At 64.3% G+C, this 220,498-nt stretch carries 223 protein-coding genes, 1 tRNA gene and 3 pseudogenes (1 of these 227 cut by a window edge); 137 read left to right on the plus strand and 90 right to left on the minus strand.

The window, feature by feature from the left end; all coding sequences use genetic code 11:
• Positions 1–63: 63 nt before the first annotated feature.
• Complete coding sequence (locus tag AC2FLM_RS20545; protein ID WP_496859762.1) at positions 64–2,130, minus strand: 4Fe-4S binding protein; 2,067 nt, start codon at positions 2,128–2,130, stop codon at positions 64–66.
• A gap of 173 nt (positions 2,131–2,303) precedes the next feature.
• On the opposite strand from AC2FLM_RS20545, the gene AC2FLM_RS20550 reads away from it, so the two are divergent.
• Positions 2,304–2,891, plus strand: coding sequence for a PQQ-dependent catabolism-associated CXXCW motif protein (locus AC2FLM_RS20550; protein WP_234183244.1), 588 nt, complete (start codon positions 2,304–2,306; stop codon positions 2,889–2,891).
• Positions 2,892–2,898: 7 nt separating this feature from the next.
• Here AC2FLM_RS20550 and AC2FLM_RS20555 read toward each other — a convergent pair whose 3' ends face one another.
• The 8 genes from AC2FLM_RS20555 to murJ all read right to left on the minus strand — a co-directional run bounded on the left by AC2FLM_RS20555 (position 2,899) and on the right by murJ (position 14,273).
• Positions 2,899–3,855 carry a quinoprotein relay system zinc metallohydrolase 1 gene (locus AC2FLM_RS20555; RefSeq protein WP_496859763.1) on the minus strand — a complete coding sequence of 319 codons (957 nt, stop codon included), beginning with the start codon at positions 3,853–3,855 and terminating at the stop codon, positions 2,899–2,901.
• On the minus strand, positions 3,855–4,637 hold the full coding sequence (locus AC2FLM_RS20560) for a quinoprotein dehydrogenase-associated SoxYZ-like carrier (protein ID WP_234218791.1): 783 nt from the start codon (positions 4,635–4,637) through the stop codon (positions 3,855–3,857). Before AC2FLM_RS20560 ends, AC2FLM_RS20555 begins: the two co-directional genes overlap by 1 nt.
• A gap of 75 nt (positions 4,638–4,712) precedes the next feature.
• Complete coding sequence (locus AC2FLM_RS20565) at positions 4,713–7,919, minus strand: efflux RND transporter permease subunit (RefSeq protein ID WP_496859764.1); 3,207 nt, start codon at positions 7,917–7,919, stop codon at positions 4,713–4,715.
• On the minus strand, positions 7,912–8,892 hold the full coding sequence (locus AC2FLM_RS20570; protein WP_496859766.1) for an efflux RND transporter periplasmic adaptor subunit: 981 nt from the start codon (positions 8,890–8,892) through the stop codon (positions 7,912–7,914). Before AC2FLM_RS20570 ends, AC2FLM_RS20565 begins: the two co-directional genes overlap by 8 nt.
• Before the next feature lie 145 nt (positions 8,893–9,037).
• Positions 9,038–9,634 (minus strand): VTC domain-containing protein, encoded by a 597-nt coding sequence (locus AC2FLM_RS20575; protein ID WP_234218787.1) that lies wholly within the window; start codon positions 9,632–9,634, stop codon positions 9,038–9,040.
• Entirely contained in the window at positions 9,631–11,865 is a 2,235-nt protein-coding gene (locus tag AC2FLM_RS20580) for a hypothetical protein (RefSeq protein WP_496859767.1), read from the minus strand. The genes AC2FLM_RS20575 and AC2FLM_RS20580 overlap by 4 nt, the downstream gene beginning before the upstream one ends.
• Positions 11,866–11,870: 5 nt before the next feature.
• A complete protein-coding gene (locus tag AC2FLM_RS20585; RefSeq protein ID WP_234218783.1) occupies positions 11,871–12,506 on the minus strand; it encodes a DUF4956 domain-containing protein in 636 nt (211 codons plus the stop codon).
• Between the two features lie 243 nt (positions 12,507–12,749).
• Complete coding sequence (murJ, locus tag AC2FLM_RS20590) at positions 12,750–14,273, minus strand: murein biosynthesis integral membrane protein MurJ (protein ID WP_496859768.1); 1,524 nt, start codon at positions 14,271–14,273, stop codon at positions 12,750–12,752.
• Positions 14,274–14,475: 202 nt separating this feature from the next.
• On the opposite strand from murJ, the gene AC2FLM_RS20595 reads away from it, so the two are divergent.
• On the plus strand, positions 14,476–15,549 hold the full coding sequence (locus AC2FLM_RS20595; protein ID WP_496859769.1) for a GNAT family N-acetyltransferase: 1,074 nt from the start codon (positions 14,476–14,478) through the stop codon (positions 15,547–15,549).
• Positions 15,546–16,595: a GNAT family N-acetyltransferase gene (locus AC2FLM_RS20600; protein ID WP_496859770.1), complete on the plus strand. Its 1,050-nt coding sequence runs from the start codon at positions 15,546–15,548 to the stop codon at positions 16,593–16,595. The genes AC2FLM_RS20595 and AC2FLM_RS20600 overlap by 4 nt, the downstream gene beginning before the upstream one ends.
• Here AC2FLM_RS20600 and AC2FLM_RS20605 read toward each other — a convergent pair.
• Positions 16,592–17,290 carry a hypothetical protein gene (locus AC2FLM_RS20605; protein WP_496859771.1) on the minus strand — a complete coding sequence of 233 codons (699 nt, stop codon included), beginning with the start codon at positions 17,288–17,290 and terminating at the stop codon, positions 16,592–16,594. The genes AC2FLM_RS20600 and AC2FLM_RS20605 overlap by 4 nt on opposite strands.
• A 39-nt stretch (positions 17,291–17,329) precedes the next feature.
• Positions 17,330–18,454, minus strand: a complete 1,125-nt coding sequence (locus tag AC2FLM_RS20610; protein WP_496859773.1) for a glycosyltransferase — start codon at positions 18,452–18,454, stop codon at positions 17,330–17,332.
• A 251-nt stretch (positions 18,455–18,705) separates the two neighbouring features.
• On the opposite strand from AC2FLM_RS20610, the gene AC2FLM_RS20615 reads away from it, so the two are divergent.
• The 10 genes from AC2FLM_RS20615 (at position 18,706) to AC2FLM_RS20660 (ending at position 30,422) form a co-directional block, all read left to right on the plus strand.
• Positions 18,706–19,908 carry a sugar transferase gene (locus tag AC2FLM_RS20615; protein ID WP_234218776.1) on the plus strand — a complete coding sequence of 401 codons (1,203 nt, stop codon included), beginning with the start codon at positions 18,706–18,708 and terminating at the stop codon, positions 19,906–19,908.
• A 9-nt stretch (positions 19,909–19,917) separates the two neighbouring features.
• A complete protein-coding gene (locus AC2FLM_RS20620) occupies positions 19,918–21,207 on the plus strand; it encodes a polysaccharide deacetylase family protein (RefSeq protein ID WP_496859775.1) in 1,290 nt (429 codons plus the stop codon).
• Positions 21,204–22,439, plus strand: coding sequence for a glycosyltransferase family 4 protein (locus AC2FLM_RS20625; RefSeq protein ID WP_496859777.1), 1,236 nt, complete (start codon positions 21,204–21,206; stop codon positions 22,437–22,439). Before AC2FLM_RS20620 ends, AC2FLM_RS20625 begins: the two co-directional genes overlap by 4 nt.
• Positions 22,436–23,404 (plus strand): sulfotransferase family protein, encoded by a 969-nt coding sequence (locus tag AC2FLM_RS20630; RefSeq protein WP_496859778.1) that lies wholly within the window; start codon positions 22,436–22,438, stop codon positions 23,402–23,404. Before AC2FLM_RS20625 ends, AC2FLM_RS20630 begins: the two co-directional genes overlap by 4 nt.
• The gene (locus AC2FLM_RS20635) at positions 23,392–25,173 is read left to right on the plus strand and encodes a GumC domain-containing protein (protein ID WP_496859780.1); all 1,782 of its coding nucleotides are present in this window, start codon (positions 23,392–23,394) and stop codon (positions 25,171–25,173) included. Before AC2FLM_RS20630 ends, AC2FLM_RS20635 begins: the two co-directional genes overlap by 13 nt.
• A complete protein-coding gene (locus AC2FLM_RS20640) occupies positions 25,170–26,567 on the plus strand; it encodes an O-antigen ligase family protein (protein WP_496859781.1) in 1,398 nt (465 codons plus the stop codon). The genes AC2FLM_RS20635 and AC2FLM_RS20640 overlap by 4 nt, the downstream gene beginning before the upstream one ends.
• Positions 26,564–27,706 (plus strand): glycosyltransferase family 2 protein, encoded by a 1,143-nt coding sequence (locus AC2FLM_RS20645; RefSeq protein WP_496859783.1) that lies wholly within the window; start codon positions 26,564–26,566, stop codon positions 27,704–27,706. The genes AC2FLM_RS20640 and AC2FLM_RS20645 overlap by 4 nt, the downstream gene beginning before the upstream one ends.
• 448 nt (positions 27,707–28,154) lie before the next feature.
• Positions 28,155–29,543, plus strand: coding sequence for an MATE family efflux transporter (locus AC2FLM_RS20650; protein WP_496859784.1), 1,389 nt, complete (start codon positions 28,155–28,157; stop codon positions 29,541–29,543).
• Positions 29,540–30,004 (plus strand): glyoxalase superfamily protein, encoded by a 465-nt coding sequence (locus tag AC2FLM_RS20655; RefSeq protein WP_496859785.1) that lies wholly within the window; start codon positions 29,540–29,542, stop codon positions 30,002–30,004. Before AC2FLM_RS20650 ends, AC2FLM_RS20655 begins: the two co-directional genes overlap by 4 nt.
• A complete protein-coding gene (locus AC2FLM_RS20660; protein ID WP_496859787.1) occupies positions 29,994–30,422 on the plus strand; it encodes an ABA4-like family protein in 429 nt (142 codons plus the stop codon). Before AC2FLM_RS20655 ends, AC2FLM_RS20660 begins: the two co-directional genes overlap by 11 nt.
• Before the next feature lie 31 nt (positions 30,423–30,453).
• Here the strand turns inward: AC2FLM_RS20660 and AC2FLM_RS20665 are convergent, their stop codons facing one another.
• From AC2FLM_RS20665 to AC2FLM_RS20685, 5 genes are all read right to left on the minus strand, one after another.
• The gene (locus tag AC2FLM_RS20665) at positions 30,454–31,068 is read right to left on the minus strand and encodes a hypothetical protein (RefSeq protein ID WP_496859789.1); all 615 of its coding nucleotides are present in this window, start codon (positions 31,066–31,068) and stop codon (positions 30,454–30,456) included.
• Positions 31,065–31,952, minus strand: coding sequence for an SDR family oxidoreductase (locus AC2FLM_RS20670; protein WP_496859790.1), 888 nt, complete (start codon positions 31,950–31,952; stop codon positions 31,065–31,067). Before AC2FLM_RS20670 ends, AC2FLM_RS20665 begins: the two co-directional genes overlap by 4 nt.
• Positions 31,953–31,977: 25 nt before the next feature.
• A complete protein-coding gene (locus AC2FLM_RS20675; protein WP_496859792.1) occupies positions 31,978–32,172 on the minus strand; it encodes a hypothetical protein in 195 nt (64 codons plus the stop codon).
• Positions 32,173–32,208: 36 nt separating this feature from the next.
• On the minus strand, positions 32,209–32,574 hold the full coding sequence (locus AC2FLM_RS20680) for a YMGG-like glycine zipper-containing protein (RefSeq protein ID WP_234218757.1): 366 nt from the start codon (positions 32,572–32,574) through the stop codon (positions 32,209–32,211).
• A gap of 90 nt (positions 32,575–32,664) precedes the next feature.
• The gene (locus tag AC2FLM_RS20685; protein WP_496859793.1) at positions 32,665–33,708 is read right to left on the minus strand and encodes a GlxA family transcriptional regulator; all 1,044 of its coding nucleotides are present in this window, start codon (positions 33,706–33,708) and stop codon (positions 32,665–32,667) included.
• A gap of 110 nt (positions 33,709–33,818) precedes the next feature.
• Between AC2FLM_RS20685 and AC2FLM_RS20690 the strand changes: the two genes are divergently transcribed.
• The 4 genes from AC2FLM_RS20690 to AC2FLM_RS20705 all read left to right on the plus strand — a co-directional run bounded on the left by AC2FLM_RS20690 (position 33,819) and on the right by AC2FLM_RS20705 (position 36,776).
• Positions 33,819–34,823 (plus strand): AraC family transcriptional regulator, encoded by a 1,005-nt coding sequence (locus AC2FLM_RS20690; protein ID WP_496859794.1) that lies wholly within the window; start codon positions 33,819–33,821, stop codon positions 34,821–34,823.
• 103 nt (positions 34,824–34,926) lie between these two features.
• On the plus strand, positions 34,927–35,754 hold the full coding sequence (locus AC2FLM_RS20695) for an NAD(P)H-binding protein (protein ID WP_496859795.1): 828 nt from the start codon (positions 34,927–34,929) through the stop codon (positions 35,752–35,754).
• Between the two features lie 33 nt (positions 35,755–35,787).
• Positions 35,788–36,198, plus strand: coding sequence for a DUF4345 domain-containing protein (locus tag AC2FLM_RS20700; RefSeq protein WP_234218752.1), 411 nt, complete (start codon positions 35,788–35,790; stop codon positions 36,196–36,198).
• A gap of 68 nt (positions 36,199–36,266) precedes the next feature.
• Positions 36,267–36,776 (plus strand): anthrone oxygenase family protein, encoded by a 510-nt coding sequence (locus tag AC2FLM_RS20705; protein WP_496859796.1) that lies wholly within the window; start codon positions 36,267–36,269, stop codon positions 36,774–36,776.
• A gap of 43 nt (positions 36,777–36,819) precedes the next feature.
• Here AC2FLM_RS20705 and AC2FLM_RS20710 read toward each other — a convergent pair whose 3' ends face one another.
• The gene (locus AC2FLM_RS20710) at positions 36,820–37,026 is read right to left on the minus strand and encodes a hypothetical protein (protein WP_496859797.1); all 207 of its coding nucleotides are present in this window, start codon (positions 37,024–37,026) and stop codon (positions 36,820–36,822) included.
• 85 nt (positions 37,027–37,111) lie between these two features.
• Positions 37,112–38,005 carry a LysR family transcriptional regulator gene (locus AC2FLM_RS20715; RefSeq protein ID WP_496859798.1) on the minus strand — a complete coding sequence of 298 codons (894 nt, stop codon included), beginning with the start codon at positions 38,003–38,005 and terminating at the stop codon, positions 37,112–37,114.
• Here AC2FLM_RS20715 and AC2FLM_RS20720 point away from each other — a divergent pair.
• From AC2FLM_RS20720 to AC2FLM_RS20730, 3 genes are read left to right on the plus strand one after another with little or no spacing between them, the layout of a single operon-like run.
• A complete protein-coding gene (locus AC2FLM_RS20720) occupies positions 37,988–38,554 on the plus strand; it encodes a DoxX family protein (RefSeq protein WP_496859799.1) in 567 nt (188 codons plus the stop codon). The two genes, AC2FLM_RS20715 and AC2FLM_RS20720, sit on opposite strands and share 18 nt — an antisense overlap.
• Positions 38,555–38,614: 60 nt before the next feature.
• The gene (gene ygiD / locus AC2FLM_RS20725) at positions 38,615–39,436 is read left to right on the plus strand and encodes a 4,5-DOPA-extradiol-dioxygenase (RefSeq protein WP_496859800.1); all 822 of its coding nucleotides are present in this window, start codon (positions 38,615–38,617) and stop codon (positions 39,434–39,436) included.
• A gap of 12 nt (positions 39,437–39,448) precedes the next feature.
• A complete protein-coding gene (locus AC2FLM_RS20730; RefSeq protein ID WP_496859801.1) occupies positions 39,449–40,408 on the plus strand; it encodes a glutathione S-transferase family protein in 960 nt (319 codons plus the stop codon).
• A 75-nt stretch (positions 40,409–40,483) separates the two neighbouring features.
• Here AC2FLM_RS20730 and AC2FLM_RS20735 read toward each other — a convergent pair whose 3' ends face one another.
• Positions 40,484–41,245, minus strand: coding sequence for a TRAP transporter large permease subunit (locus AC2FLM_RS20735; protein WP_496859802.1), 762 nt, complete (start codon positions 41,243–41,245; stop codon positions 40,484–40,486).
• A gap of 17 nt (positions 41,246–41,262) precedes the next feature.
• Here AC2FLM_RS20735 and AC2FLM_RS20740 point away from each other — a divergent pair.
• The 11 genes and pseudogenes from AC2FLM_RS20740 to AC2FLM_RS20790 all read left to right on the plus strand — a co-directional run.
• Positions 41,263–41,814: pseudogene (locus AC2FLM_RS20740) on the plus strand (ornithine cyclodeaminase family protein); the annotation flags it as partial.
• A gap of 190 nt (positions 41,815–42,004) precedes the next feature.
• The gene (locus tag AC2FLM_RS20745) at positions 42,005–43,153 is read left to right on the plus strand and encodes a muconate cycloisomerase family protein (RefSeq protein WP_496859803.1); all 1,149 of its coding nucleotides are present in this window, start codon (positions 42,005–42,007) and stop codon (positions 43,151–43,153) included.
• 74 nt (positions 43,154–43,227) lie between these two features.
• Positions 43,228–44,616 (plus strand): benzoate 1,2-dioxygenase large subunit, encoded by a 1,389-nt coding sequence (gene benA, locus AC2FLM_RS20750; protein ID WP_496859804.1) that lies wholly within the window; start codon positions 43,228–43,230, stop codon positions 44,614–44,616.
• A gap of 12 nt (positions 44,617–44,628) precedes the next feature.
• The gene (gene benB / locus AC2FLM_RS20755; RefSeq protein ID WP_496859805.1) at positions 44,629–45,153 is read left to right on the plus strand and encodes a benzoate 1,2-dioxygenase small subunit; all 525 of its coding nucleotides are present in this window, start codon (positions 44,629–44,631) and stop codon (positions 45,151–45,153) included.
• Positions 45,154–45,225: 72 nt separating this feature from the next.
• Positions 45,226–46,248 (plus strand): benzoate 1,2-dioxygenase electron transfer component BenC, encoded by a 1,023-nt coding sequence (benC, locus tag AC2FLM_RS20760; RefSeq protein ID WP_496859806.1) that lies wholly within the window; start codon positions 45,226–45,228, stop codon positions 46,246–46,248.
• The gene (benD, locus tag AC2FLM_RS20765) at positions 46,245–47,024 is read left to right on the plus strand and encodes a benzoate diol dehydrogenase BenD (RefSeq protein WP_234143803.1); all 780 of its coding nucleotides are present in this window, start codon (positions 46,245–46,247) and stop codon (positions 47,022–47,024) included. Before benC ends, benD begins: the two co-directional genes overlap by 4 nt.
• A gap of 41 nt (positions 47,025–47,065) precedes the next feature.
• Positions 47,066–48,241: an ABC transporter substrate-binding protein gene (locus AC2FLM_RS20770; protein ID WP_496859807.1), complete on the plus strand. Its 1,176-nt coding sequence runs from the start codon at positions 47,066–47,068 to the stop codon at positions 48,239–48,241.
• A gap of 58 nt (positions 48,242–48,299) precedes the next feature.
• Positions 48,300–49,169 carry a branched-chain amino acid ABC transporter permease gene (locus tag AC2FLM_RS20775; RefSeq protein WP_496859808.1) on the plus strand — a complete coding sequence of 290 codons (870 nt, stop codon included), beginning with the start codon at positions 48,300–48,302 and terminating at the stop codon, positions 49,167–49,169.
• A 4-nt stretch (positions 49,170–49,173) separates the two neighbouring features.
• Positions 49,174–50,178, plus strand: a complete 1,005-nt coding sequence (locus AC2FLM_RS20780) for a branched-chain amino acid ABC transporter permease (protein ID WP_496859809.1) — start codon at positions 49,174–49,176, stop codon at positions 50,176–50,178.
• Entirely contained in the window at positions 50,171–50,914 is a 744-nt protein-coding gene (locus tag AC2FLM_RS20785) for an ABC transporter ATP-binding protein (RefSeq protein ID WP_234222114.1), read from the plus strand. The genes AC2FLM_RS20780 and AC2FLM_RS20785 overlap by 8 nt, the downstream gene beginning before the upstream one ends.
• The gene (locus tag AC2FLM_RS20790; RefSeq protein ID WP_496859810.1) at positions 50,907–51,605 is read left to right on the plus strand and encodes an ABC transporter ATP-binding protein; all 699 of its coding nucleotides are present in this window, start codon (positions 50,907–50,909) and stop codon (positions 51,603–51,605) included. The genes AC2FLM_RS20785 and AC2FLM_RS20790 overlap by 8 nt, the downstream gene beginning before the upstream one ends.
• A 33-nt stretch (positions 51,606–51,638) precedes the next feature.
• On the opposite strand, the gene AC2FLM_RS20795 is transcribed toward AC2FLM_RS20790, so the two are convergent.
• From AC2FLM_RS20795 to AC2FLM_RS20805, 3 genes are all read right to left on the minus strand, one after another.
• Positions 51,639–52,541, minus strand: a complete 903-nt coding sequence (locus tag AC2FLM_RS20795; protein ID WP_234222112.1) for a LysR family transcriptional regulator — start codon at positions 52,539–52,541, stop codon at positions 51,639–51,641.
• Between the two features lie 166 nt (positions 52,542–52,707).
• On the minus strand, positions 52,708–53,505 hold the full coding sequence (locus AC2FLM_RS20800; RefSeq protein WP_496859811.1) for a methyltransferase domain-containing protein: 798 nt from the start codon (positions 53,503–53,505) through the stop codon (positions 52,708–52,710).
• A gap of 153 nt (positions 53,506–53,658) precedes the next feature.
• Positions 53,659–54,534 (minus strand): dioxygenase family protein, encoded by an 876-nt coding sequence (locus AC2FLM_RS20805; RefSeq protein WP_496803322.1) that lies wholly within the window; start codon positions 54,532–54,534, stop codon positions 53,659–53,661.
• A 98-nt stretch (positions 54,535–54,632) separates the two neighbouring features.
• Between AC2FLM_RS20805 and AC2FLM_RS20810 the strand changes: the two genes are divergently transcribed.
• The 8 genes from AC2FLM_RS20810 to AC2FLM_RS20845 all read left to right on the plus strand — a co-directional run bounded on the left by AC2FLM_RS20810 (position 54,633) and on the right by AC2FLM_RS20845 (position 62,004).
• Complete coding sequence (locus tag AC2FLM_RS20810) at positions 54,633–55,181, plus strand: hypothetical protein (RefSeq protein WP_496859812.1); 549 nt, start codon at positions 54,633–54,635, stop codon at positions 55,179–55,181.
• Positions 55,178–56,035 (plus strand): alpha/beta fold hydrolase, encoded by an 858-nt coding sequence (locus AC2FLM_RS20815; protein ID WP_496859813.1) that lies wholly within the window; start codon positions 55,178–55,180, stop codon positions 56,033–56,035. Before AC2FLM_RS20810 ends, AC2FLM_RS20815 begins: the two co-directional genes overlap by 4 nt.
• A gap of 30 nt (positions 56,036–56,065) precedes the next feature.
• On the plus strand, positions 56,066–56,260 hold the full coding sequence (locus AC2FLM_RS20820; protein ID WP_496859814.1) for a hypothetical protein: 195 nt from the start codon (positions 56,066–56,068) through the stop codon (positions 56,258–56,260).
• Positions 56,261–56,268: 8 nt separating this feature from the next.
• Positions 56,269–57,129: a 3-oxoadipate:acetyl-CoA acetyltransferase gene (locus tag AC2FLM_RS20825; protein ID WP_234222108.1), complete on the plus strand. Its 861-nt coding sequence runs from the start codon at positions 56,269–56,271 to the stop codon at positions 57,127–57,129.
• On the plus strand, positions 57,126–57,830 hold the full coding sequence (locus tag AC2FLM_RS20830; protein ID WP_496859815.1) for a CoA transferase subunit A: 705 nt from the start codon (positions 57,126–57,128) through the stop codon (positions 57,828–57,830). The genes AC2FLM_RS20825 and AC2FLM_RS20830 overlap by 4 nt, the downstream gene beginning before the upstream one ends.
• Entirely contained in the window at positions 57,830–58,453 is a 624-nt protein-coding gene (locus tag AC2FLM_RS20835) for a 3-oxoacid CoA-transferase subunit B (protein WP_496859816.1), read from the plus strand. Before AC2FLM_RS20830 ends, AC2FLM_RS20835 begins: the two co-directional genes overlap by 1 nt.
• Positions 58,401–59,654, plus strand: coding sequence for a benzoate/H(+) symporter BenE family transporter (locus AC2FLM_RS20840; RefSeq protein ID WP_496859817.1), 1,254 nt, complete (start codon positions 58,401–58,403; stop codon positions 59,652–59,654). Before AC2FLM_RS20835 ends, AC2FLM_RS20840 begins: the two co-directional genes overlap by 53 nt.
• 82 nt (positions 59,655–59,736) lie before the next feature.
• Positions 59,737–62,004 carry an NADP-dependent malic enzyme gene (locus AC2FLM_RS20845; protein ID WP_496859818.1) on the plus strand — a complete coding sequence of 756 codons (2,268 nt, stop codon included), beginning with the start codon at positions 59,737–59,739 and terminating at the stop codon, positions 62,002–62,004.
• Between the two features lie 57 nt (positions 62,005–62,061).
• On the opposite strand, the gene AC2FLM_RS20850 is transcribed toward AC2FLM_RS20845, so the two are convergent.
• Positions 62,062–63,993, minus strand: coding sequence for an FAD-binding monooxygenase (locus AC2FLM_RS20850; RefSeq protein ID WP_496859819.1), 1,932 nt, complete (start codon positions 63,991–63,993; stop codon positions 62,062–62,064).
• Between the two features lie 138 nt (positions 63,994–64,131).
• Between AC2FLM_RS20850 and AC2FLM_RS20855 the strand changes: the two genes are divergently transcribed.
• Positions 64,132–64,566, plus strand: a complete 435-nt coding sequence (locus AC2FLM_RS20855) for a MarR family winged helix-turn-helix transcriptional regulator (protein WP_496859820.1) — start codon at positions 64,132–64,134, stop codon at positions 64,564–64,566.
• A 242-nt stretch (positions 64,567–64,808) separates the two neighbouring features.
• Here AC2FLM_RS20855 and AC2FLM_RS20860 read toward each other — a convergent pair.
• Both AC2FLM_RS20860 and AC2FLM_RS20865 read right to left on the minus strand, forming a co-directional pair.
• Positions 64,809–64,934 (minus strand): annotated as a pseudogene (locus AC2FLM_RS20860) (hypothetical protein); the annotation flags it as partial.
• A 243-nt stretch (positions 64,935–65,177) separates the two neighbouring features.
• A pseudogene (locus AC2FLM_RS20865) lies at positions 65,178–65,603 on the minus strand (DUF932 domain-containing protein); the annotation flags it as partial.
• Between the two features lie 209 nt (positions 65,604–65,812).
• Here AC2FLM_RS20865 and AC2FLM_RS20870 point away from each other — a divergent pair.
• Complete coding sequence (locus tag AC2FLM_RS20870) at positions 65,813–66,283, plus strand: hypothetical protein (protein ID WP_496859821.1); 471 nt, start codon at positions 65,813–65,815, stop codon at positions 66,281–66,283.
• On the opposite strand, the gene AC2FLM_RS20875 is transcribed toward AC2FLM_RS20870, so the two are convergent.
• Positions 66,270–66,578 (minus strand): hypothetical protein, encoded by a 309-nt coding sequence (locus tag AC2FLM_RS20875; protein WP_496859822.1) that lies wholly within the window; start codon positions 66,576–66,578, stop codon positions 66,270–66,272. The genes AC2FLM_RS20870 and AC2FLM_RS20875 overlap by 14 nt on opposite strands.
• A 502-nt stretch (positions 66,579–67,080) precedes the next feature.
• Between AC2FLM_RS20875 and dusA the strand changes: the two genes are divergently transcribed.
• Both dusA and AC2FLM_RS20885 read left to right on the plus strand, forming a co-directional pair.
• Positions 67,081–68,058 (plus strand): tRNA dihydrouridine(20/20a) synthase DusA, encoded by a 978-nt coding sequence (dusA, locus tag AC2FLM_RS20880; RefSeq protein ID WP_496859823.1) that lies wholly within the window; start codon positions 67,081–67,083, stop codon positions 68,056–68,058.
• A 31-nt stretch (positions 68,059–68,089) separates the two neighbouring features.
• Positions 68,090–68,506, plus strand: coding sequence for a VOC family protein (locus AC2FLM_RS20885; RefSeq protein ID WP_496859824.1), 417 nt, complete (start codon positions 68,090–68,092; stop codon positions 68,504–68,506).
• A gap of 12 nt (positions 68,507–68,518) precedes the next feature.
• Here AC2FLM_RS20885 and AC2FLM_RS20890 read toward each other — a convergent pair whose 3' ends face one another.
• The gene (locus AC2FLM_RS20890) at positions 68,519–68,974 is read right to left on the minus strand and encodes an Lrp/AsnC family transcriptional regulator (RefSeq protein ID WP_234166270.1); all 456 of its coding nucleotides are present in this window, start codon (positions 68,972–68,974) and stop codon (positions 68,519–68,521) included.
• 146 nt (positions 68,975–69,120) lie between these two features.
• Here AC2FLM_RS20890 and AC2FLM_RS20895 point away from each other — a divergent pair, with 146 nt between their 5' ends.
• Positions 69,121–69,555, plus strand: a complete 435-nt coding sequence (locus tag AC2FLM_RS20895) for a universal stress protein (RefSeq protein WP_234136350.1) — start codon at positions 69,121–69,123, stop codon at positions 69,553–69,555.
• A 23-nt stretch (positions 69,556–69,578) separates the two neighbouring features.
• Positions 69,579–71,123: an alanine/glycine:cation symporter family protein gene (locus tag AC2FLM_RS20900; RefSeq protein WP_496859825.1), complete on the plus strand. Its 1,545-nt coding sequence runs from the start codon at positions 69,579–69,581 to the stop codon at positions 71,121–71,123.
• Positions 71,124–71,337: 214 nt separating this feature from the next.
• Here the strand turns inward: AC2FLM_RS20900 and AC2FLM_RS20905 are convergent, their stop codons facing one another.
• Complete coding sequence (locus AC2FLM_RS20905; protein ID WP_496859826.1) at positions 71,338–72,984, minus strand: tetratricopeptide repeat protein; 1,647 nt, start codon at positions 72,982–72,984, stop codon at positions 71,338–71,340.
• 277 nt (positions 72,985–73,261) lie between these two features.
• Between AC2FLM_RS20905 and AC2FLM_RS20910 the strand changes: the two genes are divergently transcribed.
• The 3 genes from AC2FLM_RS20910 to AC2FLM_RS20920 all read left to right on the plus strand — a co-directional run bounded on the left by AC2FLM_RS20910 (position 73,262) and on the right by AC2FLM_RS20920 (position 76,401).
• Positions 73,262–74,086: a sulfite exporter TauE/SafE family protein gene (locus tag AC2FLM_RS20910; protein WP_234218267.1), complete on the plus strand. Its 825-nt coding sequence runs from the start codon at positions 73,262–73,264 to the stop codon at positions 74,084–74,086.
• On the plus strand, positions 74,080–74,865 hold the full coding sequence (locus AC2FLM_RS20915) for a hypothetical protein (protein ID WP_496859827.1): 786 nt from the start codon (positions 74,080–74,082) through the stop codon (positions 74,863–74,865). The genes AC2FLM_RS20910 and AC2FLM_RS20915 overlap by 7 nt, the downstream gene beginning before the upstream one ends.
• Before the next feature lie 147 nt (positions 74,866–75,012).
• Complete coding sequence (locus tag AC2FLM_RS20920; RefSeq protein WP_496859828.1) at positions 75,013–76,401, plus strand: calcium-binding protein; 1,389 nt, start codon at positions 75,013–75,015, stop codon at positions 76,399–76,401.
• A gap of 76 nt (positions 76,402–76,477) precedes the next feature.
• Here AC2FLM_RS20920 and AC2FLM_RS20925 read toward each other — a convergent pair whose 3' ends face one another.
• From AC2FLM_RS20925 to ccmI, 3 genes are read right to left on the minus strand one after another with little or no spacing between them, the layout of a single operon-like run.
• Positions 76,478–76,711: a DUF1289 domain-containing protein gene (locus AC2FLM_RS20925; protein ID WP_234218264.1), complete on the minus strand. Its 234-nt coding sequence runs from the start codon at positions 76,709–76,711 to the stop codon at positions 76,478–76,480.
• A gap of 13 nt (positions 76,712–76,724) precedes the next feature.
• Positions 76,725–77,189, minus strand: coding sequence for a Holliday junction resolvase RuvX (gene ruvX, locus AC2FLM_RS20930; protein ID WP_234136383.1), 465 nt, complete (start codon positions 77,187–77,189; stop codon positions 76,725–76,727).
• Positions 77,186–78,424, minus strand: coding sequence for a c-type cytochrome biogenesis protein CcmI (gene ccmI / locus AC2FLM_RS20935; protein ID WP_496859829.1), 1,239 nt, complete (start codon positions 78,422–78,424; stop codon positions 77,186–77,188). The genes ruvX and ccmI overlap by 4 nt, the downstream gene beginning before the upstream one ends.
• Positions 78,425–78,601: 177 nt before the next feature.
• On the opposite strand from ccmI, the gene AC2FLM_RS20940 reads away from it, so the two are divergent.
• From AC2FLM_RS20940 to AC2FLM_RS20960, 5 genes are all read left to right on the plus strand, one after another.
• Positions 78,602–79,846: a sarcosine oxidase subunit beta family protein gene (locus tag AC2FLM_RS20940; protein WP_496859830.1), complete on the plus strand. Its 1,245-nt coding sequence runs from the start codon at positions 78,602–78,604 to the stop codon at positions 79,844–79,846.
• 79 nt (positions 79,847–79,925) lie between these two features.
• Positions 79,926–80,255 (plus strand): TfoX/Sxy family protein, encoded by a 330-nt coding sequence (locus tag AC2FLM_RS20945; protein ID WP_496859831.1) that lies wholly within the window; start codon positions 79,926–79,928, stop codon positions 80,253–80,255.
• A gap of 4 nt (positions 80,256–80,259) precedes the next feature.
• Complete coding sequence (locus tag AC2FLM_RS20950) at positions 80,260–80,589, plus strand: sarcosine oxidase subunit delta (protein ID WP_496859832.1); 330 nt, start codon at positions 80,260–80,262, stop codon at positions 80,587–80,589.
• A 45-nt stretch (positions 80,590–80,634) separates the two neighbouring features.
• Entirely contained in the window at positions 80,635–83,667 is a 3,033-nt protein-coding gene (locus AC2FLM_RS20955) for a sarcosine oxidase subunit alpha family protein (protein WP_496859833.1), read from the plus strand.
• Positions 83,660–84,226 (plus strand): sarcosine oxidase subunit gamma, encoded by a 567-nt coding sequence (locus tag AC2FLM_RS20960; protein ID WP_496859834.1) that lies wholly within the window; start codon positions 83,660–83,662, stop codon positions 84,224–84,226. Before AC2FLM_RS20955 ends, AC2FLM_RS20960 begins: the two co-directional genes overlap by 8 nt.
• 180 nt (positions 84,227–84,406) lie before the next feature.
• Here AC2FLM_RS20960 and AC2FLM_RS20965 read toward each other — a convergent pair whose 3' ends face one another.
• Positions 84,407–85,159 carry an FkbM family methyltransferase gene (locus tag AC2FLM_RS20965; protein ID WP_496859835.1) on the minus strand — a complete coding sequence of 251 codons (753 nt, stop codon included), beginning with the start codon at positions 85,157–85,159 and terminating at the stop codon, positions 84,407–84,409.
• 101 nt (positions 85,160–85,260) lie between these two features.
• Here AC2FLM_RS20965 and AC2FLM_RS20970 point away from each other — a divergent pair, with 101 nt between their 5' ends.
• From AC2FLM_RS20970 to rarD, 3 genes are all read left to right on the plus strand, one after another.
• A complete protein-coding gene (locus AC2FLM_RS20970) occupies positions 85,261–85,860 on the plus strand; it encodes a superoxide dismutase (protein ID WP_496859836.1) in 600 nt (199 codons plus the stop codon).
• Positions 85,861–86,042: 182 nt separating this feature from the next.
• The gene (locus AC2FLM_RS20975; protein ID WP_234218258.1) at positions 86,043–86,813 is read left to right on the plus strand and encodes an enoyl-CoA hydratase-related protein; all 771 of its coding nucleotides are present in this window, start codon (positions 86,043–86,045) and stop codon (positions 86,811–86,813) included.
• A 74-nt stretch (positions 86,814–86,887) separates the two neighbouring features.
• Positions 86,888–87,808 (plus strand): EamA family transporter RarD, encoded by a 921-nt coding sequence (gene rarD / locus AC2FLM_RS20980; RefSeq protein WP_496859837.1) that lies wholly within the window; start codon positions 86,888–86,890, stop codon positions 87,806–87,808.
• Here rarD and AC2FLM_RS20985 read toward each other — a convergent pair.
• The gene (locus AC2FLM_RS20985; protein ID WP_496859838.1) at positions 87,745–88,296 is read right to left on the minus strand and encodes an LOG family protein; all 552 of its coding nucleotides are present in this window, start codon (positions 88,294–88,296) and stop codon (positions 87,745–87,747) included. The genes rarD and AC2FLM_RS20985 overlap by 64 nt on opposite strands.
• A 125-nt stretch (positions 88,297–88,421) precedes the next feature.
• On the opposite strand from AC2FLM_RS20985, the gene AC2FLM_RS20990 reads away from it, so the two are divergent.
• The 3 genes from AC2FLM_RS20990 (at position 88,422) to xrtE (ending at position 93,829) form a co-directional block, all read left to right on the plus strand.
• Positions 88,422–90,236, plus strand: coding sequence for a LysM peptidoglycan-binding domain-containing protein (locus tag AC2FLM_RS20990; RefSeq protein WP_496859839.1), 1,815 nt, complete (start codon positions 88,422–88,424; stop codon positions 90,234–90,236).
• Between the two features lie 71 nt (positions 90,237–90,307).
• Positions 90,308–92,134 (plus strand): ABCB family ABC transporter ATP-binding protein/permease, encoded by a 1,827-nt coding sequence (locus AC2FLM_RS20995; protein ID WP_496859840.1) that lies wholly within the window; start codon positions 90,308–90,310, stop codon positions 92,132–92,134.
• Positions 92,135–92,245: 111 nt separating this feature from the next.
• Positions 92,246–93,829, plus strand: a complete 1,584-nt coding sequence (gene xrtE, locus AC2FLM_RS21000; RefSeq protein ID WP_496859973.1) for an exosortase E/protease, VPEID-CTERM system — start codon at positions 92,246–92,248, stop codon at positions 93,827–93,829.
• A 9-nt stretch (positions 93,830–93,838) separates the two neighbouring features.
• On the opposite strand, the gene AC2FLM_RS21005 is transcribed toward xrtE, so the two are convergent.
• The 3 genes from AC2FLM_RS21005 to AC2FLM_RS21015 all read right to left on the minus strand — a co-directional run bounded on the left by AC2FLM_RS21005 (position 93,839) and on the right by AC2FLM_RS21015 (position 99,334).
• The gene (locus AC2FLM_RS21005; RefSeq protein WP_496859841.1) at positions 93,839–94,084 is read right to left on the minus strand and encodes a VPEID-CTERM sorting domain-containing protein; all 246 of its coding nucleotides are present in this window, start codon (positions 94,082–94,084) and stop codon (positions 93,839–93,841) included.
• 220 nt (positions 94,085–94,304) lie between these two features.
• Positions 94,305–98,096: an efflux RND transporter permease subunit gene (locus AC2FLM_RS21010; protein WP_496859842.1), complete on the minus strand. Its 3,792-nt coding sequence runs from the start codon at positions 98,094–98,096 to the stop codon at positions 94,305–94,307.
• On the minus strand, positions 98,093–99,334 hold the full coding sequence (locus AC2FLM_RS21015; protein WP_234143848.1) for an efflux RND transporter periplasmic adaptor subunit: 1,242 nt from the start codon (positions 99,332–99,334) through the stop codon (positions 98,093–98,095). Before AC2FLM_RS21015 ends, AC2FLM_RS21010 begins: the two co-directional genes overlap by 4 nt.
• Positions 99,335–99,572: 238 nt before the next feature.
• Between AC2FLM_RS21015 and AC2FLM_RS21020 the strand changes: the two genes are divergently transcribed.
• The 5 genes from AC2FLM_RS21020 to AC2FLM_RS21040 all read left to right on the plus strand — a co-directional run bounded on the left by AC2FLM_RS21020 (position 99,573) and on the right by AC2FLM_RS21040 (position 105,044).
• The gene (locus AC2FLM_RS21020; RefSeq protein WP_496859843.1) at positions 99,573–100,244 is read left to right on the plus strand and encodes a hypothetical protein; all 672 of its coding nucleotides are present in this window, start codon (positions 99,573–99,575) and stop codon (positions 100,242–100,244) included.
• A 63-nt stretch (positions 100,245–100,307) separates the two neighbouring features.
• A complete protein-coding gene (locus AC2FLM_RS21025; RefSeq protein WP_496859844.1) occupies positions 100,308–101,624 on the plus strand; it encodes a PQQ-like beta-propeller repeat protein in 1,317 nt (438 codons plus the stop codon).
• A 49-nt stretch (positions 101,625–101,673) separates the two neighbouring features.
• Positions 101,674–103,146 (plus strand): ribosome biogenesis GTPase Der, encoded by a 1,473-nt coding sequence (gene der / locus AC2FLM_RS21030; protein WP_496859845.1) that lies wholly within the window; start codon positions 101,674–101,676, stop codon positions 103,144–103,146.
• 179 nt (positions 103,147–103,325) lie between these two features.
• Entirely contained in the window at positions 103,326–104,309 is a 984-nt protein-coding gene (locus AC2FLM_RS21035) for a fatty acid desaturase (protein WP_496859846.1), read from the plus strand.
• 93 nt (positions 104,310–104,402) lie between these two features.
• Positions 104,403–105,044 (plus strand): helix-hairpin-helix domain-containing protein, encoded by a 642-nt coding sequence (locus AC2FLM_RS21040; protein ID WP_496859847.1) that lies wholly within the window; start codon positions 104,403–104,405, stop codon positions 105,042–105,044.
• 39 nt (positions 105,045–105,083) lie between these two features.
• Here the strand turns inward: AC2FLM_RS21040 and serS are convergent, their stop codons facing one another.
• The 3 genes from serS to AC2FLM_RS21055 form a co-directional block, all read right to left on the minus strand.
• A complete protein-coding gene (gene serS / locus AC2FLM_RS21045; RefSeq protein WP_234218246.1) occupies positions 105,084–106,376 on the minus strand; it encodes a serine--tRNA ligase in 1,293 nt (430 codons plus the stop codon).
• A 140-nt stretch (positions 106,377–106,516) separates the two neighbouring features.
• Positions 106,517–106,933, minus strand: coding sequence for an SET domain-containing protein (locus AC2FLM_RS21050; protein ID WP_234136335.1), 417 nt, complete (start codon positions 106,931–106,933; stop codon positions 106,517–106,519).
• Positions 106,934–107,078: 145 nt separating this feature from the next.
• Positions 107,079–108,695, minus strand: coding sequence for a mechanosensitive ion channel family protein (locus AC2FLM_RS21055; RefSeq protein WP_496859848.1), 1,617 nt, complete (start codon positions 108,693–108,695; stop codon positions 107,079–107,081).
• 164 nt (positions 108,696–108,859) lie between these two features.
• On the opposite strand from AC2FLM_RS21055, the gene yajC reads away from it, so the two are divergent.
• From yajC to AC2FLM_RS21105, 10 genes are all read left to right on the plus strand, one after another.
• Positions 108,860–109,144, plus strand: a complete 285-nt coding sequence (gene yajC / locus AC2FLM_RS21060) for a preprotein translocase subunit YajC (RefSeq protein WP_234136337.1) — start codon at positions 108,860–108,862, stop codon at positions 109,142–109,144.
• A 28-nt stretch (positions 109,145–109,172) separates the two neighbouring features.
• Positions 109,173–110,834 (plus strand): protein translocase subunit SecD, encoded by a 1,662-nt coding sequence (gene secD / locus AC2FLM_RS21065; RefSeq protein ID WP_234136338.1) that lies wholly within the window; start codon positions 109,173–109,175, stop codon positions 110,832–110,834.
• Between the two features lies 1 nt (position 110,835).
• Entirely contained in the window at positions 110,836–111,804 is a 969-nt protein-coding gene (secF, locus tag AC2FLM_RS21070) for a protein translocase subunit SecF (protein WP_234136339.1), read from the plus strand.
• Between the two features lie 69 nt (positions 111,805–111,873).
• A complete protein-coding gene (locus AC2FLM_RS21075; RefSeq protein ID WP_234143855.1) occupies positions 111,874–112,629 on the plus strand; it encodes a sulfite exporter TauE/SafE family protein in 756 nt (251 codons plus the stop codon).
• A 2-nt stretch (positions 112,630–112,631) separates the two neighbouring features.
• The gene (locus tag AC2FLM_RS21080) at positions 112,632–112,985 is read left to right on the plus strand and encodes an Mth938-like domain-containing protein (protein WP_496859849.1); all 354 of its coding nucleotides are present in this window, start codon (positions 112,632–112,634) and stop codon (positions 112,983–112,985) included.
• A gap of 139 nt (positions 112,986–113,124) precedes the next feature.
• The gene (ccmA, locus tag AC2FLM_RS21085) at positions 113,125–113,739 is read left to right on the plus strand and encodes a heme ABC exporter ATP-binding protein CcmA (protein ID WP_496859850.1); all 615 of its coding nucleotides are present in this window, start codon (positions 113,125–113,127) and stop codon (positions 113,737–113,739) included.
• On the plus strand, positions 113,736–114,392 hold the full coding sequence (gene ccmB / locus AC2FLM_RS21090) for a heme exporter protein CcmB (protein WP_234166264.1): 657 nt from the start codon (positions 113,736–113,738) through the stop codon (positions 114,390–114,392). The genes ccmA and ccmB overlap by 4 nt, the downstream gene beginning before the upstream one ends.
• Positions 114,393–114,437: 45 nt before the next feature.
• Positions 114,438–115,211, plus strand: a complete 774-nt coding sequence (gene ccmC, locus AC2FLM_RS21095; RefSeq protein WP_496859851.1) for a heme ABC transporter permease CcmC — start codon at positions 114,438–114,440, stop codon at positions 115,209–115,211.
• Entirely contained in the window at positions 115,208–115,366 is a 159-nt protein-coding gene (gene ccmD, locus AC2FLM_RS21100; protein ID WP_234136345.1) for a heme exporter protein CcmD, read from the plus strand. The genes ccmC and ccmD overlap by 4 nt, the downstream gene beginning before the upstream one ends.
• The gene (locus AC2FLM_RS21105; protein WP_234136346.1) at positions 115,359–115,898 is read left to right on the plus strand and encodes a DsbE family thiol:disulfide interchange protein; all 540 of its coding nucleotides are present in this window, start codon (positions 115,359–115,361) and stop codon (positions 115,896–115,898) included. The genes ccmD and AC2FLM_RS21105 overlap by 8 nt, the downstream gene beginning before the upstream one ends.
• Positions 115,899–116,130: 232 nt before the next feature.
• On the opposite strand, the gene acnA is transcribed toward AC2FLM_RS21105, so the two are convergent.
• Positions 116,131–118,821 carry an aconitate hydratase AcnA gene (acnA, locus tag AC2FLM_RS21110; RefSeq protein WP_234217511.1) on the minus strand — a complete coding sequence of 897 codons (2,691 nt, stop codon included), beginning with the start codon at positions 118,819–118,821 and terminating at the stop codon, positions 116,131–116,133.
• Positions 118,822–119,072: 251 nt separating this feature from the next.
• Here acnA and AC2FLM_RS21115 point away from each other — a divergent pair, with 251 nt between their 5' ends.
• On the plus strand, positions 119,073–119,771 hold the full coding sequence (locus AC2FLM_RS21115; protein ID WP_496859852.1) for a DUF1223 domain-containing protein: 699 nt from the start codon (positions 119,073–119,075) through the stop codon (positions 119,769–119,771).
• On the opposite strand, the gene AC2FLM_RS21120 is transcribed toward AC2FLM_RS21115, so the two are convergent.
• The 6 genes from AC2FLM_RS21120 to purB form a co-directional block, all read right to left on the minus strand.
• Positions 119,772–120,698, minus strand: coding sequence for a lysophospholipid acyltransferase family protein (locus AC2FLM_RS21120; protein ID WP_496859853.1), 927 nt, complete (start codon positions 120,696–120,698; stop codon positions 119,772–119,774).
• 9 nt (positions 120,699–120,707) lie between these two features.
• The gene (locus AC2FLM_RS21125; protein ID WP_496859854.1) at positions 120,708–121,562 is read right to left on the minus strand and encodes a DMT family transporter; all 855 of its coding nucleotides are present in this window, start codon (positions 121,560–121,562) and stop codon (positions 120,708–120,710) included.
• Positions 121,563–121,733: 171 nt separating this feature from the next.
• Positions 121,734–122,783, minus strand: a complete 1,050-nt coding sequence (locus tag AC2FLM_RS21130; protein ID WP_496859974.1) for a flagellar motor switch protein FliG — start codon at positions 122,781–122,783, stop codon at positions 121,734–121,736.
• Positions 122,784–122,925: 142 nt separating this feature from the next.
• Positions 122,926–123,480, minus strand: a complete 555-nt coding sequence (locus AC2FLM_RS21135) for a tetratricopeptide repeat protein (RefSeq protein ID WP_496859855.1) — start codon at positions 123,478–123,480, stop codon at positions 122,926–122,928.
• Positions 123,481–123,573: 93 nt separating this feature from the next.
• Positions 123,574–123,738: a hypothetical protein gene (locus AC2FLM_RS21140; protein WP_158454173.1), complete on the minus strand. Its 165-nt coding sequence runs from the start codon at positions 123,736–123,738 to the stop codon at positions 123,574–123,576.
• A 102-nt stretch (positions 123,739–123,840) separates the two neighbouring features.
• Complete coding sequence (gene purB / locus AC2FLM_RS21145; RefSeq protein ID WP_496859856.1) at positions 123,841–125,145, minus strand: adenylosuccinate lyase; 1,305 nt, start codon at positions 125,143–125,145, stop codon at positions 123,841–123,843.
• 88 nt (positions 125,146–125,233) lie between these two features.
• Here purB and AC2FLM_RS21150 point away from each other — a divergent pair, with 88 nt between their 5' ends.
• From AC2FLM_RS21150 to AC2FLM_RS21170, 5 genes are all read left to right on the plus strand, one after another.
• Positions 125,234–125,566, plus strand: coding sequence for a hypothetical protein (locus AC2FLM_RS21150; protein ID WP_496859857.1), 333 nt, complete (start codon positions 125,234–125,236; stop codon positions 125,564–125,566).
• The gene (locus tag AC2FLM_RS21155; protein WP_234178110.1) at positions 125,563–125,985 is read left to right on the plus strand and encodes a DUF6314 family protein; all 423 of its coding nucleotides are present in this window, start codon (positions 125,563–125,565) and stop codon (positions 125,983–125,985) included. The genes AC2FLM_RS21150 and AC2FLM_RS21155 overlap by 4 nt, the downstream gene beginning before the upstream one ends.
• A 76-nt stretch (positions 125,986–126,061) precedes the next feature.
• Positions 126,062–126,649, plus strand: a complete 588-nt coding sequence (locus AC2FLM_RS21160; RefSeq protein ID WP_234143866.1) for a biotin transporter BioY — start codon at positions 126,062–126,064, stop codon at positions 126,647–126,649.
• Positions 126,650–126,762: 113 nt separating this feature from the next.
• Complete coding sequence (locus AC2FLM_RS21165) at positions 126,763–127,326, plus strand: hypothetical protein (RefSeq protein WP_234218230.1); 564 nt, start codon at positions 126,763–126,765, stop codon at positions 127,324–127,326.
• 10 nt (positions 127,327–127,336) lie between these two features.
• Positions 127,337–127,624, plus strand: a complete 288-nt coding sequence (locus tag AC2FLM_RS21170; RefSeq protein WP_496859858.1) for a hypothetical protein — start codon at positions 127,337–127,339, stop codon at positions 127,622–127,624.
• A gap of 9 nt (positions 127,625–127,633) precedes the next feature.
• Here the strand turns inward: AC2FLM_RS21170 and AC2FLM_RS21175 are convergent, their stop codons facing one another.
• Positions 127,634–128,854 (minus strand): bifunctional alpha/beta hydrolase/OsmC family protein, encoded by a 1,221-nt coding sequence (locus AC2FLM_RS21175; RefSeq protein ID WP_496859859.1) that lies wholly within the window; start codon positions 128,852–128,854, stop codon positions 127,634–127,636.
• 188 nt (positions 128,855–129,042) lie between these two features.
• On the minus strand, positions 129,043–130,386 hold the full coding sequence (gene dddP, locus AC2FLM_RS21180) for a dimethylsulfonioproprionate lyase DddP (protein WP_496859860.1): 1,344 nt from the start codon (positions 130,384–130,386) through the stop codon (positions 129,043–129,045).
• A gap of 129 nt (positions 130,387–130,515) precedes the next feature.
• Between dddP and AC2FLM_RS21185 the strand changes: the two genes are divergently transcribed.
• Positions 130,516–131,253 carry a heme-dependent oxidative N-demethylase family protein gene (locus AC2FLM_RS21185; RefSeq protein WP_496859861.1) on the plus strand — a complete coding sequence of 246 codons (738 nt, stop codon included), beginning with the start codon at positions 130,516–130,518 and terminating at the stop codon, positions 131,251–131,253.
• A gap of 50 nt (positions 131,254–131,303) precedes the next feature.
• Here the strand turns inward: AC2FLM_RS21185 and AC2FLM_RS21190 are convergent, their stop codons facing one another.
• The 5 genes from AC2FLM_RS21190 to AC2FLM_RS21210 form a co-directional block, all read right to left on the minus strand.
• A complete protein-coding gene (locus AC2FLM_RS21190; RefSeq protein ID WP_234218226.1) occupies positions 131,304–132,215 on the minus strand; it encodes a hypothetical protein in 912 nt (303 codons plus the stop codon).
• A 207-nt stretch (positions 132,216–132,422) separates the two neighbouring features.
• Positions 132,423–133,226 carry a lytic murein transglycosylase gene (locus AC2FLM_RS21195; RefSeq protein ID WP_430539488.1) on the minus strand — a complete coding sequence of 268 codons (804 nt, stop codon included), beginning with the start codon at positions 133,224–133,226 and terminating at the stop codon, positions 132,423–132,425.
• A 19-nt stretch (positions 133,227–133,245) separates the two neighbouring features.
• Positions 133,246–134,082 carry an amino acid ABC transporter substrate-binding protein gene (locus AC2FLM_RS21200; RefSeq protein WP_496859862.1) on the minus strand — a complete coding sequence of 279 codons (837 nt, stop codon included), beginning with the start codon at positions 134,080–134,082 and terminating at the stop codon, positions 133,246–133,248.
• A 176-nt stretch (positions 134,083–134,258) separates the two neighbouring features.
• A complete protein-coding gene (gene glnA / locus AC2FLM_RS21205) occupies positions 134,259–135,665 on the minus strand; it encodes a type I glutamate--ammonia ligase (RefSeq protein WP_234140698.1) in 1,407 nt (468 codons plus the stop codon).
• Positions 135,666–135,697: 32 nt separating this feature from the next.
• Positions 135,698–136,036: a P-II family nitrogen regulator gene (locus AC2FLM_RS21210; protein ID WP_234140699.1), complete on the minus strand. Its 339-nt coding sequence runs from the start codon at positions 136,034–136,036 to the stop codon at positions 135,698–135,700.
• A 170-nt stretch (positions 136,037–136,206) separates the two neighbouring features.
• Between AC2FLM_RS21210 and AC2FLM_RS21215 the strand changes: the two genes are divergently transcribed.
• Positions 136,207–137,850 carry an NAD(P)H-hydrate dehydratase gene (locus AC2FLM_RS21215; protein ID WP_496859863.1) on the plus strand — a complete coding sequence of 548 codons (1,644 nt, stop codon included), beginning with the start codon at positions 136,207–136,209 and terminating at the stop codon, positions 137,848–137,850.
• Here the strand turns inward: AC2FLM_RS21215 and AC2FLM_RS21220 are convergent.
• Entirely contained in the window at positions 137,847–138,356 is a 510-nt protein-coding gene (locus AC2FLM_RS21220) for a Hint domain-containing protein (protein WP_496859864.1), read from the minus strand. The genes AC2FLM_RS21215 and AC2FLM_RS21220 overlap by 4 nt on opposite strands.
• A 209-nt stretch (positions 138,357–138,565) precedes the next feature.
• Here AC2FLM_RS21220 and AC2FLM_RS21225 point away from each other — a divergent pair.
• From AC2FLM_RS21225 to tig, 4 genes are all read left to right on the plus strand, one after another.
• Positions 138,566–138,650, plus strand: a tRNA-Leu gene (locus AC2FLM_RS21225).
• A gap of 332 nt (positions 138,651–138,982) precedes the next feature.
• Positions 138,983–140,089, plus strand: coding sequence for a porin (locus tag AC2FLM_RS21230; RefSeq protein ID WP_496859865.1), 1,107 nt, complete (start codon positions 138,983–138,985; stop codon positions 140,087–140,089).
• 255 nt (positions 140,090–140,344) lie between these two features.
• The gene (locus AC2FLM_RS21235; protein ID WP_234178117.1) at positions 140,345–141,538 is read left to right on the plus strand and encodes a porin; all 1,194 of its coding nucleotides are present in this window, start codon (positions 140,345–140,347) and stop codon (positions 141,536–141,538) included.
• A gap of 190 nt (positions 141,539–141,728) precedes the next feature.
• On the plus strand, positions 141,729–143,060 hold the full coding sequence (tig, locus tag AC2FLM_RS21240; protein WP_496859866.1) for a trigger factor: 1,332 nt from the start codon (positions 141,729–141,731) through the stop codon (positions 143,058–143,060).
• 89 nt (positions 143,061–143,149) lie between these two features.
• Here tig and AC2FLM_RS21245 read toward each other — a convergent pair whose 3' ends face one another.
• The 7 genes from AC2FLM_RS21245 to rpsF all read right to left on the minus strand — a co-directional run bounded on the left by AC2FLM_RS21245 (position 143,150) and on the right by rpsF (position 147,524).
• Positions 143,150–143,992 (minus strand): acyl-homoserine-lactone synthase, encoded by an 843-nt coding sequence (locus AC2FLM_RS21245; protein WP_496859867.1) that lies wholly within the window; start codon positions 143,990–143,992, stop codon positions 143,150–143,152.
• Between the two features lie 105 nt (positions 143,993–144,097).
• Positions 144,098–144,799: a LuxR family transcriptional regulator gene (locus AC2FLM_RS21250; protein WP_234218219.1), complete on the minus strand. Its 702-nt coding sequence runs from the start codon at positions 144,797–144,799 to the stop codon at positions 144,098–144,100.
• 39 nt (positions 144,800–144,838) lie between these two features.
• Positions 144,839–145,243, minus strand: a complete 405-nt coding sequence (locus tag AC2FLM_RS21255) for a helix-turn-helix domain-containing protein (protein ID WP_234218218.1) — start codon at positions 145,241–145,243, stop codon at positions 144,839–144,841.
• Between the two features lie 393 nt (positions 145,244–145,636).
• Positions 145,637–146,110, minus strand: a complete 474-nt coding sequence (locus tag AC2FLM_RS21260; protein ID WP_234218217.1) for a lytic transglycosylase domain-containing protein — start codon at positions 146,108–146,110, stop codon at positions 145,637–145,639.
• A 187-nt stretch (positions 146,111–146,297) separates the two neighbouring features.
• Positions 146,298–146,903, minus strand: a complete 606-nt coding sequence (gene rplI, locus AC2FLM_RS21265) for a 50S ribosomal protein L9 (RefSeq protein ID WP_234140725.1) — start codon at positions 146,901–146,903, stop codon at positions 146,298–146,300.
• 12 nt (positions 146,904–146,915) lie between these two features.
• A complete protein-coding gene (rpsR, locus tag AC2FLM_RS21270) occupies positions 146,916–147,143 on the minus strand; it encodes a 30S ribosomal protein S18 (protein ID WP_008328567.1) in 228 nt (75 codons plus the stop codon).
• Positions 147,144–147,170: 27 nt separating this feature from the next.
• Positions 147,171–147,524, minus strand: coding sequence for a 30S ribosomal protein S6 (gene rpsF / locus AC2FLM_RS21275; protein ID WP_011048000.1), 354 nt, complete (start codon positions 147,522–147,524; stop codon positions 147,171–147,173).
• A 290-nt stretch (positions 147,525–147,814) separates the two neighbouring features.
• On the opposite strand from rpsF, the gene AC2FLM_RS21280 reads away from it, so the two are divergent.
• The gene (locus tag AC2FLM_RS21280) at positions 147,815–148,333 is read left to right on the plus strand and encodes a hypothetical protein (protein WP_430539486.1); all 519 of its coding nucleotides are present in this window, start codon (positions 147,815–147,817) and stop codon (positions 148,331–148,333) included.
• Positions 148,334–148,470: 137 nt separating this feature from the next.
• On the plus strand, positions 148,471–149,061 hold the full coding sequence (locus AC2FLM_RS21285) for a YceI family protein (RefSeq protein ID WP_234218214.1): 591 nt from the start codon (positions 148,471–148,473) through the stop codon (positions 149,059–149,061).
• Between the two features lie 69 nt (positions 149,062–149,130).
• Here AC2FLM_RS21285 and AC2FLM_RS21290 read toward each other — a convergent pair whose 3' ends face one another.
• Positions 149,131–150,354, minus strand: coding sequence for a cytochrome b/b6 domain-containing protein (locus tag AC2FLM_RS21290; RefSeq protein WP_496859868.1), 1,224 nt, complete (start codon positions 150,352–150,354; stop codon positions 149,131–149,133).
• Between the two features lie 161 nt (positions 150,355–150,515).
• Between AC2FLM_RS21290 and fabD the strand changes: the two genes are divergently transcribed.
• The 7 genes from fabD to mltG all read left to right on the plus strand — a co-directional run bounded on the left by fabD (position 150,516) and on the right by mltG (position 156,781).
• A complete protein-coding gene (fabD, locus tag AC2FLM_RS21295) occupies positions 150,516–151,454 on the plus strand; it encodes an ACP S-malonyltransferase (protein ID WP_496859869.1) in 939 nt (312 codons plus the stop codon).
• A 57-nt stretch (positions 151,455–151,511) separates the two neighbouring features.
• Positions 151,512–152,249, plus strand: a complete 738-nt coding sequence (fabG, locus tag AC2FLM_RS21300; RefSeq protein ID WP_234137000.1) for a 3-oxoacyl-ACP reductase FabG — start codon at positions 151,512–151,514, stop codon at positions 152,247–152,249.
• Between the two features lie 211 nt (positions 152,250–152,460).
• Positions 152,461–152,694 (plus strand): acyl carrier protein, encoded by a 234-nt coding sequence (locus tag AC2FLM_RS21305; RefSeq protein WP_005982462.1) that lies wholly within the window; start codon positions 152,461–152,463, stop codon positions 152,692–152,694.
• Positions 152,695–152,834: 140 nt separating this feature from the next.
• Entirely contained in the window at positions 152,835–153,374 is a 540-nt protein-coding gene (locus tag AC2FLM_RS21310) for a GNAT family N-acetyltransferase (protein WP_234183335.1), read from the plus strand.
• A gap of 94 nt (positions 153,375–153,468) precedes the next feature.
• Positions 153,469–154,212, plus strand: a complete 744-nt coding sequence (locus tag AC2FLM_RS21315; protein WP_496859870.1) for a 1-(5-phosphoribosyl)-5-[(5-phosphoribosylamino)methylideneamino] imidazole-4-carboxamide isomerase — start codon at positions 153,469–153,471, stop codon at positions 154,210–154,212.
• Between the two features lie 149 nt (positions 154,213–154,361).
• Positions 154,362–155,627: a beta-ketoacyl-ACP synthase II gene (fabF, locus tag AC2FLM_RS21320; RefSeq protein ID WP_496859871.1), complete on the plus strand. Its 1,266-nt coding sequence runs from the start codon at positions 154,362–154,364 to the stop codon at positions 155,625–155,627.
• Complete coding sequence (mltG, locus tag AC2FLM_RS21325) at positions 155,627–156,781, plus strand: endolytic transglycosylase MltG (RefSeq protein ID WP_496859872.1); 1,155 nt, start codon at positions 155,627–155,629, stop codon at positions 156,779–156,781. The genes fabF and mltG overlap by 1 nt, the downstream gene beginning before the upstream one ends.
• Before the next feature lie 64 nt (positions 156,782–156,845).
• Here the strand turns inward: mltG and AC2FLM_RS21330 are convergent, their stop codons facing one another.
• Positions 156,846–157,232, minus strand: a complete 387-nt coding sequence (locus tag AC2FLM_RS21330; protein ID WP_496859873.1) for a metallopeptidase family protein — start codon at positions 157,230–157,232, stop codon at positions 156,846–156,848.
• Positions 157,233–157,488: 256 nt separating this feature from the next.
• Between AC2FLM_RS21330 and AC2FLM_RS21335 the strand changes: the two genes are divergently transcribed.
• From AC2FLM_RS21335 to AC2FLM_RS21420, 18 genes are all read left to right on the plus strand, one after another.
• Entirely contained in the window at positions 157,489–157,833 is a 345-nt protein-coding gene (locus tag AC2FLM_RS21335; protein WP_044028337.1) for a hypothetical protein, read from the plus strand.
• Positions 157,742–159,112, plus strand: coding sequence for a DNA-packaging protein (locus tag AC2FLM_RS21340; protein ID WP_496859874.1), 1,371 nt, complete (start codon positions 157,742–157,744; stop codon positions 159,110–159,112). The genes AC2FLM_RS21335 and AC2FLM_RS21340 overlap by 92 nt, the downstream gene beginning before the upstream one ends.
• 125 nt (positions 159,113–159,237) lie before the next feature.
• Complete coding sequence (locus tag AC2FLM_RS21345; protein ID WP_496859875.1) at positions 159,238–160,410, plus strand: phage portal protein; 1,173 nt, start codon at positions 159,238–159,240, stop codon at positions 160,408–160,410.
• Positions 160,403–160,627, plus strand: a complete 225-nt coding sequence (locus AC2FLM_RS21350) for a GTA head formation protein, RCAP_rcc01685 family (protein ID WP_234136992.1) — start codon at positions 160,403–160,405, stop codon at positions 160,625–160,627. The genes AC2FLM_RS21345 and AC2FLM_RS21350 overlap by 8 nt, the downstream gene beginning before the upstream one ends.
• 28 nt (positions 160,628–160,655) lie before the next feature.
• Positions 160,656–161,213: an HK97 family phage prohead protease gene (locus AC2FLM_RS21355; RefSeq protein ID WP_496859876.1), complete on the plus strand. Its 558-nt coding sequence runs from the start codon at positions 160,656–160,658 to the stop codon at positions 161,211–161,213.
• 32 nt (positions 161,214–161,245) lie between these two features.
• Entirely contained in the window at positions 161,246–162,424 is a 1,179-nt protein-coding gene (locus AC2FLM_RS21360; protein ID WP_496859877.1) for a phage major capsid protein, read from the plus strand.
• Positions 162,425–162,589: 165 nt separating this feature from the next.
• On the plus strand, positions 162,590–163,189 hold the full coding sequence (locus tag AC2FLM_RS21365) for a head-tail connector protein (protein WP_496859878.1): 600 nt from the start codon (positions 162,590–162,592) through the stop codon (positions 163,187–163,189).
• Complete coding sequence (locus AC2FLM_RS21370; protein ID WP_496859879.1) at positions 163,186–163,524, plus strand: phage head closure protein; 339 nt, start codon at positions 163,186–163,188, stop codon at positions 163,522–163,524. Before AC2FLM_RS21365 ends, AC2FLM_RS21370 begins: the two co-directional genes overlap by 4 nt.
• Entirely contained in the window at positions 163,521–163,934 is a 414-nt protein-coding gene (locus tag AC2FLM_RS21375; protein ID WP_496859880.1) for a DUF3168 domain-containing protein, read from the plus strand. The genes AC2FLM_RS21370 and AC2FLM_RS21375 overlap by 4 nt, the downstream gene beginning before the upstream one ends.
• A 24-nt stretch (positions 163,935–163,958) precedes the next feature.
• Positions 163,959–164,372 carry a phage major tail protein, TP901-1 family gene (locus AC2FLM_RS21380; protein WP_234136988.1) on the plus strand — a complete coding sequence of 138 codons (414 nt, stop codon included), beginning with the start codon at positions 163,959–163,961 and terminating at the stop codon, positions 164,370–164,372.
• Between the two features lie 2 nt (positions 164,373–164,374).
• Positions 164,375–164,695, plus strand: a complete 321-nt coding sequence (locus AC2FLM_RS21385) for a gene transfer agent family protein (protein WP_496859881.1) — start codon at positions 164,375–164,377, stop codon at positions 164,693–164,695.
• Positions 164,692–164,901 carry a rcc01693 family protein gene (locus AC2FLM_RS21390; RefSeq protein WP_234136984.1) on the plus strand — a complete coding sequence of 70 codons (210 nt, stop codon included), beginning with the start codon at positions 164,692–164,694 and terminating at the stop codon, positions 164,899–164,901. The genes AC2FLM_RS21385 and AC2FLM_RS21390 overlap by 4 nt, the downstream gene beginning before the upstream one ends.
• Complete coding sequence (locus tag AC2FLM_RS21395; protein ID WP_234175546.1) at positions 164,888–165,550, plus strand: RcGTA-type gene transfer agent tail tape measure protein; 663 nt, start codon at positions 164,888–164,890, stop codon at positions 165,548–165,550. The genes AC2FLM_RS21390 and AC2FLM_RS21395 overlap by 14 nt, the downstream gene beginning before the upstream one ends.
• 15 nt (positions 165,551–165,565) lie before the next feature.
• Complete coding sequence (locus tag AC2FLM_RS21400) at positions 165,566–166,198, plus strand: phage distal tail protein, Rcc01695 family (RefSeq protein WP_496859882.1); 633 nt, start codon at positions 165,566–165,568, stop codon at positions 166,196–166,198.
• On the plus strand, positions 166,198–167,085 hold the full coding sequence (locus AC2FLM_RS21405; RefSeq protein ID WP_496859883.1) for a phage/gene transfer agent baseplate hub protein: 888 nt from the start codon (positions 166,198–166,200) through the stop codon (positions 167,083–167,085). Before AC2FLM_RS21400 ends, AC2FLM_RS21405 begins: the two co-directional genes overlap by 1 nt.
• The gene (locus AC2FLM_RS21410) at positions 167,082–167,528 is read left to right on the plus strand and encodes a C40 family peptidase (RefSeq protein WP_496859884.1); all 447 of its coding nucleotides are present in this window, start codon (positions 167,082–167,084) and stop codon (positions 167,526–167,528) included. The genes AC2FLM_RS21405 and AC2FLM_RS21410 overlap by 4 nt, the downstream gene beginning before the upstream one ends.
• Positions 167,528–171,454, plus strand: a complete 3,927-nt coding sequence (locus AC2FLM_RS21415) for a baseplate multidomain protein megatron (protein ID WP_496859885.1) — start codon at positions 167,528–167,530, stop codon at positions 171,452–171,454. The genes AC2FLM_RS21410 and AC2FLM_RS21415 overlap by 1 nt, the downstream gene beginning before the upstream one ends.
• A gap of 3 nt (positions 171,455–171,457) precedes the next feature.
• Complete coding sequence (locus AC2FLM_RS21420) at positions 171,458–171,754, plus strand: DUF7742 family protein (protein ID WP_496859886.1); 297 nt, start codon at positions 171,458–171,460, stop codon at positions 171,752–171,754.
• On the opposite strand, the gene AC2FLM_RS21425 is transcribed toward AC2FLM_RS21420, so the two are convergent.
• On the minus strand, positions 171,735–172,073 hold the full coding sequence (locus tag AC2FLM_RS21425; RefSeq protein WP_496859887.1) for a TraR/DksA family transcriptional regulator: 339 nt from the start codon (positions 172,071–172,073) through the stop codon (positions 171,735–171,737). The genes AC2FLM_RS21420 and AC2FLM_RS21425 overlap by 20 nt on opposite strands.
• Before the next feature lie 84 nt (positions 172,074–172,157).
• Between AC2FLM_RS21425 and cysE the strand changes: the two genes are divergently transcribed.
• Positions 172,158–172,970 carry a serine O-acetyltransferase gene (gene cysE / locus AC2FLM_RS21430; protein ID WP_234136974.1) on the plus strand — a complete coding sequence of 271 codons (813 nt, stop codon included), beginning with the start codon at positions 172,158–172,160 and terminating at the stop codon, positions 172,968–172,970.
• Between the two features lie 280 nt (positions 172,971–173,250).
• Positions 173,251–174,315 carry a PLP-dependent cysteine synthase family protein gene (locus AC2FLM_RS21435; protein ID WP_496859888.1) on the plus strand — a complete coding sequence of 355 codons (1,065 nt, stop codon included), beginning with the start codon at positions 173,251–173,253 and terminating at the stop codon, positions 174,313–174,315.
• A gap of 153 nt (positions 174,316–174,468) precedes the next feature.
• On the opposite strand, the gene AC2FLM_RS21440 is transcribed toward AC2FLM_RS21435, so the two are convergent.
• On the minus strand, positions 174,469–175,362 hold the full coding sequence (locus AC2FLM_RS21440) for a DMT family transporter (RefSeq protein WP_496859889.1): 894 nt from the start codon (positions 175,360–175,362) through the stop codon (positions 174,469–174,471).
• A gap of 74 nt (positions 175,363–175,436) precedes the next feature.
• Here AC2FLM_RS21440 and AC2FLM_RS21445 point away from each other — a divergent pair, with 74 nt between their 5' ends.
• Positions 175,437–175,784 carry a winged helix-turn-helix transcriptional regulator gene (locus tag AC2FLM_RS21445; protein WP_234168933.1) on the plus strand — a complete coding sequence of 116 codons (348 nt, stop codon included), beginning with the start codon at positions 175,437–175,439 and terminating at the stop codon, positions 175,782–175,784.
• 5 nt (positions 175,785–175,789) lie between these two features.
• On the plus strand, positions 175,790–176,245 hold the full coding sequence (locus tag AC2FLM_RS21450) for an OsmC family protein (protein WP_496859890.1): 456 nt from the start codon (positions 175,790–175,792) through the stop codon (positions 176,243–176,245).
• 81 nt (positions 176,246–176,326) lie between these two features.
• Here AC2FLM_RS21450 and AC2FLM_RS21455 read toward each other — a convergent pair whose 3' ends face one another.
• The 5 genes from AC2FLM_RS21455 to AC2FLM_RS21475 all read right to left on the minus strand — a co-directional run bounded on the left by AC2FLM_RS21455 (position 176,327) and on the right by AC2FLM_RS21475 (position 181,580).
• Entirely contained in the window at positions 176,327–177,646 is a 1,320-nt protein-coding gene (locus tag AC2FLM_RS21455; protein ID WP_496859891.1) for a pyruvate dehydrogenase complex dihydrolipoamide acetyltransferase, read from the minus strand.
• Positions 177,647–177,658: 12 nt separating this feature from the next.
• Entirely contained in the window at positions 177,659–179,041 is a 1,383-nt protein-coding gene (locus AC2FLM_RS21460; protein WP_234162644.1) for a pyruvate dehydrogenase complex E1 component subunit beta, read from the minus strand.
• Positions 179,042–179,055: 14 nt separating this feature from the next.
• A complete protein-coding gene (pdhA, locus tag AC2FLM_RS21465) occupies positions 179,056–180,048 on the minus strand; it encodes a pyruvate dehydrogenase (acetyl-transferring) E1 component subunit alpha (protein ID WP_234136966.1) in 993 nt (330 codons plus the stop codon).
• 175 nt (positions 180,049–180,223) lie between these two features.
• The gene (locus AC2FLM_RS21470) at positions 180,224–180,523 is read right to left on the minus strand and encodes an FtsB family cell division protein (RefSeq protein ID WP_234136965.1); all 300 of its coding nucleotides are present in this window, start codon (positions 180,521–180,523) and stop codon (positions 180,224–180,226) included.
• Positions 180,524–180,647: 124 nt separating this feature from the next.
• Complete coding sequence (locus AC2FLM_RS21475) at positions 180,648–181,580, minus strand: hydrogen peroxide-inducible genes activator (protein ID WP_496859892.1); 933 nt, start codon at positions 181,578–181,580, stop codon at positions 180,648–180,650.
• Between the two features lie 133 nt (positions 181,581–181,713).
• On the opposite strand from AC2FLM_RS21475, the gene AC2FLM_RS21480 reads away from it, so the two are divergent.
• Positions 181,714–181,962 (plus strand): HP1242/YdcH family protein, encoded by a 249-nt coding sequence (locus AC2FLM_RS21480; protein WP_234136962.1) that lies wholly within the window; start codon positions 181,714–181,716, stop codon positions 181,960–181,962.
• Positions 181,962–182,108, plus strand: coding sequence for a hypothetical protein (locus AC2FLM_RS21485; protein ID WP_234136961.1), 147 nt, complete (start codon positions 181,962–181,964; stop codon positions 182,106–182,108). The genes AC2FLM_RS21480 and AC2FLM_RS21485 overlap by 1 nt, the downstream gene beginning before the upstream one ends.
• A gap of 28 nt (positions 182,109–182,136) precedes the next feature.
• On the opposite strand, the gene AC2FLM_RS21490 is transcribed toward AC2FLM_RS21485, so the two are convergent.
• Positions 182,137–183,333, minus strand: coding sequence for a phosphoglycerate kinase (locus AC2FLM_RS21490; RefSeq protein ID WP_496859893.1), 1,197 nt, complete (start codon positions 183,331–183,333; stop codon positions 182,137–182,139).
• A gap of 132 nt (positions 183,334–183,465) precedes the next feature.
• On the opposite strand from AC2FLM_RS21490, the gene AC2FLM_RS21495 reads away from it, so the two are divergent.
• The 3 genes from AC2FLM_RS21495 (at position 183,466) to AC2FLM_RS21505 (ending at position 185,597) form a co-directional block, all read left to right on the plus strand.
• Positions 183,466–183,972: a peptidylprolyl isomerase gene (locus AC2FLM_RS21495; RefSeq protein ID WP_234136959.1), complete on the plus strand. Its 507-nt coding sequence runs from the start codon at positions 183,466–183,468 to the stop codon at positions 183,970–183,972.
• Entirely contained in the window at positions 183,965–184,510 is a 546-nt protein-coding gene (locus AC2FLM_RS21500; RefSeq protein WP_011047955.1) for a peptidylprolyl isomerase, read from the plus strand. Before AC2FLM_RS21495 ends, AC2FLM_RS21500 begins: the two co-directional genes overlap by 8 nt.
• A gap of 121 nt (positions 184,511–184,631) precedes the next feature.
• Positions 184,632–185,597, plus strand: coding sequence for a DUF3179 domain-containing protein (locus AC2FLM_RS21505; protein WP_496859894.1), 966 nt, complete (start codon positions 184,632–184,634; stop codon positions 185,595–185,597).
• Between the two features lie 133 nt (positions 185,598–185,730).
• Here the strand turns inward: AC2FLM_RS21505 and AC2FLM_RS21510 are convergent, their stop codons facing one another.
• The 4 genes from AC2FLM_RS21510 to AC2FLM_RS21525 all read right to left on the minus strand — a co-directional run bounded on the left by AC2FLM_RS21510 (position 185,731) and on the right by AC2FLM_RS21525 (position 189,046).
• Positions 185,731–186,246, minus strand: coding sequence for a bactofilin family protein (locus AC2FLM_RS21510; protein WP_234143949.1), 516 nt, complete (start codon positions 186,244–186,246; stop codon positions 185,731–185,733).
• Positions 186,236–187,564 carry a DUF5930 domain-containing protein gene (locus AC2FLM_RS21515; RefSeq protein WP_496859895.1) on the minus strand — a complete coding sequence of 443 codons (1,329 nt, stop codon included), beginning with the start codon at positions 187,562–187,564 and terminating at the stop codon, positions 186,236–186,238. The genes AC2FLM_RS21510 and AC2FLM_RS21515 overlap by 11 nt, the downstream gene beginning before the upstream one ends.
• Before the next feature lie 187 nt (positions 187,565–187,751).
• Positions 187,752–188,567 (minus strand): ferritin-like domain-containing protein, encoded by an 816-nt coding sequence (locus tag AC2FLM_RS21520; protein ID WP_496859975.1) that lies wholly within the window; start codon positions 188,565–188,567, stop codon positions 187,752–187,754.
• A 17-nt stretch (positions 188,568–188,584) separates the two neighbouring features.
• Entirely contained in the window at positions 188,585–189,046 is a 462-nt protein-coding gene (locus AC2FLM_RS21525) for a peroxiredoxin (protein ID WP_234136953.1), read from the minus strand.
• A gap of 61 nt (positions 189,047–189,107) precedes the next feature.
• On the opposite strand from AC2FLM_RS21525, the gene AC2FLM_RS21530 reads away from it, so the two are divergent.
• The 4 genes from AC2FLM_RS21530 (at position 189,108) to AC2FLM_RS21545 (ending at position 195,700) form a co-directional block, all read left to right on the plus strand.
• Complete coding sequence (locus AC2FLM_RS21530) at positions 189,108–192,521, plus strand: YhdP family protein (protein ID WP_496859896.1); 3,414 nt, start codon at positions 189,108–189,110, stop codon at positions 192,519–192,521.
• Positions 192,522–192,590: 69 nt separating this feature from the next.
• Entirely contained in the window at positions 192,591–193,640 is a 1,050-nt protein-coding gene (gene queA / locus AC2FLM_RS21535; protein ID WP_496859897.1) for a tRNA preQ1(34) S-adenosylmethionine ribosyltransferase-isomerase QueA, read from the plus strand.
• Between the two features lie 101 nt (positions 193,641–193,741).
• Positions 193,742–195,004, plus strand: a complete 1,263-nt coding sequence (locus AC2FLM_RS21540; protein ID WP_496859898.1) for an MFS transporter — start codon at positions 193,742–193,744, stop codon at positions 195,002–195,004.
• A 114-nt stretch (positions 195,005–195,118) separates the two neighbouring features.
• Positions 195,119–195,700 carry a DUF924 family protein gene (locus tag AC2FLM_RS21545; RefSeq protein WP_496859899.1) on the plus strand — a complete coding sequence of 194 codons (582 nt, stop codon included), beginning with the start codon at positions 195,119–195,121 and terminating at the stop codon, positions 195,698–195,700.
• A gap of 2 nt (positions 195,701–195,702) precedes the next feature.
• On the opposite strand, the gene AC2FLM_RS21550 is transcribed toward AC2FLM_RS21545, so the two are convergent.
• Positions 195,703–196,119, minus strand: a complete 417-nt coding sequence (locus tag AC2FLM_RS21550; protein ID WP_234218181.1) for a hypothetical protein — start codon at positions 196,117–196,119, stop codon at positions 195,703–195,705.
• A 190-nt stretch (positions 196,120–196,309) separates the two neighbouring features.
• Between AC2FLM_RS21550 and lpdA the strand changes: the two genes are divergently transcribed.
• Entirely contained in the window at positions 196,310–197,716 is a 1,407-nt protein-coding gene (gene lpdA / locus AC2FLM_RS21555) for a dihydrolipoyl dehydrogenase (RefSeq protein WP_496859900.1), read from the plus strand.
• Between the two features lie 60 nt (positions 197,717–197,776).
• Here the strand turns inward: lpdA and AC2FLM_RS21560 are convergent, their stop codons facing one another.
• On the minus strand, positions 197,777–199,177 hold the full coding sequence (locus tag AC2FLM_RS21560; protein ID WP_496859901.1) for a hypothetical protein: 1,401 nt from the start codon (positions 199,175–199,177) through the stop codon (positions 197,777–197,779).
• Positions 199,165–199,470, minus strand: a complete 306-nt coding sequence (locus AC2FLM_RS21565) for a VWA domain-containing protein (RefSeq protein ID WP_496859902.1) — start codon at positions 199,468–199,470, stop codon at positions 199,165–199,167. The genes AC2FLM_RS21560 and AC2FLM_RS21565 overlap by 13 nt, the downstream gene beginning before the upstream one ends.
• A gap of 188 nt (positions 199,471–199,658) precedes the next feature.
• Here AC2FLM_RS21565 and AC2FLM_RS21570 point away from each other — a divergent pair, with 188 nt between their 5' ends.
• Positions 199,659–200,219, plus strand: coding sequence for a class I SAM-dependent methyltransferase (locus AC2FLM_RS21570; RefSeq protein ID WP_496859903.1), 561 nt, complete (start codon positions 199,659–199,661; stop codon positions 200,217–200,219).
• Positions 200,220–200,225: 6 nt separating this feature from the next.
• On the opposite strand, the gene AC2FLM_RS21575 is transcribed toward AC2FLM_RS21570, so the two are convergent.
• Positions 200,226–200,585, minus strand: coding sequence for a rhodanese-like domain-containing protein (locus AC2FLM_RS21575; protein ID WP_496859904.1), 360 nt, complete (start codon positions 200,583–200,585; stop codon positions 200,226–200,228).
• Between the two features lie 169 nt (positions 200,586–200,754).
• Between AC2FLM_RS21575 and uvrA the strand changes: the two genes are divergently transcribed.
• Positions 200,755–203,613 carry an excinuclease ABC subunit UvrA gene (gene uvrA, locus AC2FLM_RS21580; RefSeq protein ID WP_234183364.1) on the plus strand — a complete coding sequence of 953 codons (2,859 nt, stop codon included), beginning with the start codon at positions 200,755–200,757 and terminating at the stop codon, positions 203,611–203,613.
• A gap of 21 nt (positions 203,614–203,634) precedes the next feature.
• On the opposite strand, the gene AC2FLM_RS21585 is transcribed toward uvrA, so the two are convergent.
• Entirely contained in the window at positions 203,635–204,039 is a 405-nt protein-coding gene (locus tag AC2FLM_RS21585; RefSeq protein WP_234136940.1) for a hypothetical protein, read from the minus strand.
• A 121-nt stretch (positions 204,040–204,160) separates the two neighbouring features.
• Here AC2FLM_RS21585 and AC2FLM_RS21590 point away from each other — a divergent pair, with 121 nt between their 5' ends.
• From AC2FLM_RS21590 to AC2FLM_RS21600, 3 genes are all read left to right on the plus strand, one after another.
• Entirely contained in the window at positions 204,161–204,946 is a 786-nt protein-coding gene (locus AC2FLM_RS21590) for an MmyB family transcriptional regulator (RefSeq protein ID WP_496859905.1), read from the plus strand.
• Between the two features lie 51 nt (positions 204,947–204,997).
• On the plus strand, positions 204,998–205,579 hold the full coding sequence (locus AC2FLM_RS21595) for a VOC family protein (RefSeq protein WP_234136937.1): 582 nt from the start codon (positions 204,998–205,000) through the stop codon (positions 205,577–205,579).
• A 92-nt stretch (positions 205,580–205,671) separates the two neighbouring features.
• Positions 205,672–207,138 (plus strand): sulfatase-like hydrolase/transferase, encoded by a 1,467-nt coding sequence (locus AC2FLM_RS21600; RefSeq protein WP_496859906.1) that lies wholly within the window; start codon positions 205,672–205,674, stop codon positions 207,136–207,138.
• 3 nt (positions 207,139–207,141) lie between these two features.
• Here AC2FLM_RS21600 and AC2FLM_RS21605 read toward each other — a convergent pair whose 3' ends face one another.
• From AC2FLM_RS21605 to AC2FLM_RS21625, 5 genes are all read right to left on the minus strand, one after another.
• On the minus strand, positions 207,142–207,552 hold the full coding sequence (locus AC2FLM_RS21605) for a hypothetical protein (protein WP_234143971.1): 411 nt from the start codon (positions 207,550–207,552) through the stop codon (positions 207,142–207,144).
• Positions 207,553–207,733: 181 nt separating this feature from the next.
• Complete coding sequence (gene mmsB, locus AC2FLM_RS21610) at positions 207,734–208,606, minus strand: 3-hydroxyisobutyrate dehydrogenase (protein ID WP_496859907.1); 873 nt, start codon at positions 208,604–208,606, stop codon at positions 207,734–207,736.
• A 2-nt stretch (positions 208,607–208,608) separates the two neighbouring features.
• On the minus strand, positions 208,609–209,649 hold the full coding sequence (locus tag AC2FLM_RS21615; RefSeq protein ID WP_496859908.1) for an enoyl-CoA hydratase/isomerase family protein: 1,041 nt from the start codon (positions 209,647–209,649) through the stop codon (positions 208,609–208,611).
• A 7-nt stretch (positions 209,650–209,656) separates the two neighbouring features.
• Positions 209,657–210,799, minus strand: a complete 1,143-nt coding sequence (locus AC2FLM_RS21620; protein WP_496859909.1) for an acyl-CoA dehydrogenase family protein — start codon at positions 210,797–210,799, stop codon at positions 209,657–209,659.
• A 196-nt stretch (positions 210,800–210,995) separates the two neighbouring features.
• Positions 210,996–212,111, minus strand: coding sequence for a carboxylate-amine ligase (locus AC2FLM_RS21625; protein WP_234218168.1), 1,116 nt, complete (start codon positions 212,109–212,111; stop codon positions 210,996–210,998).
• Between the two features lie 132 nt (positions 212,112–212,243).
• Between AC2FLM_RS21625 and AC2FLM_RS21630 the strand changes: the two genes are divergently transcribed.
• A complete protein-coding gene (locus tag AC2FLM_RS21630) occupies positions 212,244–213,089 on the plus strand; it encodes a class I SAM-dependent methyltransferase (RefSeq protein WP_496859910.1) in 846 nt (281 codons plus the stop codon).
• Positions 213,090–213,214: 125 nt separating this feature from the next.
• Here AC2FLM_RS21630 and AC2FLM_RS21635 read toward each other — a convergent pair whose 3' ends face one another.
• Positions 213,215–213,814 carry a L,D-transpeptidase gene (locus AC2FLM_RS21635; RefSeq protein WP_496859911.1) on the minus strand — a complete coding sequence of 200 codons (600 nt, stop codon included), beginning with the start codon at positions 213,812–213,814 and terminating at the stop codon, positions 213,215–213,217.
• A 262-nt stretch (positions 213,815–214,076) separates the two neighbouring features.
• Positions 214,077–215,576 carry a CoA-acylating methylmalonate-semialdehyde dehydrogenase gene (locus AC2FLM_RS21640; RefSeq protein ID WP_496859912.1) on the minus strand — a complete coding sequence of 500 codons (1,500 nt, stop codon included), beginning with the start codon at positions 215,574–215,576 and terminating at the stop codon, positions 214,077–214,079.
• A 105-nt stretch (positions 215,577–215,681) separates the two neighbouring features.
• On the opposite strand from AC2FLM_RS21640, the gene AC2FLM_RS21645 reads away from it, so the two are divergent.
• The 3 genes from AC2FLM_RS21645 (at position 215,682) to coaD (ending at position 217,670) form a co-directional block, all read left to right on the plus strand.
• Positions 215,682–216,584: a LysR family transcriptional regulator gene (locus AC2FLM_RS21645; protein WP_234143983.1), complete on the plus strand. Its 903-nt coding sequence runs from the start codon at positions 215,682–215,684 to the stop codon at positions 216,582–216,584.
• Positions 216,585–216,644: 60 nt separating this feature from the next.
• Complete coding sequence (locus tag AC2FLM_RS21650; RefSeq protein WP_234136924.1) at positions 216,645–217,079, plus strand: CBS domain-containing protein; 435 nt, start codon at positions 216,645–216,647, stop codon at positions 217,077–217,079.
• 93 nt (positions 217,080–217,172) lie between these two features.
• The gene (gene coaD / locus AC2FLM_RS21655) at positions 217,173–217,670 is read left to right on the plus strand and encodes a pantetheine-phosphate adenylyltransferase (RefSeq protein ID WP_011047922.1); all 498 of its coding nucleotides are present in this window, start codon (positions 217,173–217,175) and stop codon (positions 217,668–217,670) included.
• Positions 217,671–217,769: 99 nt separating this feature from the next.
• Here the strand turns inward: coaD and AC2FLM_RS21660 are convergent, their stop codons facing one another.
• Complete coding sequence (locus AC2FLM_RS21660; RefSeq protein ID WP_234218165.1) at positions 217,770–217,913, minus strand: hypothetical protein; 144 nt, start codon at positions 217,911–217,913, stop codon at positions 217,770–217,772.
• Between the two features lie 75 nt (positions 217,914–217,988).
• A complete protein-coding gene (gap, locus tag AC2FLM_RS21665) occupies positions 217,989–218,990 on the minus strand; it encodes a type I glyceraldehyde-3-phosphate dehydrogenase (protein ID WP_496859913.1) in 1,002 nt (333 codons plus the stop codon).
• Positions 218,991–219,173: 183 nt separating this feature from the next.
• Here gap and AC2FLM_RS21670 point away from each other — a divergent pair, with 183 nt between their 5' ends.
• The gene (locus tag AC2FLM_RS21670; protein WP_496859914.1) at positions 219,174–220,154 is read left to right on the plus strand and encodes a DUF808 domain-containing protein; all 981 of its coding nucleotides are present in this window, start codon (positions 219,174–219,176) and stop codon (positions 220,152–220,154) included.
• A gap of 18 nt (positions 220,155–220,172) precedes the next feature.
• On the opposite strand, the gene AC2FLM_RS21675 is transcribed toward AC2FLM_RS21670, so the two are convergent.
• Positions 220,173–220,498, minus strand: partial view of a diaminopropionate ammonia-lyase gene (locus tag AC2FLM_RS21675; RefSeq protein ID WP_496859915.1) — the 3' end only. The gene runs 868 nt beyond the window's last position; the window shows 326 of its 1,194 coding nt (coding positions 869–1,194); its start codon lies beyond the right edge, outside the window — the gene reads right to left on this strand; its stop codon occupies positions 220,173–220,175.

The following is a 220,498-nucleotide window of genomic DNA, read 5'->3' on the forward strand; positions in this document are numbered from 1 at the left end:
GACCTCTTCTCAAAGAGCAACATCGCAGAGTTTGCAAAGGCAAACTCTGTCAACAAAATCTCATCAGAGATTTTGGGGGCTCTGCATCGAGCGCCGGCGCGCCAGGATCAGCGGCACGCATTGATTGGGCGAGTCGTGAATGGTCACGCAGTCGAGACACTGGAAGCATTCGTCATAGTCGATTTCTCCGCCCGGCCGGATGGCGCGATAGTTGCAGCGTACCCGGCAGAGCTGGCAGGGGCTGCCGCATTCGGGTCGGCGCGGAATCCAGCGACGCAGGCGCAACAGCCCGCCAATCGCCATCAGCGCGCCCAACGGGCAGACATAGCGGCAGAACCCCTTGAAGGTCACCATGGAGAGGGCGACCCAGGCCCCGGCATAAAGCGCGAAATACCATTCGCGCAAAAAGAAGGTGGTGATCGCGGTCTTGAACGGCTCAACCTCGGCCGCGGTTTCCAGTTCGCCGGGCGCCAAGAGCACCACCGCCACCAGACCGGCCAGCACCGCGTATTTCAGCCATTTCAATCGCCGGTCCCAGGCGTTGGGCAGGGGCAGGCGAGGCAGGCGCAGCCAGCGGCCCAGATGATGGGAGAATTCCTGCATCGCGCCATAGGGGCAGAGCCAGCCACAGAACAATCCGCGCCCCCAGAGCAGGAAGCCCAGCACCGCAGCGCCCCAGAGCAGCAGCGAGACCGGATCATAGAGCAGGAACGCCAGACTGCCGCCATCCAGAGCACCACGCAGCACCGCCAGCGGCGTCACCACCGACAGCTGGCCCTGGGCCCACCAGCCGACAAAACCCAAGGTGATCGCCAGGATGCCCAGTCTCAGCGGAACATAGGAGCGCAGACCCGCGAGGCGGCTTTGTCCCAGTAGCAGCGCAGGGATCAGCAACCCCAGAAAAATCGTGAGCAGACCGATATCCAGCGCGCGTCCGCGCAGCGCCTCTTGCCAGGGCGGCAGCGCCGTGGGGCCGGTCTCGGACAGAAAGAACCGTTCGGGCGTGGCATGGGTGAAACTGAAGCTGCGCGCACCGATCACCGGCTGGAAACTGCCATGGGCGCGTTGCACTTGCAGGGTCAGCTCCCAGTCCGAGGCCGGATCGAAACCCAGCCGCCGGTCGGCCCGCAGGATCATTGCGCGGCCTTCGGGCAGGCCGGACGCCAGTTCGACAAAGAGATCCGCATCGCGCAGGGCTACCGGCAACCCGCCTTGTTCCGCCGAAACCAGATCGGGGGCGGTGTTGCGAACGAAATCCTCGCCCACCAACCCGTGACGCGCGGTCTCGATCAGCAGGATCGGTTCATCATGGGGAGAGAGCGTCTGAAACTGCTGCAATTCTTCCAGCGTCTGCGCCGACAGGACGGCGCGGGCAATCGCGGGCGGACCCAGATCGAGGATCCAGAGATCGACAAAGGGCGCTTGGGGATCGGCCAGCGCCTGCGCGTCGTCGCCCGCCCAGAGGGTGCCCTCGAATCCTGCCTGCACCTGCGCGTTGCTGACCACGTGATGGCTGGCGATCCCTTGGGCCACGAGCGCAGCCCAGTAGAGCGGTTCGTCATGATCGGGGTCGGGCGCGCGCGGCGGCGCGGTGGCGATGCCCTGCATGCGTTCGCGCGCCACGGCCAGGCTGGCGGCCAGCACGGTTTCATGGGCGATGCGGACCGAGGCGGTGGCCTTGGTCACCCCGTCCAGATAAGTCAGTGCCGAGGCACCGCCGCCGCTGTTGCCATAAGGCGTGCCCACCACCATCGGCGTGGCGATGCTGAGACCGCGATACTGCTCCAGAAACTTCTCGAACGGGGCCACGCCCAGACCCGAGACAAAGATCGGCTCGTTCTGTTCGATCAGGCGCACCTCGATAAAGCTGCCCGACGCGTCCAGCAGGACCAGCAGGTTGACCGGGGCGCCGGAAAAGCCGGGCAGGGGCGCCAGCGGTTCGGTTTCGAACACGTAGCCCGCCGGTTTCCCATAGACGTCGATCAGCGCGTAAACCCCGGTCTCGTCGATCTGTTCGCCCAGCAGCAGTGGCGGTTTGACATAGGCGGCGAGCTCGTCCGGGGTGAGCGGATCGGCGGTGGCCACGAAGGCTGCCAGCATCAGGCAGAATGAGAGCACAAGCGCGCGCATGGCGCCAAGGCTAGGCCGGGTTTTCGGGCCGTGACATTGGACCAAGGTCTTAGGATCGAGACACCTTCCGGATGAACCGGGAAGGGCAACCATTGGATAATTCTGCCCAAAACGCTTGACAGCTTGGGGGAACCGGGTCCCAATCGCGCGAATGGGGGCAATGGAGATCGTGCATGCGGATCGCGACTGCGCTGCTGGCAATTGCCCTTTCCGGGCTATCGGGGGTGGTTCTCGCCGAGACCTCTGACGCCATCCGCGCGCGCAAGCCCGATCTGTTCCATCCCGAAACCGGTTTCAGGATCGACCGCCACAGGGCGCCCGTACCGGTGGATATTCCACCGCCCGCGCGCAAGGTGTCGGCGCTCTGGGCGCGCAAGCTGATCGCGCGCGGTGCGGTGGCGCTGGATGTCTATGGCGCGTCGCAATCGCGCTATGACGAGCTGGACGGCACCTGGCTGGTGCCGGAACCGCGCCAGAGTCTGCCGGGCGCGGTCTGGCTGCCCGAGGTCGGGCGCGGGGTGCTTGAACCTGCCATGCAGGCCTATCTGGAGCGCGAGTTGCAGCGGCTGACCGGTGGCAGCAAGGCCCGTGCCATCGTGGTGTTCTGCGTGGCCGATTGCTGGATGAGCTGGAACGCGGCGCAGCGGATCGCGGGGTTGGGGTATCTTCAGGTGCACTGGTTCCCGCTGGGTACCGATGGTTGGCGCGAACTGGGCTGGCCGCTGGAGCCGGTCGAACCGGTGCCTGTTCCGGTGGACTGACCGGGCGCTAGTTCGCGCGCGGCAGCACCGCGCGCTCCACGCCGGGGAACAGATGCGCGACCGAGCGGTGAAACTCCTGCGGTTGCGCGCCCATGGCGGCGAACTCCTCTGGCAGCGGCAGCTCCATCACCTCGACCATGTCGAGGCCGGTGCGGGCGGCATCATGCAGGGTCTCGTCCAGCCAGGACAGATAGGCGCGGGTCTGGCGCAACGCCGCACCGGTGCGGTCGAACGGGCCGTGGCCGGGCAGCACGGCGGGGGCGCCCAGCCCTTCGAGCGTGGTGAGCGCCTCTTGCCAGCGCGCCAGATCCGCGTGCGGGGTGGTGGGGGCGCGGTCGAGAAAGGCGAGATCGCCGGTGATCAGCAACCCGGTTTCAACATCGACCAGCGCCAGATCGGCCTCGGTATGTCCGCCGAGCGGCAGCGCGGTGAACCGGCGACCGTCTATGGTCACTTCGCCCCCGTCCAGCGCGGTATTGGGCGGCACCGGCTCGGTGCCGCGCATCCAGTCGCCCAGCAGCCGATACATGTTGTCAGCGAAGGCGTCGCCGTCGCGGCGGGCGGCCTCCAACGTCTGGCCCAGGGCAAGGATCGGCCGGTCGGCAAAGACCTGGTTGCCAAAGAAATGATCCGGGTGGTGGTGCGTGTTGACCACCGCCGACACGCCGCGCAGGTCGAGCGGTCGCAGGGTTGCCGCCAGCGCCTCGCCATAGCGGCGAGAGGGGCCGCTGTCGATCAGGATCAGCCCCGATTGCCCCTGCAGCACAGCGCAATTGACGATGGCACCGCCATTGACCTTGTCGAAATAGTCGGTGACGCCTTCGATCATCCAGACGCCGGGCAGCACCGGGATTGGCGCCAGATCATAGCGCAGCTTTGCCTGCGCAAAGACCGGGGCGGCGGGCAGGGCGGTCAGGCCCAGCCCGGCGGCGGCACCGGCCAGCAGGGCACGGCGGCTTGGCATCAGTTGACTTCCTCGCCCGTCAACGTGCCCGCGATCTGGTTGCCGTTGTTGTCGCGCCCGCTGACATGCAGCAGCGGCGGCATCCGTGCGGGGTCGAAATAGAGGGTAAAGGCCGGGTCTTCGTTTACCGGCTCGCTCAGCGCCAGCCGCGCCAGTTCCTGTCCGGCGTCGTTGGTAAAGCTGAGATCGCGGATGATGAAGACAGGGATGCCATCGGCCAGCCCGGTATCCATCGGGTGATCCACGATCAGCCGGGCCCGCCCGGTGGCGGCCCAGAGCCGGCCATGGATCTCGCCCAGCTTCTCCTCCCAGTCGTCCGAGGCATAGGCCTGCGCGGGCGCGGTACAGCCGCCGCCCGCCGCGTCGATCAGGGTGCCGCCCACATGCCAGCTGCCGCTTTTGGTGCGGACCGAGGCGCGCACGGCGGTGGCCTGGTCGATCTTGAAGCGCAGCGCCAGTTTCGCCTGCGCCTCGCCGGGGAAATAGCTGAGGATCTTGGGGATCGGGCCGTAATCGGCTGTGACCACGATCTCCTCGACATCGGGGATGGCGGTGGCGTCGATCAAGAGCGGTACGTGAAACGCATCCTCGGCGGCGATGGGCGCAAACACCCGCACCCGATCGTCGAACCGGATATCGGCAGGGTCGCCCAGGATCGCGATCTGGTGGTCCTCCCACATGCCCGAGGCAAAGGGATCGTCAAGCGGCACTTGCGGCGTGTCGGCGGCCAGCGCCGCGCCCGCCAGCAACGTGGCGCACAGGGAAAGCCCGTATCTGAACATCTCTCTCTCCTCCGCGCCGCATTGGGCCAGATGGCGGCGCGAAGGGCAATGGCACTTTGGTTCTATACCGCCTGCTCAGGTCTTGAACACGCGGTAGATGGCCGGGATCACCAGCACCGTCAGCAGGGTCGAACTGAGCAGCCCGAAGAGCAGCGACAGCGCCAGCCCCTGAAAGATCGGGTCGGTCAGGATCACCGCCGCCCCGATCATCGCCGCCACCGCCGTCAGCAGGATCGGCTTGAACCGGATCGCGCCTGCCTCGATCAGGGTCTCGATCTTGTCCAGCGACGGGTCCGCATGGCGGATGAAGTCCACCAGCAGGATCGAGTTGCGCACGATGATCCCCGCCAGCGCGATGAAACCGATCATCGAGGGCGCCGAGAAGGGTGCGTTGAACAACCAATGCCCGATGATGATGCCCAGAAAGGTCAGCGGCACCGGCGTCAGCACCACCAGCGGCAGCCGGAACGAGCCGAATTGCGCCACCACCAGGATATAGATGCCCAAGAGCGCCACGCCAAAGGCCGCGCCCATGTCGCGGAAGGTGATCCAGGTGACCTCCCATTCGCCGTCCCACAGCAGGGTGATGCCGCTTTCATCCTCGGGCTGGCCGTTCAGGCGGATCTGGGGTTTGCCCCCTTCGGGCCAGTCCATCGCGTCCAGCGCCTCGGCCACCGCCAGCATACCATAGAGCGGCGCCTCGAAATCGCCGGCCAGTTCGGCCATCACCATCTCGGCGGCCCGCCCGTTATGACGGAACACGGGGTACGAGGCGCGCTCTTCACGCAACTCGACCACATCGCCCAGCTCGACCACGCCGCGCGCGCCGGGCAGCACATTGGCCGGAACGGGGGTCGACAGGAAGCGCTCGTCCACCACCCGGTCGGCGCTGTCGCGGGCGACCTCGATGGGGATCGGGCGGCGGCCCTCGCCCCGGTGCGAATAGCCCACCGTCTGGCCCGCGTTCAGGATCGCCAGCGTCGAGAAGACGTCATGTTCCTGCACGCCGAAGAATTCCAGCTGATCGGTCGAGACCGTGGCCCTGAGACGGCGGGCCTGAGTGCCGAAACTGTCATCCACATCGACCACGAAAGGCACGCTTTCGAACGCCTCGCGGATGCGGGTGGCGGCGGCGCGGCGGCTGTCGGCATCGGGGCCATAGACCTCGGCCAGCAGGGTGGCGATGACCGGCGGGCCGGGGGGCGGTTCGACGGTTTTCAGCACCGTGCCCTCGGGCAGGTCGAGCGTGGAGAGCCGCTGGCGGATATCCAGCGCGATGTCGTGGCTGGTGCGCGCGCGCGCATCCTTGGGCAGCAGGTTGATCTGTACATCACCGAGTTCGGGCCGGGCACGCAGATAGTAATGCCGCACCAGCCCGTTGAAGTTGAAGGGCGCCGCATCGCCCGCATGGGTCTGGGCCGAGATCACCTCGGGCAGCTCCAGCACGCGACGCGCCACCTGTTGCGCTACTGCGTCGGTCTCCTCGACCGAGGCGCCCTCGGGCAGGTCGATCACCACCGACAGCTCGGACTTGTTGTCGAACGGCAAGAGCTTGACCGTCACGTCGCGGGTATAAAGCGCGCCCAGCGAGCCGAAGGACAGAACCGCCGCCACCAAAAGGAACAACCCGCTGCCGGATTTGGTGCGCAACAGCGGACGTGCCACCGCGCGATAGAGGCGCCCCAGCGTGCCGCCATGCTGGGCGGCCTCGTCATGGGCATGGGCGGGCGCGCGGCCGGCGATCTTGACCATCAGCCATGGGGTGATGATCACCGCCACGAAAAAGGAAAAGATCATCGCGGCTGAGGCATTGGCGGGGATCGGGCTCATATACGGACCCATCAGCCCCGACACGAACAGCATCGGCAGCAGCGCCGCCACCACGGTCAGCGTGGCGACGATGGTGGGGTTGCCCACCTCGGCCACCGCGCGGATCGCCTTTTGGGTGCGGCTGGCGCTGTCGGGCATGGCCCAGTGACGGGCGATGTTCTCGATCACCACGATCGCGTCATCGACGAGGATGCCGATGGAAAAGATCAGCGCAAACAGCGACACCCGGTTCAGCGTGTAGCCCATGACCCAGGCCGCGAAGAGCGTCAGCAGGATGGTGACCGGGATCACCACCGCGACCACGATGCTTTCGCGCCAGCCGATCGAGAACAGCACCAGCACCACGATGGACACGGTGGCCAGGCCAAGATGGAACAGCAACTCGTTGGCCTTTTCATTGGCGGTCTCGCCATAGTCGCGGGTCACCGTGACCTCGACGCTGTCGGGGATCAGGTCGTGTTCCAAGAGATGCACCCGGTGCAGGATCTCTTCGGCCACCACCACGGCATTGGCCCCGGCGCGCTTGGCCAGCGCCAGCGTCACCGCCGGACTGCGGCGGATCTCGCCGCTGTCGTCGCGGGTGACATTGGCCACGATCCGCTCGGACGTGTCGGGGACAAAGCGCACATCGGCCACGTCGCGCACATAGACGGGCCGGTTGTCGCGGGTGGTCAGCAGCAGGTTGGCGATCTCGGCGGGCGCATGCAGCGTCTCACCCGCCACCAGCGCGATCTGTTCGCCGCCGTCGCGCACCAGCCCGGTGGCCAGCGCCCGGTTGGCGCCCTCGACCTTGGCCGCCAGCTGTTGCAGCGTCACGCCGTAAAGCGCCAGCCGCTCGGGGTCGGGCGCGATGCGGATCGCCTCGGGCGCCTCGCCCACCAGATAGGTCAGGCCCACATCGCCGATCTTGGCCAGTTGCACCTGCAATTCCCGCGCGATGCGGGTCAGATCGTTGGCCGAGACATCCCCGGCCCCGTCGCGCGGCGACAGGGTCAGCGAGACGATGGCCACATCGTCGATGCCGCGCCCGACGATCAGAGGCTCGCCGATGCCCACCGGGATGCGGTCCATGTTGGCGCGCACCTTGTCATGCACGCGCAGGATGGCGGTATCGGCGGGGGTACCGACCAGGAACCGGGCGGTGACCATGGCATAATCGTCGCCGGTCTGCGAATAGACATGGTCCACATCGCCGATCGCCTTGACGATGGTCTCCATCGGTTCGGTGACCAGTTTCACCGCGTCCTCGGCCTTGAGCCCCGGCGCCTGGATATGGATATCGACCAGCGGCACCGAGATCTGCGGCTCTTCCTCGCGCGGCAGGCTGATCAGCGCCACCAGCCCCATGGCAAGGGCCGCAAGGATCATCAGCGGTGTCAGGGCCGAGCCGATGAAGCCGCGTGTCAGCCCGCCCGCGATGCCCAGGGGCGTGTCCTGTGATCCCTCACTCATGATCGGCCACCAGCACTTCGCCACCCTTGAGGCCGGACAGGATTTCGATCAGGCTTTCGCCCTCGGCCTCGACCGGTGTTCCGATCACCACCACACGTTCGGTGGCGCCGCCATCCGGTCCGGCGACACGCACGAAATCAAGCCCCATGCGCGAGGCGACCGCCGCGGGTGGCACCGCCACCACCTCGGCCCGGCCCACCGGCAGGCGCACCAGTACCCGGCGCCCGATGAATTCGGAGGACAGGCCCGCAACCTCGACATCGGCGATCACCCGGCCATTCTCGATCTGGGGATAGAGCTTGGCGAGGGTGCCGGTCTCGGCCCCCTCGATCCCGGCGATGGCGATGTTGTCGCCCTCGGCCAGGAAATCGGCATGCCGCTCGGGCACCGCAAGGCGTAGGAAGAAACCGCCACCGCCGATCACCGCGATCATCTCGCCCGGCAGAACCACCGAGCCTTCGGTCACCGGAACGTCGATCACCGTGCCGGTGATCGGCGCCAGGATGCGGCCCTCGTCGGTGCGTTGCAACAGGACGTCCCGCTGGGCGCGGGTGGTCCCGATCCGGCCCTCGATCACCTGCACGCGGGTGCGCAAGGCGTCAACATTCTGTTCGGTGGTCACGCCGCGTTCCAGCAGGTTCTGGCCGCGTGTCAGTTCGGCCTCGGCATTGCTCAGCTCCGATCCCAGCGCGCTGAGCTGCGCGTCGATGGCGCGCAGTTCCAGCTCCAGCTTCTCGTCCACCGTGGTGCCGATCTGCTGGCCCCGGGTGACGGCGCTGCCCTCGGCCACGCTGATTTCCTGCAAGATGCCACCCAGCCGCGACCGGGCGGGGAGGCTGTCGCGCGGTTCGACCTTGGCAAAGACCGTTTTCCATTCGGTGACGGTGACGCGGCGGGCGGTGGTTTCGGCCAGCACGGGCGCCGCGACCAACGCGGCAAGGCTCATCAGCAGGGCAGGGAGGATCACTTTCATAGGGCACCTTTCGGTTCGGTCGACCGATCTGGGTGACGGGTCGAAACCGCTTGGTTTATATATATTCAAAAAAACGATTGCGTTTCAATGGGCGGCCCGTGTTTTTTGCATAAAACACAGCGCCAAAGCGTCGCGCCTGGGGGCGTTATGCGCGCGCGATTACTGCGCTTATCCCGTTGCAAAACTTGGAAAAACGCCGTCTGGGGACGGGCAGGACATGGTGCAGCGCATCCAGAGGCGCCTCGGCGGGGGCCTTGAGTTCGCAAACGGTCCAGGACTCGCGATGGGCCAGCTGCCCGTCAGGGCGTGCATAGGAGATGTCGCGATCAAAGGTGATGCGCAGCCCGTTCAGGCTGTAATAGGAGCGGCGATAGCTGACCGCGACCATCGGCATCAAGGTGCCGTAGTCGCGGTCGAAATGACCCTGTCTCAGCAACCGTGTTTCGGTTGCGGCATCGACGGGCCGGGTGGTCTTGAACCGTCCTTCGACCGATGAGATCTTGGTCTCCAGCACCGCGCCTGCGTCGGTCTGTTCGGGATAGCGGCGCAGGCGGATCTTCTTGCGCGGCAGCACCCCTTCCTCTGAGTCCGAGAACATCTGCAACCCGGTGGTGTCGAAATAGACCGAGCGGATCAGCCGCGCGGGATAGAGCGGCACCATGCCCCGGCCTTGCAGATCGGCTTGCAGGCGGGCCATGTCGCTTGCCGTCAGAACCACCTTTTCTTCGATCCGGAAGCTCATCCGCTGTCCCCGCGCGGATCGAGGACCGAGTCGGCGTCGACCCAGCCCGCCGGGCCGTTACATTGGCCGGGACCAAGGCGCAGATAGGCGCCGGGGAATTCCTGTTTCTTGCGAAAGACCTCGTGGCAGAACAGCGTGGCCTCGATCCCGACCCGGTCGACGGTCACGCTTGATCCGTCCTTGGACGAGATGCCGATGGCGCTGGCACGCGCTTCCAGATCGCCGATGGCGACCGCGCTTGCCTCGCCGACCGACACCGCCTTGTCGCCGCAGTTGGCCGCCAGTACCAGATCGAACCGATAGTGGCCGCCGCTGAGATCCAGACAGTCATTGCCCGCGCCGGTGATCCTTGCCTCGGCCACATGCAGATCGGCAAAGTCCATGTCCACCGCATCCGAGGCGGCATCGTGGACCTCGAGCAGCGCGATGTCCCCCCGGCTGGAGACGATGTTGACGCCGTCTTCGCATCCGCCGCCTTCGGCGCTGATCCGCACCCGCGAGAGGGTCATGCCATAAAGGGTCAGGCAGCCGGTCAGCCCATAGGGGTTGAACCGCTGCTCGGGCGGTGCCTCGGCAGCGGCGGGCGGCGGGGGCAGGCCCTTGAACGCGATCTCGACCCCCTCCAGCCGGTCGCCCATCAAGAGGGCCCAGTCGTCAGGTGCCGACTGGGTCAGTACCAGCCGCCGGCCTTGCGGGTCCGGCTCTATGGCAAGGCCCGGACTGTGCCGCAGGGTCAGGCCCCAGCCGGTCAGGGGTGTGGTGGTAAAGGCCGTGCCATCCGCTGTTTGCGCGGTCAGGGTCATGGTCAGTTTCATGCCGTCCAGCACCGCGCCCGACAGGGCCGCCACATGGGCGGCGCGGTCCAGAACCTGAGTTTCGCAGTTGTCGCGGGAACAGAGCTCTGCTGTTGCGATCCCGCTGACCGGATCGGCGGCGGCGATGTCCCGGCTGCGGGCCTCGGGCAGTCGCTGGAAGAGGCGCGCGCGGAAGACGGGCCAGGGATCGGCGAGGGCGGGCCCGGTGCCCTCCGAGGGAAGGACCAGCGCGGGCAGTTTCGCGGCCAGACGGTCCAGCAGATGGGCCGCCGCATCCGGTGCGCAGCCGCTGTCGCAGAGCGCCCGGTAGCGCGCGGTCAGGTCGGCGCTGTCCAGCGCGGCCACCGCCGCTTGCAGTCGGGCCATGCGTTCGGCGTTGAAATGCGGTCCATAAAGTACCTTGTCGAGTGCGCGCAGATAGCGCGGATCGGCCCGTTTCGGATCGGCCTCGCCATCGTAATAGATCGGCTCCATGCCTTGCAGAAAGGCGTTCCAGTAGAATTTGCGGTTATGCGGGCGCAGTCCGTGGCTGGCACGCATCGCGAACATCAGCGCGGCGTAGTCCCACCAGATGCGCGCGGCCTCGGCGCTGTCGGTTGCGGGCACAGGCATGCCGGTCAGGGCCTGCGAAGGATCGGGCGCATGGGCGTTGCCGTAGGTGGCGTAAGCGGCCTGCAACCGGGTGAAGGCATCTGCCGTCATCGCCACCGAGGCGGCGCCGCGTTCGGCCCATTTGTCGTTGACCACCCGCGACAGGCCCAGATCCTCGTACAGATAGCCGCCCCGGTCCGACCACAGTGCCAGCAGCGCCTCGTCGCCCTCGAACATCGGCCCCTCGCGGCGGCGGTTGTGTTCCAGAAACTCCTTGGCCACGGTTTCCTGCCATAGCATCCGCACCGGCGTGCCGTTCTGCACCACATCGACGACCCGGGTACGCGGCGCCAGAAAGCCCAGCCGCGACAACAGCAGGGTGGCCAGCACCTCGTTTTCGGAATTGCGAGTTTTTTGCAGGAACAGCTTGAACCGTACCGCATGGGCGATATTGCCCTCGTCAAGGCGGATGTTCAGGCTTTGCAGCAAGCGGCCCCGGTCCAGCTCCACGTGATCCTTGAAATCGCCGTTCTGACGCAGTCGGGCAGGAAAGTCGCAACGGCCGAAATCGTAGAAAACCGAGACGGTTCCGTCAAAACTCCGCTTGTATTTCTCGGCGATCTGTTCGCCATCCGACGTAATGATCCGCAGCCCGTTTCGGGCCCATTTTCGGGCCTTGTCGACGCTCACTTCGATCCGCCGGACCGAAGCAATATCCGCCAGTTCCGCCCGGTATTGCCCGGTCGGAAAATTGCAACCTGCCTCTGCCACCGGCGCCAGCAGCAGGGCGGGCAGCAGGGCCAGGGGACGCAGCCGCCGCCACATGGCGTTCAGGCCGCCGCAAAGGCGATGCGGGTGATCCCGGTCTGGCCGTTGACCGCACCGCTCAGCGCCAGCAGGTCCTGTCGCGAGGGGCTGGCAAATCGATAGACGACCCCCTCGGGCGTCTTGTCGAACCCGACCAGCGCGGCATGGCCCAGCAGGTCGGGCATCTCGGTTTCGGAGAACACCTCGAGCGTGTGCAGCGCGTTGCCCTCGGTGAACGAGGTAGTGTAGAGCGGCACCCCCCGGACCCGTCGCGACCAGCGGTTGAACAGTTCCGCCGCCACCAGCGTACCCACCGCGCTGCCGACCAGCAGCACCAGCCACGAGACGCTGACCGCCGCCGCGATCCCGCAGGAGATCATCAGGAAATAGGTCACCAGTTCCAGCGGCGATTTCACCGGGTTGCGGAAACGCACGATCGACAGCGCCCCCACCATGCCCAGCGACAGCGCGATATTGCCCGAGATGACAGAGGTCAGCGAATAGGTGACCAGCGGCAACAGAAGCAAGGTCAGCGTATGTGAAAAGGTCCGGATCCAGGTCTGGCCGGAAAAGATCACCGCCTGGCGCACCAGGAGCGAAGCGCAAAGCAGCAGCGCAACCGCCAACAGCTTGTCCAGTTCGGATGACAATACGCCCATATCCCCCTCCCGAGATGTGCGGCAATCCTGAAGGGCGGCAACACCGAAACAGCGCCATGCTTACGCGCGTCGCATGGCTGTCCAGCGAAATCGGCGAGGCCCCCACCTTTGGATCACGCTTCTTGCGATCGGTGCCTTCGAAACCCCCGAGGCAACCGGATACGATTATCCTAATCAATAACTTGCCTTGTGGCCACGGTAATCGACCACGTTGGAAACTGTCTGTTTCCGAAACCGGTACCCCTAGCGCCGCCTGCGACGCAAAAGCGCCAGCAGGGCCTGCATCTCAGGCAGACGCAACAGGGCGCATCCAGCCAGGAACAGCAGTCCGACGGTCAATGCATGGGCGCACAGCAGGGCCAGGTCGCCCAGGTCCAGTTGCCGCCAGACCAGCGACGAGACCGCCGCCGCAACCACCGCGGCGCCGATCATCAGGGCGATCTCGCGCAGATCGTGCCAGGTGCCCAACGCGCCGTGGCGGCGATGGAGCGCGCGTGCCAGCACCAGCGCCGACCCGGTCGAGGCCAGCAGGATCGAGCTTGCCACCCCCTTGAGGCCGAACAGCGCGCCCAGTGGCAGGCCGGCGGCAAAGCGGATCAGCAGCGCGACCGCCGAGAACCACAGGAACACCCGCACCAGCGGCAGCCCGTCATCGGCCAGCGTCGCGGGCAGAAAGGCGGCCAGCACCGCGTTCACCAGCAAGAGCGGCGCCAGGAAACGGACCAGATCGGCGGTGGCGGCGGTGTCCTCGGCGGTAAATGCGCCACGTTCCAGCAGAAAGGTAATGAGCGGTGTTGCCGCGATCATCACGAAAGCCACCAATGGCAGGGTCAGGAACAGGCTGATCCGCACGGCGGCGGCGATGGTGGGGCGGGCGCCAGCCTCGGCCCCGGCGGCATGGGAGTATTCGGTGTAATAGGCCGAGTTCACGGCCGAATTGACGGCGCCGGGGGCGGCGCTCAGCAGGCGCTGGGCGACAAACATGATGGTGACGCCACCCAGACCGGTCAGCGAGGCAAGCGCCGCGTCGGCCCAGCCCATCGCCATCTGTGCAGCGGCGTTGATGGTGACGGCGGCAGCCCGGCGCGGCGTGGTCGACCGGCGCGGCATCGAAAGTCCGCCACGGTCCATCCGGCGCAGGTCGCGCAGGCCCTGCACTACGATCATCAGCGCCATCAGCGCGACCCCGATGACCAGCGCCCATGACAGCGACAGCGGCGTCACCGCCGCCCCCATCACCAGGAGCACCGGCAACAAGGTCACGCGCGGCAGCAGCCGCGCCAGCGTGGTCAGGCCAAACCGGCGGCGGGCAAAGTTGAACGCGCCCGCAAGCGCGGCGATCCCGGTCAGCGGCAGGCACAGCGCGACCACGCCCAACAGCTCGGCCGCCTGTGCCAGCCGGTCGTCGTCGAAGCCCGGCGCCAGCAGCCGTACCACCGGTTCGGCAAAGACCCAAAGCGCCAGCGCGATCAGGCTGAGCAACCCCACGATGGGGATGCCGAAACGCAAGAGCGCCCGCCGCATACCGGCATGACCGCCGCTCTGCACCTCGCGCACGAATTCAGGCACTGCCAGCTGGTTGGTCGCCTCAAAGGCCATGGCGATGGCCGACAGTACGAAGCGGCGTACGGTGAAATAGGCATCTGCTGCGGGGGTGGTGCCAAAGGCGGCGGTTTGCAGCACGATCAGCAGAACGCTGAGCAGCAGCCCCACCAGCTTCAGTCCGGTCATCAGCACGATATTGGCCAGCAGGCGCGCGGCGGACATGATACGGGTCAGGCCTTTCTGCCGGGGGCCGGGTCGCGCCCGAACAGACGGGCGGCGGTCGCGTCCGCCGGGAAACAAAGTGTTTCGGTGCAAATCATCGAGATTAAGGTTGAATGCTTTCCAGCCTTGCATGCAACATGAATCATTCGTTCCGTCCGGCACATTGTGCAGTGGGTGGGGGCGGAAACCGTCGGGGGGACGGATGTACGCGTATGAACGCATTACCGATCCGGCCGGGTTCGCCGCGATCGAAGGTGAGTGGCACGCGCTGGCCAGGGCCAGCGGCGGAGGCGTCTTTGCCAGCCACGCCTTTCTTCTCAGCTGGGCCGAGACATATGGCCGGGGCCGCCCGCTGGTGGTCTCGCTGTTGCGCCACAAGGGAAAGCTGGTGGGCGCCTTGCCGATGTTCCGCACCGGGCAGGCCCGCGCGGTGGCCGCCATGGGCGAGGGACGGGCGGGCATGGCGCAATGGCTGCTGCATCCCGATCTGCCCGATGCCGAGGCGGCGCTGGCGGCGCTGCTGCGGCCCGACTGGCTCAGCTTCTGGCGGCTGGAGCCGCTGGAGACCCCGGATGCCGAGATGCTGGAACGCGCGGCCCGGCTGGCCGGGCTGGCGGTGCGGCGCAAGGCCACCATGAGTGCCTGCAGCGTGACGGCCAATGGCGATTTCGACAGCTATCTGGGCGGGCTCAAGTCCAAGACCCGGCAGGTGTTCCGGCGCAGCGAGCGCAAGCTGGCCGAGATGGAGGTGCGCGATCTGCGCTCGGACCGGGACGGGCGCGCGGCACTCGACGCCTATCTGGCGGCCTCGCGGGCCTCGTGGAAGGGGCTGACCGGCACCGGGTACGGGGCCGCGCCCGAGGGGGTGGCGTTTCTCGAGAAACTCTTTGCCCGGCTGGGCCCCGAGGCCTGTTTCTTCGCCGCCCGACAGGTGGGAGATGTGGCGATCTCGGGCCGCTTCGTTCTGGTGCATGACAACATGCATTACGGAATGGCCAATGATTTCAACGAGGAATACGCCGAACTTGCGGTGGGTCGTAACTCGGTGATGCAAAGTGTCCGCGACGCGTTCGAGGGGGGGGCGGCGGGCTTCGACTTTACCCGTTGCAACGAGCTGGTGCGCGAGGTTTCGACCGACGAACGCCCGCTGGAACGGCTCTTGATCCACCGGCGCGGCGATCCGACGCTGGCGGCCTTCTTTGCCGCGCGCGGGGTCCGGCGGTTGCGGCGCAAGGCCAGCGGCTGGCAAAAGGGCCGGCGCGGGGTGGTGTCGTGAAGGTCGTGCTGAGCCGCGATCTGACGCCCGGACAGCACGCGGCGGTCAGGACCTTTTGCGATGCCAGCCCCGGCTACAGCTATCTACAGGATCCCGACTGGCCGGGCCTCATGCAGGACGATGGCGGGCGGCACAGCTATCGGCATGTGCTGGTCGAGCGCGATGCGGGCGGGTTGGCCGCCTATGGTGTGCTGCGGCTCAGCCGGTTGCCGGGCGGTTTGGCGCTGGGCGCGTTCCGGCGCGGTCCGGTGGTGGCCGCCCCCGCCGATCTGGAACCGGTGTTGGCGGCGCTTCTGCCCGCCCTGCGTAATGCGGGCCTGATCACCGTCGCCATCAACCCGCGCTGGGAAGATACAGAGGCTGAGACGGTCGAACAGGTGTTGGCGCGGTTGGGCGGGCAGGTGGCCCCGCCAGCGCGGCAGCGCCTGCACAGTTGCACCGGCCTGATCGACCTTGCCCTGACGCCCGAGGAGATCTTTGCCGCCTGCACCGCCCATGCAAGACGCAACCTGCGCAAGCTCGACAAGCTGGACCTGACCCTGCGCCCGGTCGCGGACGGGGCCGAGATGGCGCGGGTCCGCGACTGGACCGAGGCTTTTGCCCGCGCGCGGGGTCTGACCACGCGGGGCCTGCCGGGGCTTGAGGCGCAGCGCGACTGGATCGCCCGCCATGGCGGCGCGCTGATGCTGGTCGAGGCCGAGGGCGCCCCGATCGGGGCCTTTTCCCTGCTGCGCGACGGGCCGCGTGTGCTCAACATGTCCAACGGCTGGGCCGATCCCGATGCGCGTCTGCCGCGGTCCTACCTTGTCTATTGGTACGCGATCCGGCGCTGGGCGGGCGGCGCCGAGCCGGGCGGGCCGCGCTGGCTGGACCTGGCCGGACGCGACGACCCCCGCGTGCCCCGTGCCGATGCCGGGGCCGAGGGGCGCGAGCGGTTCAAGGACGGGTTTCCCCAGCGCCACGCGGTGCTGCCCCGGATGTACCGGTTCGTTCTGCGCCCGCTGCTGGCCCGGGTGCTCGACGGGGTCGAGTATCTGCGCGGCTAGGGCCAGCGTTCCAGCGTGACCGCGCCCAGATAGAGGATGACGGTCTCGGGGTTGGAATTGGCGGTGATACCGATCTGCAAGCGGTCGATGGCGGCGCGCTCGGCGGGCACATCGGGCAGGGTGCGGCCCCGGTTGTCGAGAACCTTTTGCCCGTCGAGATAGACCTGCGATCTGCCGGGCGCCGCATCGGTGCCCAGGTTCAGCTCCCAGCTGACCAGATGCCATCGGCCCGTGGTCAGCGCGGGCGCGCTGTCGTCGGTCCAGGCATGGCCGCCACCGATCTTCTTGCGATCCACCCGCAGTCGGCCGTGGCGCAGGTAGAGCCGCAGCCCGGGATTGCCGGATTGGCCGCAGAACTTGCATTCCAGATCGAACAGGTGGATCGAGTTCGCCGGGTTGCCGGGGGGCAGGAACAGCTCGGCCGTGACCCGGATGCGGGCGCCGGGGCCAAGCGGGTCAAAGGGCAGGATCAGCGCCGCCTTGCCCACCTTGCCCGCCTGTTTCGCCCCGGCCCGTGCCCGGATCACCTTCCGGGTGCCGACCGGATCGGGGGCGGGGGCGAGGGTGCCGTTCTGCTGTTGCAGACGCAGGTCGGGGCGGGCCATCAGTTCCGGCGCGCTCGCGTGATGCTCGGCCAGCGGGGCCGCCTGCGCCGTGGCGGCGGCGATCAGCAGCGGAACAAGCGATCTGAACAACGGGTGCATCGGGGCCTCGGCTCTGGTCGCCTCAGGCTGTCATCCCGGAGGTCGCACTGCAAGGGGGTCAATCCGGTCGGCAAAGATACGCGCCGCAGCAGCATGCGCATACAACCCGGCCTGCGCGGGGGCGGCGGCCAGCGCCGCGCGCAGGGCCTTCTCCTCGCCCGCCATCTCGGCAATGCCCAATGCCATGGCGTCGATATCGCCGATGGGAACGATCCGGCCCGCCGCCCCGGCCTGACCGAGCAGCCGCCTTGGCCCGTCGCAATCGGTGGCCAGCACCGGCGTACCCTGGGCCAGTGCCTCGACCACCACATTGCCGAACCCCTCGCGATGCGAGGGCAGCACGAACAATCCGGCGCCCGCCATCTGCCGCGCCACGTCCGGGCTGAAACCGGGCAGGGTGACCCGGTCCTGCAAGTCCATCGCCGCAATCAGCGCCTCCAGCTCGGGCCGTGCCTCGCCCTCTCCGAGGATGGTCAGCCGCAACTCGGGGCGGGTCCGCAGAGCGTGGGCAAAGGCGCGGATCAGGTCGGCATGCCCCTTGGCCGGATGCAAGCGACCAACCGCCAGCACCTGCGCCGGATCGCGGAACGGGCCGTCGCCTTGTACCACTTGCGTGGACAGCGCCAGCGCCTCGGGCGACAAGACCGGGTTGGGCAGGGTTGCCACCGCCGGCCGGTCCAGTTCCAGCGCCGCCAGCCAGTCGGCGCCCAGCCCCTCGGTCGGGGCCACCAGCAGATCGGCCAGCGGATAGAGCCGCCGCATCAGCCAGCGACGCGGGCCGGGGTGCCGGGCCATCGCCAGATAGGCGGCGGGAGAGCTGTGTTCGCTGATGATCACCGCCGGGCGGTGGCGGGCCGGAAGCAGCCTTGCCGCCAGCAGGACCGAAATGTTGCGCGCATTGGTGCCGGAATAGACCGCGTCCGTTCCTGCCAGCGCCGCGCGCAGCGCCCAGAGCGAGGCCATGGCACGCCGCCCGCCCAGGTCGATCGTCTCGACCGTGTCGGGGATCTGATCCAGCAGCGCACCGGTGCGGCTGCCCAGGATCAGGCGGATTCGGAATCGGTGTCCCTGTAGCTGCCGGATTAGCGCGACGGTCGATGTTTCGATGCCACCGGGCCGCAGATGGGGCAGCAGAATGGCAAGCCGGGGAAGCATGACACGGGAATTATCCATAATCGTGTCGCCCCCGAATTGTATTCGGGTGACAGTCGCGGTCTGAGGCGGCTAACATTCTCATATTAAGGCAAAACAATAATGACCATCGAGCTGAACTGTCTCGGAAACAGACTGTTTCCAACCGCCTGTTATGTTCAAGGTTAATGTGTCGATAAGGTGGCGACATTGTGACCGTTTCGAAGGGGGAGCCCATTTTCGGGCAAGCGAGACGGGTATGAGGGGTTTGGCAGATGAAGATAGACATCTATGAGATCGATCCAGATCTTGCCGGTGTCGACGGGGGGGCGCGGCTGTTCGATGCCATCGCTCCGTTGCCGGCAAAGGTGTTACGCGAGGCATCGACCGGGCAATCCCTGCGCGAGGGCACGGTGGTCCCGTTGCCCGGGCAGGGAGAGAAGTCTCCGGCGGATGCGGCCCCGCTGCGCGGGCTGATGTCTCCGGCGAATGTCAGGTCGGGTTATGTGCCGCGCTACCCGCGCTTCGACGCGGCGTTGAACCAGGTGCTTGCGGCGCTGGCATTGTTTGCGGTGGCGCCAGTGATGCTGGTTCTATCGGTTCTGGTGCTGGTGTCGTCCGGGCGACCGGTATTCTACTCCGGGGTGCGATTAGGCAAGGATCGCAAACCCTTCAAGATTTTGAAATTCAGAACTCTGTTGCCCGCCGCCGCCGCCCAGACCAGCCAATCCACGCTGCCGCGGCGTACCTTGCTGGAAACCAATATCGGCTCTTACCTGCGCAAATCCCGCCTGGACGAGCTGCCGCAGCTGATCAACATCGTCAAAGGCGACATGGTCTTTTTCGGACCGCGTCCGGTGCGGCCCGAACTCCTTGATCTCTACATGCGCGAAGCGGCCGGGTTCGGCCTGCGCTTCAACGTCAAGCCGGGCCTTGTGGGCATGTCGCAGGCGCTGCTGCCGCATTCGGCGGGCAAGCGGTTGCGCGGGCGGTTCAACTCGCTCTGCTGCCGGGCGCCGATGAATTACTGGGCGACGCTGGGATTTGTCCTGCATGTGGGGCTGACCGTGATGCGCCGGGCCGGGCGCGGCGTTCTGGATATGGCGCTGAATCTCGGCAGTCCGGCGATGCAGTTCAATTTCCTGCGCTCGGGGTTTCACCGGCCGCGCAATACGGTGGCGCAATTCGAAATGGAGGGTGAGGTCGTGACCGCGGGCGTGGTCGGCATCTCGGACCAGATTGTGCAATTCGTCAGCCCTTTGCCGCCGCGCCGCAGAAGCTATGCTCTGACCGTCGACCGCAAGCTGGCCTCGGGGCGGCACCTGCGGATCGAGATCAAGGCCGAGGTGAAGTCGGTCTTTCCGCTGGGCGTCGGCAAATCGGGTTTCCTGTGCCATGCCTCTTATGCGGCGCGCACCCCCTATCAGCGGTATCGGATCGAGCGTTATCTGCTCGACGAGACCGTTCTGTCGACCTGAGGTGCGGTAATGTCCGATGCCCGGTCCCTGACACCACATACCACCGCCCGCCGCGCCCTGCGTCGGCGCCTGTTGCTGCGGATGCTGGCGGTGACGCTGCTCTGCGGTCTCGCGGGCGGCGGGTTGGTGGCGCTGGCCGGGATCCCGGCGGCCGGGCCGCTCGGGCTGCTGGCGGGGGGCGCAGGTTTCCTTGCGGCGGCGCGCTTCTGGCGGCTGGAGCCGGGGGTTCCGGTGCTGACCTATCACAGTGTCAGCGATAACGCGGCCTGGTTGCCGTGGCGCTCCGAGATTTCGATCCGGCCGGCCTCGCTCGACCGGCAACTGCGCCTGTTCCGCCGCATGGGGATGCAGATCGTCGACAGCGAGACCCTGGTGCGGGCGCGGCTGGCGGGGCGGCCGGTGCCGGGCAACTGGATGGCGCTGCATTTCGACGACGGTTATCTGGACAATTGGGTGGCCGCCGCGCCGATCCTGCGCCGCCACGGCGCCTGTGCCGCGCTGTTCGTATCCACTGATTTCATCGCGCCGCCGCAGCCCTTGCGCCCGATGATCGGGCACGAGGAGCCGCTGTGCTGGGATGGGTATCTGAGCTGGGACGAGCTTCGCGCGCTCGAGGCCGAAGGCACGTTTCGCATCGAGGCGCATGGCACCGATCATGGTCGCATCGCAACGGGACCCGAGACGGTCGACCGCCTGACGCCCGAGAACGCGGGGCGGCTGTCGTGGATGCAATGGGCGCGGATGCCGGGGGACAAGCACGACTGGTACCTGCGCCGCAACCGGCCGGTGCCTCTGGGCAGCGCCGTGCCGGTCAGCGCGCCGGCGCTTGCCGCGCGGGGCTGGTCGTCGGAAACCGGTCAGGAAAGTGATACCGCCTATGACGCGCGGGTGCGCGCGGTGCTGGCCACCAGCCGCGAGGTGATCGCCCGCGAGATGGGCCGCGCGCCGGTCTTGTTCTGCTGGCCGCAGAATCAGACCAGTGACCGCGCCCGCGCATTGGCCCGCGAGGCGGGGTTCCTTGCGACCACTGCCGGGCAGGCGCGCAACACCGCCTCGGATCCGGCGGCGATCTTGTCGCGGGTTCATATCGGCGAGGATTACGCGGGCTTCCGCTGCGGCTGGATCGACGACCTGGCAGTGCGGGCGCAGATCCGCTGTTTCCAGGGATACGTGGGATGGGTCGCCGTGTTGGGCGCGGTGGGCGCGCTGCGCCGCGCCGTGCGGCTGTTGACCCGGATGCGCGTGTGGGGCCGGGGTCGTGGCGCCGGATCGGGCGCCTTGCAGGAGGGGATGTCATGAAACTGGCCGTTATCGTTACCGAGTTTCCCAAGACCACCGAGACCTTTATCCTGCGCGACCTGATGGTGTTTCTCGAGGCCGGGGTGGACCTGCGCCTGTATCACCTGGCGCCCTGGCGCAATGATCAGATCCTGCACGATTTCGGGGCCGAGGCGGGACGCCGCGCGCGGCACATACCGCTGTTTTCGCCGCGTTCGCTGGCGGCACTGGCAACCCATCCTCTGGCCGCCGCGCGGCTGGCGGGCAGCATCGCGCTGCATCAGGGGCGCGAGGCGAAATTTGCCGCCAAGTCCTTGGCCTTGCTGCCCGCGGCGCTGCGGCTGGGGCAAGAGCTGCGCGACTGGGGCGCCGATCACATCCATGCCGAGTTTGCCGGTCATCCCGCCACCGCCGCCTGGATCGCCCATCGCGTGTCCGGCGTGCCCTACTCGGTCAGCTGCCGGGCGCATGACATTTTCCGCAGCCAGCGCCTGTTGGAACAGAAATTCGCCGATGCCGCGCTGGTGCGGGCGGTCAGCACCTATGCCAGCCGGTTCCTGGCCGAGCATGTGCCCGGCATCCGCCAGCAGGATATCGCCGTCATCCATTCCAGCGTCGATGTCTCGGCCATCGCGCCCAGCGATCCGCCGCCGCCCGAAGACGGGTTCCGCATCCTCTATGTCGGCTCGCTGCAACAGCGCAAGGGCGTCGACGTCCTGCTGCGGGCGCTGGCCGGGTTCGACCGGCCGGACTGGCAGCTTGACATCGTGGGCGACGGCCCGGATCGGGCCAAGCTCGAGGCGCTGAGCGCCGGGCTGGGGCTGGAAGACCGGGTGCATTTTCTCGGCCAGCGGCCATTCGGCGAGATCGACGGGTTCTATCGCGCCGCCTCGGTCTGCGTTGCGCCCTCGATCATCGGGCCCAATGGCCGGACCGAGGGCATTCCGAACGTGATGATCGAGGCGCTGGCCTATGCCCGGCCCGCCATCTCGACCAATGTGTCGGGCATTCCCGAACTGATCCGGCCCGGCGAGACCGGCTGGTTGACCGAGCCGGGCGATGTGGCGGGGCTGACGGCGGCGCTTTGCGCGGTGCATGACGCACCTGAGGCGGCCAGCAAACTGGCCTGGCAGGGGCGGGCGCTTGTCGAGCGCGAGTTCGACCTGCGGGTCAACGCCAGGCGCCAGCTGGAACTGTTCGCCGCTGCCGGCAAGGGGCAGGCGCCGCAGGGCGCCCGCACGGTGACGCCATGACCGCGCCGCGCCCCATCTTTGTTCTGGGCCTGCAACGTTCGGGCACCACGCTCATCGGCAACCTGCTGGCGGCGCATCCGGATGTGGCAGGGGTGACCGATCCGCGCCATAGGGGCATCCACGAGAGCGTGTTCTTCTCGCATTTCGCGCGCGCCTGGGACTGGACCGATGCCAGCGCCCGCGCACAGGCGGTGGCGGCGTTTCTGGACAGCGACTATGGCCGCCTGCTGGACCTGACGGACGAGGACAGGCGACGGTTGGAGCGCGTTGGCGATCCGGAGGTGTTCTTTCACCAGGCGATGACTGCCCATGCCCGCCAGCAGGGCGCGCGGGCCTGGGTCGAGAAATCGCCCCATCACGTGCACGAGGCGGCCCGGATCGCCACTGCCTATCCCGATGCGCGTTTTGTCGCGATCCATCGCGACAGCGCTGGTCTGGTGCGCTCGCGGCTCTGGGCCTATGGCCGGGTGCCGCGCACGGGGCTGGCCCGGTTGCCCGCGGTGCTGCGCGGGGCGCTGTCCAATGCCTATCACCGGCGGGTTCTGCGCCGGTTCGCACGCCAGTTCCCCGAGCGTGTGAGCGTGCTCGACTATCGCGGCTTCGTCGCGGGTGGCGACGCGTCGGTGGCGGCGATGGTCGATGCGCTGGGCTTGCCGCCCGCGCCGGGCCTTGCGCCGGAATACGCGCCCAACAGCAGCTTTGCCGCGCCCGGTGCGGCGGGCGGGCTGACCCGTGCAGACCATGCCGCCATAACGGTGGCCGAGACGCTGTCGGCGCTGGTGCCGCTCTGGCTGCTTGATCGTCTGCGTACCGGCGTCACCGGGCGTCGTCCCGAATTTCCCCGCTGGGTATGGAGCGGCCTCGTGCCGCCGCCAACCACTCGTTCCGGACCCTCGTTCGCGGCGCCGCTTGGCGCCGAGGCGGTGGCCCCATTGCAGGAGAGCCCCTCGCCATGTCGCGACTAGAGTTGATCCACGACCTGCCCAGCCCCGCCCGCAACCGGCCCGCCGACCCGTCCGGCCCGCGCGAGGGGGGTGGCGAGGCACCGCGTCAGAACGAGGCGGGCGCCGCCATCCGCCATGTGGCCGAGTTGATGCGGCAGAGCCGTCGGCTGATCCTGCTGCTGATGCTGGCCTGCGCGGCGCTGTCCTGTGCCTATGCGGTCTACAAGCTGAATTTCTCGCCGGTCTACCGGGCCTCGGCCAAGGTGACCGCCCAGCCCACCGACGCCGAACTGCGCTATTCGCAGGTCTATGTACGCTCGTCCTCGCTGGACAGCGCCAATGTGATCACCCGCAGCCATATCGAATATCTCAAGAGCCGCGAGATCGCCGAGCGCGCCCGGCTCGAGGTGTTCGGCGCCGCGGGGGCCGCGCCCGAAGAACAGCAGATCCCGGCGCTGCTCGCCTTTGCCAAGGAGGCCAAGCAACAGGTCGAGGCCGGTCTGCGCTGGCTCAATTCCGGCAGCGCCGGGGCAGCGGCGGGCGAAAAGGATCTGGTGACCGAGATCCAGGACGCGATCGAACTGAAGATGGTCGAAAGCTCGTTCGTGATGGAAATCTCGGTGGCCTGGGAAGATCCGAAGATTGCCGCTGAACTGGCCAATGTGCTGGCCCGGGTCTATCGCACTCGCAGCCGCGAGCAGGTTGCCGCCACCACGGGCGAACTAACAAGCTTCCTCGAAACGCAGAAACTGGCGACCGAGCGCCGCCTGTCCGACCTGATCGAAGAGCGCAACGCGTTGCGGACCGCCTCGGGCGTGGTCGAGATCGAGACCGAGCGGCGCGAATTGCTGGCCCGGCTGTTTGCCGAATCCGCCCAGCGTGATGCCGACCGGCGCAGCCTGCTGGCCATCCAGGCTCAGCTGCGCGCCTTTCTGCCCGACCGGCCGCTCAACCGGCATGACGGTCTGACCCAGACCACCAAGGAAGAGCTGAACCTGTCGCGGCTGCGCGAGGTGGAACTGGCCGCCGCCGTGGTCGAAAGCGACAAGATCGTCGCCCGGCTGGAACAGCGCATCGCGGCGCTGGCCAAGCTGGAGACCCGGTTCGAGGGACTGAATTCCGAAATCGAGCGCACCCGGGGGCAGCTGAACGATATCGACGCGCGCCTCTTGGAGGTGCGCATCAGCGAGGCGGAAAGTATCGAGACCCTGCGCATCGTTGACCTGGCAAAGCCCCCGGCTCTGCCCGAGGAACCGAAGGTGGTGAACCGGACCGTGATGGGGGCGGTGTCGGGCTTCCTTCTGGCGATGATGGTTGTGCTCAGCCGGGATTACATGGCGACCCGCCTGCGCACCCAGACCGATCTGTCCGGCGTGGCCGGGCTGCGGGTTCTGTCTCCGGCGGCGCTGGAGGCGACCGAACTGACGGGCGCGGCCGCCAGTCCGGCGATGGCCGCCGCCGAGGAGGACATGCGACCCTATCTGGATTGGGATGCGCTGGATACCGATGACATGGTGGCGGTCCTCGACGTGTCGGACCCGCGCCGGGCCGAGGCGGTGGGCCGCCGGGTGATGCAGAGCTATCCCTATAGCGACCAGGTACATACCGGGCTGCTGCGCCGGGCTGTGCGTCCGGGCAACATGCCGCCCAGTGCGGCGGTGCTGATCACGCTGGGCCGGGACGAGCTGTCGGCGGCCGAGCTGCGCGACTATCTGGATCAGCTTCGCAACCTGTCGCGGTCGCTGCCTGTCGCGGTGGCCTATGTCGATATCCGGGGACGCGTGGGATGACCCCGGCGCCGCGGCAGCTGGCGCTGGGCTTTGGCGGCGCGCTGCTGGCCGCCGCTGCCGCCCTGTCCGGACCGGCCCTGGCGGCGGGCCTTCTGGCCACTGCGCTTGGCGGGTTTGCCGTGCTGGGCAACACCGTGCTGGGCGCCTATCTGCTGGTCGCGCTGGCCCAGCTCGACGGGATCGCGTTGCTGGTCGATCAGAGACTGCCGATCTCGCTGTTCAAGGCGGTTACCGCGCTGGTTCTGCTGTCGCTTGTGCTGACGGTGCGGCGCCATCCGTTGATGCAGGGGCGGTTGCGGCTGTCGCCCACGGCGATGTTCACCCTGCTGTTCGCCATTTGGCTGTGTGTCTCGTATCTGGCCTCGGACTGGCAGAGCTATTCCTATGATCATACCAAAGGGTTCTTGCAGACGCTACTGCTGGTGCCGATCCTTGGTCTGACGGTCACCTCGCCTCGGCACCTGCGGCGCATGGTGCTGGTGATCGCGGCCAGCGGCGCGATTTCGGCGGTCTTTGTCATCCTCGAGACCGTGTTCGGACTGCGGCTTTTGCCCTATGCGGACGAGGCCGATGTGGCCGCCTGGCTGGGGGCGGTGCGGTCCGCCGGGGCCTCGGCCTATAACCCTACCACCTCGTCACATCTGATGGCGGTGAGCCTGATGCTGGCGCTGGTGATGGCGCTCTATGACCGGCGCGGGCGGCGGCTGTGGGTCTTGATTTCGCTGCTCTGCCTGGTGGCTCTGCCGATGATGGGCGCGCGATCGGGCGCGATTGCCGTGGCCATGGGGATCGGGCTGATCGGCTTTCGCATGCGGCATCACCGGCTGTTCCCGGTGGTGGCGCTGGGGGCGCTGGCGGCACTGGTGGTCGCGGTGCTGAACGCACCCGATACGCTGGTCGAGCGGTTCGGCGTGCTGGGCGATTTCCTGGGCGAGGGCGATACATCGGACCGGTCGCTGCTGCGGCGGCTCAGCTACAACCAGATCGGACTGGCGCTTTGGGCCGAACATCCGGTGACCGGGCTGGGGCCGGGGGCCTATCCGGTCAATTATGCCAGCGACGCCTTCCGCTGGTATCCCGGGCGCGAGGCCGAGGCGCGGCAGCTCCATAACGCCTATCTCGAGGTGGCGGTGGAAACCGGTATCGTGGGCATTGCGCTGTTCCTGGGCGCGCTGCTGAGCGCGGCCTGGGCGGCGTTGCGGGCCGGGCTGCATCCGGTGACCGAGACACAGCTACTGGCCCAGGCATTGGGGGTCGCGATGGCGGTGTTCATGTTCGCCAGCCTGTTCATGCCCAACGAGGACATCAAATACACCTGGATCCTCGCCGCGCTCTGCGCGCGCGCGGCGCAGCTGGCGCGCGGCTGGCGGGTGGACACGGGGCAGGGGTCATGACGGTGCTGTTCTGGACCTGCCTGGGGCTGATCCTGTTCTCGCTGGTGGGCTATGGATTGCTGTGGATCGGGTTGGCGCGGCTGGTGCCTGACCGCCCGGCCCATCCGCCGGTGACGCAGTCGGCCACGGTTTTGATCGCGGCGCGCAACGAGGCGCGCGATATCGGCGCCAAGATCCGCTCGCTCAGGGCGCAGCGCCGGGACGGTCACCGGGTGCGGGTGCTGGTGGTTTCGGACGGGTCCGAAGATGCCACCCTGACCGAGGCCGCGGCGGCGGCTGAGGGTGACGCTGATATCCAGGTGATCGGGCTTTCACAGCATGGCGGCAAGGCCGCAGCGCTCAATCACGGGTTGGCGATGATCCCCGAGGACGAGATCGTGATCTTCTCGGATGCCAACAGCCTGCTGGACCCGGACGCCTTGATCCGCCTGCTGGCACCCTTTGCCGACCCCGGTGTCGGGGGCAGCATCGGACAACTGGGGATCAAGGGGCGCGACGGGCTGATGGCGCGGGCCGAACGGCTTTACTGGCGTTATGACAATGCGCTGAAACGGGCCGAAGACCGGATCGCGGGCACGGTATCGGCGCAGGGGACGCTTTACGCGGTGCGGCGGGGGCTGGTCGGGGTGGTGCCGGCGGACATGGCCGACGATCTGGCGATCTCGCTGGGCGTGGTGGCGCGCGGATACCGGCTGGCCTATGCGCCGGGCGCGGTGGCGCGCGAGGCGGTGACCTCGAACCTGCGCGGAGAATTCGGGCGGCGGGTGCGCTCGACCGAGCGCGGCTGGCGTGGATTGATGCATTATGCGGGGCTGATGAATCCGGGCCGGACCGGGCTTTATGCGGTGCAACTCTTCTGCCACAAGGTGCTGCGCCGTCTGGTGGCGGTGCTTCTGCCACTGCTGCTGCTGGCCAATATCGCCCTGCTGGATCAGGGCACGTTCTATGTGGCGATGTTCGGCGCGCAGGTCGCGCTTTGTGCCGTTGCGCTGGCCGCGGTGACAACCCGCTGGGGCCGGCAGCTTCCGGGCGCGTCGGTGGCGGTGCTGTTCGTGATGGGGCACGCGGCGATCTTCTGGGCGCTGCTGCGCTATGCGATGGGTGTCCGCTCGACCAAATGGGCGCCGGTGCGCGGATAGCGCGCGGAATCGGGCGCCGGAACCGCGTCAGGCATGTCCTGAGGTCGCGCGGATGCCAGAGGGCATCTGCGGTCCGCGGCACCTCGTGAACAGGTGCCTGTGCTCCTCGGCTTGCTTGAAACGATCGCGGCGCGTCTTGCAAAACAGAGGCCGAGACAGGAGGCAAGCGGCCGACGCCAGGGGGGCTGGCGTTCCACCGGACTGCACTGAGGGTGGTCAGCGATGGTCAGGGCACGCGCTTGGGGCGTGGAGACCGTTCCGCTTGACAAGAGTGCGACGGCCCATCTACACGGCTGTCAGGCAACAGACGCCTGCCGCCCGCCGACATCTGTCACGGTGAAGTTCTGTAGCAGACACGATCTTCGTCCTCCACGGCACCTGTCGCGCGGATGGTAATGCGGGCCCCGTCCAATCCTTGCGCGACCTGAGCCGGAAGGAAAACGGGGTCATGTCGTCCCAGACCAACTCATTTCTCGAAGGGCCGCTTGGCCTGATCTACGCGCGCACGGCGCTTCCCATCATCTTTGTCATGGGCGTGAACGGCGCGCTCGCCGTGGTCGATGCCCTCTTCCTCGGGTATTTCGCGGGACCGCAGGCGCTGGCCGCGGTCACGCTGATGTTTCCGCTCTACATGCTGATCGTCGCGCTGGCCACGCTGGTCTCCTCGGGCATGTCGAGCATCCTTGCCCGGCAGTTCGGCGCCTGGCGCGTTGACGCGGCGCGCGCCACGTTCTCGGCGGCGCACGGGCTCGCGGTCTTTATCGGTCTGATCCTGATCGTGCTCTTCCTGACTTTTGGCAAGCCGGTTGCGGTCTTGGCCGCCGGCGGGTCAGAGGACCTGGCCGAGATGGGGCTGATCTACCTGCGCATCAGTGTCTTTGCCGCGCCGTTGATCTTTGTGCTTTCGGTCAATTCCGATGCCCTGCGCAATGAAGGGCTGGTGATGTTCATGGCCGCGATGAGCCTGCTCGTGTCGCTTGCAAACATGGGCTTCAACTATGTCCTGATCGGCCTGTTCGACATGGGCGTGGCGGGCTCTGCCTATGGCACCGCGATGGCACAGGCCCTGGCGCTGGCCATTATCCTCACATTCCGGGTCTTTGGCGACACCGGGTTGCGACCCTCTGCGCTCTGGCACCATTCGCCGCTGTCGGGGTGGCGGGACATTCTCGCGCTCGGCGCGCCGCAAAGCCTCAATTTCCTCGGGTTCGCGCTGGGATCGGGGGCGATCATCGTCGCGCTGCAATGGGTGGAGGCCCCGGATTACGACGCGAGTGTTTCGGCCTACGGGATCGTCACGCGGCTGATCACCTTTGCCTTCCTGCCGCTCCTTGGCCTTGCCCATGCGATGCAGACGATTACGGGCAACAATTATGGGGCGGGCGCCTTGCGTCGCAGTGACACGAGCCTTCGGACAGCGGTCCTCGCGGCTTTCGGTTATTGCCTGGCGCTACAGATCGGCATGACAGCTTTTGCCACTCCGATCGGATCGGCCTTCGTTTCGGATCCGCGAGTCGTGGCGGAGGTCGCGCGCATCTTGCCGGTGATTTCGGCCGGGTTCTTCGCCGCGGGGCCGCTGATGATGATCGCCATGCATTTCCAGGCCATCGGCGACGCGGGTCGCGCGGCGATACTGGGGCTTTCCAAACCCTATCTTTTCGCCGTGCCGCTGACATTCGCGCTGGCGGGCGCGTTGGGAGAGCCGGGTATCTGGTTCGCGGCCCCGGTAGCGGAGGTCCTGCTCGTCGGGCTGACGGCGCTCGTGTTGGCGCAAGTCGCACGCGCGCAGTCCCTGCGCTGGGGTCTTTTCACCACGGCTGGGCAAGTGCGGGCATGACACGCGATTTGTCGACGATCGCCGAGGCCAAGCAGGCGGCGAAGCAGTTGCGCGATTGCCTCGCCGAACAGGGCGAGGCGATCGGTCACGCGCGGGCGCTGGAGCGGATCGCCCAGCGGTACGGGTTCCGTGACTGGAACGCGCTGCATGCCGCGTTGCGCGACCGCTCGCCACAAGGCTGGGAGGCAGGCGGCCGGGTGACCGGCCGCTACCTGTCGCAGCCCTTCGCCGCAACGGTGCTGGCCGCCGACCAACTCCGACCCGGTTGGTTCCGGCTGGTGCTCGACCTCGACGAGGCGGTCGACGTGGTCCGGTTCGACAGCTTCTCCAACCTTCGCAAGCGGATCAGGGTCGAGGTCGGCCCCGAGGGTCACTCGACCGAACGGACATCCGACGGCACGCCGCATGTCGCGCTCGATCTCGACCGACCCGGTGCGGAGAGGACAACCGATGAACCATGAGTTGATCTTTTCGCTCGCCGGGCTGATTGCGATGGCCGGTTGGGCCGCGCTCCTGCTGTCGCCGCTCATCCCGGTCTGGTCGGACAGGATCGCAGGGCTTGTCATTCCCGGCATCCTCTCGGCGGGCTACGTCGTGATCCTGATCGCCGTTCCGGCCCCCAGCGGCGGCTTTGGCAGCTTCGCCGAGATGAGGGACCTTTTCTCGCACGCCGATGCGCTCATGGCGGGATGGATCCATTTCCTCGCCTTCGACCTGCTGATCGGGGCTTGGATCTGTCGGCAGGGGCGTCGCAATGGTTTGCCCTACTGGTCCGTCGCACTGTGCTTGCCGGTGACTTTCCTGTTCGGGCCGGCGGGCTTGCTGCTGTTTCTGCTCGTCCGGGCCTTGCAACGCGCGTTTGGTGGCCGATTGGCATGACACGCGTCGCCTGACCTGGCCCGTCACCGCTCTACCGGGTGACAGGCCGTTTGGTCGCTTGCCGCCCCTGCGTCAGCAGGGCTCCGTCGCCGTTGCGTTGCGGGTGTCGAACAGCCCCGTGAAGCGAGGGGTGACAAGGGCGGGACAGCCGTGCCCCGATCAGCGCCGCGAGGCTGACGCAGCCGATCCAGACGCCGCCTGCGATCTCGTTACCGCCGCCAAGCCCCAACTCGACCGCGTGCAGCGTCGTCCACAGCTCCGCCGTGCCAGCAGGGTCCCGCGTGCGAAGTTCCGCGACCTGCTCCAGCGCGACATTCGCGATCATGCCTGCGCCGAGGACCAGAGCGGCCCAGACAAGGCCGAACCCCTTCGTGACAGCGGCCCAGCCCGGCGCCGTGTTCGCCAGTCTTTCGGACAGAGCAACCACGAGAACAACAAGCGCGAGGGCGTTCAGCAGATAGATAGTACTGTTCCACGCGGTCAGGATGCCGGGCCGTGCGTCGTTTAAGTCAAGCACCGCGACGGGGTCGATCTCGTTCGTGCCATAGCCGAGCGGGGCGAAATGCGTCACCAACAGGGCGAAACCGATCAGATAGGATGCGGCACAGGTTAGGGAGGCCAAGCCGCCTGCGCGGGCAAGCGTCATGTCGGATCTCCTTCGGGCAAGGCAGGGGATGACGACGGTGGGCGTTCCGCCAGCGCAGCGAAATACCCGGCAAGACGGCGGGTGCCGAACGGCGCTCCGACCATGTCGAGCGACATCGCCGTCAGGAAGAACTGAGCCGGCCCATTGATCCGGCGCGGGGTGATCCAGGGCAATAACGCCAGAGCGGCCTTGCGCAACGTGTCGGGCAGCCGGGTGATCCGCGGGGGGCGGTCCAGTGCGGCGAAGGCCATCCGGGCGATCTCGGTGTGGGTAAAGGTCTCGGGCCCGCCAACGTCCAGCCAGCCGCGTCCGGCCTCGGTCGCATCGGCGACCGCTGCTGCAAGGTCCGCGCGATGGATCGGGTTGATGTGGTTGGCACCGGAACCAAAAAGCCAGACCCGCCCCGCCCGCGCCATGGAGAAAAACTCGCCCATGTCGGAGAAGTAACCCGACGGCGCGATCACGGTCGATGCTATCCCCGACGCTTGCAGCGCGTGGACGAAATCCGCCTTGGCGGACACCAGAGGGACATGACGCATCGCTTGCGCGCGTATGACATGCACATAGGCGAAGCGTCCCACGCCGGCTCGTTCCGCTTCGCGCAAAAGGTTCAGGTTGGCGCCGAAATCCACCACCCGATAGCTCAGCCCATCGGCCTGCCGCGTGATCCCCAGCGCGGACACGACAAGGTCAATTCCCGTCAGCAACCCGGTCAGGGTTTCGGGTTGGGTCGCCTGGGCCTCGATCAGCGCGTCGGCAACAAGATCCTTCGCATGACGCCGGTCCCGCACCAGTGCCGTCACGCGGTAGCCGCGCGCGTGATACTCCGCGCATAGGAAGCGGCCGAGATAGCCGGTTGCACCGGCGATCAGGACGGATGGCATGGGGCACCTCCGATGGCCTTGGGATTCAGGTCTTGCGATGCAGCATGGGATGGACGGTCGGCTCACCCGCGATCTCGGGCACACCGGTATCCCGCCTGAGACGCGCCCATGTGAGGAAACGGGGTGCATGCGCGTTGGACGACCAGGTCAAACGGGCGAGATCGACGAGGGACAGCACGCCGGACAGGCGGCGCTGGGGGCGATATATTGGGGTGTGCATGGAGATCTCCGTTTCGATGTGTTTCGTCAGAAGCGGTCATCCGACGACGCGGTATCCGCGTCCGCGCAGGCAATCCACGACGATGGATTCGCGCCGTTCGCTTGCATTGACGGCGCCTGCGACACCACCGGCAACTGCACCCGCAATGGCACCGCCCACCGCATCCGCATCGTCGTCGGCAGCGCCAAGCAGCGCGCCGGCACTGGCGCCAAGGAGGGTCGCGCCTGCGGTCTCCTGATCGAACTGGCGCTGATCGCGGGCCAGCGCCTGGCAGGCGGATAGGTCGGCTTGGAAGGCGGCCGTGGGTTGGCCGTCGAGGATCGGCGTGTAGCCTGCACCGCTGTCCGCGCAGGCACCGACAAGAACGGACAAAAGGCAAAGCGAAATCGTGGCATGTTTCATTGGTATCATTCCGAGAAAAAAGAGAGTCTGCGCGCAGAGGCGGTCTGCACGCTGTTGGGGGCATCGACTGTTATCGGTGAGCGCGGCGGTCTAGCCGGGGCCGTCCAGGCGCGGCGCCTGTGCGTCGTGCGACCCGCGAAACCGCTCGCGGTACTCCGAGGCGGAAACACCCAGATGCCGCTGGAAAGCCCGGCGCATCCGTTCGGCGTTCTGAAAGCCCGTTTCCATCGCGATCAGTTCGACACCTCTCGCAGTCGTCTCCAGTGCGACCCTTGCGGCCTGCACCCGCGCCGCCTCGACATAGGCCGCCGGCGTCAAGCCCGTCTCGTGCTTGAAGCGCCGCGAGAAGGTGCGTTCGGACAGTCCTGCGCGCGCGGCAAGCGCCGTCACGGTCAGCGGGTCGTCGGGATTGGCGAGGACGAAATCCAATGTGGCGTTGATTGCCGGGTCCTCGGCGCGCTGCGCCACCAGATGCGCGCTGAATTGCGACTGGCCCCCTGGCCGCATCATGTACATGACGCTGAAGCGTGCGACCTGAAGCGCGGCCGCGTGGCCGAGGTCGTCCTCGATCAGCGCAAGGGCCAGGTCCATCCCCGAGGTCACACCGGCCGAGGTCCAGATATTGCCGTCGCGCACATAGATCGAATCCCGGTCCACCCGAACGTCCGGGTAGTCGGTTTCCATCTTTGGGCACCAGAACCAGTGCGTGCTGGCGCGTTTGCCATCCAAGAGACCCGCCTCGGCCAGCACGAGCGCCCCGGTGCAGATCGACGCGATCCGCCGGGCCCGTGGGGCGGCGGCGCGCAAGAACGCCACCAGGGCCGGATCCTTCATCGCGGCCGAGCTGCCATGCCCGCCCGCGATCATCAGCGTGTCGATGGCGCGATCGTCGGCCAGAACATCCTCGAAGGACAGCGCGGCGGTGATCGTCAGACCCGAGCTTGCCGGGAGCGGCCCGGCCCTCTCGGCGACGATGCCGATGTCGTAGGGTTGCAGACCATCGGCGCTGAAATAGGCCGTTGTTGCCAGGATCTCGAGCGGCCCGATCACGTCAAGGTTGTGGGCGCCGGGATAGGCGACCATCAATACGCGGCGCGGCGACCGGGTTGACATATGGAATTCACTGCGTGTCATGGTCTGACACTAGCGCGAATGGCGGCCTGTCGGTTAGGACAAAGACCCCACGCTTTCTGCCAATTCGCAGTGCTTTGCCCCTGGCGCCCATTCGCCTTAGGATGGGCGCCATGGGCTATGTAACCTCTCTCTTCGCGCGCAAGGTGGTCGCTGCGGCCGGCAACGCCATCGACGGCGCGGCGTTCCTGCGCGGCGCGGGCATAGATCCTGAAGGCGCATGGGACCCGAAAGCGATGATCCCGGACGGCCTCTATTATGGCCTGCTCGAACGGATCGCGGCGGAGGTCGATGTCACCGATCTGCCGCTGCGGGTTGGGGCGTCGATGCGGCTTGATGAATACGGTGCGCTCGGCCTTGCATTCAAGGCGGCAACGACGCTGGGCGCATCTTATGCGCGGGTCGAACGGTATGCGCGGCTCTGGACCAGCGTTGTGGAGTACGAGCTGCGCCAGGATCCGCGCGGCACGCTCTTCATCCTGCATCGCGAGGGCGCGCGCCGTTTGGGGATGCGGTTGTCGAACGAGGCGACGCTTGCGAGTTCCGTGTCGATTGCCCGGCAGGTCAGCCCGGTGCCGGTTGCGCCGCTCGAGGTGCTGATCCGCCATCCCGCGCCACGGTCTGTCGCCGCCCATGAGGACTGGTTCGGCAGTCCAGTCCGGTTCGATGCGGAACTCGACGCCATCCTTTTTTCCCGCGAGATGCTGGCGCAGCCGAACATCCTCGGGGATGTGGGCATTTCCCGCTACCTCGCGGATCATCTCGAACGCGAACTCTCGGAGATCGCCGACGAGGTCCCGCTGGTTACGCGGACAAAGGAGGCCATCGCGCAGGCGCTGAGCGAGGGCGCACCGAAGATGGCCGAGATCGCGCGCGATCTCGGGCTCAGCGCCCGGTCGTTCCACCGGCGGCTTTCCGAGCACGGCATGAGCTTTCAGACCCTGACCGAAGAGACCCGGCGCGACCTGGCCGAAGGACTCTTGCGTGACGATCGGCACTCGCTGGCCGAGATCGCGTTTCTGACGGGGTTCGCCGAACAGAGTTCCTTCACCCGCGCCTTCAAACGTTGGGTCGGCATGACACCTGCGAGCTACCGCAAGGAACGCGTCGGCCGCTGACCGGCCCTGGCGGCGTCGGTCAAGACGTTGGCGACCCCGGTCAATACGGGTCGGCGGCGATTGCCTATCCCTTGGTCCATCAACTCGAACCAGGGAGAAACCCATGCAACACCAACCCATCCTCGTCATTGGCGCCACCGGCAAGACCGGGTTCCGCGTCGCAGCAAAGCTGGAAGCCAAGGGCCTTCCCGTCCGCCGCGGCTCTCGCAGCTCCGGCACTCCCTTCGACTGGGAAGCGCCCGAAACCTGGGCCCCCGCGCTGACCGGTGCCCGGGCAGCCTATGTCACCTACTTCCCCGATCTTGCGTTCCCCGGCGCGGTCGAAAAGCTCGAGTCCCTCGTCGAGACAGCGAAAGACGTCGGCGTCGAGCATCTGGTCCTGCTCTCGGGCCGTGGCGAGCACCACGCCCGGCTGGGCGAAGAGGTCGTGCGCCAGTCCGGCGTGGACTTCACCATCGTTCGTGCCGCTTGGTTCGCGCAGAACTTCTCCGAAGGGTATCTGCGCGATCCGGTTCTGGCCGGCGTGCTGCCGATGCCGGGCGGCGATATTGCGGAGCCGATCATCGATATCGAGGACATTGCCGATGTGGCGGTCGCGGCGTTGACCGAAGAGGGCCACAAGGGCCGGCTCTACGAAGTTACGGGTCCTCGATTGATGACCTTCGCCGAGATGGCCGGGGTGTTGAGCGAGGCCACCGGGCAGAAGATCCGCCATATCCCGATCAGCTTCGAGGATTTCCACGCGAATGTCGCGGCCGCGGGTGGCGATTTCGTCGCGGATGTCTTCACCGCGATCGCTCGCGAGACGCTCGACGGCCGCAACGCCCACACGACCAACGGCGTCATGCAGGCCCTCGGCCGTCCGCCCCGCGATTTCGCCGAGTTCGCGCATTCCGCAGCCAAGGCGGACGCGTGGATGGTCGCGGCCTGAGCCTCGTTGTCGGACCAATTCGGAGAAAACCCGATGACACCTGTTCAAAAAATCGCACTCGGCGTCGCTGGCATCACTTCACTGGGCATCGGCGCTTTCATCCTCGTTGCTCCGCATGCCTTCTATGCAGGCTACGGGATCGTTCTGGGGCAAGAGCCCAGCCTGCTGAGCGAGTTGCGCGCGCCCGGAGCCGCTCTCGCCGCCTTCGGAGCCGTGATGCTGGCCGGTATCGTGCGGCCGGCGCTGCGGCAAGCCGCCGTGATCGCTGCGCTGACCGTCTTCCTTGCCTTCCCGGCGGGCCGGGTTCTGGGCCTTGTCGTCGACGGAGTACCCTCGGGCGGCATTCTGGGCGCTCTGGGCCTGGAACTCGCGATCGCCGGGTTCTGCCTGTTCGCGTTTCGACGAAGTGCTGATCCCGCAATCACCGGCTTCGCTACCCGCTGACCGACATTTCGATGCGGTGCGACAGCCATCTGTCCCGCCGCATCCTTCGCCAAGAAAGGAATTGTCCGATGACCCCTGTCGTCTTCGTCCTGATGCAATTCGCGATCCTCGCCTATGCGCTGGTCGCGGGCGTCTTCCTCGCCTTTTCAGACTTCATCATGCGCTCGCTCGCCCTTACCGGTGGCGTCGGCGGCGTGGAGGCCATGCAGGTCATCAACCGCGAGGTCTTTCGCTGGTTGTTCATGGCTCTGTTCCTCGGCATGGCCGGCATATCGGTCTTCCTTGCCGGGTATGCCTGGTTCGGGCTCGACGGCCCGGCGGCGACGCTGATCCTGCTCGCCGCGCTGGTCTATCTTGTCGGATGCTTCGGCGTCACGGTCGCCTTCAACGTGCCGCTGAACGAGGCGCTGGCCGGGATGGACTTGTCGCTGGACGCGACGCGGGAGTACTGGCAGCAGACCTATCTGCCGCGCTGGACCTTCTGGAACTCGGTGCGAACCGGCGCGGCGGCGCTGGGTGCGGCTCTCATGCTTTTCGGACTCCTGTGGATGACGCAAGGCCAGGCACGGCCGACCTGACGCAGATCGGACAGGGCGGGGTCGGCCAGACCTCCCGCCCGGTTCACCTTTGCGCTTCCGGCATGCTCTTGGCGATCTGGGCAGCAGGACCTGCCGGGCCAGCCAGCCCGATCACGCGGATCTCGGAAACCTGTTTCTCTCGCTCACGCAGACCATCGACGCGCTTGCGATAGCCATCGACCTTGCCACTGTCGGGCCCCGCCTGCCGGATCAACGCGGTCTGACGCGCCCGGATGAAGGCGGATTTCATCGGGACGCGTGTATGACCGTGCCCTGCTGCCGCTCCGGATTGATGCGTCCGCCATGCCGGAGTCCTGCCCGGGCCACGGCGGCTGTTACGCACCGGCATTGCCAAAATCGGCAACCGCAAAATCGATCAGCGCGCGCACCTTTCGAGGCAGCGTGCGCCCTTCAAGGTAGACGGCAGCGACGTCGCCGCGTTCCCCGGTATGGCTTTCAAACAACCGGACCAGCTCGCCGCAATCGAGCGCACCGCGCAAGGCGAAACCGGGCACATAGGCGACCCCGAGACCGCGACGTGCCAGATCGACCGCGGCACTTGCCGAATTGACGTGAAACCGGCCTTCGATCTGAACCACGACCTGAGTGCCGTCATGTTCGAAGGCCCAACGCCGGGGATTCCGGCGGTTGGTATCGACGATGCAACTGTGTTCTGAGAGGTCGTTTGGCGTTTCTGGGAGGCCGGCCCGTGCGACATAGGCCGGACTGGCGACAGGCAGGCTCTGGAACGTGCCCAGCCGTCGGACCTTGAGAGAGGCTATGTCAAAGCGTCCAATCCGAAAGGCCAGGTCGATCCCTTCTGCGGCAAGATCGCTGAAGGCATCGCTCAGCCTGAGATCGATGGTGATCCCTGGGTGAAGTTCGGAGAACCGTGCCAGCATACCCGCGATGTAGACCTCGCCGAAGGTGATCGGAGCGGAAATCCTTAGAACGCCCGACAACCCTTTCGAGGAGTCCGAGATATCGGCAAGCAATTCGTCAAGATCGTCCAGCAGGGCAGGGGCTCGGGACAGAAGATCGGACCCGGCCGGGGTCAGGCCAACTTTGCGGGTTGTGCGCTGAAAGAGCCGCACACCGAGACGCTGCTCGAGCTCGGCCACATATTTCGAGGTCAATCGGTTCGACATGCCCAGCTGTGCTGCCGCCCCGGTGAAGGAGCCGGACTGCGCGGTAGCGACAAAAGCGCGGAGTTGATCAAAAAGGTCCATGTGATCATTGCGAACAAAACGTGGAAATTAATTCGCGATATTCGCCATTTTGAGGGTCATCTGCAAGGCCTATGTTCCTTCACAGAAAAGCTGTCTCCGGGCGGCTTTCAACAAAAGGACAAGGATATGACCACGCACACGAATTCTGACTATGCTGCCTTCGCACTTCGCGTCACCAGCGGTTCGCTCTTTCTTGCCCATGGCTGGCTGAAGATCAGCGTCTTCACCGTCGCCGGAACCGTCGGCTTTTTCGAGAGTCTCGGCCTGCCGGGGCTTCTGGCCTATTTCACGATCGCTGCCGAGATCGTCGGAGGGATCGCCCTGATCCTCGGCATCGGCACGCGGCTTGTCTCATTGGCGCTGATCCCGGTGCTTCTGGGCGCCACCTGGGTTCATGCCGGCAATGGCTGGCTGTTCTCGGCCGAAGGCGGCGGCTGGGAGTTCCCGATCTTCTGGGCAGTCGTTCAGGGTGCGATTGCAGCGCTCGGCAGCGGTGCCTTCGCCCTGAAAGTCCCGGCGCTGCAGCGGGCGCTGGGCCAGTTCGCCTGATCTTCCCATCACTCCCGGGCGGCCCTTGGGCCGCTCGGACACACTCGAAAGCGGCCCATCATGCGTATTCACAGCCTACAAGACCTCAAGGATCGATTTGCGCCCTCTGACCGGATGCCGGTCGTTTTCCTCGGGCATGGCAGCCCGATGCATGCGATCGAAGACGGGCCGTTCAGTCGATCCTGGGCGCTGCTTGGCCAGAGCCTGCCGCGACCCAAGGCGATCCTCGTCGTCTCGGCGCATTGGATGACCAATGGAACGACCCTTGTGGATGTCTCGGCCATGCCGCGCACGATCCACGATTTTTACGGCTTCCCCGAGGCGCTTTTTCAACAGCGCTACCCGGCCCCCGGCCAGCCCGACCTGGCGCGCGAGGTCGTGTCGCTTCTGGGCAGCCACCGCGCCGCCGGGGATGATACCTGGGGCCTCGACCACGGTGCCTGGGCTGTCCTGAAGTTTCTTTATCCCGATGCGGATGTTCCGGTCTTTCAGGTCTCGGTCGACATGGGACGGGGGCTGGACCATCAACTGGAAATCGGCCGCGCTTTGACGGACCTGCGGGACCGGGGCATCCTGATCCTCGGCTCGGGCAATGTCGTCCACAACCTGCGGGCCATGCGCCCGGGTGGCACGCCACTGGATTTCGCGCAGGAGTTCGATGCGCTTTTTGCCGATCGTCTCGTGGACCGGGATTTCCGCGCGCTGGCGGATGCGGAAGGGCTGGGCGCACTTCTCACCGCAGCTCATCCGACCGTGGATCACTACTTGCCAGCCCTGACCATCGCCGGCGCGTCAGATGCGCGCGACGAATTGACTTTCATGACCGATGCCATCGATCTCGGATCGGTGTCGATGCGGTCGTTCATCTTTCACGCAACCTGAGGAGACCGACACATGCTTGTGGACGGCAAATGGATGGAAAACTGGCAGCCGGTGCAAAAGGCCGACAAGGACGGCCGCTTCGTGCGCCAGACCTCCAGCTTTCGCAACTGGATCACGCCGGACGGTGCGCCCGGCCCGACAGGCGAGGGCGGGTTCAAGGCCGAACCTGGCCGCTATCGGCTTTATGTTGCGCTGATCTGCCCTTGGGCGTCGCGGACGCTGATAGCGCGCAAGCTCAAGGGCCTGGAGGACCTGATCCCGGTGACCGTGGTGAACCCGACCCTGACGGATCAGGGATGGAGTTTCGGTGGCTTTGCCGGCGCTGACGCGGATCCGCTCCTCGGCGCGCGCTATATGCACGAGATCTACACCCGGGCCGACCCGCAGTTCACCGGACGCGCCACGGTTCCGGTGCTTTGGGACACCATGCGGAACGTGATGGTAAACAATGAAAGCGCCGATATCCTGCGCATGTTCGATAGCGCCTTCGAACATCTCGTGCCCTCCGATCTGCGGCTCTATCCCGCGCATCTGGCGGCAGAGATCGACGCTCTCAACCCGCGCCTTTACGACTTGCTCAATAACGGCGTCTACAAGGTGGGGTTCGCAACGTCCCAGCGCGCCTATGAAGAGGCGCTGGAGGGTGTGTTCACCATGCTGGGCGAGCTTGAGGAGCGGCTGACGGGCGGCTACCTGTTCGGCGACTGCTTGACGGAAACGGATATTCGCGCCTTTGTGACGCTGATCCGGTTCGACGCCGCCTATCATGGCCTGTTCAAGACCAACCGGCGACAGGTCAGGGATTACCCGCGTCTGTCGGGCTACCTCGCGCGGATGCTCGACCTGCCTGGTGTGCGAGAGACAGTGGACATCGACCACATCCTGCAAGGCTACTATTCGATAAAGGCGCTCAATCCCACTGGGATCGTGCCGAAAGCGCCGGATCACATTGCGGACCTGCTGCGCGCCTGAGGATGCGGCACAAAAAAAGCGGCGGGCAAGGATTTCCCTTGCCCGCCGCTCTTCGTTTTTGTGCCCGGTCGGCCTCTATCCGACGGTGCTTCCCAGCCAGAGCGTGATTGCGGGGAAGGCGACCAGCACGGCAAGGCGTACGACATCGACCGCGATGAAGGGGACGAGGCCCTTGAAGATCCGAACCACCGGTACATCGGGCAGAACGGCCTTGAGAACGAAGACGTTCATTCCGACCGGCGGTGTGACCAGTGCGATCTCGGTCACCACGATCACGATGATCCCGAACCAGACAAGGTCGAACCCTTGAGCGACGACGATGGGCGCGAAAAGCGGCACGAAGATCAGGATGATCGCCATGGAGTCCATCACGCAACCCAGCACCATGAACACGAGCATGATCGCAAAGATCAGGGCATAGCCTTCCAACCCTGTGGATTGCACCAATGCCAGGACACCGGCCGCAAGCCCCGACAAGGTCAGCAACTTGGACAGCATCAGCGCGCCGAACAGGACCGTATAGAGCGACACCGACGTATAGGCCGTGTCGATGATCACCCTGCGCAGCACGGCCCAGGTCAGCCGCCCGTGAAAGGTGGCAATCAGGATCGCAAGGCCCGCGCCCATGCCGGCCGCCTCGGTCGGCGTGAAGAGCTTGGCATAGAGGCCGCCGATGATGAGACCGAAGAGCAGAACGAAAGGCCAAATGCCGGACAGTGCTTTCAGCTTTTCCGGCCACGGGGTCTTTTCGCCTTGAGGGGCGTGGCTGGGATTACGGGCTGCAACGAAGCGGATCGCGGCCATATAAAGCGCAAGGCCCAGCAGACCGGGGATCACACCGGCGATGAACAGGTCAGGCCACGTTCCAGCTGCGCGCCGCGCTGGAACAGCGCGCCTTCGACAAGGTCATCGGCTGGAACTACCACCCCGAGATGCTGCCGAACCTGGCCCAGGTTGCCGAAGAGGCCGGCGTGCCGTTCGAGGCGGTTGATCTGCCCGGAATGGATGAGGCGGATGTGATCATTTCGATCACTTCGGCCTTCTCGCCGTCCCTCATGGCGGATCACGTCAGCCCGGGCACCCACATCGCCTGCATGGGAACCGACACCAGGGGCAAGCAAGAGGTCGAGGCCGCGCTTGTGGCCCGCGCGACCGTGTTCACCGATGAAGTGGCGCAGTCGGTCAGCATCGGCGAGGCACAACACGCGATCGCGGAGGGTTTGATCACGCAAGCCGATATCGTCCAGTTGGGCGCCGTGATCAACGGCACCCATCCGGGCCGCACCGCCAACGATCAGATCACCCTCTTCGACGGCACCGGCGTCGGTTTGCAGGACCTCGCCGTCGCCGCCGCAGTCGTCAACCTGGCAATAGACCGCGGCGTCGCAATCCAGGTCGACTTCTAATCGGTAGCCATCCACGCAAAGGATCCGTTGCAGGCGTCACCATTGGTGGCGCCTGTTTTCGTTCGAGAGGTGTCGCAGGCACCCGCATGTCTCGTCAGGGTATCACCCAAGACCCCTCCAATCATCGACAGAATCCGGCGCGGGCGGGCAATCTGCATTCAACAGAAACCTGCAAATGTGGTGAGCCCCAGTGACCAAGATTGACCAGATCGAGACCCTGATCCTCGACATCCCCACCATTCGTGGTCACGTGCTTTCGATGGCGACGATGCGCACGCAAACTGCCGTGCTCGTCAAGGTCAAGTTCTCGGACGGCTCCGAAGGCATCGGCGAAGGCACGACGATTGGCGGGCTGAGCTACGGACCGGAAAGCCCCGAAGGCATCCAGTCGGCGATCGAGACCTATATCGCCCCGGCGTTGCTTGGCCGAAACGGCGATGATGTGAATGGTGCGATCCAGCTGATCGACAAGCTGGTCAAAGGCAATCGCATCGCCAAGACAGCTGTCGAGATTGCCCTCTGGGACGGGCTGGGCAAGCGCTTGGGCGTGCCGGTGTCGCAACTTTTCGGCGGGGCCGTGCACGAGCGTCTGCCGGTCGCGTGGACACTGGCCTCGGGCAATTCGGAGACAGACATCACTGAGGCCCAGGAGATGATCGAAACCCGCCGCCACAACATCTTCAAGCTGAAGATCGGCAAGCGGTCTGTCCGCGAGGATGTGGCGCATGTGGCAAGGATCAAGGAAGCCGTGGGCGACACCGCCAGCGTGCGCGTCGATGTGAACACTGCGTGGTCCCTGCAAGAGGCCCGCTGGGGTCTGAAGGGCTTGCAAGAGGCGGGGTGCGAGTTGGTCGAACAGCCGGTACCCGCCCGCTATCGCAGCGCCATGACGGAACTGGCCAAAGGCTATGAGATTGCCGTGATGGCGGACGAGGCACTGAACGGACCCGAGGACGCATTGGAGGTCGCCTCGGCCCGCGCGGCGGATGTGTTTGCGGTCAAGATCGGCCAGTCTGGCGGGCTCAAGCGCGCATCTGAAGTTATCGCCATCGGGCAGGCGGCGGGACTGGGTCTTTATGGCGGCACCATGCTGGAAACCGGTCTGAGCACCGCTGCGGCCCTGCAGCTCTTCTCGACCGTCGAGGATCTGGCCTGGGGCACCGAACTCTTCGGCCCGCTCCTGCTGACCGCAGACATTCTCGCCGAGCCGATCATCTACCGCGATTTCTGTGTCGAGATCCCCAAGGGCGTCGGCATCGGTGCTGCGCTTGATCCCGACAAGATCGAATTCTTCCGCCGTGACGGCGGGCGGACAATGAAAGCCGTCGCTGGCGAATAGACCCGCGACACGACCATCAAACCCGGCCAAGGCGCAAGACAAGGTGCTGAGGCAGTCAGGAGGAGGACTAAAGAATGTTCACCCAATCCAATCTCGATGAATTCGAAGCGCGGCTCGACGGCGCGATCCAGGACGACCCGGAAAACGGCATCTTTCGCTGCCGCCGGGACATCTTCACCGACGAAGAGCTGTTCGAGCTTGAGATCAAGCACATCTTCGAAGGCAACTGGATCTACATGGCGCATGAAAGCCAGATCCCGAACCCGGGCGATTACTTCACCCTGACCATGGGCCGCACGCCCGTCGTCATCACCCGCGACAAGGACGGCGAGCTGCACGCGCTGGTCAACGCCTGTTCGCACCGGGGCGCGCAGCTGTGCCGCTTCAAGCGCCGCAACCAGAAGACCTTTACCTGCCCGTTCCACGGCTGGACCTTTTCCAACACCGGCAAGCTCCTGAAGGTCAAGGACCCCAAGGGCGCGGGCTATCCCGAGCAGTTCAACAAGGACGGCAGCCATGACCTGACCAAGGTTGCCCGGTTCGAGAACTACCGTGGCTTCCTCTTCGGCTCGCTCAATGCCGATGTGAAGCCGCTGGAGGAATACCTCGGCGAAGCGCGCAAGATGATCGACATGATCGTCGATCAGGCCGACGAGGGTCTCGAAGTGCTGCGCGGTTCGTCCACCTACACCTTTGACGGCAACTGGAAGCTTCAGGCCGAAAACGGCGCCGACGGCTACCACGTCTCGGCCGTGCACTGGAACTATGTCGCCACGACGGCGCACCGGACCGATGACGGCAAGGAAGACAACATCAAGGCGACCGATGCGTCCAAATGGGCCAAGCAGCGCGGCGGCTTTCATGCCTACGAGAATGGTCACATCCTGCTCTGGACCGAATGGGCCGACCCGACCAACCGCCCGAACTATCCGCGTCTGGAGGAATGGACCGAGAAGTACGGCAAGACCAAGGCCGAATGGATGGTGGGCGTGCTGCGCAACCTCTGCCTTTATCCGAACGTCTTCCTGATGGACCAGTTCTCCAGCCAGATCCGCGTCTTCCGCCCCGTCTCGGTCGACAAGACCGAGGTCACGATCTACTGCATCGCGCCCAAGGGCGAGAGCCAGGAAGCGCGCACCCGCCGCATCCGCCAATACGAGGACTTCTTCAACGCCTCCGGCATGGCGACGCCGGATGACACCGAGGAGTTCCGGGCCACCCAGCGTGGCTACGCCGGCGCATCGCACGCAAAGTGGAATGACCTGACACGCGGCGCGACCCAATGGATCGAAGGCCCGGATGAAGACGCCAAGGCCCTGGGCATCAACCCGGTTCTGTCCGGCGCCCGCACCGAGGACGAAGGTCTGTTCGTCATTCAACACAGCAACTGGTCCGAGCGGATGGGTGAAGCCATCGCAAAGGAACGCGAAACCGCGCCTCAGGCGTCGGTCGCCGCCGAGTGAGGAGGAAAGAACATGACAACTGCAACTCTTGATCGCCCTGCAACCGGCGCGATGAGCTTCGAAGACATTCAGGCCTTCCTCTTCGCGGAGGCCCGTGCTCTGGACGACCGCGACTGGGATACCTGGCTGACATTCTATCACAAGGACTGTCCGTTCTGGATGCCCACATGGGATGACTTCGACATGCTGACGGAGGATCCGCAGAACGAGATGTCCTTGATGTACTACCCCAACAAGCAGGGGATCGAGGACCGCGTGTTCCGGATCAAGACCGACCGGTCGTCGGCGACCTCGCTGCCGGAGCCGCGCACCAACCACTACCTGTCGGGCATCGAAGTGCTGAGCCGGGAGGGCGACGAAATCAAGCTGCGCTTCAACTGGCAAACGCTGAGCTATCGTTACCACGAGACCGATACCCACTGGGGCACGTCGTTCTACACGATCGACACCAGCGGCGTGAGGCCGCTGATCACCGACAAGAAGGTGGTCCTGAAGAACGATCACATTCACCACGTGATCGACGTCTACCACGTTTGATCCCCGATCTCCGGGAAACTGAAAACCTCCGCGCATCCACGTCAGGGTGCGCGGCCAAGGGAGGAGCATGCCATGACGACCTACAACGTTGCCCTGAATTTCGAAGATGGCGTCACGCGCGTCATCCAGTGCGATGACGATGAGAAGGTGACCGATGCGGCCTTCCGTCAGAAGATCAACCTGCCGATGGATTGCCGGGATGGCGTCTGCGGCACCTGCAAATGCTTCGTCGAGAAGGGCGAGTACGAGCTGGAATTCTACATGGACGAGTCGATGAGCGACGAAGAGGCAGAACAGGGCTATGCGCTCACCTGCCAGATGATCCCGGAAAGCGACTGCGTCGTGCGCGTCCCGGCCTCGTCCGCCATCTGCAAGACCGCGCCCGAGGCCGTGGAGGCCGAAGTGCAGGGCGTCGACAAGCTCTCCGAGACCTCCTTCGGTCTGCGGGTGAAACTGGCCAAGCCGATCAACTTCCTGCCGGGCCAGTATGTGAACCTGACAGTCCCCGGTACGGACAAACACCGGTCCTATTCCTTTTCGTCCGCACCGGGCGTGCAGCAAGCCACCTTTCTGATCCGCAACCTGCCCGGCGGTGTCATGAGCACCTATCTTGGCGAACAAGCGAAGCCTGGCGACGCTCTGACCGCAACCGGTCCGATGGGGGCCTTTTATCTGAGGCCAATCGAGCGCACGCAGGTTTGGCTCGCCGGTGGCACCGGTCTGGCGCCGTTCCTGTCGATGCTGGAACAGGTGGCCGAGCAGGGAGCAGAGCACCCGATCACGCTTTATTATGCCGTGACCCGCGCCGCCGACCTCGTGGAACTGGACCGCGTCAACGCGCTTGCTGAAAAGATCGGCAACGTCACCGTGATCACCATTCTGGCCGCCGACGAAGACGCGCATGAGCGCAAGGGGTTCGTGACCGATCACCTCGGCGGCGATGACTTGCACGACGGGGATTGCGACGTCTATCTGTGCGGCCCGCCGCCCATGGTCGATGCCGTGCGCGCGCATTTCGGGAAACTGGGCGTCGAGCCTGCGAATTTCTACTACGAGAAATTCAACCCCACCGAAGAGAAGGCCGAAGCGGCATGACACGCCGGTTCGACGATAAGGTGATGGTCGTCACCGGCGCGGCACAAGGTATCGGCCGCCGCGTCGCCGAACGGGCGGCCAGCGAGGGGGCGCGTGTTCTGATCGTGGACCGCTCACCCGCCCGCAAGGACGTCGTCGCGGCGATCCGGGAGCATGGGGGCGAGGCCGAGGCGATCTCGGTCAACCTCGAGACCTGGGCGGGCTGCGAGAAGGCGATGCAAAAGGCCGTGGACCTCTGGGGCCGCATCGATATCCTGATCAACAATGTCGGTGGGACCATCTGGGCCAAGCCCTTTGAGCATTACGAGCCCAAGCAGATCGACGCCGAAGTGCGCCGTTCGCTGTTCCCGACTCTCTACTGCTGCCGCGCCGCCATTGAACGGATGCTGCCGCAAGGCTCGGGTACAATCGTCAACGTGTCGTCCATTGCGACGCGGGGCCTCAACCGGGTGCCCTATGCGGCGGCCAAGGGCGGAGTGAACGCGATCACCGCAAGCCTGGCCTGGGAAGTCGCCGAACGAGGCATTCGCGTGGTCGCCACCGCTCCGGGCGGAACCGAAGCACCACCACGGGTCGTGCCGCGCAACCCCAACGCCGAAGAAGAACAACGCGAAGACTGGTACCAGACCATCGTCGACCAGACGATCCAGTCCTCGTTCATGAAACGATACGGAACGCTCGACGAACAGGCAGGCCCGATCCTGTTCCTGGCGTCGGACGATGCTGCCTACATCACCGGGGTCACCGTCCCGGTCGGTGGCGGCGACTTAGGATAGGCCCTGAGGAGGGGTCGGAAACCAACTGGAGGAAATCCAAAATGAAACGCGCAATCCTGGCGGCCCTCGGGTTCGCCACCAGCTTTGCTATGCCTGCTGTGGCAGAAGAAGACATCAAAGTGGGGCTTCTGCTCCCTTTCTCGGGCGTCTACGCGTCGCTCGGCAATGAAATCGAGACCGGATTCAACCTCGGTCTGCAACAGTTCGGTTCCGAGAGCGACGTCACTTTCGAGATCGCCCGCGAAGACACCGAGGTGAAGCCGCCTGTCGCGCTTGGCAAGGCCAAGAAACTGATCCTGCAAGACAAGGTCGATGTCATGGTGGGCATCGTCAGTTCCGGTGTTCTGGGTGCAGTGCGTGACATGGTGCATGGCGCAGGCGTGCCACTGATCGTGGCAAATGCCGGCAATGACGAGGCCACCGGTGCCTCGTGCTCGCCTTTCATCACGCGGATGTCGTTTTCCAACGGCCAGATCAACCGTCCGATGGGCACCTGGATGGCCGAGCAGGGCGTTCGACGCGTGTTCACGCTTGCGCCTGACTATGCCGCCGGTCGCCAGATGATCGATGCCTTCACCGAGACCTTCACCGCAGCAGGCGGCGAGATCGTCGGGCAGGAATTCACGCCGTTCCAAAAGACACAGGACTTCGGTCCCTATCTCGCCCAGGCCAAGGCCAGCGGCGCTGACGCGGTCTATGTCTTCTATGCCGGGGGCGAGGCGATTTCCTTCGTCAAGCAATATGACAGCTTTGGCCTGAAAGCCGAACTCCCCCTCTATGGCTCGGGCTTCCTGACCTCGCCGCTTTATGTGAACGCACAGGGCGAGGCCGCCAAAGGCGTCATCACGGCGCTGCACTACGCGCCGACCATCGACAGCGAGGCGAACGCAGCTTTCGTGGCCGCCTTCACCAAGGAAACCGGCCGCGCTCCGTCGGAATTTGCCGTCCAGGGTTACGATGCGGCTCGCGCGCTGATTGAGGCAACAAAGACGGGCGCGAACGACCGTGCAGCTTTGGCAAATGCCCTGCGTCAGGTCAGCTTCGAGGGGCCGCGCGGTCAGCTCGCGATCGATCCCGCGACCAACAACATTATCCAGCCAATCTATGTTTACGAAACCGTCGCTGGTGAAGGTGGGTTGACGCAGAAAGTCCTCGCTCAGCTCCCCGCGGAAGCTGATCCGACCAATGGCTGCGAGATGGCACCCGTCTCCAACTGACCGAACTGTCCCGGCCGCTCGCCTGTGGCCGGGACAAAACGTTCGAGGAGGACCCTCAATGGCACATGATCTTGGATTCTGGACGCTTCAGGCATTGAACGCCCTGCAATTGTCCATGCTTCTGTTTCTTCTTTCCATCGGCCTCACGGTCATCTTCGGGCTGATGCATTTCGTGAACCTCGCGCATGGCTCGCTTTATGCTCTTGGCGCGTATTTCGCGGCCTCGCTGGCTGCCGTGGGCGGCTACTGGATGGGGTTCTTTCTGGCGCCCGTGGCGGTCGCCGGGGTGGGGATCCTGCTCTATTCCGGCCTCATCAAGCGGATGCGGAAATCGGGGCCCATGGCACAGGTTCTCGTCACCTTCGGGCTGATCTTTGTCCTGCTCGATCTGACACGCATCTTCTGGGGTGATCTGGCTCTTGCCATCGATGTGCCCGCGCTGCTTGGCGGACGTCTGACCTTCCTTGGTGTCGAGTATCCGACCTACCGGTTGTTCATCATCGTTCTGGGTCTCGCCATCTTCGGAGCCTTGGCCTTCGTGCTCAGCCGCACCCAGATCGGCGCGATGATCCGCGCCGGTGTCGACAATGATGCCATGGCGGCCTGTCTGGGCATCAATGTGGAACGGCTGTTCTTCATCGTCTTCTGTGTGGGCTGTGCCCTTGCGGGCCTGGCCGGTGCCGTCGCGGCACCGCTTCTCAGTGTGACGCCCGACATGGGTCTCCAGATCCTGATCCCGACGCTGATCGTGATCGTGATTGGCGGTCTCGGCTCGCTCAAGGGTGCCATCGCGGGATCGCTGATCTACGGCTTTGTGCAGACTTTCGGTGCCGTTCTGGCCCCTGGGCTGGCCTCTGTTCTCATCTATGCGCTTTTGGCTGCGGTCCTTGTGATCAAGCCAGAGGGCCTCTTTCCCGCGAGAGGATAAGACGATGTTTCGCCACAACACGCTTCGTTACACCGCTCTGGTCCTGCTCGCGGCCGGTGCCCTCTTCCAGGCTTTCACGGCCGAATATTTCGGTCTGGAGATCCTGACCGAAATCCTGATCCTTGCCATGCTGGTTCTGGCGCTCGACATCGTTGCGGGCTTCGGTGGCATGGTCTCGCTCTGCCATGGCGCTCTGATGGGGGTCGGGGCCTATGCCTATGCGATCCTGTCGACCAAGGCGGGGATCGCGCCGCCCGTCGCCATGGCGGGAAGCATTGCGCTGACCGGCGCGGCGGCCTGGGTCATCGGCGCAATCGGGTCGCGCAGCCATGGTATCTATTTCATCATGGCGACGCTCGCCTTCGGGCAAATGGCCTATTCCTACGTGTTCGAGGCGCCGATCTTTGGCGGCGATGATGGGTTGGGCGGCATATCCCGGCTGGATTTGAGCTTCGTCGGCGTTGATCTGAACGACAGCCGCAGCTTTGCACTCTTCTGTCTGGCCATTCTCGGGGCGGTCTATGGTGCGGCGGTGCTGATCCTGCGATCCGGTCTTGGCCGCTCGCTCACCGGAGTCATGCACAATGAACAGCGGATGCGAGCGCTTGGCCTGACGGTCTGGCGGGTCAAGGCCGATGTGTTCGGTCTGTCCGGCATGATCGCAGGCCTCACCGGCGCGCTGGCCGCACAACACATCATGTACATCTCACCGGGGCTGCTGAGTTGGACCGTCTCGGGCGAGGCGCTGGTTGTGGTGATCCTCGGTGGGCTTGGAACGCTTGTCGGACCGCTGATCGGAGCGGCGGCCTTTGTCGTCCTGAAACATGAACTGAGCGCGGTCACGACCTATTGGCACCTTATTGTCGGTGGCCTCCTGATCGCCGTCGTGATGAGCCGCGCCAATGGCATCTTCGGCTGGATCGAGGCCCGCTGGGGCGGCGTTTTCGACCGCCGCCTGGCTGATGCAACCCGCAAACAAGAGCCGGAGGAGGCGTTGACCGATGCTTGAGACACGTAATCTGGACAAGAGCTTTGGTGCCGTCCACGTCACGCGCAACGTGTCGTTGAAGCTGGAACGGGGCGAGCGCCGGGTGATCCTGGGGCCGAACGGGGCGGGCAAGACAACGCTGTTCAACCAGCTTGTCGGCGAACTGACCCCTGATAGCGGATCGGTGCATCTCGCCGGTGAAGATGTCACGGCACTTCCTGTGGCCAAACGCGCCCGTCGCGGGCTTTCGCGCAGCTATCAGAAGAACACGTTGTTCGATGGTCTGACGGTCGAGGAAAACCTTGGGCTTGCCGCCGCCGTGCACACGGGCCATGCAACGCGGCTGTGGTCGGACAGCCTGGCAAAACCCGAGGTTCGCGAGATCGTCGAGGAGGTGGCAAGCCAAGTGAACCTGATGCCGTTCATCCACGCGAAAGTGTCCGAGATCAGCTATGGCGTGCGTCGCCAGCTTGAAGTCGGTGTGGCGCTGGCCACGCGGCCGCTTGTTCTGTTGATGGACGAACCGACCAGCGGTGTCGGGCCGGAAATGTCCAAAGGTTTTCACGATCTGCTGGCGGGCCTGCCGCGCGACCTGACCATGCTGATCATCGAGCATGACATGGACCTCGCCTTTGACGTGGCCGACACGATCACGGTGCTCAACTACGGCGAAGTGGTCTTTGACGGGCTGCCGGAAGAAGCGCGTGGGTCGAGCCTGCTCAAGGAAATCTATCTGGGGAGCTGGGAAGATGCTTGAACTGAAAGCCATCGAATCCGGGTATGGGGAAACGCAGGTCCTCTACGGTCTGTCGCTTCAGGCACAGGCGGGCCGGGTCTTGGCCATCCTCGGGCGTAACGGTGCCGGCAAGTCCACGACACTGAAGACGATCATGGGTCTTTTACCGCTCAAGTCCGGCGAAATCCTGTGGGGTGGCAAGCCGATCGCGGGGCAACCCTTTGACATCGCCAAGAGCGGGATCGCCTATGTCCCGGAAACACGCGATATCTTTCCGTCTCTCAGAGTGCGCGAGAACCTTGAGATTGCGGCCAAGCGGTTTGGCGGCTCGAACCCTGAATGGACGATGGAGCGGGTACTGGATCTGTTTCCGCGTCTGGGAGAGCGCATGGAAAACGGCGGCACGCAGCTTTCGGGTGGCGAACAGCAGATGCTTGCCATCGCGCGCGGACTGCTGATGAACCCAAAGCTGCTGATCCTTGATGAACCGACCGAGGGCCTGGCCCCCATTATCGTCAAACTGATCCACGACAAGCTGCAAGAGCTGAAAGCGGCGGGTCTGTCGATGATCATCGTCGAGCAGAATTTCGGGTTTGCCACGTCGCTTGCCGATGACGTGGTCGTCGTCAGTAAGGGGCAGATCGTCTGGACCGGAGATGCCGAGGCGATCAAGGCCGACGAAGACGCGCAGCACACCTGGCTGGGCGTGTGAAACCTGCGTGCAGGGCCGACGCGCCCTGCACGCTCATCCCTTTTTGACAGGGCTTTTTCGCGCCACTTTCTGCGCGATGTTGACGAAATTCTTGACGTGCACGCCCTGTTCATCGAGGCGGTAATTCACCGACAGTTCGGTCCGCGCGATCTCGGGTTCGATATCGAGAAACTTCATCCCCTTGCGCGGTGCATTCGCGACGGATTCCGGGACGATGCACACCCCTTCACCGACCGCGACAAGGCTGAGCGCGGTTTGCAGATCCATGCACCAGATACGCAACGGCGCCTCAAACCCCGCATCCTCGACCGCCTTGAGAACCATGTCCGCATAGCTGGGCCTTGGTCGTTCGGGGTAGAGGATCAAGTGATGGGTCATAAGCCGTTCCAACTTGGCCACTGTCCGGGTGCCCGTATCGACGATATCGGGCAGGGCGAGGATCAGCTTTTCTTCGACCAGGTGCTTTGACAGGAACTCAGGGTCTTTCAGGGTTGGCCGGGCAAATACGACGTCGAGTTCCCGTGACACCAGGGACCGGTGCAGTTCGGCGTTGTTCATCGGGACCAGGCTCAGGTTCACGTCCGGGTAATTTGCCCGGTACGATCTGATGATGTTTGGCAGAATTCCGAATGTCGCAGAGCCGACGAACCCGATCCTGAGCCGTCCTTCGGCCCCTTGTCCCAGCCGACGCACCTCCAGTTGCGTGTCTTCAAGGTCTGCGAGGATTGTTTTGCCACGCTTCAGCAAACGCTCCCCTGCCTGTGTCAGGGTGATCGCGCTCCGGCCCCTGTTGAACAGGATCGCGCCGAGGTCTTCCTCAAGTTGCTTGATCTGACGGCTGAGCGGGGGTTGCGCCATGTCGAGGCGTTCTGCGGCGCGCCCGAAATGCAGCTCTTCTGCGACGGCGATGAAATAGGTCAGCTGTTTGAAGTTCATTTTCGCCGTCCTCCCCCGAACGGATGCGCGCGGGTCAGGGTGTCATGAAAGCGGGTCTGGGGCAATCCGTGCGGCGGCGTGGAGGTGTGACCTGGAGCTGTTTGGCCGGAGTTTTGGCACGGGCACGGGAATGACCGGTTTGAGCCCATTCCCACCGAAGTTCGGCTCAGCCGGGCTTTCTTCCGGTAACGACGAATTGAGGCGAAACAACCATGTATGTCCCTTCGGTATGTGCTTGTTCGACTTGTGAAACGATGTGATCAACAGCGTCGTGGTCAATCGTGCCACTTTCCTTGGCGTACTTCGCCATATTGCGGATCATGCCGAGCAGCCGCCCCTCAACATCTGCGTTGGCAATGATTGAAACGCGTACGTCCTGAAAGCCAGCTTCCACGAATGAAACGTATAGTTTCCGCCCCATGTCCGAATTGCGGCAAGCGTGCGATGCGGCTTCGACGAACTCTCTCCAAGGCTGATGGGCAACGGGCTCCGCTACCATCATGTACCAGTCACCGTCGATTACGTGAGCCAGTCCGCCGGGGCGAAGTACCCGATAAAACTCCACCAATGTGTTGACTGGATCGTCAACGTACATGAGGGCGTTTCGAGCCGTGACGCGGTCAAGCGAGGCGTCATCTATTGGCAAGGAGACGCCATCATTCAAATGGGTCGTCACTCGATCCGAGACACCGGCGGCAGCGGCATTCTCTTTGACCAAGTTCAGAAACTCGGCGTTGATGTCGATTGCGTAGACATGTCCAGCCGTTCCGACTTTATTGGCGAGCGCCACAGAAACTTTACCTGGCCCACATCCGAAATCAGCAACCGATTGTCCTAAAGCGATGTCGGCAGGAATGTAGAGCTGTTCCGCCGCTTTATCCCAACCGAAACCACTCCGATAGGCAGACATCCTTTCAGGTTCGATGCTTCGCCAATGCTCTTTGTAGAATGGTTCGCTTGTCAATTTTCTGCTCCGATAGCTTCCAGATTGGCCTTATCACGGATTGAACCTAATGGCAGTAATGTCCGCACTGCCAACACACGCCCTCTGCCAAACACCCCACAAGAAAAAAGGCCCCCGTCTTGCGGGGGCCAGTTTTCAGGGAGGTATCGGGGATTACTCGGCGGCGATCGCCTTTTCGTCGGCAGCCGTCTTGAGCACGAAATCGAACTCGAAATGCAGGTCGGTGCCCAGATCGGCAGCTGCCGGTTTGAACTTGCCGATCAGGCTTTCCTTGACCGCGAACACGCTGTCCTCGTCCAGCCATGCGCTGTCGGCGTCGTAGATTTGGCTGATCAGCGGGCGGTAGCCGTCTTTCGAGATGATGAAGTGCATGTGGCCGGGGCGGTTCGGGTGGTGGCCCATGAAACGCAGCAGTTCACCGGCGGTTTCATCATCCGGGATCGGGTAGGGGACGGGGCGCACGGCGACAAAGGCGTAATGGCCGTTCTCGTCGGTCTCGAACCGGCCGCGCAGGTTGTATTCCGGCTGATCGGGGTCGAGATTTTCGTAAATGCCGTTCGGCGCGTCTTCCCAGACGTCGAGCGTCACGCCGGCGATGCCGTTGCCGTTTTCATCCTTGATATAGCCTTCGAAATAGGCGGTTTCTTCGTTGTCATAGTGCTTCTGGATGGTCGAGCCGCCCTTGGGCAGAACCGGCGGGTTCTCGCGATAGAACGGGCCCAGTACGGTGGATTCGCTTTCGTTGCCTTCGACCGGGTTGGTCATCATGTCGACCAGAACCTCGACACCCAGGATGTCGCCCAGCAGGATGAATTCCTGGCGGTTGTCGTTGCAGAGCTTGCCGGCACGGGCGAGGTAGTCACAAACGAACAGGAATTCGTCGTGCTGCAGTTTCACGTCCTTGATGAAAGCGTGCAGGTGTTTGACCAGGCCGGTCGCGAGTTCGCGCTGGCGGTCGGTGATGTCGCCATGTTTGCCGAGGCTCTCGATCACGACGTCGGTGATGTTCTCTTGGTTGACGATGCCCATGGGTAAATCCTCCTCCTGGCAATCTGTATATCCGGTCACGAGTTGCATGACTGCCTCTCGTCGCAACACAGACTTTGCCGAATCCCCACGCTTACCCAATGCCCGCGGCGGTATCGGGTGATACCGACGGCGACCCGACCCTTGCGAACCTGGCGTTTCCCGAAAGGTCGCAAGGCAGAGTATTGACCCATACCCTCGCTGGCATGGCCCACGGGGCCGCGATCGTGGCAGCTATTCCCCAGCTTATGAACGCATGGGAGGCCAAGGTGATCGATACCTTCAAGCAAATACAAAAGCGCCTTGAGGCAACGCCGCATTTGCTGCGCCTCGGTCGGCTGTTTTCCGAAACCGTGCTTATCGAGGTGGGTGGCGATGAATTCTACCTGTCCTTCGAAAAGGGGCACATCGTCTCGGTGGTCGAAGGTCCCAGCCGCAAGACGCCTTGGCGCTTTGCACTGCGGACGGATGCCGAAGCGCTGAACAAGTTCTGGGAAATGCGGCCCGAGCCTGGATTTCACGACATCTTCGGACTGGTGAAGATCGGTCGCGGTCGGATCGACGGCGATATTCTGAGCCTCGTCAAAAACCTGCGCTTCTTCAAGGAAGTGCTGTCTCTCGCCCGCGCAAAAGAGGAGCTGGCAGCATGAGCATCGAGCCGATCACCGGTCGCTATGTCACCGTCTCCGTGGGCGGTGCCCCGCGTCGCATCTATTTCGAAGAGGCAGGGCAGGGGCGTCCGGTCATCTGCCTACATACCGCAGGCGCCGATACCCGCCAGTGGCGTCATCTGATGAATGACGCCGAGATCACCGCATCGTACCGCCTGATCGCCTTCGACATGCCGTGGCACGGCAAATCACTGCCGCCCGAAGGGTTCGAGACAGAGGAATATTTGCTGACGACCGAAGCCTATATCGAAACAGTTCTGGCCGTCATCGACGGGCTGGGTCTTGATCGCCCGGTCCTTGCGGGTTGTTCGATGGGCGGGCGGATAGCCCTGCAAATCGCAGCGCTTCACCCGGAAAAATTCAGCGGATTCATTGCGATAGAGGCCTCGGACTTCCAGCCTGCCTGGTACGATATCGACTGGTTCCACCGTCCCGACGCCCATGGCGGCGAAATGGGCGCGGCGCTCGTGTCGGCCAATATCTCGCCTTATGCGCCCAACTCCGAACGCTGGAACACGCTTTGGATGTTCATGCAGAGCGGTCCGGGCGTTTTCCGCGGCGATCTGAGCTTTTACACGCGCGACGACAGCCTGATCCCGCGTTTGCCGACCATCGATACAGCGGCGACGCCGGTGCATATCATCGTCGGGGCCTATGACCTCACCTGCACCCCGGAGGATGCCGAGCGCACGGCAAAGGCTATTCCCGGCGCCACGCTGGCGGTCATGGACGAACTCGGCCACTTCCCGATGAGCGAACACCCCGAAGGGTTCCGTCCGTTCTTTGTCGACGCACTGGAAAAGATGCCAAGCCCGACAGCGAAAGCTGCGTGACAGATCAACCCCTGCGCAGGAGGAGGAGCCATGTGCAAGAACGCGAAAACCCCGTGCCCCGGATGCAAGAAACACGAGAAAGTCGACGCGACCTGGATGTTCTTCATCGATGACGAGCGCAAGGCCATCGAGGCATCGCGCAAGCGTCCGGCACTGTTCGATCTATCCTTTCTGAAACCTGAACCCGGACATGCTGGCCTCCGTCCGGTCGCGTCCAACGGATAAGTGAACTCATGACCAATCCCTGTATTATCTGCGTGGCGATCACGGGCAGTTTGCCGACGAAAGCCAACAACCCCGCCGTTCCGATCACGGTATCAGAACAAGTGGAATCGACCCAGGAGGCCTTTGAGGCCGGGGCCACCATCGTGCACGCCCATGTGCGCAACGATGATCAATCCCCGTCTTCCGATCCGGAGAAGTTCGCCGCGCTGAAGGAGGGGATCGAGAAACACTGCCCCGGCATGATCATCCAGTTCTCGACCGGTGGCCGGTCGGGTGCCGGTCAGACGCGCGGCGGGATGTTGCCGCTGTCGCCCGACATGGCCTCCCTGTCCGTCGGATCGAACAACTTTCCGACCCGCGTTTACGAGAACCCGCCTGATCTGGTCGACTGGCTGGCCAGCGAAATGCTGAGCTATGACGTCAAACCGGAAATCGAAGCCTTTGACCTCAGCCATATCCTGAAAGCCAAGGATATGGCGGACAAGGGTCAGCTTGCGGGTACGCCTTACATCCAGTTCGTGATGGGCGTGAAAAACGCGATGCCGGTCGATCGGGACGTGTTCGACTATTACATCCACACCGTGAAACGCCTCTTCGGGGACGACGCCCCATGGTGCGCCGCGGGCATTGGTGCCAATCAGCTCAAACTGAATGAATGGGCCATCGCCGCGGGCGGTCATGCCCGCACCGGGCTGGAAGACAACGTGCGACTGGATCGCGACACGCTCGCTCCCAGCAACGCAGCCCTGGTGCGCCGGGCCGTTGAAATCTGCGACAGGAACGATCGCCCGGTGGCGAGTTGGCAAGAGGCGCGTCGCATTCTTGGACTGCGCCTTCCCGAGAATGCCTCGAAAGGACGCGCAGCATGAAAAAGGTGTACAATTCTGCCGCCGAGGCTCTTGATGGCCTTCTGCATGACGGGATGCTGGTCGCAGCCGGGGGCTTTGGCCTCTGTGGCATTCCGGAACTTCTGATCGACGCCATTGTGGCAAGCGGCGTGAAAGACCTGACCGTCGCTTCGAACAATGCGGGTGTCGATGACTTTGGTCTCGGCAAGTTGCTCGCCACCCGCCAGATCAAGAAGATGATGTCGTCCTACGTGGGCGAAAATGCCGAGTTCATGCGCCAGTATCTGAGCGGAGAACTGGAGCTGGAATTCAACCCCCAAGGCACGCTGGCCGAGCGCATGCGCGCCGGCGGCGCGGGTATCCCGGGTTTCTACACCCAGACCGGGGTTGGCACCCAGATTGCCGAGGGTAAGGAAGTCAAAGAATTCAACGGCAAAGAGTACATCCTCGAAGAGGGCATCTTTGCCGACCTTTCCATCGTCAAGGCGTGGAAAGCCGATGACACTGGCAACCTGATTTTCCGCAAGACCGCGCGCAACTTCAATCCGCCTGCGGCGATGTGCGGCAAGGTCTGCGTGGCCGAGGTCGAGGAGATCGTGCCGCGCGGCTCGATCGACCCGGATCACATCCATCTACCGGGAATCTACGTGCACCGTCTGATCCAGGGGAACCACGAGAAACGCATCGAACAGCGCACTGTTCGCAAGCGGGAGGAAGCATAATGCCCTGGGATCGCAATCAGATGGCGGCACGTGCCGCAGAGGAACTCGAAGACGGTATGTATGTGAACCTCGGGATCGGCATTCCGACTCTAGTTGCCAATTACGTGGGTGACAAGGACATCACCTTGCAGTCCGAAAACGGCATGCTTGGAATGGGCCCGTTCCCCTATGAGGGCGAAGAGGACCCCGACCTGATCAATGCCGGCAAGCAGACGATCACGGAGCTTGCGCGCACCAGCTATTTCGACAGTGCCACGTCTTTCGCGATGATCCGCGGCGGCAAGATCGCCGCGGCAGTCCTGGGTGCGATGGAAGTGTCTGAAAAGGGGGATCTTGCCAACTGGATGATCCCCGGCAAGCTGGTCAAGGGCATGGGCGGTGCGATGGACCTTGTCGCGGGTGTCGGCCGTGTCGTTGTTGTCATGGATCACACCAACAAGCACGGCGACAGCAAGGTACTGAAGGAATGCACCCTGCCGCTGACCGGCAAGGGCGTGGTCGACCGCATCATCACGAATCTTGGCGTGCTGGACGTGACCGAAAAAGGTCTTCACATCGTCGAATGCGCCGATGGCGTCACCCGCGAGGATATCATCAAGGCGACCGAGGCAACGATTGTCTGACGCGGCCGGATATCAAGGGCTGCGCCTGAGCGACATCTCCGGCTCCGCAATCGGGGCCGGTTTCCTTGCTGTCCTTGTGTCCTATGCAGGTCCTCTCCTGATCTATCTCAGCGCGGCTGAAGCCATGGGGGTTTCCAAGGACGGATTTTCGTCCTGGGTCTTCGCAATTTCCGTGGCAGCTGGCCTGTCAAGCATCGGGCTGAGCCTGTGGTTCCGGGTTCCGGTCGCGATGGCATGGTCGGCCCCTGGCACGGTCCTTCTGATCTCTCTCGGGACATCCCTGTCACCCGCCGAGATGGTCGGCGCCTACATCGCCGTGGCGGCGGTTCTGGTCCTCATCGGCGTTTCCGGCGTATTCGAACGCCTTGTACAACTCCTGCCGCCTTCGGTGACCAATGGGATGATGGCTGGCATCCTTTTCGGGTTCGGCCTGAAGGCCGCCGGAGGATTGGCAACCGACCCCGCCGCGATTGCGCTGCTGATCGTCGTCTTCGCCGTTTGCGCGACGGTCTTTCCCCGTTATTCCGTGTTGGTCCTGCTGGTCTCGGCGCTGTTGATCAGCGCCGTCTTCTACGATGCCTCGATTGGAACCGTGGGCGTGGCTTTCGCGTCCCTCGAAGTCAGCGGAGCGGTCTTTTCGGCGGGGGCCATGCTGAGCTTGGCATTGCCTTTGCTCCTCACAACACTGAGTGGCCAATACCTTCCGGGCATGGCGATCCTGAGGGCCAATGGCTTTCAGCTTTCGGCGAATCCGATCCTGATCGTTGGCGGTCTTGTCTCTGTCCTGGCCGCGCTGCTGGGCGGTGTCACAACCGCTCTGGCCTCGATCACGGCAGCCTTCTGTGCGGGATCAGACAGTCATGAAGACCCCGATCGCCGTTACGTCGCCGGCATCGCCTGTGGCGTCTTCTTCTGTCTTGGCGGCCTGTTCGCAGGAACCATCGTCGAAGTTCTGGTGCTTTTGCCGACTGCCCTGATTGCCCTTCTGGCTGGTCTCGCGCTCTTGCAACCCATCCTGAAATTCACCGGTGCGATGCTGGCGTCTGACGATGCTCAGGCCGGGCTGCTCACGTTTCTGTTCACGGCCTCAGGTGTATCCCTGTTCGGGATCGGGTCGGCGTTCTGGGGTGTGGTCATTGGGATCGCCGTCCACTTTCTGAGCAGGTCTGCGGCGTTGTTTTCGGGCGGCACAGACACCTGAGAATTTGCACATTCATCATATGACGGCTGGTGATGGAGAGGCGAACAGACGTCCTGCCAAACCGCCTGGACAAGGAAAAACCATGACGACCGATCTGAAAACAGAAGCGCTGAATTATCACTCGCGGGGGCCTGCCGGAAAGATGCAGACCCTGCCGACAAAGCCCATGACCACCCAGCACGATCTGGCACTGGCTTACAGTCCCGGTGTTGCCTTTCCATGTGAAGAGATCGCTGCCGACCCGAGTACTGCGGCTTTGTACACCGGTCGTTCACATACCGTTGCGGTGATCTCGAATGGCACTGCGGTCCTGGGTCTCGGCAATATCGGCGCGCTGGCGTCGAAGCCGGTGATGGAAGGCAAAGCAGCGCTTTTCAAGAAGTTTTCAGGTCTCGATTGCGTTGATCTTGAGGTCGATGAAACCGATCCGACCCAGTTCATCGAAGTCGTCGCGCGTCTGGAGCCGAGTTTTGGCGGCATCAACCTTGAGGATATCAAGGCCCCCGAATGCTTTGTCATCGAGAAGGCGCTGAAGGAACGCATGGGCATCCCCGTATTCCATGACGATCAGCACGGCACGGCCATCGTTACCGCAGCAGGGATCCTGAACGCCCTGATCCTGGTTGGAAAGAAGATTGAAGACGTGCGGATCGTGGCCAATGGGGCAGGTGCCGCTTCGCTGGCCTGTCTTGACCTGCTGGTCAGCTTCGGGGCGTCGAAGGACAACATCATCGTTTGCGACAGCAAGGGGCCAATCCACACAGATCGCGATAATCTCGATCAGTACAAGGGCGCCTATGCCGCCAGGACCAGCGCGCGTTCGCTGGCCGAGGCCATGGTTGCCAGCGACATCTTCCTTGGTCTGTCGGTTGCAGGTGCGGTCAGCAAGGAAATGGTTGCCAGCATGGCGGCCAAACCGATCATCTTCGCCATGGCCAACCCCGAGCCGGAGATACGCCCGGAATTGGTGCGGGAAGTGCGCGACGACGCCATCATTGCGACAGGGCGCAGCGATTACCCCAACCAGGTCAACAACGTCCTGTGCTTTCCCTTCATCTTCCGCGGCGCGCTTGACTGTGGCGCGACCGAGATCAACGAAGAGATGAAGCGGGCCTGTGCGCTGGGCATCGCCGAAATGACCCGCAAGGCAGCGCCACATACGGTCCTTGCAGCATATGGCATCGACAAGCTGAAATTCGGACCGGATTACATTATCCCCAAACCATTCGATCCACGCCTGATCATGGAGATCGCACCGCTGGTTGCCGAAGCGGCCGAAAAGAGTGGTGTGGCGACACGGCCAATCGAAGATCTGGGGGCTTACCGAGAGCAGCTGCGCCAACACGTCTTCCGGTCAGGTTTTCTGATGAAACCGGTGTTTGATCTGGCCATGCGCAACCCTGTGCGGGTTGCCTTTGCCGAAGGTGTCGAAGAACGGGTCTTGCATTGCGCAGATCAGGCCATTCGACAGGGCATCGCCAAACCCGTCCTCATCGGATCGGTGGAGCGGATCGAGGCAAAGATCAAAGACCTCGGGCTCGCCCTTGCAGTGGGTGAGGATATTGAGGTCGTGGACCCGCACAAGATGGACCGCACCACCTTGTCGGAAGATCTGCACAAGCGGATTGGAAGGAACGGGATAAGCCCTGTCGAAGCGGATCGCTGGGTCAGGAACGACCGGACCGTTCTGGCCAACTTGCTTCTCGCTCATGGCAAGGTGGATGCGGTCATTTGCGGAACCGGGGGGCGGTTCGGTCATCAACTCGACATGGTTGAACACATTATCGGTCGCAAGGAAGGCGTGCGCGCGCTCTCCACGCTGAATGCTTTGGTTATGCCCAAAGGCACGATTTTCATTGCCGATGCATATGCGAACCTCGACCCGACCGCAGAGGACGTTGCGGACATCGCGACGCTGTCGGCAGAAGCCGTGCGCAAGATGGGCATGACGCCACGTGTCGCGCTGGTTAGTCACGCAAATTTCGGCGATCGTCCAAGCCTGTCGTCGGCAAAGATGCGTCAGGCACTCGAATTGTTGCGCGCCCGCGCTGTCGAATTCGAAATTGATGGCGAGATGCACGTCGGAGCAGCGCTGGACCCCATGCAACGCAAGCGTGCCTACGCGCATTCGCCATTGACGGGTTCTGCCAACCTTCTCGTGATGCCCAATGCGGATGCGGCGCATATCGCATTGAACCTTCTGCGTGAAATGGGCGAAGGGGTATCTGTCGGACCGATTCTGATCGGTGCCGCACGGCCTGTCCACATTGCCTCGCAATCCGTCAGCGTGCGCGGGCTTTTGAACCTGACAGCCTTGGCTGCCGTCGATGCTGCGGGATCGCAGATGTAGCCTGACGCTGAGCCTCGAATTGCCGAGAGATCTATGCCGATGCAGCGCCTTGGCTGTCTATGGGTGCTCTTCAGGCGTGAGTATTCCGTTGAAAAAGGCAGACAGCGCGTCGAATGCATCCAATGGCAGGACATGCGCGACATACTGATCGGGACGCACGATGATCAGACAGCCGCTCGCTCGGTCGATCCCGCGCATGTCGTAGATGTCGTCGCCCAACTTGTGATCGACACAGAAGACTTTCTCGAAATCGCGCAACCCGTAGTGCCCCTTCGCGGGCCGCAGCAGCGAAGGCATCTTCTCGTAGCTCAGAGATTTGAAATCTTGTTGGAACACTGCGCGCAGGTCGAACAGGGCGTCGATATCTTCATCCTTGCGCGTGAACCTCTGAATGGGCGAGGCGGGGTCGCTTTCCAGCCAGCCGCACAGCCGTTCGATCGCGCCGCCCTTGGTGCCTACGTCGTCTTGTCCGGCAAAGGCATAGAGGCGCCAGCGTCCGTCTGCCTCGGCTACATGCCCGAGGTGCAGGGGTTTGACGTCCGACAGCCGCAGTACCGGGGCAGAGTGGAAGCGTTTTCCGAGGATCTGGCCCGCCGCAAGGCTTTGATGTGTCGAACCCGCGATGATGCGTGACGGATCGTATCGGACGGCAAGGCCACCGGTGAATTCGAGGTTCTCGATGAACTGTTTCTGAAAGCGCGGCATGTCGGTGCCGTCCAACTCGGATTCGCCCGGTGGTGCGCTCATGATGCGGGCCCATTTGTGATCGGTCTCGACCAGGCGCCTGGCCTCTTCCAGCCGTTCGGCGGAATAGCTGTGCAGCAGGCTCGCATCGGCGCGGCCCGTAAGGACATGGGCCAGTTTCCAGCCGAGGTTGAAGGTATCGCCCATGGAGACATTCATACCCTGACCCGCTTTGGGGCTGTGGGTGTGGCAGGCGTCCCCGGCGGTGAAAACCCTTGGATTGCGCGCGGTTGTCTCGCCCTCGGGCACGTCGTCGAACTTGTCGGTCAGGCGGTGGCCGATTTCGTAGATCGACCACCAGACCACCTCTTTCACGTCGATGGTGTAGGGGCGCATGATCCGGTTCGCCGCGGCGATGATATGATCGGAGGTCAGGTTCCGGTTCGCGACGCGTTCGTCGGGGTTGAGCTTGTCCAGCTCGACATACATCCGAAACAGGTAGCCGCCTTCGCGCGGGATGATCAGCACGTTACCTTCCTTGGCGGATTGGATCAGGCATTTGCGGCGCAGGTCCGGAAAATCCGAATTGGCGAGAATATCCATCACGCCCCACGCCTGATGCGCCGCGTCGCCATGCAGTTTGCCGCCAATCGCCTTGCGCACAGTGCTGCGGGCCCCGTCGCACCCAACGACATAATTCGCGCGCACGGTCATCGTGTCACCCGGACTGCCATCTGCCTGAACGCGTTCCAGTGTGACGGTTACGGGATGATCCGCTGTGCCTGTGTCGATTGCGAAGTCCACGACCCGCAGTCCATAGTGCGGCTCCAACCGGGTCGGGGAATTCTTCATCACGTCGAGGAAAAGCTGGTGAATGCGCGCCTGATTGACGATGGTGTGCGGCATCTCTGACTGATCGTCCGCCACGTCCTGCGCGATTCCGACACGCGTGATGTGATCGGTGTTCAAGGGATCGGGTTTCCAGAACGTGGTCTGGTTCACCCAGTAGGCCTCGCGCTTTACCTTGTCGGCAAATCCGAAGGCCTGGAACATCTCCATCGACCGCACATTCACGCCATCGGCCTGGCCTTTTTCCATGGGGCCATGCTTGGGCTCGACTATCATCGTCGTGATCTCGGGAAAGCCCGCCAGCTGCGCCGCAAGGCAAAGCCCGGCAGGCCCGCAGCCGGCAATCAGGACATCAACAGCTGCCGGGATAGCACCGCCATGTGGTTGCTCTCGACCTGGGGCAGGGGCCTTGACGTCCGGATCGCCGGGCCGGAACCCGTCCACATAGTACTGCATTGTTTTCTCCAGGATTCGTGCTGCGGTTTGCGTATAGTATTTACACTTACTATATCGCATGAAAAAGGTATGTATACATACCTTTCCAGGTATAATACAAAGTGACTGGAACCGAAAAACACACTCAGGATATCAGGTATGAACGTCTTTGGCATGGCTGGGCATTTGATCCGCCGATTGAACCAGTTGTCGACCCAAGTGTTCATGCACCGTATGCAAGCGGCAGGATACGACCTTACTCCGGTTCAGTTCGCGGCACTCGATGCCATCGGTGCGACCCCTGGACTGGATCAGGCAAGCGTTGCGGCAAGAATAGCGTATGACAAGGCGACAATCGGTGGCGTCATCGACCGGCTGGAACAAAAGGGCTTTGTCGAGCGGTCCGTCAGCAAAACGGATCGGCGTGCACGAGAGGTCAGGCTCACAAACGATGGGGCAAAGGCCTATGACGCGATATTGCCGATCGTAAAGGAGCTTCAGGCGGAAATACTTTCGGGTCTCGGACCGGAGGAGCAGGACCAGTTCATAAGGCTGGCCACCAAGGCGATCAGAGCTGCTGAAACATCTGCATAGCTGTCTAACGGTTGCCGATCTCCAAATGCACTGAATGCAACATTGAATCCAAGTGGTTCAGCAGCCGTATGGCGGCCCATAGGCGAAGCCGACCCGCAGTATTGGTCGATGTGACGCGACGGAAGACTGCGTCGAAGTCGTCACCGAAATGGAGGATCGGATCGACTCCCTAGCAACCTGAGGTGGGTAGGGCGATCCGTGTGCAATGCGATCTGCCAAAAGACTTTCGATTTCACAAATACTTAGCCCTGATCGGTATCCAGTGGCTTCGATGGGTCTGGCTTCTTGTGGTTCGCCCTCGATCCCGTCTTGCGCGCTGCGGCGAACCTGCGTTCCGTTGACATGAAGCGGTCGAGCATGGGGGCAACGAGGCGGGCGGGCTCAAGGTTCTGTCCGGTCTGTTGGCCGAGGACCGCCGCTTAGTCGCAGAGATCGCGGTGCACATCGACGGGGAGTTCGACGGCTGCTTGACCGGCTTGTCGTCATGGATCGGGCCAAGCTTCAGCTTTGTCATCTTACTTCTCCCAAAGGCTCGAGGATCAGGTCGCGCGTGACCATGACGCGGACGGGGAGGCGAAGCTCTTGGGCGATGTCTTCCTCGGTCTGTGGTGGCTCACGGCGCGCAGTTCCGTGCGGCCATCTGCGACTTCCATCGTCTTGATTTGCTCGGCCCGGTGGTTGGTCAGACCGTACTGCAGGTTGATCCCCGCCAGCGGCGCGGGCAGTTGCCGCAGATAGGCCGCGGGCGCGCCGACGAGGCTCGAGAGTTGGCCGAAGGACCAATGCGTCGGCGCGATCGGTTCATCCGCACCCGGCAGGACAGGGCCCAGGTTCTCCGGATCTTCGCGATTGGCCTCGACCCGGATCGCCGCGCTCTCCACCGTGCGCGTCCGGCTCCGCTCCGCTCGGCCTAATAGGGATGAAAAGAGATCGTCGAGCGACAGATACCGCTCGTCATCCGGCCGCGAGAACCATTCGGACGAAACGCGGTCCACGTTCGTGCCGCGCGACGCATCCACCTTGTAGCCGCCGCTGATATCACGCCCGAGGGTGGAGAATCCGGTCTTCTGACGCTAGGATCGGCGCGCATCGGAATGGTGGGCAATTTTCGAGCAAATACTGTATTCATTGCAATAAGGCCATCACTGGGGCTTCAAGCACTCGGGACCATGTTCCTTCGAAATGCCTATTGAACAAGCCGTACCCGGCGAACTTGAAAACGGTTCGGGTTTGCAGCGATTGCAACATGGCATTTTCTCCGAGTGAGGATTACGTCGCGGCCCTGCTCGGAGGGCTCCATTGGGACGACGAAAAACCGCTCTCACGTCTAGGCAACATATTGGAGAGCAATCGGAAGCTGCAAGACAGGCTTGATGGCGCGCTGGTTGTCGACAACAGCGGTCCAGAGGTTCGCGTTGCGCTTGAGCCAGACAAAAATGCACTGGAGATCGTTGCTAGAAAAAATGCCATCGGTCATCTTTGGCTCGCTACTGGAGTTGCCATGCCGCCCGTGACTGTCGTTACTTGTCCATTGGACAATCTCCCAACGGTAGCCCGGGAAATCCTGTTTGGTCAAACAAGTAGCTGGACCGTGGTGCAACCAGGTGCGTATCGCTTCAACATACTGGAGACCGAAGATTTCGATGGTAGGAAGTTTATTGTTCGCAGTGTGATCCATGAGGAGATTGGCACCGAGGTCACGTTCAATAGCCCCTAGGGATGCGGCGGTCGACGTCGAGATCGGTCCATTCGACGCGGCAGATCTCGTCGAGCCGCATGGCCGTGGCCACCGCGAACTTCACGATCCGCGTGATCGGCAAGGTCAGTCGTTCGTTATCATCAAAGCAACGGAAGAGGCGGTTCAACTCATCGATGGTGGGGCGCCGATCCCGCTCCGTGCCCTTGCCGATCAGCCCGAGACGCTTGAGCGCGACGCGCGCCAGACCGACGGGTTCCGGCGAGATGTCGAGCCCGTGCACGGCTGCAGCGTGGGGGATGATCATCTTGATCACGTCGATATCGATCCCGAGCGTGACCAGGCCCGTACCTTGCTTTGCGCATCTTGCCACAGTCGATCAGCTTTTGCCGGTCGAGGTGCCCGACCTTCTCCTTGCTGGGATCGCGCTTGGGCGTCGAGAGCGTGGCGGCCTTGGCTCACGACGCGGTGGTTTCCTTACCTCTCACATATCGGCTATAGACACCTCGATGAGGTCGCCAAAGGTCTGGAGGCGGGAGACGGACGACGCGTTCGGCGCCAGCCCTTGATCGACCCGGGTCTCCGCCTGGCGGGCGTGAGCGTGCGGCGTCGTTACGGCAAAGGCACGTCTCGCTCGTGTGAGCCGCCCTTTGGTCTGATCTGGACGCAGGTCAGGCACCGGAGGAGCTTGGTGATGGAGGCCATTTTCGTGTGCGCTGTGTGTGCAATGAGTCGTCGTAAAGGGGAAAATTCGGGGATATTGGGGCGTATTCCAGCGTAGCAGCATCCGCCGCCAACAGTTTGAAGATACACAAAAAATGCAAATAAATCAACACGCTAGATTGTCTACGGCCCCTATGATGGACTGGACGGACCGGCATTGCCGCTACCTGCACCGGCTGCTGAGCCGCGAGGTGTTGCTTTATACCGAGATGGTGACCGCGCCGGCCCTGGTGCGCGGGGGGGCGCTTCATCTGCTGGAGTACAGTCCTGAAGAACACCCGGTGGCCCTGCAACTGGGCGGCTCGGACCCCAAGGAACTGGCGCAGGCGGCGCGGCTGGGGGCCGAGGCGGGGTATGACGAGATCAATCTCAACTGCGGCTGTCCCTCGGATCGGGTGCAATCGGGGACATTTGGCGCGGTGCTGATGAAACATCCCGGGCTGGTGGCCGAATGTGTGTCGGCGATGCGCGCGGCGGTCGATGTCGAGGTGACGGTCAAATGCCGGATCGGGGTCGACGAGCAGGACCCCGAGACCGTGCTGCCCGACTTTCTGGAGCAGATCGCCGGGGCCGGGTGCCAGCGGGTCATCATCCATGCGCGCAAGGCCTGGTTGCAGGGGCTGAGCCCCAAGGAGAACCGGGATATTCCGCCGCTCGATTACGATCTGGTGCACCGGATGAAGGCGCGCTTTCCCGAGATGCATATCTCGATCAACGGCGGCATCGATACGCTTGCGGCGGCGCGGGCGCATCTGGATGCAGGGCTGGATGGGGTGATGATCGGGCGGGCGGCCTATCACCAGCCCGCCGATATCCTGTGCCAGGCCGATCCGCTGATCTATGGCACAGGCGAGGCCAGCGACCCGGTGACGGTGGCGCGTGACATGCTGCCCTATATCGAGGCGCATCTGGCCTCGGGCGGGCGGCTGCATCAGGTAACCCGGCACATGCTGGGCCTGTTTGCCGGACGTCCCGGTGCGCGCGGCTGGCGGCGGATGCTGTCCGAGGGCGCGGTGCGCCCGGGCGCCGGGCCGGAACTGGTCGAGGCGGCGCTGGAACAGGTCACCGGGTAAGCGCCGCGACCTTGGGAAAAGGGAGGATGCAATGATTGCCTATGTCACCGTTGGCGCCGATGACATCGCTGCCGCGAAACGGTTCTATTCGGCCTTCCTGCCGGCGCTGGGCTATGGTCTGAAAGAGGGGCCCGAGGGTCTCAGCTATGCGCTGCCGGTGGCGCCGGGACAGGTCCCTGTCTTTCCGGATTTCTACGTCAAACCCCCCTTTGACGGTGGTGCGGCCTCGGCGGGTAACGGGGCCATGGTCGCCTTTGAGGCGCGCAATCAGGCTCAGGTGCGGGCGCTGCATGCCGCGGCCCTTGCCGCTGGCGGTCGGGATGAAGGGCAACCGGGGTTTCGCCCCGATTACGGACCGCAATTCTATGTGAGCTATCTGCGCGATCCGCAGGGCAATAAGATCGCGCTGTTTTCCAGCAATCCGGCGGACCCCGGACGGGACGGGTAACGCCCGGAGGCGTCAGCGCAGGTGATAGCCGCGAAACTCCTTGACCGTCGACAGGCTGAGCAGCGTCTTCATCTGAGATACTGCCGGGATGGCCGACAGCGAGCTGCGGTAAAGCGCCTCGTAATCGGCGGGGGAATGCACACAGACCCGGATCAGGAAATCAAACTCGCCGGTGATCATGTGACATTCCAGGATCTCGGGCATCGACAGGATCGCCTTTTCAAAGGCTTCCAGGTCCTCGCGCCGTTGCGAATTCAGTTTCACCTCGATAAAGACCTGCACCTCCAGCCCCACGGTCTGGCGGTCGATCTGGGCAGCATAGTTGCGGATGATGCCCTCTGCCTCCATCAGCTTGACGCGCCGGTGACACGCCGATAACGACAGCCCGATCCGCTCGGACAGGGCCGACATCGAGATCTGGCCGTCCTGCTGCAAGACGGAAAGAATCTTCTTGTCTAGGCTATCCATCGGAAATTTTCTCACTTCATCATTCAGATTAGGATTTTTTCCGAAAATTTTCCGACTGACAAGGAATTTTCGAAACAAATCGCCTGATCTGTGGTGTACTTTACAAGTGCGTCAGAAAGACGCGCAGCATTCCCAGGGAGGAAGACATGACAACCAAATTCGTCGTCGGCTACGACGGCAGCGCGGCGTCCCGCAGGGCGCTCGACTTCGCCATGGAGCGGGCGAAGGCTGGCGGAGCCTCGATCATCGTCGCACATGTTCTGGAATGGTCGCCCTACTCGTTCCTGACACCGACCGAGATCGAAGAGCGCCACAAGCGCCGCGCCGAGGAAATGGCGCGCGCCGAAACCGCGATCCTGGCCCCGCTCAAGGCGGAACTGGCCAGCAGCGGCGTCGAGGTCGAGACCGCGATCCGCTACGGGCAGGTCGCCGACACGCTGTGTGACATCGCCACCAAGAGCGGTGCGGCACAAATCTTCATCGCACGTCAGGGTGAAAGCGGCCTGGCCGCGCGTGTTTTCGGCTCGGTTGCCGGAACGCTCGCACAATGCGCCCCCGTGCCCTGCACGATCGTGCCGTAAACGGCCAACAGACGAGGGATATCATGAACACAACCACCAAAGCCGCGGCACTGGCCGCGCCGATGGCCATGCTGAGCGCGGCACCGGTCCTGGCCCAGTCCATCGACGAGAAGGTCAATCAGATCTTCGCCAGCTCGACCGGCTGGTTCGTCAATTTCATCTTCAGCCCCTTTCCCGGCACTTCCTTTCCCTGGATCGTGATGTGGCTGGTGATCGCCGCCACGGTGTTCACGCTCTATTTCGGGTTCATCCAGTTCCGGGCGTTTCCGCATTCCATCTCGCTGGTCAAGGGCGACTATTCCGACCCCAATGACGCGGGCGAGGTCAGCCATTTCCAGGCGCTGGCCACCGCGCTGTCGGGTACCGTGGGTCTGGGCAACATCGCCGGTGTGGCCGTTGCCGTGGGCATCGGCGGTCCGGGCGCGACCTTCTGGATGATCCTCGCCGGCCTGATGGGCATGGCGTCGAAATTCACCGAATGTACGCTTGGTGTGAAATACCGCAACGAATATGCAGACGGCACCGTTTCGGGCGGCCCGATGTATTACATGACCAAGGGTTTTGAAGAGCGTGGCATTCCGGCGGGCAAGTTCCTGGCCATCCTGTTCTCGATCTTCTGTATCCTGGGCGCCTTTGGTGGCGGCAACATGTTCCAGGCCAACCAGGCGCATGCGCAGATCACCAATGTTGTGGGTGAGTTCCCGGGCTGGATCACCGGTCTGATCTTTGCCGGTATCGTCTTTGCCGTGATCGTCGGCGGCCTGAAATCCATCGCCAGCGTGACCGAAAAGGTCGTGCCGTTCATGGGCGTGCTCTATGTGGCCACCGCGCTGGTCATCATCCTGATGAACGCGGACATGATCGGCTGGGCATTCGGCCAGATCTTTGCCGGCGCCTTTACCGGGCTGGGCATTGCCGGTGGCATGGTCGGCGCGCTGATCCAGGGCTTCAAGCGGGCCGCCTTCTCGAACGAGGCGGGCGTGGGTTCGGCGGCCATCGCCCACTCGGCGGTGCGCACCAAGGAGCCGATCACCGAAGGCTTCGTGTCGCTGCTGGAGCCGTTCATCGACACCGTGGTGATCTGCACCATGACTGCGCTGGTGATCATCATCACCGGTCAGTTGGTCAGCGATCCCAATACCGGCCTCTATCTGCTGGACGAGGGCGCAAGCACCATCCAGACCGTGGACGGCAACAAGGGCGTGGCTCTGACTTCGGCGGCCTTCTCCTCGGCCTTCCCGTTCTTCAAGTACATCCTGGCCATCGCGGTGATCCTATTTGCCTTCTCGACCATGATCAGCTGGTCCTATTACGGCCTCAAGGCCTGGACCTTCCTGTTCGGCGAAGGCCAGACCAAGGAACTGGTGTTCAAGGTGATCTTCTGCATCTTCGTGGTGATCGGCGCGTCGGCCAGCCTGGGCCCGGTCATCGACTTCTCGGATGCGGCGATCTTTGCCATGGCGGTTGTCAACATCATCGCACTCTATCTGCTGATGCCGATCGTCAAGAAAGAGCTCGACTCCTACCTGTCGCGGCTCAAGTCGGGCGAGATCAAGAAGTTTAGCTAAGACCAAGAACTAAATGAAAAGGGCGGGGGAAACCTCGCCCTTTTGCGTTGGAGAAAAGGTAATTGACCTGAGCGGGCCTTTTGCCTGTCGGGGGGCATTGTGGCGCGCAGCTGTCCCGGCCCGATGATCCGATCGTCAGCCCATCGTCTCAAAAGTCTGCCTTGGCAGGAGATGCGAACGTTGTGAATGACCAGAGCTCTGCCTTTGGCAGGGATTATTCCGCCGCCAATGCTTTCTGCCGACAATAACAGGATGCCTTGATGGGCACCTCGGATCGAGCCGCCGCCTTGTCCAGCTGCAGCTTGATGTGGGCGGCCTCAACCGTTTCGCCACGCCGGGTGAGGCATTCGTGAAGTCCGTGCAGGCTCCACACATTTCCCGGATGCTGGCATGCTCGGCTGAGCGTGGTGTCCAGGCCAAGGTCGGCGCGATATACCGCCTCTGCCTCCTCCATCTGGCCCTGTTCAAGGAGCAAGGCACCGAGCGCGTGGCGGGTGGGCTGCATCCATCCCCAGGGCTCGTCGTAGGGGAGGTTGTCGTCGATCTCCACAGATTTGCGCAGATGATCAAAAGCGGTTTCGTGCTCTCCCTTGTGATAGGCGAGTTCACCCAGCATCATTTGTTCGGCGACCTTGAGAATGTCACGACACGTGTTGTTAAACAGCATGCGGCTTTCGGGGACCCGCGCCAACGCCTCATAGAACTCCGCCTTTTCTTGCTCGGCCTCCTCGATCCTGTGCAGGTTGGCCAACGCAACCGTGCGCGCATAGCGCATCATGGCGCTCGTTACGCAATAGAGCTCTTCATCCTTTGGCAGATCCTGATCCAGAATATCTTGCCACCGTCCAAATCTGATCAGCACATGCTGTTTCATGGGGACGAAGCCTTCAAACCAGTCGGCCATAGGGCGAAGAGTTTCCGATGGCAAGGTGTCGATGAGTTCTTCGGCCGTTTCCAGTGCAGCTGTGGGCTGCCCCAGGAACATCGCACCGTAGATCTTGAAGTGATAGTTGTGGCACCGATAGACGGAGTAGAAGTTGTCCGGTCCTTCGCGCTCGAGGAATTTCCGGTCTGCCACAATCGCCGCATGATTGCGTAGCACCACGTTCATGTAATCTCCACACAAGACGTCGACATGGGTCGGCATATGGAGCAGGTGTCCGGCATCGGGTACCAAAGTGCTCAGTGCATCCCCATGACGAAGCGCCCGCTCGGGATGCGGCGACATCTCCATCAGATGAATGTACATGTGTAACAGTCCAGCGTGCTGCCATGCGCCGGGAAGCGAGGCAAAAGCTTTGTCGAGCAACGCGATGGCTTCAAGCGTGTCGGCCCCATCCGCCGGTTTCCCTGTCGGGAGATCCCAAAGCTGCCAGGGTGTCCGGTTCATGATCGCCTCGGCAAATATGGCGCACACATCGAGATCCTGACCGAATTGGGCATGAACTTTTCGCATCGCATCGGCGAACGCATCATTCCAAGGGCTGAAATCCTCGATATCCGATGATGTGGGGTAGCGCGCCGGGATGGCTTCGATCAGAGCGCGCTCAACCGGTGTTAGCTGGTTGAGCAGCGCCATGGCTGAACCGATGGACGACTTCGCCAGTCTTAGGCAGTCAGGCTTTTCCTCATCTTCAAACGCCTCCCAAGGCTTGTTGTAGTTTGGCCCGATACAGTAGGCGATGCCCCAGTGCGCCATAGCGCAGCCCGGATCTTCAGCCACGGCATTCTGAAAACAAATGATCGCCTCTTCGTGGTTATAGGCGTATGTCCAGGCCAAACCCCGATCAAACCAACGCTGGGCTGCATCAGACCTTGTTGTCACTTTCCGGGAGTAGCTCCCGAGTTCGTAATATTCCATGGCACTATCCTTCCATCCAATTGTTTAACCATACGACGGAAGCGCTCGTTTCCAAAGGGACGGTGCAAACGGGTTTCCATATGGGCATAGGCTCAAGATACTGGTTGCTTCGGACGCTGATCTGCCGTTCTCCATTTTGCTGCATATTCAAGGTCGGCTGACGACGTGAAGGTCAACTTCATGTGACGTTGGACACGCGCACTTGTCCTACAAGACCGCTTTTCCTTGCCAAGCCGGCGTTGTACCCCTGACGGAACCCAAGAGCGGAGACTGCCCTATGCCCGATACGATGCTGCTGTTGCAGATGCTGGCCCTGCTGATCGCGATCGGCGCCTTTGCCGGGGTGCTGGCGGGGCTGCTGGGCGTGGGAGGCGGTATCGTGCTGGTCCCGGCCTTTTTCTATGCGTTCCAGACGCTGGGCTATGGCGGGCCGCAATTGATGCAGATGTGCCTGGCCACGTCGCTCGCCACCATCATCGTGACCTCTCTGCGCTCGGTCCTGAGCCACAACAAGAAGGGCGCGGTGGACTGGGATATCCTGCGCGGCTGGGGGCCGGGGATCGCGGTGGGCGCGGTTCTGGGGGTGATGGTGGCGGCTTCGCTGCGCTCGGTCGCGTTGCAGGCGCTGTTTGGCGTGCTGGGCATCGTGATCGGCGCCTATCTGGGGCTGGGCCGTGCCCATTGGCGGCTGGGCGAGGCGATGCCCGTCGGTCCGCGCCGGTTGATCCTGTCGCCCATGGTGGGCTTTCTGTCGGTACTGATGGGGATCGGCGGCGGCAGCTTTGGCGTGCCGCTGATGAGCCTTTACAACACGCCCATTCACCGCGCTGTCGCCACCGCCGCGGGCTTTGGCGTGATTATCGCGGTTCCTTCGGTGCTGGGGTTCCTGCTGTTACAGATCGACCCGGCGCAGCGGCCGCCGCTGACGGTGGGGGCGGTCAATCTGGTGGCATTCGGCGTGGTCATCTGCATGACCCTGATCACCACCCCCTGGGGGGTGAAGCTGGCCCATGCGATGGACCCCAAGCCGCTGAAACGCATATTTGCGGTGTTCCTGACCCTGGTGGCGCTCAACATGCTGCGCAAGGCGCTGGGATGGTAGAGGAGTTTCTGCGCCGGGGATGGCTGCGGTTTCCCTTCGACCCGGTGCTGGCGGATTGGGTCGCTCATGTTCTGCCTGCCGCGCGGCGGGCGGTGACGGACCCGGCCCATGCGCAATGGCTCGATTGCGAGGGGACATGGTTCATCGGCGTCGATGCATTGGACAATGACGAAACGGGCCGTGTGGGGGACGGTCCGCCGCTGGCGGGCCAGGCGATCGACTTCATCACCCGTCACCTGGGTATGCTGCCGCTGCATCGTGGACAGGTCTCGGTGACTTATCCGGGTTATCCCCGTCCGCGCCGGGGCGAGGGCGAGGCGGCCTTTCGCTATCGCCTGAACCGGGGGGCGGCGCATGTGGATGGGTTGAAGCCCTCGGGCCCCGACCGGCGCCGTCATGTCGATGAACCGCATGGCTGGATCCTCGGCCTGCCGCTGACCGAGGCGCCGCCCGAGGCCGCGCCGCTGATCCTGTGGGAGGGCAGCCACCGCATCCTTGGTCCCGCCCTGGCCCGCGCGATGGAAGGGTATCCCCCCGAGGAGTGGCACCGGATCGACGTGACCGACGCCTATCAGTTCGCGCGGCGCGAAGTGTTCGAAACCTGCCCGCGAATCGCCCTGCATGCGCGCCCGGGCGAGGCCTATCTCCTGCATCGGCACTGCCTGCACGGGGTTGCCCCCTGGGCCGAAAGTGTCGATGCCGGTCCCGATGGCCGCATGATTGCCTATTTCCGGCCCGAACTACCCGGAGGGGTCAGAGAGTGGATCGAGTACCCGTAAACGGTGAAGAACACGTCCTTTTGCGTGAAATGCGCGACTTTCTTTCGCGAGCAGGATGTAAACTGGAAACAATCCGAAAAACCCCGCTAACTTCCTGAAAAATGTGATATTTTTGCACAGTTTTTTTGGGTTTGGGGGAATGTGATTATGCTGACGGCTCTTATTTTGCTCGGCACGGCCCTGACGGTCGGGACGATCGTTTGGGCAATTGATGAAAGTGACGATGACGACAGCTCGGGCGGGCGCGAAGAACCGCCTGAAAACCCCGAGATCACCGGTACCGAGGGCAACGATCTGCTTCAGGGAACGGACCTGGCAAACAGGATCAGCGGTGGTGCGGGGGACGATACCCTGTCTGGTGGCGGCGGCGATGATGTGATCTTTGCCGGGCTCGGCAATGACAGCGCCGATGGCGGCAGCGGCAACGATGCGCTGCGTGGCGCGGGTGGCAACGACACGCTGTCGGGAGAGGGCGGTGACGACTTCCTGCATGGCAGTACCGGTCAGGACCTTTTGTCTGGTGGTGCCGGGAGCGACACGGTGCAGGGTGGCTTTGGAAATGACCGTTTGTCCGGCAATGGCGGCGATGACAGTCTTGACGGTGGCGGCGGGTCGGATGCGGTCTTTGGCGGCGACGGCAATGACGCCGCCGAAGGCGGTAGCGGAGACGATGTGCTGCGCGGTCAGGAGGGCGACGACTCTCTCTCCGGCGGCGACGGTGCCGACCTGCTGCATGGTAGTACCGGGCTGGATCTTCTGGACGGAGGCGCGGGCAACGACACTCTGCTGGGCGGCTATGGTGGTGACCGATTGTCGGGGGGTGCTGGCAATGACAGCCTCGATGGCGGGGTTGGGCCGGATGCGATCGACGCCGGGGACGGTAACGACATCGCATTGGGTAGCGCCGGAGATGACGTCCTGCGTGGTCAGGAGGGCGAAGACAGCCTGGCGGGCGGTGACGGCGCCGATGTGCTGCGCGGCGGTCTGGGCAAGGATACGCTGCTGGGCGGCAATGACAACGACAGCTTGCTGGGTGGTTATGCAGCGGACCGGATCCTTGGCGAGGCGGGCGCTGACAGCCTCGACGGCGGTGCCGGATACGACCTGCTGGACGGTGGCGACGGAAATGACACGATCATGGCACTTGTCGGCCGGCCCGGCACTGAGGCCTCGGGCATGATGGACCAACTGGATCCTGACACCATCCTGGGTGGCGCGGGCGATGACGAGTTGTGGCTGGGCAGCGGCGATCAGGCCACCGGCGGCGATGGGGCCGACACATTCGTTGTCGGGCCCTGGATGCAGGAGACCGCGGTTGCGCGGATCGACGATTTCAATGCCGCCGATGATCGGGTGCGGATCGAGGTGCCCAGCGGCAGCAGCGGCGATGTGACCGTCGAGGAGGAACCCGACAATGAGGGCGTTGCGCTTGTTCTTTACGACGGCGTCATCGTGGCGTGGATCGACGGGGCTTATCCGGGACTGACAGCCGCCGATATCCAGGTTGTGGAAAACGATGACCTGCTGACGGCGTGAAGCCCCGCATCACGGGATGCCGCCCATGCGTTCCGGAGACGGGCTACGGTCGGCATCTGCTTCGGGACAGAAAGGCTCACTCCTGCGCCTGCCGCGCGGCCCGGCCACCCCGGCGCTTGCGCAGTTGCGGCGCGCGGCCTGGCAAGTCTTCCATGATGGCGCGGCGCTCTTCGGGCTGCATCTTCGACCAGCGCGAGATCTCGTCGATGGTGCGGAAACAACCCGTGCAGATGCGTTCGGTCGGGTGCACCACGCAGATGCGGATGCAGGGGCTGTCGACCTCGTTGCGTTTCCAGACCATGTCGGACATCGGCCAAAGCCCCTTAGAGATTGCGCAGGCGATCCAGCGCCCCTTGCAAGATATAGGCCGCTGCGACGTGGTCGATCACCTCTGAGCGACGCTTTCGTGTCGTATCCGCCTCAAGCAGTGCCTTTTCCGCCGCTACCGTGCTCAGGCGCTCGTCCCAGAAGGTGATCGGAACCTCGGTCAGGCGGCTCAGGTTGCGTGCAAAGGCGCGGGTCGACTGACAGCGCGGCCCCTCGCTGCCATCCATGTTGCGGGGCAGGCCCAGCACGATCCCTGCGATCTCGCGCTGCTCGACAATTGCAAGCAGGGCGCTGGCATCCAGCCCGAACTTCTTGCGGCGGATGGTTTCCAGCGGGGTGGCCACGCCGCGCATCCGGTCCGAGACCGCGACACCGATGGTCTTGTCACCCAGATCAAGCCCGGCCAGCGCACTGAACGGGGGCAGGGCGGCGGCGAATTCCTCGACCGTGTCGCAGATCATTCGCCCAGCCCCGCCTTTTGCGCGGCGCTTTCTATCAGCACCAGCGCATCCGCGCTTTCGGCAAAGACCTGACGCGCCTCCTCCAGGATGGCGCGGGCGCGGTCGGTGTCGCCCAACACGGCAAGGGCGCCGATCAGGCGACCCCATTCCTGCGGCGTTCCGCCTTCGGTGGCCAGCCGGGTCGACAGGCGGGTCACCATGCCCCGGATCATCTCGGCACGGGTCTCGGCGTCCATCTCGGAGGCGGCTTCGACATCCTCGCGCCGCGGTCCGGGCAGAGAGGCGGTGTCGGCCGGTGGGGCTGGCGGGGTATAGTCGTTGACCCCGGCCCGCATCGCCAGTTCGCCGATCTGGTCGCGGATCGCCTGACCCCAGGCGGTGCCCGCCGGAGCGGTCTGCAACGTGCGCGCCCAGGTGTTGAAGGCAAGGTCGGGCCGCCCGATCTGGGCCAGCATGGTGCCCCAGTAATAGCGCGCGGGCCCGTATTCGGGGTCGCGCCGCAGCGCCTCGAACAGCACCGCCTCGGCCTCGGGTGACACATAGCCGCCGGCGGCGCGGATCATCAATTCGGCCTGTTCGGTGAAATCCTGCGGACTGGCATCGCCCTGAAGCAGGGCGATCACGCGTCCCTTGGCGGTATAGGCCGCCTGGAAGTTGCCGGTATTGGCCTCATGCTGGGCCAACAGCATATGGCCCTGGATATCGTCGGGGCGCTGGGCCACGGTGTCGCGCAGTTTCTCCAGCAGATCGGCATAGCCCGGTTCCAGCTGAAGCGCGGGTTGCGGTGGCACACGTGCTTCGGCCTCGGCCTGGCCGGGGCGGTCGGTGCGGTTGGCCTCGGCAATGTCGAGGCGCAGTTGCAGCGGCAGGTCGCCATAGCCCGGCGCGCCCAGCCGGGAGTAGAGCGTCATCGTGCCGCCCACGATCACCACCGCACCAACCAGTGCCGCCAGCCCGACCTTGCGGCGGGACTGCCCGGCGCCTTCGGCCTCGGCGCGCATCTGGGTATCGGCGGCCAGGATGCGGCGCGAGATCTCGGTTCGGATGCGCTCGGCATCAGCGGCGTCGATCACGCCGCGCGCCAGATCGCGGTCAACGCCCGCCAACTGATCGCGATAGACACGCAGGTCATAGGCCGCCGCCGGTTCCGCCGCAGCGCGTGCGCGCAGCATCGACAGCGCCAGCAGCGCCGCCACGGTCAGGGCCATCAGGGTGACGAGGATCCAGAATGTCATGAGCGCTCCGCGTTGATGCCCTTCATCTAGACCTGCCTGTGCGCTGAAAAAAGGGGCAAAAGGACGCGAGGCGGTGCCATGTCGCAATCTCGCAATATTGCGGCGGTCCGGGACGGGGCTATGCTGGGGGGGCACGGCATATCTGCCACCAAGTCACGAACCGGATCGGATTCGCACATGAAGCACTATTCCGCCTTTGCCGTTGCGCGCGAAGCGCTGCGTTATCACACCGGATGGGAGCGCGCCTGGCGCTCGCCCGAACCCAAGAAGCGCTATGACGTCGTCATCGTCGGCGCTGGCGGTCACGGGCTTGCCACCGCCTATTACCTTGGCAAGAATTACGGCATCCAGAATGTGGCCGTGATCGAGAAGGGCTGGCTTGGCGGCGGCAATACCGGGCGCAACACCACCATCATCCGCTCGAACTACCTCCAGGATCCTTCGGCGGCGATCTATGAAAAGGCCCGCTCGCTCTACGAGACGATGAGCCAGGACCTGAACTATAACGTGATGTTCAGCCCGCGCGGCGTGATGATGCTGGCCCAGACCCAGCACGAGATCCGCGGCTACAAGCGCACCGCGCACGCCAACGCGCTGCAAGGGGTCAAGACCGAGTGGATCGGCCCCGAGCGCGTCAAGGAACTGGTGCCGATCATCAACCTGCACGGGCCGCGTTACCCGGTGCTGGGCGCGCTCTGGCAAGAGCGGGGCGGCACCGCGCGTCACGATGCGGTGGCCTGGGGCTATGCGCGGGCCTGTTCGGCCATGGGCATGGACATCATCCAGCAATGCGAGGTCACCGGCGTGCGCCGCGAGGGCGGCCAGGTCGTCGGTGTCGACACCACCAAAGGGTCGATCGACTGCGGCAAGCTGGGCGTCGTGGTGGCGGGCCATTCCGGCCAGCTGGCCGAGATGGCGGGCTTCCGCCTGCCGGTCGAGGCGCTGGCGCTTCAGGCGCTGGTTTCCGAGCCGATCAAACCCTGCATGGACGTGGTGGTGATGGCCAACACGGTGCATGGCTACATGTCGCAATCCGACAAGGGCGAGATGGTGATCGGCGGCGGCACCGACGGGTTCAACAACTTTACCCAGCGCGGCAGCTTCCACCATATCGAGGAGACCGTGCGCGCCCTGGTCGAGACCTTCCCGATGATCAGCCGGCTCAAGATGCTGCGCCAATGGGGCGGCATCGTGGATATGACCGGGGACCGCTCGCCCATCATCTCGAAAACGCCGCTGGGCGGCTGTTTCATCAACTGCGGCTGGGGCACTGGCGGGTTCAAGGCGATCCCCGGATCGGGTTGGGCGATGGCACAGTTGATGGCAACGGGCCATTCGCCGCTGGCCGAGGCCTTCTCGCTCGACCGCTTCAAGGAAGGCCGCTTCATCGACGAGAGCGTGGCCGCAGGGGTGGCGCATTGACCAAGATTTTTCTCCGAAAAATCTTGTGCAGAGTTTTCGTCGAAAACTCTGCCCGCCGCGCAGTCGCGAGGGGGGCGTGATGGCCTATTCCGAAGCCCTGGCCGAGACGATGCGCGCCGATCTGGGCGTCGAGCCGGGCCTGTCCGAAAAGAAGATGTTCGGCGGGCTGTGTTTCCTGTTGCATGGCAACATGGTCTGCGGCGTCACCCGCGACGGCGCCATGTACCGCCCCGGCAAGGCACAAGAGGCCCAGGCGCTGGAACTGGGCGCGCAGCCGCTTTCGTTCACCGGCCGCCCGATGGGCGGCATGGTGGAGCTGGACGCCGGCACCTTTGAAGACGACGCGCTGCGCGCAAAACTGACCGAATTCTCGCTGGCCCATGCGGCCGGCCTGCCGCCGAAAGGATGAAGACATGCTGATCCTTACCTGTCCCTATTGCGGGGTCGAGGCCGATGAAACCGAACTCGCCGCGGGCGGCGAAGCGCATCTGAAGCGTTTTGGCCCGGGCTCGAGCGATGACGAGCTTCATGGCTATCTGTTCACCCGCGAAAACCCCAAGGGCGTGCATCTGGAACGCTGGCGCCATGCCTCGGGCTGCGGCAAGTGGTTCCATGCCGCCCGCTGTACCGCCACGCTGGAAGTGTTCGGCACCTATTCGGCGCAGGTCAGCGGCCCGCCGCAGGAAATCCGCGACGCGATCAGCGCCAAACGCCCCGGCTGGAGCTGGAGGGAATTCTCCTGATGTCCGCCTCTGTCATGTCTTTCTCTTGCGAAAGGTTCACGTAAGATGAGCACCCGTCTCGCGAAACAGGGCCGCCTGATCGACCGTTCGAAACAGGTGACCTTTACCTTTAACGGCACCACCATGCGCGGGTATGAGGGCGATACGCTCGCCTCGGCGCTGCTGGCCAACGACCAGATGATGATGGGCCGTTCGTTCAAATATCACCGCCCGCGCGGGGTGGTGGCCAGCGGCGCCGAAGAACCCAACGCGCTGGTCGGTCTGGGTGAGGGGACGCGGTTCGAGCCGAACCAGCGCGCCACCACGACCGAGCTGTTCGATGGTCTCAAGGCCGCCAGCCAGAACCATTGGCCGAACCTCGATTTCGATATCGGGGCGGTGAACACCTATCTGTCGCGCTTTCTGCCGGCGGGCTTTTACTACAAGATGTTCATCCACCCGGCGCCGTTCTGGAAACATGTCTATGAACCGATCATCCGCCGCTCGGCCGGTCTGGGCAAGGCGCCCAACAAGGAGCTGGTGGATGCCGATACATATGAGCATTTCCATGTCCATACCGATATCCTGGTGATCGGCGGCGGCGTGGCCGGGTTGCAGGCGGCCAAGGTGGCAGCAAGCTCGGGCGCTCGGGTGCTGCTGATCGAGCAGACCGCCCATTGGGGCGGGCGCGCGCCGGTCGATGGCGGCACTATCGACGGCCTCTCGCCCGACGAATGGGTGAGCCGCACCGTGGCCGAGCTGGAAGCGATGGACAACGTCACCCTGCGCGCCCGCACCATGGGCGCCGGTGTCTATGACCACGGCTATGCGCTGGGATACGAGCGGGTGGCCGACCATACCCCCGGCGTGCCCGGGCCGCGCCACCGGTTGTGGCGGATCCGCGCCAAGCAGATCGTCAGCGCCACCGGCGCCATCGAACGCCCGCTGTCCTTTGCCGGCAACGATGTGCCCGGCGTGATGCTGGCGGGCGCGATGCGCGACTATGTGGTGAACTGGGGCGTGACCCCGGGCCAGCGCGTGGTGGTTGCCACCAACAATGACGATGCCTATCGCACCGCGATCATTCTGAAACAGGCCGGAGTCGATGTGCTGCGCATTCTCGACGCCCGCAAGGAGGGTGGCGGCGCGCTGGCCGACGAAGCGCGCGCGCTGGGCATCCGGGTCGATCCGGGCAAGGCGATTGCCAAGGTCAAGGGCGGCAAGCGGGTCAAGAAGATCTCGATCTGCAACCAGGACGGTGTCGGCGGCGCCCGCGAAGAGGTCGAGGCCGATGCGGTCGCGATGTCGGGCGGCTGGTCGCCGGTGGTACATATGTGGTCCCATTGCGGTGGCAAGCTGATCTGGGACCGCGCCAATGCGCATTTCCGCCCCGATCCCGACCGCCCGCCGCTGGGCGCGGATGGCAAGGGATATGTGGTGGCTGCCGGGTCCGCAAACGGCCCGCTGGCGCTGGATCAGGTAATGGCCGATGCCGATGCCGCGGGCAAGGCCGCGGCCAAGGCGGCAGGCTTTACCCCCAAGCGCACCAAGGCGCCCGAGGGGGCGGCCGAGGGCGAGAACGCGATGGAACCCGTCTGGCTGATGCCCGCCAATGCCGAGGTGCAGCTGCGGATGAAATCCTGGCTCGACTTCCAGAACGACGTCAAGGTCTCGGACGTGCAGCTGGCCGCGCGCGAGGGGTATGAAAGCGTCGAGCACACCAAGCGCTATACCACGCTGGGCATGGCGACCGATCAGGGCAAGTTGAGCAATATCAACGGCCTGGCGATCCTTGCTGATGCGTTGAACGCGGATATCCCGCAGGTTGGGACCACCACCTTCCGCCCGCCCTATACGCCCATCTCGATGGGTGCCATCGGCGGCGAGGCGCGCGGCGAGGTGTTCCAGCCGGTGCGCAAGACGCCGATCTATGACTGGAGCAATGCCAATGGCGCCGACTGGGAACCGGTCGGCCAGTGGCGCCGTCCCTTTGCCTATGTCCGTCCGGGCGAAAGCGTGCATGACGCGGTCAATCGCGAGGTCAAGAACACCCGCGAGAACCTCGGCCTGCTCGATGCCTCGACGCTGGGCAAGCTGATCGTCAAGGGGCCGGACGCGGGCAAGTTCCTCGACATGCTCTACACCAACATGATGAGCACGCTGAAACCGGGCAAATGCCGCTATGGCCTGATGTGTTCGGAAAACGGGTTCCTCATCGACGACGGCGTGGTTGCGCGGATCGACGAGGACACGTTCCTGTGTCACACCACCACCGGCGGCGCCGAGCGTATCCATGGCCACATGGAAGAATGGCTGCAAACCGAATGGTGGGACTGGAAAGTCTATGTCGCCAACGTGACCGAGCAATATGCCCAGATCGCCGTGGTCGGCCCCAAGGCCCGCAAGGTGCTGGAAAAGCTGAACGCCAAGGCGGGCGGCGGCATGGATCTGTCGGCCGAGGCGCTGCCCTTCATGGAATGGCGCGACGGGCGGATCGGTGAGTTCGACGCGCGGGCCTATCGCATCTCGTTCTCGGGCGAGTTGAGTTACGAGATCGCGGTTCCGGCAAGCCAGGGTCTGGCCTTCTGGGAGGCGCTGGTGGATGCGGGCAAGGAATTCGGCGTCATGCCCTATGGCACCGAGTGCCTGCACATCCTGCGCGCCGAAAAGGGCTTCATCATGATCGGGGACGAGACCGACGGCACCGTGATCCCGCAGGATCTGGGGCTGCACTGGGCTCTGTCCAAGAAAAAGGACGATTACCTGGGCAAGCGCGCGCAGGAACGCAGCCACATGGCCGATCGCGACCGCTGGAAACTGGTGGGTCTGGAAACGGTCGACGGCTCGGTTCTGCCGGATGGCGCCTATGCGGTGGGCGAGGGCGTCAACGCCAATGGTCAGCGCAACATGATCGGGCGGGTCACCTCGACCTATTACTCGGCGAACCTGGGCCGTGGCATCGCCATGGGCCTGATCCAGCACGGGCCGGACAGGATGGGCGAGATCGTCGAATTCCCCGGCACCGACGGCAAGACCTACAAGGCCAAGATCGTGGACCCGGTTTTCTATGACAAGGAAGGGGCGAAACAGAATGTCTAAACCTGTCAGCGCATTGATGGGTGCCGCCTATGACGGCATCGTGCGGGGCGAGGAATGCGGCCTGCAAGGCATGATCACCCTGCGGGGCGATCTGGCTTCGAAACCGGTCATCGCAGCGGCCACCGGCGCCACCGGGCAGGACATGCCCGGCCAGCGCCGCGCCAATGTGGCGGGTCAAAGCGGTCTGTGCTGGATGTCGCCCGACGAGCTGCTGGTGCTGGTGCCCCATGCCGAGGTCGGCGACAAGCTGGCCGCCATGACCAAGGCCTTGGGCGATGCCCATAGCCTGGCGGTGGATGTGTCCGACGCCCGCGCCATGTTCCGTGTCTCGGGCGCAAACGCGCGCGAAGTGATGGCCAAGCTCGCCCCGGTCGATTTCGCCCCGGGCGCGTTCGGCCCCGGCGATTTCCGCCGCTCGCGCCTGGCGCAGGTGGCCGGTGCCTTCTGGATGGAGGAGGATGGCAGCTTCTGCATCATCTGCTTCCGGTCGGTCGCCGATTACGTGTTCAAGCTGCTGAAAGTGGCTGCACAACCGGGAAGCGCTGTCGGCGTGTTTTGAGCGCTTCGGCGGCTTTGTCGCCAGCGATTGAATTGCCCGGTCCCTGATGGGGGCCGGGCTTTTATGTTTCGGGATGATCATTTGCCGCGAAAGGAGAGGACTTGCGTCAGAGATATCCTAGCGCGACGGCGTGTTCTGCACGATCCGTTGAGTGGTCGAAGTACCGTTGGGTCCGCTCCCTCAGCCGCTGAACAGGAAACTGCGAAAGCGGCTTTGGGCCTCGGGCGCGGTCAGGTCGGCGGCGGCGCCGGCCTCGTCGGTGGCCGAGGCGTAGAAGTCCAGCGCGCCTGCAAGGCCTGCCATCGCCTCGGGCCGCGCCGCTTCCTCCAGAAACGGGGCGTGCGTCGACAGGTAAAAGGCGGGGCGATGGGCGCGCAGCCAGTTGGCCAGCGTCGGCACCACGCCAAACTCGGCCCCTTCGACATCCATCTTGACCAGCGAGACGCCGGACAGGTCGCCGGTTTGGGCGAACTGGTCCCAGCCGATGGTCAGCGCCTCGGTGCCATGCGCCCCCGACGCCAGCAGCGAGGTCATCGAATCCCCGGCCTCGCCCCCGAACGAGGCCATGCGCGCCAGCCCGAACCCGTCCGACAGTGCCACGCCAAAGGCCGAGACATTGCGGATGTCGTTCAGCTCCAGATTCCACAACAGATGGCGCAGCGCCACCGGATCGGGCTCGAAACACCAGACATGGCGCGCCCGGCGCGCGGCATAAAGCACGGTCGGCCCGATCCAGGCGCCGATATCGACATAGTCGCGATCGGGCGACAGGTGCTGGTCGAGCACGGCAAAGGTTTCAGGCTCCCAGCCGCCGGCCGTGGCCTTGCGCCAGAATTTGGAATGATAGGGGTCGAGCCGGAAGGGCTCGCCATTCAGCGCGCCCGCATAATAACCGCGCGCCCGGTAGGCCATCTTGCGCAATCCGGTGAACATGTGCCCCATACCCCGCTTTTGCCGTCTCGGCCCTTGACCTCTGCCCGCCCGGGAAGCATGTAACCATGGGACCGCAACAGAAATTTCAACAGGGGGCCAAGATGGCTTTTGAACTTCCCGACCTTCCTTATGCACATGATGCGCTGGCTTCCAAGGGCATGAGCGCCGAGACGCTGGAATATCACCACGACCTGCACCACAAGGCCTATGTCGACAACGGCAACAAGCTGATCGCCGGGACCGAGTGGGAATCGAAGTCGATGGAAGAGATCATCACCGGCACCTACAACAAGACCGCCGTGGCGCAGAATGGCATCTTCAACAACATCAGCCAGCTGTGGAACCACAACCAGTTCTGGGAAATGATGGGCCCGGGCGATAGCAAGATGCCGGGCGAACTGGAAAAGGCGCTGGTCGAGAGCTTTGGCTCGGTCGACGAGTTCAAGTCGCAGTTTTCGGCCGCCGGTGCCGGGCAGTTCGGCTCGGGCTGGTGCTGGCTGGTCAAGAATGCCGACGGTTCGCTGGCCGTGACCAAGACCGAGAACGGTGTGAACCCGCTCTGCTTTGGTCAGACCGCTCTCTTGGGCTGCGACGTGTGGGAGCATTCCTATTACATCGACTTCCGCAACAAGCGCCCGGCCTACCTGACCAACTTCCTCGACAATCTGGTCAACTGGGAAAACGTCGCCTCGCGCATGTAAGCGCCGCAAGCTGGCAGGCTTTCGACCCGGTCCCTGTTTCGGGGGCCGGGTTTTTTCTTTGGCAGAGGAGGGGGCGCTGCCCCCGCCGCCTGAAGGCGACTCCCCCGGAGTATTTTTTGCGAAATGAAGGGGCTGGCCAGGCGGGGTGGCAGAGGGCATTCTGCCGCCGGGAGGACGAGCGCATGACAGACATGTCCCAGGAACCGCTGGTGGGCGAGGAACTGAGCGAGGCTGTGCTGACCCTGACCCTGGGTCGGGCGCCCGCGCATCCTTTGTCGCGGGCGATGATCGCGGCGCTGCACGACGCATTGAGGCGTGCAATGGTCGATGATCGGGTGCATGTGCTGGTGATCCATGGGCCGGGGCGCATTTTCTGCGCCGGGCATGACCTCAAGGAGATTGCGCGCCACCGGGCCGACCCCGACGAGGGCAAGGCCTTTGTCAGCGAGCTTTTCGCGGCCTGCGCTGCGTTGATGCTGGACCTCGCGCGGTGCCCCAAGCCGACCATCGCCATGGTCGAGGGGATTGCCACCGCCGCCGGCCTGCAACTGATGGCCTCTTGTGATCTGGCCTATGCCTCTCCTGCCGCGCGATTCTGTCTGCCGGGGGTGAAGAATGGCGGCTTCTGTACCACGCCCGCTGTGGCTGTATCGCGTCTGATCGGGCCGCGCGCAGTCAAGGAAATGGCGATGACCAGCGCCACCTATGGCGCCGACTGGGCACTGGCGGCGGGGCTGATCAACCGCATCCTGCCCGACGAGACGCTGGCGGCGCATGTGGGTGCGCTGGCCCGTGACCTGGCCGCGTGCAATCAGGGTCCGCTTCGACGCGGGATCGCGACGCTCGACCGGCATCTGGACCTGCCGCTCGAGGATGCCTATGCGCTGGCGACCCCGGTGATGATCGAGCATTTCATGGATCCGGGTCGTCGCCATCAGGACTGGACCGAGTGAGCAACAACGCGCGCTTGCCAAGCGGCTCCGCGCGGGGCATCACCGCGCGGTAAACGGGCAGGGGCGGGCAGGGCATGGACGAGCGCGGGCGCGGTATTCTGGCGATGATCGGGACCTGTCTGGTCTGGGGTCTTTCGCCGCTCTATTACAAGCTGCTCGCGCATGTGCCCCCGCCCGAGGTGCTGTCGCATCGCACCTTCTGGTCTGTCCTGCTGTTCGGTGTCTATCTGGCGATGCAGGGGCGGCTGGGAGAACTGCGCCGCGCCTATGCCGGCCCGCGACAGACCGGGCTGATCGCGCTGGCGGCGGTGATGATCTCGCTCAACTGGTTCGTCTTCATCCTGTCGATCCAGCTAGGACACGCCACCGAGGCCTCGATGGGCTATTACATCTTTCCGCTGATCGCGGTGCTGATCGGGCGGTTCTGGTTCGGCGAGCGGCTGAGTGGCGGACAATGGCTGGCAGTGGTGCTGGCGGCGCTGGCGGTTGCCCTGCTGACCTGGGGGCTGGGCGTGGCACCCTGGGTGGCGCTGATCCTGTCTTGCAGCTTTGCGCTCTATGGCGCGGTCAAGAAGTTCCTGCCGCTGGGGCCGGTGATCTCGGTGACTGCCGAGATCGTGATCATGATGCCGCTGTTCCTGTCGGTGCTGGCCTGGTTCCATCTGCGTGGGCAGGGGGCGTTCGGCGGCGATCTGGCCACCTCTCTTCTGTTGATCGGGTCGGGGCCGCTGACGGCGATCCCGCTGATCCTGTTCAGCTATGCGGCGCGCAGGGTGCCGCTGTCGACCGTCGGCGTGCTGCAATATATCAACCCGACCCTACAATTCATGTGCGCGGTGGTGATTTTTGGCGAGCCCTTCACCCGCTGGCACGGCATCGCCTTTGCGTTGATCTGGGGGGCGGTGGCGGTCTTCTCGCTGTCGCTGATCCGTCAGGACAGGGCGGAGCGCAGGGCCGCCATCGCGGTCTCGGGCGTATCGACCCAGGTCAGGTAGTCCGCCAGCGAGGCATCGGCAAAGCCCTGGTCCACCGTGCGCTCGATCAGTGCGCGCAAGGGGTCCCAGTAACCGTCTACATTCATCACCAGGATGGGTTTGTTATGCAGGCCCAGCTGGCGCCAGGTCAGCGCCTCGAACAGCTCGTCCAGAGAGCCGGGGCCGCCGGGCAGCACCACCACCGCGTCGGCGTTCATGATCATCACCTTCTTGCGCTCGTGCATGGTTTCTGTGACGACGAATGTGCTCAGGTCGGTCTTGCCGACCTCGCGGCGCAGCAGGTGCACCGGGATCACGCCAAAGGTCTCGCCGCCGGCGGCCTGGGCCGCGCGCGCGACCTCTCCCATCAGGCCCACATCGCCGGCGCCATAGACCAGCCGCCAACCCGCCTCGGCCAGCAGGGCGCCCATCCGGCGGGCCGCCTCGGCATAGGCGGGCATTGCTCCGGCGCGCGATCCGCAATAGATACAAACGGATTTGACGGTCATGAGCGGCCTTTCCGGGATTCCGTGAACAGAGAGATGGGGCTCTGATATCGGGAACGGCGGGGCGGCTCAACCGTGATGGGACGGACCGGACCGTGAGTCTGATCCGTGAATGGGGAAGGACGGACATGGCAGGAGAAACCGGAACCGGGGGGCTTGGCGGTATTGGCTGGGCAGTCGTTGCGGGGGGCGTTCTGGTGGTCGGGGTGGCCGGGCTCTATTTCGGTGGGCTGATCGGCGGCAGGCAGGATCCGGCAGCGCCGATTCCCGTTGTGGCCAATGCTCCACAAGCTTCTGAAGAAAAAGAGGAAAACCCCGCGGTTGCAGCGGTCGAGCCAACGGCTGAAGCCAAGTCCGACCCCGCGCCAGAAGTCGCAGCCGCGCCTGCTTCGGAACCCGAGGCCACAGCCGAGACCGCCACGACGGAACCGGAGGCCACCGCCGAAGCAGAGAGCGAGGCCGCGCCCGAAGCAGCCGCCGCCGCTTCGGTTGAGACAACCGAACAGCCTGCCGCGCTTGCTGCGCCGGTACTGGATCAGATCTTTGTCGAGCCGGACGGCACCGCGCTGCTTTCCGGCACCGCGCCCGCAGGCGCGCGAATCGCGGTGTTGCTGGATGGCGCGGCACTGCATGATTTCGAAGTGCCCCGCGATGGTAAATTCGCCGAGTTCCTGACGGTGCCGTTCAGCGCCGCCGCCCGCGTTCTGACCCTGCGCGCCGCCCGCGACGGGCAAGAGGCGCTGTCTGGCGACTACATCCTTGCCGCGCTGCCCGAACCGCAGCCGGTTGCGGTTGCCGAGGCCACGCCCGAGGCGCAGCCCGAGCCCGTCGAGCTTGCCGAGGCCACGCCCGAGGTGCAGCCCGAGCCCGTCGAGCTTGCCGAGGCCACGCCCGAGGTGCAGCCTGAACCCGTCGAGCTTGCCGAGGCCACGCCCAAGGTGCAGCCTGAACCCGTCGAGCTTGCCGAGGCCACGCCCGAGGCGCAATCCGAACCCGCCGAGATCAAGCCCGAAGCGCAACCGGTCGAGACTGCAAAAGCCGCGCCCGAGCCCGCACCAGCGGCAAGTGATGCCGAAGCGGCGCCCTCCACGGACACCGCGCGCGCCGAAGCGCCCGCAGAGGATGCGGCCGAAACACCTGTGATCGAGAGTGCCGAGGCGACAGCCCCTGCGCCCGCGCCGGAGCCGGAACCGGCTGAAACGGCCGAGGCGCCCCAACCCGCACCGCAGCCCACCTCACCGGAACAGACCGCCGCGGCAACAGCGGATCCGGCCACGCCCGCCGCAACCGAACCGGCTGTCAGCGAACAGCCCGCCACCGAACAGACCGCCGAACAGCAGACCGCCGAGGCGCCGCAACCCGCCGCCACGCCCGAAGCGCCCGCCCGCGTGGCGGTGCTGCGCTCGGACGAGAGCGGGGTGGAACTGGTCCAGCCCGCCGAGCAACCCCAGACCGCGGAACCGCTGCGGGTGGCGCTGGACACGATCGGCTATAACGATGCGGGCAATGTACGCCTTGCGGGTCGCGCCAATGTCGGCTCGCTGATCCGGGCCTATTTCGACAACCGCGCCGTGGCCGACATGACCGCCGATGCGCTGGGCAAATGGCGCGGCGAAATCTCGGATATCGCGCCCGGTGTCTATACGCTGCGGCTGGACGAACTGGATGGGCAGGGCGCGGTGCTGAGTCGGCTGGAAACCCCGTTCAAGCGCGAGGCGCCCGAGGTGCTGCGCCCGGCCCAGACCGCGGCAGAGCCGGGCACCACGCCCCAACAGCCGCCGGTGCGCGTGGTCACCGTGCAGAAGGGCGATACGCTCTGGGCCATCTCGCGCGAGCGCTACGGGGATGGCGTGCTCTACGTCAAGGTGTTCGAGGCCAATCGCGACTCCATCCGCAATCCCGACCTGATCTATCCCGGCCAGGTCTTTACCGTGCCCGAGTAAGCGGCGGCCTTGTGCCGCCACGCTCTAGGGGTTACCCCGAACCGACGCTCTGACCGCAACGAGGGTACGTGATGAGACGACTGGCACACACCGCCCCGGCGGATCAGACCGCATCCGCCGAGCGCCGCTCGGGCTGGCGCACCCTGCGCCGGGTGGCACCCTATCTCTGGCCCGAGGGTGAGGGATGGGTCAAACGCCGGGTGGTGGCGGCCTTGGCGATGCTGGTGCTGGCCAAGCTGATCGCGGTCTATACCCCCATCCTCTACAAGGGCGCGGTCGACGCGCTGGCGGGCGAGGGCGTGCCGCCGCTTGCGCTGGGCGCGGTCGGGTTGACCGTGGCCTATGGCGTGGCACGGATGATGACAGTGGGGTTCCAGCAGTTGCGTGACGCGCTGTTTGCCCCGGTCGGTCAGCGGGCGCTCAGGGCGCTGGCGCTGGAGACCTTTCGCCATATCCACCGGCTGTCGATGCGCTATCACATCACCCGCAAGACTGGAGGGCTGAGCCGGATCATCGAGCGCGGGGTCAAGGGGGTCGAGTTCCTCTTGCGCTTCATGCTGTTTTCCATCGGGCCGCTGATCCTGGAATTGGTGCTGGTGGCGGCGATCCTGATGTACCTGTTCGATGTCTGGTATCTGGCCGTGGTGGTGGGAACCATCGCTCTTTATATCTGGTTCACTTTCGCGGTGACCGAATGGCGGGTCAAACTGCGCCGCGAGATGAACGATCAGGATACCGAGGCCAACCAGCGCGCCATCGACAGCCTGCTGAATTTCGAGACGGTCAAGTATTTCGGCGCCGAGGAACGGGAGGCGAACCGCTATGACCAGTCGATGCAGGCCTATGCCAGCGCGGCGCTCAAGACCTCGTATTCATTGGCGTTTCTCAACTTTGGCCAGTCTTTCCTGATCACCTGCGGCCTGATCGGGGTCATGGTGCTGGCAGCGCTGGGGGTACAGGCGGGACAACTGACCGTGGGCGATTTCGTCATGGTCAACGCCTATATGATCCAGATCACCGTTCCGCTCAACTTTCTGGGCACCGTCTATCGCGAGATCCGGCAGGCGCTGGTCGATATGGGCGAGATGTTCGATCTGCTGGAACAGCCCGCCGAGGTCAGCGACAAGCCGGGTGCCGCGCCGCTCAAGGTCAGCGGCGGCGAGATCACGTTGAAGGACGTACGGTTCGGCTATGAGGCGGATCGCGAGATCCTCAAGGGCGTGACACTCGACGTACCGGCGGGGCAGACCGTGGCCATCGTCGGCGCCACCGGCTCGGGCAAGTCGACCATCGGGCGGCTCTTGTTCCGGTTCTACGATGTGACCGGCGGCGCGCTGTGCATCGACGGGCAGGACATCCGGGATGTGACCCAGACCAGCCTGCATGACGCTATCGGCGTCGTGCCGCAGGACACCGTTCTGTTCAACGACACCATCCGTTACAACATCGCCTATGGACGCGAGAATGCCACCCAGGCCGATGTCGAGGCGGTGGCGCGCGCGGCCCAGATCCACGACTTCATCGCCTCGCTGCCCGAAGGCTACGACACCAAGGTGGGCGAGCGCGGGCTGAAACTGTCGGGGGGTGAGAAACAGCGGGTGGGCATCGCGCGCACCCTGCTCAAGAACCCGCCGATCCTGCTGCTGGACGAGGCGACCAGCGCGCTCGACACCGAGACCGAGCAGGAGATCAAGGAAGCGCTGGCGCTGGCGGGCGAGGGGCGCACGGTGATCACCATCGCCCATCGCCTCAGCACCATCGCCGAGGCCGACAAGATCGTGGTGCTGGAAAAGGGCGAGATCGTCGAGCAGGGCACCCATGACGGGCTCTTGTCACGTGGCGGGCGCTATGCGCAGCTCTGGGCGCGGCAGCAGGCGGGCGAGGACGAGGCAGCCTGACGCGCGCGCGCGCCATGGAACCGTCATTTGCCCTTCACAGTCATGCCCTTTTCGCGCGATAGCTGGAACGCGCCCGTGGGTTGCGGGCGCGTTACGAGGATCAACGCCGTGTTGCGGCACCAGTTTCAGAAACTGACCGTCCTATTTGCCCTGGAGATGCTGGCCATCATCCTGGTCTTTCAAGTGTTTTCGTCGGTTGAATGCAGCCTTACCGATAGCGAACCCGCCTGCCGGGCCTTGCGGGGTGCGACCATCCGCATCCTGTGTGTCGGGATCGGTCTGGGTCTGTTCATCTGGTTCCGGCCGCATCTCCGGCGTCGGTTGGTCGCCGCCGCCGACAATCCCGATGGCGAGGCGCGGCGCTGGTGGGCAGTGCATCTGATCGGGTTGGGCCTGATCTTCGTGCCCTGGCTTAGGGCGGATCCGGCCAGTCTGAACGCCGATTTCCAGGCACATCTGGCCACATTGCTGGCGGGGGCGGTCCTGGCTGCGATCGGTGCCCTGTTCCTGCTGCTGCCGCGCCGCGAGCTGCCGGGCCTGCTGCGCGAGGGTGGCGCCGGGCTGGCGCTGGTGGTGCTGGTGGCGCTGCTGATCCCCGATCTGGCCGATGCGCTTGCGCCGCTCTGGTGGGCGTTTCGCGGCCTGATCCTGACCACCTTCTACGGGGTGGCGGTGGTGCTGGCGGCGCTGGGTTTTCACGTGGTGCTCAGCCCCGAGACCGCCACCATCGGCACCGAGGGCTTCTTTGTCGAGATGGCTGGTACCTGCTCGGGGATCGAGGGTTTCGCCCTGACCGCCGGGTTCTTTGCCATCTATTCGGTGCTGATGCGTGACACGCTGCGGCTGGGTCGTTTCTGGCTGATCGTGTTTCCGATGGCGCTGCTGGTCAGCTGGGTGTTCAACATATTCCGCATAGCGGCCCTGATCGCGATCGGGGCGCGGCTGTCGCCGGAACTGGCGGTGAACGGATTTCACAGCTTTGCAGGCTGGCTGTTCTTTACCCTCTTGGCGCTGGGTGTGATCTGGGTGGTGCAGGCGCGACCCTCGCTGCACCGGGCGGCGGTCACGTCGCGCGGAACCGGGGCGCCCGAGCCCCTTCGCGAGGACCTGAATGCGGCATTGATCGCGCCCTTCATCGCGTTCATGCTGTCGGGCCTGCTGGTGCAAAGCCTGTGGCAATCCCCCGCCCTGGGGTATCCCCTTCAGGCGGGGTTGATGGCGGCGGCGTTGTGGATGTTTCGCAAGCCGCTGCTGGCGCTTGACTGGCGCCTGGACCCGGTGGCCCTGATGGCCGGTCTCGTGGTGGGGGCGGGCTGGATCCTGTTCTCTCGCGGCGGCGCCGCGCCCGCGGGGCTGTCAGAACTGACCGGAGCGACGCTGGCAGGATGGATCCTCTGCAGAATACTGGGCACGACGCTATTGGTGCCGATGATCGAGGAGGGGTTTTTCCGGGGCTACCTGCTGCGACTGTTGTCTGGCCCTGCGGCCTGGCAAACGGCCCTGTCAGTCGCTGTGACCAGCCTTGCCTTTGCGCTTCTTCATGGGCGCGTGATCGAGGCCGGTCTGGCCGGCCTCGTCTTTGCCTTGGTCGCGCTGCGCCGGGGGCGTCTGGGTGACGCTGTCCTGGCGCATGCGGTGGCCAACGGGCTGGTCGCGCTGACCGCGCTGCTCACCGGTGACTGGTCCCTGATCTGACGCGCAGGCTCAGCGGCTTTTACGGCGGTGCATCTCGCGTGCCAGCAACAGCCCGGCCGCCACCGCGGCCAGCGCCAGAGCCCCGGTCGAAGCGTCGATCTCGGGCACCGAGGAGCTGGTTCCGCCACCGCCGCCATAGCTCCAGCCACCCCACCACCAGAAGTAGTAGTCATAGGTCTGCGCGGATGCCGATGTGGCTGTCAGAACCAGGGCCGAGATCGCGGTACTTGTCGTGGTAATACCCTTGTTGAGCATTGAGCAGGTCCCCTTTTTCCTTGCGGTCCAACATGCCCGGTTGCCTTGATCTTTTCAAGGTTTTGCCACATTTCGGAGCGGTTCCGGAAACGATGGACGCAACCGCTGGGCGATTGCGTCCATTTCATTGTCAATCAGGCGCGGGGCGGGCCCGATTTGGACCTGCCTTTGCCGCTGATCAGCCCGACTCGGGCTTCATCGCGAGCGGGTGACCAAGGGGTTATTCCGCGGCCTTCAACGGTTGATCGGGTGCGATCTGGGGCGGTTCGGCCTGCATCGGATCCCAGATGATCTCGGTCGCTTTCAGCCGTTTGGCCGAGCGGCGCAGGATCATGTCGCGGGCAATGCGGCTGGAACGGCCCGCGGTGATCCGGGCCAGGCCGCGCAAGATCATCAATAGATAGGTCGAGGTCCAGACCCTGAGCGCCAGCAGAGACGGCGTCACCACAAGCGTCAGAATGGTTGCGATGCCCAGGCCGAACACCACCGCCGTGGCCAGCTGTTTCCACCACAGCGCGGTGGGGCTGTCGATGGAATAGCCACCATTGATGAAATCGAGGCTGAGCCCGAACATCATCGGTGTCAGGCCTGCCATGGTGGTGATCGTGGTCAGCAACACAGGCCGGATCCGCGCCTCGGCGGTGCGCACGATGGCCTCGATCCGGGGCATGTAGCGGCTGTATTCCTGATAGGTGTCGATCAGCACGATATTGTTGTTCACAACGATCCCGGCCAGCGCCACGATGCCGGTGCCGGTCATGATCACCGAGAAGGGCTGGCCCATCACCATCATGCCGATCAGCACGCCCGTTGTGCTGAGGATCACCGCCAGCAGTACCAGCACCGAATTGTAGAAGCTGTTGAACTGCGCCAGCAGGATGATGAACATCAATCCCAGCGCGGCGGAAAAGGCCTTGGACAGGAATTCCTGGCTTTCCTTCTCGTCCTCCTGATCGCCGGTCCATTCCCATTCAACCGCCGGGCCGAACGGGTCGGTTTCCAGCCATTGGGTCAGGGTGGCGATGCGCTCGTTGGCATTGATCGGGGCAAAGCGCACGCTACCGGCCGCGACGGCGTCGCGCGCGGCGGCTGCACTGTCGAACCCGTCAAGGCTCTCGATCTGGAATTGCGCGCCATCGGCGGGGCGGGTCACCACCTCGCCGGTCGGCGCCACCCCTTCGGGCAGGGCGCGCAGCACGGCCAGTTCCACCTGCGGATCGTCGGCAGAGACCAGTTTGAACAGGCCCGGCTCCACATCCGCCTTGACGTCGAAATAGCGTTTCTGATCGACGCGATTGATCTTGGCCAGTTTCTCGACCGGTTTGCGGCTGATGAAGTTCGACAGCGGCACCAGCCCCTCGGGCGTGCGTACCTTGAGCGTGTCGAGCGTGCTCAGCACCCGGTCCTTTTCCGGCAGGCGGACGCGGATCTCGATCTCGTCATCGGCATCGGCGGGGCGGTATTCGCCCAGCAACACGCCGCGCGTGACCAGCTGCACCATGGCGCCCACGGTGGCCACATCGGCGCCGAAGCGGCCCGCCTTGGCCACGTCCACGTCGATCTGCCAGTCGATGCCGGGCAGGGGCAGGTTGTCCTCGATCTTGATCAGGCCCGCCGTCTCTTCGAACGTGGCGCGCGCCTGACCGGTGGTGGCCAGCAGCGTGTTCCAATCGTCGCCCTTGATACGCAGATGCACGGGCTTGGCCGAGGCCGGGCCACGGCCCAACGCCTCGATCTCGGCCACCATGCCGGGCAGCTTGGCCAGCTCGTTGCTCAGCTGTTCCAGCACGAAGTCACCGTCATATTCGGCGGCGACCACCTCTTCCTCGAACCCCAGCCAGGCACTCATGCGGCTGCCCAGCCAGCCTGTCAGCGGGTGGGTCTCGGTGGGGCGGTCCTCCCACGGGATGATCTCGAACTGGATCTGACCGACCGTGTCGGCGGGCGCCTGGGCACCGCCGTTGTTCTGGTCGAGCCCGCCCTCGCCGGCAAAGGAGAACACGTTCACCACCGCCGGATGCGCCGCGATCACCTCTTCGGCCTGGCGCACCAGCACGTCCTTTTCCGCCAGCGACAGGTTGCCCCGCGCGCGGACATAAGTGGTGGCCTGTTCCGGTTCGCTCTCGACAAAGAATTCGACCCCCAGCGAGCGCTCGGGGAAGATCACGAACACCACCTGATAGACGGCGAAGAACACTGCAAAGATCGAGACGATGGGCATCACAGGGTTGCCGGCGATGAACTTGATCACATGGCCAAAGGGCGTGTGCCCGCCGGGGGCGGCGACACGGCGCTGGGGCATCTCGATCCGGGCGGCGCCCAGTGTGACCGAGGCGGCAAAGGCCGACATGAGGAACAGCAGCGCGCCGGCAAGCGTCCCGCCCGGCGCACCGGGCGGCAGCAGATAGGCGGGGTTCAACAGCTGCATCGCACCCAGGAACATGCCGTAGAGCGCGGGCGGTACCAGGGCCGCGCGCACCACCCAGGGCGTGCGCGCGCGCAGCCAGTCGGACATGCGGTTGAACACGCGGCTGATGCGTCCCGAAACGCCGCCCATGACCGGCAGATAGATCAGCGCTACCACCAGCGAGGCCGACAGCACGAAGATCAGCGTGACCGGCAGCATCCCCATGAACTCGCCCGGCACGCCGGGCCAGAACAGCATCGGCAGAAAGGCGCAGAGCGTCGTTGCCGTCGACGAGACCACGGGCCAGAACATCCGCTGTGCCGCCTCGACATAGGCATGCATCGGGCCGATGCCGTCCTTGATCCGCTTGTCGGCATATTCCACCACCACGATGGCGCCGTCGACCAGCATCCCCACCGCCAGGATCAGACCGAACATCACGATATTCGAGATCGACACGCCCATCGCCGCCAGAAAGGCGAAACACAGCAGGAACGAAGTCGGGATGGCAAAGCCCACCAGCAGCGCCGCGCGGCTACCCAGGCTGGCCAGCACCACGATCATCACCAGCGCGATTGCGGTCAGGACCGAGCCTTCGAGCTGGCTGACCATCGAGCCCACGACCCGGCTCTGGTCGTTCGAGGTGCCCATCTGAACGGCGGCCTGCAATTCGGGCGGCCAGGCGGCGCGGGCCTTGGCCACGGTCTCCTTTACCTGTTCGACCGTGTCGATCAGGTTGAAACCCTTGCGCTTGACCACTTGCAGCGCGACGGTGTTCTCGCCGTCAAACCGCGCGGTGCCCTTGCGGTCTTCGAAAGTATAGTTGATCTGCGCCAGTTCACCCAGCCGCACCACCCGGTCGCCATTGACCTTGATCGGCAGGTCATAGACATCGCGCGCGGTCTTGAAGGACGAGGGGATCTTGACCGCGAACGAGCCCTGTTCGCTCTCGATTTCGCCCGCCGCGATCAGCTGGTTGTTGTTCTGCACCACATTGATCAGTTCCAGCGCCGTGACGTTATAGGCCTCGAGCCGCAGCGGGTCGATGATCACTTCGAGCATCTCGTCGCGCTTGCCCGCGATCCCGGCCTCGAGCACCGCGTCGAGCGATTCCAGATCGTCCTGCAAATCCTTGGCGATGCGCGCCATGGTGCGTTCGGGGACGGCGCCGGTCAGGTTGACGATGACGATGGGGAATTCGGAAAAGTTGATCTCGGTCAGCGTATATTGCTCGGCCCCGTCGGGGAAACTGGCCTGGGCGGTGTTCATCGCGTCACGCACATCGGCGGTGATCGCGGTCTTGTCCCATCCGAATTCGAATTCCAGTGCCACGCCGGCATAGTTTTCGGCGGCCGTAGAGGACATCTTCTTCAGCCCGTCCAGATCGGCCAGCTCGGTCTCCATCGGCTTGACCAGCAGGCTTTCGCTGTCCTCGGCGGAAATGCCGGGGAAGCTGACCGACACGAAGAGCGCCGGGATCTCGATATCCGGCTCACCCTCCTTGGGCAGGTTCACATAGGCCACCCCGCCGATCATCAGCGAGATTGCGATGAAGGCCAGGACCATCCGCGCCCGGGACGCGGCCCAGTCGACGATGCCGGTCATTCAGAAGCCTCCCGCCAGGTCGGTTCCACGGTCACGCCCTCGGTCACGAAATCCTGACCGACCACGATCACATTGGCCTGTTCGGGCAGGCCGGTCACCCAGATGCCGGTCGGGGTGTCGCGCACCAGTTCAACCGGGACAAAACCCACCTTGTTCCCCTCTTCGACGGTACGCACGCCCAACTCACCCTCGTTGTTCAGCGTCAGCGCCGATTGCGGCAGCCGGTGCGCCTTGGCCCCGTCGGACGAGATCGCGATGGTTGCAGTCTGGCCGTCGCGGATCAGCAGTTCGGGATTGGCGACGGTGATCTCGACCTCAAAGGTGCGGGTGGTCGCGTCCGCCGAGCGGCTGAGAAAGGTGACACGACCCTGCACCTGAAGCCCGGTGGCCAGTTCGGCCCCGGCCAGCGCGCCGACCTGCACTCGGTTCACCTCGGTCTCGGGGATGAAGCCCACCACCTTGATCGGGTCGAGCTGGATGATGGTGGCGCAAAGCGCACCGGGTTGCAGCAGGCTGCCCAGTTCGGCGGTGTCGCTTTCCAGCAGGCCCTGGAACGGGGCCTCGATGGTCAGCCGGTCAATCTCGCGCTGGGCGGCGGCCACGGCGGCGGTGGCGGCCTCGATGCTGGCGCGGCTGGTTTCCAGCCCCGCCTCGGCGGCCTTGATCCCGGCCTCGGCCGACCGGACCGCGGCCTCGGTCGATACGCGGCGGGTTTCCGAGGCATAACCGGTCTCGGCCAGTTTCTGCGCGGCATTGTCGTTGATGCGCGCCTCTTTCAGCCGCGCCTTGGCCTCGTCCAACCGCGCCTCGGCCTCGGGCATCGAACTTTCGGCCTGCGCCTTGCGCGCGCGCGCCTCGGCCAGGCTGGCGGGGCGGGTGCCGGGGTCGAGTTCACACAGCAGATCGCCGGCCTCGACAAAGGCGCCCTTGCGCTTGGGTTCGGAAATCACCGTCGAGGTGGTTTCCGCCCGCACCTCGACCTGCCGGATGGCACGGGTCTGGCCGCGCAGCACCACCGCGCTGTCGATCTCGGTTGCCTGCGAGCGCAAAACGACCACACCTACGGCGGCGGTCTCGGCAATGGCGGCACCGATGGGATCGGAGACGGGCGCGGCGTCCGCCTCGGCCTGGCTGGCGGTTTCCGCCTTGGCAAAGGCCATCAGCGCCTGGCGTTCGAAAACCATCATGTAAAGCGTGACGGTCACGAGGATCGCGGTGAGGAAGGGAACCAGTCGCATGAAGTACCTTTCTTCAATCCCGCCCGGGCAAAATACGGGGTCCGGGCTATTTGCGCAGAGACATGGGGTTTCCGTTGCGTCTTGTCCATACTGAACTGTCCAGTTCAGTTCATTTTTTACCCCATTTTGGCAAATGCACAAGAAAAATGCAGGTTCGGCACCTCTTGGCTTGCCCGGTGGCGCGCGGTATGAGAGGCCGGAACCGGAAAAGGTCAGGATAACAGGGCAGGGGCCAGGGATGAGCGACACCGACAGTTTCATTGACGAGGTCACCGAAGAGGTTCGCCGCGACCGCATGTTCCTGCTGCTCAAACGCTGGGGCTGGATCGGCGGGCTTGCCGTGCTGGCCATCGTCGGCGGCGCGGCCTGGAACGAATATTCCAAGGCGCAGGTCACCGCCCGCGCCGAGGCGCTGGGTGATGCGGTGATCGCGGCGCTTTCCTCCAACGATGCCGCGTCGCGGGCCGAGGCGCTGGCCGGGATCGAACCCGCCAGCACCGGCGGCGACGCGGTCTTGGCGCTGCTGACGGCGGCGGCCGAATCCGGCAACGGGGACAAGGCGGCGGCGGTTGCCCGGCTCGAGGCGCTCGCATCGCAGGGGGAACTGCCGCAAATCTATCGCCAGATCGCCGCCTTCAAGGCGCTGTTGTTGCAGGCGGACACGCTGCCCGTCGCCGACCGCCGCCAGCGGTACGAGGCGCTGGCCCAGCCCGGCGCGCCGCTGCGTCTGCTGGCGCTCGAACAACTGGCGTTGATCGACATCGCCGAGGGCGAGACCGAGGCCGCGCTGGCCCGGCTGCAATCCATCCGCGAGGACGCCGAGGTCAGCACGGACTTGCAACAGCGCGCAACTCAGTTGATGGTGGCGCTGGGGGCCGAACCCGCACCGCTGCCCACCCGTCAGGGCTGAGCCCGGGACACGGACAGCGCCGCGCGGCGGCACAGAGACAACGAAAGACAGGCGAGTTCGACCATGGTGACCAGCTCTTTCTCCCGGATCGGGGCATCCCTGATGGGCAGCGCGCTGCTGCTGCTCTCGGCCTGTGCCGAACCCGAGGTGATCCTGCCCGGTGAGCGCGAGGATATCCGCCCCGGTGCCACCGACGCGGTGGTCAATCAGGGCCGCGCCATCCGCCTGCCGGCACAACAGGCCAACAGCACCTGGGCGCAGGCGCCGGGCACCGAGGCGTTCCGCACCGCCCATCCCGCCCTGCGCAGCACGCCGCAACGGATCTGGTCGACGCCGATCGGATCGGGTGATGAAAAGCGTCAGCGCATCACCGCCGATCCGGTGGTGGCGGGCGGGTTGATCTATACGCTCGACAGCGCCGCCCGCGTCTCGGGCGTGACGCCGGGTGGCGGGCTGGCCTGGCAGACCGATCTGGTGCCGCCGGGCGAGGACGAGGGACAGGCCACCGGCGGTGGCATGGCCTATGCCGATGGCATTCTCTATGTCTCTTCCGGCTATGGCATGTTGACCGCGCTCGACGCCAAATCCGGCGCGATGCGCTGGCAGCAAAAGCTGAACGCGACCGGTTCGGGCACGCCGACCATCCGCGACGGGCTGCTCTATCTGGTGGCCGGAGACGATACCGGCTGGGCCATCAACATCAAGGACGGGCGCATCGCCTGGCAGGTTCAGGCCACGCCCAGCGTCGGCAACGTCCTGGGCGCACCGGCGCCGGCGATGACGTCGGACCTGGTGATCTTTGCCTTTGGCTCGGGCGACCTGATCGGCAGTTTCCGCAACGGCGGGGTGCGCCGTTGGGCGGCCTCGGTCTCGGGTCAGCGCAAGGGCCGCGCGGCGGCGCGGATCGGCGATGTCACCGGCAGCCCGGTGATCCAGGGGTCAACCGTCTACGCGGGCAACCATTCGGGCCGTACCGTGGCGTTTCGCGCCGACAATGGCGAGCGGCTTTGGACCGCGACCGAAGGCGCGCTGGGACCGGTCTGGCCGGCGGGCGACAGCGTGTTCCTGGTCAGCGACCGCAGCCAGATCGTCCGCCTCGACGCCAGCGACGGCAGCGTGATCTGGGCCCAGGACCTGCCCGGTTTCGTCAAGGACAAGCCCAAGAAGCGCGGCGCCAGCTATGCTCATTACGGCCCGGTTCTGGCCGGTGGGCGGGTAATCGTCGCCTCGAATGACGGCTATCTGCGGCTCTACAACCCCGAGGATGGGGCGATGATCAGCCGGGTCGAGGTGCCGGGCGGGGCTACCACCGGGCCGGTGGTGGCGGGCAATACCCTTTATGTCGTGGGGGCCACGGGCCAACTGCACGCTTTCCGTTGACGCGCGGACGCGCTATAGGGCGCGTCTGAGTCTAGAAAAGTAGAGTGCCATGTCTCTGACCCTCGCCATTGTGGGGCGGCCCAATGTGGGCAAATCCACCCTGTTCAACCGTCTGGTCGGCAAGCGGCTGGCGCTGGTAGACGACCAGCCGGGCGTGACCCGCGACCTGCGCGAAGGGCAGGCGCGGCTGGGCGATCTGCGCTTTACGGTGATCGACACCGCCGGGCTGGAAACCGCCACCGACGACAGTCTGCAGGGCCGGATGCGGCGGCTGACCGAGCGGGCGGTGGACATGGCCGATATCTGCCTGTTCATGATCGACGCCCGTGCGGGCGTGACCCCCAATGACGAGATCTTCGCCGATATCCTGCGCCGCCGCTCGGCGCATGTGATCCTGGCCGCCAACAAGGCCGAGGGCGCGGCCGCCGATGCCGGCGTGATCGAGGCCTATGGGCTGGGGCTGGGCGAGCCGATCCGGCTCAGCGCCGAACACGGCGAGGGGCTGAACGATCTCTATGCCATCCTGATGCCGCTGGCCGACAAGATGGAGAAGGCCGCCGAAGAGCAGGCGCCGGAAACCGACGTCGACCTCGACCCCGAGGGTGAAGAGGATGACGCCGAGGGCGGCGTGCAAGAGGCCCCCGTCATCACCGCAGACAAGCCGCTTCAGGTTGCGGTGGTGGGCCGCCCCAATGCGGGAAAGTCGACCTTGATCAACCGCATCCTGGGCGAAGAGCGTCTGCTGACCGGTCCCGAGGCGGGAATTACCCGTGATGCCATCTCGCTCCAGATCGACTGGGACGGCACGCCGATGCGGATTTTCGACACCGCCGGCATGCGCAAGAAGGCCAAGGTGCAGGAAAAGCTGGAAAAGCTCTCGGTCTCGGACGGGCTGCGCGCGGTCAAGTTCGCCGAGGTCGTGGTGGTGCTGCTCGACGCGGCCATCCCCTTTGAACAGCAGGACCTGCGCATCGCCGACCTGGCCGAGCGTGAAGGCCGTGCGGTGGTGATCGCGGTCAACAAATGGGATGTCGAGGAAAACAAGCAGGACAAGCTGCGCGAGTTGAAAGACAGCTTCGAGCGGCTTTTGCCGCAGCTGCGTGGGGCGCCGCTGGTGACCGTCTCGGCCAAGACCGGGCGCGGGCTCGACCGTCTGCATGCCGCGATCCTGCGCGCCCATGCGGTCTGGAACCGCCGCATTCCCACCGCCGCGCTCAATCGCTGGCTGATCGGCATGCTGGAACAGCATCCGCCGCCCGCGCCGCAGGGCAAGCGGATCAAGCTGCGGTACATGACCCAGGCCAAGACCCGGCCGCCGGGATTCGTGGTGATGTGCAGCCATCCCGACAAGATGCCCGAAAGCTATTCGCGCTATCTGGTCAACGGTCTGCGCGCCGATTTCGACATGCCGGGCACGCCGATCCGCCTGACCCTGCGCGGGCAGGGGGACAAGAACCCCTACAAGGGCCGGCGCAAGAAGAATGCCGGCGCCCTGACCAAGCACCTCAAGTCGCGCGGCTAGGTCGCAGACGCATGCCAGCATGCGATGCTTATTGTCGCAGCGGGTGACAAATACCCGCTTGCGGCGCTATCACTATGTACGCAAAGGTTTCTTTGTCGCGGCGCGCTTGTCATTCCTGCGTCGCGCACCCAAGTCGTCTGTTGCAAGAGAACCCGGCCATCCGAGGGAGCGGTGCGGAGATGGATCTGAGAGCATACACACGTCAATACGCGGTGCAGGACAACCGCCTTGCCGCTTTGAGCTATTTCGGGACATTCGCGGTTTATTTCACCGCGCTCTCTCTGGCGATCACCCATGTGGATCGCTGGTATGTGCTGGTGCCCGCCGGGGTGGTCTTTGCCTTTGCGGCTGTGCGGCTTTACGTGCTGCAACATGATTGCGGCCACCATTCCCTGTTCGAGACGCGCACGCAGAACGAACTGGCCGGTCACGTCCTGTCGCCCTTCACATTTGCGCCCTTCGAGGTGATGAAGCAGAACCACAACCTGCATCATGCGGGGGTGGGCAATCTGGAACACCGCGAGACCGGCGAGATCCACACCATGACCCTGCGGGAGTGGCGGGGGGCAGACTGGCGCACGCGGCTCGCCTATCGGCTCTATCGCAACCCGTTCATCCTGATCCCGCTGGGGGCGGCGTTCACCTATTTTATCCGCTACCGCTGGCCCAAGAACGCGACCCGGTTCGGCGCGCGCGGGGTGTTGCTGCACAATCTTTCCATTGTCGTCTTTCTGGCCCTGCTCTGGGCGCTGGCGGGGATGACCGGCTTGCTGGTCTGGCTGGGCTTTTCCTTTCTGGGCGGGATGATCGGGGTGTTCCTCGTCTACCTCCAGCATAATTTCGAGGACACCTATTGGGACCGCCGCCCCGGTCTGGACCCGCAGCTGGCGGCGTTGCAGGGGTCGTCGGCGCTGGATTTCGGCTGGTGGTTCGACATGGCCGTGGCCTGTATCACCCTGCACGATATCCATCATTTCAACGCGCGCATCCCGTCCTATCGGCTGCGGGCCTGCCATTACAACCTGCCGCCCGAATACGCGCCGCGCCGCATACGCTTTGCCGAGGCGGTGGCCGCGCTGAACCTCAAGCTCTGGGATGAGGACGCCCGATGCCTGGTGCCCTTTCCGAAACGCGCGGACGTGGTCGAGACGGTGACCGGCTAGACTACGTATTCCGCAAAAAGGGGGCACGGAGGAAAGACAGATTGTGTATACAACGAGTAATCTTTGACAAACGGGAGGCAAAGGAAGTTTGACATGACCCCTGTCAAGAAGATCGAGGGCGTTGGCCCGGCATTGGCAAGAATGCTGGCCGAGAACGGGTTTGACAGTGCCGAGGCGGTTGCCGCCGCCAGCATCGAACGGTTGATGAACCTGCCGCGCATTGGCGCGCTCAGGGCCAAGGCCATTCATGCCGCGGCGCAGGCGCTGGTATCGGCGCCTTCGTCGAAAACCGCCGCACCGGCTGCCAGCCCCGCACCGGCTCGCAAGCCGGCAGGGCGAACCTCTCGTACACGCCGCCCGGTTGCCGGACGTGGCGCAACGGTAAAGAAGTCCGACCCTGTCCGGGCCAAACCCGCCGCCGCGGCCCCCGCGCAGTCGGCACCCGCCAAACCCGCGTCACCCCGTGACGAGGCCAGCGAGGCCGAGGTCCGGGCGGGCGAGGCAGCGGCCTTGGCCGAACAGGCCGAGGCCGACGCAAAGGCGCGCAAAAAGGCCAAGGCAGCGGCAAAGGCAGAGAAGGCCAAGCAGAAGAAGAAGGATTTCGAAGAGAAAATCCGCAAGGCCGAAGCCAAGGTCAAGAAGAAGTCGGACAAGAAGAAATCCGGCAAGAAGAAGTCCGGCAAGAAAAAGGACGACAAGGACAAGAAGAAGGCAAAGAAAAAGGCGAAGAAGTAACTTCTTCGCCTCGTTCCGGTCTGGTGTGGTTCCCTGAGATCAGCTCAGGGTGCCGTCCGTGTTCAGCGTCAGCTTGCCGCCCAGATAGGGAGCCAGCGCCTGGGGCAGGGTGACCGAACCATCCGCGTTCTGGCCGTTCTCCAGCACCGCGATCAGGCAGCGGCCCACCGCAAGGCCCGAGCCGTTCAGCGTATGCACGAATTGCGGCTTGCCGCCGTCGGCGGGTTTGAACCGCGCATTCATGCGGCGGGCCTGGAAATCGCCGCAGGTCGAGACCGAGCTGATCTCGCGATAGGTGTTCTGGCCGGGCAACCAGGCCTCGATGTCATAGGTGCGCCGGGCGCCGAACCCCATGTCGCCGGTGCACAACACGATGGTGCGATAGGGGATCCCCAGTGCCTCGAGAATGCCCTCGGCGCAGCGCAGCATGCGTTTCTGTTCGTCGTCGGAATGATCGGGATGGGTGACCGAGACCATTTCGACCTTTTCGAACTGGTGCTGGCGCAGCATGCCGCGGGTGTCCTTGCCGGCCGAGCCCGCCTCGGAGCGGAAGCACAGCGAATGGGCGGTATAGCGGCGCGGCAGATAATCCTCGGCAATGGTCGAGCCATTGACGATATTGGTCAGCGACACTTCGGAGGTGGGGATCAGCCACCAGCCCTCGCGGGTCTGATAGCTGTCTTCGCCGAATTTCGGCAACTGGCCGGTGCCATACATCATCTCGGACAGGACCAGCACCGGGCCGTTCACCTCGGTCAGGCCGTTCTGTTCGCTATGGGTGTCGAGCATGAATTGCGCCAGCGCCCGGTGGATACGGGCCACCGCGCCCGAAAGCAGCACGAACCGCGCGCCCGACAGCTTGGCGGCCGTCTCGAAATCCATGCCGTCCTGAACCGAGGCAAGGTCGAAATGTTCCTTGGGCGCGAAATCCATCTGGCGCGGGGTGCCCCAGCGGTGCAGTTCCACGTTGTCCGCCTCATCCGCCCCTTGCGGGACGTCTTCGGCGGGCAGGTTGGGCAGGCCCGCAAGCAGGTCGGTCAACTGGGCGTCCAGCTCCTTGGCCTCGGCCTGCATCGCGGCGATCTCGGCCTTTTTCTCGGCCACCAGCGCGCGCAGGCGCTCGAATTCGGCCTCGTCACCGCGTGCCTTGGCGGCGCCGACTTCCTTGCTGGCCTTGTTCTGTTCGGCCTGAGCGGTCTCGGCGGCCAGGATCTTGCCCCGGCGGGCTTCGTCCAGAGCCAGGATGTCCGACGACACCGGCGCGCTCCCACGGCGCGAAAGCGCGGCGTCGAAGGCGGCGGGGTTCTCGCGGATAGCGCGGATGTCGTGCATGGGTCTGGTCCTTGGACTGGGTGATTCACTGGCCCGGTTATGCACCATCCGCGCGCCGGGGTGTAGCGCCCCCGCCGGCTTGCGGACAGAGAAAGGGGCCGGGTGTTGCTCCCGGCCCCCGGTTGACCTTGCGGCCCGGCTCAGCTGAAGGCGACGCGGGGGGCCGCGATCTTGTGGCGCGGCGGCTGCATGTGGATCACGCCGGTCAGGAAATCGGCATAGTCGCAGGTCAGCTCGGTACCCGCCGGAATATCGGTCAGCGCCACGCCCCAGATCCCATCCGAGAAATCCAGATTGGGATACATCGAATGGTTCATGAACCGGCCCTCGTCGCTTTCCAGGATCAGGTAGCCGGGCCGGTTGATATCGGGATAGCTGTAACGCTCCAGAAATTCCTTCACATGCGGTTCGACATTGTCGAGCTTGCTTTCGGGAAAGGTGATGTCGAGCATCTTGTCATGGCGCCAGACCTTGTCGCCCCGGGCGATGTCGTCATGGCAGAAAACGCCCAGCCCTTCGATTTCCGAGGGGGCGAGATAGCAGCGCACCATCATCATGCGCCTGTTCCTTCTGTCAAGGATGGCCGGGCCGCCTTCCGGACCGGAGAAAGGGGGTGGGCCCCGCGCCTGGCGGCTTGCGCGAAAAAATCAAAGCGCCGATTCGCGGCGTTTTGCAACGGGTTTTGCGTGACACTGGCGCCGCTTATGTCTCTTTGCGCTGATGCGCCAGCACCCCGTCCCAGCCGGCCGGCGCGATTTTGGGTTCGGGCGGGTCGGCGATATACGAGGGGGTCATGATCTGCACCCCGTTTTCGGTGAACACATCGAGGATGTTGCGATGCAGATCCGAGGTGATCTTGGGGATGATGGCGCCGCGCGTGGTATAGGCGTTGATCTGGTAGTTGACCGCGTAATCGGCCAGCGCCGACCACAGGACAAAGGGCGCCGGCCTGGCCTTGAGCCCCTTTGTGCGCTGCGCCGCCTCGATCAGCATCGCCTCGACCTTGTCGGCGGGTTCCTCGTATCCGATGCCGACCGTGGTGTAGACGAGGAGGCCGTTGCCGTCGATATGCTTGGTATAGTTGATCACGTCCGAATTCAGCAGCTGCGCGTTGGGGATCGAGATCATCTCGTTCTTGATCGACTTCAGGTGCGTCTCCATCAGCTTGATCTGCACCACGTCACCCACATGCTCGCCGATGCGAATGCGGTCGCCGATCGAGGTCGAGCGGCGATAGATCACGAAAAGCCCCGAGATCACGTTGTTCATCACCGAGTTCGACCCCAGCGACAGCATTGCGCCCACCAGGATCGTCAGCCCCTGAAAGGCCGCCGAATCCGAGCCGGGAATATAGGGAAACGAGAACACCAGCGCGATCATCACCACCACCACGCGCAGGATGTTGAAGGTGGGGCCGATCCAGTGCCGTTCGAAATCGCCCAGATCGAAACTGCCCGCCTCGACCGCGTCAAAGAACACCTTGAGACCCCGGATCACATAGCGGGTGATCAGCGCGATGATTGCCAGGGTGATCAGGTTGGGCAGGTAGCCGACAAAACCGAACACGATGTTCAGGACCGGTGTCGTCACATAAGTCAGCAGCAACTGCGCCACATAGCGGGTTTCGGCAAAGGACAGCAGCACCAGCGAGAGATAATAGTAGATGCCCAGGAAAAACAGCGCCAGCAGCACGAAGTTCAGGCCAAAGCGGATCAGCGCGGCGATGGCGTCGGCCTGGACCTGGGCATTGGTGGCGGATTCCAGCCCGGCAAAGTAGCGTCGCACCAGCCGTGTACAAATGCGGTTCAGCCGCCGCCGGATCCAGAAGCCGATCAAGGTGAACAGGACGAATCCACCGGTCCAGGCCAGCGCTTCGATGGCGCTTTCCAGCCGGGCGCTGTCGGTGCGGGCGGCGCGATAGTTCAGGATCGCGTCGCGGATCGCATTGCCCTGCACCTCGATCAGGGTGTCGATATCCAGCCGCTCCAGCCTTGCATCCGCTGTGGTGACGGTCACGACCTCGACCCCGTCGGCCAGAATGGCGATGCCGAAGGCATTGGGCTGGGTGGTGATCGTGACACTCTCGGCCACGGACCCGGCAGCCACCGCTTCGATCCGTTCGACCACCTCGGCGGCACGCCGTTCGGCGGGCAGGCCGCTGGCGCCGCGCAGGACAAACAAACGCTCACCGTCGACGATCACCGGGGAAAACAGGTCGGTCCGGTCGATACCCTCGTCAGGCGTATCCTGCTGCGCAAGCGCCGGAAGGCCGCTCAGCACCAGCACGGTCAGGATCAGGGCAATCAGGGAGCGGAGCATCTGTCACCTTTTTCTGTCTTGGGCCTTTCGACTATAGCTGTGCGCTTCGACAAGCATAGCCCCCATATCGCGCCCGGGGCGGCTTGCAATGCCACGGTTCTGCGCATAGGTTCCCGGAAATTTCGCGGGGCCGCTCCCCGCCACTCAGCACAAAGGAATGTCCCATGGATGGTGGCGCAATCGCCCAGTTTCTCCCGCTTATCCTGATCTTCGCGATCATGTATTTCCTGTTGATCCGGCCGCAGCAGAAGAAGGTCAAGGAACATCAGGCCATGGTCAGCGCCCTGCGTCGCGGCGATCAGGTGATCACCCAGGGCGGGCTGATCGGCAAGGTCGCCAAGGTCAAGGAAGACGGCGAGCTTGAGGTCGAGATCGCCGAGGGCGTCAAGGTGCGCGTGGTTAAATCCACCATCGCGCAGGTGCTGAACAAGACCGAACCGGCGAAGTAAGCCGACCGAGGCGAAAAAAGGCAGGGTCATGCTGCAAATAGATACCTGGAAACGGGTCCTGATCTGGCTTGTCTGTATCGGCGGGCTGGTTCTGGCCCTGCCGAACGCGTTCTATACCCGCGTTGAACAGAGCAACGACGCCCGCGCCGCGATCGAGCTGCGCGGCGAAACGCCCGAACTGACGGCGGCGGCGGGGCAGTGGCCCGGCTGGATGCCGTCCTCGCTGGTCAATCTGGGGCTCGACCTGCGGGGCGGTGCGCATCTGCTGGCCGAAGTGAAGGTGTCGGATGTCTATGCCGCCCGGATGGACGCCATGTGGCCGGAAATTCGCAACACCCTGCGTGACGCGCGGGCGACTGTCGGCACCATCCGCAAGCAGCCTTCGAAACCCGACGAGATCCGGGTCAAGATCAGCCAGCCCGAGGGCATGAGCCGCGCTCTGGAACTGGTGCGTGGGCTGGCCCGCCCGATCCAGACCCTGACCGGGGCCGGATCGAACGATATCGAGGTGCGCGGTGAGGGGGACGAGATCGTCGTGACCCTCAGCGAGGCCGAGCGCCTTGCCACCGATGACCGCACCGTGCGCCAGGCGCTGGAAATCGTGCGCCGCCGCATCGACGAGGTCGGCACCCGCGAACCCACCATCCAACGTCAGGGCGCCGACCGCATCCTGATCCAGGTGCCCGGCATCGGCAGCGCCTCGGAACTGAAAGAGATCATCGGCACCACGGCGCAACTGACCTTCAACCCGGTTGTCTCGCGCGGCACCGATGCCAATGCCCGTGTCGGCGTGGGCGAGAAACTGGCGCCATCGCTGGACCAGGAAGGCGTGTTCTACACCATCGAATCCGCCCCCGTGGTCACCGGCGAGGAACTGGTCGACGCCCAGCCCGCCTTTGACCAGAACGGCCGCCCGGCGGTCAACTTCCGCTTCAACACCTCGGGTGCGCGCAAGTTCGGCGATTACACCCGCGACAATGTCGGCGCGCCCTTTGCCATCACACTGGACGGCGAGGTGATCAGCGCCCCGGTCATCCAGAGCCACATCCCCGGCGGCTCGGGCATCATCACCGGCAATTTCACCGTCGAGGAAAGCACCAATCTGGCGGTGCTCCTGCGCGCCGGCGCCCTGCCTGCGGGGCTGGAATTCCTTGAGGAACGGACCATCGGCCCGGAACTGGGGCAGGACAGCATCGACGCGGGCAAGGTCGCGACCGTGGTCGCATTCGTGGCGGTGCTGGGCTTCATGTGGGCCAGCTATGGCCTGTTCGGCATCTTCGCCAATATCGCGCTGGTCGTGAACGTGGGCCTTCTGTTTGGCCTGTTGTCGGTGATCGGCGCCACGCTGACCCTGCCGGGCATCGCGGGCATCGTTCTGACGGTCGGCATGGCGGTGGACGCCAATGTGCTGATCTTCGAGCGGATCCGCGAAGAGCTGAAAACCGCCAAAGGCCCGGCCCGTGCCATCGAACTGGGGTACGAAAAGGCGCTGAGCGCCATTCTGGACGCCAACATCACCACCTTCATCACGGCGGTGATCCTGTTCGCCATGGGCTCGGGTCCGGTTCGGGGTTTTGCCATCACGCTGGGGCTGGGCATTCTCACCTCGGTCTTCACCGCGATCTTTGTCACCCGCCTGCTGGTGGTGACCTGGTTCGAACGCCGCCGTCCCAAGACGATCGAGGTCTGACATGCGCCTGAAACTCATTGCTGACGATACGACGTTCGATTTCTTCAAGCGCTGGCGGGTCTGGCTGGGCATCTCGGCCCTGATGGTCGTGATCGGCTTTGCCTCGTTCCTGATCCAGGGCCTGAATTTCGGTATCGACTTTCGTGGCGGCACCACGGTGCGCACCGAAAGCACCCAGGCCGTGGATGTGGGCGCCTATCGCGGCGCGCTCGACCCGCTGGGGCTGGGCGATGTCTCGATCACCGAGGTGTTCGACCCCACCTTCGGCCCTGACGAGAACGTGGCCATGATCCGCATCCAGGCCCAGGACGAGGCCGAGGCGGTCAAGGCCGAAACCATTGCCAAGGTGCAGGACGCGCTGCGCGGCGTCGCCCCGGACATCAAGTTCGTCTCGGTCGAATCGGTCGGCCCCAAGGTGTCGGGAGAGCTGATCCAGACCGCGATTCTGGCGGTGGGTCTCGCGATCCTGGCGGTGCTGGTCTATATCTGGCTGCGCTTCGAATGGCAGTTCGCCCTGGGTGCCGTGGCCGCGCTGGTGCATGACGTGGTGCTGACCATCGGAATCTTCTCCGAACTTCAGATCCGCTTTGACCTGGCCATCATCGCCGCGCTGCTGACCATCGTCGGCTATTCGCTGAACGATACCGTGGTGGTGTTCGACCGGGTCCGCGAGAACCTGCGCAAATACAAGCAGAAGGATCTGAAAGAGGTCCTGAACCTCTCGATCAACGAGACGATGAGCCGGACCCTGATGACCTCGATCACCACGCTGCTGGCGCTGATCTCGCTCTACGTGCTGGGCGGCGACGTGATCCGCGGCTTTGTCTTTGCGATGATCTGGGGCATCGTGGTGGGGACCTATTCCTCAATCTTCGTGGCCTCGACCATCCTGTTGTGGCTGGGGGTCAAGCGCGACTGGTCCAAGCCCACCAACACCTCGGGCAACCAGTTCGCCGATATCGACGCCTGAGAACTGGCGCCATTCCCGGTCCCGTCTTGGCGCTAGAGGCGCGCTCGGGATCGGGGCAGGCTGCCCGCAATGGAACCGCTCCTCGCCCTTTCCACTCCTGAAATCGCCCTGCTGATCGGAGCGGCCTTTCTGGCCGGCTGCACCCGCGGTTTTGCGGGCTTTGGCACCGCGCTGATCTATCTGCCGCTGGCGGGAATCGTGCTGGGGCCGGTGGCCGCGATCACCACGCTGGTGCTGACCGATATAGTCGGTCCGCTGCCGATGCTGCCGCGTGCCGCCCGGCATGTGGACAGGGGCGATCTGGCGCGGCTATTGCTCGGGGCGGCGGTGGCCCTGCCTTTGGGGCTCTACATGCTGTTCCTGCTCGAACCGGGGCTGTTCCGCCTGCTGGTCTCGGGCGTGTCGCTGACCATGCTGGCCGGGCTGGTGCTGGGCTGGCGCTATCACGGCGCGCTGCGACCCGGTGCCGTGACCGCCACCGGCGCCGCCTCGGGCTTTCTGGGCGGGGTGGCGGGCCTGCCCGGTCCGCCGGTGATATTTGTCTATATGGCCAGCCCCAAACCGGCGGCGGCGATCCGGGCCAATATCACTTTCTACCTCTTCGGCTATGACTGGATGGTGCTGGCGATGATGGGGCTGGCGGGGCGGCTTGATCCGGCCTGGATCGTCACCGGACTGGCGCTGATCGTGCCGAATATGCTTGGCACGATGCTGGGCGCGGCGCTATTTGTGCCGGGATACGAGCGGGCCTATCGCCTTGCCGCCTATGGGCTGATCCTGGGCGCGGCGCTGGCGGGGCTGCCATTCTGGACCCTGGGAGAGTGACCATGCGCCTGACCGAAGTGACCTATTCCGGTGCCCGCCCGGTCGATGGCTACGGGCCGGGGTTCTTCCGCATCGGCGGCGAGGTTCATCAGGGCGCGCTGCTGACCGGCCCGGCCGGTCCCGGTCCCTGGGCCGGTTATCAGGATGCCGCCCCGCTGCTGGCGCTGGCGGGGCAGGTCGATGTGCTCTTTATCGGCACCGGTGCCGAGGTTGCCCATATCCCGCAGGCCCTGCGCCAGAGCCTCGAACAGGCCGGACTGGGGGTCGAGGCGATGACCTCGCCCGCCGCCTGCCGCACCTATAACGTGCTCCTGGGCGAGGGCCGCCGCATCGCGCTGGCCGCACTCCCGGTCTGACCCTGCGCTTCATTTCGCCACAAATACTCCGGGGAGTGCGAGGGGCAGCGCCCCTCGCTCCCGTCCGCAAGGCGCAAAGCGTCCCCGATGCGGCAAATCCCGCCTTTTGCCCCCCGCGCCAATGGGATAAGCGAGGAGCATGACACTCACCGTCACCGATCTTGCCATTGCCCGCGGCGGCATTCCCGTGCTCGAGGGGCTGAACTTCGCGCTCGCCCCCGGCCGCGCGCTGATCCTGCGCGGCCCCAACGGGGCGGGCAAGACCACGCTGCTGCGCACGCTGGCCGGTCTGCAACCGCCGCTGGCAGGACGGATCGAGGGCGCCGAGGACCGGATCGCCTATGCCGGCCATTCCGACGGGCTGAAACCCACGCTCAGCGTGACCGAGAACCTGCTGTTCTGGGCTGCCGTCTTTGGCGGGCGTGACATTGCCCCTGCGCTCGATGCCTTTGCGCTGGGGGACCTGGCCGAGCGTCACGCGGGCAATCTGTCGGCGGGGCAGAAGCGGCGGCTGGGTCTGGCGCGGCTTCTGGTGACCGGGCGCCCCATCTGGATGCTGGACGAACCCACCGTCTCGCTCGATCGCGATGCGGTTGCGATGTTCGCCGATACGGTGCGCGCGCATCTGGGGCAGGGCGGGTCGGCCCTGATCGCCACCCATATCGACTTGGGGCTGGAGGCCGAGGTGCTGGATGTCGGCCCCTATCGCGCCCGCCCGGCGCCGCTCGACGACCCGGATGGAGATTTCCTGTGATCGCCCTGTTGAAACGCGACCTGGTGCTGGCCTTTCGGGCCGGGGGCGGCTTTGGCCTGGGGCTGGCGTTTTTCCTGATCGTCACGGTGCTGGTGCCGTTTTCGGTGGGGCCGCAATCGGCGCTCTTGTCCTCGATTGCGCCGGGGGTGCTGTGGCTGGGGGCGCTTCTGGCCTGCCTCCTGTCGCTCGACCGCCTGTTGGCGCTCGATTGGGAGGACGGCACGCTCGACCTGCTGGCCACCGCGCCGCTGCCGCTGGAATCGGTGGTGACGATGAAGGCGCTGGCCCATTGGCTGACCACCGGTCTGCCGCTGGTGCTGGCCGCGCCGGTGCTGGGGGTGCTTCTGAACCTGCCCGCCCCCGGCTTTGTCTGGCTGGTGGTCTCGCTCTTGCTGGGCACGCCGGCGCTGAGCGTGGTGGGCACATTCGGCGCCGCGCTGACCGTGGGGTTGAAGCGCGGCGGGCTGCTGCTGTCGCTCTTGGTGCTGCCGCTCTACGTGCCCACGCTGATCTTTGGCGCCGAGGTGGCGCGGCGCGGTGCGGCGGGGATGGAGGTGGCCACGCCGCTTTTGATGCTGGCGGGGATCACCGCCGCCGCCATCGCTCTGCTCCCCTTTGCCAGCGCCGCCGTCCTCCGCGTCAATCTGCGTTGACGCAAGTCAATTGAGAACCGCCCCGCTTCGCACTAGATAGGACCCATGACGATATCGACGAGACTCAACGCGCTCTGGGAATATGCCAACCCGCGCAAGTTCCTGGCCCTGACCGAGCGGGTGCTGCCCGCGCTGTGGGTGCTGACCGCGATCACCCTTGTGGGTGGTCTGGTCTGGGGCTTTTTCTTCACGCCTGACGATTACAAGCAGGGCTCGACCGTCAAGATCATCTATGTTCACGTGCCTGCGGCCTTTCTGGCCACCAGCATCTGGTTCATGATGCTGGTGACCTCGTTGGTCTGGCTGATCCGGCGCCACCATGTCAGCGCGCTGGCCGCGCGCGCGGCGGCACCCGTGGGCACGGTGATGACCCTGATCGCGCTGATCACCGGGGCGATCTGGGGCCAGCCCATGTGGGGCACCTGGTGGGAGTGGGATCCGCGCCTGACCTCGTTCCTGGTGCTGTTTCTGTTCTATCTCGGCTACATGGCCCTGTGGGAGGCGATCGAGGATGGTGATACCGCCGCCGACCTGACCTCGGTCCTGTGCCTTGTCGGCTCGGTCTTTGCGGTGCTCAGCCGCTATGCGGTCTATTTCTGGAACCAGGGCCTGCATCAAGGGGCCTCGGTGCTGCGCGCGGGCGCGGTCAGTGGCACCGATACCGAGGAGAAGGTGAGCAATGTCTATGCCTATCCGCTGCTACTGTGTCTGCTGGGCTTTGGTTTGTTGTTCGTGACTCTGGTCTTTTACCGCACCGGAACCGAGATCCGGGCGCGTCGGATCAAGGCGCTGATCGCACGGGAAAGGGCAAACGGATGATCCCCGATCTGGGCAAATATGCCGCCACGGTGCTGAGCGCCTATGGCGCCTCGCTGGTGCTGCTGATCGGTCTTGTGGTGCTCAGCCTGCGGCGTGGCCGCAAACTGCGCGCCGAAATGGAAAAGATCGAACAGAGGATGTCGCGCAATGGCTAGGATCTCGCCGCTGATGGTGGCGCCGCCGCTGATTTTCGGCGCCTTTGTTCTGCTGGCCGCTGTCGGCATGTTCCGCGACGATCCCGAGGCGCTGCCCTCGGCGCGCGAGGGGCAACCCGCGCCGCCGCTGGTGCTGACCGCCTTTCCCGGCGCACCAGGCTTTGACGATGCGACGATGCGCGACGGAACGGTGAAGCTGGTCAACTACTGGGCCAGCTGGTGCGCGCCTTGTCGGGCCGAACATCCCAGCCTTGAAAAGCTCGCGGGCGAGGGCATCCCGATCTACGGCATCAACTACAAGGACAAGGTGGAAAACGCGCAGGGTTTTCTGGACGAACTGGGCAATCCGTTTGTCGCGCTGGGTCGTGACGAGCAGGGGCGCACCGCCCTCGACTGGGGCGTCTACGGCGTGCCCGAGACCTATGTGATCGCGGGTGATGGCACCATCATGCTGCGCTTTGCCGGGCCGATCACCGAACGGGTGATCGACAGCACCATCCGCCCGGCGCTGGAAAAGGCCGCGGCGAAATAGGGGGCGCTGCCCCCGCCGCCCATTCCGGGCGGCTCCCCCGGAGTATTTCAAGCAAAGTGAAGGGGCGCGGGTCGTTCCTGTCATGGCGCGGTCGTTTGATCGGCCGGAAATGAGCCTCTGGATGAGAGCCCCTGATTTCATTCCGCCCTAAATACTCCGGAGCGCGAGGCAGCGCCTCGCAAAAAGAAAAGGGCGCCGCAAGGCGCCCTCTCTTTGGTCGGTTCGCTGACGCTCAGCTGGCCTTGGCCAGGTTGCGCAGCACGTAATGCAGCACGCCGCCGTTCTCGATATATTCGATCTCGGGGGCGGTATCGATCCGGCATTTCAGGGTGATGGTCTTTTCGGACCCGTCGCCATAGGTGATGGTGCAGGGCACCTCTTGCAGCGGCTGGATGGTGTCCAGACCGCTGATCGCGACGGTTTCATCGCCCTTCAGGCCCAGCGACTTGCGATTGTCGCCGCCGGTGAACTCGAACGGGATGACGCCCATGCCGACCAGGTTCGAGCGGTGGATACGCTCGAAGCTTTCGGCGATGACCGCCTTGACACCCAGCAGAGCGGTACCCTTGGCCGCCCAGTCACGGCTGGATCCGGCGCCATATTGTTCGCCGCCGAACACCACCAGCGGAGTGCCCTGCTCCTGATAGGCCATCGAGGCCTCGTAGATCGAGGTCTGCTGCCCATCGGGTCCTTTGGTATAGCCGCCTTCGACGCCATCCAGCATCTCGTTCTTGATGCGGATGTTGGCGAAGGTGCCGCGCATCATGATTTCGTGGTTGCCACGGCGCGAGCCATAGGAGTTGAACTCGCGCGGGGCAACCTGACGCTCGGTCAGATACTTGCCGGCGGGGGTAGTGGTGGCAAAGGAGCCCGCGGGCGAGATGTGGTCGGTGGTGACCATGTCGCCCAGGATCGCCAGCACCTTGGCGCCCGAGATGTTCGAGATGGTGCCCGGCTCGGTGCCCATGCCCTGGAAATAGGGCGGGTTCTGGATATAGGTCGAGGTTGCGGGCCAGTCATAGGTCTCGGCATCGGTGGTTTCCACCGCCTGCCATTTCTCGTCCCCCTTGAACACGTCGGCATATTTCGACTGGAACGCCTCGCGCGTCACGGTCTGCTCGACCAGTTCGGCGACTTCCTGGGTGCTGGGCCAGATATCTTTCATATAGACATCGTTGCCGTCCTTGTCGGTGCCGATCGGCTCGGAGGTCAGGTCAATATCCAGCGTTCCGGCCAGCGCATAGACCACCACCAGCGGCGGCGAGGCCAGATAGTTGGCGCGCACGTCGGGCGAGATGCGCCCTTCGAAGTTGCGGTTGCCCGACAGCACCGAGGTGGCGACCAGATCGCCCTCGGCAATCGCCTCGCTGATTTCCTTCTGGATCGGGCCCGAGTTGCCGATACAGGTGGTGCAGCCATAGCCGACGAGGTTGAAGCCGATCTTGTCCAGATCCTCTTGCAGGCCGGCGGCCTCCAGGTAGGCGCTGACCACCTGGCTGCCCGGTGCCAGCGAGGTCTTGACCCAGGGCTTGCGGTTCAGGCCCAGTGCTGCGGCCTTGCGGGCCACCAGACCGGCGCCGATCATCACATAGGGGTTCGAGGTATTGGTGCAGGACGTGATCGAGGCGATCACGACCTTGCCCGATTCCATGGTATAGTCTTCGCCCTTGACCGCGACTTCCTTGCCCATCGGGCGCTTGAAGGTCTCGGCCATCTCGCGGGTGAATGCGGTCTTGGCATCGGTCAGTGCCACATAGTCCTGCGGGCGCTTGGGGCCGGAAATGGCGGGCACGATGGTGCCCATGTCCAGGCTCAGCGTGTCGGTATAGACCGGGGCGTAATCCGCATCGCGCCAGAAGCCGTTTTCCTTGGCATAGGCTTCAACCAGTGCGATCCGGTCCTCGTCGCGGCCGGTATTGCGCAGATAGCGCAGGGTCTCGCCGTCAATCGGGAAGAAGCCGCAGGTGGCGCCGTATTCCGGCGCCATGTTGGCGATGGTTGCGCGGTCGGCCAGCGGCAGACGGTCCAGGCCTTCGCCGTAGAATTCGACGAATTTGCCCACCACGCCCTTGGCGCGCAGCATCTCGACGACCTTCAGAACCAGGTCGGTGCCGGTGGTGCCCTCGACCATCTGGCCGGTCAGTTCGAAACCGATCACCTCGGGGATCAGCATCGAGATCGGCTGGCCCAGCATCGCGGCCTCGGCCTCGATCCCGCCAACACCCCAGCCCAGAACGGCCATGCCGTTGACCATGGTGGTGTGGCTGTCGGTGCCGACCAGTGTGTCGGGATAGGCGACCTCGGCCCCGTCCTGATCGGTGTCGGTCCAGACGGTCTGGGCCAGATACTCCAGGTTCACCTGGTGGCAGATGCCGGTTCCGGGGGGCACCACGCGGAAGTTGTTGAACGCGCCCTGGCCCCATTTCAGGAACTGGTACCGCTCCATGTTGCGCTCGTATTCGCGGTCCACGTTCATCTGGAAGGCGCGCGGGTTGCCGAATTCGTCGATCATGACCGAGTGGTCGATGACCAGGTCAACCGGGTTGAGCGGGTTGATCTTTTGCGCGTCGCCACCCAGCGCCTTGATGCCGTCGCGCATCGCGGCCAGGTCGACCACGGCGGGCACGCCGGTGAAATCCTGCATCAGCACGCGGGCCGGGCGATAGGCGATCTCGCGCGGGTTCTGGCCACCCTTGGCGCCCCATTCGGCAAAGGCCTTGATGTCGTCTACCGACACGGAAAAGCCGCCATCCTCGAACCGCAGCATGTTTTCCAGCACCACTTTCAGCGCGGCGGGCAGTTTCGAGAAATCCCCCAGACCGGCCTCGGTGGCGGCGGGGATCGAGTAATAGGAAATGGATTTGCCATTGACGCTGAGCGTGCGGCGCGTCTTGGCGGTGTCCTGTCCAACCTTGATGGGCATCGTGGCCTCCCTCTCTTGGAGCGTGGAAATGGGATTCGCTGCGGGTTATCTGCATCACGCCCGCCTTGGGTTCAAGCGCCAAGACGGGGGGTGCGTCAATTTTTGTATACCATTGCACACATGGTGTGGCAAGATGCGGTATGCAATGGCATACAGTTCTCGCGCGCGGTTCAAGAAACCTTGATTGGCGCCGTGACGGGGCCGGCGGTAAAGCTGGATCATCGCCTCTTGACCCGACGGACCCGACCCGGATGAAAGCTCTTACATTTTGCCTTGCTCTTGCCATGTCGGCACTGCCGCCAGTCGTCAAGGCCGAGGGGCCGGTGGTGGTGGAGCTTTTCACCTCGCAGGGATGTTCCTCGTGCCCGCCTGCGGATGCGATCATGCATCGGCTGGCGCGACGTGACGATGTGATCGGATTGGCGCTGCATGTCGATTACTGGGACTATATCGGTTGGGTCGACGATTTTGCCGACCCGGCCCATACCCTGCGCCAGCAGGCCTATGCCCGTGTCGGGGGACGGTCGATGATCTATACCCCGCAGATGATCGTGCAGGGGGTCGAGGATGTGGTGGGTGCCCGCGAGGACCAGGTGCTCGCACTGATAGAGGCCCACAAGGGGCGTCCCGCACCGATGGGGCTTGCCGCGTCCCGTGTGGGCGATGACATTACCATTACCCTGACACCCGGCGCGGGCGCGCAGGCGGGGTTCTATGCGGTGCAACTGGTGCGTTACACGCCGTTGCGCCATGCCTCGATCCAGCGTGGCGAGCTTGCCGGTCATGAACTGGATTATGCCAACGTGGTCGACAGCTGGCAGGTGGTCGGGCAGTGGGATGGACAGAGCGAGAAACGCCTGAGTGTCACAACCGAGGGCGAGCTGCCGGCAGTCGTGCTTGTACAGCAGGCCGGGCCGGGGCCGATCTTGGCGGCGGCCCGGGTCGAGTGATCAGCCCGGCGCGTCGTCGTCCTGAGTGCCAAGGTCGAGCCAGGGTTTCCAGCGCCGGTGGATCCAGAACCATTGCCCCATATGCTGGCGCACCATCTTTTCCAGATCGTCGTTCAGGAACTGGGTCATGGTGATCGGATCAGTATGGGCGACCGGATCGTGCATCACGATCTCGAAATCCAGCCCGTTATCCTGCCTTACCGAATAGCAGGGGATCATCACCGCATCATATTTCAGCGCCAGTTCCGCGTTCAGCACCGAGGTCACCGCGGGCTTGCCGAAGAAACTCAGCTCGGCACCGCCATGGGCGTGCAGGTCCGAGACGATGGCGATGATGCCCCCCTGTTTCAGGCTGCGGACCATCTCCATCATGCCGCGCCGGCCTTGTTCGAACATCGGTTTGCCGGTGCGCAGGAAGGCATCGACATAGATCTCGTTGAAATAGGGGTTGGCCATGCGGCGGTAGAGGCAACCGATCGGTTTGCCGCCTCGGGCCTGCAATGCGGCGCGGGTGGCCAGGTAATGGCCGAAATGGGCGGTGATCAGCATCACCGGCTTGCCCTCGGCAATAGCCGCGTCAAAGGCGGCCGCGCCCGGCCCGCTGACCCGTGCCCCCTGTTGCCGACGGGTGAATTCGTCGGGCGAGAAATGTTCCATGATGGCGCGGCCCGCATTGTCGGGCACCGCGCGGCACAGGCGCGCGATCTCGGCCTCGGGTAGGTCGGGGCAGGTCAGGGCCAGATTGGCGCGAATGCGCTTGCTGAACCCCACCAGCGGGCCAATCGCGCTCATCACCCGGCCCATCGCCGCGATCCGGCGATCATAAGGCAGCAGCCGCATCCCTCCGATCAGCCCGCGCAGCAGCAGATATTGCGCATAGTATGAGGCGCGCGCGCCTCGGCCGAGTTCGGATTTTTCAACTGGCATCGGGGTCTCTTAGCTGCTGTGTCTCTCGCGATGCCAGACATACAGACCCGCCCCCGCGATCACAAGCGCGCCCAGAATGGTCCAGCCATCCGGGAATTCCCCAAAAAAGACCGCGCTCCAGATCGCGGCAAAGCCAAGGCCGCAATAGGCATAGGGCGCGAGCATCGCCGCCTCTCCCTGTGAAAAGGCGCGGATCAGGCAAAGCTGGCCCAGCGTGCCGAAAAGGACGACGAGCGCGATCATCCCCCAACCTGCCGGGCCGGGCGGCTGCCAGTGGCCGGGGACGATCAGGCTCAGCAACAGCGTGCCGACAAGGCCGGTGTAAAAGAGCGAGGTCCAGACATCCTCGTCCGGTCCGACGCGGCGGGTCAGCAAGGCATAGGTCGAATAGCAGGCGGCAGCACCGAGCGGGAAGAGCGCGGCGGGCTGGAAAAGGTCCGAGCCCGGACGCAGCACGATCAGCGCGCCGGTCAGGGCGAGCGCTATGCCCAGCAGGCGACGGGGACCCAGACGCTCGCCCAGGAACAGGGCAGCGCCCAGGGTGATGAAGACCGGATTGACTGACATCAGCGCGGTGGCATCTGTCAACGGGATGCGGCTGATACCGAGAAAGAAGAAGCCGGTCGCGCACATCAGCATCAGCGAACGCAAGAGTTGCAGGCGCGGATAGGCGGTTCGGATGACCCTGTGCAGGCGCGGCAGCACAAGAAGCAGGACCAGCAGCATCTGTCCGGCATAGCGCGCCCAGAGTGCCGGGATCACGCCGATGAGCGGCGCCAGCGCCTTGACCGTGGCATCCATCAGCGAAAAGCACAGGATGGCGAGAACCATGAAAAGGATGGCCCGACGCGCCGTTGAGGCCATTACGCTCGGGCCCGCGACTGGAGTAGGATGTTGAACATGTGAAGCTGATAGCGCCCGGGTTCGGTTCTGTCCATCACCCAGCGGCCGGGTGCCGGAATTTTGAAAAAATTCCGACCCGGAAAGCGTTTGCTTTCCGACCCGTTTTCCGTGTCGGAAAACGGCCTGCCGGGATCACTCCTCGTTCTCCTCGTCGGGGCTGAGCAATTGCAGGGCGCCGTCATCCTCCAGCCCGCGAATGGCCCCCACGAGGGCGGTCATCGCCGCCTCGCCCTCGCTGCGCTTGACCTTGCCCTTGTCGCGGATCTCGTCGCGCAGGTTGTCGGCCATCCGCGAGGACATGTTGCCAAGCAGGAACTCGGCCACCGTGGCCTCGTCCCCCTCGGTGGCGGCGGCCAGGGCCAGGATCAACTGGTCCTGATCGGCCACGCGCACCACGGCGGGCACGTCGCGCGGTGACAGGCGGGCAGGGATGTCGGTAAAGGTGAACAGGACCTTGCGCACCGAGGAGGCAAAGGTCGCATCCTCTTCGTCCAGTGCCGACATCATCTGGTCGCGCGTGGCGGGTGCGGACTGGTTCAGGATATTGCCCACCCGTTTCTCGGGCCGGTCGGCAAAGGCCAGGATCGGCCGCGCATCCAGCTGCGCGGCCAGCGACCAGCCGATCCGGTCCACTGCCTCGGGCGTCACCCGGCCGGTCTGCGAGATGGCATAGGTGATGCGCCGCGCCACCGGGCCCGGCAATTGCCCAAGCAGCGCCGCCGCCTTGGCGGTGTCGAGTTTCGACAGCAGCACGGCGGCCACCTCGGTGCTTTCGGCCTGGGCGATCTCGGCCAGTTCCTCGGGCGGCAGGGCGCGCAACCGCTGCCAGGGATCGCCCATCTGGCGAACACCGGCCTCACGCCGCAGACGCGCGGCGGTGGTGGCGGCGATCTTGCCGTCCATGGCGCTGAGCGCCCCGGCCAGCCCGTGCGGAAAGCTGAGCCCGATCCCGTCCAGCGCCTCGGCGAATTCCTCGGCCACGGCATCCAGCGTGATCCGGTCGACCAGCCCCATCTGCCCCATCTGCTTGGTCAGCCGGGCCTGCAACTCCTCGGGCAATTCTTCCAGCGGGATTTCCGCCCCCGCATTGAGCAGCAGCCGCACCACCACGGCGGCCTTTTCCAGATTGCTCAATTGCCGGGGCACGCGCCGGGGCGCGTCGGCCACCGGCGGGCCACCCATCCTTGTCGCCGCCGGAGTGTCGTCGAAATCGAACATCTCGGCGTCAAGGGGCATCAGCGCATTGTCGTCCTGCATCTGCCTGCGTCATCCGTCATCAGAGTCGCAGGCAGATTACGGGCCGGGCGGTAAAGAAAGGCTGAACTCAGTAGCTGTAGGTCAGCCCGCTGCGGATCGCCTCGCGCAGCGACACCTCGGCCCAGCTGCCTTCCCCACCGCGCGCGGTGATCTCGCGCCACTGGGCGATGGCCAGATCGGTCTTGCCCGCCTCGACAAAGCCCTGACCCATATAGCTGCGCGCCAGGATATTGTCGGGATTGGCCGCGATCGCCGCCTGATAATAAAAGGCCGCGCGGTCCAAATCGCCCAGCTTGCGATGGGTGAAGCCCCAATAGGTCAGCACGCGGTCGTCACTCTGATCCGGCATCGCCGCCAGCACACCCTGCGCATCGGCGGGCCGCCCGGCATAGGCCAGCTCGCGTACCGCGCTATACAGCGTATCGGCATCCAGGCCGGAGTTCTTGGGCGCCACGCAACGCTTTTTCTTGTCGTCCCAGACCTTGACCCCTTTGCATTCCTTGGTGGTCTGGGTCTCCTTGGGCGGATTGGTCCAGGTGCTGCCACCGGTACTGTCGCCACCCGCGGCAAAGGCGCCAAGCGGCAGGGTCAGACCCAGGGCAAGAAGGGACGGGAAACGCATGAGGGAAACTCCGGTAACAGATGTGGGGTGGGTCGCAGAAATCTTGCGGGCGCCCTGACAAGCGCCCGGATCGCCCGGCCGGATCGGCGCGGGTCAGCTGTTGATCACCTCGACACAGGCTTGCGAGGCGGCGTCCCATTGCATGCCCGGGGCGCAGGATTGGGTCTGTTCATGGCCGCGGCTGGAACAGCCCATCGCCAACGAGGCAACCGGCACCAGGGCCAGCGCAGCGGCACAGCATATCGTCCTGAGGGTCATGATCTCTCCTCCCGTTGATATTGGAGAGGAGTGTAGCGCAGAGCCCCCCTTGCGCAAAGGGGGCTCACGCCGTTGTGTCAGTGGTTATGTCCGTCTGGGCGGTCAGTTGCCAAAAACACGGGCAAAGATCGTGTCGACATGTTTGGTGTGATAGCCCATGTCGAACTTCTCGTTGATGGCGTCCTCGCCCAGCGCGGCGACAACGTCGGCATCGGCGAGCAACTGCTCGCGGAAATCGACCCGCTCTTCCCAGACCTTGAGCGCATTGCGCTGCACCATCGTATAGGCGTCCTCGCGGCTGACACCGGCCTGGGTGAGGGCCAGCAGCACCCGCTGGGACATCACCAGACCGGGGAACTTGTTCATGTTTTCCAGCATGTTGTCGGGAAAGATCAGCATCTTGTCGACCACACCGGCCAGACGGTGCAGGGCGAAATCCAGCGTCACGGTGGCGTCGGGGCCGATGCCGCGTTCGACCGAGGAATGCGAGATGTCGCGTTCATGCCAGAGCGCCACGTTTTCCATCGCCGGGATCACCGCCATGCGGACCAGACGCGCCAGACCGGTCAGGTTCTCGGTCAGCACCGGGTTCTTCTTGTGCGGCATCGCCGAGGAGCCTTTCTGACCCATCGAGAAGAACTCGGCGCCCTCCAGCACTTCGGTGCGCTGCATGTGGCGGATCTCGATGGCGATATTCTCGATCGAGGACGCAATAACGCCCAGCGTGGCAAAGAACATGGCGTGGCGGTCACGCGGGATGACCTGGGTGCTGATCGGCTCGGGTCGCAGGCCCAGCTTGGCGCAGACATGCTCTTCGACCGCCGGGTCGATATTGGCGAATGTTCCAACCGCGCCCGAGATGGCCCCGGTGGCGACCTCCCAGCGGGCCTTTTCCAGCCGGTTCTTGTTGCGATCCATCTCGGCATAGAAGCGGGCGAAGGTCAGGCCCATGGTGGTGGGTTCGGCATGGATGCCGTGGCTGCGGCCCACCCGCACGGTATCCTTGTGCTCGTATGCGCGTTTCTTGAGCGCGGCGAGCACCTTGTCCATCCCCACCAGCAGCAGGTCGGCGGCCCGGACCAGTTGCACGTTCAGGCAGGTATCCAGCACGTCCGAACTGGTCATGCCCTGATGCACGAAACGCGCCTCTTCGCTGCCGACATGTTCGGCCAGATGGGTGAGAAAGGCGATGACGTCATGTTTGGTGACCGCCTCGATCTCGTCGATGCGGGCGACGTCGAATTCCACATCCTTGGCTTTCCACACGGCCTCGGCGTTTTCCCGCGGGATCACGCCCAGATCGGCCATCGCGTCACAGGCATGCGCCTCGATCTCGTACCAGATCTTGAACTTGGTCTCGGGCGACCAGATTGCAACCATCTCGGGGCGGGAGTAGCGGGGGATCATTGGCAGCGACACCTTTTTGTGATTGGCAGGACCTGTTGGCGCGGGTCATAGACCCAGCCGCATCGCGGGACAAGGCAGGAGCATAAATATGAGACGGTTTGCCCTGATTTTGGCGGCTCTGCCCATTGGGGCGGCAGCAGACGAGTTCATGCCGCTGGCCGGAGACGAGATCCGCGCCGCGCTGGAGGGGCGGGTGCTGGTCTATGAAGGCGGCGCGCGGCAGAGCTTTGACGCCTCGGGCGGGACGGTCTATGTGACCGACCGGCCGAGCCAGGGCCGGTGGAGTCTGCGCGGCGATCTTTTCTGCTCGCTCTGGCCGCCCTCGGATCTCTGGGCCTGTTACACGGTGGCCAGCGACGGCGAGAGGGTCCGATTTGTCGGGCAGGGGGGCGATATCACCGACGGGACCTATGCCCAATGACCCTGCCGCGGGACATTGCAGAATTCGAGGGCGACTGGCTGCTGGATCGCGTCATCGACGACCGTTTGACGGGGCAGAAACTGCGCGCCGAAGGGGGCGCGACGCTGCGCCGCAGCGAGGGCGGGCTGACTTATGACGAGCAGGTGACACTGTTCATGCCCGGCCAACCGCCGTTTCACGGCACCCGCCGCTATCTGTGGCGTCCCGGTCCGGGTGGCATCGCCATCCACTTCGAAGACGGCAGGTTTTTCCACCACTTAACCTTGGGTCAAGTGGCGCCGGGAGATCACCATGACTGCCCGCCCGACAGTTATGACGCGGGCTATGACTTTGCGCGCTGGCCGCTGTGGCGGGTGCGCTGGACGGTCAAGGGGCCGCGCAAGGATTACGAGATGGTCACCGATTTTCGGCGGCGATAGCGTAAACGTCTTGCGGCGCGCGCGCGGACAGGGCATTTCTGTGTGCCAATACCTGTCTGAACTGGGAGACAACCGAATGAGCATGACTGTTCTGGCCGATGCAATCGGCCCGCGCGAAGGCACCGCGCGTCTGGCAAAGCAAGCGGTTCTGGTGGTGCTGGGCATCGCCGCGCTGGCCATCGCCGCCAAGATCAAGGTGCCGATGTGGCCGGTGCCGATCACCATGGGCACCTTTGCCGTGCTGACGCTGGGCACCGCCTATGGCGCGCGGCTGGGTCTGGTGACCATGCTGGGTTATCTGCTGGTGGGCGCGCTGGGCTTTGACGTCTTCGCCACCTCTTCGGCCGAGAAATTCGGGCTGACCTATATGATGGGCGGCACCGGCGGCTATCTGGTGGGCTACCTGATGGCTACGGTGATGCTGGGCGCGCTGGCCGCGCGCGGCTGGGATCGGTCGTTTGGCAAGATGGCGCTGGCGCTGGTGCTGGCCAACGTGCTGATCTATGTGCCGGGCCTGTTGTGGCTGGGCCAGCTTTATGGCTGGGACAAACCGATCCTTCAGTGGGGCCTGACCCCGTTCCTGGTGGGCGACGCGCTGAAACTGGTGCTGGCCGCCGTGCTGATCCCCGGCCTGTGGAAACTTGTGGGCAACGCCCGCGGCTGATCCCGCCCGATACCTTTTGCAAAGGCCCGGACACATTGTCCGGGCCTTTTTCGTTGCCTTTGCGGGATATGGTATGGACACTGGAACCATCGCGATCAGGAAAGATGTTTGCCATGCCAAAGAGTTTCGCCCCCTTGCGCGCGCTGGCCTTGGCGCTGGCAGCAAGCCTGCTGCCCTTGCCAGCCACAGCTGACATGCCGCTCACCTATGTTTCTGACGGCAGGGCGCTGTTTCACCTCAGCGCGCCGGATTTCTGGCAGGTCCGCAGCGGTGGTCCGCGGGCGCTGACCCCGCCGGGGTCGGACGAGGCGCGGCTGATCAACCGGGTGATCGGGTTCGAGCCCGAAGCCGAGCCGGGCGTCTGGGTCGGTTTCATGTCGCCCAACGGGGTGTCGACCTTTGCCCAGGCCGAAGACTACCTGCGCAATATCGGCAAATCGGTGGTCAGCGACCCCGAGTTGCGGGAACAAAGCCGCATCCGCATCGGCGGGTTGCCGGCGGCGCGTTATGTCGGCACCGGGCGACGCGATGGAAATGCGGTCGCGTTCACCGCGGTTCTGGTCGATCTGCCAGGCAGCCGCGTGGCGATTTCCCTGGCCGTGGTCGAGATGGGCGCCCGGCCCGAACTGGTCGAGGATATCAATTCAATCTACGCCTCGTTCCGGGCGGCAAACTAGGAGGATGGCCATGCGCTTAGCAAAACTCACCCTCTCGGCCGGTCTCGTTGTCGCGGTTCTGGGCCTTGCGGGGTGTGATCCGACCGCGACCGGCAGCAACTCGGTCTATTACGACTCGATGCTGTGGAACGACTACTATTACGGCTATCCGCGTCCGCCCCGGCCGGACCGTCCGCGCCCGGAGCACCCGATCGCGCGCCCACCGGCAAAACCGGTTCCGCCGATCGCCCGGCCGCCGGTGGCACGACCACCGATCCACCGGCCGCCCGTGGCCCGCCCGATGCCCGCCCGCCTTTAGTGAGGCGCGTCAGGACCCGGAGGTCAGGCGTGTGACGATGCGTGCCGCGCCTTCGAGGGTGCGGTGAACCGGGCATTTGTCGGCGATCTCCAGCAGCTTGGCCCGTTGCGTTTCACTCAACGGGCCTTCAAGCGTGATAACCCGGGTGAACGCGTCGATCTTGCCGCTGGCACCGGTATCGGCGTCCTGGGCATGCACCTTGTCATGGCAGACATCGACATTGATCCCGGTCAGGGGCCATTCCTTGCGCTGCGCATACATGCGGATGGTCATCGAGGTACAGGCGCCAAGGCCCGCCGAGACGAAACCATAGGGCGACATGCCCCGGTTGGTGCCGCCATAGGACAGCGGTTCGTCCGCCTGGGTGTGGTGATCGGGACCGGACTGTACATCCTGCAGGAACCCGCTCGCGGACACTTCGGTGACGCGCACCACGCCCTCGGGTGCGCCAGGCGGCGGCGCAGGTGGCGACAGGCTCACATAGCGGCCGACCCAGGCGGCGATCACATCGGCGGCATACTCGGCATCCTGCGCTCGGCTGATCAGGTGATCGGCATCGTCCAGCGTGACAAAGCTCTTGGGATGTTTCGCGGCCATGAAGATCCGGGCGGCATTGTCTATGCTCACCGTCTCGTCACGCGGCGCGTGCAGCACCAGCAGCGCGGCGTGCAGCTCGGCGATGGCCGGTTGCAGCGCGCTCTCGGCGATATCCTCGACAAACTGCCGCCCGATGCGGAACGGCCGCCCGCCCAAACAGACTTCGGCCGCGCCCTCGGCCCGGATGCGGGGCAGGGCATCCTCGAAATGATGCGCCACATGGCCCGGATCGGCGGGGGCGCCAATGGTCACCACGGCGCGGACCGAGGCGATCCGCGCCCGTGCGCGCAGTACAGCAGCCCCGCCCAGCGAATGCCCGATCAACAGCGCCGGCGCCATGTCGCGCCCGGCCAGATAGGTGGCGGCAGCCACCAGATCATCGACATTCGAGGTGAATGTCGTGTTGGCAAACTCGCCCTCGGAATGGCCCAGACCGGTAAAGTCGAAGCGCAGCACCGCGATCCCCATCGCCGCCAGCCGCGCCGCGATCCGGCGGGCGGCGGGAATGTCCTTGGAACAGGTAAAGCAATGGGCAAACAGCGCCGTGGCCAGCACTGGCCCCTCCGGCAGGTCCAGCCGGGCGGCCAGTTGACTGCCGTCGTGACCGGCAAAGGTGATCCGTTCGGTAGGCATGGGGTCACTCCTGATGGCTTTGCACCAGAGTGGGCAGGACCGCCCCCCGCCACAACCCTCATGTCAAACGCCTCACGCGGAGGTGACGCGCCGATATGGGTTTCTTCTGTTCGGAAATACCTCGGGGAGCGCGAGGGGCAGCGCCCCTCGCATCGGTCGCCGGGCCGCAGGCGCGGCGAAATCCCTTGTCAGTCCGCGCCCATCAGCGCCGGATCGAACGGGTAGGTGGTCAGGTTCTCGTACCCGTCCTCGGTGATCAGCACCTGATCTTCCAGCTTGATCGAGAAATCGCCGCCCACCTCGCCGACACAGGCCTCGACACACAGGACCATGCCCGGCTCCAGCGGATAGTCATAGGCACCCGCCACCGCCTTGTCGGGATAGGCGACCAGCGGCCACTCGTCACACAGGCCCACCCCATGCATCAGACAGCCGTATTTCTGCGCCTGATACCTGTCGTCCAGCCGGTGGCAATTGGCGGTCAGTTCCGGGATCATCACGCCGGGTTTCAGCATCTCCATATTGGTCATGATATGCTCATGCGCGTGCCGCATGGCATAGATCATGTCCGGGCGCGGCGCGCGGTCGCCGATCCACCACGTGCGGCTGATGTCGATGCACATGCCGTAGGACCCGATCAGATCGGTATCAAAGGCGATGATCTCGTTTTTCTGCGTGATGCGCGGCCCGCATTCCTGGAACCAGGGATTGGTGCGCTGCCCCGAGGCCAGCAGCCGGGTCTCGATCCACTCGCCACCGCGCCGGATGTTCTCGGCATGCAGCACCGCCCAGATGTCGTCCTCGCTGGTCCTGCCGTCGCCGACATTGGCGCGGGCGAACCGCTCCATTTCGGCGATGGCGCTTTCACAGGCGTGATGGGCGCAGCGCATGGCAAGGATCTCGTCAGGCCCCTTGATGGCGCGGGTCTTTTCGGTGACCTCCTCGCCCTCCATGATCTCGAACCCCTGCGCCTCGAGCGCGCGCAGCCCGTGCAGCATGATCTTGTCGACCGCCAGCCGCTTGTTGCCGCCGGAATGCTCCTCGATCAGCACCCGCACCTCGTTCGAGAACACATCCGCCGCCACATCCACCTTGTCGCCCCGGTCGAAATAGAACAGGTCCGCGCCCGAGCGCTGTTCGCGCACCAGCGGGTTGAACGTGCTGAGGAAGGGCGAATTCTTGTAATCCCAGATCACCATGTAGCCATCGGCACAGAGCAGCACCGCGCGGAACGGGTTGTGGGTGTTCCACAGCTGCATGTTGGTCGAGTCGGTCGCATAGCGGATGTTGAGCGGGTCGAACATCAACAGGCCACCATAGCCCCGCTCGACAATGGCGCGGGTCAGGCGTTTCCAGCGATGTTCGCGCATCCGGGTCAGGTCGGGCAGGTCCAGTCCCGCCTGTGCCCATTCGGCAAAGGCCAGCTGGGTCGGCCCGATCTCGATCCGATCGTTGTCATTGGGACTGCCGTCACCCAGCGTGGCGCCCCGACTGGGGTCGATCTTGCGGGTATCGCGGTAATGCTGGGTCATTGGGGCCTCCCTTGTCATGCTGATCCCAACTGTGGCCGGGGCCAAGGGGGTGAGTCGCATCCTTTCGCGACGGGTGTTCGTGTCGTTTTTGGCCTGTTTCCGTCGCCAAGGCGATGCTAGGCCGGGCACATGACCGAGATCCTGCAAACCCGCCTGCCATATGATATCCACAGCCCCCGGCCATTGCCGGGTATCGCGCCGCTGCAAATGGAGGATTGGTTGCACCGGGACGAGGCCTTTGCCGGGCAGATGGCCCAGCGCGCGGCACTGCTGGCCGAGAGGCCGGGCGCGGTGCTGGCGCTGGACGAAGGGGCGCGACCGGCGGCGGTCGAATTGCTCGACCTGGTGCAGGGGCTGGCCTATCCCGGCTCGGGCGACCGGGTCACCCGGCCCGATGGCGTTACGGTCAGCATCGACCGCGCCGATCCGCTGCGCAGCCTGGGCCAGCTGGTGCAGGAGGATTTCTGCATCCTCGAAAAGCGCGGCGACGAACATGTGTTGACAGGGGCTGTCCTGTGCTTTCCGGCCAGCTGGACGCTGGCCGAGAAATTCATGCACCCCTTGATCGCCATCCACGAGCCTGTGGGCAGCTATGATGCGGGGGTCGCGCGGCGGGTGCAGCGGCTGTTCGACGGGGTGCAGGTGGGGCGGCCCCTGTGGCGGTTCAACGCGCTCTGGTATGCAGATGCCGAGCTGCACCAGCCACGCAGCATCCATGACCGCCGCAGCGCGCCGGTACCGGCGGATGCGGGATATCTGCGCAGCGAGCGGCAATGCATCCTGCGCTTGCCGGAAACGCGCGCGGTGGTCTTTTCGATCCATACCTATGTGCTGGCACGCCGCGACGTACCGGCTGTGCCCGCCTGAGAGGCCAACGCCCCGCCGTTTGGGCGGGGCAGGTCGGTTTCGGGAAAGGTTCAGACCGGCAAGAGCGACAGCACGCTGGCCATGGCGCCCGAGCTTTGCATGAACACCAGCGCCGCGGTCAGCGAAAGGACCTGCGTGTTCAGGCGGAAATCCTCGCCGCGGATCAGGTTGACAGCGGCAAGCGAGGCCGCGACCGGCGCCGAGACGAAGGCCAGACAGCCGGTCATGCCCCAGCTGGCGAGCCGCCGGATATCGGTCTGTGCCCGTTCCTCGGGGCTGAGCCCGTCCAATTCGTCGGGTCGCGGGTCGCTGCGAAAGGCCAGCGCCAGCGCCTCTTGGTCGGTGAGCGCGACCAGACCGGTTTCGCCCTGATGGGCGTATTGCCCCATGATCCGGTCATAGCGACTTGCCAGATCCGGCGCGGTGTCGTCGATCGGTGCGAACCGTTCACCCTGATGATACAGGATTTGCTGGCGGCCGCGCACCCGGCGGGGCGAGACATTGGAAAACGCGCCCAGGAACTGGTCTATCGTCAGGCGGACATCGGGGTCGAGCCACTCGATCAGTTCGCTGGTATAGAGATCCACCATCCGGTAGAGCATCACCACCAACATCAGCTCGGTCACGTCGCGGTCATCGGTCTGCTCGGAAACCGGCGTGACCGAAATCACCAGACGGTTGCGGACCCGCTCCTTGCTCTCGTGCAGGCGGCGGTTCAAACCCGCCACCGCATCGACCCGACGGGCGCGAGAGCCATCCTCGACCGCGGTTTCCATCGACAATCTGACCAGGTACTGACTGGACAGAATGCGCGCTTCATGCGTGTTCAACAGCGACTGCCGTTCGACCGCATGGCCGTAATCTTCTAGCGTGGCGGTTACGATCCGGCTGAACCGGTCCATCGCGCCATCCTCGTTACCCAGGAACACCAGTCCACCGTGATACGTGCCTGTTTGTGCCACAGCGACTTCCTCCATTGCAAGTTGTGCCAAGGATCAAGCTAGAGGCGTATGGTGGAAAAAATGGGGCCGAAAAAGCGTCATCACGAGGCAATTCAACAAATTTTCCGCGATTGATGAGCGCCCGGAAACTAAGAATACCCCTAAAAAATCAGTAAAAGTGGCGACTTTCTGTCCACCCGATGGCATCGCGGTGACGCGATGCAACTTCTAGCTGTCGATTCGCCGGGCCATGATCGCAATTGCCTGTTGATAGACCGAGGCGGCATTCCACTGTTTTATCACGGCAAAGTTCGGCTCTCCCGGCTGGTAGCCCTGACCGGGGCGCCACCCCTTCTGTCGCAGGAAGTTCGCTGTAGAGGCGAGTGCGTCGGTCATGTCATAGAAATCGACCCGCCCGTCGCCGGTGGCATCCACCCCATAGGCCAGCGCATTGCCCGGCAGAAACTGGGTATGGCCCAACTCTCCATGCTTGGCTCCCTTGGTCGCGCCGGTGATGGCGCGGCGGTCCACCAGTTCCAGCGCCGCCAGCGCATGCGGGACAAAGAAATCGGACCGGCGGCAGTCATAGGCCAGCGTGGTGATGGCCGAGACGACCGCGCTGTCACCCATGAAGGAGCCAAAGGCGGTCTCCATCCCGTGCAGTGCGATCAGGATACCGGCGGGCACGCCATATTGCCGTTCCAGCGCGGCATAGAATTCGGGATTGCGCGCCTTGCGCTTGCGGCCCTGGGCGACGATCGTATCGGCGCCGCGCACCTGCATGAACTTTTCGAGCGAGTATTTGAAGCTTTTCTGATTTCGGTCGGCGGCGATGGTGCGGGTGGCATAGCGGGCCTGCGCCAGCGCCTCGAGCCCGCGCTTGCCAACGCCCTGTCGGCGGGCCACTTGGGCGAACTCGGCCTTCCAGGCCTCGAACCCGGCACCGGTATTGCCGCAGGTCAGGGCAGCGCCCGCCGAGGGGAGCTGCGAGAGCATCAACGTCAGAAGGATCGGGCGGAAATAGGGAACCATGATATCGCTCTGCAAAGGGTCAAGGCACAGTTGGTGCAAGAAGGAACATCGCTTTCAGCGCGGCACCCGGTTCGACACCGGGCAGGGTTTCACGGAAAACGCGGTCGATGGTGCCGTCGGCATACATCTCAGACAGCAACGTATCGATGAGAAGCCGGAAATCGCTGTCGCCGCGGGGCAGGGCCAGCGCCTGTTTCTCGATCGTCAGGATCTCGTCCAGAAGCTGGAACTTCTCGCCCATATTGCCGGAGACATAGTTGAAGATCAGGATGGATTGATCGGCGAAATAGGCGTCAAGCGCACCGTCGTTCAGCGCCTTGAAGCCGGCATTGTGATCGGCGAAGCGCTCGAACCGAGCCTCTAGCCCGGCGGCCTCGAACGAGTTCAGCACGGCTTGTTCGGTCGTTGTGTCGGCGCGAAAGCCTATGGTCTTGCCCGCCAGATCGGACAGGTGAGCACCTTCACCGCGGCGGGTTATGACAGACGTCCCATCGACATAGATCGGGATCGAGAAATCGACGGACTTCTGGCGTTCCAGCGTCACGGTGGCTGCGCCGCAGAGCATGTCGATGTCGCCCTTGGCAAGCCGTTCGAAACGGTCCGAGGCAGAGACCGGGACAAAACCGGCCTTCAGTTCAGCCAGATCAAGCCGGTTGGCCATGGCCTGTGCCAGCCGGCCGCACAACTGGGGCGTATAGCCCGCAGGCCGCCCTTCGGCATCGGCAAAGGAGAGTGGCGCTGCGTCGACGCGGAACCCGATATTGATCTGTCCGGTGTCGCGAATGCGTTCGATCGTCTGGGCCGCAACGGCGCCGGTAGTCAGGGCAAGCGCCAGGGTCAAAGCAAGAAGCCGCATGAATAGTCCTTTGTCAGCAATGTGAAGCCAGACTAGCCGGGCTGGGGCGCACCTCAAAGGGGAATATCGGACCGGTCCGGGTCAAAAGACGCGATCGTGCTCGGCACAGGCGGTCGGTCCTCCAAAAAAGGAAGGGGCGCCCGAAAGGCGCCCCCCGATTTGCGTACAGACCGCGATCAGCAGCTGTAGTACATGCCGAATTCCACCGGGTGCGGGGTGTGTTCGTACTTGTGGACCTCTTCCATCTTCAGCTCGATATAGCCTTCGATCTGGTCCTTGGTGAACACGTCGCCCTGCAGCAGGAAGTCGTGATCGGCAGCCAGGCATTCCAGCGCCTCGCGGAGCGAACCGCAGACGGTGGGGATGTCGGCCAGTTCCTCGGCGGGCAGGTCGTAGAGGTTCTTGTCCATCGCCTCGCCCGGATCGATCTTGTTCTTGATGCCGTCAAGACCGGCCATCAGCAGCGCGGCAAAGCAAAGGTAGGGGTTTGCCGACGGATCGGGGAAGCGGGCCTCGACGCGCTTGGCCTTGGGGCTTTCGGTCCACGGAATACGCACGCAGCCCGAGCGGTTGCGGGCCGAATAGGCGCGCAGGACGGGGGCCTCGAAACCGGGGATCAGGCGCTTGTAGCTGTTGGTGCCCGGGTTGGTGAACGCGTTCAGCGTCTTGGCGTGCTTGAGGATGCCACCGATGAAATACAGCGCTTCCTGGCTCAGATCGGCATATTTGTCACCGGCAAACAGCGGCTTGCCGTCTTTCCAGATCGACATGTTCACGTGCATGCCCGAGCCGTTGTCGCCATAGATCGGCTTCGGCATGAAGGTTGCCGACTTGCCATAGGCGTGGGCCACGTTGTGGATCACGTATTTGTATTTCTGGATCTCGTCAGCCTGCTTGGTCAGCGTGCCGAAGATCAGGCCCAGTTCGTGCTGGCACGAGGCCACTTCGTGGTGGTGCTTGTCCACCTTCATGCCCATGCGCTTCATGGTCGAGAGCATCTCAGACCGCAGGTCCTGCGCCTCGTCGGTCGGGTTGACCGGGAAATAGCCGCCCTTCAGGCCGGGGCGGTGACCCATGTTGCCGGTCTCGAACTCGGCATCGGTGTTCCACGAGGCGTCGGTTGCGTCGACCTCGTAGGAGACCTTGTTGATGGTGTTCGAATAGCGCACGTCGTCGAACAGGAAGAATTCGGCCTCGGGGCCCATATAGGCCACATCGCCGATGCCCGATGCCTTCAGATAGGCCTCGGCCTTGACGGCGGTGCCGCGCGGGTCGCGGTCATAGGCCTCTCCGGTGTCGGGCTCGACCACCGAGCAATGAATGCAGATGGTCTTTTCCGCGTAGAACGGATCGACATAGGCACTTTCGGTGTCGGGCATCAGTTTCATGTCCGAGGCTTCGATCGACTTCCAGCCGGCAATCGACGAGCCGTCGAACATGAAACCTTCTTCCAGGAAGTCCTCGTCGACCAGATCGGCGATGATCGTCACGTGCTGCAGCTTGCCGCGCGGGTCGGTGAAGCGGATGTCGACATATTCGGCACCCTCGTCCTTGATCAGCTGAAGAACTGCGTCCTTGCTCATACTCTCTTGTCCTCTGCTAGAGTGTGTTCGGGTCAAAGCGCGTCCGAACCGGTCTCGCCGGTACGGATGCGGATGGCTTGTTCGATGGTCGAGACAAAGATCTTGCCGTCGCCGATCTTGTCGGTCTTGGCGGCGCCCACGATGGCCTCGATGGCGGCGTCGACCTGGTCGTCGTCCAGCACCACTTCGAGTTTCACCTTGGGCAGGAAATCGACCACATATTCAGCACCGCGATAGAGCTCGGTATGGCCTTTCTGACGGCCAAAACCCTTGACCTCGACCACGCTGAGGCCCTGGACGCCGATATCCTGCAGCGCCTCTTTGACCTCGTCCAGCTTGAACGGTTTGATGATCGCTTCGATCTTCTTCATCGCGGTGCTCCTTGCAAGCTTGTCAGCCCGCCTCAGATCACGTCTAAGCTGGAGGCTCAACGCGAATGCGAAACCGGCCGGGCCGCACTGCGGCAATTTTGGGCGACAGGTGAAAATTTGTGCAGAATGCACAAGGATTGTGCAGAAGTGAATCGGCAAAGGGGCAGGGCATGACCGAACTGCTGACCGCGGCGCAGATGCGGGCCATCGAACAGGCGGCAATCGCCTCGGGCGAGGTGACCGGGCTGGAGTTGATGGAGCGCGCCGGGCGCGGCGTGGTCGAAGCGATTTTCGAGGAATGGCCGGAACTGGCAGAAGAGCGGGGGCCAGCCCCCGCACCCCCGGGATATTTGCAGCAAGAGGAAAGGGCGAGGCGCGCGGTGGTCCTGTGCGGGCCTGGCAACAATGGCGGCGACGGGTTCGTGGTGGCGCGGCTGTTGCACGAGCGCGTTTGGGAGGTGGAGGTGTTTCTTTATGGCGACCCCGATAAGCTGCCGCCGGATGCACGGGTGAATTACGAGCGGTGGCGGGTGCAGGGGGAGGTTCAGGCTTATGCGAAGTTTGATCCAGAGAACTGGAATTGGCAAACCGGAGAGGTTGGAGAGGTCGATCTCATAGTAGATGCGGTTTTTGGCACTGGGCTGGTTCGACCGCTCGGCAGCGAGATGTGCCTGCATGAGAAGATCGGTGTGCTCACAACTGAGGTGGTCAACGCGCGTCGCGTGGCGATTGATCTTCCTTCTGGATTATGTGCCGACAGCGGAAAGCCTCTCATTGATACCCAGGATCAGATAGGGCGTGGGAAGCTGGAATTTGAACTGTCTGTGAGTTTTCATCGCGAGAAAGTCGGGCACCGAGTTTCAGATGGGCCGGCTTTTTGCGGAAAAACAGTGGTGAAAAGCATCGGCTTGGATGACTTGCCATCCAGTCTCGCTGCTACAAGGGAGCTTGCCAGCGAAATTGTGCGCCTGGCGCGACCAAGGCTGTCGGACAAGGCGGCGGAGTCCCACAAGTACACGCACGGCCATGCCCTGATCCTCTCCGGTGGGTCCGGCAAGACCGGCGCGGCGCGGTTGGCAGCGCGCGGCGCGCTGCGGATCGGGGCGGGGCTGGTGACGCTGGGGGTGCCGCCCAGCGCGCAGCAGGAGGTTGCCTGTCAGGTCACCGCGCTGATGCTGGCGCGGGTCGAGGGTGCCGATGGGTTTGCGGCGGTGCTGCGGGATACCCGCCTCAACGCGCTCTGCCTGGGGCCCGGCATGGGCGTCGAACGGGCGCGCGATCTGGTGCCGCTGGCGCTGACCGCCAAACGCGCCACGGTGCTGGATGCCGATGCGCTGACGGCTTTTGCCGACGACCCGGCCGCGTTGTTTGCCCAACTGCACGAGGCTTGCGTCCTGACCCCGCATGGCGGCGAGTTTGCGCGGCTGTTCCCCGATATCGCGAAGAGGCTCCGCGAGGAGCCGAAGAGCGGCCCGGCCTATTCCAAGGTCGATGCCACCCGCGAGGCCGCCAAGCGCGCGGGCTGTGTCGTGCTGTTCAAGGGGCCAGATACGGTAATCGCGGCGCCGGATGGGCGCTGTTCGGTGAACTCGGCCCATTACGAGCGGTCGGCACCATGGCTGGCGACCGCCGGGTCGGGCGACGTGCTGGCGGGCTTCATCACCGGGCTGCTGGCACGCGGGTATGACCCGATGCGGGCGGCCGAGACCGCCGCCTGGTTGCATGTGGAATGCGCGTTGGAATTCGGCCCCGGCCTGATCGCCGAGGACCTGCCGGAGACATTGCCGGCAGTGTTTCGGAAACTGGGCGTCTAAGCGGCGAGGCGGACCGAGGCGGGCAGGCATTGGCCCGCCACTTCCAGCCCGCCTGCGTAGAGCACATGGGGGGCGTCGAAATGCAGCTGGAACAGCGGCATGTCGCGCGGACCCAGGTCGCAGATGAACTCTCCATCCACCAGCGCATCGGCCCGTACCATCGCTTGAGCTGTCCCGAACAAAGCCTGCGCCCGCCAGTCACGGATCAGCACCGGTTGGCCAGCGGGCAGGATCAGGTCGCAGTCCGGGCGGGTGTCGCCCAGTGACCCGGCGGCAAAGCGGATCGCGCGCACGGTCTGACATGCGCGGGTGAGATGACCCAGCGGAACAAAGCCACGGTCGCGGGTGATGATCCGGTCACCGGGGGACAGGAATTCCACCGGCATCTCGCCATCCTGTGTCAGCAGGACGGTGCCGGCCAGGAATCCGGCCTCGGGAACCGGCGCGATATCGGGACTGGGATGCGAGCCTCTGCCCGCAGCACGGACTGCCGCTTTTGCGTTCATGATGGATCACCTTGGTCTGCTCGTTATTTTTGCTGGTCAGAATATGGCAAAACCGTGAACTTGTCGCGGCGATTTGCTGCCGATTTTAGATAAATCCCGGCAAGCGTGCCTTTGCGGCATCGTGACGGAAGCATTCAGATTGCCTCTCGCGCTCGGCTGAAAGCTTTGCTATTCAGCGCGTCACGGTGCCGCTGCGGCGGGTCGTGATTGCGGGTGTGGCGGAATTGGTAGACGCACCAGATTTAGGTTCTGGCGCCGCAAGGCGTGGGGGTTCAAGTCCCTTCACCCGCACCATCTTGTCCCTTTAAAAATATAGGCCCGACCCAATTTCCCCCGAGCGATTGTGCGCCCCGGTGTTTCATAGGTGCACGCGTGCTGCGCCAAGCGGGGGCGTGCCATGCAGGGGTTGCATGGCCGCAGGGCGGTTTTTCGCTTTGCGCGTGATTTCGCCGTTGGGTCATTGCGCGGTAAGCGCTTGTGGTTCCATCGGATCACCACGAACCCTCACGATTCCGTGTTGCGAAAATATCAGCCTCGGCGCGCGTGTCGGCGGGTTCTCTGGAACTGGGAGCCCCTTTTACCATTTGAAGAGGGGTAACGAGCAACCTCCTCGACGGAGACACGATATGACGAGACAGATCAAAACAGCGACAGGTGCTGCGCTGCTGGCCGCGATCACCGCGGTTCCGGCTGCGGCGGAACTGAAATGGGAAAACGCTTCGGGTGGATATGTCCAGATTTACGGGCAGGTCTCGCCCGCCTGGCAGTCGGTCGATGACGGGGTGCAGAGCAAGGATACCTTTGTCGACAACGCCCATTCCAACACCCGCGTCGGTCTGTGGGTGGTGCAGCCCATGTACCAGGGCACGTTCAAGTTCAATCTGGAAACCGCGCTTGGCCTGCGTTCGTCGGGTGGGGTGAGCCAGACCAACACGCCCAAGGGGGCCGATTGGGATCGGACCGACCTGCGCAAGATCGACTTTTCCTATGCCAGCGAGAGCTGGGGCACGATCTATGTGGGACAGGGGTCGATGGCCAGCGACGGCGTCGCGGACATCACGCTGAACAACAACGGCATGACCACGTATAACGGCATCGGCGATTTTGCCGGTAGTTTCCAGTTCCGCACCGCTGCCGGGGCGCTGTCGGGCGTCACCATCGGCTCGGTCAATCCCAGCCTGGATGGCGGGCGCCAGGGGCGCGTGCGCTATGACACGCCCAGTTTCAATGGCTTTACCGTTTCGGTTGCGGCCGGTACCGACGTGCTGACCCCGGGCAATAGCGACAAGTATTACGACATCGCGCTGAAATATGCGGGCGAGTTCGATGGAACCAAGGTCAAGGGTGGCATTGGCTTTTCCCGTCGTGACAGCGGCGGTGTCGACCGCGACGACACCTTTGGCTCGGTCGCGGTCAAGTTCCGGTCGGGGCTGAACTTTGCCGTGGCTGGCGGCAGCCGCGAGAACAGCGGCGACTATACCTATGTTCTGGCCGGGTACGAGACGCAGTTCCTGTCGGTCGGCATGACCTCGTTTGCGATAGATTACTACAACGGTAATGATTTCGGGCTGGCCGGGCGCGAGTCGAAATCTCTGGGGTTGGGCATCAACCAGAATTTCGACAGCATCAACACCCAGGTCTATCTGGGCTACCGCAATCATGAACTGTCCGATCCCGGTACGGCCTATCAGGATGTGGACGCATTCCTGTTCGGCGCGCGCTGGAAATTCTGATCCGGTGTCGAGGGGTTTGCGCCCGTCCGTCCCCGTCAAGGGGTGGGCGGGCGTCACTCTTGTGTGAGATGGGTGCAAAAACGCACATTGCTTTTGCAGAAAGCTGGCATGTTCCGGGGCGCTTTTTTGATTTTCACATGCTGCTCGCGTTCGCGTTACTTCATTATCCATATGTAATAAAAGCATTTTTAATTTTTCTCGAGTCGTGCCGCGTAGCAGCGATGCAACGCGCGGGCCACGGGCCGGGGCGCGCATATGGAACCAAGACCCATCCCCGCCACATCAGAGGGCACGCAACCGCGTTTCATCCATCTGATGGGAAAGAAGATGATCACCACACTCAGAACCACTTCGGCTCTGGCCCTGGCGGCGGCGGCACTGGCCGCGCCCGCATCGGCCCAGCTGCTTTATGAAAACCAGTCCGGCGGTTCGGTCCGGCTGTACGGCCAGTTCAACCCGGCCCTGATCTCGGTCGATGACGGCCAGCAGACCGAGACCCAGATCCGCGACAATGACCTGTCGCGCAGCCGCCTGGGCCTGCGCCTGACGCAGCCCTTTGGCGACAACACCTTCCGGTTCCGGTTCGAGACCGGGCTGGGCCTGCCCAACTCGACCGAGACCAACCAGCTGGGCGACAATTTCAGCGGCTGGACCCGCGACGACCTGCGCCATATCGACTTCTCGCTCGAAGGCGACTGGGGCCGGGTCTCGCTGGGGCAGGGCAGCATGGCGGCCGATGGCATCGCCGAATCCGACCTGTCCTATGTGGGCGTGGCGCTGTATTCGTATCTCGCCGATGCCAACGCGGCCTTCCTGTTCCGCGACACCGCCGGGGTTCTGTCCGGTCCGGCAGTGGGCGATACGCTCGACACGTTCGACGGCTCGCGCCGCGGCCGCATCCGCTATGACAGCCCCGAGATCGCCGGGTTCACCTTCTCGGCCGCATACGGCGAAAACATCCTGAACACCGCCGACCAGTCGGATTACTACGATGCGGCGGTGCGCTATTCGGGCGAGTTCGCGGGCGGCGTGCAGCTGGATGCGGGCCTGGCCTATCAGGTGCGCGACAACAATGGCGTTGATCGTTCGGATGTGGTGGGTTCGGCCTCGGTCCTGCTCCAGAACGGGCTCAGCTTCACCTTTGCGGGCGGCACCCGAGACAACGACGCCGCAGGCGCCAGCGATCCCGATTACCTGTATTTCAAGGTCGCCTATGACGCCGACTGGTTCTCGTTCGGCAAGACCGGCGTCGGTGTGCACTATTATGACGGGTCGGACTTCAACGTCGCGGGCTCCGAGACCAAGGGCTGGGGCGTGGGTATCGCGCAGCGGGTCGAGGCCTATAACACCGACGTTTATTTCACCTATCAGGACTATGAATATGACGACGCGGCCAACAGCTATCAGGACCTCAGCACCATCGTGCTGGGCGCGCGCTGGCGCTTCTGATCGGTTCGTGACCGTTTGACATCGACACGCCCCGGCCGGTCCGGGGCGTGTTTTTTGTCTCATACCACCAATTGCGGGGTCAGCGCGGCACTACCCCCTTGCACCGGCCTCGCGGGACAAATAGAAGGCCACAAATTGTGCATGGCGCGCGCCTCGGTGCGTGCGCCCCGAATCCTATGGGGACTACCATATGCAGGTTACCGAGACGCTGAACGAAGGTCTGAAACGCGGCTACAACATTGTTGTAAGCGCGGCTGAGCTGGACGCCAAGGTCAACGAAAAGCTGGTCGAGGCGCAGCCCGAGATCGAGATGAAGGGCTTTCGCAAGGGCAAGGTGCCCATGGCGCTGCTGAAAAAGCAGTTCGGCCAGCGTCTGCTGGGCGAGGCGATGCAGGAAACCATCGACGGCGCCATGAACAAGCATTTCGAGGACAGCGGCGACCGTCCCGCGCTCCAGCCCGAGGTCAAGATGACCAACGAGGACTGGAAAGAAGGCGACGACGTGCATGTCGAGATGTCCTATGAGGCGCTGCCTGCGATCCCCGAGGTCGACATGAGCGACATCGCGCTGGAGAAGCTGGTGGTCAAGGCCGACGACGCCGCCATCGACGAGGCGCTGGGCAACCTGGCCGAGACTGCGCAGGACTTCAAGGCGCGCCGCAAGGGCTCCAAGGCCAAGGACGGCGACCAGGTCGTGATGGATTTCGTCGGTAAGGTCGACGGCGAAGCGTTTGAAGGCGGTTCGGCCGAGGATTACCCGCTGGTGCTGGGTTCCAACAGCTTCATCCCCGGCTTCGAGGAGCAGCTGGTGGGCGTCAAGGCCGAAGAGGAAAAGGACGTCACCGTCACCTTCCCCGAGGAATACGGTGCCGAGCATCTGGCCGGCAAGGAAGCTGTGTTCACCTGCACCATCAAAGAGGTGAAGGAACCGGTTGCCGCCGAGATCAACGACGAGCTGGCCAAGAAATTCGGCGCCGAGGATCTGGCCGCGCTGAAGGCCCAGATCGCCGAGCGTCTGGAAGCCGAATATGCCGGCGCCTCGCGCGCGGTGATGAAGCGTGGCCTGCTGGACGCGCTGGACGTCAAGGTCTCGTTCGACCTGCCGCCCAGCCTGGTTGAGGCCGAGGCCAAGCAGATCGCGCATCAGCTGTGGCACGAGGACAACCCCGAGGTTCACGATCACAACCACGGTGAGATCGAAGCGACCGAAGAGCACACAAAACTGGCCGAGCGTCGCGTGCGTCTGGGCCTGCTGCTGGCCGAACTGGGCCAGAAGGCCGAAGTCGAGGTCACCGATGCCGAGATGACCCAGGCGATCCTGAGCCAGGCCCGTCAGTATCCGGGGCAGGAGCGTCAGTTCTTTGAATTCGTGCAGAAGAACCCGCAGATGCAGCAGCAGCTGCGCGCGCCGATCTTCGAGGACAAGGTGGTCGACCACATCGTGGCCCAGGCCAAGGTGACCGAGAAAGAGATCAGCAAGGAAGATCTGCAAAAGGCCCTGGAAGAGCTGGACGCGGAATAAACCGCATCCGCCCGGCCTGAAAACTCAAAAAGCCGCCCGAGATTTCGGGCGGCTTTTTTGTCGCGCATATGGTTGGTGTTCGGAGTGGCTCAGGCTTCGCGCGCGACCAGTTTCGGCGTGTCCAGCAGCCCCTGCTTGCGACGCGGGTCAAGCGAGCCTGCCAGCGCCTCGATCAGGCTCTGTACGGCCTTCAACTCCTCCTCGCCCACGGCGGCCTGGATCTGCTCCTTCAGATAGCGTTCCAGCGGAGTGGCGCTGGCCGCGTCCTCGTCGGCCCCGGCATGAGTACGGTTGAACAGGGCCAGTGCTTCGTCATCGCTCAGAAACACGTCATGGGCGATCCCCGCGAACTGGCGGACGCGTTCGACGCGCTCTTCCCCGGTATCGAGAAGGGCGGCCAGCGCCGGTACCTTGCCCATCGGAACGGTCTTGCCGACATAGTCATATGGTGCGTTGTCAGACCGCTTGAGCACCCGGTCCATCACCGGGTCGATCACGGTGACAATGTCGCTGATCCCGGCGCGGCGGGCATATTCCAGAGAGCCGATCATCAGCTCGCAGGTGGCATATGAGACCGAGTTGCGGTCTTTGCCGCGGTTCAGGCGCTGGGTGTCGACACAGAACCGGGTCGATTCCCACATTGTCGCGCTGCGGATCGGCGGTTCGCCGCACAGGATGTCGGAAAACACATCCGCCAGCATGTGCGGGCCGGTGGTCTGAAGCGCCCTGACCGCCGCCACCACGTTTCCGTCATCGTCAAGCCCGACGACATAGGCCGGATCAAGGTGATCGAAACGGTCGATCTCCTTGCCATCCTCGATCGTTACATCCCATCCCAGACGATCACCAAACACTCGGGCACGCAACCGAAACATGTCATCCAGAACTCCATCGAAAAGATGCTTGTTCAAAGCGTCGATCACGATGATCATTTGTTTCCCCCTACGAGTGGATTTCGGTGAACCAATCGTTACCCAAGTTGGGGCGCGGGACTATTGGGGGTTTCCCGTAGAGGCGGAAAAAATGTACTGGAGAGTTCAGCCGGGATAGATCAGGCCCAGGCCAACAGCGCGTCCGACAGCCTGAGCGGTCGTCAGCGCGCACAGCTTCTCGCGGGACGAGCGCAGATGAACCTCGACGGTGCGGTGTGAGATCGACAGGATATCACCGATATCCTGTTGCGACTTTCCGGCGGCCACCCATTGCAGGATTTCGACCTCGCGGGTCGAGAGCGACGGGTGATACAGGATGCGGCCCAGCATGTCCGAGCTCATCACCGTGTCGTGCATGTGCACGGCCAGCGATTGCAGATCCCCGATCACGTGACGCACCAGTTTGTGCCATTCCTCGGTCGGGCAGTCCCGGGTAACGCTGAGCAGGCCCACATCGCCATAGGGACCGCGCACCGGTATTGTCAGACCCTGATCGCCGATACCGAAGTCATGGGCATCACGAAAGACACGGCGAAAATCGTTGCTGCGCTCCAGCCGACTCCAGTCGACGGGGGCGATGCTGCGCTGGCTCATGTGCAGCGTCGGGTCGATCATGTGAAAGCCCTGCTCCTGATAATGGAGCTTCCACTCGTCACTATAGGTGACATAGCCGTGAATGGCGCCGGCGGCCGGGTTCAGCCCGGCATAAGCGGCGTGGTCCATCTCGAGCTTTTCGCGCACTTGTAGAAGGAAGTCCGAATATACGGCTTCCGACTTGGGCAGAGTTCCGAGATCGACAATATCCATACACTGCACCTGTTCGGTCCGAACAGGGCGGACACCCGTTTATCCGGGGACCTTTTCCCCGGATGTCTGCGTATCAACCGCCATTGTTCTGACAAAGGCAAGAACAGCACGCTTTTGCGCCGGAGGCAAGCTGCTATAGATCTCGACCATTTCGACCGAGTCGCGGTCCTTGAGGAACATCAGCCGGTCGACGGGCGCATCGCTGCCGTCGATCACACCGGATTCCGGCGCCTGAATGCCCTCGAAGAAATGACTGATATGTACATCGAGCACTTCGGCAATTGCCCAAAGCCGTGACGCGCTGACCCTGTTCGCGCCGGATTCGTATTTCTGAACCTGCTGAAACCGCACGCCGATCGCACGACCAAGTTCGGCTTGGCTGAGACCAAGCGCCGAACGTCTGGCGCGGATGCGGCGCCCCACTACGGTATCGACTGTATCCATACCTTCACCTGCTACGTTCATACTTTTTACGAGTGCCAATATTCCGGTTCCGGCAGGTATTGCACCGGCAAGCCTGGATTGCACTCGCCCCTTACGCGGTCAGCTTGCCCCATCGCAAGCATGGACGCAACGGTTTTCATGCTATGGTTGCGGTGACGTTGAGGCGGTTCTTCGCGGTGTCTGGTTCTACTAATAATTTGGTATCAACAGCTTGGCCGCGCAGGGATTTGATCAGCTTCCAGTGTTCGCATTTGTCCACGACCGGTTGGAACTGTCTGGCAGCGAAGGGATTTGTGGGCCTTCAGGTATCGAGGCGCCCAAAGAAGCGGGCCGGAGAGCCATGCTTGCTCCACCCGGTCCGGATTGCAAAATTCGAAATCTGTTGACGTAGCGTCAAGAGGCTGGGCGCAGTCCGGTCTCTACCAACATGCCGCGCCGCTTTGCCTCGTAGTAATAGCCCGAAGCATAGAGGCGGATCGCCCGGTCCTGGTCGCCGTCGGCCAGAAGCCAGGCGCCGCGCAGGTATTTGCCGGCATATTGCAGGTTGGTATCGGCATCCAGCAAGCCATCGGGGGCGCCGCGATACCCCATGGTGCGGGCGGTAGCGGGCAGGATCTGAAGCAATCCGTAATAGGGCCGGTTTACCGCCCAGGGCCGGTGGGTGCTTTCGCGGATCGCCAGCTTGTGCACCAGGTTGCGCGGAAGTTCATAGTGATCGGCCCAGCGGTTGATCGAGGCACGCAGTTCGGGCGTCTCGTTGGGAAAGAGAGGTGGGTTGAAGGCCGCTGCCGGTTCCGGTTCGCGCCCGCAGGCGGCAATGGGAAGGGCGAGGCCGGTCAGCAAGAGGGCGCGGCGGGTCAGCGGCATCGAGGGCTCCTTGGTCGCGTCAGTCCCCGAGGCAAATACCCGCTCGGGGGCGGTCTGCGAAGAGAGAATTCGACCGGCCCTGCCCGGATGGGCGGATTACAGCTAGTGTCGTGGCGTCGGCCGAGAAAAAAGGCCGCGCGGATGGCGCGGCCTTTCGATCTTGTTCCTGTCCCTTGCGGGCAGTCCGTCAGGCGGTTTCGTCGCTGGCGGCAGGGGCCTGATCGTCGTCGTCCGAGGCGGCGCTGCCGATATCGTCGAACAGTTCGGCAATCTCGAATTCAGCTGCGGCCTCTTCCTCGGCGGCCAGTTCCTGGATCGACTTGCCCGATGCCTGCAGCTCGGCCTCTTCGGGCGAGCGGGCAACGTTCAGGTTGATCGCGACTTCGACTTCGGGGTGCAGGCGGACGGTGACGCTGTGCAGACCCAGTTCCTTGATCGGAGCGATCAGGGCGATCTGTTTCTTGTCGACCGAGAAGCCTGCCTCGGTGGCGGCGTCTGCGGCGTCACGCGGGGTGACCGAGCCATAGAGCGCGCCGGCATCCGATGCCGAGCGAATCACGATGAACTGCTGACCGTCGAGCTTTTCGGCCAGGGCCTCGGCTTCCTGCTTGGTCTCCAGGTTGCGCGCTTCGAGCTGGGCTTTCTGCGCTTCGAACTGGGCAATGTTCGCATCCGATGCGACCAGCGCCTTGCTTTGCGGCAGCAGGAAGTTGCGAGCGTAGCCCGGCTTGACGTCGACGACGTCGCCCATCTGGCCCAGCTTCGCCACGCGTTCGAGAAGGATAACTTGCATGTGCCTATCTCCTTACTTCACGGCGTAGGGCAGCAGGGCGAGGAAGCGGGCGCGCTTGATGGCACGGGCCAGTTCGCGCTGCTTCTTGGCCGAGACGGCGGTGATGCGCGAGGGCACGATCTTGCCGCGTTCGCTGATATAGCGCTGCAGCAGCTTGGTGTCCTTGTAGTCGATCTTGGGTGCGTTGTCGCCCGAGAAGGGGCACACCTTGCGACGGCGGAAAAACGGTTTAGCGGCCATAACTTGATGTCCTTTCCTAATGCGGGCTTAGCGGCGTTCGCGGCGGCTGTCGCGCTCGTCGCGCTTCTGCATCTGGACCGAGGGTCCTTCGGCGTGCTCGTCGACCTTGATGGTCAGAACGCGCATCACGTCGTCATGCAGGCGCATCAGGCGTTCCATTTCCTGCACAGCGGACGCGGGCGCGTCGGTGCGCAGAAAGGCATAGTGGCCCTTGCGGTTCTTGTTGATCTTGTAGGCCATCGTCTTGACGCCCCAGTACTCGTGGTCGACCAGGCTGCCGCCATTGTCGCTGAGTACGGCACCGAAATGTTCGATGAGGCCTTCGGCTTGCGTGTTGGACAGGTCCTGACGCGCAATCATGACATGCTCGTAGAGAGGCATGCGATCTCCTGTTTTCTATCTAGGCGCATTTCATAGGCGGGGCCCTTGATCCTTTCACGGCCCTGCCACGAGAGACTGCGCGGTTCACGAATTCTGTGAAAGGATGGCCCCATATACACGCCTGCGCGCCGGGGGCAAGGGGCTTGGCTGCGACGCACTTGTGGGTTGTACAAAGGGCCATGCCGCTCAATTACCCCGAGCCTGCCGCATTCCCGTCGCATTGTTTATCGATCGTTAACCCTGTCGGACACAACCCGGCGGAGAAACCGGCGCAGGGAGCGCGACAGGAAATGCACGTGGCACAGCAACAGACGCTTCGCAACCGTATGCCGCTGCCGTCCTTTGAAGAGACGGTGCCGCTGATGATCACTTTCGCCCCGAACTGGCCGCTGCGCACCGTGATCTTTCGGGTGATCGGCACCGCTCTGGTGATCGGCGCCGCCGCCATGTGGTTGCTGCCCGGTTCGGAGAACGGTGCCGATGCGGCGCTGATGAAGCTGGGCGTGTCGCTGTTCTTCTTCTTCTGTGGTCTGGCGCTTTTGATGATCCATCACCAGGACAACCAGCCCGACGCCTATTTCGATCCGATCCGGCGCGAGGTTCGGGTGCTGCAAAAGAACAATCGCGGCCGTCCCCAGACCATCCTGCGCCGCAGCTATGACAGCCTGGGCGCGGCCCGGTTCAACGAACACTACCTGGAGATCTGCGACGTGGACGGGTCGATCCTGATGCGCCTGCCGATCCCTTCGGCCGATATCCGCCAGGCCCTGCGCAGCCAGCTGAGCGGATTCGTGACCTTTTCGGCCTGAAACCCGCATCTGTTCATTCCTCCACAGAGTCTGTGGAGTTCTGTCAGATTGCCCGCACATCCCGCATGCCCCATGTCTCGGTCAAGGTCAGGACAACCGTCCGCCTGAACCCACAAGACAAGACATGGAGCGACAGAATGAAGACCACCCGCCTTGCCGCAGCGCTGATCTTGGCAGGCCTCGCCGGCGCCGCCACCGCCGCGCCCGAAAAATACCTGCTGGATGCCAGCCACAGCCAGGTCGTGTTCAGCTACAACCACCTGGGCTATTCCACCACCACCGGCATGTTCTCGGGCTTCGAGGGCGAGATCCTGTTCGACAAGGAAGACCCGGCCGCCTCTTCGGTGACCGTTTCGATGCCGGTCCTGTCGATGTTCACTGGCTGGGAAGCACGCGAAGATCACTTCTTCTCGGGTGACTTCTTTGGTGCCAAGGAAGGGGACATGATCACCTTTGTCTCGACCGGCATCGAAGTGACCGGAGACAACACCGCCAAGATCACCGGCGACCTGACCATGAACGGCGTGACCAAGCCGGTGGTGCTGGACGCGGTGCTGAACCAGATGGGCGATCACCCGATGGCGAACAAGCCCTGGGCCGGGTTCGATGCCACCACCACCGTGGTGCGCTCCGACTTCAACCTGGGCATGTTCGCACCTTATGTCAGCGACGAGGTCGAGGTCCGCATTTCGATCGAGGCCATGAAGGCCGGCGCCGACAATTCCTGATCCGGGTCGTCACCAAAGGAACGAACGGGCCCGCAACCGGGCCCGTTTTCTGTTTCGCGTGCCTTGGGGTCAGGGAGCGCGCATCGCTTCGAGGGCGACCGTCACCGTGACCGGAAACTTGAGCGAGCTTTCATCCGGCATGTTGGCGCCAATCCCGAAATCGCGGCGGTCAAGCGTGACGGTACCGCGCATCCGGGCTGTATCGCCGTCAAGTTCCAGGTCAAAGGGCAGGGTGACCGGGACGCTGGCACCGCGCAGGTTCAGCATGCCCCGCGCCTCGTGGCCGGTTTCGGTACGGTGCAGCGTGGCGGTGAAATCGGCTGTGGGAAACTGTGCCGCGTCGAAGAAATCGGCCCCCATCGCCTGTGCGGTGACCGATCCCAGCGCCAGCGAGGGGATGGCGATGGTGACGGTGACCTCGCCTGCCGGGCCGGGTGACTCGCGCGGATCATACTGGATGGCGGCGGTCCAGTCGGCAAAGCTGCCGCTGACGGCGCTGCCCAGCTGAGTGACAGAGATTGCCAGCGTGCCTTCGGTGACCTGCCAGTCGGAGGCAACCGCTTCCAACGCCGCGCTTTGCAACCCTGATGGTGCGTGCGGGGTTGATTGACTGTTCACCCATGTACCCGCGCCAAGCGCGCCCAACCAGACCATCAGCGCCAGTAGCAGCGGCGCGACGCTGTGGGCCTGTTTGGGCGGTGTGGGCAGGTCGCTCCGCCCCGGCAGCATCCGCCGCAGGGTTGCGTCGCGGTCGATCAGGTGGTGTTTCAGTGCCCCCGCCACATGCAGCGCCAGCGCGCCCAGCAACACCAGCAGAAAGGCGCGGTGCAGCACGGCGGTGAGTTCCGCCAGGGCGGCGCTTTTGGGCACCATCGGCAGCGATTGGCCAAAGGGCCACCAGATCGGCGCAAAGCCCTCGGTCGCGGCATGGTGGATCCAGCCGCTGAGTGGCACCAGCACCAGCGCGCCATAGAGCAGCCAGTGCACGGTTTCCGCCGCCAGCGCCTCGGCCCGATGGTCGGCGTTCAGCAGGCCGGGGCGTTTCTGGGTCAGTGCCCAGAGGATGCGCAGCAGCGCCACGCCGAACAGCGCGATCCCCAATGTCTTGTGCGCCGAGAACAGCCAGGCGGCGCGCGCGATCTCTTCGGCGCCGGCGCCCCCGGCTGTGGCCCGTTCTGCCGCCTGATCGGCGATCCAGCCCAGCGGCAGCAAGGTCAGGATCATAAGCGCGGTCAGCCAGTGGAGGCTTTTGGCCACGCCACCATAGCTGTTTCGGGTGTTGGTCAGGGTCATCGCGCTCTCCGAATGGTCTTGGATGTCCGCAACCTGCTGTCTGTGTCGCCGGTGTACAATATGCGCCTTCGCACAGCTCCCGTGTCGGGATGCAGAGCTTGTGTGGCGCGGGCGGGGCGGCTACACCCGGCGTTAACGTTGCAGAAAGCGAAGGGACAGAGATGACGACCGCATTCGTGTTTCCCGGGCAGGGCGCCCAGACCATCGGCATGGGCAAGGCGCTGGCCGAGGCCTATCCGGCCGCGCAGGCCGTGTTCGACGAGGTCGACGCCGCACTGGGCGAGAAGCTGAGCGCGCTGATCTGGGAAGGCGATATCGAGACCCTGACGCTGACGCAGAATGCGCAACCGGCGCTGATGGCGACCTCGATGGCGGCGATGCGCGCGCTCGAGGCCGAGGGTGTGGCCATCACCCAGGCCGCGTTTGTCGCCGGTCACTCGCTGGGCGAGTATTCGGCTCTGGCCGCTGCCGGGGCGCTGAGCGTCAGCGATACCGCTCGGTTGCTGCGCACCCGAGGGCAAGCGATGCAGAGCGCGGTTCCGGTTGGGCAGGGCGCGATGGCGGCGATTCTGGGGCTCGATCTGGCAGCGGTGCGCGAGGTTGCCGCCGAGGCGGCACAGGGCGAGGTCTGCCAGGCCGCCAATGACAACGATCCCACCCAGGTGGTGGTGTCGGGCGCCAAGGCGGCGGTCGAACGCGCCGCCGAGATCGCCAAGGCGAAAGGTGCCAAACGCGCCGTCATGCTGCCGGTCAGCGCTCCGTTCCACTGTGCCCTGATGCAGCCCGCCGCCGATGCCATGGCCGAGGCGCTGGCCGGGGTCGCGATCCAGGCCCCCGCGGTGCCGCTGGTGGCCAATGTGCGCGCCGAGGCGGTGAGCGATCCCGACCTGATCCGGCAACTGCTGGTCGAGCAGGTCACGGGGTCTGTTCGCTGGCGGGAAAGCGTCGAATACATGGCCGCGCAGGGCGTGACCGAGATCTGGGAGATCGGCGCGGGCAAGGCGCTGTCAGGCATGGTACGCAAGATCAACCGCGACATCGCCTGCAAACCCGCGGGCACACCGGAAGATGTGCAAAAAATCCTTGCTGGCGACGCCTGAACCCACCTAAATTTGCAAGACCCGATCTGTCAGGTCGGGGATAAGAGGAATATGACCATGTTTGATCTGACCGGAAAGAATGCCCTGATTACCGGCGCTTCGGGTGGTATCGGCGGCGCGATCGCGCGTGCGCTGCATGCAGCCGGTGCCTCGGTCGTGCTGTCGGGCACCCGGATCGAGCCGCTCCAGGCGCTGGCCGATGAGTTGGGCGAGCGCGCCCATGTGCTGACCTGCAACCTGAGCGACATGGCCGCGGTCGAGGCATTGCCGAAACAGGCCGCCGAAGTGCTGGGTTCGGTCGATATCCTGGTGAACAATGCCGGGATCACCCGCGACAACCTGTTCATGCGCATGTCGGATGACGAATGGCAGAGCGTGATTGACGTCAACCTGACGGCCACCATGAAACTTTGCAAGGGCGTGCTGCGCGGCATGATGAAGGCGCGCTGGGGCCGGATCGTGAACATCTCGTCGGTGGTGGGCGCCATCGGCAACCCCGGACAGGGCAACTATGCCGCCTCCAAGGCCGGGGTCATCGGCATGTCCAAATCGCTGGCCTATGAGGTGGCCAGCCGGGGAATCACTGTCAATGCGGTGGCGCCGGGCTTTATCACCACGGCGATGACCGACAAGCTGACGGACGATCAGAAATCCGGCCTGTTGGCGCAGGTACCCGCCGGGCGCATGGGTTCGCCCGAGGAAATCGCGGCTGCGGTCCTGTATCTCGCCAGTCCCGAGGCCGCTTATGTGACCGGTTCCACCTTGCATGTGAATGGCGGTATGGCCATGTTGTGAGCGGCGCTGAGGCCGGACGCGAAAGCGTTTGCCAATGCGCGCGTCTGTGTTATAGGCGGCGCATCCTGAGGAAGGCCGGTCGATGGGGTCGGCCTTCTGCGTTACCCGGGACACCCCGGAACCTGAACCGCCCGGACCGGGCAAAACCAAGCCACCCCGAGCGGGCAAGGGCAGAAATGGGCCAGTGGCCCCGTAGGAATGAGGAACTGACATGAGCGACGTCGCAGATCGCGTTAAGAAGATCGTTGTGGAGCACCTGGGTGTCGAAGAAGACAAAGTGACCGAGAACGCCTCGTTCATTGACGACCTGGGCGCCGACAGCCTCGACACCGTCGAGCTGGTCATGGCCTTCGAAGAAGAGTTCGGCATCGAGATCCCGGACGACGCGGCCGAAACCATCCAGACCTTCGGCGACGCCGTCAAGTTCATCAGCGAAGCCTCCTGAGCATTCGCTGAGACCTGAAAGGTCAAACAGGCGCCTTCCCGCCGGGAGGCGCCTTTTTTCGTGCGTGCCCCCGAATCCGGTTGCCAGAATCCCCGCGGCTTTGCACCTTGGGGTTGAGGCAGAGACAGGACGGGCGCCAAATGATCCGATCCATTCCTATTTTGAACACAGGCAGATTGCGTCTGGCCGGGATGCGGTACGAGGATTTCGACCGCTATGCCGAGATCTGGGCGGATCCGCAGGTGGTGCGCCACATCGGCGGCCAGCCCCGCAGTCGGGGGGATTGCTGGGACGCGTTCCTGCGCAACGAAGGCCATTGGCACATGACCGGTTTCGGTCAGTGGGGCGTCGTGATGCAGAAAACCCGCCGATTGGTGGGGCAGGCCGGTTTTTTCTACAAGAGCCGCGACATGGGTCCCGATTTCGACGCCTATCCCGAGGCGGGCTGGGTGCTGGCCCCCGAGGCGCAAGGGCAGGGCCTGGGGCGCGAGGCTGTCGCGGCGGCGCATGACTGGTTCGACCGGGTGATTCCCGGCCGTCTGGTGGCGATGATCGCGCCCGACAACGCGCCCTCACTGGGGCTGGCGCAGTCGCTGGGATACCGCCCGATGCGCGAGGCCGAATTCGGTGGCCGCCCGGTCACGCTGCTCCGCCGCGATGGCCCGCCCGCGCGCCGGTGACGCAATCGGGATCCGACACTCCGCTTTCAGGTCAGTGTGGCGGAGCGCATCCTGCGATAGAGTCATCTGGACATGTTTCAGCGGAGGAGCGGCCATGATCATCTACCCGACGATGGAATTGCAGAACGGACGGTGCGTGACCCTGGAAAGGGGGCGGCTGGATGCGCCCATGCTTTGGCATGTGGACCCGTTTGAAACGGTTTCCGGCTGGGCATCCGCCGGTGCCGAATGGATGCACCTGACCGATCTGGACGCGGTCGAGGGCGGTGACGGCAATGCGGAACTGGTCGAGCAGATCATCCGCAAGGCCGAGATCCCGGTGCAACTGGCGGGCGGCATGCGCTCGCGCGAGCGGATCGAGCATTGGATCGACAAGGGCGCCGGGCGCATTGTCGTGGGCACACTTGCGGCGCGCGACCCCGCGCTGGTCAAGGAACTGGCCAAGCGGCACCCTGACCAGATCGTGCTGAGCGTCGATGTCTGGCAGGGCTATGTGATGACCGATGGCTGGCGTAGCCAGAGCGCCTATACGCCCGAGGCGTTTATCGACGCGTTCAGCGACACGCCGTTTGCCGCAATCGTGGTCACCGATATCGACAGCGACGTCGAAGAGGTCGAGGCCAAGCTGGGGCTGATCTCGGGCCTGGCCACCCATGCGCGTACCCCGATCATCGCCAGCGGCGTCGTGCGCGCCGCCGACGATATCTCGCGGCTGGCCTATATGCCCAATATCGCAGGCGCGCTGGTGGGGCGGGCGCTGTTCCGCAAGACCCTGTCTTTGGACGAGGCGCTGAAACTGGCTGCCGGCGCGCATGAGCGGGTCGCGCAGTTCCAGTAAGGCAGTTTCAAGAGGTCCGGGCGGCCCATCGGGATATCGAGAGCGGCAGGCAAGGCTCCGCCGGCCTTGCCTGCACCCTTGCTCTTGCCCATATGGGGCCGGGCAGGGTAAGAGCGGTTCTCGAACACCAAGAAGGCAAGAGGCAATTCATGCGCAGAGTCGTTGTAACCGGACTGGGACTGATCACTCCTTTGGCCAGCGGGGTCGAGGAAACATGGTCCCGCCTGCTCGAGGGGCATTCGGGTGCCGGGCCCATTACGCGGTTCGATGCGGTGGCATCGGGCGTCACCACGACCTATGCCTGCGAGGTCCCGCGCGGCGATGGCAGCGATGGCACCTTCAACCCCGATGACTGGATGCCGCCGAAAGAGCAGCGCAAGATCGAGGATTTCATCCTTTATTCCATCGCGGCCGCCGAGATGGCCTGCAAGGACGCGAACTGGCTGCCCGAGGACGAAGAGGACCGGCTGCGCACCGGCGTTCTGATCGGGTCGGGGATCGGCGGGTTGGGGTCGATTGCCGATACCGCCAACCTGATCAAGGAGAAGGGCCCCCGCCGGGTGTCGCCCTTCTTTATCCCCGGCGCGCTGATCAACCTCGCCTCGGGCCAGGTGTCGATCCGTCACGGGTTCAAGGGGCCCAATCATTCGGTGGTGACCGCCTGTTCGACCGGCGCGCATGCCATTGGCGATGCCAGCCGGATCATCCGGGCCGGTGACGCAGATGTGATGATCGCCGGCGGTGGCGAGGCCTGTATCTGTGAGATCGGCATTGCCGGGTTCAACGCCTGCAAGGCGCTGTCGACCAAATATGCCGACAACCCCAAGGCCGCCAGCCGCCCCTATGACATTGATCGCGACGGGTTCGTGATGGGTGAGGGCGCCGGCATCGTGGTGCTGGAGGATTACGAGCACGCCAAGGCGCGCGGTGCCAAGATCTATGCCGAGGTGCTGGGTTATGGCATGTCGGGCGATGCCTATCACATCACCGCGCCCTCCGAGACGGGCGACGGCGCCGAACGCTCGATGCGCGCCGCATTGCGCAGTGCCGGGCTGGAGCCGTCGGATCTGGATTACATCAACGCGCATGGCACCTCGACCATGGCCGACACGATCGAGCTGGGCGCGGTGGAGCGGCTGTTGGGCAACCATGCGGCCAATGTCACCATGTCCTCGACCAAATCGGCCACCGGGCACCTCTTGGGCGCCGCTGGTGCGATCGAGGCGATCTTTTCGATCCTGGCGATCCGTGATCAGGTGGCGCCGCCCACCATCAACCTGGACAATCCGGCGGTGGATACCCCGGTTGATCTGGCGCCCAATGCCAAGCGGGCGCGCAAGATCGACGTGGCGCTGTCGAACTCCTTTGGCTTTGGTGGCACCAATGCGAGCGTGATCTTCGGAAAGGTCGACTGATGTGGCGGGCTCTTGCCTCGAACATGCTGACCGTTCTGGCGGTTGGCCTGTTCCTGCTGGCCGGTGTGATCCTGTGGGGCAAGTCGCAATATACCGCGCAGGGCCCGCTGGAAGAGGCGATCTGTCTTCAGGTCAAGAGCGGGTCGAACATGACCCGCGTCAGCCGCGATCTTGAGGCCTCGGGCGCGGTCAACAGTGGCGCCATGTTCCGTATCAGTGCGCGCTACTCCGAAAAGGCGACACAGCTGAAGGCGGGCAGCTATCTGGTCAAGGAAGGCGCCTCGATGGAGGAGATCATCGACCAGATCACCCGTGGCGGCGCCAGCAGCTGTGGCACCGAGATCGTCTATCGTATCGGTGTCAATCGCCTGCTGCTGGAAGTGCGCGAACTGGACCCGGCGACAGAGCAATTCGTGGAACTGGTCGAGTTCGACCCCAGCGAGGGCGAGGCGCCTGCGGTCTATGCCGAGAAACGCGCCGAGCGCGACACCCGGTACCGGCTGGCCATGGCCGAGGGGGTGACCAGTTGGCAGGTGGTCGAGGGGCTGAAGGCCTGGGACGTGCTGGCGGGTGAGGTGGACGAACTGCCGCGCGAGGGGCTGCTGGCCCCAGACAGCTATGACGTGACGGTGGGGATGGAGCGCGCCGCGCTGCTGGCCCAGATGCAGGAGAAGCAGGAACTGCGGATCAATGCCGCCTGGGAGGCGCGCGTCGAGGGCCTGCCGCTGCAAAGCCGCGAGGAGATGCTGATCCTGGCCTCGATCATCGAAAAGGAAACCGGCGTGCCCGAAGAGCGCCGCCAGGTGGCCAGCGTGTTTGTCAACCGCCTGAACCGGGGCATGCGCCTGCAGACGGACCCGACCGTGATCTATGGCATCACCAAGGGTAGAGGGGTGCTGGGCCGGGGGTTGCGTCAAAGCGAGCTTCGAGGTGTAACGCCCTGGAATACTTATGTGATCGAAGGATTGCCGCCGACACCGATTGCCAATCCCGGACTGGCCAGCCTGGAGGCTGCGGTCAACCCCGACACCACCGACTATGTCTTTTTCGTTGCCGATGGCAGTGGTGGCCACGCCTTTGCCGAGACGTTGGAAGAGCATAACCGCAACGTCGCCAAATGGCGCGAGATCGAGGCCCAGCAACAGGGCAATTGACCACCGCGCCCGGGCCCACAGGTCCGGGCGTTTGGTTCTTGTGATTGGGTGTGGAGCAGGGCGCTCAGAGCCACCAGGCGTCGATGGTGGCGATATCCTCGTCCGACCACCCGAAATGATGCGCGAATTCATGCACCACCACATGGGCAATCAGTATGTCCAGTGCGATATCGCCGCGTGCGCGCCACTCGTCCAGGATCGGTTCCCGGAACAGCCAGACCGTATCTGGAGGAGCAGCGAAATCGCCAACCGATTTCTCGGTCATGGGAATACCCTCGTAGAGGCCGGTCAATTCAAGCGGATCGTCCATGCCAAGCGCATCGAGCATGTCGGCATCCGGCCAGTCCGCCACCCGTAGCAGCACCGCCTGCGCATGGCTGCGAAAGGCCAGTGGCATCGTGTCGACTGTCTGGAGGGCGACGGTTTCGAAATGGTCAAGATCGGTGCGCATGTCCGTGATATGGCGGTGGTTGTGGTGGGTGAAAACCCCATTTCGGGTCCGGTCTCGGCCCGGATAAGGTTTTGTTAACAATTCCAGTGCGTTGCCTGTTGCGCTGTTGCGCGAAGGCCTTGACTCAGCGCACGGTTTCGTGTATAGGTTGTGTCATGCTAGAAGAGATGCGCGAACGGCCCCGGGGGTGACCCCGGTGGCCGTTTTTTCGTCTCTCTCGTGCGGAGATCACTCTCGCATGAGGTCACGAGCACACATGACTTTGATTACCCCGGAGGAGCGGATTTCCCGGACGGCTGAACTGCTTCAGTCGTTGGAAAATTCCATTCGCGATCTGCGCAATGCGGCGGAAGACCTGCAGAAACGGATCCGAGCCGGGGAGGATGGTGATCTTGCCGGATATGGCAAGCAGATGGGTCAGGCGGCCAGCCTGATCCGCGAATGTCAGAAAGTGGAGGCCAGTTTTGCCGAACAAGTCCGACGAGAAGCAGGCATTGCCCAGGGCGGATATGCCCTGGACCTTGACCGCGCCCGATCTGAGATCGGGTGCCGCCTTGCTCGCCTGCGCAAGTGTTGCCGAGAGGGAGCGGTTTCTGAGTGAAATCGGGGAGGGAGGGCTATGCGCCCTCCCTTTTCTGTTCGAGTTCTGGGCATTGCCGCATCAATTGCCGCCCGAGGGCGATTGGCGGGCCTGGGTGATCCTGGGCGGTCGCGGCGCGGGCAAGACCCGCGCAGGCGCCGAATGGGTGCGCGCCCGGGTCGAGGGGTCGCGACCGCTGGATGCGGGGCGCGCGCGGCGGGTGGCACTGGTGGGCGAGACCTTTGACCAGGTGCGCGATGTGATGGTGTTTGGCGACAGCGGCATCCTGGCCTGTTCGCCGCCCGACCGCCGCCCCAGTTGGAAGGCCAGCGAACGCAAGCTGATCTGGCCCAACGGTGCCGAGGCGCAGGCTTTTTCTGCTCAGGACCCTGAGGGGCTGCGCGGGCCGCAATTCGACGCGGCCTGGGTGGATGAGCTGGCCAAGTGGAAAAAGGCGGGCGAGACCTGGGACATGCTGCAATTCGCGCTGCGGTTGGGGGAACGGCCACAGGTTTGCGTGACCACAACGCCGCGCAATGTGAAGCCGCTGAAGGATCTGCTGGCCGCGCCCAGCACGGTGCAGACCCATGCGCCGACCGAGGCGAACCGGGCCAATCTGGCCGAGAGCTTTCTGGAGGAGGTGCGGGCGCGCTATGCGGGCACGCGGCTGGGGCGTCAGGAGCTGGATGGGGTGTTGCTGGCCGATGCCGAGGGGGCGCTGTGGACGGCCGAGATGCTGGACCGGGCGCGCTCCTCGACTGTGCCCGAACTCGATCGGGTGGTGGTGGCGCTGGACCCGTCGGTCAGCGGCGGTGCCAGTGGCGATGCCTGCGGTATCGTGGTTGTGGGCGCCCAGATGCAGGGGCCGCCGCAGGATTGGCGCGCCTGGGTATTGGCGGACCGCACGGTGCAGGGCGCCGGGCCGACCACCTGGGCCAAGGCGGCAATTGCCGCGATGGATACGTTCGGCGCCGAACGGCTGGTGGCCGAGGTCAATCAGGGCGGCCAGCTGGTCGAGGAGGTGCTGCGCCAGGTGGATCCGCTGGTGCCCTTCAAAGCGGTGCACGCGGCGCGGGGCAAGGTGGCGCGGGCCGAGCCGGTGGCGGCGCTATATGAACAGGAGCGGGTGCGCCATGTGGCGGGGCTGACCGCGCTGGAAGAGCAGATGGGCCAGATGACCGCGCGCGGCTACGAGGGGCAGGGATCGCCCGACCGGGTGGACGCGCTGGTCTGGGCGCTGCACGAGCTGATGATCGCCCCTGCGGCGGCCTACAGGCGCCCGCGGGTGCGGGTGCTGTGAGCGGCGCGGGCCGTTGCACTAGCTGCGAACGGTCTGTTTCCGGGTCCTGAACAATCTTCGCCGATAACTCTCATCAACAAGGCCGCAGCGCATCCGGCGCCGGGCGAGAAGATAGGAGCATTGCCATGATCTTTGATTTCCTGCGTCGTGGGGCCGGAGCGGAAGCGCCCGAGGCCAAGGCCAGCGCGGCGGGGCCGGTGGTGGCCTGGCATAATGCGGGCCGGGTCGCCTGGAGCCCGCGCGACACCGCCTCGCTGACGCGGACGGGGTTTGCGGGCAATCCGGTGGGGTTCCGCTCGGTGAAGCTGATTTCCGAGGCGGCGGCGGCGTTGCCGCTGGTGTTGCAGGACCGGATGCAGCGCTATGAGACGCACCCGATGCTGAGCCTGATCCGACGCCCCAATGGCGCGCAGGGCCGGGCCGAGCTGATGGAGGCGCTGTTCGGGCAACTGCTGTTGTCGGGGGATGCCTATGTCGAGGCGGTGCGTGGCGCTGATGACCTGCCGGTCGAGCTGCATGTGCTGCGCTCGGACCGGATGCGGGTGGTGCCCGGTGCCGATGGCTGGCCGGTAGCCTATGAATACAAGGTGGGCGGCAAGTCGCATCGCTTTGACGCGGCGGGTATCTGCCATATCAAGTCTTTCCACCCGCAGGACGATCACTACGGCTTTTCGCCGATGCAGGCGGCGGCGATGGCGGTGGATGTGCATAACGCGGCCTCGCGCTGGTCGAAATCGCTCTTGGACAACGCGGCACGGCCCTCGGGCGCGCTGGTCTGGACCGGCAGCGACGGGCAGGGCGTGATGGCCGAGGATCAGTTCCGCCGACTGTCCGACGAGATCGAGGCGAATTTCCAGGGTGCGCGCAATGCCGGCCGGCCAATGGTGCTGGAAGGCGGGCTGGACTGGAAGCCGATGGGTTTCTCGCCCTCGGACATGGAGTTTCAGAAGACCAAGGAAGCCGCCGCCCGCGAGATCGCGCTGGCCTTTGGCGTGCCGCCGATGCTGCTGGGCATCCAGGGCGACGCGACCTATTCGAACTATCAGGAGGCCAATCGGGCGTTCTACCGCCTGACGGTTCTGCCCCTGGTGACGCGGGTGGCGGCGAACCTGTCGGACTGGCTGTCGGGCCTGTCGGGCGAGGAGGTGCTGCTGAAGCCCGACTTGGACCAGGTACCGGCGCTGGCAGCCGAGCGCGATGCGCAATGGGCGCGCGTCAGCCGCGCCGATTTCCTGACCGGGGCAGAAAAGCGGATGCTGCTGGGCCTGCCGGCGCTGGCGGAGGACGCCCATGGCTGAGGGGTCGGGCTATGCGCCCTTTGACTGTGCGCCGGGGCTGCGGCTGGAAGCGCATGAGCGGGTGGCCGCGTTGCAACACGAGCATCTGTGCCGCAGGCTGGACCAGCTGGACGAGGCGATCGAGCGGATGGAACGGCGGCTGTGGCTGACGGTCTACGGTGTCGCAGGCGCGATCCTGGCCCAGGTCTTTCAATCCTTCCTGGTGATTTCTCCCTGAGATGGCAACGATTTACGAGGAGTGCTTCATGGAAATGGACACCGGACTTGAACATAAATTCGCCCGCTTCGGCGATGGTCTGACGGTCAGCGAGGATGCGGTGATCGAGGGTTATGCCAGCCTTTTTGGCCAGACCGATCAGGGCGGCGACAATGTGCAGGCGGGGGCCTATGCGGCTTCGCTCAAGGCGCTGAACGCAGCCGGGCAGCGGGTCAAGATGCTGTGGCAGCACGACCCGGCCCAGCCGATCGGGGTCTGGGATGAGGTGCGCGAGGATGCACGCGGTCTGTGGGTCAAGGGTCGGTTGCTGGAGAGCACCCAGAAAGGGCGCGAGGCGGCGGCCCTGATCCGCGCGGGGGCCATCGACGGTCTGTCGATCGGCTATCGCACCCGTCGGGCCAGCAAGAATGACAAGGGCCAGCGGCTCTTGACCGAACTGGAGCTGTGGGAAGTGTCGCTGGTGACCTTTCCCATGCTGCCCAGTGCCCGGGTCGCGGCCAAGGGGGCATCCCCCGAGGTCGAACAGGCCTGGCGCAGCATTGCCGAGCTGTTCGACAGCGCCCGGCAGGAACTGGCGCGAAGGTAAGCGCGCCGCAAACCACCCGAAAGGACGTGCCGATGAGCAAGACCGAGATCCCGGCCTTGGCCGGAGAGGGTGTGCCCCTGGTTCAGGAGGTGAAGCAGGCGATGACTGGCTTCGTGAATGAATTCAAGGGTTTTCGCACCGAAGTTGAAACCAAACTGCAACAGACAGAAGAGCGTATGACCATGCTGGATCGTAAATCACTCACCGCGGCGCGTCCGCATCTGGCCGCCGCCGTCGAGGACGGCGCCCCGCATCAGAAGGCGTTCGACGCCTATCTGCGCTCGGGCGATGACGATGCGCTGCGGGGGCTGACCCTGGAAGGCAAGGCGATGTCGACCGCGATCAACAGCGATGGCGGCTATCTGGTCGACCCGCAGACCGCCGAGCGTATCAAGGCGGTGCTGCATTCGACGGCCTCGATCCGCTCGATCGCCTCGGTGGTGCATGTGGAGGCGAACTCGTTCGACGTGCTGATCGACCACACCGATATCGGTGCCGGCTGGGCGGATGAGACCGCTGCGGCCAGCGAGACCGGGACGCCGTCGATCGACCGTATTTCGATCCCGCTGCACGAGCTGAGCGCTCTGCCCAAGGCAAGCCAGCGCCTGCTGGATGACAGCGCCTTTGACATCGAGGGCTGGCTGGCCGACCGCATCGCCAACAAGTTCGCCCGCGCCGAAGCGCAGAGCTTTATCAACGGGGACGGGGTGAACAAGCCGCGCGGTTTCCTGAACCATGCCGCTGTCGACAATGACAGCTGGACCTGGGGCAATATCGGCTATGTCGCCTCGGGTGTGGCCGCTGGTGTGGACGCCGACGATATCGTCGATCTGGTCTATGCGCTGGGGGCGCAGTACCGGGCCAACGGTGCCTTTGTGATGAACTCGAAAACCGCGGGCACCATCCGCAAGCTGAAGGATGCCGATGGCCGTTTCCTGTGGTCGGATGGTCTGGCGGCGGGAGAGCCCGCGCGGCTGATGGGCTATCCGGTGGTGATCGCCGAGGACATGCCCGACCCGGCAACCGACAGCTATTCCATCGCGTTCGGCGATTTCAACGCGGGCTATACCGTGGCCGAGCGCCCGGATCTGCGCGTGCTGCGCGACCCGTTCAGCGCCAAGCCGCATGTGCTGTTCTACGCGACCAAGCGTGTGGGCGGCGATGTGAGCGACTTTGCCGCGATCAAGCTGCTGAAATTCGGCGTCGCCTGAGCGTAGCCGGATCCGGGGCCGGCTGACTGGCCCCGGGTGCGGGCGCGCGCCGGTATCCCTGGCGTTGTCTAGCTGCTCCCCTCCGTCCGAGCAACGCGAGGCGGCGCGGGCCCGCATGACCTGAGACGAACGGCCCGGAGGGGCCCGAGCTTGCGGAGTGAATTGATGATGTTGATCGAAGAGACCGCCGTTGCGGATGCCGCGCTGCCGGTGGCACAGTTCAAGGCGCATTTGCGGCTGGGCACCGGGTTTGCAGAGGATGACGTGCAGGACGAGGTGTTGCGCAGTTTCCTGCGGGCCGCCATTGCCGCGATCGAGGCGCGAACGGGCAAGATACTGATCTCGCGTCAGTTTTCCTGGACGGTCTACAACTGGCGTGATGCCACGGGGGAAGTGTTGCCGGTGGTGCCGGTGCAGACGGTTACCTCGGTGACGCTGCGCGATGCGGGCGGGCAGGACACGGTGCTGGACCCGGCCGCCTATCGGTTGGAGCGTGACAGCCAGCGGCCGCGGTTGCGCCCGGCGGGGGCGCTGCTGCCGACCGTGGCCACCGGTGGCGCGGCGATTGTCGCGCTGGTGGCGGGGATGGCCGCCGATTGGGGCGGGCTGCCGGCCGATCTGGGGCAGGCGGTGCTGCTGTTGGCGGCGCATTATTACGAATACCGGCACGAGACCGCGCTGGGTGATGGCTGCATGCCCTTTGGCGTCACCAGCCTGATTCAGCGCTATCGCACCGTTCGCTTTGGCTCGGGGGTGGTGCAATGAAGGCGCCGCATCTGAACCGACGCCTGGTGCTGGAGACACCCGCGCGGGTCGCCGACGGCGCGGGCGGTTATGCCGAGAGCTGGACGGCCCTTGGCACGGTCTGGGCCGATGTCACCGCGCGCAGCGGGGCCGAGCGGTTCGAGGCGGGCGCGTCCCGCTCGCGGGTGAGCTATCGGATCACGCTGCGGGCGGCGCCCGAAGGGTCGTCGATGCGGCCCGCGCCCGAACAGCGGTTCATCGATGGCGCCCGCGTTTTCGTGATCCGGGCGGTGGCCGAGCATGACCCGGCCGGGCGGTTTCTGACCTGTTTTGCAGATGAGGAGGTAGCGGCATGAGCTATGGCGTGGCGGCGGCGTTGCAGGCGGCGGTCTATCAGCACCTGCTGGCTGATGCCGGGGTGGCGGCCCTGGTGGGGACGGACATTTACGATGCGCTGCCATCGGGCACGCTGCCGCAGACCTATGTGCTGCTGGGGCCTGAAGAGGTGCGCGACGCCTCGGATCAGAGCGGCGAGGGGGCCGAGCACCGGTTCACCGTCTCGGTGATCTCGGAGGCGGCCGGTTTCGCGGGCGCCAAGACGCTGGCGGGCGCGGTCAGCGATGCACTGGACGATGCGGCGCTGAACCTGGCGCGCGGGCGTCTGGTGGGGCTGTGGTTCGACCGGGCCTCGGCCCGGCGGACCGGGACGGGGGGCGCGGTCCGGCAGATCGACCTGCGGTTTCGCGCCCGCGTCGAAGACAATTGATCAACCTGAACGTGGAGTAACATCATGGGTGCCCAGAACGGCAAGGACCTGCTGGTCAAAGTGGACATGAACGGCACGGGCCTGTTCGAAACCATCGCGGGGCTGCGTGCCACCCGCGTAAGCTTTAACGCCGAGAGCGTGGATGTCACCAGCCTGGAGAGCCAGGGGGGGTGGCGCGAACTCTTGTCGGGGGCGGGGGTCAAATCGGCCTCGATCTCGGGCTCGGGCGTGTTCAAGGATGCGGGCACCGACGAGCGGGCGCGGCAACTGTTCTTTGACGGCGAGACGCCCGATTTCCAGGTGATCATCCCCGATTTCGGCATTGTCGAGGGGCCGTTCCAGGTGACCGGCATCGACTATGCGGGCAGTCATAATGGCGAGGCGACCTATGAGGTGAGCCTGGCCAGCGCCGGTGCGCTTGCCTTTACCGCGATCTGATCATGGCCAATCCGTGGACGGGAGAGGTGGCCCTGGTCATCGATGGTGAGCAACGGGTGCTGAAGCTGACGCTGGGCGCGTTGGCCGAGCTTGAGGCTGATCTGGAGAGCGGCTCGCTGGTGGAACTGGTGCAGCGGTTCGAGGGGGGAGCGTTTTCCAGCCGCGACGTTCTGGCGCTGGTGGTTGCTGGGCTCAGGGGCGGGGGCGCGGATGTGACCCGCGCCCAGCTTCTGCGGGCCGAGATCGCCGGTGGGCCGCTGGCAGCGGCGCGGGCGGCGGCGGAGTTGCTGGCGCGTGCCTTCATGCTGCCGGGGGAAACATGAACGGGTTCGACTGGCCCGCGCTGATGCGGGCCGGAATGTTGGGGCTACGGCTGACGCCCGAGGCGTTCTGGCGCCTGACCCCGGCCGAGTTGCGGCTGATGCTGGGGCAGGGTGCCGGGACCGCGCCGATGGGCCGCGCCGGACTGGATGCGCTGCTGGCGGCCTGGCCGGACCAGACACAAGGAGAGGATCATGGCGGAGACTGACGGGTTTTCGGAACTGGAAGCCACAGGCGAAAGCCTGGGCGATACGCTGGGCGATGCCGCTGTCATGGCCGCGGGCTTTGATGCCGAGCTGCGCCGGGTGCGCAGCGCGCTGGCGGCCACGGGGCAGGATGTGCAGACGCTGGAGCGGGGCCTGTCCAAGGGGCTGCGCCGCGCCTTCGATGGCGTCGTGCTGGACGGCATGAAACTGTCTGACGCGCTGGAAACGGTGGCCCGGTCGATGATTCAGACCACCTATTCGGCGGCGATCAAGCCGGTGACCGATCATTTCGGCGGGTTGATCGCGGATGGTGTGGGTTCGCTGTTCGAAGGACTGTTGCCCTTTGCCAAGGGCGGCTCGTTCAGCCAGGGCCGGGTGATGCCCTTTGCCAGCGGCGGCGTGGTCAGCGGACCGGTGGCCTTTCCGATGCGCGGCGGCATGGGATTGATGGGTGAGGCGGGGCCGGAGGCGATCATGCCCTTGGCGCGGGGCGCCGATGGCAAGCTGGGCGTGCGCAACAGCGGCGGTGGCCGCGCAGTGAACGTGGTGATGAACATCACCACCCCCGATGTGCAGGGCTTCCGTCGCAGCCAGGGCCAGATCGCCGCTCAGATGGGCCGCGCGCTGGGTCGTGGCAATCGCAATCGGTAACAAGGGGAGCGGATCATGAACTTCCACGAGGTGAGATTTCCAGCCAATCTGAGCTTTGGCTCGATCGGGGGGCCTGAGCGGCGCACCGACATCGTGACGCTGGTGAACGGGTTCGAGGAGCGCAACTCTCCCTGGGCGCACGCGCGCCGGCGTTATGACGCGGGGGTGGGCATGCGCTCGCTGGACGATATCGAGACGCTGATCGCGTTCTTCGAGGCGCGCCAGGGGCAGGTTTACGGGTTTCGGTGGAAGGACTGGTCCGACTTCAAGTCGAGCCGCGCCTCGGCCGAGCCGCGCTATGACGATCAGGTGATCGCAGTGGGTGACGGGGTCGAGACCGCCTTTCCTCTGGTCAAGACATATCGGTCCGGCACCGTCAGCTATGCGCGACCGATCAGCAAACCGGTACTGGGTACGGTCCGGATCGGTCTGGATCAGGATGAGATGAAAGAAGCCGTGGATTACGAGGTGGACGTGACCACAGGTCTTGTGCGTTTCGAGGCGCCGCCTCCGGTCGGTGTGCAGATCACTGCCGGTTTTGAGTTCGACGTGCCGGTGCGCTTCGACACCGACCGGATCCAGACCAGCGTGGCCAGTTTCCGCGCGGGTGACGTGCCCAATGTGCCGGTGGTCGAGGTGCGTGTGTGATGGGCGGGCCGAGCGAAGCGATGCAGGCGCATCTGGCCAGCGGGGTGACCACGCTGTGCCGGTGCTGGGCCATTTTGCGCAAGGACGGGGTGCGGTTCGGCTTTACCGATCATGATTGCATGCTGACGTTTGACGGGTTCACCTTCAAGGCCGATAGCGGTCTGACGGCGGCGGCGCTGGAGCAGAGCACCGGCCTGTCGGTGGACAATTCCGAGGCGCTGGGCGCGCTCAGCGACGCAGCGGTGCGCGAGGAGGATATCGAGGCGGGCCGGTTCGATGGCGCCGAGGTACTGTCCTGGCTGGTCAACTGGACCGAGCCGGAACAGCGCTGGTTGCAGTTTCGCGGCTCGATCGGCGAGTTGCGGCGGGGCGGCGGTGCGTTTCAGGCAGAGTTGCGCGGGTTGACCGATGCGCTGAACCAGCCGTTGGGCCGGGTGTTTCAGAAACCCTGCACGGCGGTTCTGGGCGATGGCGCCTGCCGGTTCGACCTGGATCAGCCCGGATACCGGGCAGAGGTCACGGTGGAAGAGGTCGACGAGGGTCGGGTGTTTCGCTGGGCCGATCTGTCCGGGTTTGAGCCGGGGTGGTTCCAGCGGGGGCGGCTGGATGTGACCGGTGGCGCGGCGGCGGGTCTGTGGGCGCTGATCAAGTCGGACAAGGTGACAGCGGCGGGTCGCGAGATCGAGCTGTGGGAGCCGATCCGGGCCGTGCTGCGCCCGGGCGACGGGCTGCGGTTGACGGCGGGCTGCGACAAGCGAATGGAAACCTGCCGCCTGAAGTTCAACAACCTGCTGAATTTTCAGGGCTTCCCAGATTTGCCGCGCGAGGATTGGGTCATGGCCAGCCCCAAGCGGACCGGGGCCAATAGTGGCGGGAGCTTGAGATGACCGGGCGTGGCTGTGACGCGGTTGCCATTGCCCGCAAGTGGCTTGGCACGCCCTATCGGCATCAGGCTTCGACCCTGGGGGCGGGCAGTGATTGCCTGGGTCTGATCCGGGGTATCTGGCGCGGGCTTTATGGGCGTGAGCCTGAATCTGTGCCGGCCTATTCGATGGACTGGTCCGAACCTCAGGGCGAGGAACGCCTGTGGCAGGCCGCGCGTCGGCATCTGATCGAAACCGCGCCCGGGCCTGTGGTGCCCGGAGAAGTGCTGTTGTTCCGGATGCGTGGCGGCAGCGTCGCCAAACATCTGGGAATTGTGTCCGAGACGGGAGCCTGCCCCCGGTTCATCCACGCCTATTCCGGGCATGGCGTGGTCGAGAGCCCCCTGAGCGCGCCGTGGCTGCGGCGTGTGGTGTCCCGGTTCGAATTTCCTCAGGAGGTGAGTTGATGGCGACGATACTTCTTTCCGCCGCCGGTGCGGCGATTGGCGGCTCGGTCGGCGGCACCGTTGCGGGGCTGTCTTCGGCGGTGCTGGGACGGGCCGTGGGTGCGACCGTGGGCCGGGTTCTGGATCAACGGTTGCTGGGCTCGGGCGCCGAAGCGGTGGAAACCGGTAAGGTCGACCGCTTCCGGCTAACCAATTCGGGCGAGGGGCATGCCGTCGCGCAGGTCTATGGCCGGATGCGGGTGGGTGGTCAGGTGATCTGGGCCTCGGATTTTTCCGAGACCACGACGACGAGTGGCGGTGGCAAGGGCTCGCGCCCGCAGCCGAGGACAACGCAGTACAGCTATTCAGTGTCGCTGGCGGTTGCGCTTTGTGAGGGCGAGATTGCCGGTGTGCGCCGGGTCTGGGCGGACGGGGACGAGATCGCGCCGGACGAATTGAACATGCGCGTCTATCGCGGCACCGCGGATCAGCTGCCCGATCCGGTGATGGAGGCGGTCGAGGGCGCGGGTCTGGTACCTGCCTATCGCGGGACCGCCTATGTGGTGTTTGAGAATCTGGATCTGGACCGGTTCGGCAACCGGGTGCCGCAGTTCTCGTTCGAGGTGGTTCGGGGCGACCAGCCCGATGCCGATCCTGCCGAGCTGGGGCTGGCGGGGCTGGTCAAGGGCGTGGCGCTGATTCCGGGAACCGGGGAATATGCGCTGGCCACCACCCAGGTGAACTATTCCAACGGGCCGGGCAGTTTCTGGGCGGCGAACAGCAACTCTCCGTCCGGGCAGACCGATTTCCTGACCTCGCTGGAGGTGCTGGGCGAGGAATTGCCCGAAGTGGGCGCGGCCTCGCTGGTGGTGTCGTGGTTCGGTGGCGATCTGCGCTGTGGCAATTGCGAGATCCGGCCCAAGGTCGAGCGCAAGAAAATCGACGGCAGCAACATGCCCTGGCGGGTTTCGGGCCTGAGCCGGACCACGGTGGATGAGATTGCCCGGATCGAAGACCGTCCGATCTACGGTGGTACGCCGGCCGACGCGGCGGTGGTCGAGGCGATCCGGCACATGAACGAGACCGGGCAAAGGGTGATGTTCTATCCGTTCATCCTGATGGATCAGTTGGCGGGCAACACGCTGATCAATCCCTGGACTGGTGAGGAGGGGCAGCCGCATCTGCCCTGGCGGGGGCGGATCACGCTGAGCCTTGCGCCGACCCAGCCTGGCACGCCCGACGGCACCGCGGCAGCGGATGTCGAGGTGGCGGCGTTCTTTGGAACGGCCTCGGCTGCGGATTTCGTGATCGGTGAAGGGGTGGTGACCTATACCGGCCCCGAGGATTGGGGCCTGCGCCGGTTCATCCTGCACTATGCGGCGCTGTGCAAGGCGGCGGGCGGGGTGTCGTCCTTTTGCATCGGTTCCGAGATGCGCGGCCTGACCCAGATCCGGGGCGCCGCCGGGTTTCCTGCCGTTCAGGCCTTGCGCGCTCTGGCGGCAGAGGTACGGACCATTCTGGGGCCGGAAACCAAGCTGGGCTATGCCGCGGACTGGAGCGAGTATTTCGGCTATCAGCCGCAGGATGGCAGCGGGGATCGCTATTTCCATCTCGATCCGCTGTGGGCCGATCCCGAGATCGACTTTGTCGGTATCGACAACTACATGCCGCTGTCGGATTGGCGCGATGGCGAAGACCATGCCGATGCCCAAGCCGGAACCCGGCATATCTATGAGCAGGACTATCTGCGCGGAAATGTCGAGGGCGGTGAGGGCTATGACTGGTACTACCATTCGCCCGAGGCGGAGGCGGCGCAGATCCGTACGCCGATCACGGATGATGCCCATGGCGAGGCCTGGGTTTGGCGGTACAAGGATATCCGCAACTGGTGGGCCAACCCTCATCACGAGCGGATCGGGGGAAGTCGGCAGGCGCTGCCCACCGATTGGGTGCCGCAATCGAAACCGATCTGGTTTACCGAGCTTGGCTGCGCGGCTGTGGACAAGGGCACCAATCAGCCCAACAAGTTCCTCGATCCGAAATCCTCGGAATCGAGCCTGCCGAAATATTCGAACGGCGCGCGCGACGACCTGATGCAGTTGGCCTATCTGAATGCGGTACTGGGGTATTGGAACGAGCCGGGGAACAATCCGGTCTCGGTCGAGTATCAGGCGCCGATGATCGACATGGCCAATGCCTATGTCTGGGCCTGGGATGTGCGGCCCTATCCGGCCTTTCCCAACAATCGCGAACTTTGGGCCGATGGGGCGAATTACGCGCGCGGTCACTGGCTGAACGGGCGGTCCGGCAACCGAACGCTGGCCTCGGTCGTGCGCGAGATTTGTGCCCGTGCCAAGGTGAGCGCGGTGGACCTCGGAGCACTGTGGGGCATCGTGCGGGGCTTTACGGTCGATCAGGTCAGCGATGCCCGATCCGCGCTGCAACCGCTGATGCTGCGATACGGGTTCGATGCGATCGAACGCGATGGCAAGCTGGTCTTTCGCCTGCGCGACGGGGGACGGTCGGTCGAGCTGGACCGCGCTTTGCTGGCCCTACACGAAGAGATTGACGGCGCGCTGGAGCATCGGCGCGAGTCCGATCTGGAGTTGAGTGGACGTGTCAGGCTGCGCTTTGTTCAGGCAGATGCAAACCATGATGTGGTGGCCGAAGAGGTGGTTTTGCCTGATGATGCCACTCATGCGGTGTCATCGAACGAGATGCCGCTGGCGCTGACCCGTGCCGAGGGACGACAGACGGTGGAACGCTGGCTGGCCGAGGCGCGTCTGGGTCGCGATACGATCCGTTTTGCGCTGCCGCCCTCGCGGCTGGCGCTGGGCGCGGGCGACGTGGTGCGCCTGCCCGATGCCGGGGACGAGGTCGGCGGGCTGTATCGTGTGGACCGGGTCGAACAGGCGCATATGCAGTTGATCGAGGCGGTGCGGGTTGAACCGAATATATATCAGACTTCGGACATGGCTGAGGATCGTCCTGTGGCTCAGGAATTTGTGCCCCCGGTTCCGGTGCTGCCCTTGCTGTTGGATTTGCCGCTGATCACCGGGGATGAGGTGCCGCATGCGCCGCATGTGGCGGTCACCGCACAGCCCTGGCCCGGTACGGTCGCGGTCTACTCCTCGGCCAGCGACGAGGCCTATCGTCTGGACGAGATCGTCGCGACCCGGGCGGTGATCGGAGTGACCGAGACGCCGCTGGCCCGCGCGCGCGCGGGCTTGTGGGACCGTGGCGATGCGGTTCAGGTTAAGCTGGTTGCAGGAGAGCTGGAGTCGCGTCCTCTTGAGGCGATCCTGAACGGAGAGAATCTGGCCGCGATCGGCGATGGGTCGACCGACAACTGGGAACTGTTCCAGTTCCGAGAGGCCGAGCTGATCGCGCCCGATACCTATCTGCTGCGCCACCGGCTCAGGGGACAATTGGGAAGCGACGCGTTGATGCCCGACGTGTGGCCCGCAGGCTCTCAATTCGTGCTGGTCGACCCGCGTCTGGTGCAGCTTGACCTTGCCAGCTCGGAACGGCGGATCGCGCGGCATTACCGGATCGGCCCGTCTCGTCGGAGTTATGACGATCCAGCCTATGTGCACCGGGTCGAGGCGTTTGACGGTATCGGGTTGCGGCCCTATGCCCCGGCCCACCTGCGCGCGGTTGAGAACGGCGCCGACATTCAGCTGTCCTGGGTGCGGCGTACCCGGATTGATGGCGACGACTGGGGCCTGCCCGAGGTGCCTTTGGGCGAAGAAAGCGAAAGCTATCTGGTCCGGGTGATAAAGGATGGTGGCGTGCTGCGGGAAGAAACCGTGTCGTCTGCCGCCTGGACCTATGGCGCGGCGGCGCAGGTGGCGGATGCTGTGGCGCGGCCCTTCGACCTGTCGGTGGCGCAGATTTCGGCCCGGTTCGGTCCGGGTCTGTTCCGTAGCTTGACGGTCGAGGGCTGAGCGATGCGCCCGGTTCTGCATGGCGATGTCAGCGTGGCGGCGCGGGCCTTGCTGCACGTTCCCGCCGGTACACGTCGGTCGCTCTGCCGTCGGATGCTGTCCGAGGCGGAGATGGCCGATGCCCATGTCCGTGCGACCGGGCGGCTCCATCCGCTGTTTGGCAATGGTTCTTTGATGTCTGCGGCGCGCAAGCGGGTGTTGGCGGATGAGCCCGGGTTCGACGATCCGGGCTATTGCCGGTGCTTCGAGATCGTGCTGAGCGCGCTGATCGACCGTCAGATCAGCCGCGCGCGCAACTGACGCAAAGCGTGGCGGCGGGATCGAGCGTCAGCCGCCCCTCGGGCAGGTCGTCGCCGCAACCGTCGCAGTAACCGTATTCTCTGGCCGAGATGCGATCGAGCGCCAGCCTTAGACGGCGGGCCTCGACCTCGCGCCTTGCCTGCTGGGCCTTGGCCATGGCCTGATTCTGAAGTGCGTCCATCCGGCTGAGGCGGCCCACCGATTGTTGATCCAACTCGACCACCGCCCGCGCCGATTGCCCCACCGCGCTGCTGTCGCCTAGTTCCTGCAAACGCTCCTGAATCAACGCCCGGAAACGGGTAAGCTGGGTCTCATTCATTTCCGTCACCACGCCCATCACGTATTGAGGTTGGTCAAATCGATCCTAACTGACTAGATTAGTCACAAAGAAGGATGACAGGCCATGATGGAAACGCGCAAGAAACTTGCCCCCGTGGACCCGGTCTGGGACCGGATCACCGCCGAAGCGCAGGACGCTGTGGACAGAGAGCCCCTGATGGGTGGGCTGGTGCATGCCTGTATCCTGCACCACAAGAATCTGGACAGGGCGCTGTCCTATCGCATTTCGGCCAAGCTCTGCTCGAACGAGATGTCGATGATGGTGCTGCGCGAGATTGTGGACGATGCCTATGACAGTGCGCCCGAGCTTGTCGAGGCCGCCCGCGCCGACCTTATGGCGGTCTACGAGCGTGACCCGGCCTGCCACCGGCTGTTGCAGCCGATCCTGTATTTCAAGGGATATCAGGCGATGCAGGCCTATCGCGTGGCGCATTGGCTGTGGACACGCAAGCGCTATGACCTGGCCTATTTCTTCCAGATGCGGGTGTCCGAGATCTTTGGCGTCGACATTCATCCGGCGGCCCGGATCGGCAAGGGGATCATGATCGACCACGCCCATTCCATCGTCATCGGCGAAACTGCGGTGGTAGGGGACAACGTGTCGATGCTGCATTCGGTGACGCTGGGCGGGACCGGCAAGGAAGAAGAGGACCGTCATCCCAAGATAGGCGATGGCGTGCTGATCGGGGCGGGCGCCAAGGTGCTGGGCAATATCAAGGTCGGCCATTGCAGCCGCATCGCTGCCGGTTCGGTGGTGCTGAGCGAGGTGCCGCCCTGCAAGACGGTCGCGGGCATCCCGGCCAAGATCGTCGGAGAGGCGGGCTGTGACCAGCCCTCGATCAACATGGACCAGCGGTTCCCGAACGGGTCGGACTGAGGCGCCTGTCTCCGAGATTTCATTTGTCTTGAATGCGAAAAGGGGCGCGTTGCGCCCCTTTTCTCTATTGGCGCTTCTGAGGGAAAGTATTTTGAATTAATCTCTTAACTGCGACTGCTGATCTTGGTTTCCGGGTTATCGGCATAGAATCCTTCGGCTTTGGACCATAATGGATAGAGGTTGGTCCTATCTGAGTTCGAGCGCCTTGTGGTACTGCCACGCGCGGCGCATTATCTGACGCAACGGTAAGACTTTTCGCAGTTTGACTTGGGGGCATGCAATGATCTTCACGACCAAGGGCCGCGGGCGGCTATATGGCTCGATCCTGGAAACGGTGGGCAATACGCCCGTGATCCGGCTGAACAGGATCGCGCCGGGGCATGTCACGATGTATGTGAAATTCGAGGCGTTCAACCCGGCGGGCTCGGTCAAGGACCGGCTGGCGCTGAACATCATCGAGGCCGCCGAACGCGAGGGCCGGTTGCAGCCGGGCCAGACCGTGGTCGAGGCGACCAGCGGCAATACCGGCATCGGGCTGGCCATGGTCTGCGCTGCCAAGGGCTATCCGCTGGTCATCACCATGCATGACGGATTCTCGGTCGAACGCCGTCGCCTGATGCGGATGCTGGGCGCCAAGGTGGTGCTGACCCGCAAGGAAGACAAGGCGGTGGGAATGGTGGTGAAAGCCAAGGAACTGGCCGAGGCAAACGGCTGGTTCCTGGCCCATCAGTTCGAGACCAAGGACAATGCCGATATTCACGAGGCCACCACCGCGCAAGAGATCCTCGGCGATTTCGATGGCGAGCGGTTGGACAATGTGGTGCTGGGCTATGGTACTGGTGGCACCGTCACCGGGTTGGGCCGGGTGCTGAAAACCGCGCGGCCCGATCTGAAGATCACGCTGAGCGAGCCCGCCAATGCCGCGCTGGTGCAATCGGGCGCGGCGCAACAGCGCAATGCCGAGGGCGAACCCGCCGCGACCCATCCGGCCTTCAACCCGCACCCGATCCAGGGCTGGACGCCGGATTTCATCCCGCTGGTGCTGCAAGAGGCGCTGGACAAGGGGTACTTCGATGGCCTTGAGCCGGTGAGCGGCCCCGAAAGCATCGCCTGGTCCAAACGCCTGGCGGCCGAGGAAGGCATCCTGACCGGGATATCCGGTGGCGCCAGTCTCGCGGCTGCGATGAAGGTGGCCGAGACCGCGCCCGAGGGTTCGGTGCTGCTGGCGATGCTGCCCGATACCGGCGAGCGCTACCTGTCGACACCGCTGTTCGAGGATATTGCGGCCGAGATGGATGAGTCTGAGCTGGCCCTGTCCGCCTCGACACCCGGTTATCAGTACTGATTGACGCATCGCCACTGGCGGCGACTGGTGTCCAGGAATTGCAAGGGAGCGGAGGCGCTCCCTTCTTGCTGTTCCATGGTCCTTTTGGCCGAACTGCCTTTGCGCTGGTTGTGCCGAGGGTCACTTTCACAGCTGCCTCAGCAGTTTTCAGGACTATCCAGCCAGAACGATCACCGCCGCGCCGATGATGGTCAATCCGGCCCCCAGGAATGCCAATGCCCTGGGTCGATGGCCCTCTTTCAGCCAGATGATGGGCAGAACCAGAAGCGGCGAGAGTGAGCCCAGGATCGCGGCGATCCCTGCGTCGAGATGGGCATAGGCAAACAGCAGAAGCGTCGATGACAGGCCATAGCCGATGAAGCCGGGCAGGATGGTCCGAAAGAGAAGGTCGGGCGACATCTCGGTGGCGCTTCGAAAAACGGGCGATGGCCAGAGAGCGACAAGCGAGATCGCAAATGCCGCCCCGGACAGGCGAATGGCCGAGGCCGCAATTGGGTCCGTACCGGCCAGCATCGCGGGTTTCATGACCAGAAACCCAAAGCCCTGAAACCCCGCCGCAAACAATCCCAGGATGACCACCTTGACCTGCGTGCCAGCAAGCCGATCGCTGTCTGAATGCGGGTCGCCGCCCTGAAGGATCGCCATCAGGACCCCGGTCAGCACAAGGGATGCGCCGAGCAGGTCGAGGACAGACAGGGTTTCTCCGAACGCCAGAAACGCCATGCCCGCAACCAGCGGCGCCTTGAGCGCCAGAAGGACCTCGGTCCGCCGTGGCCCGCCGAGGCGCAGGCACTCGATCATGGCAAGGTTGCCAAGAATGATGCCGACCAGAATGCTGGCCGCGAAAGCGGGCCAATGCTGCCAGGCGATCGTCGGCCACATGCCAAGGACCGAACAGCCCGCGCAAAGGATCGCGGCACAGGCGAGCAGCTGGATCCGGGTAAACTCAAAGGCGCCCAGGCGCCGGGCAGGGTCCTGTGCAAGGACGATGCCGCTGGCCCAACCCAGCGACGCACCGACCGCCGCCGATAGGGGAAGAAACAGCATGACATCACCTCTGATTCGCTACATAATAAGTAGCAAATACATGCTACGCAAAAAATAGCAAAGGGAGCGTGACAATGCCAACAAGGATCCCTCTGCCCGGCACGCCGGTGCGCGGATCGAAATCGGGAAAGCCGATCATGGCGCTGTTCGACCTTCTCGGACGGACCTGGGCGCTTGGCATCGTGTGGCAGCTGGATGGTGGTCCGCTGACCTTTCGCCAATTGCAGAGCCGATGTGAAACGGTATCGCCGACGGTGCTCAACAAACGGTTGGGGGAACTGCGCGAGAGCGGTTTTGTCGGGCTGACCAGCGAAGGATACCATTTGACGGAAATGGGCCGCGATCTCTTTGCCAAGCTCAAACCGCTCGGGGCGTTTTCGCAGGTCTGGGCCGATGCCGTGTTGTCCGGCGACAAGGAGTAAGCGAGATGACCACCCATGACGCTACCGTATCGTGGTGCATGACCTCTGGCGACTTTGCCAAGGGCAGTTACAACCGCGCCCACCAGTGGGCGTTCGACGGGGGCGCGACCTGTCTGGCCTCGGCCTCGCCGCATGTGGTGCCGCCGCCAATGTCGGACCCGGCCGCTATCGACCCCGAAGAGGCGTTTGTCGCGGCCATCGCCTCTTGTCACATGCTCTGGTTTCTGGATATCGCGCGGCGCGCGGGCTATGTGGCCGCGTCCTACCGCGATCACGCCAAGGGGCAAATGACGGCCAATGACGCGGGCAAGCTGTGGCTGACCCGCGTTGATCTGCGACCCAGCATAACCTGGACGGGTGAGGGGCCGTCGCAGCAAGCACTGAGAGCCCTTCATCACGAGGCGCATGAGAATTGTTATATCGCGAATTCAGTCAGGACGGTGATCGAGGTTCATCTTTGACAGGCTGAACTGCCGCTCGGCTGTAATACGAAAGCCCCGGCGATGAGGCCGGGGCTTTGTTTGTTTCGCGGTGGTGGCCCGTCAGGCCAGCATTACCATCGGGTTTTCCAGGTTGTCGACGATCGCCTGCAACAGCTGTGCGCCAAGCGCGCCGTCGATCACCCGGTGATCGACCGACATGGTCACCGACATCACGGTCGCCACGGTCAACTCGCCATCGGCGCCGACCACCGGTTTCTTGACCCCGGAGCCGACCGCCAGGATACCCGCATGCGGCGGGTTCACGATGGCATCGAAATTGTCGATGCCGAACATGCCGAGGTTCGAGATGGCAAAGCTGCCGCCCTGGTATTCATTCGGTGCCAGCTTGCGATCGCGGGCGCGGGTGGCGAGGTCCTTCATCTCGGTCGACAGCGCCGAGAGCGACTTCATGTCGGCGTCTTTCAGAACCGGCGTGAACAGCCCGCCCTCGATGGCGACGGCAACGGCCACGTCCGAGGGTTTCAGCTTCAGCACCCGGTCACCGGCCCAGACCGCGTTGCAGTCGGGCACCTGTTGCAGCGCGTTGGCGACCGCCTTGATGATGAAGTCGTTGACGCTCAGCTTGACGCCACGCCCTTCGAGCTGCTTGTTCAGCTGGGCGCGGAACTTCATCAGCGCATCCAGCTTGATATCGCGGCGCAGGTAGAAATGCGGGATCGTCTGCTTGGCCTCGGACAGGCGCGCGGCGATGGTCTTGCGCATGCCGTCGAGCTTGACCTCTTCGTACTCGCGACCCTCGTACATGCGGGCAACCATATCGGCGCTGGGTCCGCTGGGGGCTGCTGCGGCAGGAGCGGCAGCTGCGGCTGCGGGGGCAGGGGCCGCAGCTGCGGGGGCAGGCGCCGCTGCCGGGGCGGTGGCCCCAATCACGTCTGCCTTGACGATACGGCCATGCGGGCCGGAGCCTGCGATTTGCGACAGATCGAGCCCCTTGTCAGCGGCGATCCGGCGCGCCAATGGCGAGGCGAAGACGCGGCCACCATCAGCACCCTTGGGTGCAGCCGGGGCGGGGGTGGGGGCAGCTGCGGGCGCCTCGGACGCCGCAGGGGCGGCCTCGTTGCCCGCGGCGGCAGCCGGGGCCGCCTTGGGCGCGCTGGCGATATCGCCCGCACTTTCGCCCTCTTCCAGCAGCACCGCGATGGGGGTGTTCACCTTGACCCCTTCAGTGCCTTCGGGCACCAGGATCTTGCCGACGATGCCTTCGTCGACGGCTTCGAACTCCATCGTGGCCTTGTCGGTCTCGATCTCGGCCAGCAGGTCTCCCGAGGAGACGGTATCGCCTTCCTTGACCAGCCATTTCGCCAGGGTGCCTTCCTCCATGGTGGGAGACAGGGCGGGCATCAGGATTTCGGTGGGCATCTCTGTCGCTCCTTACCGATAGGTCACTTGTTTGACAGCTGCGACCACTTCATCAGTGGTGATCAGCGCCAGTTTTTCCAGGTTCGCGGCATAGGGCATTGGCACATCCTTGCCGGTGCAGGTGATGATCGGCGCGTCGAGATAGTCGAAGGCCTGCTGCATCACTTCAGAGGCGATGTAGCTGCCGACGGAGCCTTGCGGCCAGCCTTCCTCGACAGTGACCAGACGGTTGGTCTTCATCACCGAGTTGATCACGGTGGGCAGGTCCATCGGGCGCAGGGTGCGCAGGTCGATCACCTCGGCACTGATGCCGTCAGCGGCCAGCCGTTCGGCGGCCTCAAGCGCGTATTGCATGCCAATGCCGAAGCTGACGATGGTCACATCGGTGCCCTCGCGCCAGATCCGCGCCTTGCCGAAGGGCACCACCAGGTCATCGACCTGCGGCACCTCGAAGCTGCGGCCATAGAGGATCTCGTTTTCCAGGAAGATCACCGGGTTCGGATCGCGGATTGCCGATTTCATCAGGCCTTTGTAATCGGCGGCCGAATAGGGCATCGCCACCTTGAGGCCGGGGATCTGCATGTACCAGGCGGCATAGTCCTGGCTGTGCTGGGCGGCGACGCGGGCGGCGGCGCCGTTGGGGCCACGGAACACGATCGGGCAGCCCATCTGGCCGCCGGACATGTAGAGCGTCTTGGCAGCCGAGTTGATGATATGGTCGATCGCCTGCATGGCGAAGTTGAAGGTCATGAATTCGACGATGGGCTTGAGGCCGCCAAAGGCCGAACCGACGGCGATCCCGGCAAAGCCGTGCTCGGTGATCGGCGTGTCGATCACGCGTTTGGAGCCGAACTCGTCCAGCATTCCCTGGCTGATCTTGTAGGCGCCCTGGTATTCGGCAACCTCCTCACCCATCAGATAGACGGCCTCGTCGGCGCGCATCTCTTCGGCCATTGCGTCGCGCAGCGCCTCGCGCACGGTCTGCGACTTCATCGGCGCATCCGCCGGCCAGTCAGGTGACAGGTCCACCTTGGGTGCGGCGGGAGCCGCGACCGGGGCAGGGGTTGCGGGCGCCTCGGAGCCCCCTGCGGGGGCCGCCTCGTTGCCCGCGTCGGCCGCTGGTGCGGCCGACAGTGCCGCATCGACGCTTTCGCCTTCTTCCACCAGAAGGGCGATGGGGGTGTTGACCTTGACCCCTTCGGTGCCTTCGGCGATCAGGATCTTGCCGACGATGCCTTCGTCGACCGCCTCGAACTCCATCGTGGCCTTGTCGGTTTCGATCTCGGCCAGGATATCGCCCGAGGAGACGGTGTCGCCCTCCTTGACCAGCCATTTCGCCAGGGTGCCTTCCTCCATGGTGGGGGACAGGGCGGGCATCAGAATTTCGGTTGCCATGTCGTGATGTCCTCTCAGGCGTAGATATCGGTCCAGAGCTCGTCCACGGACGGCTCGGGGCTTTCTTTCGAGAATTCGGCGGCCTGGTTGACGATCTCCTTGATCTCCTTGTCGATCGCCTTCAGGTCATCCTCGGTGGCGTGTTTGCCGCTCAGCAGCATCTCTCGCACCATCTCGATCGGGTCGCTCTGCTCGCGCACTTTCTGCACCTCTTCGCGGGTGCGGTACTTGGCCGGGTCCGACATCGAGTGGCCGCGATAGCGATAGGTCTTGACCTCGAGAATGTAAGGGCCCTTGCCGGCGCGGCAGTGGGCCACGGCCTTTTCGCCGGCCTCTTTCACCGACAGCACGTTCATGCCGTCAACGGTTTCGCCGGGGATGCCAAAGGCCTCGCCTCGGGTGTAGATGTCGGGCGAGGAGGTCGAGCGTTTCTGCGCGGTGCCCATGGCGTATTGGTTGTTCTCGATCACGAAGACGACCGGCAGTTTCCACAGGGCGGCCATGTTGAAGGTCTCGTAGACCTGGCCCTGGTTGGCCGCGCCATCGCCGAAATAGGTGAAGGTGACGCGTCCGTTCTCCTGGTACTTGTCGGCAAAGGCCAGGCCCGCACCCAGCGGCACCTGGGCGCCGACGATGCCATGGCCGCCATAGAAATGCTTCTCTTTCGAGAACATGTGCATCGAGCCGCCCTTGCCCTTGGAGAGGCCGCCCTCGCGTCCGGTCAGTTCGGCCATGACGCCGCCCGGTTCCATGCCACAGGCCAGCATGTGGCCGTGGTCGCGATACGAGGTGATGCGCTTGTCACCCTCTTCGGCGGCGGCCTCAAGACCCACGACAACCGCTTCCTGGCCGATATAAAGATGGCAGAACCCGCCGATCAGACCCATGCCGTAGAGTTGGCCGGCCTTTTCCTCGAATCGGCGGATCAGCAGCATCTCGCGGTAATAGTGTTTCAGTTCTTCGGCGGAAGTATTTGATTTTCTTGAGGTCTTTCTCGTCGCGGTCACGGCGCCATTCCTCTGTCGGTGAAATAGTTTAGCATTAAACTATCTAATAAAGCATTTTTCGCCGCATGACGAGTGCTAATATGACGGGGCGGCAAGGCCGGGTGGGGCCGGAAAATCTTCGCAGAAGATTTTCGAGGTCAGGAGATTTTTCTACGAAAAATCCGGGCGCTTCGCCTCAGCGGATCACGATCTCGTCGGCGCGCAGCAGGCCCAGTACGGACCGGGCCTGTTCGTCCAGCAGGTCAAGATCCAGATAATCGTCGCTCAGACGCCGGGTCAGGTTTTCCATCCGGTCGATCTGTTCCTCGACCTTGGCCAGGTCGCGCGACAGCACCTCGCGCTCGGCGGCAATCTCGACCCGGCGGAACAGGCCGAAATCGCCCTGCACGGCCGCAAAGGTGAAATAGATCGCCAGCGCAAAGGAGACCGCGAAAAACGCGATCGCGCCGATGCTGGGTCTGGTTGTCCGGGACACGCGGGATACCTGCCGTCTTGATTGCCTCTGGTCGCACCTCTGGCGGGTGCGTGACCCTAGTATGACACAGGCGGATCCCCTTGTGAATCCCTCTTCTTCACGTGTTTTTCGGGTGTTTACCTTGTCATCTGACGGGTTGCAGGATGCCGCTCATCTCGTCGTGGATCACCTGCCGGGTCAGCTGGATGAAGCGGTCGATCGCGGGCGGGGTGCCGGTGGCCGTGCGCCAGGCCAGCCCGACAGTTCTGTGCATCGCGGGGCGCAGCGGCCGCGTGGTGACATCGGCCCCGGTCGCGCGGACTTCGGAGGCGACATAGAGCGCGGGCAGCAGGGTGATCCCCATGCCCAGCGACACCATCTGCCGCAGGGCGTCCAGGCTGGTGCCTTCGAATTCCGTGCTGAGCCGGGCCCCGGCGGTTTCGCACAGGCCCTGAACCTGCCCGTGCAGCGCATAGCCGGGGCTGAGGCCCAGCATGGTTTCGCCCGCCAGATCGGCTTGCCGGACCTGGGGCATGCCCGCCAGCGGGTGCGCCGGGTCTACCGCCAGTTCCAGCGGCTCGCGAAACAATGGCGCCACGCGAATATCGTCCCGGCCGACCGGCAGCTGGGTCAGGATGAGGTCATAGCGCCCGGCCGCCAGATCCTCGACCAGGTCACGCGGGGCGCCGTCGCGGATCGCCAGTTTCAGCCTGGGATACTGGCGATGCAACTGGCGCAGAACCCGTGGCAGCAGATAGGGGCCGATGGTTGGGGTCGAGCCCAGCCGCAGCGTGCCGGTCATGTTGTCCCGCATCGGGCTGGCATAGAGGTTCAGCGCCTCGACCTCGCGCAGGATACGCGCCACCATCTCGGATACGTCGCGGCCCTCGGGGGTCAGGATCAGGCCGCTGCGGCGCCGCTCCAGCAAGCGGGCGCCCACCGCCTTTTCCAGCGCCGCGATTTGCAGGCTGAGCGAAGGCTGGCTGATGCCCAGGCTGCGCGCGGCGCGGCGATATTGCCCGGCGGCCACAAGGGTCGAGAAATAGGTGAGCTGGCGCAGGGTGATGTCAGGCGGCATACGGATCTCTCAACGATAGGTAAAACCTATCTTAATCTATGCCGGCATTGGGTTCTTTCCAGATAAGCGCTCCCCATCTTTGGCACAGGCCGCGATATGTCGCGGCAAGGTTCACAATCGGAGGAGACCATAAATGACCGCAACAGGCAGAGTTCGCGCATTCTCTTTGAAGCTGAGGATGGCGGTGCTGAAGGAGCGCCGGGCCGAGCTGAAACAGCGCATCCTGACCGAGCTCAAGCGCCCGGCGCCCTGTGCCCAGACGCTGCGTATGCTCAAACGGCGCAAGCTGTCGCTGAAAGACGAACTGGCCCGTCACGAGGGCCTGTTGCGGACGCTCGATGCGATGGGTCCCCAACGGGAACAGCGGTTGGAGAGCGCGTGATGTTTCGACTGGTGTTCATGACGACCGGCCTGCGTTGGCTGCACAGCCCGGATCTGGGCGACATGCGCCGCGCCATCCTGTCCGAGGATGACGACGGGCCGGATGGCGGTGGGATCCGTCCCGCAGGGTCCCGCGCGCGGGTGTAAATGGCGCGCGGGATTGCGATGAATCGAGTCAGTCCGCCTGCATCAGGGCGGCGACACCGGGCAGGGTCTTGCCCTCCATCCACTCCAGAAACGCGCCGCCCGCGGTCGAGATATAGGTGAAATCCCCCGCTGCGCCGCTGGCGTTGAGCGCGGCCACCGTATCGCCGCCACCGGCGACCGAGATGAGCTTGCCCGCCCGGGTCAATGCCGCCGCCTTCAGCGCGGCGGCATTGGTTGCCGCGTCAAAGGGTTCCAGCTCGAACGCGCCCAGCGGCCCGTTCCAGATCAGGGTCCGGCTTTTCTCGAAAATCGCCTTGATTGTGGCAAGGCTGTCAGGGCCCGCATCCAGGATCATGCCCTCGTCGGGGCAGCGGTCGGCGGGCAGGATCTGATGCGGCGCGTGGCTCTCGAATTTCTCGGCCACCACGACATCACTGGGCAGCACGATGGTGCAACCGGCTGCCTCGGCCTTGGCCAGGATCTCGGCGGCGGTATCTTTCATGATGCGTTCGGCCAGCGATTTGCCCACCGGCATCCCCTTGGCCACCAGAAAGGTGTTGGCCATGCCGCCACCGATCACAAGGTAATCGACCTTTTCGATCAGGTTACCCAGCAGTTCCAGCTTGGTCGAGACCTTAGCGCCACCGACGACTGCGGTGACCGGGCGTTCGGGCTTGCCCAGTGCCTTTTCCAATGCCTCAAGCTCGGCCTGCATCAGACGCCCGGCGCAAGAGGGCAGCAGGCGCGCGATTGCCTCGGTCGAGCTGTGGGCGCGATGCGCGGCGGAAAAGGCGTCGTTGCAATAGATATCGCCCAGCCGTGCCATCCCGGCGGCCAGATCGGGATCGTTCTTGGTTTCGCTGGCGTGAAAGCGGGTGTTCTCCAAGAGCAGCACCTGGCCGGGCTGCAAGGCCTCGGCGGCCTCTTCGGCGGCGGGGCCGACGCAATCATCGGCAAACAGCACCTTGGTTTCGAACGCCCGTTCCAGCGTTGGTACCAGCTGGCTCAGCGACAGGTTCTTGCGCCGCTCGCCGCCGGGGCGGCCGAAATGCGCCAGCAGGATGGGGCGGCCCCCGGCGGCAAGGATATCGCGGATGGTCGGCATCAGGCGGCGGATGCGGGTCGAGTCGGTCACCACCCCGTCCACGATCGGCACGTTGATATCGACTCGCACCAGCACGCGCTTGCCGTTCAGGTCCATGTCGTCGAGTGTTTTCCAGCCCATCAGCCGCAATCTCCTTGCTTCAATGCGTTTGACGGTTTCTCTACCCGAATGGGCGCCCCCGTCAATGGCGTGCCTTGTCGATCCCGCGCGTGATGGTTAGGTTCCCGGCAAACACAGTGACAGGAGGGCCCGATGGCCGAAATCAAGGATCCCGAAAACACGATCATCGTCGAGCTGAAGGACGGCAATGTCGTCATCGAGCTGCTGCCCGACGTGGCGCCCAAGCATTCCGAGCGGATGAAGGAGCTGGCGCGCGCCGGCGAGTATGACAATGTCTGCTTTCACCGGGTGATCGACGGCTTCATGGCGCAGACCGGCGATGTGGCCAACGGCGACATGGAAGACGGGTTCAACATCCGTCGCGCGGGCACCGGTGGTTCCTCGCTGCCTGATCTGCCGGCCGAATTCTCGAAACTGCCGCATGACCGGGGCACCCTGGGTGCTGCGCGCTCGGCCAATCCGAACTCGGCCAACAGCCAGTTCTTCATCAACTTCAAGGACAACCATTTCCTGAACGGCCAGTACACCGTTTATGGCCGGGTGATTTCGGGGATGGAACATGTGGATGCGATCACCCGCGGCGAGCCGCCCGCGAATCCCGATCGCATGATCAGCGTCAAGGTGGCCGCAGATGTATAAGCTTGCGGCCCTTCTGGCGCTGTTCGCCGTTCCGGCGGGCGCGACCGGCCTCAAGATCGAGGTGGCGGGCGAGGCCAATGGCACCGTCACCATCGACCTGCTCGAGGATGTGGCCCCCAAACATGTGGAACAGATCACCGCGCTGGCGGCTTCGGGCGCCTATGACGGGGTGGTGTTTCACCGGGTGATCGACGGGTTCATGGCCCAGACCGGCGATGTGCAATATGGCCGCATGGGCGGTGACATGCGCCTTGCCGGGCGGGGCGGGTCCGACCGGCCCGACCTGCCGGCCGAGTTTTCGGATATCACCTATGAACGCGGTGTGGTGGGCATGGCCCGCGCGCAGGACCCCAACAGCGCCAACAGCCAGTTCTTCATCATGTTCGCCCCGGGTCCGTTCCTGGATGGTCAATATACCGTGGTGGGCAAGGTGACCGGCGGCATGGACGTGGTTGACGCGATCAAGCGCGGCACCGGTCCCAACGGCTCGGTGATCGGCCAGCCCGATCAGATGAAGTCGGTCACCGTGACCGATTGATCCAATGCCGCCGGCGCCCGCTATCGGGGCGCCGGCGGTCTCACATTTGCGTGTGTGGGGTGGCGCGATCCCGTTCCGACGGCGATCCTTGGGTCGAATTGCAAACCCGAAAGACCCCGGCATGCGCCTTCTATCCCTCTTTCTTGCGATCTGGCTGGCTTTGCCCGCCCTGGCCGGTCCCGAAGTCTGGCGCCATGAATGGCCCGATACCGATTTTGGCAAGACCAGCGTTGCCCATTGGGGCGAGATCCTGTCGGGTGGGCCGCCCAAGGACGGTATCCCGGCGCTGAGCGATCCCGCCTTTCTGAGCGTTGCGGCGGCGGAGGATCTGGAAGGGCGCGAGCCGGTGATCACCGTTGCGCTCCCCGGAGAGACCCCGCGCGCCTATCCGCTGCGCTATCTGATGTGGCACGAGATCGTCAATGACCGTATCGGCACGGTGCCGGTGGCGGTGACCTTCTGCCCGCTGTGCAACTCTGGCCTGACCTTCGACCGGCGCAGCCCCGCGGGCGTGCTGGAGTTCGGGGTGACCGGCAAGCTGCGCAATTCGGACATGGTGATGTATGACAGCCAGACCCAGAGCTGGTGGCAACAGGCGCAGGGGCTGGCCATCGTGGGCAGGCTGACGGGGACCGAGCTGCAAACGTTGCCCAGCTGGATGGAAAGCTGGGACCAGTTCCGTGCCCGCTATCCGGATGGTCTGGTGATGGGTGAACCGGCGTTTCGCCGCGCTTATGGCCGCAACCCCTATGTGAGTTACGACAGCGCCCGGCGCCCCTTTCTCTATGATGGCGAGGCGCCGCCGCATGGCGTCCCGGCACTGGCGCGGGTGGTTCGGGTGGGTGACCGGGCCTGGCCGCTGACGCGGCTGGCCGAGGCCGGGGTGCTGGAGGAGGCGGGTTTGCGGTTCGAATGGCGGGCTGGCCAGGCCTCGGCCCTTGATACGGCGCAGATCGGCGATGGGCGCGATGTGGGGTCGATCCGGGTGCGCGACATGCAGGGGCGCGACATTGCCCATGACGTGATGTTCGCCTTTGCCTTTCACGCGTTCTGGCCCGGGGGCGAATGGATGCTGGGGGCGGATTGACGCGATCCGGCGCGGCCGGGCGGGCCGAGATTTTTCGACGAAAAATCTAGCGCCGCCCGGAAACTCGTATAGTGCAAATCAAAAGCGCCGCGGAAAACCGCGGCGCTGTGAACCGTCTTGCGTCGGTGCTGCCTCAGGCGCTTTCGGGCTTGGGCGCCGGAGCGGCCGCGGCCGGGTTGGCGGCGGGCTTGGCGGCGCGACCTGGGTTCAGCGGGTCGTCCTGACGCTGTACCGAGCCTTCGAAATGGGCGCCGCTCTCGATCGCGATGGTCTTGTGGATGATATCGCCCTCGACCCGCGCGGTCGAGGTCAGGCGCACCTTGAGGCCCCGCACCCGGCCCACGATCCGGCCATTGATCACCACGTCATCGGCGGTCACTTCGCCCTTGATGGTGGCGGTTTCGCCGATGGTCAGCAGATGCGCGCGGATATCGCCCTCGACCGAGCCTTCGACCTGGATGTCACCGGTGGTCTTGATATTGCCGGTGATATGCAGATCCGAGGACAGGATCGACGCAGGCGGCTTGGGCTTGGGCGCAGCTGCCTTGTAATCGCTCGGAGCGGGCGCGGCAGGAGCCGCGGGCGCGGCGGGTTTGGCCGCCTCGGGGGCCTTGGGGGCGGGCTCGTTGATTTTGCTCTTAGAAAACATTGCGTGAAGCCTTGATGTAAGTCATGGGGTTAACGGGTCTGCCGTTGACATGCACCTCATAGTGCAGATGCGTCCCGGTGGACCGACCGGTGCTACCCATATCAGCAATATGATCCCCGCGCGAGACCCTTTGGCCGACCTTTACACGGAGTTGCGAGTTATGGGCGTAATAGGTCTCGATCCCGAAGGCGTGGCGGATCTTGATCAGCTTGCCAAACCCCGACTGCCAGCCCGCATGGGTGACCACGCCATCGGCGGTGGCATGGATGTCGGTGCCATGCTTGCCCGCGAAATCCGACCCGTTATGCATGCGCTTGCCGCCGGTCTTGGGGTCGCGCCGATAGCCGTAGCCGCTGGTAAAGCGCACCGCCGCGCGCACCGGCGAGGCAAAGGGCGCCTGTTCGGCGGCGATCCGGTAGAGGTTCAGCTGATCCATCTGTTGCAGCAGCTGGTTCGCGCGCAGCTCGTCGGTCGAGGGCTCTTCACCGCGCGTGCTGAAGGATAAAGGGGTCAGCGGCCCGCCCTGGCCGCTATAGCCGCGCCGCACCTCTTCGATGATGCGGTCGGTGGGCATGCCGGCGCTACGGAACATCTTGTCCAGCGGTTCCAGCGAAATGGTCATTGCCTCTTCGAGTTGGCGGAAGATCTGGTCATTGCGCTCTTCCATCAGCTTGATTTCCAGCTCCAGCTCGGCGCGGGCTGCCAGCGCCGATTGCGCATCGGCGCGGATCTGGTCGCGCTGTTCGGCGGTGCGTTCCAGTGCTGCGGCCATGAAATCCATCTGTGCGGGCACTTCGGCGGCGACCCGCTCGACGGCGGCGGTATCGCCCTTTTCGTCCAGCAGCCGTTCCAGTTCGGCGCGTGCCGCTTCGCGCTGGCGCATGGTGGCGCGCAGGGTCGTCTGGATCACCTCGACCCCGGTTTCCAGCTCGCGCCGGCGGTTCTCCGAGGCGAGCAGTTCCGTCTGCATCGCTGAAATCTGGGTCAGGGCGGCGTTGAACCGTTGCTGAGCCGCGACCGCCTCGTCGGCGCGGGCGTCGCGTTCTTGCGAGAGAGCGTTCAGACGCTCCTGATAGGTGGCCTGATCACGCTTGGCCTGTTCGCGGAAATTGCTGGCGCCGATACTGTCCATCAACAGGATGGCGGTGGCGACGATGGTCCAGGCCACCAGCAGGGTCGCCCCCCCAAAGGCGATCAGCTGTGTCTCGGACCGGAGCCGGATGAACCGGGTATCGCTGTCGGATTTCAGAAAGACACGGCGTTCAGGAAACCTGCTTTCCAGAAACGCGTGGATTTTGATCGCCAGACGTGTTCGCACGCGCCCATCCCTTGTTGTCCCCTCACAAGCCCCGGGATGTGAGTGGTACCGGGGCCTTGGCCCGTGTGAATACCGGCGTGGTGCCGATCGGGCAAGTTTCTTTACCAGATGAGGGGAAAGCGCGCCTATCGCGGTCCGGTTTCGGCGAAAAACCGCCGAAACCATGCGTTTGCATGGGGTAGTCCGGCTAGATACCCCGTTTGCGCTGGGTTGTTTCCTCGGCCAGCGGCCAGTAGAAATCGGGCGGGAGCCCCGCCTCGGCGCGTTTTTCCTCGTTGAAGGGGGGCTTCAGCGCGCCATGGAAATAGCGCCGCACCAGCGCGTGGAACGCGTCCTTGGGGTCGGTATTCTCGCGCCCGCACAGGAAGTGGAACCATTTCGAGCCATAGGCCACATGACCCACTTCCTCGGCATAGATCATCTCGAGAGCGGCGACCGCCTGTGTCAGCCCGGCCTTGCGAAAGATGTCGATCATGCCTGGCGTCACATCCAGCCCGCGCGCCTCGAGCACCATGGGCACCACCGCCAACCGGCCCATCAGGTCTTCGGCGGTGTCCTCGGCGGCGCGCCACATCCCGGCATGGGCCGGAAGGGCGCCATAATGGCTGCCGATACTCTCAAGAACATCGCAGACCATGTTGAAATGCTTGGATTCCTCGTCCGCGCATTTCACCCAGTCGTCGTAGAACCCAACCGGCATCGCTACATGGCCGAAGCGCGCGATGATGTCCCAGTGCAGGTCGACCGCGTTCAGTTCGATATGCGCGACCGCATGCAACAGTGCGATGCGCCCGGCCTCGGACCCCGGACGCCTGCGGGGCACGTCGCGGGGGCTGAGCAGTTCGGGCCGCTCGGGCCGGGCGGGATGCAGCGGCGGGTGCGCAGTGCCCACCGCGATCGGGTCGGCTTCACCCTTACGGGCGGCAAACCAAGCGCTCGCGTGGCGGCGCGACAGCTCGGTCTTGGCGCGTCCGTCGGCGGTGGTCAGCACCTCGACGGCCATTTCGGTCAGGGTCAGGCTCACAGGGCGCGCACCGCGTCCAGCACCTCGTCCACATGACCGGCAACCTTGACCTTGCGCCAGACGCGCGCGATCCGGCCCTCGGCGTCGATCAGAAAGGTCGACCGTTCGATCCCCATGGATTTCTTGCCATACATGTTCTTTTCCACCCAAACGCCGTAGCGCTCGCAAACATCGCTTTCGGCATCGGACAGCAGCGGCGTGGTCAGCCCGTGCTTGGCGACGAATTTGTCATGTTTGGCCACCGTATCGCGCGAAATGCCCAACACCTGAGCACCGGCATCGGCAAAGGCCTGCAAATTCTCGGAAAAGCCGATGGATTCCTTGGTGCAGCCCGGAGTATCATCGCGGGGATAGAAGAACAGAACAACCGCGCGACCGCGCAGGTCGGACAGGCTGATCGCGCCGCCGCCATCGCGGGGAAGCGTGAATTCGGGGGCAATATCTGTGACGTCGGGCATCTGGGCACTCCGGCTGGGTTTCATGACTAGGTTACGCGCATAATAGGTCGCGGCGGAGAAGTTGGAAGACATCGACAAGACCTCGGGCGGGGACAAACCCGGAAAACCACGCCGCAGCCGGCGTCGGGTGACGTTGCTGTGGGCGATGCGCGGCACCGTGCTGCTGGTGTTTCTGGCGATCTTTTCCGGGTTGATGCTGTTGGGCCAGACCCTTCAGGCGCCACCCTGGCTGCAATCGCGGGTCGAGACGCGGCTGACCCAGGCGCTGGACGGGGTCAGCATCCGGTTTGGCGGCGTCTACTTCGTGATCAACAAAGGCTGGCGCCCGCGTCTGCGCCTGCGCGATCTCGAACTTTCCGATGCCGGTGGCCGGGTGATCGCCCGGCTTGCGGATGCCGAGGCCAGTCTGGCGATGCGACCCTTGTTGCGCGGTCAGGTCCAGCCCAAGCGGATCGTGCTGAATGGCGCCTCGGCCACGTTGCGGCGCGATGCCCAGGGACAGTTCTCGCTGTCGCTGGGCGGGCAGGGTGGCGGTTCGGTCGGGCAGGCGCCGACATTCGGGCAATTGCTGGAATCCTTCGATGCCGTTTTCCTGCACTCGCAGCTTGACGCGCTCAGCTCGGTTGAGCTGACGGCAGTGTCGCTCGACTATGAAGATTTGCGCCAGGGGCGCGGCTGGACGCTGGATGGTGGCCAGGTTCTGGTTACCCGAGGTGGCGGCGACCTGCGCATCGCCACCGAGTTCTCGCTGCTCAGCGGGCGCGACTATGCCAGCCGGTTCGAGGCCAACTATACCAGCACGCTGGGTGAACCATCGGCCAGTTTCGGTATTTCGATCGAGGATCTGGCGGCCGCCGATATCGCGGCCCAGGCGCCCGCGCTGGCCTGGTTGCAGGTGCTGGACGCGCCGATCTCGGGTGCCTTGCGCGGTGGCTTCGATGCGGCGGGTGCGCTGACGCCGATTTCGGCCACGCTCCAGATCGGGCGCGGGGCGCTGCAACCCAACCCGAACACCCGGCCGATTCCCTTCGCCTCGGCGCGCACCTATTTTACCTATGACCCGGCCGATCAGCGGCTCAGCTTTGCCGAGGTAGCGGTGGACAGCGCCTGGGGAGCGGCCCAGGCAGATGGGGTCGCATATCTCGATGGGGTGGAGCATGGGCGGCTCGACCGGCTGGTGGGACAGTTCGGCCTGCATGGTCTGCGGGTCAATCCCGCCGGGGTCTATCCCGAGCCGCTGACTGTCGACCGGGCCGAGGTCGATTTCCAGATGACCCTCAACCCGTTCCGCCTGCGGATCGGGCGAATGGATGTGATCGACGATGGCCGGACCCTGCGGCTGGACGGGGATCTGGGGGCCGCGCCCGAGGGCTGGCAACTGGCACTCGACGCGCAGCTGGACGCGATCACCCCGGCGCAGGTCCTGTCCTATTGGCCGGAAACCGTTGCGCCGAAACCGCGCGAATGGGTGACCGATAACCTGGTCGAGGCGCAGCTGAGCGATCTCGACCTCGCGCTCAGGCTCCGGCCCGGGGCGCCGCCTGACCTCTACGCCGATTTCGACTTTGCCGAAGCGCAGATCCGCTATGCCAAGACGCTGCCGCCGTTGACCCGGGCGCGGGGTCAGGCCAGCCTGCTGGGTGGCCGTTTCGCGGTGACCGCCGATGCGGGCGTGGTGGTGACCGCCGAGGGGGGCGAGATCGACGCCACCGGCACCTCGTTCATCATCCCCGATATCGGCATTCGCAAATCGGCGCCGGGCATTGCCCGGATCACGGCGAGCGGGCCGGTCACGGCCGCACTGTCGCTGTTGAACGAGCCGCCGCTCAGCATTCTCGACAAGGCCAATCTGCCCGTCGATCTGGCGCAGGGGCACACGCGCCTGTCGGGGACATTGGCGCTGCCGCTCAAGGACAGGGTCACGATCGCCGATATGGAGTTTCACCTTGCCGGTGTGCTCGAGGACGTGGCGAGCGAGGTTCTGGTGCCCGGCACGCCCGTTTCGGCGCCCCGGCTGGAACTGACAGGGGACCAGACCAGAATCGCGCTTCAGGGGGCGGGTCTTTTCGGCACGGTCCCGGTGTCGATGCGCTGGCAGCAGCCGTTGGGACAGGGCCAGCGCAGCAACCTGACCGGACGCATTGCGCTGACCCCCGATCTGGTGCGCGAGCAACGGCTGGGTCTGCCCGATGGCATGGTGGCAGGGGCTGGCGAGGCGCAGTTCAGCCTTGGCATCGGCGGCGGCGAGCCGCTGCGGCTTGAGGCGCAGTCGGACCTGGCGGGGGTGCGCCTGTCACTGCCGGAACTGGGCTGGTCGAAACCGTCCGGAAGCACGGGCCGGATGGCGCTGGTCGCGACACTTGGGCAGGGCGGACAGGTCGAAGCGATCGAGCTAGAGGCCGCCGGCTTGCGCATGCGGGGCAGCGTCGAGTTCAAGCCAGACCGCAGTTTCGAGCGCGCCCGTTTTACCTCTTTCGAGCTTGGCGACTGGTTGGCTGTGCCGGTCGAACTCATCGGTCGCGGTTCCGGGGCGGCACCCGACATCTCGGTGCAGGGCGGCACGCTGGACCTGCGCCGCGCCCGGTTCGGCAGCGGATCGTCGGGTGGTGCCGGCGGTGGCGCGGCACCAGCGGTGAACCTCGTTCTCGACCGGTTGCAGGTCTCTGACAGCATGACGCTGACCGGCATGCGCGGCAGTTTCTCCACCGGCGGCGGGCTGAACGGTCGGTTCACCGGGGCGCTGAACGGGCAGGTGCCGATCACGGGGCAGATGATCGGGCGCGGTGCCCGCAGCGCGGTGTTCCTTCAGGCCGAGGATGCGGGCGCGGTGTTTCGCGCTGCCGGGATCCTAGACCAGGCGCATGGCGGCAGCTTTCAACTGGCGCTGGAGCCGGTCGGCGCAGAAGGCAATTACGACGCGCAACTCAGGGTGCGCAACACGCGGGTGCGTGACGCGCCCGCGATGGCCGCGCTCTTGAACGCGGTGTCGCTGGTGGGGTTGCTTGACGAAATGTCGGGGCAGGGCATCCTGTTCGGCGAAATTGACGGCAGGATGCGGCTGACGCCCAGGACGCTGACGATTCTCGAAGGCAGCGCCGTCGGCCCGTCGATCGGGGTGTCGATCAACGGTACCGTGGATACGGAAAACAGGGTGCTGGACCTGCGTGGCGTGGTCTCGCCCATCTACCTGCTCAACTCCATCGGCAGCGTGCTGACCCGCAAGGGAGAGGGGCTGATCGGGTTCAACTATACCCTGACCGGGCCGATGCAGCGGCCTCAGGTCTTTGTCAATCCGCTCTCGGGGCTGACGCCCGGCTTTCTGCGCGACATGATCCGCGCGCCCGCGCCCAGCCTGCCGGCGGTGCCCGAGGAAAACGCCGCCCCCGCGCCCACCGGCCCTGCGGGCACGCCCGCCCCCGCGCCGCAACCCGCCCCGGCGCCGCGACCTGAGCCGTCGCACGGTGGCGATCGCTAGAGCGGTCGTCGGCATGACAGACGAATTGCCTGTGGTCAAAGCACGTGGCGCGCTCTATAGGCGCGGGCCATGAAGCTCAGCGATTTCGATTTCGACCTGCCCGACGACCTGATTGCCACGCGGCCCGCCCAGCCGCGATCCTCTGCGCGCCTGCTGGTGGCGCGGGGCGATGCGATCACCGATGCGCTGGTGCGCGATCTGCCCGACTGGCTGCGTCCGGGCGACCGGCTGGTGCTCAATGACACGCGGGTGATCCCCGCACGGCTGAGCGGCACCCGCCAGCGCCAGAGCGCGCAAGGGCCGGTCACGGCCCGGATCGAGGTCACCTTGCTGGAACCGCGCGCCGATGGTGGCTGGAGCGCGCTGGCGAAACCTCTGCGCAAGTTGCGCGAGGGAGAAACCATCAGCTTTTCCAGAGAGCTGTCGGCGAATGTTGAAGCGATCAGGGACGGGCAGGCGCATCTGCGGTTCAACCTGACCGGCCCCGATTTCGACGCCGCGCTGGCCCGGGCGGGTGCGATGCCGTTGCCGCCCTATATCGCCGCCAAACGCCCTGCCGACGAGCAGGACAAGACCGATTACCAGACCGTCTGGGCCCGCCATTCCGGCGCGGTGGCAGCGCCCACCGCCTCGTTGCATTTCGACGAGGCGCTGCTGGCGGCGCTGGCCGCGCGCGGCGTCACCTTTACCCACGTTACCCTGCATGTGGGCGCGGGTACCTTCCTGCCGGTCAAGGTCGAGGATGTGACCACCCACAAGATGCATGCCGAATGGGGGCGGGTCAGCGCCGAGGCCGCGGCCGAGATCGCCGCCACCAAGGCGGCGGGCGGGCGGGTGATTCCGGTTGGCACCACCGCGCTGCGCCTGATCGAAAGCGCCGCGCGCGGCGGCCAGATCGCGTCTTGGGAGGGTGAGACCGATATTTTCATCTATCCCGGCTTCGAATTCCGCGTTGCCGACGGGCTGATGACCAATTTTCACCTGCCCAAGTCGACGCTGCTGATGCTGGTATCGGCCCTGATGGGGCAGGATTGCATCCGCGAAATCTATGCCCATGCGGTGGCAAATCGCTATCGGTTCTTCTCTTATGGGGATGCGTCGCTTTTGCTGCCGGGCTAGGCGATAACGGATGAGACCCGGACCCGTTTGTCATGGACAAGCAGAGGTTCGACCCTTGATACTTTGGGCTGAGAGCCCGCAACCGCACAAAGGCAATCACGATGCTTCAGGTTCTTTCCAGCGCATGGGCGCTGCTTTTGGGCATTGGCCTGTTGATGGTGGGCAACGGTCTGCAGGGTACCCTCTTGGGTGTGCGGGGCGAGATCGAGGGGTTTTCCACCTTCGAGATGTCGCTGGTGATGTCGGCCTATTTCGTGGGCTTCCTTGGTGGCTCGCGCATGGCGCCCGAGATGATCCGCCGGGTCGGGCATGTGCGGGTGTTCGCGGCGCTGGCCTCGTTCATCTCGGCGGTGATGATCCTCTATCCCGCTTTCGCCAATACCTATGTCTGGATGCTGGGGAGGGTGATCATCGGATTCTGTTTTTCGGGCGTGTATGTCACGGCCGAAAGCTGGCTGAACAATGCCGCCGACAACACCAACCGGGGCAAGGCGCTGTCGCTTTACATGATCGTGCAGATGACCGGCATCATCGTGGCCCAGGGGCTGATCCAGGTGGGTGACCCGGGCGGTTACGAGGCATTCATCATCGCCTCGATCGTGGTTTCGATCTCGTTTGGACCGATCCTGCTGTCGATCTCGCCGACGCCGGCCTTTGACAGCACCAAACCGATGAGCCTGAAAGCACTGATGCAGACCTCGCCGCTGGGCTGTGTCGGCATGTTCCTGCTGGGGGGTGTGTTCTCGGCCCAGTTCGGGATGAGCGCGGTCTATGCCGCCAATGTGGGGCTGACGCTGTCGCAACTGTCGATCTTTGTCGCCACCTTTTACGTGGGTGCACTGGTGGTGCAGTACCCGCTGGGCTGGTTGTCGGACCGGATGGACCGGCGGGTGCTGATCCTGTTCGTGGCACTGTTCGGTGGCGGTGGCGCAATGCTGGGCGCGGTGATGGGTGGCCAGTTCGAGTTCCTGCTGCTGGCGGCGCTGATCATCGGTGGGCTGTCCAACCCGCTTTATTCGCTGCTGATCGCCTATACCAACGACTATCTCGACTATGACGATATGCCGGCGGCCTCGGGCGGGCTGGTGTTTATCAACGGGCTGGGCGCCATCGCCGGCCCGGTCACCACCGGCTGGTTGATGTCGGACGGGGTGTTCGGTCCGCCGGGCTTTTTCTTCTTCATCGCGGCGCTGATGTTCGCCACAGCCGCCTATGCCGCTTACCGCGCGACTCAGCGACCCTCGACCCCGGTCGAGGAGACCAGTTCGATGGCGTACATGTATCCAACCGCCTCGCCAGTGGCGATCGAGATGGCGCAAGAAGTGGCATTCGAGGCCGATCAGGGCGCGGAAGAGGAGAAATAGACGATTTTTCCCCTTGCTTCGTGACGCATTGTTGCAAATCGTTACTGTTACAGAATTGTAAAAAAGCGTTTAATCCCCATTAACCTGGGGACAAAGGAGAGTGGAGAAAGACCGATGGTCGGCCCCGAAGACGTATTGAAATTCTGGCTGGACGAGGTGGGTCCGGCTGGATGGTATATCCAGGACGAGGCGCTTGACGCCCGGATCCGGGACGAGTTCCAGTCCACGTGGGAGGCAGCGGCAGAGGGCAGGTTCTCGCTGTGGCTCACCTATCCCAGCGGGGTTCTGGCCTATATCATCCTCACCGATCAGTTCCCCCGCAACATGTTCCGTGGATCGGGACAGGCCTTTGCGACCGACCGGGCGGCATTGATGGTGGCCAAATGTGCGGTGGACAAGGGCTGGGATCTGAAGATCGACGAACCGGCGCGGCAATTCTTCTACCTGCCGATGATGCATTCCGAAAACCTGTGCGATCAGGAACGCTGTGTGCGGCTGATGTGCCAGCGGATGCCCGAATCAGGTGCGTCGAACCTGTTGCATGCGCGCGCCCATCGCGAGGTGATCCGCAAGTTCGGACGCTTCCCCTATCGCAATCAGGCGCTTGACCGGGCCAGCACCCAGAGCGAGACGGACTATGTCTCGGACGGTGGCTATGGCGCCACGGTGCAGCAGTTGCAGCGCAAGGCGAGCTAGGTTCAGGCGCCATCCGACGCCGGCCGACAGCCGCGAAGGTCCGAGAGGCCGCGCACCAGACGGTCGGCTGCGGTCTCAAAGGCGCGATCCAGCAATTGATCGGGCAGGGTGGCCAGATTGGTCATCCGCGCCTGCATCCCGTCCAGACGTGTTTCCAGCGTATCGAGACGGTTTTGCAGCCGTTCCGCCGCCTCGGTGCCCTGTGCGGCGCCCAGATCGGCGCGGAGGCCGGAAAGCTCGGCCCGAACCCCGGCGACCTCGTCCCGCAACGGTGCCAGCTCGGCGATCCCGGCGGAAACGCGCTCACTCACCGTGTCCACGGTCGCCATCATCCGCCAGCCCAGGAACAGGCAAAGCGCCACCAGGATCAGCGTTGCATTCAGAAATGCCAGAAACAGGTCCTTGAGGGTTTTCTTCACGTCCGCTCTCCACATCGCCGGTCCTGCCCTCGGTTCTAGCGTAAAGACCGGTGCCGGTATAGGCTGGCATGGCGGATGTATCGCCGCTGTCCCTGCGTCACATTTGTCGCGGAGGAGGACTGTTGATGTGTGCGAAAAATTAGTTTAATGGTAAACTAGTTTTCAGAGCGGGTCTGGCCGAGGGAAGAACATGGCTGAAAAATCCTATGACGTGATCGTAATCGGTGCCGGACCGGGGGGCTATGTGGCCGCCATCCGTGCAGCGCAGCTGGGGCTCAAGACCTGTGTGGTCGAGCGCGAGCATCTGGGTGGCATCTGCCTCAACTGGGGCTGTATCCCGACCAAGGCGCTGCTGCGCTCGTCCGAAGTGTTCCACCTGATGGAGCGCGCCAAGGAGTTCGGGCTGAAGGCCGACAATATCGGCTATGACCTCGACGCGGTGGTGAAACGCTCGCGTGGGGTGGCCAAGCAGTTGTCGGGCGGCATCGGCCACCTGATGAAGAAGAACAAGATCGACGTGGTGATGGGCGAGGCGACGATCCCGGCCAAGGGCAAGGTGTCGGTCAAGACCGACAAGGGCACCCAGGACCTGGCCGCCAAGAACATCGTCCTGGCCACCGGCGCCCGCGCGCGCGAGTTGCCGGGGCTTGAGGCGGACGGCGATCTGGTCTGGACCTACAAGCACGCGCTGCAACCGGTGCGGATGCCCAAGAAACTACTGGTGATCGGCTCGGGCGCCATCGGCATCGAATTCGCCAGCTTCTACAACACGCTGGGCGCCGACACGACCGTGGTCGAGGTGATGGACCGTGTTCTGCCGGTTGAAGATGCCGAAATCAGCGCCTTTGCCAAGAAGAACTTTGTCAAGCAAGGCATGAAGATCATGGAGAAATCCATGGTCAAGCAACTGGACCGCGCGCCTGCAAAGTCCGGGGGCAAGGTCACCGCCCATATCGAGACCGGGGGCAAGGTCGAAAAGATGGAATTCGACACGGTGATCTCTGCCGTGGGCATCGTCGGCAACGTCGAAAACCTCGGGCTCGAGGCGCTGGGGGTCAAGATCGACCGCACCCATGTGGTGACCGACGCCTATTGCCGGACCGGGGTCGAGGGGCTGTATGCCATCGGCGATATCGCCGGCGCGCCCTGGCTGGCGCACAAGGCGTCCCACGAGGGCGTCATGGTGGCCGAACTGATCGCGGGCAAGCACGCCCACCCGGTCAAACCCGAAAGCATCGCGGGCTGCACCTATTGCCACCCGCAGGTGGCATCGGTCGGCTATACCGAGGCCAAGGCCAAGGAACTGGGATACGACATCAAGGTTGGCCGCTTCCCCTTCATCGGCAATGGCAAGGCGATTGCACTGGGCGAGGCCGAGGGCATGGTCAAGACCATCTTCGACGCCAAGACCGGCGAGCTGTTGGGGGCCCATATGGTCGGCGCCGAGGTGACCGAGATGATTCAGGGCTATGTTGTGGGCCGACAATTGGAGACCACCGAAGAGGACCTGATGCACACGGTCTTCCCGCACCCGACGCTGAGCGAGATGATGCACGAAAGCGTTCTCGACGCATACGGCCGCGTCATTCACATGTAAGATCAACCGCGTCTGCGGCAAAGTTGACCCTCGCCCAGCTATGCCGGGCGAGGGTTTTTCTTACTCCACCACCACCATGCGGCGGGCCAGGATACGCTCACCCGCGACGGTCGAGACATAGCGCAGCTCGTAAAGACCAGGCGTGTCCGGGGCCTGTACCTGCACCGTCGCGCCATCGCTGGCATAGGCATAACCGAGATAGTCCAGCACGCCCGCCTCCGGGGTGACAAAGGTGACAAAATCGCCGTCATAGGCCGGGCCTGTATGGCTCACCGCCACCATGCTGCCCGCCGCTACCCGGTCGGGTGCCTCCAGTGTCACGGTCAGGTCGGTCACCGTGATGGGCTGGCTCACGGCCACCGAGCTGTCCTGACCCACCACATAGCGCAGCTGATATGCGCCGGGTTCCAGCGGCATCCGCAGCCCCACGGGGTTGCCGTCGCGAACATAGGCATAGGTCACGTAATCGTTGCCATCCGCGCTGGCATCGAGACGCGCCACGGTCAGGAAATCCTCGTCAAAACCGCCGCCGGACCACGCGACCTGCACCAGGCTGCCCGCTGGGGCGCTGCCCGGCGCGGTCAGGTCAAAGCTGCGCTCGCTCACCGTGATCGGCAGGCGGGCCAGCGTCTGGATCCCGTCCGCCAGCACATAGCGGATCTCATACGCGCCCGGTTCCACCGGCAGGCGCAGCGGCAGCGGGTTGCCCTTGGCGGTATATTCAAAGGTCAGATAGCTGGCGTCGTTCGCCCCGACCGGACCGGCGGTCAGATAATCGCCATCGCCGTCCGGGCCGGTCCAGGTGACCTCGACCATGCCGCCCGCAAGCCCACTGGCAGGCGCCGAGAGGGTGGCGGCGGGCAGGGCTTCGGCAAAGACGATCTCGACCCCCTCGCGCCCGCCCGGTTTCAGGGTGACCCGGCGCTCCTCGACCGCTTCATCCGACAGGCGCAGGGCGCGGACCAGATAGGTGCCGGGGGGCAGTTCGGCCTCGCCGCTCATCCCCTGGGTCGCATCCATGGCCTGCGCGCCATCTTCGGTGAACACTTCCCAGACCACCTCGACCTCGCGGAAGGTGCTGCCATAGGCCTCGGTCGCGGAAAAGATCAGCCGGGCGGGACCGGGCGCGGGGTCGGGCGTGACCGTGGCGGCGGTCAGGGCGGCGGCCAACTCGTCAGCGTTCGAGGCGCTATGAAAGGTGCCGCCGGTCCGATCCGCCAGGCATTGCATCTGCGCCAGCGCCTGCGGGTCGTCAATGTCGAACCCCACCACATGGGCGGTGAAATCGACGCCCGCCGCCTCCAGCGCGGCGGCGGTGGCGCAGGGATCGGCGTCACAGGTCTCGACCCCGTCCGAGACCAGGATCACGGTGGCCTTCTCCTCGGTATAGCGCAGCGCCTCGGCAGCCTGCCGCACCGCGTCCAGCATCGGCGTCTTGCCCTTGGGTTTCAGCCCCTGCACGGCGCTGGCAATAGCCGCCCGGTTGCCTGGCGCGGGGGCACCAGCGTTTCGATATCGGCGCAGTCGCCCTTGCGCCGGTGACCGTAAACGGTCAGGCCCAGAGGCTGTTCGGCGGGCAGAGTGCCGAGCAGGTCATTCACCACGTCGCGGGCAATGTCGATCTTGGCCTTGCCCTCGATTTGGCCCCACATCGAGCCGGACCCGTCGAGAACCAGAATGGCCGAAGGGTGGTCCTGGGCGGCAAGGGGTGCGGAAAGACACAGCGCCAACGCGGTCAGTCCAATTCTTTTCATTCAATACCTCGTCTACAAAGCGAATATTTCACGCGAAATCCGTCGCACTGCGGCAGATTATGATCTGTCGGGCGGGCCGAAAGGGGAAAAACGTTGCCCTCCGGCGCTTTTGTGCGATGCGTGGGGCAATCGCGTCTGGACGGGCCGCGCGGGGGCTGATTACCTGTCCCGGACAACAGGAGGAACGCGTGGCCAGTCTGAACCGGATCGCAATGGCACGGTCGAGCCGCCGGATGATCCGTGACCTGGGCCCCGAGGGGTTGGAGGTTGCCGAGATCTCGGGAAAATGGGGGCATCAGTTCCCGTTCCGCAGCTACCGCCGTTTCATCTATCCCGAATACGACATCTGTGCCGGGCCCTATTGCGACGCGGCCGGAGAGATCGAGCAATTCGACCTGATTCTGGCCAATCAGGTCTGGGAACATCTAGACCGGCCATATGAGGCGACGCTGAACGTGCTGGAAATGCTGCGGCCGGGTGGGCATTTCTGGCTGGCGGTGCCGTTCTTTGTTCCGTTTCACGCCGCGCCCATGGACAATTCGCGCTGGTCGGCACGAGGCTTGCGGAATTTCCTGATCGAGTGCGGCTTTGCCGAGGACGAGATTCGGGCCGAGCAATGGGGCAATCGCCATGCGGCTCTGCGTAATCTCGAAACGCCCTGGCCCCCGGAATACGATCCCGAGACCGACCCTCTGGACAACGATCCGAATTTCCCGATCTGCGCCTGGGCGATTGCCCGCAAGACCTGACGCCTGTCAGGCGCGCTCGATCCGGCCGCCCGCGCGGGCCCAATGTCCGAGACCGCCCAGATTGTGGACCTCGGGATAACCCAGGCCCAGCAACAGCTTGCGCGCCCGGGCCGAACGTCCGCCCGAGGCGCAATAGACCGCGATCCGCGTCGCATCCTTCAGGCGCGGCTCGAACTCCGGATGGTGGCGATCAGCCTTGTCCGACAGGCGCATCAGCGGGATGTGCAGGGCACCGGCGGCCTTGCCGGTGGCGGCCAGTTCCCCCGCCTCGCGCACGTCGATCAGCAGCAGGTCACCGCGGCTGGCCGCCTCGACCGCCTCGCTGACGCTAAGGCCGGGCTGGGCGGGTTTGCGGAAAAAGAACATCTGGAATCTGTCCGAGTGATTGCGGGTTTTCGCCAATTTAACATTCAATCAATTGAATGCAACGTCAAAACCTTTGCATCTGATATTTGTTCCCCTTACGTTCTGTTAATCGGGTTGGAGACTCACGGCGCTTCGCCTATCTCTGTGGCATTGGGTCCGAGGGCAGTTCATGGCTGAGCAGAAGTTCATCGAGGTACGCGGCGCGCGCGAGCATAATCTCAAGGGGATCGACGTGGATATTCCGCGCGATCAGTTGGTGGTGATCACCGGCCTTTCCGGCTCGGGCAAGTCGAGCCTGGCCTTTGATACCATCTATGCCGAAGGGCAGCGGCGCTATGTGGAATCGCTGTCCGCTTATGCGCGTCAGTTCCTCGACATGATGGAAAAGCCGGATGTGGACCATATCAGCGGTCTTTCCCCGGCGATTTCGATCGAGCAGAAGACCACCAGCAAGAACCCGCGCTCGACCGTCGGCACGGTGACCGAGATCTATGACTATATGCGGCTGTTGTTCGCGCGCGCGGGCACGCCCTATAGCCCCGCCACCGGCCTGCCGATTGAGGCGCAGCAGGTGCAGGACATGGTCGACCGCATCATGGCGATGGAGGAGGGCACCCGCGGCTATCTGCTGGCCCCCATCGTGCGCGACCGCAAGGGCGAATACCGCAAGGAGTTTCTGGAGCTGCGCAAGCAGGGCTTTCAGCGGGTCAAGGTCGACGGCCAGTTCTATGAGCTGGACGAACCGCCGACGCTCGACAAGAAGTTCCGCCATGACATCGACGTAGTGGTCGACCGCATCGTGGTGCGCGAAGGGCTGGAAACCCGGCTGGCCGACAGCCTGCGCACCGCGCTCGACCTCGCCTCGGGCATTGCCATCCTGGAAACCGCGCCCAGCGAAGGCGAGCCCGAGCGCATCACCTTTTCGGAAAACTTTGCCTGCCCGGTCTCGGGCTTTACCATCCCCGAGATCGAACCCCGGCTGTTCTCGTTCAACGCCCCCTATGGCGCCTGTCCGAAATGCGACGGTCTGGGGGTCGAGCTGTTCTTTGACGAACGTCTGGTGGTGCCAGATCAGAGCCTCAAGGTCTATGACGGTGCGCTGGCGCCCTGGCGCAAGGGCAAGTCGCCCTATTTCCTGCAAACCATCGAGGCCATCGCCCGCCATTACCAGTTCGACAAGAACACCCCCTGGAAGGATCTGCCGGAAAAGGTGCAGCAAGTGTTTCTGCGTGGCTCGGGCGACGAGGAAATCCAGTTCCGCTATGACGAGGGCGGCCGCGTCTATCAGGTCACCCGCAGTTTCGAAGGCGTCATCCCCAACATGGAGCGCCGCTATCGCGAGACCGACAGCAACTGGATCCGCGAGGAGTTCGAGCAGTATCAGAACAACCGCCCCTGCGGTGCCTGCGGCGGCTTCCGGCTGAAACCCGAGGCGCTGGCGGTCAAGATCGCGGGCCTGCATGTGGGTGAGGTGGTGCAGATGTCGATCAAGGAGGCCTATGCCTGGATCGACACCGCACCCGCCGCGCTGAGCGCGCAAAAGAACGAGATCGCACGCGCCATTCTCAAGGAAATCCGCGAGCGGCTTGGTTTCCTGAATAACGTGGGATTGGAATATCTTACACTGTCACGTTCAAGTGGAACGCTCTCGGGTGGCGAAAGTCAGCGTATCCGATTGGCCAGTCAGATCGGCTCGGGCCTCACCGGTGTGCTCTATGTGCTCGACGAACCCTCCATCGGCTTGCACCAGCGCGACAATGACCGCCTGCTGACCACGCTCAAGAACTTGCGGGATCAGGGCAATACGGTGATCGTGGTCGAACATGACGAGGAGGCGATCCGCGAGGCCGATTACGTGTTCGACATTGGCCCCGGCGCGGGTGTGCACGGCGGTCAGGTGGTCAGCCACGGCACGCCGGCGCAGATCGCCGCCGATGCGGCCTCGGTCACAGGGCAATACCTGTCGGGCAGCCGCGAGATATCGGTCCCGGCCGAGCGCCGCCCGGGCAATGGTAAGAAACTGACGGTGGTCAAGGCCACCGGCAACAACCTGCGCGAGGTCACCGCCGATTTCCCGCTGGGCAAGTTCGTCTGCGTCACCGGCGTCTCGGGCGGCGGCAAGTCGACGCTGACCATCGAGACCCTGTTCAAGACCGCCAGCATGCGCCTGAACGGTGCCCGCCAGACGCCCGCGCCCTGCGAAACGATCAAGGGGCTGGAATTCCTCGACAAGGTGATCGACATCGACCAGCGCCCCATCGGGCGCACCCCGCGGTCAAACCCCGCCACCTATACCGGCGCCTTCACGCCGATCCGCGACTGGTTCGCGGGCCTGCCCGAAGCCAAGGCGCGCGGCTACAAGCCGGGACGGTTCAGCTTCAACGTCAAGGGCGGCCGCTGTGAGGCCTGCCAAGGTGACGGTGTCATCAAGATCGAGATGCATTTCCTGCCCGATGTTTATGTCACCTGCGAAACCTGCAAGGGCGCGCGCTATAATCGCGAGACGCTGGAGGTGAAGTTCAAGGGCAAGAGCATCGCTGATGTGCTTGATATGACTGTGGAAGATGCGCAAGAGTTCTTCAAGGCGGTGCCGTCGATCCGCGAGAAGATGGACGCGCTCAGCCGCGTTGGTCTGGGTTACATCAAGGTCGGTCAGCAGGCCACGACACTCTCGGGTGGCGAGGCGCAGCGGGTGAAACTCAGCAAGGAACTCAGCCGCCGCTCGACGGGTCGTACGCTCTATATCCTCGACGAACCCACCACGGGCCTGCATTTCGAGGATGTGCGCAAACTGCTCGAAGTGCTGCATGAGCTGGTCGAACAGGGTAACACGGTGGTGGTGATCGAACACAATCTGGACGTGGTGAAAACCGCCGATTGGATCATCGACATCGGCCCCGAGGGCGGCGATGGCGGTGGCATGATCGTGGCCGAGGGTACGCCCGAGGATGTGGCCAATGCCGAGCGCAGCCATACCGGGCGCTACCTGAAACCGATGCTGAACTCTGAGCGGGTGGCGGCGGAATAACCGCCGCCGGTCCTGACAGGCTCAGACGGGGTGCATCCGGGCCTGCCTTTCGCGCAGGTACAGAACCCGCGCCGCAAAGGCGCAAAGCCCGATACAGCCAGTGCAGAGCGTCAACACCAACCAGGGCGCCGGGTTCATCCCCAGCGCTCTTGCCTCGCGCGCAAGCAGGGCAAATCCGATGCCGACGGCGATCAGCAGGTCAAGCCAAACCTGTAATCCCCACAGGTTCTGCACGTGGTTGTCCCAGAACCCCAAAGGGCCTTCTGAGGCGACGGTCCAGAGCGAGTAGACCAGAAAGGCGGCGGACACGACCGCCGGCAACCGCCACAGGCCGGGCAGGGGCCGGTCAAGTGGTTTCAGCGCGGCAATGCCAAACAGGATAAGGGCAGTCGCCCCGGCGAGGGCGGCAAGGGAAAGCAGGTTCATCACGATCTCCAGTCTGTATCACGCCCGCACATTGCGTCCGACCGGCGTCGCAAAACAATTACCTGGGGGGTAAGTGAAATCCGCACCCGATCCCCTATGCTGGGGCAAGCGGAGGGCAGGGATGACGGATTCATTCGGAGATGTGCTGAGGGAATGGCGCCAGCTGCGCCGGATGAGCCAGATGGAACTGGGTCTGTCGGCAGGTGTCTCACCGCGCCATGTCTCGTTTCTGGAAACTGGCCGCGCCCGGCCCAGCCGGGGGATGGTGCTGCGGCTCTGTGATGAGCTGGAGGTGCCGGGCAGCGCCCGCAACCGCTGGCTTACATCGGCGGGGCTGGCGCCTGCCTATCACAGCCGGGCAGGCGATGCGCCCGAAATGGCGCCACTGACACAGGCGGTGGACTGGATGCTCAGCCGTCATGCGCCTTATCCGGCGATGGCGGTGGATCGGCACTGGTGCCTCAAGGCGATGAACAAACCCGCCACGGCGATGTTCGCCGCCACCGGGCTGGGGGATGGCGACAGCCTGATCGACGCGCTGCTGGACAATCCGGCGCTGGCGGCGGCACTGGAAAACCGGGCCGAAATCGAACGTCTGAGCCTGGCGCGCCTGCGCACCGAGCTGGCCCATTTCGGCCACGACCCGGTGCTGGAACGGGCAGTGGCGCGGCTGGCGGACAGGGTCGCGACCCAGCCCGGCACGGCAGGCGATCCGATGCCCGTTGTGATCCCGGCCCGCTACCGTCTGGGCGAGGCGGTGCTCTCCTTCTTCACCACGATCACCCAGTTCGGCGCCACCGGAGATATTGCCATGTCCGAACTCAGGATCGAGATGTTCTTTCCCGCCGATGACGCCACCCGGCACGCTGTACAGGTGCTCTGGGGGACTGCAACGCCCGGAGATTGAGACATTGCGCCTTTGCGCTATGCTTTGATCGGGGATCAGAGGAGGAAAGCCATGCGCAAGTTGCAGACCCAGGGCGTGCACCACATCACCCTGACCGGTGCCGACCGGCAGAGCACGATAGATTTCTGGGAGGGGGTGCTGGGCATGCCCTTCGTGTTCGATCAGCCCAATCTCGACAACCCGGACGAAGGCCATGTCTATTTCGATCCGGGCGACGGGCGGTTGATCACCGTCTTTACCAACGAGACGCGCAAGGGCACGCCCGACCGCACGCCCACCGATCCGGGCTGCGTGCATCACATCGCCTTCAACGTGTCACAGGCGACCTTCTGGCAGGCGGTCGAACGTCTGGACGAACGCGGCATCGAACATTCCGGCCCCCGCGACCGGGGGTTCATGGATTCGATCTATTTCAAGGATCCGCTCGGCCTCCTGATCGAACTGGCAAGCTACCGGTTCGAGCCGCCGGTGGGTTGCACCCATGCCGATGTGCTGATCCGCGCGCACCGGATCCGGGTGGCGCGCGGTGACTACAATATCGACCGCATCCACCTGGCCGATGCAATCGAGGCGCTGGTGAGCGACCGGCAGGACAGCCTGTCCAAAGATCGGGGGCCGAAAAACCCCTGGTAAGCTCGGGGGCGGTACGTCAATTTCCTTGCTGACACCGCCCCCTTTGGCGGTCCATGCTGTGTGCGATCCCTCCCGAGTTGAAAGGACGCCTGATGGCAACGCGGAAACGGCCCAACATCCTGCTGGTCATGGCCGATCAGATGACGCCCTTCATGCTCGAGGCCTGCGGCGGCACCGGTGCGCGCACCCGTCATCTGAGCCGGCTGGCCGACCGCGCGGTGCAGTTCACCAATGCCTATACGCCCAGCCCGATCTGTGTGCCGGCCCGATCCTGTTTCATGACCGGGCTCTATACCTCGACCACGGGCTGTTACGACAATGGCGACCCCTATCACAGTTTCCTTCCCACCTTTGCTCATTACCTGACCAATGCGGGCTATGAAACGGTGCTGTCGGGCAAGATGCATTTCATTGGCGCCGACCAGTTGCACGGGTTTCAGCGGCGTCTGAACCCCGATATCTACCCTTCGGGGTTCCTGTGGTCCTATCCGCTGCCTCCCGAAGGGGACGCCTCGTTCCAGGCCTTTGATTTCACGCCGCAATACCTGGCCGAGAATATCGGGCCCGGCTGGTCGAAAGAGCTGCAATACGACGAGGAGACCCAGTTTCGGGCGCTGGAATACCTGCGCCACGCCCCGGACACGCCCTGGATGCTGACCGTGTCCTTTACCAACCCGCATCCGCCCTATGTGGTGCCGCGCGCCTATTGGGAGATGTACAAGGACGCCGATATCCCGCTGCCGGACTATCCGGGTGACATGGACGCGCGCTATTCCGAGTTCGATCACGCGCTGCGGCGCTGGCACGGCCTGCATCAGCGCGGCCACGAGATTCGCGACCCCCGGAACCTGATCGCCATGCGGCGCGGCTTTGCGGCGCTGGCCCATTATGTCGACGACAAGATCGGTGCGCTGCTCGAGGTGCTGGACGAGACCGGCCAGCGTGACGAAACGGTGATCATCGTCACTTCGGATCATGGCGAGATGCTCGGCGAAAAGGGGCTGATCCAGAAGCGCAGCCTTTACGAATGGTCGGCACGCATCCCGCTGATCATCGACCTGCCCGGCGCGGCACCCGGCCGGATCGACACGCCGGTGTCGCTGCTGGACCTGCCGGCCACGCTGATCGAGTTGGCCGGTCAGACACCGGTCGCGCCGCTCGAGGGGCGATCCCTGCTGGGCGCGGTGCTGGGGCAGGAGTTGGACACCGTGCCCATCGTTTCGGAATACCATGGCGAGGGCATCATGCGGCCCAGTTTCATGGTGCGGCTAGGCGACTGGAAATATCACTACTGCCACGGTTCGGCGCCACAGCTCTACAATCTGGCCGAGGATCCGGGCGAATGGCACAACCGTGCCGGAGAGCCGGGTCTCGCCGAAACCGAGGCGCGGCTCGACCGGGTGATCACCGGCGGCAATTTCGATCTGGAGCGGATCGCGCGCGAGGTCTGGGAGCGGCTGCCCCTCAAACAGGTGGTCAACGCCGCCATGCAGCGCAACGGCACCGCCTGGGATTATCGTCCCGACCCGGATACGGGCCGAAACTATGTGCGCTCGTGAGGTTCAGTTCAGGATATCGGCCACCGCGCCGATCAGGTTCAGCACCTTGTGAGTGTCGCGATCGACCTGATAGACATAGTCGCCCGCCCGCACGTAATAGCCGTTCTGCTTCAGGCCATAGCGATAGGGATCGTCGATGCGGATATAGTCGCGCGAAATAAGGTCGCCGATGCCATAGCGCGCCTTCACCTGTCCCGGCGGCACACAAGGCACCGCCTTCTTTGCCAGGCCCGGCGGACAATGCACCGAGGCGCTCGGATTGGCGGGGCGGGTAACCTTGATCTTGTTCTGGCCCTGCTGGACGGCCTTGCCGTTACCCTTGCCATTGCCATTGCCATTGCCATTGCCTGCCAGCGCCGGCGTGGTGGCGAGCGCCAGACTCAGTATCAGCAGTCCCGGGATCGTCCGTTTCATGCGTACACCTCCTGCTTGGGGCCAGCGAGCTGGCATGTCTTCTTCATACATGGGAGGAAGTCGCAGCGATTGCAAACCGATACGCAAAAACCCGCCGGTGGGGGCACCGACGGGTCTGGCTTCTTTCTGGTCCGAAATACTCCGGGGTGAATTGGCCGCAGGCCAAGAGGGGCAGCGCCCCTCAGCCACGCCCGCGTTTTTCGAACCGGGGCAGCATGGCGCTGAAATCCATGCCCTTGCCATCCTCTTCCTCGACGAACCGGGTGTATAGCGCCTCGGCCAGCTGACCCATCGGCGTATCCGCATCGGCGCTGCCGGCGGCCTGCTGGCTCAGCCGCAGATCCTTGAGCATCAGTTCGGCGGCGAAACCGGGCTTGTAGTCGTTGTCGGCGGGCGATTGCGGCCCCACTCCCGGCGCCGGGCAATAGGCGTTCATGGTCCAGCTATAGCCCGACGAGGTCGAAACCACGTCGAACATCTTCTGCCGGTCCAGCCCCAGTTTGTCGGCCAGCGCAAAGGCTTCGCAAGTGGCGATCATGGTGACGCCCAGGATCATGTTGTTGCAGATCTTGGCGGCCTGTCCGGCGCCCGCATCGCCGCAATGCACGGCCTTCTGTCCCATGATGTCGAACAGAGGCTTTGCCTTCTCAAACGCCGCCTCCGAGCCGCCCGCCATGAAGGTCAGCGTACCGGCCGCCGCGCCACCAATGCCGCCCGAGACCGGCGCGTCGACCGCCAGGAGCCCGGCCGCCTCGGCATCTGCCGCCACCGCCCGGGCGCTGTCCACGTCGACCGTCGAGCAATCGACCAACGCCGCGCCCGCCGTCATCGCCGGGATCACCTCGACCGCAACGGCGCGCAGGATCTGGCCGTTGGGCAACATGGTCACCACCACATCGGCGCCGCGCGCGGCCTCGGCCGCGCTGGCCGCGCGGGTCACACCCGCCACCTCGACCGGCGCCATGTCGAATCCGGTCACCTCGTGACCGGCCTTGGCCAGGTTGGCCGCCATCGGCGCCCCCATATTGCCCAGACCGATAAAGCCGATTTTCATGCCTATTCCTCCTCGAATGTCAGCGCCTCGGCGCCCAGCGGCTGCAACATGGCCGATACCGCCACCGCGGGCACCGTCAGGTCGGCATATTGCCAGCGCGGATTGCGATCCTTGTCGATGATCTGGGCGCGGATCCCTTCCAGGAAATCGCCCTTTTCCATCGCACGATAGGTGAAGCGGTATTCCAGCTCCAGCGCCTTGCGGATGCTCAGCGTCGCGCCGCGCAGCCGATGCAGCATCTCCACCGTACAGGCCATCGACAAGGGCGAGTTCCGCTCGAGGCCGGCGAGAATTTTCGACGAAAATTCTCCGCCATCGCCCCTGAGCGAGGTCAGGATATCCCCCAGCGTCTCGCCACCGAAATGGCGGTCGATCTCCGCCTGCATGGCGCGCAACTCACCCGGCGGCGGGGTTTGGGCATGCGTGGCCAGAATCGCCGGATCGCCCGAGGCCTCGAGCATCTCGATCAGCCCGTCCCAGTCACCTTGCGGGATGTAGAGATCGGCAAAACCCGCAAAAATCGCGTCATCCGGTCCCATCCGCCCGGCGGTGGTGCCCAGGTATTCGCCCAGCCGCCCCGGCGCCAGCGCCAGCATCAGCGTGCCGCCCACATCCGGCACCAGCCCGATGCCGCATTCGGGCATGGCGATTTTGCTGCTTTCGCCGACCACCCGGTGCGAGCCGTGACAGCCGATGCCGACACCGCCGCCCATGGTAAAGCCCTGCATGAAGCTGACCACCGGCTTGGGATACTCGAAGATCATCGCATTCATGCGATATTCGTCGCGCCAGAAGGTGCGCCCGTATCCGTAGTCACCTCGGGTGCCGGTATCATAGAGCTCGGCAATGTCGCCGCCCGCGCAAAACGCCTTGTCACCCTCGGCGTCGATGATCACCAGCGCGACGTCATCATCCTCGCGCCAGTTCCTCAGCGCCGCGTCGATCGCCATGCACATGTCATAGCTCATCGCGTTCAGCGCCTGCGGGCGGGTCAGCGTGATCCGCCCAGCGCGCCCCGTAACCCGGATGTCGATATCTGCCATCACTTCCTCAGCGGTTGGCCAGCATATGGCGGGCGGTGATCACCCGCATGATCTCGTTGGTGCCTTCCAGGATCTGGTGCACCCGCAGGTCACGCACCAGCTTCTCGATCCCGTAATCGGCAAGATAGCCGTAACCGCCATGCAGTTGCAGGCACTGATCCACCACTTTCGAACCGGTCTCGGTCACGAATTTCTTGGCCATGGCGCAGAACTTGGTGGCATCGGGCGCCTTGTTGTCCAGCTTCCACGCCGCCTGCCGCAGGAATGTGCGCGCCGCCTGCAGTTCGATCTCCATATCCGCCAGCCGGAACTGCAGCGCCTGGAACTGGTCGATGGATTTGCCAAAGGCCTTGCGCTCGCCCATGTATTGCAGGGTCATGTTCAACGCCGTCTGCGCCGCGCCCAGGCTGCACGAGGCGATGTTGAGCCGCCCGCCATCCAGCCCCATCATCGCGTATTTGAACCCGTCGCCCTCGACGCCGACCAGGTTGCCCGCGGGCACCTTGCAATCGTCGAACTGCACCTGGGCCGTGGGCTGGCTCTTCCAGCCCATCTTCTGTTCCAGCGCGCCAAAGCTCAGACCGGGCGTGCCGTCCTCGACATAGACGGTCGATATCCCCTTGGGCCCGTCCTCTCCGGTGCGCACCATGCAGACATAGGCATCGGAATATCCGCCACCCGAGATGAACGCCTTGGTGCCGTTCAGCGTGTAACCCTCGTTGGTCTTTTCCGCCCGTGTCTTCAACGCCGCCGCATCCGAGCCCGAGCCTGGTTCGGTCAGGCAATAGCTCAGCACCGTGCTGAGCGACAGCACATCCGGCATCACCCGCGCCTTCAACTCATCACTGGCGAAATTGTCCAGCATCTTGGCGCACATGTTGTGGATCGACAGGAAGGCCGCGACCGACGGGCAGGCCATGCTGAGCGCCTCGAACACCAGTGTGGCATCCAGCCGGGTCAGCCCGGCGCCGCCGGCCTCCTCGGATACGTAAAGCCCGCCAAAACCCAGCTCGCCCACCTGCGGCCAAAGGTCCTTGGGAATGGTGCCCTCGGCCTCCCATTGCCGGGCATAAGGCGCGATATTGTCCTGGCCGAACGCGTGGGCCATGTCGAAAATCGCGGTCTGTTCCTCAGTCAGTGCAAAATCCATGACGTTTCCTCCATCGGCAGGACAGCAGAATTGAACAGTTGTTTATTTCTTACCGCCGCGCCGGTATCCGATCAAGCGTCAATGCCGCAAATACCCTATGCAGAAATGCAAAGCGCGCCGCCCCAGGCCCTTTCACTTTGCCTTAAATACTCCGGGGTGAATTGGCCGCAGGCAAAGAGGGGCAGCGCCCCTCCGCCTACAAATCCGCGTGGAACTCCTCGATCAGGTGGCGCACAACGGCACGCCCCGCATCCTCGCCCCGGGCCAGCGCCTCGGCATGGACCCGGCGTTGGCGGGTGGCCGAGTTGCCGTGTTCGGCGATCTGCCGCAGGCGGGCGATCTCGGGCAGGGTGCCCAGCGCCTCGGCATCCTCTGACAGCATGCCCATCAACTCGTCCATCAGCACCGTCATCGGCTTGACCGAGCGGTCACCGAAATCGATCAGCCCTTCGCCCACGCCATAACGCTGCGCGCGCCAGCGGTTCTCGCCCACCAGGAAACGGTCGTAATGGCGCCAGCGCAGGTTGCGCGCCTTCAGGCGGCACAGCATCCGCATCAGCGCCTGGTTCATCGCCGCCAGCGACAGCGCATGCTCCAGCCGGGGCTGCACATCCATGATCCGGGTCTCAAGTGTCGGAAACCGGTGCGAGGGGCGCAGGTCCCACCAGATCTTTGTGGTGTCTTCGATCACCCCCAGTTCGACCAGAATGCCCGTGGTGCGCTCATACTCCGCCCAGCTTGCGAATGTGGGTGGCAGGCCCGTGCGCGGCAGGTTGTCGAAGATGGTCAGCCGGTAAGAGGACAGGCCGGTATCCTCGCCATTCCAGAAGGGCGAGGAGGCCGACAGCGCCAGAAGATGGGGCAGGAAATAGCTTAGCTGCGGCATCAGATCGGCGCGCAGCGCCTTGTCGGCGACCCCGATATGCACATGCATGCCACAGATCAGCATCCGCCGCGCCACCCCGCCCAACGCATGTTGCAGCGCGTCGTAGCGTTCCTTGCGAGTGTGGTGCTGGTCCTTCCAACTGGCGAACGGGTGGCAGGAGACCGCGATCGGGGTCAGGTTATGCTCGGCCGCCCGTTGTGAGACGCAGGCGCGCAGACGCTTCAGGTCGTCGCGCGCGGCGGCAATGGTGGCATGGGGGCGGGTGCCGACCTCGATCTGGCATTGCAGGAATTCCGGGCTGACCTGACCTTCGCAATCGGCCTGACAGGCCGCCATCAACGCCTCGGGCGCCTCGGCCAGATGCAGGCTGTCGCGGTCGACCAGCAGATATTCCTCTTCGATGCCGAGTGTGAATTCCTTTTGCATGACCCCTCCACTGCCGGTTTCAGACCAGTGAACAGGCAACAGGTGGCTTTGCCAAGCAGGAATGGCGTTGGCCTGAGGGGCCGGGACGGGTAAGGAACGGGCCGGGACAGGCTGACAGAGCGGGGTGGCGGGATGAAGAAACGCAGATTTCCACGGGCAAATGCATGGTTGTCACGCTGGGGCGTGGCGCTGAGCGATGCGCGCGAGGCGCAGGCGGAACAGGCGCGGCTGGCTGATTTCGAGGCGCGCGGCGGGCTGGATGCGCCGGCCTATGCGCTGAGCCCGGGCATGCGGACCTTTGATCTGGCACCGCTGATCGAGGATTACGCGCTGCATGTCGACGCGCTGGCGGCGCTGCATGACCCGGCGCAGTGCCGCACCGGATACCGCAGCGGCAATGGCTATTACGACACACCGGATGCCGAGGCGCTGTATCTGATGATCCGCCGCTATCAGCCGCGCCGGGTGATCGAGGTGGGCTGTGGCAACTCGACCCGGATCACGCGGCAGGCGGTGCTGGATGGCGGGCTGGAGACCGAGATCACCGCTATCGACCCCTGGCCGCGTGCCGATATCGCGGGTGTGGTGGACAGGTTTGAACAGGCCCGACTGGAAGAGGTCGATCCGGCGCTGTTTGGCGCGCTTGAGGCCGACGATGTTCTGTTCATCGATTCAAGCCACCAGGTGCGGATGAGCAATGACGTGGCGCATCTGTTCTGTCGCATCATCCCGGCGCTGGCGCCGGGCGTGGTCATTCATGTGCACGATGTGTTCCTGCCCTATGAATATCCCAAGCGGTTCTTTTACGACTGCCCGTCCTGGGGCGAGCAATATGTATTGCATGCGCTGTTGCAGTCGGGCGGCTACGAGTTGCTCTGGCCCGGCTACTATCTGCAACGGGCGCGTCCCGATGCGGTCGAGGCGCTGCCGTTTCTGGCCCAGGGCCGGGCGCAGTCGCTCTGGATCCGCAAGCTATAGGGGTGAGTGCCCGGTTGTGACCAAAAGGCGCGCGCTTTGCGCGCACGCGTCTTGTTTGCGCTCGGGCCGCGCAGGCCCCGGGGCGCTGCCCCGGACCCCGGGATATTTGCGGCAAGAGGAAAGGGTCAGAGCAGGCGGACCTGGGTGCCGACCTGGACCAGTTCGTAGAGTTCCTCGACATGCTGGTTGTAGAGGCCGATGCAGCCCGAGGAGCTTTGCCGTCCGATCTTGCGGGTATCATGGGTGCCGTGCACCAGATAGGCGGGCCAGGTCAGATACATGGCGCGGGTACCCAGCGGGTTGCCGACCTCGCCGCCCTCGATCCGGATTGGCAGGGTCGGGTCGCGCTCGCGCATCGAGGCTGTTGGTGTCCAGCTGGGGTTGACGGTCTTGCGCACAACCTCGGTATATCCGCGGCGGGTCAGTTCCTCGGTCATCGGGACCGAGGAGGGATAGAGCTTGTAACTGCCATCGGCACCCCAGTAATGCACCGCGCGGCTGGTGATATCGGCCAGCAGGCAGCCGACGCCGAGTTTTTCGAAATGGTCCTGCCAGTTCTGTTGCGAGAAAGAGGAGATGTTGCGCCGCACGGGTACCTGATCGCGAATTGCGGTCTCGGTTGTCGGGAAAGCGTCGGTCGACTGCGCGCGGGCAAGCGCGGGCGCGGCAAGCGCTGCCGCGGCACCGAGAAGGGTTGCACGGCGGGTCATGCGGGTGGTGGACATATGAAACTCCGGTTTTCCTGCCTGATTAGCCAATGGATATATTGCTGCTATCGGTGCAATGGAAAAGGGGGAAACCTGTATCCGATTGTATCGAAACGCGGCTGCTCACGCGTTTGTCATAAGTCGAGAGCGACGGGAAGGGGGGTCCTGCGCTGGAAGGTTGGGCCGAGGCGCTCGGGGAAAGGCCGCGACGCGTCGAACGCGATGGGCCAGAGGTGGAAACGCCCCGGTCCGCAGGGGCCGGGGCGTTCCTTGTCTGGGCTTATTCCATCACGGGGATGGAGAATTCGCCGCCTTCCTTGATGCCCGAGGGCCAGCGGGCGGTGACGGTCTTGGTCCGGGTATAGAACTTGAACGCGTCGGGGCCGTGCTGGTTCAGGTCGCCAAAGGCGGATTTCTTCCAGCCGCCGAAGGTGTGATAGGCCAGCGGCACCGGGATCGGCACGTTGACGCCGACCATGCCGATATTGATCCGGTTGGCGAAATCGCGCGCGGCGTCGCCGTCGCGGGTAAAGATCGCGGTGCCGTTGCCGTATTCGTGGTCCATGGCAAGGCCAAGGGCCTCTTCATAGCTCTTGGCGCGCACGGTGCTGAGGACCGGACCAAAGATCTCTTTCTTGTAGATGTCCATGTCGGGGGTGACATGGTCAAAGAGATGCGGGCCGACAAAGAAGCCGTCCTCGTAGCCCTGCAGGCTGAAATCGCGGCCATCGACCACCAGCTTGGCGCCCTGTTCCACGCCCGAGTTCACCAGGCGCAGGATGTTCTCCTTGGCGGCGGCGGTGACAACGGGGCCGTAATCGACATCCTTGCCGGCGGTATAGGGACCGACCTTCAGTTTCTCGATCCGGGGGACCAGTTTCTCGATCAGGCGGTCGGCGGTGTCATCGCCCACCGGCACGGCGACCGAAATGGCCATGCAGCGTTCGCCCGCGGCACCGTAACCGGCACCGACCAGCGCGTCGGCGGCCTGGTCCATGTCGGCGTCGGGCATGATGATCATGTGGTTCTTGGCGCCGCCAAAGCACTGCACGCGCTTGCCCTGGGCGCAGCCGGTGCCATAGATGTACTCGGCAATCGGAGTCGAGCCGACAAAACCGACCGACTGGATCACCGGGTTGTAAAGGATCGCGTCCACCGCTTCCTTGTCGCCGTTGACGACCTGAAGGATGCCCTTGGGCAGTCCGGCCTCTTCCATCAGTTCGGCCAGCATCAGCGGCACCGACGGGTCACGCTCGGACGGTTTCAGGATGAAGGCGTTGCCACAGGCGATGGCGGGCGCGAACATCCACATCGGGATCATGGCGGGGAAGTTGAACGGCGTGATGCCGGCGGTGACGCCCAGCGGCTGGCGCATCGAATACATGTCGATGCCGGGGCCGGCGCTGTCGGTGAACTCGCCCTTCAGCATGTGGGGGGCACCGATGCAGTATTCAACCACTTCCAGCCCGCGCTGCACGTCGCCTGCGGCGTCGGGCAGGGTCTTGCCGTGCTCGCGGCTCAGCGCCTCGGCCAGCTTGTCCATGTCGCGGTTCAGAAGGTCGACGAATTTCATCATCACCCGCGCCCGGCGTTGCGGGTTGACGGCGGCCCATGCGGGCTGGGCAGCAGCGGCGATTTCAACCGCGCGGGCCATTTCCTCGGTCGAGGCGAGCGGGCATTTAGCCTGCACTTCGCCGGTGGCGGGGTTGTAGACATCGGCAAAGCGGCCCGAGGTGCCTTTGACATGTTCGCCGTTGATATAGTGGGTCAGTTCCTGCATGGGATCTCCTCCGGATTGGCTGGCGGCACTTTAGGCTTGCGAAAATCCCGAGAAAAGAGGCAAGATTTCAAAAGCGTTTTGCAAGAATGCAACGACGAGGGCGGGATGGATCCACATTGGGACGATATGAAGGTGTTTCTGGCGGTCGCGCGCGAGGAGAGCCTGTCGGGCGCGGGGCGTCAGCTGAAACTGGATCCCGCCACCGTCGGGCGCCGCATCGCTCGGCTGGAAGCCGCCTATGACACGCCGCTGTTTGCCAAATCGCCGCAAGGTTACACGCTGACCGCGGCGGGTGAGCGGCTGCTGTCGCATGGCGAACAGGCCGAGGCGGCGATGCGCAGCGCCTCCGAGGCGCTGGCCGGCACCACCGAGGGGCTGACCGGTCAGATCCGCATCGGTGCGCCCGATGGCAGCGCCAACTACCTTTTGCCGCAGGTCTGCGCCCAGATCAGTGACGAGAATCCGGATCTGGATATCCAGATCCTCGCCCTGCCGCGTGTCATCAACCTGTCGCGGCGCGAAGCAGACATGGCCGTCACCGTCAGCGCGCCCACGGCAGGGCATCTGCTGGTGCAGAGGATCACCGATTACCGGCTGCATATGGTGGCCTCGCGCCGCTACCTGCGCACGCATCCCCCCATCGAGACGCTGGCCGACCTGCGTGGTCACCGGATGATCGGATATATCCCCGACATGATCTTTGATCGCGAACTGGATTACCTCAACGATATCGGCATCGAGCGGGTGGCACTGGCCTCGAATTCGGTTTCGGTGCAACTGCGGCAGGCGGGGCATGGGTCGGGCATCTGCGTGGCGCATGATTTCACCCTGCCGTTCCATGGCAATCTGCGGCGCATCCTGACCGATCAGGTCAGTCTGACACGCTCTTTCTATCTGGTCCGGCATCAGGGCGACCAGCGCAGCGAGCGGCTCAACCGCTTTGCCGAGGCGCTGACGCGTGGGATCCGCGACGAGGTAGCACGGCTCGAGGCCGACGCCACGTCTTGACAGGGCGACGCAATGGCGCAACGCTTTTGAATATGAAGAGATATTTCGGAGGTGTTGCATATGCTCGTTCAGGCCATTCTCAAGTCCAAGGCCAGTGACGGGGTCGTGACCGTCAGCGCCGCGGCCACCGTGGCAGAGGCCGCCGCGATTCTGGCAGAGAAGCGTATCGGCACTGTGGTCGTCTCGGACGATGGCGAGACGGCGCTGGGGATCCTCTCCGAGCGTGATATCGTGCGCGAACTGGCCGCCAGTGGCAGCGGTTGTCTGAGCGAAACGGTCAGCGCCTACATGACCAAGGATCTGGTGACATGTGGCCGTGATTCCAAGGTACAGGATGTGCTGACCCAGATGACCGAGCGCCGCTTCCGCCACATGCCCGTGGTCGAGGAGGGCAAGCTGGTCGGGCTGGTCACCTTGGGCGACGTGGTCAAGGCGCAGCTGGCTGAGCTGGCGATGGAGAAGAATGCCCTCGAAGGCATGATCATGGGCCACTAATCGCAAACAACGCTTTGCCGCAGGTTGGAATGCTTGCACCTGCGGCAGAGATATGTTTGCTTGCGCAGCAAGATTATTGCGCAGGAGGCCCAGATGAGAGTGGCTTTGTATCCCGGTACCTTTGATCCGATCACCCTGGGTCACGTCGATATCATCCGCCGCGCCGCCGCGCTGGTGGACAAGCTGGTGATCGGGGTCGCGATCAACCGTGACAAGGGGCCGCTGTTCACGCTTGAAGAACGGGTCGCGATGATCGAGGCGGAATGTGCCGCGCTCAGCGCCGAGACCGGGACCGAGATCGTGGCGCATCCGTTCGAGAATCTGCTGATCGACTGCGCCCGCGACGTGGGCGCCCAGATCATCGTGCGAGGCCTGCGCGCGGTGGCCGATTTCGAATATGAATTCCAGATGGTCGGCATGAACCGCGCGCTGGATGACAGTGTCGAGACCGTGTTCCTGATGGCCGATGCCCGCCGCCAGGCGATTGCCTCGAAGCTGGTGAAGGAAATCGCGCGGCTGGGGGGCGACGTGTCGAAATTCGTGCCTCCCCGGGTCAATGATGCCCTCAAGGAGCGGCTGGGCAGGGCGTAAGCGTTCCGCCTCCTGCCGCTTTGTCCTGATGATTTGATACGAAATGGCCGCAACCGGGCCAAACGGGCATCCGGGTCGCAAGGCGATCCGGGGCGCGTCCTATCGCCAGAAGGCCAGCCATTCGAGCAGGTCGAACAGTTTCTTGCCCAGGAACAGCATGTGTTCGGTCCCGAACATCGCGAAATCCAGCATCGCGGCGCCCAGCAGGATGACACCCAGCCATATGGAGATCTGATTTGTCATGATGTCCCGGCTCCGACAGAAACGCCCGCCCAGATAACCTGAGCGGGCGTCTTGTCTCAAGAGGGTCAGCGGAAATCAGCCCAGACGGCCCATCGCCACCGCCACATCGGCCATACGGACCGAGAAACCCCATTCGTTGTCGTACCAGGCCAGCACGCGCACCATGCGGTTTTCCACCACGCGGGTCTGGTCGGGGGTAAAGATCGAGCTTTCGGGGGTGTGATTGAAATCGGTCGACACCAGCGGCGCGGGCTCGTAACCCAGCACGCCCTTCATCGGGCCACTTGCGGCGGCCTGAACGGCGGCGTTCACCTCGTCGGCACTCACGTCGCGCCCCGCGCGGAAGGTCAGGTCGACAGCCGAGACATTGGGCGTCGGCACCCGGATCGCCGATCCGTCCAGCCGCCCCTTGAGGTTCGGCAGCACCTCACCCAGCGCCTTGGCGGCGCCGGTCGAGGTGGGGATCATCGACATCGCGGCGGCACGGGCGCGATAGAGGTCCTTGTGGCGGCGGTCCAGCGTCGGCTGATCGCCAGTATAGGCGTGGATCGTCGTCATGATGCCGTGTTCGATGCCAAAGGCCTCGTCCAGCACCTTGGCCAGCGGCGCCAGGCAGTTGGTGGTGCAGGACCCGTTCGAGATCATGGTGTCGGCGGCGGTCAACTGGTCGTCGTTGACGCCGAACACGATGGTCTTGTCCACGTTCTTGCCGGGGGCGGACAGCAGCACCTTCTTGGCGCCGCGCTCCAGATGCACCTTGGCCTTGGCGCCATCGTTGAACTTGCCGGTGCATTCCAGCACCACGTCACAACCCGACCAGTCCAATTCGTTCAGGTCATAGGTCGAGAACATCTGCATGTCGCCCCGGCCCAGGTTCATGGTGCCGTCGCCGATGGTGACCTCACCCGGAAAACGACCATGCACGCTGTCATACTTGATCAGGTGGGCAGCGGTTTCCAGCGGACCGGTGGCGTTGACCTTGATCACCTCGATATCGTCGCGGCCCGAGGCTGCGATATGCGACAGGGTGCACCGACCGATACGGCCAAATCCGTTGATACCAACCTTGATGGTCATTCCGAAACTCCGACAGACGTGATTTTGACCCGCCATATAGACGGCGCGGCCAAGGGCAGAAAGGGCAAAACCGATTTATTTTGAGTGTGTTAGCGCAAACTTGGTCCGGTTGCGCTAACGCTTGCGGCCAACGGGCGATAGGATAGGGTGACCAGAACGCGGGCAGGATGAAAGGATGCAGGCATGAGCGGATTGCTGGCCCTTCTCGATGATGTGGCGGGAATTGCCAAGGTCGCGGCGGCCTCGGTCGACGATGTGGCGGCACAGGCGGCCAAGGCGGGCGCCAAGGCGGCGGGCGCGGTGATTGACGATGCGGCGGTGACGCCGAAATACGTGCATGGTTTTGCGCCCGCGCGCGAATTGCCGATCATCTGGAAGATCGCGCGCGGATCGATCCGCAACAAGTTGCTGATCCTGCTGCCTGCGGCGCTGATCCTCGCGAATTTCGCACCCTGGCTGATCGCGCCGCTGTTGATGTTGGGCGGGGCCTATCTGTGTTTCGAGGGGGCGGAAAAGGTCTATCACGTGCTGGTGCCGCATGACACCAGCCATGTGTTCAAGGAGGACGAGCCGGGCGACCCGCTGCATCTGGAAGAGGAAAAGGCCGCCGGGGCCATCAAGACCGATTTCATCCTGTCGGCCGAGATCATGACCATCATCCTCGCCGCCATTCCCGAAAGCGGTTTCTGGATGGAGGCGGCGACGCTTGCGGTGGCCGGGATCGGCATCACCGTGGCGGTCTATGGCTCGGTGGCACTGATCGTCAAGGCGGATGATGTCGGGCTTTATCTGGCTGAAAACGGACGGCTTGGCCCCACCCGCGCCTTTGGTCGGGGGCTGGTACGGGGGATGCCGGGCTTCATGCATCTGCTGACGGTGGTGGGCACGGCGGCGATGCTGTGGGTGGGCGGTTCCATCGTTATCCACGGGATGGAGGAGTTGGGCTTTGGCTGGCTCGGCCACCATATCCATGACCTCGCCTATGCTGCCGGACACGCGGTGCCCGCAGGCTGGACCGGCGCGGTGGAATGGATCGCCAAGGCGGCGCTGGACGGCATCTTTGGTCTGGCGCTTGGCTTTGTGCTGATCCCTCTGGCGACGCGTCTGATCGCGCCGCTCTGGCGCGTGGTCACCGGCAAGGGAGTGGATGCCAAGGGGCACTGAGTGCCCCTTGGACAGGGTTCAGGCCATATCCTCGCCCGCCATGATCCGGGCATAGATCTCGGGGTCGGTGATCCCTTCGGAACCGATCAGCAGTACCCGCGCGTTCTCGTCCAGCCCGAGCGCGGCGCTGAGCGCGGTATCGCTGCGCGCGGCGATGAGCGCAGCCAGCCCGGCCACGGCGCTTTCCCCTGCTTCGACCGCCGGGTCGTTCCCCAGCGGATGCGCCAGCAGCCGCACGGTCGGCGCCACCAGCGTATCGGGGATGGTCAGGTAATCGCGGGCCTCTTCGGCCAGGATTGCCCAGGCCAGCGGCGAGGGTTCGCCGCAGGACAGGCCCGCCATGA

The sequence above is a fragment of the Ruegeria sp. SAZD011 genome (genome assembly GCF_059612545.1).

What these genes read in the sequence shown, in the direction of transcription:
- AC2FLM_RS20970 (WP_496859836.1), top strand. Translation starts at nt 85,261, where the DNA reads ATGGCTTTTGAACTTCCCGACCTTCCTTATGCACATGATGCGCTGGCT.
- rplI (WP_234140725.1), bottom strand. Translation starts at nt 146,903, where the DNA reads ATGCAAGTTATCCTTCTCGAACGCGTGGCGAAGCTGGGCCAGATGGGC.
- glnA (WP_234140698.1), bottom strand. Translation starts at nt 135,665, where the DNA reads ATGAGCAAGGACGCAGTTCTTCAGCTGATCAAGGACGAGGGTGCCGAA.
- AC2FLM_RS21020 (WP_496859843.1), top strand. Translation starts at nt 99,573, where the DNA reads ATGAGCGACACCGACAGTTTCATTGACGAGGTCACCGAAGAGGTTCGC.
- mmsB (WP_496859907.1), bottom strand. Translation starts at nt 208,606, where the DNA reads ATGAAAATCGGCTTTATCGGTCTGGGCAATATGGGGGCGCCGATGGCG.
- AC2FLM_RS21520 (WP_496859975.1), bottom strand. Translation starts at nt 188,567, where the DNA reads ATGGCCGTCGAGGTGCTGACCACCGCCGACGGACGCGCCAAGACCGAG.
- AC2FLM_RS21260 (WP_234218217.1), bottom strand. Translation starts at nt 146,110, where the DNA reads ATGCCGCTGACCCGCCGCGCCCTCTTGCTGACCGGCCTCGCCCTTCCC.
- AC2FLM_RS20545 (WP_496859762.1), bottom strand. Translation starts at nt 2,130, where the DNA reads ATGCGCGCGCTTGTGCTCTCATTCTGCCTGATGCTGGCAGCCTTCGTG.
- AC2FLM_RS20665 (WP_496859789.1), bottom strand. Translation starts at nt 31,068, where the DNA reads ATGACGCTTGCCCGCGCAGGCGGCTTGGCCTCCCTAACCTGTGCCGCA.
- fabG (WP_234137000.1), top strand. Translation starts at nt 151,512, where the DNA reads ATGTTTGATCTGACCGGAAAGAATGCCCTGATTACCGGCGCTTCGGGT.
- AC2FLM_RS21285 (WP_234218214.1), top strand. Translation starts at nt 148,471, where the DNA reads ATGAAGACCACCCGCCTTGCCGCAGCGCTGATCTTGGCAGGCCTCGCC.
- AC2FLM_RS20895 (WP_234136350.1), top strand. Translation starts at nt 69,121, where the DNA reads ATGACAACCAAATTCGTCGTCGGCTACGACGGCAGCGCGGCGTCCCGC.
- yajC (WP_234136337.1), top strand. Translation starts at nt 108,860, where the DNA reads ATGGATGGTGGCGCAATCGCCCAGTTTCTCCCGCTTATCCTGATCTTC.
- AC2FLM_RS21340 (WP_496859874.1), top strand. Translation starts at nt 157,742, where the DNA reads ATGCCCTGGACCTTGACCGCGCCCGATCTGAGATCGGGTGCCGCCTTG.
- AC2FLM_RS20940 (WP_496859830.1), top strand. Translation starts at nt 78,602, where the DNA reads ATGAAGCACTATTCCGCCTTTGCCGTTGCGCGCGAAGCGCTGCGTTAT.
- AC2FLM_RS21115 (WP_496859852.1), top strand. Translation starts at nt 119,073, where the DNA reads ATGAAAGCTCTTACATTTTGCCTTGCTCTTGCCATGTCGGCACTGCCG.
- AC2FLM_RS20660 (WP_496859787.1), top strand. Translation starts at nt 29,994, where the DNA reads ATGAACCATGAGTTGATCTTTTCGCTCGCCGGGCTGATTGCGATGGCC.
- AC2FLM_RS20985 (WP_496859838.1), bottom strand. Translation starts at nt 88,296, where the DNA reads ATGACCGTCAAATCCGTTTGTATCTATTGCGGATCGCGCGCCGGAGCA.
- AC2FLM_RS21345 (WP_496859875.1), top strand. Translation starts at nt 159,238, where the DNA reads ATGATCTTTGATTTCCTGCGTCGTGGGGCCGGAGCGGAAGCGCCCGAG.
- AC2FLM_RS21490 (WP_496859893.1), bottom strand. Translation starts at nt 183,333, where the DNA reads ATGGGCTGGAAAACACTCGACGACATGGACCTGAACGGCAAGCGCGTG.
- AC2FLM_RS20715 (WP_496859798.1), bottom strand. Translation starts at nt 38,005, where the DNA reads ATGGACCTTTTTGATCAACTCCGCGCTTTTGTCGCTACCGCGCAGTCC.
- ygiD (WP_496859800.1), top strand. Translation starts at nt 38,615, where the DNA reads ATGCGTATTCACAGCCTACAAGACCTCAAGGATCGATTTGCGCCCTCT.
- der (WP_496859845.1), top strand. Translation starts at nt 101,674, where the DNA reads ATGTCTCTGACCCTCGCCATTGTGGGGCGGCCCAATGTGGGCAAATCC.
- AC2FLM_RS20965 (WP_496859835.1), bottom strand. Translation starts at nt 85,159, where the DNA reads ATGTTCACCGGATTGCGCAAGATGGCCTACCGGGCGCGCGGTTATTAT.
- AC2FLM_RS21620 (WP_496859909.1), bottom strand. Translation starts at nt 210,799, where the DNA reads ATGGATTTTGCACTGACTGAGGAACAGACCGCGATTTTCGACATGGCC.
- AC2FLM_RS20675 (WP_496859792.1), bottom strand. Translation starts at nt 32,172, where the DNA reads ATGCACACCCCAATATATCGCCCCCAGCGCCGCCTGTCCGGCGTGCTG.
- AC2FLM_RS20585 (WP_234218783.1), bottom strand. Translation starts at nt 12,506, where the DNA reads ATGGGCGTATTGTCATCCGAACTGGACAAGCTGTTGGCGGTTGCGCTG.
- AC2FLM_RS21625 (WP_234218168.1), bottom strand. Translation starts at nt 212,111, where the DNA reads ATGCAAAAGGAATTCACACTCGGCATCGAAGAGGAATATCTGCTGGTC.
- AC2FLM_RS20650 (WP_496859784.1), top strand. Translation starts at nt 28,155, where the DNA reads ATGTCGTCCCAGACCAACTCATTTCTCGAAGGGCCGCTTGGCCTGATC.
- AC2FLM_RS20925 (WP_234218264.1), bottom strand. Translation starts at nt 76,711, where the DNA reads ATGTCCGACATGGTCTGGAAACGCAACGAGGTCGACAGCCCCTGCATC.
- queA (WP_496859897.1), top strand. Translation starts at nt 192,591, where the DNA reads ATGAAGCTCAGCGATTTCGATTTCGACCTGCCCGACGACCTGATTGCC.
- AC2FLM_RS21510 (WP_234143949.1), bottom strand. Translation starts at nt 186,246, where the DNA reads ATGTTTTCTAAGAGCAAAATCAACGAGCCCGCCCCCAAGGCCCCCGAG.
- AC2FLM_RS21495 (WP_234136959.1), top strand. Translation starts at nt 183,466, where the DNA reads ATGGCCGAAATCAAGGATCCCGAAAACACGATCATCGTCGAGCTGAAG.
- ccmD (WP_234136345.1), top strand. Translation starts at nt 115,208, where the DNA reads ATGATCCCCGATCTGGGCAAATATGCCGCCACGGTGCTGAGCGCCTAT.
- AC2FLM_RS20920 (WP_496859828.1), top strand. Translation starts at nt 75,013, where the DNA reads ATGCTGACGGCTCTTATTTTGCTCGGCACGGCCCTGACGGTCGGGACG.
- AC2FLM_RS21630 (WP_496859910.1), top strand. Translation starts at nt 212,244, where the DNA reads ATGAAGAAACGCAGATTTCCACGGGCAAATGCATGGTTGTCACGCTGG.
- AC2FLM_RS21310 (WP_234183335.1), top strand. Translation starts at nt 152,835, where the DNA reads ATGATCCGATCCATTCCTATTTTGAACACAGGCAGATTGCGTCTGGCC.
- AC2FLM_RS20995 (WP_496859840.1), top strand. Translation starts at nt 90,308, where the DNA reads ATGAGACGACTGGCACACACCGCCCCGGCGGATCAGACCGCATCCGCC.
- rpsF (WP_011048000.1), bottom strand. Translation starts at nt 147,524, where the DNA reads ATGCCTCTCTACGAGCATGTCATGATTGCGCGTCAGGACCTGTCCAAC.
- AC2FLM_RS21375 (WP_496859880.1), top strand. Translation starts at nt 163,521, where the DNA reads ATGAGCTATGGCGTGGCGGCGGCGTTGCAGGCGGCGGTCTATCAGCAC.
- AC2FLM_RS21075 (WP_234143855.1), top strand. Translation starts at nt 111,874, where the DNA reads ATGGAACCGCTCCTCGCCCTTTCCACTCCTGAAATCGCCCTGCTGATC.
- mltG (WP_496859872.1), top strand. Translation starts at nt 155,627, where the DNA reads ATGTGGCGGGCTCTTGCCTCGAACATGCTGACCGTTCTGGCGGTTGGC.
- AC2FLM_RS21220 (WP_496859864.1), bottom strand. Translation starts at nt 138,356, where the DNA reads ATGAACGCAAAAGCGGCAGTCCGTGCTGCGGGCAGAGGCTCGCATCCC.
- AC2FLM_RS20565 (WP_496859764.1), bottom strand. Translation starts at nt 7,919, where the DNA reads ATGAGTGAGGGATCACAGGACACGCCCCTGGGCATCGCGGGCGGGCTG.
- AC2FLM_RS21640 (WP_496859912.1), bottom strand. Translation starts at nt 215,576, where the DNA reads ATGCAGGAACTGACCCACTATATCAACGGCGAACATGTCAAAGGCACC.
- benC (WP_496859806.1), top strand. Translation starts at nt 45,226, where the DNA reads ATGACGACCTACAACGTTGCCCTGAATTTCGAAGATGGCGTCACGCGC.
- AC2FLM_RS21605 (WP_234143971.1), bottom strand. Translation starts at nt 207,552, where the DNA reads ATGAAACGGACGATCCCGGGACTGCTGATACTGAGTCTGGCGCTCGCC.
- AC2FLM_RS21040 (WP_496859847.1), top strand. Translation starts at nt 104,403, where the DNA reads ATGACCCCTGTCAAGAAGATCGAGGGCGTTGGCCCGGCATTGGCAAGA.
- AC2FLM_RS21400 (WP_496859882.1), top strand. Translation starts at nt 165,566, where the DNA reads ATGAACTTCCACGAGGTGAGATTTCCAGCCAATCTGAGCTTTGGCTCG.
- AC2FLM_RS21335 (WP_044028337.1), top strand. Translation starts at nt 157,489, where the DNA reads ATGACTTTGATTACCCCGGAGGAGCGGATTTCCCGGACGGCTGAACTG.
- AC2FLM_RS20945 (WP_496859831.1), top strand. Translation starts at nt 79,926, where the DNA reads ATGGCCTATTCCGAAGCCCTGGCCGAGACGATGCGCGCCGATCTGGGC.
- purB (WP_496859856.1), bottom strand. Translation starts at nt 125,145, where the DNA reads ATGATCCCCCGCTACTCCCGCCCCGAGATGGTTGCAATCTGGTCGCCC.
- AC2FLM_RS20645 (WP_496859783.1), top strand. Translation starts at nt 26,564, where the DNA reads ATGACGGTGCTGTTCTGGACCTGCCTGGGGCTGATCCTGTTCTCGCTG.
- AC2FLM_RS21055 (WP_496859848.1), bottom strand. Translation starts at nt 108,695, where the DNA reads ATGCTCCGCTCCCTGATTGCCCTGATCCTGACCGTGCTGGTGCTGAGC.
- AC2FLM_RS21585 (WP_234136940.1), bottom strand. Translation starts at nt 204,039, where the DNA reads ATGAACCTGCTTTCCCTTGCCGCCCTCGCCGGGGCGACTGCCCTTATC.
- AC2FLM_RS20695 (WP_496859795.1), top strand. Translation starts at nt 34,927, where the DNA reads ATGCAACACCAACCCATCCTCGTCATTGGCGCCACCGGCAAGACCGGG.
- AC2FLM_RS21650 (WP_234136924.1), top strand. Translation starts at nt 216,645, where the DNA reads ATGCTCGTTCAGGCCATTCTCAAGTCCAAGGCCAGTGACGGGGTCGTG.
- AC2FLM_RS21615 (WP_496859908.1), bottom strand. Translation starts at nt 209,649, where the DNA reads ATGGCAGATATCGACATCCGGGTTACGGGGCGCGCTGGGCGGATCACG.
- AC2FLM_RS20820 (WP_496859814.1), top strand. Translation starts at nt 56,066, where the DNA reads ATGTGCAAGAACGCGAAAACCCCGTGCCCCGGATGCAAGAAACACGAG.
- AC2FLM_RS20805 (WP_496803322.1), bottom strand. Translation starts at nt 54,534, where the DNA reads ATGGGCATCGTCAACCAAGAGAACATCACCGACGTCGTGATCGAGAGC.
- AC2FLM_RS20990 (WP_496859839.1), top strand. Translation starts at nt 88,422, where the DNA reads ATGGCAGGAGAAACCGGAACCGGGGGGCTTGGCGGTATTGGCTGGGCA.
- AC2FLM_RS20850 (WP_496859819.1), bottom strand. Translation starts at nt 63,993, where the DNA reads ATGCAGTACTATGTGGACGGGTTCCGGCCCGGCGATCCGGACGTCAAG.
- AC2FLM_RS20580 (WP_496859767.1), bottom strand. Translation starts at nt 11,865, where the DNA reads ATGTGGCGGCGGCTGCGTCCCCTGGCCCTGCTGCCCGCCCTGCTGCTG.
- gap (WP_496859913.1), bottom strand. Translation starts at nt 218,990, where the DNA reads ATGACCATCAAGGTTGGTATCAACGGATTTGGCCGTATCGGTCGGTGC.
- AC2FLM_RS20855 (WP_496859820.1), top strand. Translation starts at nt 64,132, where the DNA reads ATGAACGTCTTTGGCATGGCTGGGCATTTGATCCGCCGATTGAACCAG.
- AC2FLM_RS21415 (WP_496859885.1), top strand. Translation starts at nt 167,528, where the DNA reads ATGGCGACGATACTTCTTTCCGCCGCCGGTGCGGCGATTGGCGGCTCG.
- AC2FLM_RS21120 (WP_496859853.1), bottom strand. Translation starts at nt 120,698, where the DNA reads ATGCCAGTTGAAAAATCCGAACTCGGCCGAGGCGCGCGCGCCTCATAC.
- AC2FLM_RS20620 (WP_496859775.1), top strand. Translation starts at nt 19,918, where the DNA reads ATGTCCGATGCCCGGTCCCTGACACCACATACCACCGCCCGCCGCGCC.
- AC2FLM_RS21440 (WP_496859889.1), bottom strand. Translation starts at nt 175,362, where the DNA reads ATGCTGTTTCTTCCCCTATCGGCGGCGGTCGGTGCGTCGCTGGGTTGG.
- AC2FLM_RS21435 (WP_496859888.1), top strand. Translation starts at nt 173,251, where the DNA reads ATGATCTTCACGACCAAGGGCCGCGGGCGGCTATATGGCTCGATCCTG.
- AC2FLM_RS21475 (WP_496859892.1), bottom strand. Translation starts at nt 181,580, where the DNA reads ATGCCGCCTGACATCACCCTGCGCCAGCTCACCTATTTCTCGACCCTT.
- AC2FLM_RS20825 (WP_234222108.1), top strand. Translation starts at nt 56,269, where the DNA reads ATGACCAATCCCTGTATTATCTGCGTGGCGATCACGGGCAGTTTGCCG.
- acnA (WP_234217511.1), bottom strand. Translation starts at nt 118,821, where the DNA reads ATGCCCATCAAGGTTGGACAGGACACCGCCAAGACGCGCCGCACGCTC.
- AC2FLM_RS21390 (WP_234136984.1), top strand. Translation starts at nt 164,692, where the DNA reads ATGAACGGGTTCGACTGGCCCGCGCTGATGCGGGCCGGAATGTTGGGG.
- AC2FLM_RS20610 (WP_496859773.1), bottom strand. Translation starts at nt 18,454, where the DNA reads ATGCTTCCCCGGCTTGCCATTCTGCTGCCCCATCTGCGGCCCGGTGGC.
- AC2FLM_RS21290 (WP_496859868.1), bottom strand. Translation starts at nt 150,354, where the DNA reads ATGACCCTGACCAACACCCGAAACAGCTATGGTGGCGTGGCCAAAAGC.
- AC2FLM_RS20975 (WP_234218258.1), top strand. Translation starts at nt 86,043, where the DNA reads ATGACAGACATGTCCCAGGAACCGCTGGTGGGCGAGGAACTGAGCGAG.
- benB (WP_496859805.1), top strand. Translation starts at nt 44,629, where the DNA reads ATGACAACTGCAACTCTTGATCGCCCTGCAACCGGCGCGATGAGCTTC.
- serS (WP_234218246.1), bottom strand. Translation starts at nt 106,376, where the DNA reads ATGCACGACATCCGCGCTATCCGCGAGAACCCCGCCGCCTTCGACGCC.
- AC2FLM_RS20790 (WP_496859810.1), top strand. Translation starts at nt 50,907, where the DNA reads ATGCTTGAACTGAAAGCCATCGAATCCGGGTATGGGGAAACGCAGGTC.
- fabF (WP_496859871.1), top strand. Translation starts at nt 154,362, where the DNA reads ATGCGCAGAGTCGTTGTAACCGGACTGGGACTGATCACTCCTTTGGCC.
- AC2FLM_RS21540 (WP_496859898.1), top strand. Translation starts at nt 193,742, where the DNA reads ATGCTTCAGGTTCTTTCCAGCGCATGGGCGCTGCTTTTGGGCATTGGC.
- AC2FLM_RS21255 (WP_234218218.1), bottom strand. Translation starts at nt 145,243, where the DNA reads ATGGATACAGTCGATACCGTAGTGGGGCGCCGCATCCGCGCCAGACGT.
- AC2FLM_RS21330 (WP_496859873.1), bottom strand. Translation starts at nt 157,232, where the DNA reads ATGCGCACCGATCTTGACCATTTCGAAACCGTCGCCCTCCAGACAGTC.
- AC2FLM_RS21420 (WP_496859886.1), top strand. Translation starts at nt 171,458, where the DNA reads ATGCGCCCGGTTCTGCATGGCGATGTCAGCGTGGCGGCGCGGGCCTTG.
- secF (WP_234136339.1), top strand. Translation starts at nt 110,836, where the DNA reads ATGCGCCTGAAACTCATTGCTGACGATACGACGTTCGATTTCTTCAAG.
- AC2FLM_RS20915 (WP_496859827.1), top strand. Translation starts at nt 74,080, where the DNA reads ATGGTAGAGGAGTTTCTGCGCCGGGGATGGCTGCGGTTTCCCTTCGAC.
- AC2FLM_RS21035 (WP_496859846.1), top strand. Translation starts at nt 103,326, where the DNA reads ATGGATCTGAGAGCATACACACGTCAATACGCGGTGCAGGACAACCGC.
- AC2FLM_RS20885 (WP_496859824.1), top strand. Translation starts at nt 68,090, where the DNA reads ATGATTGCCTATGTCACCGTTGGCGCCGATGACATCGCTGCCGCGAAA.
- AC2FLM_RS21160 (WP_234143866.1), top strand. Translation starts at nt 126,062, where the DNA reads ATGAGCATGACTGTTCTGGCCGATGCAATCGGCCCGCGCGAAGGCACC.
- coaD (WP_011047922.1), top strand. Translation starts at nt 217,173, where the DNA reads ATGAGAGTGGCTTTGTATCCCGGTACCTTTGATCCGATCACCCTGGGT.
- AC2FLM_RS21105 (WP_234136346.1), top strand. Translation starts at nt 115,359, where the DNA reads ATGGCTAGGATCTCGCCGCTGATGGTGGCGCCGCCGCTGATTTTCGGC.
- AC2FLM_RS20550 (WP_234183244.1), top strand. Translation starts at nt 2,304, where the DNA reads ATGCGGATCGCGACTGCGCTGCTGGCAATTGCCCTTTCCGGGCTATCG.
- fabD (WP_496859869.1), top strand. Translation starts at nt 150,516, where the DNA reads ATGACGACCGCATTCGTGTTTCCCGGGCAGGGCGCCCAGACCATCGGC.
- AC2FLM_RS21210 (WP_234140699.1), bottom strand. Translation starts at nt 136,036, where the DNA reads ATGAAGAAGATCGAAGCGATCATCAAACCGTTCAAGCTGGACGAGGTC.
- AC2FLM_RS20775 (WP_496859808.1), top strand. Translation starts at nt 48,300, where the DNA reads ATGGCACATGATCTTGGATTCTGGACGCTTCAGGCATTGAACGCCCTG.
- AC2FLM_RS20635 (WP_496859780.1), top strand. Translation starts at nt 23,392, where the DNA reads ATGTCGCGACTAGAGTTGATCCACGACCTGCCCAGCCCCGCCCGCAAC.
- AC2FLM_RS20905 (WP_496859826.1), bottom strand. Translation starts at nt 72,984, where the DNA reads ATGGAATATTACGAACTCGGGAGCTACTCCCGGAAAGTGACAACAAGG.
- AC2FLM_RS20810 (WP_496859812.1), top strand. Translation starts at nt 54,633, where the DNA reads ATGCCCGCGGCGGTATCGGGTGATACCGACGGCGACCCGACCCTTGCG.
- AC2FLM_RS20640 (WP_496859781.1), top strand. Translation starts at nt 25,170, where the DNA reads ATGACCCCGGCGCCGCGGCAGCTGGCGCTGGGCTTTGGCGGCGCGCTG.
- ruvX (WP_234136383.1), bottom strand. Translation starts at nt 77,189, where the DNA reads ATGATCTGCGACACGGTCGAGGAATTCGCCGCCGCCCTGCCCCCGTTC.
- cysE (WP_234136974.1), top strand. Translation starts at nt 172,158, where the DNA reads ATGATGGAAACGCGCAAGAAACTTGCCCCCGTGGACCCGGTCTGGGAC.
- AC2FLM_RS21565 (WP_496859902.1), bottom strand. Translation starts at nt 199,470, where the DNA reads ATGAAAAGAATTGGACTGACCGCGTTGGCGCTGTGTCTTTCCGCACCC.
- AC2FLM_RS20690 (WP_496859794.1), top strand. Translation starts at nt 33,819, where the DNA reads ATGGGCTATGTAACCTCTCTCTTCGCGCGCAAGGTGGTCGCTGCGGCC.
- secD (WP_234136338.1), top strand. Translation starts at nt 109,173, where the DNA reads ATGCTGCAAATAGATACCTGGAAACGGGTCCTGATCTGGCTTGTCTGT.
- AC2FLM_RS21005 (WP_496859841.1), bottom strand. Translation starts at nt 94,084, where the DNA reads ATGCTCAACAAGGGTATTACCACGACAAGTACCGCGATCTCGGCCCTG.
- AC2FLM_RS21395 (WP_234175546.1), top strand. Translation starts at nt 164,888, where the DNA reads ATGGCGGAGACTGACGGGTTTTCGGAACTGGAAGCCACAGGCGAAAGC.
- AC2FLM_RS20815 (WP_496859813.1), top strand. Translation starts at nt 55,178, where the DNA reads ATGAGCATCGAGCCGATCACCGGTCGCTATGTCACCGTCTCCGTGGGC.
- AC2FLM_RS20890 (WP_234166270.1), bottom strand. Translation starts at nt 68,974, where the DNA reads ATGGATAGCCTAGACAAGAAGATTCTTTCCGTCTTGCAGCAGGACGGC.
- AC2FLM_RS21150 (WP_496859857.1), top strand. Translation starts at nt 125,234, where the DNA reads ATGAGACGGTTTGCCCTGATTTTGGCGGCTCTGCCCATTGGGGCGGCA.
- AC2FLM_RS21380 (WP_234136988.1), top strand. Translation starts at nt 163,959, where the DNA reads ATGGGTGCCCAGAACGGCAAGGACCTGCTGGTCAAAGTGGACATGAAC.
- AC2FLM_RS21645 (WP_234143983.1), top strand. Translation starts at nt 215,682, where the DNA reads ATGGATCCACATTGGGACGATATGAAGGTGTTTCTGGCGGTCGCGCGC.
- AC2FLM_RS20795 (WP_234222112.1), bottom strand. Translation starts at nt 52,541, where the DNA reads ATGAACTTCAAACAGCTGACCTATTTCATCGCCGTCGCAGAAGAGCTG.
- AC2FLM_RS21505 (WP_496859894.1), top strand. Translation starts at nt 184,632, where the DNA reads ATGCGCCTTCTATCCCTCTTTCTTGCGATCTGGCTGGCTTTGCCCGCC.
- AC2FLM_RS21250 (WP_234218219.1), bottom strand. Translation starts at nt 144,799, where the DNA reads ATGGATATTGTCGATCTCGGAACTCTGCCCAAGTCGGAAGCCGTATAT.
- AC2FLM_RS21130 (WP_496859974.1), bottom strand. Translation starts at nt 122,783, where the DNA reads ATGGGTGGCCCGCCGGTGGCCGACGCGCCCCGGCGCGTGCCCCGGCAA.
- AC2FLM_RS21485 (WP_234136961.1), top strand. Translation starts at nt 181,962, where the DNA reads ATGTTTCGACTGGTGTTCATGACGACCGGCCTGCGTTGGCTGCACAGC.
- AC2FLM_RS20560 (WP_234218791.1), bottom strand. Translation starts at nt 4,637, where the DNA reads ATGTTCAGATACGGGCTTTCCCTGTGCGCCACGTTGCTGGCGGGCGCG.
- AC2FLM_RS20615 (WP_234218776.1), top strand. Translation starts at nt 18,706, where the DNA reads ATGAAGATAGACATCTATGAGATCGATCCAGATCTTGCCGGTGTCGAC.
- AC2FLM_RS20770 (WP_496859807.1), top strand. Translation starts at nt 47,066, where the DNA reads ATGAAACGCGCAATCCTGGCGGCCCTCGGGTTCGCCACCAGCTTTGCT.
- AC2FLM_RS21595 (WP_234136937.1), top strand. Translation starts at nt 204,998, where the DNA reads ATGCGCAAGTTGCAGACCCAGGGCGTGCACCACATCACCCTGACCGGT.
- AC2FLM_RS21670 (WP_496859914.1), top strand. Translation starts at nt 219,174, where the DNA reads ATGAGCGGATTGCTGGCCCTTCTCGATGATGTGGCGGGAATTGCCAAG.
- AC2FLM_RS20630 (WP_496859778.1), top strand. Translation starts at nt 22,436, where the DNA reads ATGACCGCGCCGCGCCCCATCTTTGTTCTGGGCCTGCAACGTTCGGGC.
- rarD (WP_496859837.1), top strand. Translation starts at nt 86,888, where the DNA reads ATGGACGAGCGCGGGCGCGGTATTCTGGCGATGATCGGGACCTGTCTG.
- AC2FLM_RS20730 (WP_496859801.1), top strand. Translation starts at nt 39,449, where the DNA reads ATGCTTGTGGACGGCAAATGGATGGAAAACTGGCAGCCGGTGCAAAAG.
- AC2FLM_RS20840 (WP_496859817.1), top strand. Translation starts at nt 58,401, where the DNA reads ATGGCGTCACCCGCGAGGATATCATCAAGGCGACCGAGGCAACGATTG.
- AC2FLM_RS21575 (WP_496859904.1), bottom strand. Translation starts at nt 200,585, where the DNA reads ATGTTCTTTTTCCGCAAACCCGCCCAGCCCGGCCTTAGCGTCAGCGAG.
- lpdA (WP_496859900.1), top strand. Translation starts at nt 196,310, where the DNA reads ATGGCTGAAAAATCCTATGACGTGATCGTAATCGGTGCCGGACCGGGG.
- AC2FLM_RS21600 (WP_496859906.1), top strand. Translation starts at nt 205,672, where the DNA reads ATGGCAACGCGGAAACGGCCCAACATCCTGCTGGTCATGGCCGATCAG.
- AC2FLM_RS21025 (WP_496859844.1), top strand. Translation starts at nt 100,308, where the DNA reads ATGGTGACCAGCTCTTTCTCCCGGATCGGGGCATCCCTGATGGGCAGC.
- AC2FLM_RS21360 (WP_496859877.1), top strand. Translation starts at nt 161,246, where the DNA reads ATGAGCAAGACCGAGATCCCGGCCTTGGCCGGAGAGGGTGTGCCCCTG.
- AC2FLM_RS20845 (WP_496859818.1), top strand. Translation starts at nt 59,737, where the DNA reads ATGACGACCGATCTGAAAACAGAAGCGCTGAATTATCACTCGCGGGGG.
- AC2FLM_RS20555 (WP_496859763.1), bottom strand. Translation starts at nt 3,855, where the DNA reads ATGCCAAGCCGCCGTGCCCTGCTGGCCGGTGCCGCCGCCGGGCTGGGC.
- AC2FLM_RS21185 (WP_496859861.1), top strand. Translation starts at nt 130,516, where the DNA reads ATGACCGAGATCCTGCAAACCCGCCTGCCATATGATATCCACAGCCCC.
- AC2FLM_RS21125 (WP_496859854.1), bottom strand. Translation starts at nt 121,562, where the DNA reads ATGGCCTCAACGGCGCGTCGGGCCATCCTTTTCATGGTTCTCGCCATC.
- tig (WP_496859866.1), top strand. Translation starts at nt 141,729, where the DNA reads ATGCAGGTTACCGAGACGCTGAACGAAGGTCTGAAACGCGGCTACAAC.
- AC2FLM_RS21140 (WP_158454173.1), bottom strand. Translation starts at nt 123,738, where the DNA reads ATGACCCTCAGGACGATATGCTGTGCCGCTGCGCTGGCCCTGGTGCCG.
- AC2FLM_RS20575 (WP_234218787.1), bottom strand. Translation starts at nt 9,634, where the DNA reads ATGAGCTTCCGGATCGAAGAAAAGGTGGTTCTGACGGCAAGCGACATG.
- AC2FLM_RS21370 (WP_496859879.1), top strand. Translation starts at nt 163,186, where the DNA reads ATGAAGGCGCCGCATCTGAACCGACGCCTGGTGCTGGAGACACCCGCG.
- AC2FLM_RS20900 (WP_496859825.1), top strand. Translation starts at nt 69,579, where the DNA reads ATGAACACAACCACCAAAGCCGCGGCACTGGCCGCGCCGATGGCCATG.
- ccmA (WP_496859850.1), top strand. Translation starts at nt 113,125, where the DNA reads ATGACACTCACCGTCACCGATCTTGCCATTGCCCGCGGCGGCATTCCC.
- AC2FLM_RS21050 (WP_234136335.1), bottom strand. Translation starts at nt 106,933, where the DNA reads ATGATGATGGTGCGCTGCTATCTCGCCCCCTCGGAAATCGAAGGGCTG.
- AC2FLM_RS21350 (WP_234136992.1), top strand. Translation starts at nt 160,403, where the DNA reads ATGGCTGAGGGGTCGGGCTATGCGCCCTTTGACTGTGCGCCGGGGCTG.
- AC2FLM_RS21635 (WP_496859911.1), bottom strand. Translation starts at nt 213,814, where the DNA reads ATGTCCACCACCCGCATGACCCGCCGTGCAACCCTTCTCGGTGCCGCG.
- AC2FLM_RS21170 (WP_496859858.1), top strand. Translation starts at nt 127,337, where the DNA reads ATGCGCTTAGCAAAACTCACCCTCTCGGCCGGTCTCGTTGTCGCGGTT.
- rpsR (WP_008328567.1), bottom strand. Translation starts at nt 147,143, where the DNA reads ATGGCCGCTAAACCGTTTTTCCGCCGTCGCAAGGTGTGCCCCTTCTCG.
- ccmI (WP_496859829.1), bottom strand. Translation starts at nt 78,424, where the DNA reads ATGACATTCTGGATCCTCGTCACCCTGATGGCCCTGACCGTGGCGGCG.
- AC2FLM_RS20655 (WP_496859785.1), top strand. Translation starts at nt 29,540, where the DNA reads ATGACACGCGATTTGTCGACGATCGCCGAGGCCAAGCAGGCGGCGAAG.
- AC2FLM_RS20955 (WP_496859833.1), top strand. Translation starts at nt 80,635, where the DNA reads ATGAGCACCCGTCTCGCGAAACAGGGCCGCCTGATCGACCGTTCGAAA.
- AC2FLM_RS21215 (WP_496859863.1), top strand. Translation starts at nt 136,207, where the DNA reads ATGACCGAACTGCTGACCGCGGCGCAGATGCGGGCCATCGAACAGGCG.
- ccmC (WP_496859851.1), top strand. Translation starts at nt 114,438, where the DNA reads ATGACGATATCGACGAGACTCAACGCGCTCTGGGAATATGCCAACCCG.
- AC2FLM_RS20870 (WP_496859821.1), top strand. Translation starts at nt 65,813, where the DNA reads ATGGCATTTTCTCCGAGTGAGGATTACGTCGCGGCCCTGCTCGGAGGG.
- AC2FLM_RS20835 (WP_496859816.1), top strand. Translation starts at nt 57,830, where the DNA reads ATGCCCTGGGATCGCAATCAGATGGCGGCACGTGCCGCAGAGGAACTC.
- AC2FLM_RS21195 (WP_430539488.1), bottom strand. Translation starts at nt 133,226, where the DNA reads ATGGTTCCCTATTTCCGCCCGATCCTTCTGACGTTGATGCTCTCGCAG.
- AC2FLM_RS21230 (WP_496859865.1), top strand. Translation starts at nt 138,983, where the DNA reads ATGACGAGACAGATCAAAACAGCGACAGGTGCTGCGCTGCTGGCCGCG.
- AC2FLM_RS21500 (WP_011047955.1), top strand. Translation starts at nt 183,965, where the DNA reads ATGTATAAGCTTGCGGCCCTTCTGGCGCTGTTCGCCGTTCCGGCGGGC.
- AC2FLM_RS21280 (WP_430539486.1), top strand. Translation starts at nt 147,815, where the DNA reads ATGCACGTGGCACAGCAACAGACGCTTCGCAACCGTATGCCGCTGCCG.
- uvrA (WP_234183364.1), top strand. Translation starts at nt 200,755, where the DNA reads ATGGCTGAGCAGAAGTTCATCGAGGTACGCGGCGCGCGCGAGCATAAT.
- AC2FLM_RS21235 (WP_234178117.1), top strand. Translation starts at nt 140,345, where the DNA reads ATGGAACCAAGACCCATCCCCGCCACATCAGAGGGCACGCAACCGCGT.
- AC2FLM_RS20685 (WP_496859793.1), bottom strand. Translation starts at nt 33,708, where the DNA reads ATGACACGCAGTGAATTCCATATGTCAACCCGGTCGCCGCGCCGCGTA.
- AC2FLM_RS21410 (WP_496859884.1), top strand. Translation starts at nt 167,082, where the DNA reads ATGACCGGGCGTGGCTGTGACGCGGTTGCCATTGCCCGCAAGTGGCTT.
- AC2FLM_RS20625 (WP_496859777.1), top strand. Translation starts at nt 21,204, where the DNA reads ATGAAACTGGCCGTTATCGTTACCGAGTTTCCCAAGACCACCGAGACC.
- AC2FLM_RS21545 (WP_496859899.1), top strand. Translation starts at nt 195,119, where the DNA reads ATGGTCGGCCCCGAAGACGTATTGAAATTCTGGCTGGACGAGGTGGGT.
- AC2FLM_RS21405 (WP_496859883.1), top strand. Translation starts at nt 166,198, where the DNA reads ATGGGCGGGCCGAGCGAAGCGATGCAGGCGCATCTGGCCAGCGGGGTG.
- AC2FLM_RS21480 (WP_234136962.1), top strand. Translation starts at nt 181,714, where the DNA reads ATGACCGCAACAGGCAGAGTTCGCGCATTCTCTTTGAAGCTGAGGATG.
- AC2FLM_RS20680 (WP_234218757.1), bottom strand. Translation starts at nt 32,574, where the DNA reads ATGAAACATGCCACGATTTCGCTTTGCCTTTTGTCCGTTCTTGTCGGT.
- AC2FLM_RS21155 (WP_234178110.1), top strand. Translation starts at nt 125,563, where the DNA reads ATGACCCTGCCGCGGGACATTGCAGAATTCGAGGGCGACTGGCTGCTG.
- AC2FLM_RS21305 (WP_005982462.1), top strand. Translation starts at nt 152,461, where the DNA reads ATGAGCGACGTCGCAGATCGCGTTAAGAAGATCGTTGTGGAGCACCTG.
- AC2FLM_RS21455 (WP_496859891.1), bottom strand. Translation starts at nt 177,646, where the DNA reads ATGCCCACCGAAATCCTGATGCCCGCCCTGTCTCCCACCATGGAGGAA.
- AC2FLM_RS20910 (WP_234218267.1), top strand. Translation starts at nt 73,262, where the DNA reads ATGCCCGATACGATGCTGCTGTTGCAGATGCTGGCCCTGCTGATCGCG.
- AC2FLM_RS21660 (WP_234218165.1), bottom strand. Translation starts at nt 217,913, where the DNA reads ATGACAAATCAGATCTCCATATGGCTGGGTGTCATCCTGCTGGGCGCC.
- AC2FLM_RS20710 (WP_496859797.1), bottom strand. Translation starts at nt 37,026, where the DNA reads ATGAAATCCGCCTTCATCCGGGCGCGTCAGACCGCGTTGATCCGGCAG.
- AC2FLM_RS21525 (WP_234136953.1), bottom strand. Translation starts at nt 189,046, where the DNA reads ATGCCCGACGTCACAGATATTGCCCCCGAATTCACGCTTCCCCGCGAT.
- AC2FLM_RS21365 (WP_496859878.1), top strand. Translation starts at nt 162,590, where the DNA reads ATGATGTTGATCGAAGAGACCGCCGTTGCGGATGCCGCGCTGCCGGTG.
- AC2FLM_RS21450 (WP_496859890.1), top strand. Translation starts at nt 175,790, where the DNA reads ATGACCACCCATGACGCTACCGTATCGTGGTGCATGACCTCTGGCGAC.
- AC2FLM_RS20595 (WP_496859769.1), top strand. Translation starts at nt 14,476, where the DNA reads ATGTACGCGTATGAACGCATTACCGATCCGGCCGGGTTCGCCGCGATC.
- AC2FLM_RS20705 (WP_496859796.1), top strand. Translation starts at nt 36,267, where the DNA reads ATGACCCCTGTCGTCTTCGTCCTGATGCAATTCGCGATCCTCGCCTAT.
- benA (WP_496859804.1), top strand. Translation starts at nt 43,228, where the DNA reads ATGTTCACCCAATCCAATCTCGATGAATTCGAAGCGCGGCTCGACGGC.
- AC2FLM_RS20780 (WP_496859809.1), top strand. Translation starts at nt 49,174, where the DNA reads ATGTTTCGCCACAACACGCTTCGTTACACCGCTCTGGTCCTGCTCGCG.
- AC2FLM_RS21315 (WP_496859870.1), top strand. Translation starts at nt 153,469, where the DNA reads ATGATCATCTACCCGACGATGGAATTGCAGAACGGACGGTGCGTGACC.
- AC2FLM_RS20950 (WP_496859832.1), top strand. Translation starts at nt 80,260, where the DNA reads ATGCTGATCCTTACCTGTCCCTATTGCGGGGTCGAGGCCGATGAAACC.
- AC2FLM_RS21590 (WP_496859905.1), top strand. Translation starts at nt 204,161, where the DNA reads ATGACGGATTCATTCGGAGATGTGCTGAGGGAATGGCGCCAGCTGCGC.
- AC2FLM_RS21245 (WP_496859867.1), bottom strand. Translation starts at nt 143,992, where the DNA reads ATGATCATCGTGATCGACGCTTTGAACAAGCATCTTTTCGATGGAGTT.
- murJ (WP_496859768.1), bottom strand. Translation starts at nt 14,273, where the DNA reads ATGTCCGCCGCGCGCCTGCTGGCCAATATCGTGCTGATGACCGGACTG.
- dusA (WP_496859823.1), top strand. Translation starts at nt 67,081, where the DNA reads ATGCAAATAAATCAACACGCTAGATTGTCTACGGCCCCTATGATGGAC.
- AC2FLM_RS20785 (WP_234222114.1), top strand. Translation starts at nt 50,171, where the DNA reads ATGCTTGAGACACGTAATCTGGACAAGAGCTTTGGTGCCGTCCACGTC.
- AC2FLM_RS21135 (WP_496859855.1), bottom strand. Translation starts at nt 123,480, where the DNA reads ATGCGTTTCCCGTCCCTTCTTGCCCTGGGTCTGACCCTGCCGCTTGGC.
- AC2FLM_RS20960 (WP_496859834.1), top strand. Translation starts at nt 83,660, where the DNA reads ATGTCTAAACCTGTCAGCGCATTGATGGGTGCCGCCTATGACGGCATC.
- AC2FLM_RS20700 (WP_234218752.1), top strand. Translation starts at nt 35,788, where the DNA reads ATGACACCTGTTCAAAAAATCGCACTCGGCGTCGCTGGCATCACTTCA.
- AC2FLM_RS21010 (WP_496859842.1), bottom strand. Translation starts at nt 98,096, where the DNA reads ATGACCGGCATCGTCGACTGGGCCGCGTCCCGGGCGCGGATGGTCCTG.
- AC2FLM_RS20670 (WP_496859790.1), bottom strand. Translation starts at nt 31,952, where the DNA reads ATGCCATCCGTCCTGATCGCCGGTGCAACCGGCTATCTCGGCCGCTTC.
- dddP (WP_496859860.1), bottom strand. Translation starts at nt 130,386, where the DNA reads ATGACCCAGCATTACCGCGATACCCGCAAGATCGACCCCAGTCGGGGC.
- AC2FLM_RS20830 (WP_496859815.1), top strand. Translation starts at nt 57,126, where the DNA reads ATGAAAAAGGTGTACAATTCTGCCGCCGAGGCTCTTGATGGCCTTCTG.
- AC2FLM_RS21445 (WP_234168933.1), top strand. Translation starts at nt 175,437, where the DNA reads ATGCCAACAAGGATCCCTCTGCCCGGCACGCCGGTGCGCGGATCGAAA.
- benD (WP_234143803.1), top strand. Translation starts at nt 46,245, where the DNA reads ATGACACGCCGGTTCGACGATAAGGTGATGGTCGTCACCGGCGCGGCA.
- AC2FLM_RS21200 (WP_496859862.1), bottom strand. Translation starts at nt 134,082, where the DNA reads ATGCGGCTTCTTGCTTTGACCCTGGCGCTTGCCCTGACTACCGGCGCC.
- AC2FLM_RS20570 (WP_496859766.1), bottom strand. Translation starts at nt 8,892, where the DNA reads ATGAAAGTGATCCTCCCTGCCCTGCTGATGAGCCTTGCCGCGTTGGTC.
- AC2FLM_RS21355 (WP_496859876.1), top strand. Translation starts at nt 160,656, where the DNA reads ATGGAAATGGACACCGGACTTGAACATAAATTCGCCCGCTTCGGCGAT.
- AC2FLM_RS21165 (WP_234218230.1), top strand. Translation starts at nt 126,763, where the DNA reads ATGCCAAAGAGTTTCGCCCCCTTGCGCGCGCTGGCCTTGGCGCTGGCA.
- AC2FLM_RS21015 (WP_234143848.1), bottom strand. Translation starts at nt 99,334, where the DNA reads ATGCGACTGGTTCCCTTCCTCACCGCGATCCTCGTGACCGTCACGCTT.
- AC2FLM_RS21385 (WP_496859881.1), top strand. Translation starts at nt 164,375, where the DNA reads ATGGCCAATCCGTGGACGGGAGAGGTGGCCCTGGTCATCGATGGTGAG.
- AC2FLM_RS21460 (WP_234162644.1), bottom strand. Translation starts at nt 179,041, where the DNA reads ATGGCAACCGAAATTCTGATGCCCGCCCTGTCCCCCACCATGGAGGAA.
- AC2FLM_RS21425 (WP_496859887.1), bottom strand. Translation starts at nt 172,073, where the DNA reads ATGAATGAGACCCAGCTTACCCGTTTCCGGGCGTTGATTCAGGAGCGT.
- AC2FLM_RS21080 (WP_496859849.1), top strand. Translation starts at nt 112,632, where the DNA reads ATGCGCCTGACCGAAGTGACCTATTCCGGTGCCCGCCCGGTCGATGGC.
- AC2FLM_RS21175 (WP_496859859.1), bottom strand. Translation starts at nt 128,854, where the DNA reads ATGCCTACCGAACGGATCACCTTTGCCGGTCACGACGGCAGTCAACTG.